Annotated in this window: 221 protein-coding genes, 3 tRNA genes, 6 pseudogenes and 1 riboswitch (2 of these 231 running past the window's edge); of the genes and pseudogenes, 72 read left to right on the forward strand and 158 right to left on the reverse strand. The window is 55.6% G+C overall.

What is annotated here, in order from left to right:
* The 6 genes from ACOTWU_RS07625 to nasR form a co-directional block, all read right to left on the reverse strand.
* Positions 1-1896: the 5' portion of a nitrate reductase gene (locus ACOTWU_RS07625; protein ID WP_126498621.1), read on the reverse strand. It extends 582 nt beyond the left edge of the window; only the first 1896 of its 2478 coding nucleotides appear in the window; the start codon lies at positions 1894-1896; its stop codon lies beyond the left edge, outside the window.
* On the reverse strand, positions 1893-5879 hold the full coding sequence (nirB, locus tag ACOTWU_RS07630) for a nitrite reductase large subunit NirB (RefSeq protein WP_126498622.1): 3987 nt from the start codon (positions 5877-5879) through the stop codon (positions 1893-1895). Before nirB ends, ACOTWU_RS07625 begins: the two co-directional genes overlap by 4 nt.
* A 12-nt stretch (positions 5880-5891) precedes the next feature.
* Positions 5892-6680: an ABC transporter ATP-binding protein gene (locus tag ACOTWU_RS07635; protein WP_220719441.1), complete on the reverse strand. Its 789-nt coding sequence runs from the start codon at positions 6678-6680 to the stop codon at positions 5892-5894.
* Between the two features lie 9 nt (positions 6681-6689).
* Complete coding sequence (gene ntrB / locus ACOTWU_RS07640) at positions 6690-7568, reverse strand: nitrate ABC transporter permease (RefSeq protein ID WP_032671624.1); 879 nt, start codon at positions 7566-7568, stop codon at positions 6690-6692.
* Between the two features lie 2 nt (positions 7569-7570).
* Complete coding sequence (locus ACOTWU_RS07645; RefSeq protein ID WP_023296759.1) at positions 7571-8818, reverse strand: CmpA/NrtA family ABC transporter substrate-binding protein; 1248 nt, start codon at positions 8816-8818, stop codon at positions 7571-7573.
* Between the two features lie 227 nt (positions 8819-9045).
* The gene (gene nasR / locus ACOTWU_RS07650; RefSeq protein WP_048974231.1) at positions 9046-10218 is read right to left on the reverse strand and encodes a nitrate regulatory protein NasR; all 1173 of its coding nucleotides are present in this window, start codon (positions 10216-10218) and stop codon (positions 9046-9048) included.
* 73 nt (positions 10219-10291) lie between these two features.
* Here nasR and ACOTWU_RS07655 point away from each other — a divergent pair, with 73 nt between their 5' ends.
* From ACOTWU_RS07655 to ACOTWU_RS07665, 3 genes are all read left to right on the forward strand, one after another.
* On the forward strand, positions 10292-10645 hold the full coding sequence (locus tag ACOTWU_RS07655; RefSeq protein WP_017384253.1) for a DsrE/DsrF/TusD sulfur relay family protein: 354 nt from the start codon (positions 10292-10294) through the stop codon (positions 10643-10645).
* A gap of 106 nt (positions 10646-10751) precedes the next feature.
* On the forward strand, positions 10752-12536 hold the full coding sequence (locus ACOTWU_RS07660) for a methyl-accepting chemotaxis protein (protein WP_126498624.1): 1785 nt from the start codon (positions 10752-10754) through the stop codon (positions 12534-12536).
* Positions 12537-12730: 194 nt separating this feature from the next.
* A complete protein-coding gene (locus tag ACOTWU_RS07665) occupies positions 12731-12970 on the forward strand; it encodes a hypothetical protein (RefSeq protein ID WP_015570352.1) in 240 nt (79 codons plus the stop codon).
* 30 nt (positions 12971-13000) lie between these two features.
* Here ACOTWU_RS07665 and ACOTWU_RS07670 read toward each other — a convergent pair whose 3' ends face one another.
* Together ACOTWU_RS07670 and chaB are read right to left on the reverse strand one after the other, a co-directional pair.
* Positions 13001-13696, reverse strand: a complete 696-nt coding sequence (locus ACOTWU_RS07670) for a gamma-glutamylcyclotransferase (RefSeq protein WP_017384255.1) — start codon at positions 13694-13696, stop codon at positions 13001-13003.
* Between the two features lie 177 nt (positions 13697-13873).
* Positions 13874-14104: a putative cation transport regulator ChaB gene (gene chaB / locus ACOTWU_RS07675; RefSeq protein WP_003856674.1), complete on the reverse strand. Its 231-nt coding sequence runs from the start codon at positions 14102-14104 to the stop codon at positions 13874-13876.
* A 268-nt stretch (positions 14105-14372) separates the two neighbouring features.
* Here chaB and chaA point away from each other — a divergent pair, with 268 nt between their 5' ends.
* Positions 14373-15473: a sodium-potassium/proton antiporter ChaA gene (gene chaA / locus ACOTWU_RS07680; protein ID WP_003856672.1), complete on the forward strand. Its 1101-nt coding sequence runs from the start codon at positions 14373-14375 to the stop codon at positions 15471-15473.
* Between the two features lie 106 nt (positions 15474-15579).
* On the opposite strand, the gene kdsA is transcribed toward chaA, so the two are convergent.
* From kdsA to hemA, 6 genes are read right to left on the reverse strand one after another with little or no spacing between them, the layout of a single operon-like run.
* On the reverse strand, positions 15580-16434 hold the full coding sequence (kdsA, locus tag ACOTWU_RS07685; RefSeq protein WP_003856671.1) for a 3-deoxy-8-phosphooctulonate synthase: 855 nt from the start codon (positions 16432-16434) through the stop codon (positions 15580-15582).
* A gap of 36 nt (positions 16435-16470) precedes the next feature.
* Positions 16471-17280 (reverse strand): invasion regulator SirB1, encoded by an 810-nt coding sequence (gene sirB1, locus ACOTWU_RS07690; protein ID WP_006810913.1) that lies wholly within the window; start codon positions 17278-17280, stop codon positions 16471-16473.
* 3 nt (positions 17281-17283) lie between these two features.
* Positions 17284-17676: an invasion regulator SirB2 gene (gene sirB2 / locus ACOTWU_RS07695; RefSeq protein WP_023296762.1), complete on the reverse strand. Its 393-nt coding sequence runs from the start codon at positions 17674-17676 to the stop codon at positions 17284-17286.
* Positions 17673-18503, reverse strand: a complete 831-nt coding sequence (gene prmC / locus ACOTWU_RS07700; RefSeq protein WP_023303859.1) for a peptide chain release factor N(5)-glutamine methyltransferase — start codon at positions 18501-18503, stop codon at positions 17673-17675. The genes sirB2 and prmC overlap by 4 nt, the downstream gene beginning before the upstream one ends.
* Positions 18503-19585, reverse strand: a complete 1083-nt coding sequence (gene prfA, locus ACOTWU_RS07705) for a peptide chain release factor 1 (protein ID WP_003856667.1) — start codon at positions 19583-19585, stop codon at positions 18503-18505. The genes prmC and prfA overlap by 1 nt, the downstream gene beginning before the upstream one ends.
* A 41-nt stretch (positions 19586-19626) precedes the next feature.
* Positions 19627-20883, reverse strand: coding sequence for a glutamyl-tRNA reductase (gene hemA, locus ACOTWU_RS07710; RefSeq protein WP_003856666.1), 1257 nt, complete (start codon positions 20881-20883; stop codon positions 19627-19629).
* 201 nt (positions 20884-21084) lie between these two features.
* Between hemA and lolB the strand changes: the two genes are divergently transcribed.
* The 4 genes from lolB (at position 21085) to dauA (ending at position 25439) form a co-directional block, all read left to right on the forward strand.
* Positions 21085-21696 (forward strand): lipoprotein insertase outer membrane protein LolB, encoded by a 612-nt coding sequence (lolB, locus tag ACOTWU_RS07715; RefSeq protein WP_003856665.1) that lies wholly within the window; start codon positions 21085-21087, stop codon positions 21694-21696.
* Entirely contained in the window at positions 21693-22562 is an 870-nt protein-coding gene (ispE, locus tag ACOTWU_RS07720) for a 4-(cytidine 5'-diphospho)-2-C-methyl-D-erythritol kinase (protein WP_045911246.1), read from the forward strand. The genes lolB and ispE overlap by 4 nt, the downstream gene beginning before the upstream one ends.
* A gap of 125 nt (positions 22563-22687) precedes the next feature.
* A complete protein-coding gene (prs, locus tag ACOTWU_RS07725) occupies positions 22688-23635 on the forward strand; it encodes a ribose-phosphate diphosphokinase (RefSeq protein ID WP_003856663.1) in 948 nt (315 codons plus the stop codon).
* Between the two features lie 124 nt (positions 23636-23759).
* Positions 23760-25439: a C4-dicarboxylic acid transporter DauA gene (gene dauA / locus ACOTWU_RS07730; protein ID WP_126498626.1), complete on the forward strand. Its 1680-nt coding sequence runs from the start codon at positions 23760-23762 to the stop codon at positions 25437-25439.
* Here dauA and ACOTWU_RS07735 read toward each other — a convergent pair.
* Both ACOTWU_RS07735 and ychH read right to left on the reverse strand, forming a co-directional pair.
* Positions 25425-26483 (reverse strand): MerR family transcriptional regulator, encoded by a 1059-nt coding sequence (locus ACOTWU_RS07735; protein WP_060460332.1) that lies wholly within the window; start codon positions 26481-26483, stop codon positions 25425-25427. The two genes, dauA and ACOTWU_RS07735, sit on opposite strands and share 15 nt — an antisense overlap.
* A gap of 120 nt (positions 26484-26603) precedes the next feature.
* The gene (gene ychH / locus ACOTWU_RS07740; protein WP_003856655.1) at positions 26604-26879 is read right to left on the reverse strand and encodes a stress-induced protein YchH; all 276 of its coding nucleotides are present in this window, start codon (positions 26877-26879) and stop codon (positions 26604-26606) included.
* A 274-nt stretch (positions 26880-27153) separates the two neighbouring features.
* On the opposite strand from ychH, the gene pth reads away from it, so the two are divergent.
* Both pth and ychF read left to right on the forward strand, forming a co-directional pair.
* A complete protein-coding gene (pth, locus tag ACOTWU_RS07745) occupies positions 27154-27738 on the forward strand; it encodes an aminoacyl-tRNA hydrolase (protein WP_006810922.1) in 585 nt (194 codons plus the stop codon).
* A gap of 126 nt (positions 27739-27864) precedes the next feature.
* Positions 27865-28959, forward strand: coding sequence for a redox-regulated ATPase YchF (gene ychF / locus ACOTWU_RS07750; RefSeq protein WP_003856650.1), 1095 nt, complete (start codon positions 27865-27867; stop codon positions 28957-28959).
* 57 nt (positions 28960-29016) lie between these two features.
* On the opposite strand, the gene ACOTWU_RS07755 is transcribed toward ychF, so the two are convergent.
* The 34 genes and pseudogenes from ACOTWU_RS07755 to ACOTWU_RS07920 form a co-directional block, all read right to left on the reverse strand.
* A complete protein-coding gene (locus ACOTWU_RS07755; RefSeq protein WP_017384271.1) occupies positions 29017-29490 on the reverse strand; it encodes a hypothetical protein in 474 nt (157 codons plus the stop codon).
* A gap of 172 nt (positions 29491-29662) precedes the next feature.
* Complete coding sequence (locus tag ACOTWU_RS07760) at positions 29663-30145, reverse strand: SMI1/KNR4 family protein (RefSeq protein WP_017384273.1); 483 nt, start codon at positions 30143-30145, stop codon at positions 29663-29665.
* 10 nt (positions 30146-30155) lie between these two features.
* Positions 30156-30688: pseudogene (locus ACOTWU_RS07765) on the reverse strand (HNH endonuclease); the annotation flags it as partial.
* Between the two features lie 247 nt (positions 30689-30935).
* The gene (locus tag ACOTWU_RS07770; protein WP_220719439.1) at positions 30936-31367 is read right to left on the reverse strand and encodes an immunity 26/phosphotriesterase HocA family protein; all 432 of its coding nucleotides are present in this window, start codon (positions 31365-31367) and stop codon (positions 30936-30938) included.
* A gap of 233 nt (positions 31368-31600) precedes the next feature.
* Positions 31601-32625, reverse strand: a pseudogene (locus tag ACOTWU_RS07775) (RHS repeat domain-containing protein); the annotation flags it as partial.
* 203 nt (positions 32626-32828) lie between these two features.
* Complete coding sequence (locus tag ACOTWU_RS07780; protein ID WP_040117755.1) at positions 32829-33026, reverse strand: bacteriocin immunity protein; 198 nt, start codon at positions 33024-33026, stop codon at positions 32829-32831.
* Positions 33027-33034: 8 nt separating this feature from the next.
* Positions 33035-37420: an RHS repeat-associated core domain-containing protein gene (locus ACOTWU_RS07785; protein ID WP_232964215.1), complete on the reverse strand. Its 4386-nt coding sequence runs from the start codon at positions 37418-37420 to the stop codon at positions 33035-33037.
* A gap of 3 nt (positions 37421-37423) precedes the next feature.
* Positions 37424-37864, reverse strand: a complete 441-nt coding sequence (locus tag ACOTWU_RS07790) for a DcrB-related protein (RefSeq protein ID WP_045142089.1) — start codon at positions 37862-37864, stop codon at positions 37424-37426.
* A gap of 75 nt (positions 37865-37939) precedes the next feature.
* Positions 37940-39862 (reverse strand): type VI secretion system Vgr family protein, encoded by a 1923-nt coding sequence (locus tag ACOTWU_RS07795; protein ID WP_126498627.1) that lies wholly within the window; start codon positions 39860-39862, stop codon positions 37940-37942.
* A gap of 197 nt (positions 39863-40059) precedes the next feature.
* Positions 40060-40821, reverse strand: a complete 762-nt coding sequence (locus ACOTWU_RS07800; protein WP_220719429.1) for an ankyrin repeat domain-containing protein — start codon at positions 40819-40821, stop codon at positions 40060-40062.
* On the reverse strand, positions 40818-42284 hold the full coding sequence (locus tag ACOTWU_RS07805; RefSeq protein WP_040117757.1) for a hypothetical protein: 1467 nt from the start codon (positions 42282-42284) through the stop codon (positions 40818-40820). Before ACOTWU_RS07805 ends, ACOTWU_RS07800 begins: the two co-directional genes overlap by 4 nt.
* Positions 42285-42309: 25 nt before the next feature.
* Complete coding sequence (locus tag ACOTWU_RS07810; RefSeq protein WP_023296772.1) at positions 42310-43743, reverse strand: serine/threonine protein kinase; 1434 nt, start codon at positions 43741-43743, stop codon at positions 42310-42312.
* Positions 43744-43767: 24 nt separating this feature from the next.
* Positions 43768-46383 carry a type VI secretion system ATPase TssH gene (tssH, locus tag ACOTWU_RS07815; protein ID WP_040117758.1) on the reverse strand — a complete coding sequence of 872 codons (2616 nt, stop codon included), beginning with the start codon at positions 46381-46383 and terminating at the stop codon, positions 43768-43770.
* Positions 46384-46421: 38 nt separating this feature from the next.
* Entirely contained in the window at positions 46422-47465 is a 1044-nt protein-coding gene (gene tssG / locus ACOTWU_RS07820; RefSeq protein ID WP_040117759.1) for a type VI secretion system baseplate subunit TssG, read from the reverse strand.
* On the reverse strand, positions 47462-49333 hold the full coding sequence (gene tssF / locus ACOTWU_RS07825) for a type VI secretion system baseplate subunit TssF (protein WP_126498628.1): 1872 nt from the start codon (positions 49331-49333) through the stop codon (positions 47462-47464). Before tssF ends, tssG begins: the two co-directional genes overlap by 4 nt.
* Positions 49334-49335: 2 nt before the next feature.
* Entirely contained in the window at positions 49336-49899 is a 564-nt protein-coding gene (gene tssE / locus ACOTWU_RS07830; RefSeq protein ID WP_015570336.1) for a type VI secretion system baseplate subunit TssE, read from the reverse strand.
* Positions 49892-50704 (reverse strand): type VI secretion system accessory protein TagJ, encoded by an 813-nt coding sequence (locus ACOTWU_RS07835; protein ID WP_040117761.1) that lies wholly within the window; start codon positions 50702-50704, stop codon positions 49892-49894. The genes tssE and ACOTWU_RS07835 overlap by 8 nt, the downstream gene beginning before the upstream one ends.
* A 9-nt stretch (positions 50705-50713) precedes the next feature.
* On the reverse strand, positions 50714-51700 hold the full coding sequence (locus ACOTWU_RS07840) for a hypothetical protein (RefSeq protein WP_040117762.1): 987 nt from the start codon (positions 51698-51700) through the stop codon (positions 50714-50716).
* 16 nt (positions 51701-51716) lie between these two features.
* Complete coding sequence (locus ACOTWU_RS07845; RefSeq protein WP_003859969.1) at positions 51717-52514, reverse strand: PP2C family protein-serine/threonine phosphatase; 798 nt, start codon at positions 52512-52514, stop codon at positions 51717-51719.
* Positions 52511-54286, reverse strand: coding sequence for a type VI secretion system-associated FHA domain protein TagH (tagH, locus tag ACOTWU_RS07850; protein ID WP_040117763.1), 1776 nt, complete (start codon positions 54284-54286; stop codon positions 52511-52513). The genes ACOTWU_RS07845 and tagH overlap by 4 nt, the downstream gene beginning before the upstream one ends.
* Before the next feature lie 90 nt (positions 54287-54376).
* A complete protein-coding gene (locus ACOTWU_RS07855; RefSeq protein ID WP_126498630.1) occupies positions 54377-54793 on the reverse strand; it encodes a hypothetical protein in 417 nt (138 codons plus the stop codon).
* Entirely contained in the window at positions 54787-55776 is a 990-nt protein-coding gene (locus tag ACOTWU_RS07860) for a hypothetical protein (RefSeq protein ID WP_015570333.1), read from the reverse strand. The genes ACOTWU_RS07855 and ACOTWU_RS07860 overlap by 7 nt, the downstream gene beginning before the upstream one ends.
* A gap of 75 nt (positions 55777-55851) precedes the next feature.
* Positions 55852-56334 carry an Hcp family type VI secretion system effector gene (locus ACOTWU_RS07865; protein WP_014884229.1) on the reverse strand — a complete coding sequence of 161 codons (483 nt, stop codon included), beginning with the start codon at positions 56332-56334 and terminating at the stop codon, positions 55852-55854.
* A 180-nt stretch (positions 56335-56514) separates the two neighbouring features.
* The gene (locus ACOTWU_RS07870; protein WP_017693279.1) at positions 56515-56940 is read right to left on the reverse strand and encodes a T6SS amidase immunity protein Tai4 family protein; all 426 of its coding nucleotides are present in this window, start codon (positions 56938-56940) and stop codon (positions 56515-56517) included.
* A complete protein-coding gene (locus ACOTWU_RS07875; RefSeq protein WP_017384301.1) occupies positions 56937-57443 on the reverse strand; it encodes a type VI secretion system amidase effector protein Tae4 in 507 nt (168 codons plus the stop codon). The genes ACOTWU_RS07870 and ACOTWU_RS07875 overlap by 4 nt, the downstream gene beginning before the upstream one ends.
* A 65-nt stretch (positions 57444-57508) precedes the next feature.
* Positions 57509-59008, reverse strand: a complete 1500-nt coding sequence (gene tssC / locus ACOTWU_RS07880) for a type VI secretion system contractile sheath large subunit (RefSeq protein WP_006810956.1) — start codon at positions 59006-59008, stop codon at positions 57509-57511.
* Positions 59009-59011: 3 nt separating this feature from the next.
* The gene (tssB, locus tag ACOTWU_RS07885; RefSeq protein WP_008502644.1) at positions 59012-59536 is read right to left on the reverse strand and encodes a type VI secretion system contractile sheath small subunit; all 525 of its coding nucleotides are present in this window, start codon (positions 59534-59536) and stop codon (positions 59012-59014) included.
* Between the two features lie 75 nt (positions 59537-59611).
* A complete protein-coding gene (tssA, locus tag ACOTWU_RS07890; protein ID WP_015570331.1) occupies positions 59612-60628 on the reverse strand; it encodes a type VI secretion system protein TssA in 1017 nt (338 codons plus the stop codon).
* 11 nt (positions 60629-60639) lie between these two features.
* Entirely contained in the window at positions 60640-61356 is a 717-nt protein-coding gene (tagF, locus tag ACOTWU_RS07895) for a type VI secretion system-associated protein TagF (protein WP_015570330.1), read from the reverse strand.
* Positions 61357-61372: 16 nt separating this feature from the next.
* Entirely contained in the window at positions 61373-64993 is a 3621-nt protein-coding gene (tssM, locus tag ACOTWU_RS07900; RefSeq protein ID WP_047727188.1) for a type VI secretion system membrane subunit TssM, read from the reverse strand.
* Between the two features lie 2 nt (positions 64994-64995).
* Positions 64996-66234: a DotU family type VI secretion system protein gene (locus ACOTWU_RS07905; RefSeq protein WP_003859963.1), complete on the reverse strand. Its 1239-nt coding sequence runs from the start codon at positions 66232-66234 to the stop codon at positions 64996-64998.
* Between the two features lie 17 nt (positions 66235-66251).
* The gene (tssK, locus tag ACOTWU_RS07910; protein WP_015570328.1) at positions 66252-67595 is read right to left on the reverse strand and encodes a type VI secretion system baseplate subunit TssK; all 1344 of its coding nucleotides are present in this window, start codon (positions 67593-67595) and stop codon (positions 66252-66254) included.
* Between the two features lie 28 nt (positions 67596-67623).
* Positions 67624-68127, reverse strand: a complete 504-nt coding sequence (tssJ, locus tag ACOTWU_RS07915) for a type VI secretion system lipoprotein TssJ (RefSeq protein ID WP_022648418.1) — start codon at positions 68125-68127, stop codon at positions 67624-67626.
* A 23-nt stretch (positions 68128-68150) separates the two neighbouring features.
* Positions 68151-68645, reverse strand: coding sequence for a hypothetical protein (locus ACOTWU_RS07920; RefSeq protein ID WP_045335081.1), 495 nt, complete (start codon positions 68643-68645; stop codon positions 68151-68153).
* Between the two features lie 847 nt (positions 68646-69492).
* Here ACOTWU_RS07920 and ACOTWU_RS07925 point away from each other — a divergent pair.
* Together ACOTWU_RS07925 and gap are read left to right on the forward strand one after the other, a co-directional pair.
* A complete protein-coding gene (locus tag ACOTWU_RS07925; protein WP_126498633.1) occupies positions 69493-70473 on the forward strand; it encodes a GlxA family transcriptional regulator in 981 nt (326 codons plus the stop codon).
* Positions 70474-70551: 78 nt separating this feature from the next.
* Complete coding sequence (gap, locus tag ACOTWU_RS07930) at positions 70552-71562, forward strand: type I glyceraldehyde-3-phosphate dehydrogenase (protein ID WP_015570325.1); 1011 nt, start codon at positions 70552-70554, stop codon at positions 71560-71562.
* Positions 71563-71649: 87 nt separating this feature from the next.
* Here gap and ACOTWU_RS07935 read toward each other — a convergent pair whose 3' ends face one another.
* Positions 71650-72987: a carbohydrate porin gene (locus tag ACOTWU_RS07935; protein WP_108393977.1), complete on the reverse strand. Its 1338-nt coding sequence runs from the start codon at positions 72985-72987 to the stop codon at positions 71650-71652.
* A gap of 437 nt (positions 72988-73424) precedes the next feature.
* Here ACOTWU_RS07935 and ACOTWU_RS07940 point away from each other — a divergent pair, with 437 nt between their 5' ends.
* A complete protein-coding gene (locus tag ACOTWU_RS07940; protein WP_032619545.1) occupies positions 73425-75107 on the forward strand; it encodes an alpha,alpha-trehalase in 1683 nt (560 codons plus the stop codon).
* Positions 75108-75197: 90 nt separating this feature from the next.
* Here ACOTWU_RS07940 and ACOTWU_RS07945 read toward each other — a convergent pair whose 3' ends face one another.
* Positions 75198-77300, reverse strand: coding sequence for a TonB-dependent siderophore receptor (locus tag ACOTWU_RS07945; RefSeq protein WP_126498634.1), 2103 nt, complete (start codon positions 77298-77300; stop codon positions 75198-75200).
* A gap of 160 nt (positions 77301-77460) precedes the next feature.
* Here ACOTWU_RS07945 and ycgR point away from each other — a divergent pair, with 160 nt between their 5' ends.
* On the forward strand, positions 77461-78192 hold the full coding sequence (gene ycgR, locus ACOTWU_RS07950) for a flagellar brake protein YcgR (protein ID WP_017384309.1): 732 nt from the start codon (positions 77461-77463) through the stop codon (positions 78190-78192).
* A 37-nt stretch (positions 78193-78229) separates the two neighbouring features.
* Here ycgR and emtA read toward each other — a convergent pair whose 3' ends face one another.
* Positions 78230-78841, reverse strand: coding sequence for a membrane-bound lytic murein transglycosylase EmtA (gene emtA / locus ACOTWU_RS07955; RefSeq protein WP_032648573.1), 612 nt, complete (start codon positions 78839-78841; stop codon positions 78230-78232).
* Positions 78842-78948: 107 nt separating this feature from the next.
* Between emtA and ldcA the strand changes: the two genes are divergently transcribed.
* The gene (ldcA, locus tag ACOTWU_RS07960) at positions 78949-79863 is read left to right on the forward strand and encodes a muramoyltetrapeptide carboxypeptidase (RefSeq protein WP_032648575.1); all 915 of its coding nucleotides are present in this window, start codon (positions 78949-78951) and stop codon (positions 79861-79863) included.
* A gap of 97 nt (positions 79864-79960) precedes the next feature.
* Positions 79961-81694: a potassium/proton antiporter gene (locus tag ACOTWU_RS07965; protein WP_017384312.1), complete on the forward strand. Its 1734-nt coding sequence runs from the start codon at positions 79961-79963 to the stop codon at positions 81692-81694.
* On the opposite strand, the pseudogene ACOTWU_RS07970 reads toward ACOTWU_RS07965, so the two are convergent.
* From ACOTWU_RS07970 to ACOTWU_RS07980, 3 genes and pseudogenes are all read right to left on the reverse strand, one after another.
* A pseudogene (locus ACOTWU_RS07970) lies at positions 81629-81781 on the reverse strand (hypothetical protein); the annotation flags it as partial. The gene ACOTWU_RS07965 and the pseudogene ACOTWU_RS07970 sit on opposite strands and share 66 nt — an antisense overlap.
* 7 nt (positions 81782-81788) lie before the next feature.
* Complete coding sequence (gene dadX, locus ACOTWU_RS07975; protein WP_032653929.1) at positions 81789-82859, reverse strand: catabolic alanine racemase DadX; 1071 nt, start codon at positions 82857-82859, stop codon at positions 81789-81791.
* A 9-nt stretch (positions 82860-82868) separates the two neighbouring features.
* Positions 82869-84167, reverse strand: a complete 1299-nt coding sequence (locus tag ACOTWU_RS07980) for a D-amino acid dehydrogenase (protein WP_126498636.1) — start codon at positions 84165-84167, stop codon at positions 82869-82871.
* Positions 84168-84488: 321 nt separating this feature from the next.
* On the opposite strand from ACOTWU_RS07980, the gene ACOTWU_RS07985 reads away from it, so the two are divergent.
* Positions 84489-86021 (forward strand): SpoVR family protein, encoded by a 1533-nt coding sequence (locus tag ACOTWU_RS07985; RefSeq protein ID WP_006810976.1) that lies wholly within the window; start codon positions 84489-84491, stop codon positions 86019-86021.
* A gap of 53 nt (positions 86022-86074) precedes the next feature.
* Here the strand turns inward: ACOTWU_RS07985 and fadR are convergent, their stop codons facing one another.
* Positions 86075-86794 carry a fatty acid metabolism transcriptional regulator FadR gene (gene fadR, locus ACOTWU_RS07990; RefSeq protein ID WP_015570315.1) on the reverse strand — a complete coding sequence of 240 codons (720 nt, stop codon included), beginning with the start codon at positions 86792-86794 and terminating at the stop codon, positions 86075-86077.
* A 201-nt stretch (positions 86795-86995) separates the two neighbouring features.
* On the opposite strand from fadR, the gene nhaB reads away from it, so the two are divergent.
* Both nhaB and dsbB read left to right on the forward strand, forming a co-directional pair.
* Complete coding sequence (gene nhaB, locus ACOTWU_RS07995) at positions 86996-88534, forward strand: Na(+)/H(+) antiporter NhaB (protein WP_047051749.1); 1539 nt, start codon at positions 86996-86998, stop codon at positions 88532-88534.
* Positions 88535-88580: 46 nt separating this feature from the next.
* Positions 88581-89111: a disulfide bond formation protein DsbB gene (gene dsbB, locus ACOTWU_RS08000; RefSeq protein ID WP_252049272.1), complete on the forward strand. Its 531-nt coding sequence runs from the start codon at positions 88581-88583 to the stop codon at positions 89109-89111.
* Positions 89112-89210: 99 nt separating this feature from the next.
* Here the strand turns inward: dsbB and ACOTWU_RS08005 are convergent, their stop codons facing one another.
* The 3 genes from ACOTWU_RS08005 to ACOTWU_RS08015 form a co-directional block, all read right to left on the reverse strand.
* The gene (locus ACOTWU_RS08005) at positions 89211-89651 is read right to left on the reverse strand and encodes a YcgN family cysteine cluster protein (protein WP_015570314.1); all 441 of its coding nucleotides are present in this window, start codon (positions 89649-89651) and stop codon (positions 89211-89213) included.
* Between the two features lie 93 nt (positions 89652-89744).
* Positions 89745-90404 carry a fumarylacetoacetate hydrolase family protein gene (locus tag ACOTWU_RS08010; RefSeq protein WP_126498637.1) on the reverse strand — a complete coding sequence of 220 codons (660 nt, stop codon included), beginning with the start codon at positions 90402-90404 and terminating at the stop codon, positions 89745-89747.
* A gap of 47 nt (positions 90405-90451) precedes the next feature.
* Positions 90452-90727 (reverse strand): YcgL domain-containing protein, encoded by a 276-nt coding sequence (locus ACOTWU_RS08015; protein ID WP_015570312.1) that lies wholly within the window; start codon positions 90725-90727, stop codon positions 90452-90454.
* A 123-nt stretch (positions 90728-90850) separates the two neighbouring features.
* Here ACOTWU_RS08015 and minC point away from each other — a divergent pair, with 123 nt between their 5' ends.
* From minC to minE, 3 genes are read left to right on the forward strand one after another with little or no spacing between them, the layout of a single operon-like run.
* Positions 90851-91558 carry a septum site-determining protein MinC gene (minC, locus tag ACOTWU_RS08020; RefSeq protein WP_015570311.1) on the forward strand — a complete coding sequence of 236 codons (708 nt, stop codon included), beginning with the start codon at positions 90851-90853 and terminating at the stop codon, positions 91556-91558.
* 22 nt (positions 91559-91580) lie between these two features.
* Entirely contained in the window at positions 91581-92393 is an 813-nt protein-coding gene (gene minD, locus ACOTWU_RS08025; RefSeq protein ID WP_003859938.1) for a septum site-determining protein MinD, read from the forward strand.
* A gap of 3 nt (positions 92394-92396) precedes the next feature.
* On the forward strand, positions 92397-92663 hold the full coding sequence (gene minE, locus ACOTWU_RS08030) for a cell division topological specificity factor MinE (RefSeq protein ID WP_003859937.1): 267 nt from the start codon (positions 92397-92399) through the stop codon (positions 92661-92663).
* 86 nt (positions 92664-92749) lie between these two features.
* Here the strand turns inward: minE and rnd are convergent, their stop codons facing one another.
* From rnd to ACOTWU_RS08055, 5 genes are all read right to left on the reverse strand, one after another.
* Complete coding sequence (gene rnd / locus ACOTWU_RS08035) at positions 92750-93865, reverse strand: ribonuclease D (RefSeq protein WP_122959317.1); 1116 nt, start codon at positions 93863-93865, stop codon at positions 92750-92752.
* A gap of 83 nt (positions 93866-93948) precedes the next feature.
* Positions 93949-95634: a long-chain-fatty-acid--CoA ligase FadD gene (fadD, locus tag ACOTWU_RS08040; RefSeq protein ID WP_126498638.1), complete on the reverse strand. Its 1686-nt coding sequence runs from the start codon at positions 95632-95634 to the stop codon at positions 93949-93951.
* 203 nt (positions 95635-95837) lie between these two features.
* Positions 95838-96419, reverse strand: coding sequence for a Slp family lipoprotein (locus ACOTWU_RS08045; protein WP_023303883.1), 582 nt, complete (start codon positions 96417-96419; stop codon positions 95838-95840).
* Between the two features lie 37 nt (positions 96420-96456).
* Positions 96457-97152, reverse strand: coding sequence for a tRNA (adenosine(37)-N6)-threonylcarbamoyltransferase complex dimerization subunit type 1 TsaB (gene tsaB, locus ACOTWU_RS08050; RefSeq protein WP_015570308.1), 696 nt, complete (start codon positions 97150-97152; stop codon positions 96457-96459).
* Positions 97153-97218: 66 nt separating this feature from the next.
* A complete protein-coding gene (locus ACOTWU_RS08055; protein ID WP_023303884.1) occupies positions 97219-99129 on the reverse strand; it encodes an ATP-dependent DNA helicase in 1911 nt (636 codons plus the stop codon).
* Positions 99130-99262: 133 nt separating this feature from the next.
* Here ACOTWU_RS08055 and ACOTWU_RS08060 point away from each other — a divergent pair, with 133 nt between their 5' ends.
* Positions 99263-99607, forward strand: a complete 345-nt coding sequence (locus ACOTWU_RS08060) for a RidA family protein (RefSeq protein ID WP_058662914.1) — start codon at positions 99263-99265, stop codon at positions 99605-99607.
* A 5-nt stretch (positions 99608-99612) separates the two neighbouring features.
* On the opposite strand, the gene ACOTWU_RS08065 is transcribed toward ACOTWU_RS08060, so the two are convergent.
* The gene (locus ACOTWU_RS08065) at positions 99613-99795 is read right to left on the reverse strand and encodes a YoaH family protein (RefSeq protein WP_003859925.1); all 183 of its coding nucleotides are present in this window, start codon (positions 99793-99795) and stop codon (positions 99613-99615) included.
* A 61-nt stretch (positions 99796-99856) separates the two neighbouring features.
* Here ACOTWU_RS08065 and pabB point away from each other — a divergent pair, with 61 nt between their 5' ends.
* From pabB to ACOTWU_RS08085, 4 genes are all read left to right on the forward strand, one after another.
* Entirely contained in the window at positions 99857-101191 is a 1335-nt protein-coding gene (gene pabB / locus ACOTWU_RS08070; RefSeq protein ID WP_017384323.1) for an aminodeoxychorismate synthase component 1, read from the forward strand.
* The gene (locus ACOTWU_RS08075) at positions 101188-101766 is read left to right on the forward strand and encodes a CoA pyrophosphatase (RefSeq protein WP_017384324.1); all 579 of its coding nucleotides are present in this window, start codon (positions 101188-101190) and stop codon (positions 101764-101766) included. Before pabB ends, ACOTWU_RS08075 begins: the two co-directional genes overlap by 4 nt.
* Before the next feature lie 184 nt (positions 101767-101950).
* Positions 101951-103315: an L-serine ammonia-lyase gene (sdaA, locus tag ACOTWU_RS08080; protein WP_003859920.1), complete on the forward strand. Its 1365-nt coding sequence runs from the start codon at positions 101951-101953 to the stop codon at positions 103313-103315.
* A gap of 129 nt (positions 103316-103444) precedes the next feature.
* Entirely contained in the window at positions 103445-105043 is a 1599-nt protein-coding gene (locus ACOTWU_RS08085) for an EAL domain-containing protein (RefSeq protein WP_220719424.1), read from the forward strand.
* 6 nt (positions 105044-105049) lie between these two features.
* On the opposite strand, the gene yoaE is transcribed toward ACOTWU_RS08085, so the two are convergent.
* Both yoaE and ACOTWU_RS08095 read right to left on the reverse strand, forming a co-directional pair.
* The gene (gene yoaE, locus ACOTWU_RS08090) at positions 105050-106609 is read right to left on the reverse strand and encodes a CNNM family cation transport protein YoaE (protein ID WP_006810992.1); all 1560 of its coding nucleotides are present in this window, start codon (positions 106607-106609) and stop codon (positions 105050-105052) included.
* Positions 106597-106806 carry a protein YoaL gene (locus ACOTWU_RS08095; protein WP_077266479.1) on the reverse strand — a complete coding sequence of 70 codons (210 nt, stop codon included), beginning with the start codon at positions 106804-106806 and terminating at the stop codon, positions 106597-106599. Before ACOTWU_RS08095 ends, yoaE begins: the two co-directional genes overlap by 13 nt.
* Positions 106807-107071: 265 nt before the next feature.
* On the opposite strand from ACOTWU_RS08095, the gene manX reads away from it, so the two are divergent.
* The 5 genes from manX (at position 107072) to mntP (ending at position 111226) form a co-directional block, all read left to right on the forward strand.
* Positions 107072-108034 (forward strand): PTS mannose transporter subunit IIAB, encoded by a 963-nt coding sequence (gene manX, locus ACOTWU_RS08100; protein ID WP_126498639.1) that lies wholly within the window; start codon positions 107072-107074, stop codon positions 108032-108034.
* Positions 108035-108081: 47 nt separating this feature from the next.
* A complete protein-coding gene (manY, locus tag ACOTWU_RS08105; RefSeq protein ID WP_003859914.1) occupies positions 108082-108882 on the forward strand; it encodes a PTS mannose transporter subunit IIC in 801 nt (266 codons plus the stop codon).
* A gap of 12 nt (positions 108883-108894) precedes the next feature.
* A complete protein-coding gene (locus ACOTWU_RS08110; RefSeq protein WP_006810994.1) occupies positions 108895-109746 on the forward strand; it encodes a PTS mannose transporter subunit IID in 852 nt (283 codons plus the stop codon).
* 54 nt (positions 109747-109800) lie between these two features.
* Positions 109801-110259, forward strand: coding sequence for a DUF986 family protein (locus tag ACOTWU_RS08115; RefSeq protein ID WP_015570303.1), 459 nt, complete (start codon positions 109801-109803; stop codon positions 110257-110259).
* A 198-nt stretch (positions 110260-110457) separates the two neighbouring features.
* A riboswitch (yybP-ykoY riboswitch) is annotated at positions 110458-110658 on the forward strand.
* A gap of 1 nt (position 110659) precedes the next feature.
* A complete protein-coding gene (mntP, locus tag ACOTWU_RS08120; protein WP_023296797.1) occupies positions 110660-111226 on the forward strand; it encodes a manganese efflux pump MntP in 567 nt (188 codons plus the stop codon).
* Here mntP and rlmA read toward each other — a convergent pair.
* The 6 genes and pseudogenes from rlmA to mgrB form a co-directional block, all read right to left on the reverse strand.
* Positions 111223-112038: a 23S rRNA (guanine(745)-N(1))-methyltransferase gene (gene rlmA, locus ACOTWU_RS08125; RefSeq protein WP_017384329.1), complete on the reverse strand. Its 816-nt coding sequence runs from the start codon at positions 112036-112038 to the stop codon at positions 111223-111225. The genes mntP and rlmA overlap by 4 nt on opposite strands.
* Before the next feature lie 38 nt (positions 112039-112076).
* On the reverse strand, positions 112077-113822 hold the full coding sequence (gene ftsI / locus ACOTWU_RS08130) for a peptidoglycan glycosyltransferase FtsI (RefSeq protein ID WP_126498640.1): 1746 nt from the start codon (positions 113820-113822) through the stop codon (positions 112077-112079).
* Between the two features lie 216 nt (positions 113823-114038).
* Entirely contained in the window at positions 114039-114248 is a 210-nt protein-coding gene (cspE, locus tag ACOTWU_RS08135; RefSeq protein ID WP_001062678.1) for a transcription antiterminator/RNA stability regulator CspE, read from the reverse strand.
* Positions 114249-114260: 12 nt separating this feature from the next.
* Positions 114261-114405 (reverse strand): annotated as a pseudogene (locus ACOTWU_RS08140) (DUF2627 domain-containing protein).
* Positions 114406-115074: 669 nt separating this feature from the next.
* Positions 115075-115362, reverse strand: a complete 288-nt coding sequence (locus ACOTWU_RS08145) for a YebO family protein (protein WP_017693259.1) — start codon at positions 115360-115362, stop codon at positions 115075-115077.
* A 74-nt stretch (positions 115363-115436) separates the two neighbouring features.
* Entirely contained in the window at positions 115437-115580 is a 144-nt protein-coding gene (mgrB, locus tag ACOTWU_RS08150; RefSeq protein WP_003859906.1) for a PhoP/PhoQ regulator MgrB, read from the reverse strand.
* Positions 115581-115740: 160 nt separating this feature from the next.
* Here mgrB and ACOTWU_RS08155 point away from each other — a divergent pair, with 160 nt between their 5' ends.
* Positions 115741-115980: a YobH family protein gene (locus tag ACOTWU_RS08155; protein WP_017384332.1), complete on the forward strand. Its 240-nt coding sequence runs from the start codon at positions 115741-115743 to the stop codon at positions 115978-115980.
* Between the two features lie 63 nt (positions 115981-116043).
* On the opposite strand, the gene kdgR is transcribed toward ACOTWU_RS08155, so the two are convergent.
* Positions 116044-116835, reverse strand: a complete 792-nt coding sequence (gene kdgR, locus ACOTWU_RS08160; RefSeq protein ID WP_015570299.1) for a DNA-binding transcriptional regulator KdgR — start codon at positions 116833-116835, stop codon at positions 116044-116046.
* Positions 116836-117013: 178 nt separating this feature from the next.
* Here kdgR and ACOTWU_RS08165 point away from each other — a divergent pair, with 178 nt between their 5' ends.
* Entirely contained in the window at positions 117014-118387 is a 1374-nt protein-coding gene (locus tag ACOTWU_RS08165) for an MFS transporter (RefSeq protein ID WP_039270566.1), read from the forward strand.
* Positions 118388-118438: 51 nt separating this feature from the next.
* Here the strand turns inward: ACOTWU_RS08165 and htpX are convergent, their stop codons facing one another.
* The 4 genes from htpX to ACOTWU_RS08185 all read right to left on the reverse strand — a co-directional run bounded on the left by htpX (position 118439) and on the right by ACOTWU_RS08185 (position 122862).
* Positions 118439-119320 (reverse strand): protease HtpX, encoded by an 882-nt coding sequence (htpX, locus tag ACOTWU_RS08170; RefSeq protein ID WP_045348666.1) that lies wholly within the window; start codon positions 119318-119320, stop codon positions 118439-118441.
* 193 nt (positions 119321-119513) lie between these two features.
* Positions 119514-121562 carry a carboxy terminal-processing peptidase gene (gene prc / locus ACOTWU_RS08175; RefSeq protein ID WP_015570296.1) on the reverse strand — a complete coding sequence of 683 codons (2049 nt, stop codon included), beginning with the start codon at positions 121560-121562 and terminating at the stop codon, positions 119514-119516.
* A 19-nt stretch (positions 121563-121581) separates the two neighbouring features.
* Positions 121582-122268, reverse strand: a complete 687-nt coding sequence (proQ, locus tag ACOTWU_RS08180; RefSeq protein ID WP_003859895.1) for an RNA chaperone ProQ — start codon at positions 122266-122268, stop codon at positions 121582-121584.
* A 96-nt stretch (positions 122269-122364) separates the two neighbouring features.
* Entirely contained in the window at positions 122365-122862 is a 498-nt protein-coding gene (locus tag ACOTWU_RS08185) for a GAF domain-containing protein (RefSeq protein WP_006811006.1), read from the reverse strand.
* A 132-nt stretch (positions 122863-122994) separates the two neighbouring features.
* On the opposite strand from ACOTWU_RS08185, the gene yebS reads away from it, so the two are divergent.
* From yebS to ACOTWU_RS08205, 4 genes are all read left to right on the forward strand, one after another.
* Positions 122995-124278 (forward strand): membrane integrity lipid transport subunit YebS, encoded by a 1284-nt coding sequence (gene yebS / locus ACOTWU_RS08190; RefSeq protein WP_020480541.1) that lies wholly within the window; start codon positions 122995-122997, stop codon positions 124276-124278.
* Complete coding sequence (locus ACOTWU_RS08195) at positions 124247-126880, forward strand: PqiB family protein (RefSeq protein WP_040117783.1); 2634 nt, start codon at positions 124247-124249, stop codon at positions 126878-126880. Before yebS ends, ACOTWU_RS08195 begins: the two co-directional genes overlap by 32 nt.
* A 56-nt stretch (positions 126881-126936) precedes the next feature.
* The gene (gene rsmF / locus ACOTWU_RS08200; RefSeq protein ID WP_126498641.1) at positions 126937-128400 is read left to right on the forward strand and encodes a 16S rRNA (cytosine(1407)-C(5))-methyltransferase RsmF; all 1464 of its coding nucleotides are present in this window, start codon (positions 126937-126939) and stop codon (positions 128398-128400) included.
* Between the two features lie 106 nt (positions 128401-128506).
* Positions 128507-128746: a YebV family protein gene (locus ACOTWU_RS08205; RefSeq protein ID WP_003859885.1), complete on the forward strand. Its 240-nt coding sequence runs from the start codon at positions 128507-128509 to the stop codon at positions 128744-128746.
* A 34-nt stretch (positions 128747-128780) separates the two neighbouring features.
* Here the strand turns inward: ACOTWU_RS08205 and pphA are convergent, their stop codons facing one another.
* Positions 128781-129425 carry a protein-serine/threonine phosphatase gene (gene pphA / locus ACOTWU_RS08210; protein ID WP_017384338.1) on the reverse strand — a complete coding sequence of 215 codons (645 nt, stop codon included), beginning with the start codon at positions 129423-129425 and terminating at the stop codon, positions 128781-128783.
* 167 nt (positions 129426-129592) lie between these two features.
* Here pphA and ACOTWU_RS08215 point away from each other — a divergent pair, with 167 nt between their 5' ends.
* Positions 129593-130573, forward strand: coding sequence for a VirK/YbjX family protein (locus tag ACOTWU_RS08215; protein ID WP_045341271.1), 981 nt, complete (start codon positions 129593-129595; stop codon positions 130571-130573).
* A gap of 45 nt (positions 130574-130618) precedes the next feature.
* The gene (locus ACOTWU_RS08220; RefSeq protein ID WP_032669636.1) at positions 130619-130816 is read left to right on the forward strand and encodes a hypothetical protein; all 198 of its coding nucleotides are present in this window, start codon (positions 130619-130621) and stop codon (positions 130814-130816) included.
* 106 nt (positions 130817-130922) lie between these two features.
* Here the strand turns inward: ACOTWU_RS08220 and ACOTWU_RS08225 are convergent, their stop codons facing one another.
* From ACOTWU_RS08225 to yobA, 3 genes are read right to left on the reverse strand one after another with little or no spacing between them, the layout of a single operon-like run.
* Positions 130923-131279, reverse strand: a complete 357-nt coding sequence (locus ACOTWU_RS08225; protein ID WP_126498642.1) for a YebY family protein — start codon at positions 131277-131279, stop codon at positions 130923-130925.
* Between the two features lie 16 nt (positions 131280-131295).
* Complete coding sequence (copD, locus tag ACOTWU_RS08230; RefSeq protein ID WP_047727165.1) at positions 131296-132165, reverse strand: copper homeostasis membrane protein CopD; 870 nt, start codon at positions 132163-132165, stop codon at positions 131296-131298.
* A gap of 1 nt (position 132166) precedes the next feature.
* Positions 132167-132538 (reverse strand): CopC domain-containing protein YobA, encoded by a 372-nt coding sequence (yobA, locus tag ACOTWU_RS08235; RefSeq protein WP_017384342.1) that lies wholly within the window; start codon positions 132536-132538, stop codon positions 132167-132169.
* 137 nt (positions 132539-132675) lie between these two features.
* On the opposite strand from yobA, the gene ACOTWU_RS08240 reads away from it, so the two are divergent.
* From ACOTWU_RS08240 to exoX, 3 genes are all read left to right on the forward strand, one after another.
* A complete protein-coding gene (locus ACOTWU_RS08240; protein ID WP_003859784.1) occupies positions 132676-132906 on the forward strand; it encodes a DNA polymerase III subunit theta in 231 nt (76 codons plus the stop codon).
* A gap of 111 nt (positions 132907-133017) precedes the next feature.
* Complete coding sequence (locus tag ACOTWU_RS08245) at positions 133018-133668, forward strand: carbon-nitrogen hydrolase family protein (protein WP_015570289.1); 651 nt, start codon at positions 133018-133020, stop codon at positions 133666-133668.
* Positions 133669-133692: 24 nt separating this feature from the next.
* On the forward strand, positions 133693-134355 hold the full coding sequence (gene exoX / locus ACOTWU_RS08250; RefSeq protein ID WP_015570288.1) for an exodeoxyribonuclease X: 663 nt from the start codon (positions 133693-133695) through the stop codon (positions 134353-134355).
* Here the strand turns inward: exoX and ptrB are convergent.
* Together ptrB and ACOTWU_RS08260 are read right to left on the reverse strand one after the other, a co-directional pair.
* Positions 134337-136412, reverse strand: coding sequence for an oligopeptidase B (ptrB, locus tag ACOTWU_RS08255; protein ID WP_126498643.1), 2076 nt, complete (start codon positions 136410-136412; stop codon positions 134337-134339). The two genes, exoX and ptrB, sit on opposite strands and share 19 nt — an antisense overlap.
* 75 nt (positions 136413-136487) lie before the next feature.
* Positions 136488-137138, reverse strand: a complete 651-nt coding sequence (locus ACOTWU_RS08260; protein ID WP_015570286.1) for a tellurite resistance TerB family protein — start codon at positions 137136-137138, stop codon at positions 136488-136490.
* Positions 137139-137309: 171 nt separating this feature from the next.
* On the opposite strand from ACOTWU_RS08260, the gene purT reads away from it, so the two are divergent.
* The gene (gene purT / locus ACOTWU_RS08265; protein ID WP_126498644.1) at positions 137310-138488 is read left to right on the forward strand and encodes a formate-dependent phosphoribosylglycinamide formyltransferase; all 1179 of its coding nucleotides are present in this window, start codon (positions 137310-137312) and stop codon (positions 138486-138488) included.
* 74 nt (positions 138489-138562) lie between these two features.
* On the opposite strand, the gene kdgA is transcribed toward purT, so the two are convergent.
* From kdgA to zwf, 3 genes are all read right to left on the reverse strand, one after another.
* Positions 138563-139204, reverse strand: coding sequence for a bifunctional 4-hydroxy-2-oxoglutarate aldolase/2-dehydro-3-deoxy-phosphogluconate aldolase (gene kdgA, locus ACOTWU_RS08270; RefSeq protein ID WP_126498645.1), 642 nt, complete (start codon positions 139202-139204; stop codon positions 138563-138565).
* A 39-nt stretch (positions 139205-139243) separates the two neighbouring features.
* Positions 139244-141055: a phosphogluconate dehydratase gene (gene edd / locus ACOTWU_RS08275; protein ID WP_017384346.1), complete on the reverse strand. Its 1812-nt coding sequence runs from the start codon at positions 141053-141055 to the stop codon at positions 139244-139246.
* Positions 141056-141288: 233 nt separating this feature from the next.
* Complete coding sequence (gene zwf / locus ACOTWU_RS08280) at positions 141289-142764, reverse strand: glucose-6-phosphate dehydrogenase (RefSeq protein ID WP_003859771.1); 1476 nt, start codon at positions 142762-142764, stop codon at positions 141289-141291.
* A gap of 356 nt (positions 142765-143120) precedes the next feature.
* Between zwf and ACOTWU_RS08285 the strand changes: the two genes are divergently transcribed.
* Entirely contained in the window at positions 143121-143990 is an 870-nt protein-coding gene (locus tag ACOTWU_RS08285) for a MurR/RpiR family transcriptional regulator (RefSeq protein WP_003859769.1), read from the forward strand.
* Between the two features lie 114 nt (positions 143991-144104).
* Positions 144105-145547, forward strand: a complete 1443-nt coding sequence (pyk, locus tag ACOTWU_RS08290) for a pyruvate kinase (RefSeq protein ID WP_003859767.1) — start codon at positions 144105-144107, stop codon at positions 145545-145547.
* A gap of 43 nt (positions 145548-145590) precedes the next feature.
* On the opposite strand, the gene lpxM is transcribed toward pyk, so the two are convergent.
* From lpxM to znuA, 3 genes are all read right to left on the reverse strand, one after another.
* Entirely contained in the window at positions 145591-146562 is a 972-nt protein-coding gene (lpxM, locus tag ACOTWU_RS08295) for a lauroyl-Kdo(2)-lipid IV(A) myristoyltransferase (RefSeq protein WP_126498646.1), read from the reverse strand.
* A 117-nt stretch (positions 146563-146679) separates the two neighbouring features.
* Positions 146680-147999 carry a murein DD-endopeptidase MepM gene (mepM, locus tag ACOTWU_RS08300; protein ID WP_003859762.1) on the reverse strand — a complete coding sequence of 440 codons (1320 nt, stop codon included), beginning with the start codon at positions 147997-147999 and terminating at the stop codon, positions 146680-146682.
* A 15-nt stretch (positions 148000-148014) separates the two neighbouring features.
* Entirely contained in the window at positions 148015-148959 is a 945-nt protein-coding gene (gene znuA / locus ACOTWU_RS08305; protein ID WP_047733884.1) for a zinc ABC transporter substrate-binding protein ZnuA, read from the reverse strand.
* 77 nt (positions 148960-149036) lie between these two features.
* Between znuA and znuC the strand changes: the two genes are divergently transcribed.
* Both znuC and znuB read left to right on the forward strand, forming a co-directional pair.
* Positions 149037-149792, forward strand: a complete 756-nt coding sequence (znuC, locus tag ACOTWU_RS08310; RefSeq protein WP_023296807.1) for a zinc ABC transporter ATP-binding protein ZnuC — start codon at positions 149037-149039, stop codon at positions 149790-149792.
* A complete protein-coding gene (gene znuB, locus ACOTWU_RS08315; RefSeq protein ID WP_015570280.1) occupies positions 149789-150574 on the forward strand; it encodes a zinc ABC transporter permease subunit ZnuB in 786 nt (261 codons plus the stop codon). The genes znuC and znuB overlap by 4 nt, the downstream gene beginning before the upstream one ends.
* 52 nt (positions 150575-150626) lie before the next feature.
* On the opposite strand, the gene ruvB is transcribed toward znuB, so the two are convergent.
* From ruvB to aspS, 6 genes are all read right to left on the reverse strand, one after another.
* Positions 150627-151637 carry a Holliday junction branch migration DNA helicase RuvB gene (ruvB, locus tag ACOTWU_RS08320; RefSeq protein ID WP_003859753.1) on the reverse strand — a complete coding sequence of 337 codons (1011 nt, stop codon included), beginning with the start codon at positions 151635-151637 and terminating at the stop codon, positions 150627-150629.
* Between the two features lie 8 nt (positions 151638-151645).
* Positions 151646-152260, reverse strand: coding sequence for a Holliday junction branch migration protein RuvA (gene ruvA / locus ACOTWU_RS08325; RefSeq protein ID WP_003859751.1), 615 nt, complete (start codon positions 152258-152260; stop codon positions 151646-151648).
* Positions 152261-152340: 80 nt separating this feature from the next.
* Complete coding sequence (gene ruvC, locus ACOTWU_RS08330; protein ID WP_003859749.1) at positions 152341-152862, reverse strand: crossover junction endodeoxyribonuclease RuvC; 522 nt, start codon at positions 152860-152862, stop codon at positions 152341-152343.
* Between the two features lie 34 nt (positions 152863-152896).
* A complete protein-coding gene (locus ACOTWU_RS08335) occupies positions 152897-153637 on the reverse strand; it encodes a YebC/PmpR family DNA-binding transcriptional regulator (protein WP_003859747.1) in 741 nt (246 codons plus the stop codon).
* A 27-nt stretch (positions 153638-153664) separates the two neighbouring features.
* Positions 153665-154108, reverse strand: a complete 444-nt coding sequence (gene nudB / locus ACOTWU_RS08340) for a dihydroneopterin triphosphate diphosphatase (RefSeq protein WP_023296808.1) — start codon at positions 154106-154108, stop codon at positions 153665-153667.
* A gap of 1 nt (position 154109) precedes the next feature.
* The gene (gene aspS / locus ACOTWU_RS08345; protein ID WP_017384352.1) at positions 154110-155882 is read right to left on the reverse strand and encodes an aspartate--tRNA ligase; all 1773 of its coding nucleotides are present in this window, start codon (positions 155880-155882) and stop codon (positions 154110-154112) included.
* A gap of 262 nt (positions 155883-156144) precedes the next feature.
* Between aspS and ACOTWU_RS08350 the strand changes: the two genes are divergently transcribed.
* The 4 genes and pseudogenes from ACOTWU_RS08350 to ACOTWU_RS08365 all read left to right on the forward strand — a co-directional run bounded on the left by ACOTWU_RS08350 (position 156145) and on the right by ACOTWU_RS08365 (position 158056).
* A complete protein-coding gene (locus ACOTWU_RS08350) occupies positions 156145-156711 on the forward strand; it encodes a hydrolase (RefSeq protein ID WP_015570278.1) in 567 nt (188 codons plus the stop codon).
* Positions 156708-156803 (forward strand): annotated as a pseudogene (locus ACOTWU_RS08355) (hypothetical protein); the annotation flags it as partial. The gene ACOTWU_RS08350 and the pseudogene ACOTWU_RS08355, both read left to right, overlap by 4 nt.
* 272 nt (positions 156804-157075) lie before the next feature.
* Positions 157076-157339: a DinI family protein gene (locus tag ACOTWU_RS08360; RefSeq protein ID WP_063137103.1), complete on the forward strand. Its 264-nt coding sequence runs from the start codon at positions 157076-157078 to the stop codon at positions 157337-157339.
* A gap of 339 nt (positions 157340-157678) precedes the next feature.
* Positions 157679-158056, forward strand: coding sequence for a hypothetical protein (locus ACOTWU_RS08365; protein ID WP_045347766.1), 378 nt, complete (start codon positions 157679-157681; stop codon positions 158054-158056).
* 323 nt (positions 158057-158379) lie between these two features.
* Here ACOTWU_RS08365 and ACOTWU_RS08370 read toward each other — a convergent pair whose 3' ends face one another.
* The 24 genes and pseudogenes from ACOTWU_RS08370 to ACOTWU_RS08485 form a co-directional block, all read right to left on the reverse strand.
* A complete protein-coding gene (locus ACOTWU_RS08370; protein ID WP_112778017.1) occupies positions 158380-159657 on the reverse strand; it encodes a phage tail protein in 1278 nt (425 codons plus the stop codon).
* A gap of 60 nt (positions 159658-159717) precedes the next feature.
* Positions 159718-160683 (reverse strand): DUF6453 family protein, encoded by a 966-nt coding sequence (locus ACOTWU_RS08375; RefSeq protein WP_112777834.1) that lies wholly within the window; start codon positions 160681-160683, stop codon positions 159718-159720.
* 1 nt (position 160684) lies between these two features.
* Positions 160685-164566, reverse strand: a complete 3882-nt coding sequence (locus ACOTWU_RS08380; RefSeq protein WP_232964218.1) for a phage tail protein — start codon at positions 164564-164566, stop codon at positions 160685-160687.
* Between the two features lie 52 nt (positions 164567-164618).
* Complete coding sequence (locus tag ACOTWU_RS08385; RefSeq protein WP_032648711.1) at positions 164619-165206, reverse strand: tail assembly protein; 588 nt, start codon at positions 165204-165206, stop codon at positions 164619-164621.
* Positions 165206-165916 carry a C40 family peptidase gene (locus tag ACOTWU_RS08390; RefSeq protein ID WP_022648880.1) on the reverse strand — a complete coding sequence of 237 codons (711 nt, stop codon included), beginning with the start codon at positions 165914-165916 and terminating at the stop codon, positions 165206-165208. Before ACOTWU_RS08390 ends, ACOTWU_RS08385 begins: the two co-directional genes overlap by 1 nt.
* 2 nt (positions 165917-165918) lie before the next feature.
* A complete protein-coding gene (locus ACOTWU_RS08395) occupies positions 165919-166677 on the reverse strand; it encodes a phage minor tail protein L (RefSeq protein WP_006809150.1) in 759 nt (252 codons plus the stop codon).
* Positions 166674-167012 (reverse strand): phage tail protein, encoded by a 339-nt coding sequence (locus tag ACOTWU_RS08400; protein ID WP_022648745.1) that lies wholly within the window; start codon positions 167010-167012, stop codon positions 166674-166676. Before ACOTWU_RS08400 ends, ACOTWU_RS08395 begins: the two co-directional genes overlap by 4 nt.
* Before the next feature lie 2 nt (positions 167013-167014).
* Positions 167015-170506, reverse strand: coding sequence for a phage tail tape measure protein (locus ACOTWU_RS08405; RefSeq protein ID WP_163364948.1), 3492 nt, complete (start codon positions 170504-170506; stop codon positions 167015-167017).
* Between the two features lie 46 nt (positions 170507-170552).
* On the reverse strand, positions 170553-170888 hold the full coding sequence (locus ACOTWU_RS08410) for a zinc ribbon domain-containing protein (protein WP_016240210.1): 336 nt from the start codon (positions 170886-170888) through the stop codon (positions 170553-170555).
* A gap of 54 nt (positions 170889-170942) precedes the next feature.
* A complete protein-coding gene (locus ACOTWU_RS08415) occupies positions 170943-171221 on the reverse strand; it encodes a phage tail assembly protein T (RefSeq protein ID WP_006809154.1) in 279 nt (92 codons plus the stop codon).
* 8 nt (positions 171222-171229) lie between these two features.
* Positions 171230-171613, reverse strand: a complete 384-nt coding sequence (locus ACOTWU_RS08420; RefSeq protein WP_059444879.1) for a phage tail assembly chaperone — start codon at positions 171611-171613, stop codon at positions 171230-171232.
* 32 nt (positions 171614-171645) lie between these two features.
* Positions 171646-172065 (reverse strand): annotated as a pseudogene (locus ACOTWU_RS08425) (phage tail tube protein); the annotation flags it as partial.
* A 59-nt stretch (positions 172066-172124) separates the two neighbouring features.
* On the reverse strand, positions 172125-172472 hold the full coding sequence (gene gp17 / locus ACOTWU_RS08430) for a tail completion protein gp17 (protein WP_058652589.1): 348 nt from the start codon (positions 172470-172472) through the stop codon (positions 172125-172127).
* Positions 172469-172918 carry an HK97-gp10 family putative phage morphogenesis protein gene (locus ACOTWU_RS08435; RefSeq protein WP_146877179.1) on the reverse strand — a complete coding sequence of 150 codons (450 nt, stop codon included), beginning with the start codon at positions 172916-172918 and terminating at the stop codon, positions 172469-172471. Before ACOTWU_RS08435 ends, gp17 begins: the two co-directional genes overlap by 4 nt.
* The gene (locus ACOTWU_RS08440) at positions 172915-173253 is read right to left on the reverse strand and encodes a phage head closure protein (RefSeq protein WP_022648751.1); all 339 of its coding nucleotides are present in this window, start codon (positions 173251-173253) and stop codon (positions 172915-172917) included. The genes ACOTWU_RS08435 and ACOTWU_RS08440 overlap by 4 nt, the downstream gene beginning before the upstream one ends.
* Complete coding sequence (locus ACOTWU_RS08445; protein ID WP_146877180.1) at positions 173253-173579, reverse strand: head-tail connector protein; 327 nt, start codon at positions 173577-173579, stop codon at positions 173253-173255. Before ACOTWU_RS08445 ends, ACOTWU_RS08440 begins: the two co-directional genes overlap by 1 nt.
* 33 nt (positions 173580-173612) lie before the next feature.
* On the reverse strand, positions 173613-174770 hold the full coding sequence (locus ACOTWU_RS08450) for a phage major capsid protein (protein WP_128111312.1): 1158 nt from the start codon (positions 174768-174770) through the stop codon (positions 173613-173615).
* A 2-nt stretch (positions 174771-174772) separates the two neighbouring features.
* Positions 174773-175450 (reverse strand): HK97 family phage prohead protease, encoded by a 678-nt coding sequence (locus tag ACOTWU_RS08455; protein ID WP_232964219.1) that lies wholly within the window; start codon positions 175448-175450, stop codon positions 174773-174775.
* Positions 175451-175467: 17 nt separating this feature from the next.
* Complete coding sequence (locus tag ACOTWU_RS08460; RefSeq protein ID WP_232964220.1) at positions 175468-176742, reverse strand: phage portal protein; 1275 nt, start codon at positions 176740-176742, stop codon at positions 175468-175470.
* Entirely contained in the window at positions 176742-178256 is a 1515-nt protein-coding gene (locus ACOTWU_RS08465; protein ID WP_022648755.1) for a terminase large subunit, read from the reverse strand. The genes ACOTWU_RS08460 and ACOTWU_RS08465 overlap by 1 nt, the downstream gene beginning before the upstream one ends.
* Positions 178257-178262: 6 nt before the next feature.
* Complete coding sequence (locus ACOTWU_RS08470) at positions 178263-178748, reverse strand: hypothetical protein (protein ID WP_047633731.1); 486 nt, start codon at positions 178746-178748, stop codon at positions 178263-178265.
* A gap of 183 nt (positions 178749-178931) precedes the next feature.
* A complete protein-coding gene (locus ACOTWU_RS08475; RefSeq protein WP_058647378.1) occupies positions 178932-179135 on the reverse strand; it encodes a hypothetical protein in 204 nt (67 codons plus the stop codon).
* Positions 179135-179476 (reverse strand): HNH endonuclease signature motif containing protein, encoded by a 342-nt coding sequence (locus ACOTWU_RS08480; RefSeq protein WP_001031354.1) that lies wholly within the window; start codon positions 179474-179476, stop codon positions 179135-179137. Before ACOTWU_RS08480 ends, ACOTWU_RS08475 begins: the two co-directional genes overlap by 1 nt.
* On the reverse strand, positions 179473-180060 hold the full coding sequence (locus ACOTWU_RS08485; RefSeq protein ID WP_421625761.1) for a hypothetical protein: 588 nt from the start codon (positions 180058-180060) through the stop codon (positions 179473-179475). Before ACOTWU_RS08485 ends, ACOTWU_RS08480 begins: the two co-directional genes overlap by 4 nt.
* A gap of 168 nt (positions 180061-180228) precedes the next feature.
* Between ACOTWU_RS08485 and ACOTWU_RS08490 the strand changes: the two genes are divergently transcribed.
* A complete protein-coding gene (locus ACOTWU_RS08490; RefSeq protein WP_040117529.1) occupies positions 180229-180486 on the forward strand; it encodes a hypothetical protein in 258 nt (85 codons plus the stop codon).
* Here ACOTWU_RS08490 and ACOTWU_RS08495 read toward each other — a convergent pair.
* Positions 180440-180775: a hypothetical protein gene (locus tag ACOTWU_RS08495; RefSeq protein ID WP_232964221.1), complete on the reverse strand. Its 336-nt coding sequence runs from the start codon at positions 180773-180775 to the stop codon at positions 180440-180442. The genes ACOTWU_RS08490 and ACOTWU_RS08495 overlap by 47 nt on opposite strands.
* Before the next feature lie 11 nt (positions 180776-180786).
* Positions 180787-182244, reverse strand: coding sequence for a glycosyltransferase family 2 protein (locus tag ACOTWU_RS08500; protein WP_232964222.1), 1458 nt, complete (start codon positions 182242-182244; stop codon positions 180787-180789).
* Between the two features lie 190 nt (positions 182245-182434).
* Between ACOTWU_RS08500 and ACOTWU_RS08505 the strand changes: the two genes are divergently transcribed.
* Positions 182435-182725, forward strand: coding sequence for a Bor family protein (locus ACOTWU_RS08505; RefSeq protein WP_032671404.1), 291 nt, complete (start codon positions 182435-182437; stop codon positions 182723-182725).
* Between the two features lie 110 nt (positions 182726-182835).
* On the opposite strand, the gene ACOTWU_RS08510 is transcribed toward ACOTWU_RS08505, so the two are convergent.
* The 15 genes from ACOTWU_RS08510 to ACOTWU_RS08580 form a co-directional block, all read right to left on the reverse strand.
* Positions 182836-183213: a hypothetical protein gene (locus tag ACOTWU_RS08510; protein ID WP_062939161.1), complete on the reverse strand. Its 378-nt coding sequence runs from the start codon at positions 183211-183213 to the stop codon at positions 182836-182838.
* Positions 183214-183432: 219 nt separating this feature from the next.
* Positions 183433-184053: a hypothetical protein gene (locus ACOTWU_RS08515; protein ID WP_072206435.1), complete on the reverse strand. Its 621-nt coding sequence runs from the start codon at positions 184051-184053 to the stop codon at positions 183433-183435.
* 9 nt (positions 184054-184062) lie between these two features.
* Entirely contained in the window at positions 184063-184335 is a 273-nt protein-coding gene (locus ACOTWU_RS08520; RefSeq protein ID WP_232964223.1) for a hypothetical protein, read from the reverse strand.
* Entirely contained in the window at positions 184332-184874 is a 543-nt protein-coding gene (locus tag ACOTWU_RS08525; RefSeq protein ID WP_058652405.1) for a glycoside hydrolase family 108 protein, read from the reverse strand. The genes ACOTWU_RS08520 and ACOTWU_RS08525 overlap by 4 nt, the downstream gene beginning before the upstream one ends.
* A 2-nt stretch (positions 184875-184876) precedes the next feature.
* On the reverse strand, positions 184877-185152 hold the full coding sequence (locus ACOTWU_RS08530; protein WP_001514184.1) for a phage holin family protein: 276 nt from the start codon (positions 185150-185152) through the stop codon (positions 184877-184879).
* Positions 185149-185550: a putative holin gene (locus ACOTWU_RS08535; RefSeq protein ID WP_049108604.1), complete on the reverse strand. Its 402-nt coding sequence runs from the start codon at positions 185548-185550 to the stop codon at positions 185149-185151. The genes ACOTWU_RS08530 and ACOTWU_RS08535 overlap by 4 nt, the downstream gene beginning before the upstream one ends.
* A 164-nt stretch (positions 185551-185714) precedes the next feature.
* A tRNA-Thr gene (locus ACOTWU_RS08540) sits at positions 185715-185789 on the reverse strand.
* A 5-nt stretch (positions 185790-185794) separates the two neighbouring features.
* Positions 185795-185869 (reverse strand) — tRNA-Gly (locus ACOTWU_RS08545).
* 5 nt (positions 185870-185874) lie between these two features.
* Positions 185875-185949: transfer RNA gene (locus ACOTWU_RS08550), tRNA-Asn, on the reverse strand.
* A 46-nt stretch (positions 185950-185995) separates the two neighbouring features.
* Entirely contained in the window at positions 185996-186481 is a 486-nt protein-coding gene (locus ACOTWU_RS08555; RefSeq protein WP_015570940.1) for an HNH endonuclease, read from the reverse strand.
* A gap of 294 nt (positions 186482-186775) precedes the next feature.
* Positions 186776-187558 carry an antitermination protein gene (locus ACOTWU_RS08560; protein WP_232964224.1) on the reverse strand — a complete coding sequence of 261 codons (783 nt, stop codon included), beginning with the start codon at positions 187556-187558 and terminating at the stop codon, positions 186776-186778.
* A gap of 3 nt (positions 187559-187561) precedes the next feature.
* On the reverse strand, positions 187562-189433 hold the full coding sequence (locus tag ACOTWU_RS08565) for a toprim domain-containing protein (protein ID WP_047051618.1): 1872 nt from the start codon (positions 189431-189433) through the stop codon (positions 187562-187564).
* A gap of 107 nt (positions 189434-189540) precedes the next feature.
* Positions 189541-190473: a hypothetical protein gene (locus ACOTWU_RS08570; RefSeq protein WP_000064516.1), complete on the reverse strand. Its 933-nt coding sequence runs from the start codon at positions 190471-190473 to the stop codon at positions 189541-189543.
* Positions 190470-190667, reverse strand: a complete 198-nt coding sequence (locus ACOTWU_RS08575; protein ID WP_000019788.1) for a DUF4222 domain-containing protein — start codon at positions 190665-190667, stop codon at positions 190470-190472. The genes ACOTWU_RS08570 and ACOTWU_RS08575 overlap by 4 nt, the downstream gene beginning before the upstream one ends.
* A 1-nt stretch (position 190668) precedes the next feature.
* Complete coding sequence (locus ACOTWU_RS08580) at positions 190669-190887, reverse strand: transcriptional regulator (RefSeq protein WP_032645228.1); 219 nt, start codon at positions 190885-190887, stop codon at positions 190669-190671.
* Positions 190888-191001: 114 nt separating this feature from the next.
* On the opposite strand from ACOTWU_RS08580, the gene ACOTWU_RS08585 reads away from it, so the two are divergent.
* From ACOTWU_RS08585 to cmoB, 16 genes are all read left to right on the forward strand, one after another.
* The gene (locus ACOTWU_RS08585; protein WP_017384394.1) at positions 191002-191709 is read left to right on the forward strand and encodes an XRE family transcriptional regulator; all 708 of its coding nucleotides are present in this window, start codon (positions 191002-191004) and stop codon (positions 191707-191709) included.
* Between the two features lie 414 nt (positions 191710-192123).
* Positions 192124-192324, forward strand: coding sequence for a hypothetical protein (locus ACOTWU_RS08590; protein ID WP_017384395.1), 201 nt, complete (start codon positions 192124-192126; stop codon positions 192322-192324).
* Positions 192324-192746, forward strand: a complete 423-nt coding sequence (locus tag ACOTWU_RS08595) for a hypothetical protein (protein ID WP_017384396.1) — start codon at positions 192324-192326, stop codon at positions 192744-192746. Before ACOTWU_RS08590 ends, ACOTWU_RS08595 begins: the two co-directional genes overlap by 1 nt.
* Before the next feature lie 375 nt (positions 192747-193121).
* Positions 193122-193532 (forward strand): hypothetical protein, encoded by a 411-nt coding sequence (locus ACOTWU_RS08600; RefSeq protein ID WP_032667012.1) that lies wholly within the window; start codon positions 193122-193124, stop codon positions 193530-193532.
* On the forward strand, positions 193486-193725 hold the full coding sequence (locus tag ACOTWU_RS08605) for a hypothetical protein (RefSeq protein WP_276523059.1): 240 nt from the start codon (positions 193486-193488) through the stop codon (positions 193723-193725). Before ACOTWU_RS08600 ends, ACOTWU_RS08605 begins: the two co-directional genes overlap by 47 nt.
* Positions 193722-194129, forward strand: a complete 408-nt coding sequence (locus ACOTWU_RS08610; protein WP_063962707.1) for a hypothetical protein — start codon at positions 193722-193724, stop codon at positions 194127-194129. The genes ACOTWU_RS08605 and ACOTWU_RS08610 overlap by 4 nt, the downstream gene beginning before the upstream one ends.
* The gene (locus tag ACOTWU_RS08615; protein WP_063855846.1) at positions 194129-194323 is read left to right on the forward strand and encodes a hypothetical protein; all 195 of its coding nucleotides are present in this window, start codon (positions 194129-194131) and stop codon (positions 194321-194323) included. Before ACOTWU_RS08610 ends, ACOTWU_RS08615 begins: the two co-directional genes overlap by 1 nt.
* Positions 194320-195147 (forward strand): SPFH domain-containing protein, encoded by an 828-nt coding sequence (locus ACOTWU_RS08620; protein ID WP_048703186.1) that lies wholly within the window; start codon positions 194320-194322, stop codon positions 195145-195147. The genes ACOTWU_RS08615 and ACOTWU_RS08620 overlap by 4 nt, the downstream gene beginning before the upstream one ends.
* A 45-nt stretch (positions 195148-195192) precedes the next feature.
* Positions 195193-195936: an ORF6N domain-containing protein gene (locus ACOTWU_RS08625; RefSeq protein WP_198995599.1), complete on the forward strand. Its 744-nt coding sequence runs from the start codon at positions 195193-195195 to the stop codon at positions 195934-195936.
* 2 nt (positions 195937-195938) lie between these two features.
* Positions 195939-196364 carry a hypothetical protein gene (locus ACOTWU_RS08630; RefSeq protein WP_063962708.1) on the forward strand — a complete coding sequence of 142 codons (426 nt, stop codon included), beginning with the start codon at positions 195939-195941 and terminating at the stop codon, positions 196362-196364.
* The gene (locus ACOTWU_RS08635) at positions 196357-196602 is read left to right on the forward strand and encodes an excisionase family protein (RefSeq protein WP_045347096.1); all 246 of its coding nucleotides are present in this window, start codon (positions 196357-196359) and stop codon (positions 196600-196602) included. Before ACOTWU_RS08630 ends, ACOTWU_RS08635 begins: the two co-directional genes overlap by 8 nt.
* A gap of 55 nt (positions 196603-196657) precedes the next feature.
* On the forward strand, positions 196658-197971 hold the full coding sequence (locus tag ACOTWU_RS08640; protein WP_063962709.1) for a tyrosine-type recombinase/integrase: 1314 nt from the start codon (positions 196658-196660) through the stop codon (positions 197969-197971).
* A complete protein-coding gene (locus tag ACOTWU_RS08645; RefSeq protein ID WP_126498668.1) occupies positions 197950-198723 on the forward strand; it encodes a DUF72 domain-containing protein in 774 nt (257 codons plus the stop codon). The genes ACOTWU_RS08640 and ACOTWU_RS08645 overlap by 22 nt, the downstream gene beginning before the upstream one ends.
* A gap of 51 nt (positions 198724-198774) precedes the next feature.
* A complete protein-coding gene (locus ACOTWU_RS08650) occupies positions 198775-199170 on the forward strand; it encodes an MAPEG family protein (protein ID WP_003859737.1) in 396 nt (131 codons plus the stop codon).
* Between the two features lie 41 nt (positions 199171-199211).
* The gene (gene cmoA, locus ACOTWU_RS08655; protein ID WP_003859735.1) at positions 199212-199955 is read left to right on the forward strand and encodes a carboxy-S-adenosyl-L-methionine synthase CmoA; all 744 of its coding nucleotides are present in this window, start codon (positions 199212-199214) and stop codon (positions 199953-199955) included.
* Positions 199952-200923: a tRNA 5-methoxyuridine(34)/uridine 5-oxyacetic acid(34) synthase CmoB gene (cmoB, locus tag ACOTWU_RS08660; protein WP_023303898.1), complete on the forward strand. Its 972-nt coding sequence runs from the start codon at positions 199952-199954 to the stop codon at positions 200921-200923. The genes cmoA and cmoB overlap by 4 nt, the downstream gene beginning before the upstream one ends.
* Before the next feature lie 174 nt (positions 200924-201097).
* Here the strand turns inward: cmoB and cutC are convergent, their stop codons facing one another.
* Positions 201098-201841 (reverse strand): copper homeostasis protein CutC, encoded by a 744-nt coding sequence (cutC, locus tag ACOTWU_RS08665; protein ID WP_063624136.1) that lies wholly within the window; start codon positions 201839-201841, stop codon positions 201098-201100.
* A 78-nt stretch (positions 201842-201919) separates the two neighbouring features.
* Positions 201920-202480 (reverse strand): VOC family protein, encoded by a 561-nt coding sequence (locus ACOTWU_RS08670; protein ID WP_032648766.1) that lies wholly within the window; start codon positions 202478-202480, stop codon positions 201920-201922.
* Between the two features lie 238 nt (positions 202481-202718).
* Between ACOTWU_RS08670 and argS the strand changes: the two genes are divergently transcribed.
* The gene (gene argS / locus ACOTWU_RS08675) at positions 202719-204452 is read left to right on the forward strand and encodes an arginine--tRNA ligase (protein ID WP_126498669.1); all 1734 of its coding nucleotides are present in this window, start codon (positions 202719-202721) and stop codon (positions 204450-204452) included.
* 34 nt (positions 204453-204486) lie between these two features.
* Here the strand turns inward: argS and ACOTWU_RS08680 are convergent, their stop codons facing one another.
* The 16 genes from ACOTWU_RS08680 to ACOTWU_RS08755 all read right to left on the reverse strand — a co-directional run bounded on the left by ACOTWU_RS08680 (position 204487) and on the right by ACOTWU_RS08755 (position 222855).
* A complete protein-coding gene (locus ACOTWU_RS08680) occupies positions 204487-205626 on the reverse strand; it encodes a glycoside hydrolase family 88/105 protein (RefSeq protein WP_026080697.1) in 1140 nt (379 codons plus the stop codon).
* Between the two features lie 4 nt (positions 205627-205630).
* On the reverse strand, positions 205631-207214 hold the full coding sequence (locus ACOTWU_RS08685; RefSeq protein ID WP_017693238.1) for an MFS transporter: 1584 nt from the start codon (positions 207212-207214) through the stop codon (positions 205631-205633).
* Positions 207215-207474: 260 nt separating this feature from the next.
* Positions 207475-207867: a flagellar protein FlhE gene (gene flhE, locus ACOTWU_RS08690; RefSeq protein ID WP_017384408.1), complete on the reverse strand. Its 393-nt coding sequence runs from the start codon at positions 207865-207867 to the stop codon at positions 207475-207477.
* Positions 207867-209945: a flagellar biosynthesis protein FlhA gene (gene flhA, locus ACOTWU_RS08695; protein ID WP_003859723.1), complete on the reverse strand. Its 2079-nt coding sequence runs from the start codon at positions 209943-209945 to the stop codon at positions 207867-207869. The genes flhE and flhA overlap by 1 nt, the downstream gene beginning before the upstream one ends.
* A complete protein-coding gene (gene flhB, locus ACOTWU_RS08700) occupies positions 209938-211086 on the reverse strand; it encodes a flagellar biosynthesis protein FlhB (protein ID WP_017693236.1) in 1149 nt (382 codons plus the stop codon). The genes flhA and flhB overlap by 8 nt, the downstream gene beginning before the upstream one ends.
* A gap of 150 nt (positions 211087-211236) precedes the next feature.
* The gene (cheZ, locus tag ACOTWU_RS08705) at positions 211237-211881 is read right to left on the reverse strand and encodes a protein phosphatase CheZ (RefSeq protein ID WP_003859718.1); all 645 of its coding nucleotides are present in this window, start codon (positions 211879-211881) and stop codon (positions 211237-211239) included.
* A gap of 10 nt (positions 211882-211891) precedes the next feature.
* Positions 211892-212281 carry a chemotaxis response regulator CheY gene (gene cheY / locus ACOTWU_RS08710; RefSeq protein WP_000763862.1) on the reverse strand — a complete coding sequence of 130 codons (390 nt, stop codon included), beginning with the start codon at positions 212279-212281 and terminating at the stop codon, positions 211892-211894.
* A 17-nt stretch (positions 212282-212298) separates the two neighbouring features.
* Positions 212299-213348, reverse strand: a complete 1050-nt coding sequence (locus ACOTWU_RS08715; RefSeq protein ID WP_014884341.1) for a protein-glutamate methylesterase/protein-glutamine glutaminase — start codon at positions 213346-213348, stop codon at positions 212299-212301.
* Positions 213345-214211: a protein-glutamate O-methyltransferase CheR gene (gene cheR, locus ACOTWU_RS08720; RefSeq protein ID WP_017384409.1), complete on the reverse strand. Its 867-nt coding sequence runs from the start codon at positions 214209-214211 to the stop codon at positions 213345-213347. The genes ACOTWU_RS08715 and cheR overlap by 4 nt, the downstream gene beginning before the upstream one ends.
* Positions 214212-214230: 19 nt before the next feature.
* Complete coding sequence (gene tap / locus ACOTWU_RS08725; protein WP_126498670.1) at positions 214231-215832, reverse strand: methyl-accepting chemotaxis protein IV; 1602 nt, start codon at positions 215830-215832, stop codon at positions 214231-214233.
* Positions 215833-215876: 44 nt separating this feature from the next.
* Positions 215877-217544, reverse strand: a complete 1668-nt coding sequence (tar, locus tag ACOTWU_RS08730; RefSeq protein WP_126498671.1) for a methyl-accepting chemotaxis protein II — start codon at positions 217542-217544, stop codon at positions 215877-215879.
* A gap of 85 nt (positions 217545-217629) precedes the next feature.
* Positions 217630-218592 (reverse strand): Csu type fimbrial protein, encoded by a 963-nt coding sequence (locus tag ACOTWU_RS08735; RefSeq protein ID WP_039270532.1) that lies wholly within the window; start codon positions 218590-218592, stop codon positions 217630-217632.
* Positions 218589-220973 carry a fimbria/pilus outer membrane usher protein gene (locus tag ACOTWU_RS08740; RefSeq protein ID WP_421625762.1) on the reverse strand — a complete coding sequence of 795 codons (2385 nt, stop codon included), beginning with the start codon at positions 220971-220973 and terminating at the stop codon, positions 218589-218591. The genes ACOTWU_RS08735 and ACOTWU_RS08740 overlap by 4 nt, the downstream gene beginning before the upstream one ends.
* Entirely contained in the window at positions 220949-221710 is a 762-nt protein-coding gene (locus ACOTWU_RS08745) for a fimbrial biogenesis chaperone (protein ID WP_015570266.1), read from the reverse strand. Before ACOTWU_RS08745 ends, ACOTWU_RS08740 begins: the two co-directional genes overlap by 25 nt.
* A 16-nt stretch (positions 221711-221726) precedes the next feature.
* Positions 221727-222275, reverse strand: coding sequence for a Csu type fimbrial protein (locus tag ACOTWU_RS08750; protein WP_017384414.1), 549 nt, complete (start codon positions 222273-222275; stop codon positions 221727-221729).
* A 7-nt stretch (positions 222276-222282) separates the two neighbouring features.
* The gene (locus ACOTWU_RS08755; RefSeq protein WP_015570264.1) at positions 222283-222855 is read right to left on the reverse strand and encodes a Csu type fimbrial protein; all 573 of its coding nucleotides are present in this window, start codon (positions 222853-222855) and stop codon (positions 222283-222285) included.
* Between the two features lie 427 nt (positions 222856-223282).
* Here ACOTWU_RS08755 and ACOTWU_RS08760 point away from each other — a divergent pair, with 427 nt between their 5' ends.
* A complete protein-coding gene (locus ACOTWU_RS08760; protein ID WP_017384415.1) occupies positions 223283-224542 on the forward strand; it encodes a dicarboxylate/amino acid:cation symporter in 1260 nt (419 codons plus the stop codon).
* A gap of 96 nt (positions 224543-224638) precedes the next feature.
* Here ACOTWU_RS08760 and cheW read toward each other — a convergent pair whose 3' ends face one another.
* Both cheW and cheA read right to left on the reverse strand, forming a co-directional pair.
* Positions 224639-225142 (reverse strand): chemotaxis protein CheW, encoded by a 504-nt coding sequence (gene cheW, locus ACOTWU_RS08765; RefSeq protein WP_003859699.1) that lies wholly within the window; start codon positions 225140-225142, stop codon positions 224639-224641.
* Between the two features lie 19 nt (positions 225143-225161).
* Positions 225162-226917, reverse strand: the 3' portion of a protein-coding gene (cheA, locus tag ACOTWU_RS08770) for a chemotaxis protein CheA (RefSeq protein ID WP_017384416.1). The gene runs 254 nt beyond the window's last position; the window shows 1756 of its 2010 coding nt (coding positions 255-2010); its start codon lies off the right edge, out of view — the gene reads right to left on this strand; the stop codon is at positions 225162-225164.

A 226917-nucleotide genomic window follows, 5' to 3' on the forward strand; every position in this document is an offset into this window, starting at 1 on the left:
CAGCGCGTTGACCTTACCCTGCCGGGCAAATTGCGCGTTCCAGTGCATCGGCGCAAACAGCTCGCCTGCACGCTGCGCGGTGGAGATACGTACTCTGGCAACCATCACTCCGCGCGGGGAGCTTACCCGCGCCAGCTGGCCGTCAGTCAGCCCGGCGCGCGCCGCATCGGTTGCGTTCATCTCAACAAAAGGCTCATCGATATGCTGCATCAGACGCGGAACATACCCCGTGCGCGTCATGGTGTGCCACTGATCGCGGATCCGCCCGGTATTCAGTATCAAGGGGTACAATTCGTCGACGCCTGCCCCATGCGGGGAGGGGTCAACCGGAACAAGCGTTCTTTGCGGGAAATCACCGGCATGCCACTGATACGGCGCCAGCTCGTCCCACGCCTCTCGTGACAGCGACGCCAGTTCGCGCAGGTTTAGCGCCCGTTCGCCGTTATTTTCAAACGCCGTTAGCGCCGCATGTTCACAAAATATCTCCTGAGGGTGTTCCCAGGCGAAGGCATCGCCATAACCGAGCTGGTCTGCGATCCGGGCGATGATCCACCAGTCCGGTCTGGCCTCGCCCGGCGCAGGCAGAAAGGCGCGCTGGCGGGAGATACGGCGTTCTGAATTGGTCACCGTGCCGTTTTTCTCGCCCCAGCCCAGGGCGGGAAAACGGATATGGGCAAACCGGCTGGTGTCCGTCTCCTGCATCACCTCAGATACCATGACCAGCGGGCAGGCCGCCAGCGCCTGGCACACCGCGTGGCTGTCGGGAAGTGACACGGCAGGGTTGGTACCCATGATCCACACCGCCTTCACCTCGCCGCGGGCAATAGCGTCAAACAGTTCCACCGCCATCAGGCCCGGGGTCTGCGCCAGCCGTTCCGTTCCCCAGAAACGCGCCACGCGCGAGAGATCGTCCGGCTCGAAGTTCATGTGCGCCGCCAGCTGGTTCGCCAGTCCCCCCACTTCCCGCCCGCCCATGGCATTTGGCTGTCCGGTCAGCGAAAACGGGCCGCAGCCAGGACGGTTGAACTTCCCGCTGGCAAGATGCACGTTAATGATGGCGTTGCACTTGTCGCTGCCGCTGGAGGACTGGTTGATCCCCATGGTGTAGAGCGTGATCGCGCGTGGCGCGGTGACAAACCAGTCGTAGAAGGTGCCAATCTCGTCTGAAGGCAGATCGCAAAACGCCGCCACGCGAGGGATCGGCCACTCGCCGCGCCCCTGAATCAGATTGAGCAACCCCACAAACAGCCCGGCGTCACTGCCGGGTCTGAGCGCGAGGTGGAGATCGGCGATATCGCAGGTGGCGGTTTTACGCGGATCGATCACGACCACTTTCATCTGCGGATTGTTGTGTTTTGCCTGCACCAGCCGCTGATACAGCACCGGATGCGTCCAGGCCGCGTTCGAGCCAACGAGTACCACCAGATCGCTGTTTTCCACGTCCTCGTAGCTGCACGGCACCACGTCTTCACCGAAGGCGCGTTTGTAGCCCACCACCGCCGATGACATGCACAGCCGCGAGTTGGTATCAATGTTCGCCGCCCCGATAAAGCCTTTCATCAGCTTGTTGGCGGCATAGTAATCCTCGGTCAACAGCTGGCCGGAGGCATAAAACGCCACCGCCTGCGGCCCCCATTCGTTGATGATGTTCCGCAGCCGCTCGCCCGCTTCGCCCAGCGCCTGCGGCCATGCCACCTCCCGGCCATCGACAACCGTGCGCAGCAGGCGTCCCTGTAGCCCCGTGGTTTCCCCAAGGGCAGATCCTTTTACGCACAGACGACCGAAATTCGCCGGATGAGTTTCATCCCCCCGAATGCTGACCTTTTCACCGTCTGCGCTGGCGACCACGCCGCAGCCCACCCCGCAGTAAGGGCACGTTGTCCGGGTTTCCGTCATGAGGCCTCCGCGCGCATCACCAGCTCTTCATTTCCAACCCACACCTTGCCGTTTTCGATTTTTACCGGCCAGGCACGCACCGCAGGCGCCCCGCTCTCAGCCTGACACCCGTCGCGCAGACGAATACGTTGCTTGTAGAGCGGCGAGATCACCACCGGTTCCCCCGCCGCATCGCCGAGGATGCCGCGTGAAAGCACGTTCGCGCGGCTGCCCGGCTCCCGATCGTCGAGGGCATAAACGGTTTTGCCAAAGCGGAACAGCGCAATCGGTTTGCGCCCAAGATGCGCGCCAATGCCCGCCTGCTCCGGGATCTCGTCGATATTACAAATTTCCTGCCAGCGCTTGTTCCCCTCCGCGGCGGGGACGTTTACCGCGGTGCGGAACAGCGCCAGGCGGTCAGGATCGTTAAGGGTGGTTTGCCATTCGCACTGGTAGGTCTCCACCACCCGGGCCATCTCCTGCTCCAGCTCGTGGGCGATCCCCAGGCTGTCGTTGAGGATCACCTCGCGTAGATAGTCGAGGCCGCCTTCCAGGTTATCCATCCAGGTACTGGTGCGTTGCAGACGATCTGCCGTGCGAATGTAGAACATCAGGAAACGGTCAACGGTGCGGATCAGCGTTTCGTCGTCCAGATCGCTGGCGAAGAGATCCGCGTGGCGCGGCTTCATCCCGCCGTTGCCGCACAGATAGAGGTTCCAGCCTTTGTCCGTGGCAATCACCCCTACGTCTTTGCTCTGCGCCTCTGCGCACTCACGGGTACAGCCGGAGACCGCCATTTTGATTTTGTGCGGCGCGCGCAGCCCCTTGTAGCGGTGCTCCAGCCTGACCGCGAGGCCGGTGGAATCCTGCACGCCGTAGCGGCACCAGGTCGACCCGACGCATGATTTCACCGTGCGCAGGGATTTCCCGTAAGCATGTCCGGTCTCAAACCCGGCCTCTACCAGCGCCTGCCAGATTTCCGGCAACTGTTCGAGCGTGGCGCCAAACAGGTCAATACGCTGCCCGCCGGTAATTTTGCTGTAAAGTCTATAGCGTTTCGCGATCTGGCCGATGGCGATCAGCCCGTCGGCGGTCACTTCACCCGCAGGCATCCGCGGGACGATGGAGTAGGTTCCGTCCTTCTGAATATTGGCGAAATAGCGGTCGTTGGTGTCCTGCAACGGCAGATGCGCCGGTTTCAGCAGATACTCGTTCCAGCAGGAAGCCAATACCGATCCCACCAGCGGCTTACAGATCTCGCACCCGTGCCCCTGACCGTAGCGGCTGATAAGCTGGTCGAAGGTGCGGATATGGTTGACGCGCACCAGGTGGTAAATCTCCTGACGCGAGTACGGGAAGTGTTCGCAGATATCCTTTTTCACCTCCACGCCCTGCGCTGCAAGCTGGAACTCCATCACCTGCTTCACCAGCGCGCTACAGCCTCCGCAGCCGGTCGCGGCTTTGGTGCACTGCTTAATGGCGCCGATATCCGTCGCACCCGCGCTTACCGCCTGGCAGATATCCCCTTTGCTGACGTTATGACACGAACAGATCTGCGCGCTTTCCGGCAGCGCCGCCACGCCCAGCGCTTTCGGCGCGCTGCCTGACGATACGGGTAAGATCAGCGTTTCCGGCTCTTTTGGCAGGCTGATGCCGTTGAGCATCATCTGCACCAGCGTGGCGTATTCGCTGGCATCGCCCACCAGCACGCCACCCAGCAGGGTTTTGCTGTCGTGGCTGACCACAATCTTTTTGTAGATTTGCTGCGGCCCGTGCGTCCACTGGTAGCTCAGCGCGCCCGGCGTGCGCCCGTGGGCATCGCCAAACGACGCCACATCCACGCCCAGCAACTTGAGTTTGGTACTCATATCCGCGCCGGTGAAGCGCTTCTCCTCACCCGCCAGCACAGCGGCGGCCACGCGCGCCATCTGGTAGCCCGGTGCCACCAGGCCAAAGATTTTCCCCTCCCACAGCGCGCATTCACCGATGGCAAGCACATCCGGATCCGAGGTCCGGCAGCCGTCGTCAATGCAGATCCCGCCGCGCTCGCCGACAGCCAGCCCGCTGCTGCGCGCCAGCGCGTCCTGCGGCCGAATACCAGCAGAGAAGACCACCATGTCCGTTTCCAGCTGTTCACCATCGGCAAAGCGCAGCACCAGCCCGTCGTCTGCGGTGGCAATCTCCGTCGTCGATTTACTGGTGTGTACCCCTACGCCCAGCGCCTCAATTTTCTTACGCAGCATTGCCGCGCCGTCGCTGTCGAGCTGCACCGCCATCAGGTTAGGCGCAAACTCCACCACGTGGGTTTCCAGCCCGAGCTGCTTAAGCGCATTCGCCGCCTCCAGCCCCAGCAGGCCGCCGCCAATCACCACACCGCGGCGAGAGCCTGCCGCATGGGCCGCAATGTTGTCCAGATCGTCGAGGGTGCGGTAGACAAAACAACCCGGCAGATCGTTGCCCGGAACGGGTGGTACGAACGGGTACGAGCCGGTCGCCAGCACCAGCTTGTCCCAGTGAGTCTCATGGCCACTGGCGGTACGCACTACGTGTGCATCACGATCGATAGCGACGATCTGCTGCGAGAGGCGCAGCTCAATGCCGTTATCGGCAAAGAACTCCCCCGCCACCAGCGAGAGCGAGTCCGCGCTGCGTCCGCCAAAATATTCCGACAGATGCACGCGGTCATAGGCGGCATAGCGCTCTTCGCCAAAAACAATAATCTGATACTGCTGATGCAAATTGCGGTTAACGCAGTCTTCGAGGAAATGATGGCCGACCATACCGTGCCCAACCACCACCAGAGTAGGTTTTGTCATAGCGTTCTGTCCTGCAACATGCGGTTGCGTTGTGAAACGATCGAACAGCCAGTCCGCGTGGGCGGGCGCAGCCGTTGCCAGTAAATCGGTAAAGGTTGCCGCGCTGCGGCAGTCACCCATCAGCAGCACGCCAGCCAGCGCCCCCTGATGGATCAGTAAACGTCGATAGTGACGGGTCAGCGGGTCCCATGAACTCCAGACCACATCGTCCGCCTGCGCCGTCGCGCGTCCGAGGCTGAACAGCGCCACGCCGGTCACCTTAAGGCGCACGCCGTTGTCGGTCAGGGTAAACGGCGCGGTGACCTCCCCGGCCAGCCGCGCGGCAAGAATATCCGCCTGCGCCAGACAGGGGGCGACCAGGCCAAACGTCTGGCCGTCAATTTCGCAGCACTCGCCGATGGCGTAGATATCCGGCACGGAGGTTTGCATCTGCTGATCCACCACGATGCCGCGCGCGCAGCGAATGCCGCTGGCTTTTGCCAGCGCGACGTTGGGCTGTACACCCGTAGCCAGCACCACGCGCGTGGCGGCGATGCGGCGTCCGTCGAGCAACGTCACGGCATCGTCAGCGATGGCCGTGATGCCGGAGGCGAGTTCACAGCGTACGCCCCGCTTCGCCAGCGCCTCGTCAAGCAGCAGTCCCGCCTGCTGATCCAGCTGCTGTTCCATCAGCCACGTGCCGCGATGGATAATCGTGACGTTGTCACCGTTTCGCGCCAGCGCTGCCGCTGCCTCCACGCCGAGTACGCCGCCGCCCAGCACTACCGCCGGCCCGGAGATATTCTGGATGGCGCGGGTCTCTGCCAGGGTGCGAAAGGTGAACACATGCGGTGCATCGCCGCCGGGGATCGGCGGCACTACAGGGGTAGACCCGGTGGCAAACACCAGCGCATCCCAGCCCAGCGTGCGAGCAGAGGTATGCACTTCACGCGCGTTGACGTCTACTGCGAGCGCCTTTTCTCCTCGCAGCACCGTCACGCCTCGTGCCGTGTACCAGTCTTCATCGTGCAGACAGATGTGCTCCGCCTGCTTTTCACCACCCAGCACCGGTGAAAGCTGGATGCGGTTGTACGCCTGCTCAGGCTCGTCACCGATGACGGTGACAGCGAAACGACCGGGAACACGCCCGGTGAGCGACGCAATCAGCCGGGTTGCCGCCATACCATTACCGATAATGACCAGTCGCATCGTGCCCCCTCATTACGCCGCTTTCGGCTGTTTTTCGTAGAGGAAATGGAGGATCTGCTGGCGCATGTGGTGATAGCGGCTGTCATCCGCCAGCTGCACCCTGTTGCGCGGGCGCGGCAGATCGACGCGCAGGATCTCACCCACGGTGGCCGCCGGGCCGTTGGTCATCATCAGTACGCGGTCAGAGAGCAGTACCGCCTCGTCCACGTCGTGGGTGATGAGCACGATGGTGGTGTTCAACGCCTGCTGGATCTGCATCACCGAGTCCTGAAGATGGGCACGCGTCAGCGCATCGAGCGCGCCAAACGGCTCATCCATCAGCAGCACTTTCGGCTTCATTGCCAGCGCCCGGGCAATCCCGACGCGCTGCTTCATACCGCCGGAGATCTCCCCGGGGCGCTTATGCAGCGCGTGGCCCATCTTCACCCGGTCGAGGTTGTGCTCAATCCACGCTTTGCGCTCGGCCTTACTCATGGTGTGACGGAAGACCTGATCCACCGCCAGCGCCACGTTGTCGAAGCAGGTCAGCCACGGCAGCAGCGAATGGTTCTGGAACACCACCGCGCGCTCGTGCCCCGGCCCGGCGATTTCGCGGTTGTCGCAAATCAGCCCGCCTTCCGTCGGCAGCGTGATCCCGGCGATCAGGTTTAACAGCGTCGACTTGCCGCAGCCGGAGTGACCAATCAGACTGACGGTTTCGCCCTCGTGGATATCAAAAGAGACGTTTTGCAGCGCCAGAAACTCGCCGCTGGCGGTGGAAAAACGCTGGCTCACGGCCTGGACCTGAATTAACGGTTTCATCTTCACTCCTTATTTTTCCTGCCAGCTAAAGCGACGGGCGATCAGCATCAGCCCCTGCTCCAGCAGCAACCCGACCACGCCAATGATGACGATGGCGATGAGAATGTTTTCGACGTTGAGGTTGTTCCACTCATTCCAGATCCAGAATCCAATGCCTAAACCTCCGGTGAGCATCTCGGCGGCGACAATCACCAGCCAGGCAATGCCAATGGAAAGACGTACCCCGGTCAGCACCGCAGGCAGCACGGCGGGGAAAAGAATGCGGCGCATGATGGTCCACTCTGAGAGTTGCAACACCCGGGCCACGTTGAGGTAGTCCTGCGGAATACGGCGTACCCCTTCAGCGGTGTTGATCACCATCGGCCAGATGGAGCAGATAAAAATGGTCCAGCTCGATGCAGGCTCCGCTTTCTGGAACAGCAGCAGGCCGATAGGCAGCCAGGCCAGCGGGCTGACCGGACGCAGGAGCGCGATCAGCGGGTTGAACATGCGGGAGAAAAAGGTGAAGCGGCCAATCAAAAAGCCCAGCGGAATGCCCGCCAGCGCCGCCAGACCGAAGCCGATGGCAACGCGCTGCAACGACGCCAGCACGTTCCAGCCAATGCCCATATCGTTTGGCCCGTCGCGATAAAACGGATCGGCAAACAGGGTCATGGCCGAATCGAGCGTGCTGAGCGGCGTCGGAAAGCCTTTACTGTTTATCGCTGCCAGCTGCCAGAGCACCACCAGCAGGCCGAGACCGAGCAGCGCCGGGATGACGCGCTGTAAAAAATCATTCATCCGACGCGTAAACGCTGGCGCACGACGGCGAACCTGTAGCGGAGGCAGGACAATCACTTCCCCGCTCTCTGACGTCTCTTGTGGTTTTGTATTTTGCAGATGCTGCATACTCAGGCCCCTTTACGGTGAATGGCGAAGCGGTTGGCGTACCCTTCCGGATCGGTGCCGTTCCAGACGGTGCCGTCCATCAGGGTGCTGCTGCGATACGGTGATGACGGTGTGGACATGCCGCCCACGGCGGTCGCGGCATCCTGCCAGACCGCGGTCTGGTTAATGCGCTGTGCAATGCCCGCGTAATCCGGCGCGGCGTTGAGCAAGCCCCAGCGGCGGAACTGGGTTAAGAACCACATCCCGTCTGAGAGATACGGGTAGCTCACGGCACCCTCGTTGAAGAAACGGATCGGGTGCGCATCCTGCCAGCGCTGACCGACCCCGTTGTCGTACTCGCCCAGCATACGTCCGGTGAGATACTGTTCCTTGCAGTTGAGCCAGGCGCGGCGCGAGAGGATCTGCGCGGTTTCGCGTTTGTTTTCCGCTGACGCCTCGATCCAGCGCGCGGCTTCCATCACGGCGCTCACCAGCGCCCGTGCGGTGTGCGGATTTTTCGCCACCCAGTCGCGTCGGGTGCCGAGGATCTTTTCCGGGTGATCGGCCCAGATGGACTGCGACGTGGCGGCGGTAAACCCGATTCGGTCGTTAATCGCCCGCGCGTTCCACGGCTCGCCGACGCAAAACCCGACCATGTTGCCAATGCGCATGTTCATCACCATCTGCGGCGGCGGCACCACCACGGTGCGCACGTCGTCAAACGGGTTAATCCCCGCGCTGGCCAGCCAGTAGTAGAGCCACATGGCGTGCGTTCCCGTCGGGAAGGTATGCGCGAAGGTGTAGGTTCCCGGCGCCTGCTGCGCAATCAGCTTTTTCAGCCCGTCGAGGTCACGAACGCCCTTCTCCGCCAGATCGCTGGAGAGCGTAATGGCCTGACCGTTCTGGTTGAGGGTCATCAGGTTCGCCATCTGCTGCGGCTTGCCCGCGATACCCAGCTCCAGACCGTACAGCAGGCCGTAAAGAATGTGCGCAGCGTCCAGCTCGCCCGCCACCAGCTTGTCGCGCACCGCCGCCCAGCTCGCCTCTTTGGTCGGCACAATAGTAATGCCGTGTTTTTTATCGAACCCCTTCAGGGCCGCGATAACCACGGGCGCGCAGTCGGTCAGGGGGATAAACCCGATACGCACGGTATCCTGCTCCGGCTTATCTGACCCCGCCGCCCATGCGGCCTGCATGACACCCGGCAACAGCATCGCACCACTCGCCAGCATGCTGGCCTGCAATAACCGCCGTCTCGACAAATCCGCCATAATTGCTCCTGAAAAAAGGCAAAAAAAAGCGCCCGACGGTGCTGAAGCACCGCTGGACGCCTTTATCCTGAAGACGCATGCACCGCCGTTGGCGCATCGTCGAAAATGGTTAATCTGTTAATGCAAAGGTAATGCCAGCTTTTCATCCCCGGCGTTACGGGGTTTCTGCAAGAAGAGCGCTGTATTACGCACCTCAATCAGGCATAAATTGCCCACTGACTGTGCAACTACTCCCCAGGGGGTATCTTCCACAGATTTTTCACCGTAAGCAGCGCACGGGCGATATCTACCATGCGTTGGTTTTTATCCATCGCCATTTTGCGCAGGGCGGTCCACGCCTGATCCTCGCTCATGTTCTGGTGCGTCATCAGCACGCTTTTGGCTTTATCGATGGTCTTACGCTCCTCCAGCGAGTCGCGCAGGGAAGCAAGCTGACGGGAGAGTTGCTCAATTTCACGCGCCTGCTGGCGCACCAGCGGCAGCAGCGGTTTATCCGGAAATCGCGCCAGGATATCGTCGTGTTCATCGTCTGCGTGCAGGTTTTCGCTATAGCGGCGCTCCTCAACTGCCGTCATCAGATCGGCAATTGCCACCTCCTCCAGCGTGCGCAGGTGCTCAAGGCGCGTGGTTTGCAGGGCAAACCATTTGAGGGCGGTATCGCCGTTATCTGCCGGAGGCTGGCGGGTGCACGCTTCACGCCTGAGTTTTTCAGTCTCCAGACCCGGCTGGCAGTTGAGGATAAACGTCTCCTGCACGTCTGGAGTGCAATGGGAGATAAAAACCTCAAAGCAGGCCTGCTGGCCATCAATGCGATCCACCAGCCGCTGGCGGGTTTCATCGTCAAAGAATCCCTGGGTGAAACCAATAGCCCCCAGCGCCCGCTCTTGTCCCACAAGTTCTTTGCCCTGCATCAGGCTGTAAAGGGCCACAAATCGGCCCGCGATGTGCGGATCGTCAATGCTGTCGCTGAGTTGGGGTACGATACTGAGCAAATGTCGCAGTATGCGGCTGTAATGTTCCATCGCCTGCGGCGCGGTGACGCATTGACCTGTAACGCCATCACGCAGCGCCGTTAGCGTCTCAAGGCCGTGCAGTGCGCTGGCAATACGTTCGCACAGGGCGCTGCCCGGCAGCGGTTCGTTAAACTGAAGGTGCAATGCGGCGAGGTTTTCATCCACCAGGGCCCTGCTGGCCTTGCATTCAGGCGCGTACAATTTGCCCTGCGAGCAGAGCCAGACATTTGACGCACCGCGCTCGCACTGTAGCATATGCACCAGTCGACTGATGCCGTTCACCAGTGCGCCCAGCTGCGCCAGTCTGCCGAGCTGTTCCTCGCGCAACATTCTCGCACGCTGGAACCATTCGGTTGCGCCAGGGGAACTGCCAGCCACTATCGTCATCGTTTCTCTCCCCGATACGTATTCTTCGGTACGAGAAGCAATATTCGTGCCTTTTCAAAGAACAGGAGTCAACATGCAGAAGATTGTGATCGTCGCCAACGGTGCGGCCTACGGCAGTGAATCCCTTTTTAACAGCCTGCGCCTGGCAATCGCGCTGCGCGATAAGGAGAGTGAGCTGGAGCTGCGCCTCTTTTTGATGTCCGATGCCGTCACGGCCGGGCTGAAGGGGCAGAAACCCGCAGAGGGCTACAACATTCAACAAATGCTGGAGATCCTGACCGCGCAAAACGTTGCGGTCAAACTGTGCAAAACCTGTACCGACGGGCGCGGCATTACCGGGCTGCCGCTGATTGATGGCGTGGAAATTGGTACGCTGGTGGAGCTGGCTGAATGGACGCTTTCCGCCGATAAAGTATTAACTTTTTAATAATAACCCGCTAAAAATATTATTTTCTTATGGACGCGGTTTCAGCATCAAGTTTATCTGCACCGTTGCCGATAGGCATGGAAACAACACAGCAGGTATTACACTTATGTTCAGATCCATTCGCGCCCGCATCATTGCCGCGACGACAGGCTGTCTGGTCGTCGCCCTTCTTCTTAATACCATTATTAACTTTCAGGTCACGCGCCAGGATAATCAGCAGTCGCAGCGCGATATTCTGACTAGCACCAGCGCCAGCCACAACATGGCGATTGCCGACTGGGTGAACAGCAAAATGACCGTCATCACCTCGGCGCAACCAGTCGCGCTCAGCGACGATCCGGTTCCGGTGTTTAAACAGCTTGCGCTGGCGGGTGGATTCACCAACGTCTACGTGGGTTATGCCAGCAAAACGGCTAAATTTTCTGACCCAACCGGGGTACCCGCTGATTACGATCCCACCCTTCGCCCGTGGTATCAGCAGGCCGTCAGCGCTGATGGCCCGGTAGTGACTGCACCCTATGTGGACGCGGGCACCGGGAAACTGGTGGTGACGTTCGCGGTACCGGTTAAAGAGCAAGGCGCCCTGAAAGCGGTGGTGGCGGGCGATGTGGCGATGGACAGCGTGGTGGCTAACGTGCGCGGTATTCACCCGACTCCGGCCAGCAGCGGACTGCTTCTGGACAGCAACGGCACCGTTATTGCCGGCAGCGATCCTGCGCTGACGCTTAAGCCTTTTACGGAGACGATCAAAGGGACCGATTTTGCCACCCTGAAAAGCGGCAACCTGGTTGACGGAACGTTTAACGGACGCGAAAAAACGTTCCTGGCCACCGCCGTACCGGGGACGCACTGGCTGCTGGTTGTGGCGCTCGATAACGGCGATGCCACCGCCGGGATGCGGTCATTGCTAAAAGCATCTGCACTGTCTCTGGCGATCCTCGCCCTGCTGAGCGGAGCCCTCATGCACCTCCTGATTGCCCGCCTGCTTAAGCGGCTGTCCGGTATCCGTGACGCGATGAACAGCATTGCCAACGGTACTAACGATCTGTCGCAGCGTCTGCCGGATAAGGGGGGCGATGAAGTGGCGCAAATTGCGCAGGCGTTTAACGCCTTCAGCGATAAGCTTTCTGTGGTGATGGTCCAGCTGCGTGATGCCAGCGCCTCAGTGAAAAACGCCGCGCATGAGATTGCGGCAGGTAATCAGGATCTTTCCGGGCGTACCGAGCAGGCGGCATCAAGCCTTCGCGAAACCGCCAGCGCCGTGGAAGAGATCACGGCCTCCGTTACGCAGTCAAACGAGTCGGCAGCAGAAGCGAACGAACAGGCGATCAAGGCCTCTGCCGCCGCATCCCGCGGAGGCGACGTCGTCGCTCAGGCCATCAGCACCATGCAGTCCATCGAACTGGCTTCCGCGAAAATCGGCGATATCACCAGCGTCATTGACGGCATCGCCTTCCAGACCAATATTCTGGCGCTTAACGCCTCGGTGGAAGCGGCGCGTGCCGGGGAGCAAGGCCGTGGGTTCGCGGTCGTTGCAGGGGAAGTACGTAACCTGGCCAGCCGCAGTGCTCAGGCGGCGAAGGAGATCAAATCCCTTATTGATTCCACCACCGAAAGCGTTGCAACCGGCTCCCGGTTTGTGCACCTTGCGGGCGACAGCATGGATGAGATCCGCGCCAGCGTCGGGAGCGTGTCAGGCATTATGCGTGAAATATCCATTGCCACCCGCGAGCAGATGAAAGGGATCCATGAGATTAACCACGCGGTGACTCACCTGGATCGCATGGTGCAGCAGAACGCCGAACTTGTTGTACAGTCTGCTGCGGCGGCCAGCGCGCTGCAAAGCCAGGCGGGCGACCTTGCTGAGACCGCTGGCCATTTCCGCATATAATTTTTCCCGGGCGCGCGTTAAGCAGGGTAAACGCGCGTCCGCTGAAAGGTTTCAGGGATTTTGTCATTTTTGTTTAATCGTTGCGCCATTTTTTGATCGAAATCAGCATCCCACCCCTGCCCCTTTGGTGTTATGCAATGAGTAAATTGTGAACAACATCACGCTCGGGATGGGCAAAAACGACGGGGTATAAAATGGCACGAGTTAAAACGAGTCTGAAACTGTTTGGCGGGGATACGGTAGTGGTGCGTTGCTCAGAGCGTTGCCGCATCCATCTGATGAGTACAAAAGGACAGAAGCAATCGCAGGCAGATATCCTTACCGTCCAGGACGATAAGGCCTGGCTGACGGTGCCTTACACCGGCACCTGGGATGTGCTGATCGACAGCCACAGCCAGTCGCTCGAACATTCCGTAAGTTACGTGGCGGCATAACCGTAAACGCCCGGTCAGCCGGGCGTATTATCAGGCAAAACCCGGCCGCAGCGTATTGCTGAGCGGGTTCCCTTCCAGCAGCGCTTTTACCTTCACCACCAGCTCACTCAGACAGTCGTCCTGCATGCCGAGACGCGTCAGCTCCTGATCTAGCGAGAAAAGATACTGGGCGTTAGTGCCCAGCGGTCCGCTGGCGGCGGCAATGAGCGGGGCAATCACCTGGGTTCGGGTATCGGCTTCATACAGCGGGTGGCGCGGATCCATAATGAACACCAGCGCGTTGACGGTGCGCCCGTCATCCAGTTCCAGCTTGCACCAGCTGGGCATATAGCAGCCCGTGATCATCTCGCGCTTCCACAGCAGCGTCAGCTCATCTTCCAGCGTGGTATCCGGCAGCCGGTATGCCACGCCCGTGGTGCGCCCGCCCTCTTTTAGTGCAAGCATGCGTCCTGGCTGACAGGCGCTGCCACGTCCGGCGGTCAGGCGCAAACAAAAGGCGCGGTGCCACCCAGGCAGCGTTCCGGTTGCTGATTCAACAAATTCGAGCGCCGGGTTCCACATCAGCGAGCCGTAACCAAAGATCCAGACCGGGCCATCATCCGGGCGGCAGGCCAGCGTTGCCGCAAGCGACGCCGCACGTTGTTCAGCCGACCACAGAAGCGATTCCTCAATAGCACCAAATGCCGTCTTACAATCTGCCTTCATCAAGAAATCACGCGTTAACACATTCCACCTCCGACACTGCATGCTTCCTTGCGACATCTGTAATTCGCCTTCCCGGCATTCTGTGCTGTTCATTTTAACAGCAGTTGAGCAACGATAAGCAATTCGCGGGCCAGATGCAATACAGCGGCAGGTCAACCGCCTGAAATGTCAAAATGGAGGCAGCGTGTTATTTGGCGGCTATTTCTTTTTGTGCCATTTATCATCGTCTCCTTTCTCATAGTCATTTTTCACGGCGGCCCAGGCCACCTTATGCGCCGTCTCTTCACGGCTGGCATCGTCCCGGCGATCTTCTTTATCTTTGTACTGATCCCAGGCGCTGTTAAAGGCTTCTTTGTAGATATCCTGGGCGTGGGCAGGCAATACGTTTTGCACGTTATCCGGTAATTCGCTTTTCGATTTGTATGGCATTGTTAACCTCTCTTTTGGCTAAAAGATAAGTGTGGACGACGATAAGCGAGGGTGCCACCCGACAGAAAGAAATGAACAATATAAAAATGCAATTCATTGTTATTAAACTAATATTTAACAGAGATAAAGCATTATAAGCATCAGACATAAAAATTATAATAAAGGGTAAAATTAAGTAAAAAATACAGGGTATTTAACAGATTTCTGTTAGTTTAATACCTTTAAAATCTATCTATAATTACAAGCACCTGCATTGTTGGAGAAACACATGACAGCAACACACGAGGCGGTAAAAACCCGCCACAAGGAGACCTCTCTCATTTTCCCGGTTCTGGCACTGGCTGTGCTGCTCTTCTGGGGAAGCAGTCAGTCATTGCCAGTGGTTGTGGGGATCAATATTCTGGCTCTGGTGGGTATTTTAACCAGTGCATTTAGCGTGGTACGCCATGCGGATGTTTTAGCCCACCGTCTTGGAGAGCCGTATGGGTCATTAATTTTAAGCCTTTCGGTTGTGATTCTTGAAGTCAGTTTAATTTCCGCATTAATGGCCACCGGCGACGCCGCGCCAACGCTAATGCGCGATACGCTCTACTCCATCATTATGATTGTTACCGGCGGCCTGGTCGGTTTTTCACTTTTATTAGGTGGTCGCAAATTTGCCACCCAGTACATGAACCTCTTTGGCATTAAACAGTACCTGATCGCCCTGTTCCCGCTGGCGATTATTGTGCTGGTGTTCCCGATGGCGCTGCCGGGTGCAAATTTCACCACCGGCCAGGCGCTGCTGGTGGCGCTGATTTCCGCGGCGATGTACGGCGTGTTCCTGCTGATCCAGACCAAAACGCACCAGAGCCTGTTTGTTTACGAGCATGAAGACGACGGCGACGACGATGACCCGCATCACGGTAAGCCGTCGGCGCACAGCAGCGCGTGGCATACGGTTTGGCTGATCGTGCATCTGATTGCCGTTATTGCGGTCACCAAGATGAATGCGAACCCGCTGGAGGCGCTATTAACTGAACTGAACGCGCCGGTCGCCTTTACCGGTTTCCTGGTGGCCCTGTTGATCCTGTCGCCAGAAGGCCTGGGAGCGCTGAAAGCGGTGCTCAATAATCAGGTGCAGCGGGCGATGAATCTGTTCTTCGGCTCCGTTCTGGCAACCATCTCCCTTACCGTTCCGGTGGTGACGTTGATTGCCTTTATGACGGGAAATGAATTGCAGTTTGCGCTTGGTGCGCCAGAGATGATTGTGATGGTGGCATCCTTGCTGCTGTGCCAGATATCCTTCTCCACCGGCCGCACCAATGTGCTGAACGGCGCGGCGCATATGGCGCTGTTTATTGCGTATCTGATGACGATATTTGCGTAATTTTTTTGCCGGGTGGCGCTGCGCTTACCCGGCCTACAAAACCCATAGGCCCGCGCAAGCGTAGCGCCGCCGGGCAAAGAAAAACCCGCCGAAGCGGGTTTTTTTATTAGTTGCTGGTATCCAGCTCGTCGAAGCTCTTCACCAGATCGTCAATCGCTTTGATCTGTTTCAGGAACGGCTCCAGCTTATCCAGCGGCAGCGCGGATGGACCGTCGCATTTCGCGTTAGCCGGATCCGGGTGCGCTTCAATGAACAGACCCGCCAGGCCGGTTGCCATACCGGCGCGCGCCAGTTCGGTCACCTGCGCACGACGCCCGCCAGACGCGGCGCCAAACGGGTCGCGGCATTGCAGGGAGTGGGTCACGTCGAAAATCACCGGAGACTGGTTAGAGACGTTCTTCATCACGCTGAAGCCCAGCATATCTACAACCAGGTTGTCATAACCGAAGTTTGAACCACGGTCGCAGAGGATCACCTGGTCGTTACCGCCTTCGATAAACTTGTCGACGATGTTACCCATCTGGCCAGGGCTCACGAACTGCGGTTTTTTCACGTTAATCACGGCACCGGTTTTCGCCATCGCTTCTACCAGGTCAGTCTGGCGAGCGAGGAACGCCGGAAGCTGAATCACGTCTACCACATCAGCCACGGGCTGTGCCTGAGACGCTTCGTGCACGTCGGTGATCACTTTCACGCCAAACGTCTGTTTCAACTCCTGGAAAATCTTCATCCCCTCTTCCAGGCCCGGGCCACGGTAGGAGTGAATGGAGGAGCGGTTGGCTTTGTCAAAAGAGGCTTTAAACACGTACGGGATGCCCAGCTTTTGGGTCACGGTCACGTAGTGTTCGCAGATGCGCATAGCGAGATCGCGGGATTCCAGAACGTTCATACCGCCAAACAGTACGAACGGCAGGTCGTTTGCCACGTTGATATCACCAATGCTAACCACTTTTTGTTTCATAGGATCGCCTTATTCAGGTGTGAATCGGAATTAAGATTAATGCAGTGTAATGTGTTTATGCGCGATCGCGTTAATCTGCGCGCGGATCATCTCGCTGATCGGGTCTTCCGGACATTGCTCGACGAAATAATTCAAATCATTCAGCGCCACGTGCTCGCAGTCGAGCTGCGCATAAATCAGGCCGCGGTCGCGGATTTCGTACGGATCTTCCGGATTGAACTGCAACAGCACTTCGCTTGCGCGCAGAGCCAGCTCCATCTGACGCTCTTCCATCAGCGCAGACTTCAGCGTATCCAGGAGCTTGCGGATCACTTCGGCGTTATCGGCTTCATCGAGATCTTCATTGAACAGCTCAGCTATCGGGCTGATGTTGCCTTTCAGCCAGACGTCCAGCGTATGCTCATCCAGCGTGTCGCCGTTAAACGGATTGATTAACCACATCTCACCGTCCAGCCACTCCGCCCGCAAAATCATCTGCGTCGGGAAAATGACCGGCACCAGTGGAATATCCAGCTCGTGCGCAACCCACAGTAAAATGGCGCCCAACGCGACGGCGCTGCCCTGACGATTTTTCAACACCTGGTCCAGCCACAGTGCGTCAGACAGGCGGTACACGCCTCGCGTGTCGCAGAAACCCCATTCGCCGTAGAAAAGCTCAATCAGCTTCTCTAATTGCCAGTCCTGCGGACGTGCCTGATTGATCTCTTCGCGCGCCAGGCTGACCAGATTCTCCAGTTCAGCGTAAACGTACTGTGACGTAAAATCGTCGCGGATCATCTCTGAAATCAGGATCATACCATCGCAGAGCGGCACTTTGTTAAATTCGAAATCGGCTAAGGACCTCATGACTTACCCCAGTAACGGTATTCTTGTGGTGGCGAGTTTAATGATGATGTACAGCACCACCAGACCCAGCAAAAAGGCGATAAACCCTGTCTGCTGGCTGCGCGGACGATGACGCCCAAGCGCGATAAAACCCAAAACGATGTAGATGATAACGCCAAACAGCTTTTCAGTCAGCCATGCGCCTTTATCAGTAAATGGCAGATAGCCGGTTTTCCACATTAACCCGGCTCCGGAAAGGAACAGCACCGTGTCGATACAGTGCGGGGCGATGCGTACCCAGCGGGCGTTAATCAGCGGATTGTTGCTGTAGCGCCACCAGTAGCGGGCAATGAAAAAGCCAATGGTCAGGGCAACGGAAATCAGGTGAACGGAGATCAGCAGCGTAAACAGGCTCATGACCACTGCCCCAGCGTCAGACGTTCATTGCCGCCGTAATCCCGGCAGGTTTCCACGGCAGCGTATCCGGCACGCGTAAACAGCGCTCGCACCGCCTCTCCCTGCGTCCAGCCATGTTCCACCAGCAGCCAGCCACCGGGAAGCAAATGTTGTCGTGACGTTGTCACAATGTGATCGAGATCCGCAAGTCCCTGATTCGCAGCGACCAGCGCGGTCAAAGGTTCAAAACGCACGTCGCCCTGCGCGAGATGCGGATCGTCTTCGTCGATGTAGGGCGGATTGCTGACAATCATTTCAAACATGCGGCTTTCAAGCGCGGCAAACCAGCTGCTTTGCAGAACGGAAACATTGTTCAGCCCCAGCCGTTCAACGTTGCGCCGCGCGAGGGCGACCGCATCAGGCATCACGTCTACCGCCGTCACGGTGCAGTCCGGTCGCTCGCTGGCAAGCGCCAGCGCAATCGCGCCGGTGCCAGTACCGAGATCGAGGATCTGACACGGCTGCGCCGGTAACCGCGCCAGCGCCTGCTCCACCAGACACTCGGTGTCCGGGCGCGGGATCAGCGTGGCCGCTGAAACGTACAGCGGAAGTGACCAGAACTCGCGTTCGCCAACCAGATGCGCCACCGGCTCGCCGGTTTTACGGCGGGCAAGCAGCGCCTCCAGCTGCGATTGCTGTTCAGCGGTCAGAGCGGTTTCGCCGAAAGCCAGAAGATACGTGCGGGCTTTACCCGTCACATGCTCAAGCAGAATTTCGGCGTCGCGCTTCGGGCTTTCACTTGCAGAAAGCTCACTGGCGGCATGGCGTAACCAGCGCTGAAAATCCATTAATCCTGCTCGGATAGTGCCGCCAGCTGGTCGGCCTGGTATTCCTGCACGATAGGCTCAATCAGCATATCGAGCTTGCCTTCCATCGCCTCATCCAGACGGTAGAGCGTCAGGTTGATGCGATGGTCGGTTACGCGACCCTGCGGGAAGTTATAGGTACGGTTACGGTCGCTACGATCGCCGCTGCCCAGCAGGTTACGGCGGGTAGAGGCTTCCGCCTGCTGGCGTTTCGCCATTTCCGCCGCGTGGATACGGGCGCCCAGCACGGATAACGCTTTAGCTTTGTTCTTGTGCTGGGAACGTTCATCCTGACACTCAACCACAATCCCGGTGGGCAGGTGAGTAATACGGATAGCGGAGTCGGTGGTGTTAACGTGCTGACCACCTGCCCCTGATGAGCGGAAGGTGTCGATGCGCAGATCTGCCGGGTTGATATCCGGCAGTTCCGCTTCCGGCAGCTCCGGCATCACCGCCACCGTACAGGCTGACGTATGAATGCGTCCCTGAGATTCTGTCGCAGGCACGCGCTGCACGCGGTGACCGCCGGATTCAAACTTGAGACGACCGTACACGCCGTCGCCGCTGATCTTGGCGATAACCTCTTTGTAGCCGCCATGCTCGCCTTCGTTGGCGCTCATGATCTCCACGCGCCAGCGACGGGATTCGGCATACCGGCTGTACATACGGAACAGATCTCCGGCGAACAGCGCCGCTTCGTCGCCACCGGTACCGGCGCGGACTTCCACAAAGGCGTTACGCTCATCATCCGGATCTTTCGGCAGCAGAAGCACCTGAAGCTGCTGCTCCATCTCTTCTGAACGCGCTTTCGCATCCTGTAACTCTTCCTGCGCCATCTCGCGCATCTCAGGATCGTCGAGCATCATCTGCGCGGTTTCGATATCTTCCTGGACCTGTCGCCAGTCGGTAAAGCATTTTGAAACATCACTTAACTGCGCGTATTCACGCGACAGCGCGCGAAAACGTTCCTGGTCGGCAATGGTCCCGGCATCACCGAGCAGCGCCTGGACTTCTTCATGGCGCTCGTGCAGAGCTTCCAGTTTAGCGACGATAGAAGGCTTCATAGGCGTAAATGCACCTTGTCTTAGAAAATGGGTATAGGGCGCTATTCCAGCCCGAGGCTGTTGCGCAGAATAGTCAGGCGTTCATCGTCCCCGTCACGGGCAGCCTGCTGAAGAGATTTGGTTGGGGCATGGATCAGGCGGTTGGTCAGTTTCCAGGCTAAATCCTGCATAATCGCCTGCGCGTCGCCGCCCTGTTCAAGGGCCGCTAACGCTTTGGCCGTCAGGTCATCACGCACCTGCTCCGCCTGACCGCGGTATTCGCGGATGGTCTCGCTGACGCTTTGCGCGCGCAGCCAGGCCATAAATTCGCTGGTTTCCTGTTCAACGATGGTTTCCGCCTGCACAGCCGCCGCCTTACGCTGGGCAAGGTTGTGCGAAATGATGCTTTGCAGGTCATCCACGCTGTACAGGTAGGCGTTCGCCAGTTTGCCCACTTCCGGTTCGACATCACGCGGAACGGCGATATCCACCAGCAGCATCGGCTGATTGCGGCGGGATTTCAGCGCACGCTCGACCATCCCTTTCCCGATAATCGGCAGCGGGCTGGCGGTAGAACTGATAATAATGTCCGCCTCTTTCAGACGTTCATCGATGTCGCTCAGCGCAATCACCTCAGCGCCCACTTCGTCCGCCAGCACCTGCGCACGTTCGCGGGTGCGGTTGGCAATGATCATCTTCTTCACCTTGTGTTCGCGAAGATGGCGCGCCACCAGCTCGATGGTTTCGCCCGCTCCCACCAGCAGTACGGTGACGGTCGACAGGGATTCAAAAATTTGACGGGCAAGGGTACAGGCCGCGAAAGCAACCGAAACCGCACTGGCGCCAATGTCGGTTTCGGTTCGCACACGCTTCGCCACGGAGAATGACTTCTGGAACATTCGTTCCAGTTCGCTGGCTTTCAGATGCCCTTTCTGGGAATCCGCGAAGGCTTTTTTCACCTGGCCAAGGATCTGCGGCTCGCCCAGCACCAGCGAATCCAGACCGCTGGCCACGCGCATCAGATGGCTGACCGCATCGTTATCCTGATGCCAGTACAGGCTGTTGCGCAGCTCTTCTTCGTTGAGGTTGTGGTAGTCACACAGCCAGCGGATCAGCGCCTCGTGCAGGTTGTCCTGCTCTTCTACGCTCAAATACAGCTCGGTACGGTTGCACGTCGACAGCACCACGCCACCCTGCACCATCGGCTGTGCAAGCAGGCTGTCCAGCGCCAGGTCGAGCGTATCCGGCGAAAACGTAACGCGTTCTCGCAGTGAAACCGGGGCCGTTTTGTGGTTAATACCGAGTGCTAATAGGGTCATGTTGAGCGGGAGTAGTACCAGCGTTAATAAGGTTAGCAGGACGCATCATACAGGATGCGCGAGATCAATAAAAGAGACTGCCCCCTTTCGGAGTAATAGCTTACGCCACGCTTTGAGATAATTTGAACGTAGACGGTGGCACCCTTCAACGCTAGCATTAACAGTTATAACTGCAACGTATCTCAAGGATTTGTCATCATTATGACCCGAATGATTCGCCTGCTGCCTCTGGCGGCCCTGGTTCTGACCGCCTGTTCCGTTCATCAGCCGAAAGGCCCGGGCAAAAGCCCTGACTCACCGCAGTGGCGTCAGCACCAGCAGGACGTGCTGAAATTAAGCCAGTACCAGACCCGCGGTGCATTTGCTTATCTCTCTGACGAACAAAAAGTTTATGCTCGCTTCTTCTGGCAGCAAACGGGTCAGGACAACTATCGCCTGCTGCTGCTGAACCCGCTGGGCAGCACCGAGCTGGAGCTTAACGCGAAGCCTGGCGAAGCGCAGATCACCGATAACAAAGGCCAGCACTACACGGCAACCGACGCCGAAGAGATGATTGGCAAGCTGACCGGGATGCCGATTCCGCTCAATAGTCTGCGCCAGTGGATCCTCGGCCTGCCGGGTGACGCAACCGACTATACGCTCGACGATCAATACCGTCTGAGCCAGGTGAACTACACCCAGGGCGGTAAAACCTGGAAAGTGGTGTACAGCGCGTATGACAGCAAGACGCAACCGTCGCTGCCGTCCAATATGGAGCTGACGCAGGGTAGCCAGCGTATCAAGCTGAAAATGGACAACTGGATCGTTAAATGATGACCCACTGGCCCTCTCCCGCAAAACTGAACCTGTTTCTCTACATTACCGGGCAGCGCGCTGACGGCTATCACACCCTGCAAACGCTGTTTCAGTTTGTCGATTACGGCGACACCATCTCCATCGAACCGCGTCAGGACGGGCAGATTTGCCTGCTGACGCCGGTCGACGGCGTGGCGCATGACGATAACCTGATCGTGCGCGCTGCCCGCCTGCTAATGAAAACGGCGTCGACGTCGGGTCGTCTGCCGGCGGGAAGCGGTGCGGATATCCGTATCGACAAACGCCTGCCGATGGGCGGCGGTCTTGGCGGCGGCTCATCAAACGCCGCAACTGTACTGGTGGCGCTTAACCACCTCTGGGGCAGCGGTCTGACGACGGACGAACTGGCAGCGTTAGGGTTGACGCTGGGCGCCGATGTACCGGTGTTTGTGCGCGGCCACGCGGCGTTCGCTGAAGGTGTCGGTGAAATCCTCACGCCGGTCGATCCGCCGGAAAAATGGTATCTGATCGTTCACCCCGGCGTGAGCATTCCTACCCCGGTCATCTTTAAAGATCCTGACCTGAAAAGAAATACCCCGGCACGGTCAATAAAAACGTTATTAAATTGTGAATTCAGCAACGATTGCGAAGATATCGCAAGAAAACGTTTTCGCGAGGTTGATGCGGTGCTTTCCTGGCTGTTAGAATACGCGCCGTCGCGCCTGACCGGTACAGGGGCCTGTGTCTTTGCTGAATTTGACACCGAAACCGCCGCCCGTCAGGTGCTTGAGCAAGCGCCGGTTTGGCTGCATGGTTTTGTAGCACGCGGGATGAACACCTCCCCCCTACAGCAGGCCATTCTGGCGCAGACTGAGTTTCGGTGACAACGTCACCCTGTTCCAGACGTTGCATCGCGCTCTTTAATACACCGCCTGGATAGCGTTTGCTTAGGCCCCGCAGTTTGCGGCGAACGCTATCCACCACTGGACGCATGCCTGAGGTTCTTCTCGTGCCTGATATGAAGCTTTTTGCTGGTAACGCCACCCCGGAACTAGCACAACGTATTGCCAACCGCCTGTACACTTCCCTCGGCGACGCCGCTGTAGGTCGCTTTAGCGACGGCGAAGTCAGCGTACAAATTAACGAAAATGTACGCGGTGGTGATATTTTCATCATCCAGTCCACCTGTGCTCCAACGAATGACAACCTGATGGAATTGGTTGTTATGGTCGACGCGCTGCGTCGTGCTTCTGCTGGCCGTATCACTGCTGTTATTCCTTACTTTGGCTATGCACGTCAGGACCGTCGCGTCCGTTCCGCGCGTGTGCCAATCACCGCTAAAGTTGTCGCTGACTTCCTGTCCAGCGTCGGCGTTGACCGCGTACTGACGGTTGACCTGCACGCAGAGCAGATCCAGGGCTTCTTCGACGTGCCGGTTGATAACGTATTCGGCAGCCCAATCCTGCTGGAAGACATGCTGCAACTGAATCTGGACAACCCGATTGTGGTTTCTCCGGACATCGGCGGCGTGGTACGTGCTCGTGCTATCGCGAAGCTGCTGAACGATACCGACATGGCGATCATCGACAAACGCCGTCCGCGCGCTAACGTTTCTCAGGTGATGCACATCATCGGTGACGTGGCTGGCCGCGACTGCGTATTGGTGGACGACATGATCGATACCGGCGGTACGCTGTGTAAAGCCGCTGAAGCGCTGAAAGAGCGTGGTGCGAAACGCGTATTCGCTTACGCCACTCACCCGATCTTCTCCGGCAATGCGGTAAACAACCTCCGTAACTCCGTCATTGACGAAGTTGTGGTGTGCGATACCATTCCACTGAGCGACGAGATCAAAGCGCTGCCAAACGTGCGTACGTTGACTCTGTCCGGGATGCTGGCCGAAGCGATTCGTCGTATCAGCAACGAAGAATCGATCTCTGCAATGTTCGAACACTGATCGAACACGGCCAAAAAACCCGCTACGGCGGGTTTTTTTGTTTATAGTATTTATTTGTATGACTTATGCCTCCTTCACCTGCCATTCACATGACAGATGATGCGCACACGGATGATAGATAATTGTGAAAAACGTAACCTCCTCACATGTTCTGCCCTTTCGCGCCCTCATCGACGCCTGCTGGAAAGAGAAATACACATCGTCACGCTTTGTTCGTGACCTGATAGCCGGGATCACCGTCGGGATTATTGCCATCCCGCTGGCGATGGCGCTGGCGATTGGTAGCGGCGTCGCGCCGCAGTACGGGCTGTACACCTCGGCCGTTGCGGGGATTGTGATTGCGCTGACGGGCGGGTCCCGCTTCAGCGTCTCCGGCCCGACTGCCGCCTTTGTGGTGATCCTCTACCCGGTTTCCCAACAGTTTGGTCTGGCAGGCCTGCTGGTTGCCACCCTGATGTCCGGCATCTTTTTAATTCTGTTTGGTCTGGCCCGCTTTGGTCGCCTGATTGAATATATTCCCCTTTCCGTAACGCTGGGGTTCACCTCGGGGATTGGGATTACCATCGGGACCATGCAGATTAAGGATTTCCTCGGCCTGCAAATGGCCCATGTTCCGGAGCACTATTTACAGAAAGTGGGCGCGCTGTTTATGGCGTTGCCGACGGCCAACCTGGGCGATGCAGCCATTGGCATCGTTACCCTCGGCACACTTATCGTCTGGCCTCGCTTAGGCATTCGTCTCCCGGGGCATCTGCCCGCTCTGCTGCTGGGCTGCGCGGTGATGGGCGTTGTCAACCTGCTCGGTGGACAGGTCGCCACCATTGGCTCCCAGTTTCACTATGTTCTGGCGGACGGCTCACAGGGTAGCGGCATTCCGCAGCTGCTGCCGCAGCTGGTTCTGCCGTGGGACATGCCGGGTTCCAGCTTTACCCTGAGCTGGGATTCCCTTCGCGCTCTGCTGCCCGCCGCATTCTCCATGGCAATGCTGGGCGCGATCGAATCCCTGCTCTGCGCCGTCGTGCTCGACGGCATGACCGGCACTAAGCACAAAGCCAACAGCGAACTGGTCGGCCAGGGCTTAGGGAACATCGTTGCACCGTTCTTCGGCGGTATTACCGCTACGGCTGCGATTGCCCGTTCCGCCGCGAACGTACGTGCGGGCGCGACATCACCGGTTTCGGCGGTCATTCACTCCCTGCTGGTGATCATGGCGCTGCTGATCCTTGCCCCGCTGCTTTCATGGCTTCCACTCTCTGCCATGGCTGCGCTGCTGCTGATGGTGGCCTGGAACATGAGTGAGGCGCATAAGGTGGTTAACCTGCTGCGCCGCGCGCCGAAAGACGACATTATCGTGATGCTGATCTGCATGTCGCTGACCGTGCTGTTCGATATGGTTATCGCCATCAGCGTCGGCATAGTGCTGGCCTCACTGCTCTTTATGCGCCGCATCGCGCAGATGACGCGTCTCTCCCCGGTTAACGTTGAGGTGCCTGACGATGTGCTGGTGCTGCGCGTGATCGGCCCGCTGTTCTTCGCCGCAGCGGAAGGACTGTTCAGCGATCTGGCGTCCCGCATCGCGGGCAAACGGATTGTGGTGCTGAAGTGGGATGCCGTCCCGGTGCTGGATGCCGGCGGTCTGGATGCCTTCCAGCGCTTTGTTGCCCGCCTGCCGGAAGGCTGCGAGCTGCGGATAAGTAACCTCGAATTCCAGCCCCTGCGCACCATGGCGCGCGCGGGCGTGCAGCCAATCCCTGGCCGATTGTCCTTCTACCCTAACCGTGAAGCTGCATTAGCGGATCTGTGAGTCATCTGATGCAGAGACGCGTCTTTGCATCATCACCCCGATCGCCTGCTGGAGCCATTCAAGCACGGCAGGCGTCATCCACGTGCCCTTCATCAGATGCGGCTCCTGCTGCATGGCGAGACGAAATTTTTGCTGGGTCTGCGGGTTTGTTCCCGCATAGGACTGGAATAAAACCAGCCAGTTTTCTGCCAGCTTTTGCGCATCGTCAGAAGCGGGACTGAGATTATCCCGCTGCGCCTGATGCAGCTTCGCCACCAGCGGCGGCCACTCCATCATCCGGTCAAAGTAGTGCGCCCGGGTAAAGGCCATCTCTTCGGCAGTGAGATATTTCTCCCAGATGCTGAGCTTTGATTCGGCAAACGCCCGCGTGATGTAATCAGTTATCTCCGGCGTAATGCCGGTTTGCTCCTGCATCTGCGGCTCCACGCTGTGCATCTCGTTCAGACGGGTCAAAAATTCCGGTTTGCCTGCGGTATCCTGCTCCAGGCGTTCCATCCACCGTGAAGCCAAATCGGTCGCCCGCGCGTCCGTGACGCTGACGTTCTGTTCCAGCAAGTGTTTAACCTCCGTCACCAGACCCGACCAGATATCCGCCAACGCCTCTTTCTCTACCGCAAACGGCAGTTGCTGCAACTCTTCTTTGCTAAACCAGCGATCGTACATATTCATTAACTCCAGAGTCTGTAGCCAGGATTCCAGATCCGGCGTCGCATCGTCGGTCAGCCCGGTACGCAATTCCACCAGCCGGTTGCGCAGCGTATGGATGCTACGCAGTTGCTTGTCAAGCAGAGTGATTTGCCCGTCGAGTAATTCGGCTAATGACAGCGAACGCTGTTCCAGAAAATCCCTGATTTCGGCAAGCTCCAGTCCGGCTTTTGCCAGCGCCTGGATCATATGCAGACGCTGCACATCCGCCAGGTTATAAAGCCGGTAGCCTGCCGCGCTTCTGGCAGAAGGTAACAACAGCCCTGTTTGCTCGTAGTGATGCAAAGTCCGCACGGTGATCCCGGCACGTTTCGCCAGTTCACCCACCTGTATCAACATAACGGCTCCTTTTATTCTGCCAGTTTCGTTACTCTGAAGCCTTACGTTACGTGAGGGTCAATGCGTCATGCAAAAAAAAACGACTTCAGATGAAGTCGTTTCGGTGTTCTTTATGGGGCACTAGCTATGCTTGCGCTGGTCGCGGCGGCATCGTTTATCGTAATGGCGCACCCACCAGTATTTATCGCAGACTTCCTCATGTCCGCTCACGCGCGCCCCGGCGAGCCACAATACCGCACCAAGGAAGATACTCAGCACCGCGCCATGCGCAAAGTATTGTGGGAGGTCAAGCTGCGGTAATTGGTTTAAGATTGAATAACCGACACCGGCGACCATCACGAACAGTCCCAACCCCATTAGCACGTTACCGAGCATTGAAGCGTTTTTGCGTTTCATATGTCACCTCCGGAACTTTGGGTTGTCAGGGGAAAAGCCCCTTCTCCTTGTGTGTAAAGTATAGACAACGCCTCTTATATGAGTTGCGTGAATGATCACATTTACTGATAACTCCCGGACAAAAATTTACAAATAAGACATTGAACAGCTTGAAATTCTAATTGTTCAAAGAGGAAATTATTCGCATTTCGGTGTACCGCAGGCAGAACTTTGTCAAGCGGCGCGTCAGACAGTAAACTACGCGCCAGATCTGGAACTCTTTAGGAAGTAAATCGTGACGATTAAACTGATTGTCGGCCTCGCCAATCCGGGCGCAGAGTATGCCGCTACCCGCCATAACGCCGGTGCCTGGTATGTAGATCTGCTTGCGGAGCGTTTGCGCGCTCCCCTGCGTGAAGAACCCAAGTTTTACGGGTATACCTCACGCATCAATCTTGCGGGTGCTGACGTGCGGTTGCTGGTGCCAACCACCTTTATGAACCTGAGCGGCAAAGCCGTGGCGGCCATGGCAACGTTTTATCGCATCAATCCGGATGAGATCCTGGTGGCCCACGACGAACTGGACCTGCCGCCAGGCGTGGCGAAGTTCAAACTGGGCGGCGGTCATGGCGGCCACAATGGTCTGAAAGACATCATCAGCAAACTGGGTAATAACCCTAATTTCCACCGTTTGCGCGTGGGAATCGGCCATCCGGGCGATAAAAACAAAGTTGTTGGTTTCGTACTGGGTAAACCACCGGTTTCTGAGCAGAAGTTGATTGACGAAGCGGTGGACGAAGCGGCCCGCTGCACCGAGATTTGGCTTCAGGACGGCCTGACGAAAGCCACCAATCGACTGCACGCTTTCAAAGCGCAATAATCGGCGCCCCGGGGCTTTTTTACCGCGCGTCGCGCGGGTTACGTGTATAATAGGCGTAGTTATTTACTTTTCTTCAATCGGTTATCGTTAACGGATTGATTATCAAGATATTAAGGTGATTTAGAAATGGGATTCAAATGCGGTATCGTCGGTCTGCCAAACGTGGGCAAATCCACCCTGTTCAACGCGCTCACCAAAGCAGGTATTGAAGCGGCGAACTTCCCGTTCTGTACCATCGAGCCGAACACTGGCGTTGTGCCTATGCCCGATCCGCGTCTGGACCAGCTCGCGGAAATTGTGAAGCCGCAGCGCATTCTGCCAACTACCATGGAGTTCGTGGACATCGCGGGCCTGGTAAAAGGCGCATCCAAAGGTGAAGGCCTGGGCAACCAGTTCCTGACCAACATCCGTGAAACCGAAGCGATCGGCCACGTTGTGCGCTGCTTCGAGAACGACAACATTATCCACGTTAACAACAAAGTGGATCCGGCTGACGACATCGACGTCATCAACACCGAGCTGGCCCTCTCTGACCTCGACACCTGCGAGCGCGCCATTCACCGCGTGCAGAAGAAAGCCAAAGGCGGCGACAAAGACGCGAAAGCGGAACTGGCTGCGCTGGAAAAATGTCTGCCACAGCTGGAAAACGCGGGCATGCTGCGCGCGCTGAAAAACCTGACTGACGAAGACAAAGCGGCGATCAAATACCTGAGCTTCCTGACCCTGAAGCCAACCATGTACATCGCCAACGTTAACGAAGACGGTTTCGAGAACAACCCGTATCTGGACAAAGTACGTGAAATTGCCGCGGCTGAAGGTTCTGTAGTGGTTGCGGTTTGCGCTGCCGTTGAATCTGATATTGCAGAGCTGGACGACGCCGACCGCGAAGAGTTCATGGCCGAGCTGGGTCTGGAAGAGCCGGGCCTGAACCGCGTGATCCGCGCGGGCTATGAGCTGCTGAATCTGCAAACCTACTTCACCGCTGGTGTAAAAGAAGTGCGTGCGTGGACCATCCCTGTGGGTGCGACCGCGCCTCAGGCGGCTGGTAAGATCCACACCGACTTCGAGAAAGGCTTCATTCGCGCGCAGACTATCGCGTTTGAAGACTTCATCACCTACAAGGGTGAGCAAGGCGCGAAAGAAGCAGGCAAAATGCGTGCGGAAGGGAAAGATTACATCGTTAAAGATGGCGACGTGATGAACTTCTTGTTTAACGTCTGATTTGTTTTGAATGAAAAAAATCCACGCTTTGGCGTGGATTTTTTTTCGCGTGTCCTATCAATAGATAACTAGTTTGCCCGCTGGCCAAGTACCTGACCATCCACAGGGCATATGCCCAGCTTCATAAACATTAATTAAGCCTTCAAAAGCGAATGGCTCATGTAGTAAAGAACTATACGCATCTTCAAGCAAGTAATTCACAAGGTCCCATTTTAAGTTCTCAGTCATTGATCCTTTCTCAGACTCTGGGAAGATTATTTTTGGGATAATATCATTCTCCACAACTTTCTTAGCTTCTTTGACCAAAGAGTTCCAATATTGATATTTGTTAGTGTGTTTTTTTGCGAGATAGCCCGTTATTTCATAACCAGCCTCCAAGGTGGCACTTTCCCATTCATCGCTATTCAAGCCTTTTATAAATAAGCTAAGGGACTGAGCCTGGATAACACCAGGGAGTGTCGTTGCTACACCAAGATTAACAAACCAATTAATATTATTTAACCTATGTATTGCTAACTGGGATATCTTCATTTTTTAACCTGATTTATTCTACATGGGATTCTAGCTGCTTTCATACCACCAAGCCTGTCATGCTGTTTTATAATAAAACCCTATGATTTGTGTCACAGAGCTTTATTAAAAATATGAATATCAAAACAACAGCAATCGAAGTAAATAAATCGATTAAATTTTTAAATATTCTTTAAGAAAGATCTTCTTCTGCTACTAATCCATTAACAAAATTGGCAAATGAATTTGTCAGATATCTTTGAAGTTTTATGTGATTCTCTTGCATAGTCAAATCCTCATCAAAAGAATCTGTAGCAAAATATACTATTGAGTAATTGTCTAAATCTAGACAGAAGAAATTCCCTCCCCAATCATTTGCGAAAGGAAGCAGGTTTTTAGGAATCACTTCCCTATCCAACATGCTGATATAACAACCGTCGATTAAAGATCTAGGGTCATTATTTGTCTGACTATTATAAACAAACGGTTTAAACCCTGCCACCTCTACTGGCTCAAAATCTTCATCACCGTCCCACCAACTTTTCTCAGGAGTGCCACCATTAAATTGCAGATAATGTGAAACGAAATCATCCGGAAGAGTAATAGATAATTTCTCTTCCGTTTTAGTAATATCTGCACGTCCAATCTTTTTTTCACAGTTACTGAAATGGTTCATAGGTTATACCTCACTGATGACAGTTTGCACGCAATTTTTTCGGGACACGCCCCTTCAACCAGCCTTTAGAATGAGAAACAGCAATGGCTTCTTGGGAACCATATTTTACACCAAAATATTTCTCGAATTGTGAGACTGAGCCTTTATGTGGGAAAGTAGCTTCATGCGCAGAAGTTTTTACTAATTGCATTGTTGTCCTTCCTGTGGCTGGGTCAAAATCATCGACATGATGCCATGTATATCCAGTTGCATCGCTTTTAGAAATACCGGCTGCCTTGAAAGCCTCGGTGAAATCTCTATCTCGAGTTCCTTGCATTGTAATAGATACAATATTCTGTTTTGTTCCATTGATTGGGAAAAGATCTGGGCTTCCTGTAAAGTCGACTCCCTTTAATGCCAACCCCCACGGATCCACCCAACCCAGCGCATTCGGCGCATACTGGTAAAGGTTTATCCCCCCCGCCAGCCCTATCGGGTCCTGCTGCGTAAACCGCCCGCTGTAGGATCATACTACTAGAACAAATTGTAGTGCAGACCTGACTGGATGTAGTGGTAGCGGGTCAGCCCTTTTACCGTAGTGCAGACGACCGAATGTCCTCTCTCGTTCCGGGCGAAGGCATGAGTATTGATATCCAGATCAACGGCGACAAACTTGTGGCTATTCTTCTCCTGCATGCATTGATGCAATACTATTTGGCCAGACGAACATAAAAACTTGTGAATTTATTAAAGGTGTTAATGAGCTGCTGTTGTATGAAAACTACCCAGGGAAGCACCCTTCCCCTGATGATCAAATATTTATCAGAACATTGTCGACAAGCTCAAAGCCTGCCCCCCCCATAGTTGTGTAATTAGGATATTCAGCAACAGACAGACGCCTGATTTCCTCCTCCCCATCATATAAGCCGCCAGCATAATTAAATATTTTTAACTGTTTTTTTTCTTCTGTGAGATTAGCATAGTCAATAATTTTCCAAATACCTTTACTAATATTTTGGTTGCTAGTGAAAATAACCTTCATCTCCTTGCCAAACTTTTCAAAAGATAGAGGTGTTAGTGAACTCTTCTCTTCAAACTCCTCCGTATCCTGTATTGATAAAATGCAGAAACCTATTACTTGTTTAAACTTTTTCTTTGGAGCAAAAATAACCTGGCAAAGCGCATACTTCCCATTACTCATCGGAATGACAAAGATGTCACCCTCTTTATATTTTACTTTCATAAGCCATTCCCTTTCAGAATTGATAACGCATCTTTCAATACTTCCCCACCCCAATCACTACTATGACCTGTAATATCATATTTGCTAGGGCTTGGGTTATTAAGGCTATATGACCTGATTTTGTTGAGGAGATTTGTTAAAGAGTTTGTTGACTTAGCTCCACCATTAAGATCCATAATCCTTTGTTCCAGGAATTTAGCTTCCGCTTTGGTCAAATTATTATCAAATATGGTCTACTGTTCCAAATGTAATATACCCGGTGTATTCCCATGGCTATTCAAACGTGCTGGAGCATCCCCACGTCCTACATAGATAATATTCTTTCCATCGTGTAGCACATACAATCCTTGACCATTTACGGGATCATAATGTTTGCTTGTACCTCCAGCCCTTCGAGTGGATGGTAACCCCTTACAAGGTGTAAGACCTAAAGGATCTGTCCAAACTATAGGATTAGGAGCATAGCTGTAAAGATATAACCCGCCAGCCCTATCGGGTCCTGCTGCGTAAATCGTCCGCAGTCCGGGTCATAATACCGGAACAGATTGTAGTGCAGCCCTGTCTCACGATCCAGGTATTGCCCCTGCATACGCAGGTTCTGGGAATATCCTGATACCTGCGTCTCGCTTTCCCGCAGCAGTTTGCCCCAGGCGCTGTTCACCCCTTCCCAGCGTACCTGCCCTTCGCTATCCGTCATCCGCTCCGGCATGCCGTTGGGCTGGCAGTGGAACCAGAAGATCTCCGGGGCATCAACGCCGTCAATACGCGCCAGCGGATCGTAGCTGTCCTGATCGCTGTAGACGTAGGTGAGCGGCACATCCCCGTGCACCTCCTGCAACAGACGGAACCTTTCCCAGACAAACCGGGTGGTGACCGGCTTGCCGGTTGGCTGTCCGCCCAGCATCTGGCGTCGCGTTTTGCTGATGCGTCGCCCGAGCGGGTCATAGCGGAAGCTGACCTGCGTCTGCGGCCTGTTGCAGTCCCGCGGCTGGCTGATGACCTCCGTCAGGCGGTGCTCGCCGTCATACCGGCAATGCCAGCGGTATCAGCTGAACGGGTTATCGTCCCGCTCTTCACGCACCAGGTTATTGCGGTAGTCGTAATCCCAGCGGCGAAACCAGCGGCGCGGCGACGGACGCTGGGCATTGCTGGTAAAGACGTCCCGGCGATGCAGGCGGCCAAGACGTTCGTATTCGCTGCGGGTGGTCAGCAGCCCCTGGGTGCGGCTGTTCTCACGGAGGAGCTCGTCGCGGGTATACTGACAGCTTACTGAGGGTAAGATTCAGCAAGGAGTGTAAGAGGCAGCCCGAATGTGAGCTGAAGGTAAAAATTACATCGTTAAAGATGGCGACGTGATGAACTTCTTGTTTACATTTGATTTGTTTTGAATAAAAAAAATCCACGCTTTGGCATGGATTTTTTTTTGATATAGGGGGACTCATTGCGCCACCCGAATACGACTTATAGTTGAATTGGTTTGTAATTTATGATTTTATCCGCGATTTCTTCTGCGCTAAGTTCTTCATAATAAATATAATTAACTGCGTGAGGATCTGCGACACTTCTGCAAAGGAGGTCGATGTCATTATCAGCTTCTTCTTCTGTCCCTTCGCTGCGTTGGATCTTCCTTATTAGTTCAATAAGCTCTTGTCTTTGCATATTATCCCTCAAAAATGATAAGCACGGTCTAGTATGTCAAGGTGATATCTTGGTGTAACGATTACTAGATTATCAACATCATAAACACCGCCTCCATGTTGGATAGGGGTTCTATGGTGTAGAACATAAGATCTATTTTTCCCGTTCCACTGTGTATCATGCGCTATTGGAGCTTTACCTCCCCGCATTCTGGTTACATTTGATGTACTAAATTGCTTCGAAAGATGCGGGTCGAGAGACACCTCTTTCCAGAAATTCTCTCTAAAATCATCAAAGGATTTAAATTCCCGGCCTCGTAATTTATCAGCAACAGATGATGGGAATAAACCTGCATTACCATGCGATCCCTTCAACCACTTGCCTTTTATTTTACTACCTTTTCCTGATGCAACCCCTGCCTCGCATCTATTAAGACCCCACGGATCCACCCACCCCAGCGCATTCGGCGCATACTGGTAAAGGTTTATCCCCCCCGCCAGCCCTATCGGGTCCTGCTGCGTAAATCGTCCGCAGTCCGGGTCGTAATACCGGAACAGATTGTAGTGCAGCCCTGTCTCACGGTCCAGGTATTGCCCCTGCATGCGCAGGTTCTGGGAATATCCTGATACCTGCGTCTCGCTTTCCCGCAGCAGTTTGCCCCAGGCGCTGTTCACCCCTTCCCAGCGCACCTGCCCTTCGCTATCCGTCATCCGCTCCGGCGTGCCGTTGGGCTGGCAGTGGAACCAGAAGATTTCCGGGGCATCAACGCCGTCAATACGCGCCAGCGGATCGTAGCTGTCCTGATCGCTGTAGACGTAGGTCAGCGGCACATCCCCGTGCACCTCCTGCAACAGCCGGAACCCTTCCCATACAAACCGGGTGGTGACTGGCTTGCCGGTCGGCTGCCCAAACAGCATCTGGCGTCGCGTTTTGCTGATGCGGCGCCCGAGCGGGTCATAGCGGAAGCTGACCTGCGTCTGCGGCCTGTTGCGGTCCCGCGGCTGGCTGATGACCTCCGTCAGGCGGTGCTCGCCGTCATAGCGGTAGTGCCAGCGGGTCTGGCCGTTATCCTTCTCCACGGTACGACCGTGGATGTCATAGCGCCAGCGAATGCCGTTCAGCTGCGTCAGGCGGTTGTGCGTGACCTTCTCAGCCGAGCCTTCAAGCGGGTTACCGGCAGCATCCCAGCGCCACTGCTCCTGGCCGGGCAGCGTGCCGTCCTGAACCAGCAGACGTCCGGCGCTGTCGTACTGCCAGCGGTACCAGCTGAACGGGTTATCGTCCCGCTCTTCGCGGACCAGGTTATTGCGATAGTCGTAATCCCAGCGGCGGGACCAGCGGCGCGGCGACGGGCGCTGGGCATTGCCGGTAAAAACGTCCCGGTGATGCAGTCGGCCAAGGCGGTCGTATTCGCTGCGGGTGGTCAGCAGCCCCTGGGTGCGGCTGGTTTCACGGTGGAGTTCGTCGCGGGTAAAGTCGGAGACCGACAGCTTATCAAGGGCAATGCTGAGCAAATGTCCGCTACCGTAGTAAAACTGCTTCAGCTCCCGGCCATCGGGCAGCGTGACGGAGGTGCGGTTGCCCAGCGCATCATACTCCCACGCCAGCTCCCCGTGTTCGCCCGTTTCGTGTGTGACGCGCCCGAGCGCGTCATACTCAAATACAAGCTCCTGCTCGGCCTCGGCGCTCCAGGCATCGGCTGAAAGCGCGGGATGCAGCCCAATCCGGCTCAGAAGGCCGGACGGGGTGTAGTGGTAGCGGGTCTGCCCCTCCGGCGTGGTGCGGGCGACCAGCTGGCCGCTCGCGCTCCAGGCGAAAGCGTGGGTGATGGCCTCCGGATGTCCGGCGGCAAAGGTGCGCGCTATCGTACGTCCGCAGGCATCGTAGCGATACTGCGAGGCCACGCCATCCAGCCCCACCTCTTCCAGCAGCAGCGAGTCTGCGCCCCAGCGGAACTGATACGCTTCGCCGTTTTCGTTTTCCAGGGCAATCAAACGCCCGCGGCTGTCCCAGCGGCGGCGCACCTCTTCACCCTGCGTATTACGGGTGGCGGTTAAGCGCCCTGCCTCGTCGTATCTGAACTCGCTCTCTTTCCCGTCGGCGCCCGCATGCTTCACCGGCAGGCCACGTTCGTTCCATTTGAGCGACTCGGTCCAGCCTTCTGGTCGGTCGAGCTGCACCGGACGCCCCGCGGCGTCGTAGCGGTAACGCGTCTCTTCGCCGTCGGCGCTTATCTCAGCCACCAGCCAGCCCAGCGGATGATAACGGTATTGTGTCACTCGGCCCGAACAGTCCGTCGCACGCACCATCTGCCCGGCCTCGTTGTACTCCTGGTAACGGCTGTTCCCAGCGGCATCGACTTCTTCAACCACCTGACCAAACTCGTCCCGACGCAGCAGCGTGGTCTGCCCCATCGGATCCACCACGCGTTTCAGCCCGTGATGTTCGTCATACCGGAAACGGGTGGCGCTACCGTCAGCTTCGATGATGGACGCCGGAAGCGCACGGTGCTCCAGCCAGGTGGTGGTGCGGGTATTGCCGTCGGCGTCGATCTCCTGCACCCGGTTGCCCATGTCGTCATAGACGAAGGTAACGGCATTACCCAGCGGATCGATGCGGCGCGTGAGGAGTTCGTTGTCATCCCACTCGTAGCGCCAGTTCTCACCGCGCTCGTCAACGTAGCGAACAATCAGGTTTTGCGCGTTCCAGTAATGCTTTCGCGTCTGACCGTCGTAGTGATCGACGGTCGTCAGCCCGGCGGCTAAATCGTAGGTAAAGCGACAGCCGTCGCCGGTGCTGGTGCGGTTTTCCACCACGCGCCAGTGGTCGAATTTTTGCCAGCGGTATTCGCTCTCCAGCCCGCCCGGCAGACGGTGCCAGACCATCAGGCCATCATCGTTATAACGGTATTCACGGGTTACCACGCCGGAGGCATCCGTTGCGCTGGCCAGCTGGCCGCGCGCGTCGTACCCCCACTGCATCAGCGGCCATGTCTGGTTGCCGTCAAAATGGCTCGCCGAGGTAACGCGCTGCGGGAAACGTTCATCGTCATAGCGCAGGGTGACATCGATCGCTCGCGGCTCATCGTGCAGACCGACCAGCCGCCCGTGCTCATCCCATTCAGTCAGCAGCGCGTTGCCGTATTCGTCGCTGAGGGAGACCAGACGCAGGATGGAGGGGTTAGCGCGGGTCGGTTTATACAGACGCCACACCGCGCCGTCATCGTCGGCTATCGCCACGTCGCCGCTCTCATTGCGGCGGATGATAATGCCTTCGCTGATGCTGTAAAACGCGCGGTCGACCGGCGGCAGCTCGAAGCTCAGCTCGCGCCCGGTTTCATCGAACCAGGTGGCGTTGTTTTCTTCCAGCGTCAGATAGCTGTCAAAGGTGGTAGCCCAGCCCAGACCAAACAGCCCTTCGCGGGTGGTCAGGCTGTTGTAGCTGCGCTGCCAGCGCAGTGGAAAGCGCCCCGGCAGCGAGAAATCGAGTTCGTCGTCGTCATTCAGCACCTTCACGCCGGTAGCGGCATGAACCGGGTGCGAGGAGCCGAACACGGCGTTGACGGCCATATCAGCCAGCATCCCGCCACCGGCAGCAGCCAGCGCGCAGGGCATGTTTTTCAGGATCTTGCCTGGCCGCCCGCGCAGCAGGGAGAGCGCAATCATCCCCAGCGCCAGACCCGGCGTTTTACCGCTTTTGATATCGCGGACCGTGAGCGTGTCGCCGCCGATGATCACGTTCGGGGATACGTCGTCGGAAACGGTGCCCTCGCAGGTGGTGCGATCTTTTGCGCGCACCGCAGGCTGTCCGTTGATGAAGACGCTTTTCGAGCCTTCCGCCAGATACTGCGGCCCGGAGTGTTTATCACACGCCACCTTGTCTTCTTCCAGCGGCGAGGTCCCCGCGGCGGCAGAGGCGACGCTGGGCTGCCACATCTCGCTGCCGAACTGTCCGGCAGCGGAGAGCAGCATGCCCGCGTAGTCGGCAAAGCTGCCAGGCGACTGCGGCTCAGGGGACGGGGTATCGGCAGGCGTTAACGTCCCGGCTGCGCGTGCAGCGGGAAGTTTATTTGTCAGAACGTTGCTCGAACCGGTGGTGATTTTCCCCGCGGGCGACGGCGGGAAAAGCGCGTTACCCAGCCCTTCAGCGGCGTTGCTGATATCGTCGGTGATCCCGGCGACGTTCGCCAGAACCCCGCCGATAATGCCGCTCAACAGACAGCTGGATCCAATCGCCGCCACGCCTGCCGCTGCGGCCCCGGCTCCCAGCAGTGGGGCCGCGACGGTCGCTGCTGCGCCCACCGCCGCGCCAATCACCGCATAGGCGGCACCTTCCGCCACAATGCTGGTAATATCAGCAAAAATGCTGGAGTGAATAATCTCGTCGCCCTTACGGGCCGCGTTGTTATCGCTCATGCCTTACACATTCCGGTTGTCGTTTAGCGTCAGACTCTGCTTCAGTGCGCTCCAGCGCGCCTCGTCCTCTTCCGTAAAGGCTTTTAAGGCCGAGAGGGTAAAAATCATCAGTACCGGTTTGCCTGGCGTCTGCACGGCCAGCTGTTTTTGCCACAGGCGCTGGCCGTTACGGTCAAAGGTGGTCTCAACTTCTACCCCATCAATGTTGCCGGCAGGCCCGGCTTTTACGTGCTGAAATTCGCTCTGGGCGATCTCACCCATCTGATGACGCAGCACGTCCCACTGGCGGTGAAACTCTTGTTCGTAGTCGCTGCCATCCGGGATAACGCCGCGGCTGACCACCACGGACAGCCCGCTTTCGTCATCGCGAATAATGTTCATGCTGTTGTCCTGCCAGGCGGCAGGAAAAAGGGTAAAGGAACCTTCCTGGAGGGTGTATTTCATCGGTGAACTCGCGTCTAAAATTGCTAAAGGGTTTTACGTGCCGCCACGGACAACCCGGCGGCAGACAGAAAGCGGTTACTCTTCCGGGGGCGTAAATTTCTCCTGCACCGCCGCATCAATATCCCCTTTATGCCCCGATCCCGGCGCCGTTGTGCCCGGCTTGGTGCCCGACGTATTCAGGTGCAGCTTGCCGCCCGTGGTGATATAGCCGTCCCCTTCAACGAAGAAGTTGAACTCTTTGCCGATCAGGTTAATTTTGCCGTTAGCGTTAAGCTCAATAGCACTCTCGCCCGAGACCAGCCGCAGCTTCGTCCCGGAAGCAATAACATACTGCTCTACCGCCGCATCCAGCTTGCCTTTACCCGTCAGGATCTCGGTTCCGCCTTTCACGGCCTGGATCTGATTAGCCTCCACGCGATGCAGCTCATTTTTCTTCACGTAATGGCTGCGTGCGCCGCCAACGCTGTGCGTTTCATCATTCTTGACGCTGGTGTCCAGATTCCGCTCGGCCTGGATCCACACCTGTTCCTCGCCCGCCTTGTCCTCAAAGCGCAGGGCGTTGGCATTGTCGACTGAACCGTCTTTCGTGCGGCTCATAAAGCCCATCTGCGTCGCGGCAGCCGGCAGCGCCCACGGCGGCATGCTTGCTTCGTTGTATACGCGGCCGGTGATAATCGGACGGTCCGGGTCGCCGTTGATAAAGTCCACCACCACCTCATCGCCGACGCGCGGGATTTGCACCCCGCCGTAGCCCTGGCCCGCCCAGGCGCTCGACACGCGCACCCAGCAGGAGCTGGTGTCATCGCCCTTCGCCAGGCGGTCCCAGTGGAACTTCACCTTCACGCGGCCATATTTGTCCGTCCAGATACTCTCCCCCTGCGGTCCCACGACTTTCGCCGTCTGCGGGCCGTAGGTGCGCGGCCACGCCGTGCTCTGCGCCGGACGGTAGGACACCGACGCCGGGATAACGGTGAAATCGGTGCGGTGAATGGTTTCCCCCTCACCGCTCGCGTAGCGGTTCTCCTCGAAGTGGTAACCCGCCGCCGTCACCAGATACTCCCCGTTGTCACTGAAGAACGGCGCGTTGGACAGGGTAAAGATGTGGCCCGGCGCAATGCCCGCCGCCGTGGCCGTCGCCTGAATCTGCTGATGCTCCACCTGCCAGCGCTCCTGACGGATTCGGGCGTAGAACTCCGCATGGCCTGTCTCCACAAAGCGGCCCGGCCAGTCGTACACGTCGATGCTGCCCGGCTTCGGGGACGCCGGGTTCTGCTGCGCCTGGAACAGCCACGCGTTCGGCTTGCGGAAGTCATAGTCGTCGAGGCTGTATATCCCCGGCGTCACGCTGTCCTCCAGTGCCCACTGACTGATGCCCTCTTCATCCGTACTGCCGCCGGACGGCGTCTGGTGGTAAGGAATGACTTCATAGCCGCTGAACGGCTGGTGCTGGGTCGCGGCGTCGGTCAGTACCAGGGTATGCTTGTCGGCCTCGTGGCTGAAGTAGTACGCAATCCCCTCCAGCTCCATCAGGCGGCTGATGAAGTCCAGGCTCGATTCCTGATACTGCACGCAGTAGTCCCACACCCGGTAGCTGCCGGTAAGTTTGTCTTCGAGGTTAACCTGATGCTCACCCAGCAGGGTTTTGACAATCTGCGGTACCGTCTGGCCCTGGAAGATACGCAGGTTACGGTCGCGCTTCATCGGCCACAGGTCCGGCTCCACCGTCAGCTGGTACACCGCGTAGCGGGTGCCCGTCAGCTCCACGGCGCTCACCGCCACGCGCGTCACCTTGCCGTTGATATAGCGGGGGGTGAGCAGGTTCTGCGTGGGGATGGTCACCGTGACCGGCTGGCCCAGCAGCTTGCTGCGGTCAATGCGCGCGTCCGTACCAAGCAGGGTCAGCGTCAGCGCGAACGACTCGGACATCGCCTCACGGCCGGAGAGTTTCCAGAAAAGCAGCCCCTCAACCGGGAGCTGGACGGTAATTCGGTTGAGCATAATCTTTATTCCGTAATGGTTTATGCTGGGAACGTTTATGAACGTAAAGCTAATTTCGACGAGGTGGTTTTGGATTGATGCAATGCTGGGTTGATTTGTCTGGAGGTACGAACTTTCGTTTTTATAAATCCAAAGAGTGCAGGCTAATGGAAACTCCGGAAAAAACCTTATCTCTGGCTTTCATGAAAGTTGAGCAATCACTTAACCGGCGCAGGTGGCCACACGCCCCCTTTCTGAATAAGTTTCTCTTTTATTTCATTTAACTTCTCGTATTGCTCGCTGCCTCTATCAAGTCCACTCAGCGCGTCCGCAAGCGCATTACTCATTGACCAGCCATTTTTAGCCTTAACTGACGGGTCCGCTCCACGATCGAGCAGTAACAAGACATGCTCGTAAGCCTGGTTATCCAGCGCATCAAACACCAGCGTTTTACCCAGTGAATTGGTTGCATTGACGTCAGCTCCGCGATCGAGCATGGCTTCCAGAGTCTCTGTGTTTTTCGCTTTAAGCGACTGGAAGACGATCGGTTCGTGGAAGACCTTATCTTTCACGTTGGGTGAGAGGCCACCGTCCAGCATCGCATCGATCCAATCCGCGCTGTCCCCCTTCAGGGCAAATTCGGCAGGGCTGCTTTTTCCCTGCGGTCGAGGCTGGAGCGGATCTGCGCCGGCCTTAACAAGCAATGTAATCACCTTTAAATGGGGCGATGTTTTTTTATCATTAATCGCGTTGCCGATGGCCCAAAAAAGCAGGGTCATATCCTGCTTTCCCGGTTGATTAAGATCGCTTTCTGGTGCAAGCGTCTTCACCGCGTCGACATCACCTTCTTCAATCGCTTTCGCCAGTTCAAGCTGCTGACCGCTGAAGTAGTCCTGTGGATTAAGGTCCATATCCTGCTTACACCCCTGAATCATGAATAAAAAACATAACGCGACAAAAGCCATAAACCGTTTTTTCACAATCGACTCCCGATTATCGAAATATCCTCGTCCTTCTGTTGCTCTATGCAATCAATCGCCTGATTAATCCCGTGGCGGTCCAGCGCGCTTCCGGTTCCACCGGGAAGATCGTGGGGTATTCCGGCAGCATTAGGGCTCAGCGCAGAGATTTCCTCTTTGAGGATCCACGAAGGGACATGCCCTTTCATCGTTTTCAGATCCTCCCAGGGGTTAACTTCCTGAATCTTCGTCAGCAGCTCACCTTCAACCCGATAAGCCTGGATATTATCCGTACTGCCTAATATCTTGCCGCCGTATTTTTCTACGGTTCCGGCATTCAGGCCGGCGGCGTTAAACGTCCACCCCGCTTTCCCGCTGCCCATGGAGGTCGCAGAGGCGAGGCCACCGCCAAGGGAATGACCGGCAATATCAATATTCTGGCCTGACCTTGCCAGCTCCTTACCAATACTCACAGCCTTTTTATAATAATCTGAAGCCATACCCATGCCCTGTGAGAAGTTATTCGACCAGTCAGCCCCGTTTACCACTGGCGCCAGCTCCCCTTTGGTCAGTAAAGCGGAGACATTCTCAGACAGAGAGGCGAAACCAGGCTCGCGCGATCCCCTGAATACCAGCGTGGGGTTCATATCTGTACCAAACACTTCCGGCTTCGGTTGATAGACGCGCGCCAGAAAATTGGGGGACGTATCATCGTCAAAGAGCATTGATTTGTTCAGCCCGAACTTTCCTAACAGCGCATCGTCATTACTGATATCCGTCCACCCCTCCGGCACGCCCGGTGTGGTTTCCAGCGGGTTGACGGTCTTATAAATATTTTCCGCAAGCTTCGCTTTTTCCACTGCGATATTATTCGCCGCCAGACGCTTCGCGGCGATCTGGGCATCCGGATAAAGGCTATTACTCCCCTTCGCAATCAGATCTTTACGCGCCTGCCAGCGCTCTGCTTTGGTCATCTTCTGAAGCTGCCCGGCATAGGTTTTACCGTCCTTGCCCGGAGTAGGTTCATCCGGCACCTGTGCCGTTTTAGATTTCACCACCTGTTTTGGCAGTACCGTTGGCGCAGGGCGAGATCCGTACGTTCTCACCATGGTTTCGTAGCGGTCGACAATCGTACTCACCGGATACCAGCCCAGGCCGACCAGCGAGGCAGCCTGGAGTTGCCCTTTGGCATTGATGTAAAAAATTTCCGTTACTGATGACCAGTCACGAAAACTTTCGTCAATGGCAACCACCCTGCCCATCTCTAAATCCTGCGCGATCAGCGTGCGGGTATTGCGCCCGGACTGATAAGGATTCGCACCGGTGATCGTGCGCAGCAGATCGTAGCGCGTGAAGAGCGAGCGCAGCGAATGGTCGGGAACCGACATAATCCACTGTCCGGCAACGGACGGACGGATTATTTTCGCAAACAACGCTGGCGAGACGTTCTCGTGGAACAGATAGACAAACTTGATGTTATACATTCGCTCCGTCCTGTTACCCGCAGGCTTACGGATTCACCAGCCAGGTGCCTGGCTTCGCAATATCCAGCGTCTGGGTACGCGTTCTTCCATTGCCTTCCAGTTCAATGCGGGTCTCGCCCGCAGGCAATTTCAGCGATGCGTAACCGTTATTGCCCGGACGCAGCGCTTTAGACTCGCCGTTCACCTTCAGCGTCTCGCCATCAAGCATGCGGATGTAGACCAGCGCGACCGGGCTGGCGTCGACAGGCGGCGCACTCTGCTGCGCCGTAGAAGGTGACGCTACCGGCTCGCTCACGTCTGCCGTTGCCGGTCTGGTCTCCGCCTGGGCGGAGGTCTCAGCCGGAGGGCTCACGGCAGGGGTTTGCGCCGTCTGCTCTGGCGTTTCCTGGCTGCCGCCGCCGAACAGCATCGCACCGGCAACCACCCCAACCAGCACGCCCGCGGCCACCAGCCCCGGAAGCTTGTAACGTCGCCAGTCCAGCGCGGAAGCAGATGTCTCCTCTTCCACCGGCACCAGCATCGTGCCGGTCTTCTTCGCGGTAAGCACCTCGTCGATACCGGCGACGGGCATCTCGATCAGCGCCGCGAACTCCTCAATGGATTGCGGACGGTCTTCCATATGCAGCGCCAGCGCCTTGTCGATGGCCTGTAGCAACGGGATGGAATACCCCTGCGGCATCAGCTCCACCAGCGGTTTGCAGGTATCCTGAATCGAACGCACCACGCTGACCGGCGGCGGAGAGCCGACGATGAGGGTGCGCAATACGGCGCCGAGCGCGTAGATATCCGTCCACGGCCCCTGCTCGCTTTCATTGTCGTCGGTATACTGCTCGATAGGCGCGAAGCCCGGACGCAGCATGGTTTCCGTCTCATCCGAGAGATTACCGATGGTGCGGCGCGCCGATCCGAAATCGAGCAGCACCGGCAGGCCGTTATCCTGAATCTGAATGTTATCCAGCGAGATGTCGCGGTGCAGATAACCCTCGTCGTGGATCGTTTTGATGGCGCCGAAGAGCATTGGCAGCATGCGGCGGATCCACGCCTCGTTAATCAGCTCCGGTTTCTCTTCGCGCAGACGCGACAGCGTGGTACCGCTGTAAAACAGCGTCCCCATATAGGCCGTGTCGTTTTGCACCCAGAAACGCAGTACGTGCAGCAGGTTCGGGTGGTTAAAGCGCGCCAGCAGGCGGGCTTCCTGGATGAAGCTGTTCAGACCGGCAGAAAACGCTTTGCCGAAGCGCTCGCTGCGCAGCACCAGCGTCATATCCTCGCCGCGCACGGCGAGGGAGGAAGGCATAAATTCTTTGATAGCGATAGTGCGTTCGAGCTGGTGATCCCAGGCGCGATAGACGATGCCGAATCCGCCGCCGCCAATCACCTCTTTTATCTCAAACTCATTGAAACGGTACCCGACCGGGAGCGCGTTTGGGACAGTCCGATTGTTATCATTATCCGTCATCTTTTACAGTTCTCTTGATGATTATTACGCGGCAAACTGACAGTGGAACTCGCCCTGCTCGCAGGTGACATGCAGACGTCGGTACTGCTCGTCGCTGCGGCTGGCGGTAAGTAAAATCTGGCTCATCTGAGGCAGCAACGTATTGGTCAGAATCGCATCCACCATACGCCCGCCCGACTCAACCTCGGTACAGCGCTGAACAATCTGTTCGACCACGCTGTCGTCAAATTCAGAAATAATGTTGTGATTCTCTTCCAGACGACGCTGAATGCGCCTGAGCTGAAGACGCACAATCTGCCCCAGCATCTCGTCGCTCAGCGGGTAATACGGCACCACCAGCAGGCGGCCCAGCAGCGCAGGCGGGAACACCTCCAGCAGAGGCTGGCGCAGGGCGCCGCTTAACGCGTCAGGCTCCGGCATCAGTTCCGGGTCGGCGCACATGGCTGCGATCAGGTCGGTGCCAACGTTAGAGGTCAGAATAATAATGGTGTTACGGAAATCAATGTGACGCCCTTCGCCGTCCTCCATCCAGCCCTTGTCGAAGACCTGGAAGAAGATCTCGTGCACGTCCGGGTGCGCTTTTTCAATTTCGTCCAGCAGCACCACGCTGTAGGGACGGCGGCGCACGGCCTCGGTTAAGACGCCGCCTTCACCATAGCCCACATAGCCCGGAGGCGCACCTTTTAACGTCGAAACGGTGTGCGCTTCCTGGAATTCACTCATGTTGATGGTAATGACGTTCTGCTCGCCGCCGTAAAGCGACTCCGCCAGCGCCAGCGCGGTTTCGGTTTTACCTACGCCGGACGGCCCGCAGAGCATGAATACGCCGACCGGTTTGTTTGGATCGTCAAGCTTCGCCCGGGAGGTTTTTACCCGACGGGCAATCAGATCCAGACCATGACGCTGGCCAATAACCCGCTGGTTCAGCGTGTCGGCCAGATTCAGCACCGCGTCGATCTCATTTTTCACCATCCGGCCCAGCGGGATCCCGGTCCAGTCTGAAACCACCGCAGCCACCACGTTCTCATCCACCGCGGCAAACAGCAGCGGTTCGTCACCCTGTAAGGTCTTCAGCGCCTGCTGCTGTTCTGCCAGCTGGCCGCGCAGGTCAGCCGTATCCTCATCTCCCGCCGCAAACAGCGCGGCACGCAGACGGATAATCTCCTGCACCCGCGTGCGCTCTTCTTCCCAGCGACGGGCCAGAGCTTCGCGTTGGGTTTCGAACGCGTCACGCTCTGAGGTTAAGGTCGCCACACGCGCCGGATCGCCCGCCCCCACGCGCGCTTCGCGTTCAGCAATCTCCAGCTCCACATCCAGGGCCGCCAGGTGACGCAGACAGTCTTCCAGCTGGGCAGGCGGCGCGCTCTGGCTGACGGCCACGCGCGCGCAGGCGGTATCCAGCAGCGCCACCGCTTTATCCGGCAGCTGACGCGCAGGAATATAGCGATGCGACAGTTTCACCGCCGCGCTGACCGCTTCGTCGAGGAGTAAAACCTGATGATGGGTTTCCAGCGGTGACACGGTGCTGCGCAGCATCAGCACGGCTTTGGCTTCGTCCGGCTCGTGAACCTGTACGGTCTGGAAACGGCGGGTCAGCGCCGGATCTTTCTCAATGTATTTTTTGTATTCCGCCCAGGTGGTCGCGCCAATGGTGCGCAGTTGCCCGCGCGCCAGGGCAGGCTTGAGCAGGTTAGCGGCATCGCCGGTGCCCTGCTGACCGCCAGCGCCAATCAGGGTGTGGATCTCATCGATGAACAGAATAATCGGCGTGGCGCTGGACTGCACCTCGTTGATCAGCGCCTGGAGGCGCGCCTCAAATTCCCCTTTCATGCCCGCTCCGGCCTGAAGCATGCCGATATCCAGCAGCCACAGCTGAACGTTTTGCAGCGGCTCCGGCACGTCGCCGTCAGCAATACGCAGCGCCAGCCCTTCCACCACCGCCGTTTTCCCGACGCCGGCTTCCCCGGTCAGCAGGGGGTTGTTCTGGCGACGACGCATCAGAATATCGACCATCTGGCGGATCTCTTCATCGCGCCCCACCACCGGGTCGATTTTCCCTTCCCGGGCGCGCGCCGTCAGATCCTGACCATACTGCGCCAGCGTGCCCTGCGCAGCCGGTACTGCCCCGGCAGGCGCGTCCGCAGCGGCGGCGGCCTGCTGGCTCTCTTTGCTGCTGGCGCAAATGGCGTCGAACTGCTCGATCAGCACCTCGACGTTAAGACGGGTGAACTGCGCCGAAATGCTTTTCAGCACGTTAGCCAGATTCCACGTTTTCAGTATGCCGATCAGCAAATGGCCGCCGCGGATGCGGCTGACGCCAAACTTCAGCGAGCCGTAGACCCAGGCGCGCTCGACGGCGCTGTCGATATGCTCGGAAAGATCAGACACAGAACTCGCGCCACGCGGCAGGGCATCCAGCGCCGCCACGATATCGCGCGTCAGCTGCTGTTCATCAAGGGCGAAGTGACGGATGACCTGTTGCAGATCGCCATCCTGCTGCTGCATCAGCTGATGCAGCCAGTGCACCAGCTCAACGTACGGGTTGCCGCGCAGCTTACAGAAGGCAGTCGCGCTTTCCAGAGAGGTAAATAACAGCGTATCCAGTTTGCCGAAAAGCACGGCACGGCTAATTTCTGACATGTTAGTTTCCATTAACAATGATTCGGTATACGGAAGGATTATCGCTCTGCGCGATACACCAGATCGCCACGCGGAACAGGCTGAGGCTGAAGGCCGAGCCAGGTGTTGTACCCTAATCGCCCGGCGCTGCCGAGCGTGGCGCCCTGCACCGCATCGGCGCGCAGGATCACCCGTGTTTCCCATTCAAATTCCACCCCGGCGTACTGTCGCACCCAGTCGCGCAGCTCGGTCACCCACCCTTCGCCCGGCAGAAAACGGTTGTAGTCGTCTGCGCTCAACGGGCCAATCTCGAGCCGAAATTTATGCTGCACGTCGCGTACCGCAATGCCGAGAAAAGCGGACTCTCCCATGCGCGGCAGGCGACGCCCCTCACCCAGCTGTGCCTGCTCCCGCGTTGAGAGCGGCATCCACTGCGGGACGTTGGCCACCAGCCTGACAGGCACGTTGAAATAGTTGCGCAGGATCTTCTCCAGCCCTTCAGGGTCCCGCCCGTGGCGGGTCAGGTGCCCGGCGTGAGTAAAGCGGGCGTGCGCGCTCAGGCTGCCTTTCGACATCTGGGCAGGCTGTCCCATGCCAATCAGCGATGCCAGATACCCTTCGAAGCGCCTGTTGTCGTCGCGATCCAGTGAAACGGCAGGCTGCGCGTCCGCCCAGGCGCGGTAGAACAGCAGCGTCAGGCGGTGGTGAAAGAGGTCGGCAAACGCGCTAAGGCTGTGATCCTGATGATGATGAATACGCTCGCGGGCATACTCAGTCATGTGCACCGGCAGCGGGCCGTTAGGACCAAACAGGCCGAAGCTCAGTATGGAAACGTCATGCAGTCCGTTCTCTTCCCGCTGCCGGACCTCAGCAACCGTTGACGGCGCAAAGCCCATTGAAGGCTGCTGACCAATACGCAGCGGCTCAAATTTAGGCAGCGGCGCGCGCCCCAGCGGGTAACGTTCACCGCCCTGGGCATCAATGCGTCTTAACAGCTGGAACAGATCATAGCGCCACGGCGTCTCGCGCACCCCGCGCCAGAACGCATCGGGCAGCGGCGTCAGGCGATGCACGCGCAGCGTTGCAGGGGCAACTTCACTCATACCAGCGCCCTTTTACCCATGCGCGGCGCCCAGTAGCCGATTTCACCACGCTGCTGGCTCTTGAGCGTGAACTCCGTAAAACTGTTGATGGAGACCAGGCGGGCAAAAAGGCGTTCCAGCACGCTGCCGAAAAGCCATGGGCTGGCGCCGGAAAAGGCGCGTTCGTCCACCGTCAGGGTGATGCCGATCCCGCGGGCGAACACCACCGGGCCGGGTTCAGGCACGCGACGGTGCACCGGCTCCAGCACGCAGTGACGAACGCCATCCACCTGACGGGCAACCGGCGTCTCGGCCAGGTTGGCGTACAGCCCTAACAGCTGACGCAGCGCGGCAGCGCCCTCTTCGTTTTCGCTGTCCATCAGGCTGAGGTAGTTCATTTGCAGCTGGCTGATGAGCCGCCAGGTGCTGAACCCTTCCGCCAGCGCCGGACGCGGCGGCGTCGGGCCTTTACGCAGGGTTAACGCCTTCACCGGCATGGAGTCGGCCATAATAAACTGCCCAAGCTCCTGCTGGAGCATCAGCGGCAGGTCACGGCTGGTGCACAGCACCTCGGCGGAAATGTAGCGCAAATTCTCCTGCCACGGCGCGTGCTGCGCATCCACCAGCGAGACGAAGACCTCCGAGCCGATATAGCCCGTGCGGGTGCCATAGCGCAGCGCGTGTTCGGAGAGAACGCGCTGCTCACGGCGCAGGGAAAAATAGGCGCCGTAGTTGCCCGCGTCTCCGCTCCAGGTACTCCAGAAAGGACGAAACGTCTGGTCGTCCCGCTGACCATCCGCGCTGGCATAAATTTTTTTCACGGCATAAATTTCATAATCCAGCGGGCGGATGTTATCCACCACCAGGTGGTATTCATGCTGGCTTTCGCTCAGCTTCTGCCGGGCCGCCACTTTCGGGAACAGGTTGATCACCGGCGTGCAGTGCAGCGCCAGGTGGCTGGCATCCACCACGCGCTCCAGCTGATCGTCGCTCTTGTCGAGCAGAATGAAGATATCAAACGCTTTTTCGTCTTCGCAGCGCTGGATCAGCTTGCCCAGCCCGCTCAGGCTGATGAAACGAAAACGCGCCGGGAACGCAAAGTACTCCTGCAACAGGCGATAGCCGTCGAAGTTGCGCAGATCGTCCGGGAGCAGCGCCTGGTCCGCATCAAAGCCTTCCTGACGCAGGGCGTCAGACGACAGCAGCTGGCGCTGGGGCTGCTTGCTGACCGTCTGGCAGACAATACCCGCGTGGTGCTCCATCACCAGCTCCAGCAGCTTCAGCGCCTCGATGTCCGGGCCGCTTAAGAAGAACTCCAGGCGGTCAAAGTCCAGGTGCCCGAGATGCTGCGGGCCATCGCAGGCAATGCGGATCCGTAGGGCGCTGCTGATCCCCCGCTGGCTCAGGCCGAGCTGGACCAGCGGCAGATCGGCGGGAACGCCGCCCAGCTCGATCCGCTCAATTTTTAACGGCAGCAGGTTGACCTCGTGTGCCGTGGTATAGCTGCACGTAACCCCGGTCTTTTTCAGCGCCAGGCTGTCCATCATGGTGCCGCGCGGCACAATAAAGCCTTTGCTCAGGTCGCCGCGGCTGCTGTCGGGCTGAATTTCAGCGATCGCCATCGACGGCGTAGGCGCCAGATAATTTGGCGCAATCATCTCCAGCATACGCTGTGAAAAGCGCGGAAATTCGGCGTCCATTTTCATCTGCACGCGGGAGGTCAGGAAGGCGAAACCTTCCATCAGGCGCTCAATGTACGGGTCCGCCACTTCGATGCCGCGCATGCCGAGCCGCCCCGCCACTTTCGGGTAGCGCTCGGCGAACTCTGCGCCCATCTCGCGCAGATAGGCCAGTTCACGGTTGTAATATTCGAGCAGTTTGCTTTCCATAATTACCCCGCATCCTTCAGTTCAAAATGGCCGTTCTCAAGATCGACGTCGGTGCGAAAGAGAAATTCCAGCGGATACGGCACGCACCACAGGCGACCTTTGATTTCGATAGACAGAACGTTGTGCAGATCTAACGAGGAGGTATCGGACACGCAGCGAACCTGAAGCCCCTGCGGCAGGATCCGCGGTTCAAAGTTAATAATCGCTTCGGTGAGCTTGCGCTGAATGTCGTGCCATTCAATATCGGACATTCTTTTCCCCGCCAGCGGCGCCACGCCAAAGTTAACGACGGAACGGCTCACCTGCGTCAGCCCGCTCAGATCGCTGGAGGCATCGTGGTTAATGGTGTTAAACAACCACTGTAAATCCCGCAGGACGTTACGACGCAGCGCGGCGTGGGTAATCAGATTGCTGTTGGCGGACTCGCGTTTTTTTTCCGGATCGTTATCCGTCAGGCGATCCAGCAGTGAGGGCTGCATTTTGTCGCGCGCCCCCACTTTCTCCTGCCTGCTGCGGGCCTGCCAGCCGCTGCGCAGCAGATCGCCTTCGCCAGCGGGATTACTCATCCGCACCATCCGAGGTAAATGTCACCAGGCTCAGGGTAAGCAGCGGGCTTTCGCTTTGCTCGCTCAGCCAGGCTTTCTGTCCCATGCCTTCATACAGGGCGCCGTCATCGTCCAGCGGGAGCCATTCGGTGGTGCGCCCCAGCTTAACGCTGTCTGGCGCCCCGTCAGCAAACGGATAACGCGCCGGGATCTGACACACCTGCTCGGTGCCGTCCGTGAGGCGGACCAGCACATGACGCCACACCAGATCGGTCACGCTGGCCGGAGCCTGAAAACGGATCGCGTCGATGGCGCAGAACGGCACCCAGAAATAACGGCCATTGACCAGGGTTTCACACACCGGCCCCAGACGGGCATCGCCGTCCATCAGCCATTCAAAGGTGTGGCTCTCTTCATTCTCCAGCGTGACCTGCCCGCGGCTTGCCGGGGCCTGTTCGAGTGCCGCCAGGCGCAGCGTTTGCGCTTGCCCTGCGCTTTCGGTCAGCGCCTGGGCTAACGTCGTCAGCCACGGCCACTGCGCCTCGGGCATTGCCGGTCGTACCTCACCCGCGAACACGCGCGCACGCTGCTGTTCACCCTGAATGGCCTGCTCCAGCAGCGTTACGGTCGGTTTTGCCTGCGGCTTCAGCGCCAGCCAGCTTTTCAGCTGGGTCAGGGCGCGCGCCCAGTTGCCGCTGAGGATCAGAAACTGCACAAACGCAGCGCGCAGATCGGCATCCGCCGGACGGGCTTTGATATCGGCTTCCAGGCGAAGCAGCGCGTCGCTAATCGACTCCCCCGCCAGACGTTGATAAAGCGTATTCATAGCCCCTCCTTAATTCGCCGCGCGCCAGGCGCCCACTGCCGGATCGCGCAGCTGCGGACGCAGCGTGTCAATCAGAACAACGTTCAGCTCCGCGCCCGGTGCAACCCATGCGTTCCAGATCTTCTTCACCTCTGCGATACGCGCCTGGAGTCTGGCGTCGTCGCTGGCGATCTCACGGGTGATTTCCACCGCCACCGTGCCGTTGCTCTTCCAGCCGTTCAGGGTGCTGTCGTACGGCAGGATCATCCAGCTCTGGTCGCTGTTCGGGGTGCTGAAGACCATGCGTTCTTTGTTGACGGAGGTGATCAGCGCCTTTTCAGGATCGACCGCGTTGTTCAGCCCCATCACCGGGAAGCCGTGAATGTAGGTGACCGGAATCGCTTTCTGCGTCCCGTTACGGTTCTGCGTCACCACGGTGTGGCCGCTGAGCCAGCTGCCGTTGCCGCAGCGGGTGGTGTCGGAATCCGGAATAAACAGCGCTGGCGCGGAGGAACCGCCCTCCCAGAAGGTGCGCAGGTGGCAACCGTCCTGAAGGGTGAACTCCTGCCATGGCGTACGATCTGCCGCCACGGTGTGCGTCTCCGGATTCTGGTCAGGCGGCAGCAGCGCGCCTGAGGTGGAGGTCGTTGCCGCCGCCGTTTCCTGCTGCTTCACCACCAGCGCCCAGTCCTGCGCTTTAGCCGCTGTGCCCCGGGCAAGCGTCGTGCCTTCCGGATCGTTAAGCGTCCAGTTCAGGGTATTCAGCTTGCTGCACTGGTGCTCCAGCAGCGAGCCAAGGCGCGGCACGAAGTTTTCCAGCACCGAAACCTCTTTCTTGCCGTTCGCCACGATACGCAGCGCCACGTCCGCCTTACACCAGCTTTGCGGCGTATTGTCTTTAATGTTGTCGATCCAGATATCCAGCTTCTGCGCAGGAGACTGCACGATGCGGAAGTTTTCAGCCTGTGCGGTGGTCGCCACCGTCAGAAGAGCCAAACCCGATAGCCAAAGTTTCATATCAATCCTTGTGTGTCTAATCAGTTCCGCAGGGAAGAAATTGTGCTGCGTCAGAGAGCGTATGCAGCAAAGTGGTGTCCTGAGGGTTGCCCATCCACACCGCCACGGCGGTATAGTTATCCTGAGCATTGCCCTCCTGTTCGGCATTCTTTTGAATGATTTGGTTCATTAAGGTCAGCCACTCCTGTGGCGTATTGACCATGTGCAGCGACTGCTTCATCTGCTCTTCGCTGACGCCGTGCCAGAAACCGTCGGTGCAGAGCAGGAAAGCATCACCGTCCTCAACCTGCACGACATCGCTGTAGCTCGCTTCCGGTCCGCCATTCTCAATACCCAGCGCCAGATACAGCAGGTTGCTGTTGAGATCGTCGGTCTGATGCCCGGCATCTTTCATCTGCTGGACGAGGCTGTGATCGGTGGTGACATGCCACAGCCAGCCGCGGCGAAACAGGTACAGGCGGCTGTCTCCGGCGTGCGCCCAGTAAGCCAGACGGTAATCCCTGTCGATAAACAGGCTGACCAGCGTGGTGCCCATCCGGCGATAGTCCTGCACGGCCTGTTGTTCGCTGAGAATGGTGCGGTTCGCCGTTTGGACGTAGTCACGAATATGCTGCGCATTCAGGTGCTTGTCGCCGTCAAAGCGGGAAATAATGCTGTTGCGGGCCAGCTCAGCGGCCACCTCGCCGCCCGGCAGGCCCGCGATGCCGTCACAGACGACAAAGCAGGCTGAACGTTCCCCGATGGTTTCTCCCGTCTGATCCTGGTTGCTGGCGCGCGTCCCCTGGCGGGAGAGAGAAGCCGTTGCGATATTCATTTTTCTTCCGATCCGCTTTGTGAGTCTTTGTACTGATTGACCTCCATGTCATAGGCATGGAGGAAGGCTTCGCCAAACAGGGTATGGAAGTCGTCCTCGATCTCGCCCGCCGTCTCGCCATAGCTACGCACGAAATAATCCCACAGCGCGGCTTTACGGCTGCCCGGCAGCGCCAGGCGTGACGTCATCCCGTTCTGCTTCGCCTGCTCTTCCAGCTGTTCCGGGTTAAAGGATTGCAGCATAGCGGCGATAATGGCGCGGATACCGGAGATCATCCCTAGCTGGTGTGCCTGGAGATCGATCAGCGCATCACGCACCGATTTGGTCGGCGGCATAAAGCCCGGCATCGGCGTGCCGAACATCTGGATCAGCACCGTTTTCCCGGTCGGCAACAGTTTGAACGGGTTGTTCGCATCGTCGAGCACCATGGTCATATCGGCTTTCACCCCACGCTTGAGGATGGAGCGCGAGGAGAGCAGCGCCACGGTCCCCTGCGAGAACATGCCCAGGATCTGCCCCAGCTGACGCATATTTTCCCGGTCAAACTGCGGCACCGGCTGCATTTCGCTCAGGCCCATGCCCTCCAGCAGCGCCTCCAGCAGTTCGCCCTGAAGCACCTCGCCCCGCTCGCCGGTCTGCGCGGAGGCAGCAGGCGATGCAGCGTTTTTAACCGGGTCGATACGCAGACGTCCCTTCGGCGTCTGCGCGTTGCTGCGCGCCACGGCCTGCGGTGTTGGCATGGTGAAGCCAGCGTAATCGGGACGCGCGGGCTCTTCTTCCGCGCGCGGCGCATCCTGTGGTTCAGTCGGTTCCGGATCGAACAGCGGTGAGCTGGCCAGCGCATCCTCTTCCTGTGCGGCTTGCGCTTCAGGCTTTGGCTCCGGCTTATCGGCCACGATTTCATCCGGATGGGTTAACGGCGCGCCGCCCATCAGGCCGAGAGGGTCATCGTGACGCGCGGCAGGTGCGCTCGCCGACCCGCCAAACAGGGCTAACGGATCGAGTTCGTCAGACGCCTCTTCCTTTGGCTGGGCAGGTTTGCTTTCGTCCGGCTGTACCAGCGTTGAAGGGGTGACATCGTCAAAGATGCTCTCTTTTTTAAACAACGCTTCATCACTGAACAGCGTGTCCGGGTCAACGTTTTTACGTTCAAGCGACGGTTCGGCGTCGTTAAACATTGCCAGCGGATCTTCGGCATTCCGCTCCGGGGCCGCAGGCTGGGAGAACGGGTCGTGGGAGGCCGCGGGCTGTGGTTTTGCCCGGTTGCTGGAGATGCTGTCGGAGATGGAAAACTCCTGCATCAGGCTGTCCCAGATTTCCGACGGCACGGCCGTAGGTTCAGCTTTTCCGCGAGGCGCGGCGCTGGCCGGTTTCGGTTGCGGTGCTGGCGCAGGTGTCGCCGCTGGACGCGCCTGCTGCATGCTTGCCGCCATGCGGCTTACGGGCTGGGTGTCATGAATGAGTTCGCTGACTTCAATGCGATAATCATCAATACCGAGAATATCCCCATCCTGAAGCTCAACCTGACGCCCACGCTCCAGCGGGATATCATTCAGTACCACGCGGGTAACGCTGCCGCGGTTTGTGACGCGGCATTCGCCACTGGCGTCGACGTGAACGATGGCCTGCAAACGCGAGATGGTGCGGTCATTGTCCGGCAGCACCAGATTGTTATCCGTACCGCGCCCAATGGTGCCGCCCGGGGCATAAAAATCACAGCTGCTTTGCGGCGGCTGATGACCGGGTTTCGTAGAAATAATCGTGAATCGCATGGCGTATTCCTGCTGGTATGATTAGCGCTCAAACGCTGCCGCTCTCAGGGGTGAGAACGGCGGGGTTTGGGGGTTAAGGGCTGATTAAAACTATTTGACTACATTCAGGAAAATAATACCGATAAGCAGCCATAGCGTAAAAAGTAAGGCCTGAGTTTTATAGCGTCGATGCAGTTTTAATATCCAGCCGATTCTCTCTTCCGGTAATGCCTGAACGAATTTATAGGCATCGTCCTGAACATTTCTGTCTTTGGTAAATTTCATCTTCACGCCTTTGCGAAGACGAACAAACCAGATTATTTTTTGATAGTTCGCCAGCGAACCGAAAAAAGATGCGTAATTTGTCACCAGATCGAGATCGTAGCCTTTTTGCCGATATTCTGAAAGAAGCTGATTATATTCGGTCTCGTGTTTTTTAAAATAACGGGAACTGATGAGGTCCATAATTACGACAAGTAAAAATAAAACTACAATCAGAAATAAAAGAATATTTTCTACATTCACCATAGTTTATCCATGACATACTCAGTTGCTCCACCGGCAACTTCGCCACCAATGTATCCACCCGCAGCGGCGCCTACCACAGAACACGCGAGCAACCCTACACCACCTGTTGCCACGCCCAATGCAACACATACGCCAGCCCCAGCCATGGCGCCATATTTTCCGCCATAAATCCCGCCCGCAAGACTGGCCCCGAATTGACTGTACTTCTTAACGGCGACTTTGGAACAACTCTGCTCTCTACCTACAGTACAGGCATCGTAAACTTCATTGGTTGTGTTTGCACCAGCGAAGCCGATAGCAAGCCATCCTCCCATTTTCAGAAAACGGGCAGCTTTTGAAGCATTGTCTACATATGTTGAATACCCTCGTATCGAGGCAACACCCGCAGTACTCCATTCGTGGACAATTGACCTGCTTGATAAACCTAAAGCGTGCTTGATTTCTTCATAAGGTTTCAGTTTCAGCGTTAGTCTGGACAGCTTATTTAATAAAACGTCCAGCTCAGAAAAAAGTTTTTGCCTTTCAACAAAAAACTGCTGCCCGATCAATGTGCCTTGCGTTCTGTATTGATTTTGATAAGCCAGTTCGATAGCTTTTAATTTCTTTTCTATTTCGCTAAAGTACCTTTCACCTGCATCAGCAACCACCCCGAGAGATTTATCCATAAAATTAGTTAATGCTGCGATGGTACTAAAATGCTTGTTAAAGAAATTAGCTTCATCTGTATTCAGTTCTGCCAATGCTCCATTAACCTTTTGCTTTGCATTTTGTAATTGTTTTAGCTGAACCGCATTTTCAGCACCCGGAGCATTAAGGATCAATATTTGCCCGGGTTTTAACCACCGTGTGTCCCTGTTCACTTGCATAAAATAACGTGCCGCTTCACTGTCTGGTTTATTGAACAGTAGTCTTGCCTGGAAATCTAACGTACCAGCCTGCTGAACAACACAATAACCAGGAGCAACCGTTGATTTTACGCTCATATTGACATCCCTTTGCAAACGAAATTAAGTCTCTATAAATAATGACCGGGGAAAACTCCCCGGTCACGCGCGCAATTACGCTTCTTTGTTTTCTTTGATGTTCCAGCCAGCGCTGCTTTCAGCACCTTTACCACCGGCAGTGGTCTGCTCCCAGTACTGCTGTTTCACTTTCGCAGCCTGGAATGCATAGGTCACGCCAACGGTATCGCCGTTGTCTGCACCCGTGTACTGAACGGAAGTCACGAGAACGTCTTCCAGGGTGATGCGGGTGTATTCAACCTGCTGACCACCCGCTTTGCAGACGGACAGTTCAACTTTGGTCAGGTGTTTACCGCTTGCGCAGTGTTTCAGGATTGCTGTAGTGGATTTGTCGATCAGAGCGTTAACGTGCAGATCGTTAAAGTTCACTTTACCGGCACCGCCGCCACCGCCAACGCTCATATTACCTGGCTGGGACGCGCCCCAGGAGAAGGAGGTAATATCAGTCCAGCCGGTGTGGTTAGAATCTTTAGATTCGCCCGTAACACCCTCGACCTTCAGAAACATATCAATAGCCATAATATCTACTCTTCGTGGATGAACAATATTGCTTTCGAAAAAGCCCTTATATGGCAAACAGGAAAGCATGGGGCTGAATAAAACCGTCCATATTTTACCTCTGCCTCATATCAAACGACCCGTGTCATTTGACAGTCTTACATTCCCCCTGAACGAAAGGAAAGAATGTGAAGTCTTATACTATTGTGGATTATCCTGAATCCAGGTGCGGTCAGGATTTCCGATGATTAATTGAGGAGCAAGTTGATTAAGTTCGTCACTATGATAAAGACGCAGGCAGTTTAAGGTTACGCCTTTTACATCGGGTTTTCTCTCAGAATGAAAGGCATTGGTTGCACCTTTATATTTATTAATAAGAGCATTAATTTTGTCATTGCCATTTTCAATATCGAAAGGCACCCATTCCAGTAATGCGCTACTGCTACGGGCTGCATCCAGAGAAAACTGGCTTTTATCATCTGCAACTTGTGCCAGGCAGCGAGAAAAAACAACGTCTTTAACAACTTGCTTATAAGGCATTTTTTTGACAAACGACACCGGATCGTCAGTTGCATACACAGAGGCGGAACTGGTGAGCAACAGTAGACTAGCAATCATTTTTTTCATGGCAACTCCCAAAAATTAGCTTTGGTCGTCGTGTAATTCGTCTCCGGCGCATTGAAATAACAGTGATCCGAACAGGTTAAACCATTCCAGAATGTTGCATGACCTGCGGCGTCACTCCAGCCCTGTACCTCAAACAGAATTACGCCCTTTTTGTTGGCTAATTGCTCAACGGGTAAGGAAGGATAACTCACGATCATGTCAGGTTTACCCCACTGACGCGTCAACCAGGCAATGACATCCTTTACGCGGTAGAAGTACCATTTATTATCAGCACCGGATACCGTGAGATTTGCAATACGCGGAACGGGATGCCCGGTATAGTTAAGAACATAACTCATCCGTACGGCACAACTATTTGACCACCCGCCCTCATCTGGCGCTATTTCGAAATTGTGCTTAACTTTGCCGCCGATAACTTGCTTAACTTTGCCGATAGAATCATTTGCATCGTAAATACGTGTTGCCGCCGCCCAGGCAGCAACAAACGAAGGTCTCGCGGTCATATTTCCTCTCAAATTTCCATACTATAAAGCTAACGCCGGGCATGGCCCCCCGGCGGCAATTATCATTACGCGTCCTTCGTCTTCAGCGACGGCAGTTTAGATACCAGACGCAGGGAAACGGTCAGACCTTCCAGCTGGTAGTGCGGACGCAGGAAGAACTTCGCGGCGTAGTAGCCCGGGTTGTCTTCGATTTCCTGCACCTGCACTTCCGCCGCCGCCAGCGGTTTTCGGGACTTGGTTTCCTGGGAGGAGTTCGCCGGGTCGCCGTCGACGTAGTTCATTACCCAGTCGTTCAGCCAGCGCTCCATCTCTTCGCGCTCGCGGAAGGAGCCGATTTTGTCGCGCACGATGCACTTCAGGTAGTGAGCAAAACGGCAGCAGGCGAACAGGTACGGCAGACGGGAGGCCAGACGCGCGTTCGCGGTGGCGTCCGGGTCATGATACTCGGCCGGTTTTTGCAGGGACTGCGCGCCGATGAAGGCGGCGAAGTCGGAGTTTTTGCGGTGCACCAGCGGCATAAAGCCGTTTTTCGCCAGTTCCGCTTCACGACGGTCGCTGATGGCGATCTCGGTCGGGCACTTCATGTCCACGCCGCCGTCATCGCTCGGGAAGGTGTGGCACGGCAGGTTTTCCACCGCCCCGCCGGATTCCACGCCGCGAATCGAGGTGCACCAGCCGTACTCTTTAAAGGAGCGGTTGATGTTGGCCGCCATCGCATAGGCAGCGTTTGCCCACGAGTAGCTGTTGTGGTTCGCGCCGTCGGTCTGCTCTTCAAAATCGAAGCTGTCGACCGGGTTGGTGCGAATGCCGTACGGCAGACGCGACAGGAAGCGCGGCATCACCAGACCCAGATAGCGGGCATCTTCGGATTCACGCAGTGAACGCCAGGCAGCGTATTCGGTATTCTGGAAGATTTTGGTCAGGTCGCGCGGGTTAGCCAGCTCCTGCCAGGACTCCATCTGCATCACGCCCGGCGCGGTGCCGGTGATGAACGGACAGTGGGCCGCAGAGCCGATGCGCGCCATCTCGCCCAGCAGCTCAACGTCCTGCGGGCTGTGGTCGAAGTAGTAGTCGCCCACGATGCAGCCAAACGGCTCGCCACCGAACTGGCCGTACTCCTGCTCGTAGATTTTTTTGAAAATCGGGCTCTGATCCCAGCCCACGCCCTTGTAGCGCTTCAGGGTGCGGCCCAGCTCCTGCTTGGAGATGCTCATAAAACGGATCTTCAGCATCTCGTCGGTTTCGGTATTGTTCACCAGGTAGCTCAGCCCGCGCCAGGCGCTCTCCAGCTTCTGGAACTCCTCGTGGTGAATAATCTGGTTCACCTGCTGTGAAAGCTGCTCGTCAATACCGGCAATCAGGTTCTGAATGGTGCGGTAGGTATCGTTTGAGAAGGTCACGGTGTTTTCCAGCGCCTGCTGCGCCAGGGTTTTAACCGCGCTTTCTACGGCAGAGCGCGCCTGATCGGTTTTCGGGCGGAACTCTTTATTCAGCAGCGCGCTGAACTCGTCCTGGCTGAACGCCTGGCCCGCCTGCTGATCGTGTTGTTGAGTCTGGTTGCTCATCGATTATTCCTCGCTACCTTTCGCACTTTCGTCATTTTTTGGCAACTGGCTCAGGGATTTGAGCAGCGTCGGATCCTGGAGAATTTTCGCGATCAGCTCTTCCGCACCGTTTTTACCGTCCATGTAGGTCAGCAGGTTGGAGAGCTGGGTACGGGCTTCCAGCAGCTTGTTCAGCGGCTCTACTTTGCGGGCCACCGCGTCCGGCAGGAAGTCGTCCATGCTGTCGAAGGTCAGATCGACATTGAGCTTACCTTCGCCGGTCAGGGTGTTATCCACCTGGAACGCCACGCGCGGCTTCAGCGCCTTCATGCGTTCGTCGAAGTTGTCGATGTCGATTTCCAGGAACTTACGCTCGTCGACGGCTGGCAGATTTTCCACCGGCTTGCCAACCAGATCGGCCATAACGCCCATCACAAACGGCAGCTGAATTTTGCGTTCTGCGCCGTAGATCTCTACGTCGTACTCGATCTGCACGCGGGGAGCACGGTTGCGTGCGATGAATTTCTGTCCACTGTTACTCATTGCCATGATGTTCTCCATCAAAGATGCGCGGTGAAGGTGAAACGGCAGACTCCATGCCTGTCGTCATAATGCCAGGACGCGTCATTCGCGGCGTCCAAAGATGTTTTCCAGTTGGTTAACGCCGTCTGGCGCCAGGTCGCGAATAATGTCCATAAAGTTGAGTTCAGACAGCCGCTGCACCCGTTCAATCATCAGCGGTGCGGGATGGCTGGGTTCGTACTGCGCAAAATACTGCTTCGCTTTTTCCAGCATCAGCTGGGCGTCGGCGCGGCTGGTCACCTGCACGCTGCGCCAGTCCGTCACCTGCTGAACGGGCGACGCGGCCACCGGCTGCGGCTCGGCGTGCTGTTCAGCCTGCGCGTCACGGTTCGGCAGCAGCTTGCTGATATCGGTCACCTGACAGGCGCTGGAAACCAGTCCGACGGTTTTCAACAGCTGTTCCATCTCCGGTACGCCACTTTCCCCGAGATAGCCGGTAAGCAGTTCGCGGATGGCCAGCAGGCGTTCGTTGATCACGATTACCGCTTCGGTGCCGGGCTGATCGCCCCGGGCCAGCTCATCGATCAGTCGTGGACGACCGCCCGGATAATCCGGACACTCGGTTTTACTGCCGTCAAGCAGCGCCTGGGCGTCACGGAGCGAAATCTCATCGCCGTTTGAGCGGAGCAGTGAGGCGTTACGCACCGCGACCGTCAGGTCAGATTTATCACTCAGCCCGGCGAGGGCGTTGATACGGTAGAACGGATCGGTTTCGCCATACTCTTCCAGCAGCGGGTAAAGTTGCTCCCAGTAACGGGACAGGGCTTCCTGCACCAGCAGTAGCCCGTCGGCGTAACCTGCCAGCCCGCGACGACGCGTCCAGGCATGGGTTAACGCCAGCATGACGCGAAGATCTTTGGTGCGACCCAGCAGGCTGGTGGCGAGTTTTTCCACCGTGTTCCAGTCGGCAGGCTCTGCCGGAATGATGGTGTCGCCAAACTGCTGCTCGGCTTTACCCTGACTGGCCTGACCCATGGCCTGGAAATCAGCGTCGTACTCCAGGTTTTCACCGCAGGGGTTATCGGGGCTTATCGGCGCGAGAAATTCATCGATATTCATAAGATCCCTGCTTATTCAAACATAGGCGGGTAAAGACCGTGGCGGCCCGGACGGGCGCCGCCTGCCGGATCGAACAGCAGCGTAAAGAGCTGCCCGGTGAAGTTTCCGCTGTGGACGTGGGTGTACAGCGGATAGCCGTCGCAGCGGTTTGTCCACCAGTAGCTGGTCTGGCGCAGCGGATCAAAACACTCTGCCGCCTGCGGCCAGCCCAGCGTGCTCTGACCATCGTCGTCATAGCCAATCACGTCGAGAATGTCGGAACGCTTTTGCGGCTCAACCGGCTGGGGCGCCGGGATGGTCATCAGCATTTCATCCAGCTGGGAGGCAGAATAGCTGTTACGCACCGCGTGCAGCCCCAGACGGCCAAGCTGCTGGTACCAGCTTTCAGCCTGCCCGAGCAGGCGGGATGACCACTCGGCGGGGGTGAAGCTCAGTTGCAGGCATACCGGATAGTGGCGGCCTACGCTGTCACGGCCCGGCAGCAGGCAGCCCATCTGAATCATCTGGCTACCGAGCATCGGCGGGACGACAAAGTTCCACACCGGGGCTTTAGAAAACGGGCGCTCGCCGCTGCGCTGCTCTTCCTGTTGCCAGGCCAGCAGGCCGACCTGGAACCAGTGCGACCACTGGCGTTGCAGGGTATCCGGAAAGCGACGCTGCAAAAAATCTCCGGCGCTGGGTAATTTGCCATACCAGCTATAACGGTTCATCGCAGGGGTATTCGTCATACGGCTGTCCTTGCGGTTATGGGCATGAGAAACGGGGAAGCTGGAACGGGTTACGGATGCTGTTCGGGGCAAACTCCAGCGTGACCTGATGTCCGTCGACGTTGAAGGTCGCCTGACGGCTCAGGCTACCCGCGCCAGGGCTGGTGCGCGCCTTGTCGAAAAAGCGGTTGAGCGCCCAGGAACCGTTGGTCACCAGCGTTGCGGTGCTGCCATTGGCCAGACCGAGCTGCATACGCACCTGGTTCGTCCCGCCCGGCCCCGGCCAGGTCATGATCTGCACCGCCTGCGGACCGTGGCTGTAGCGCAGCAGCTGGCCGTCCACGTCCAGCGTCAGGTTCAGAATGGTGTTGTCCATCCGCACGGTGCGCACCGTGACCTTAAAGGATGGCGTGGTCGCGCCGTTGGCAAAGAAGGCATCGCGGACAGACTGCGCCTGCTGGAACGGACGCAACAGCCCTTCGCTGCCCGGCAGCGTTTTACCGTCGATGCCCGGCATAAAGCGCCAGTTCGCCTGGGTGGTGTCCACCTTGTTGGTCAGGTTGTCGCGGAAAAAGGTGTCCATCAGTCCGGTGCCCGGCGCGAACATGCGGGCGAGATCGTCCGGCGTCACCTCGGTGCTGGCGCTGCGCACCAGTGGATAACGCCCGGCAATCGCCTGACGGCAGAACCCACCCACTTCCACGTTAATGCGCTTACGCACGTTCTCCAGATCGCGACGCTGGGTGTCGCTGCTGGCGCCGACGGCCATATTGCTGAACATGGTTTGCAGCCCGCCCGGCAGACGTCCCGCGCTGGCTTGCAGGCGGCTGATTGCATCGCCGCCCGGCGCGGGCATACCGCTGTTTGCCGCATCCTGAACGGCGGTCAGGTAGCGATAAAGCTCGTCAACCTGCTTAAGAAAATCGTCGAAGACGATGGTCTTGCCACCCTTCTCCAGCGGCTGCGCCAGCTCAATCATCGGCGCATAGTGGTCAGTCACCAGTTGTTCAGGCGCCTGCGTCACAACCGCGCCCTGCGTCGGGGCATTGTCACCGTTGCTGAACAGCGCTTCCAGCGTGCGGGTGGCGCGGTTGCTTTGGTCTTCCGCTTTCTGCGCATCTTCCGGCGCAGGCGCAGTGCGCGACAGGGTCAGCACCTTGCTCAGGTTAAGCACCAGACGGCGCAGCGGCGAGTTGGTGCCTGAAAGCAGGCGCGCGGTGTTAATACGCTGGGAAAGATCGGCGCTGTTGTTGAGCTGAATGTCAGCGAGAAAGCGATCCCAGTTGACGATAAAGTCGCGCATGTAGAGCTGGCGCACGGCGTTGTCGATCTGCTGTTTATCTTCCTGGGCGGTGGTCGCTCCCAGTACCCAGGCGTCGTCCTCGTGCAGGGCGGTGGTCACGCTGTCGATCTGGTCGTTGAAGCTCTTCCAGTAGCCGTCCGGCGTATAGAGGCCCGGTACGCCTTCACTCACCGGCTTGCCGCTTTTACGGGAAAACACCAGCTCGCTCTGCGGGCCGCCGAGATCTGAAAGCGAAACCGGCTTCAGGTTCTCATCATGCTCCAGCAGACGTTTCAGGCGGCCATATACGCGAGTTGAGAGCGGCTGCTGGTTGATAAGCGCCCTTTCACGTGCCACCAGATCCTCATCCTGCGCATACGGTGAAGCCTGAATTTTTGGCTCCAGCAGCTGGGTCAGGTGCCATTCCAGCTCCTGAAGCTGCGCCTGCGTCACGTTCTGTGGCAGGTTGCGTTGCAGGTTGAGCATCACCCACGAGTGCAGGAATTTGCCGTCATAGTGCTTCGGCTGGTAGAGCATCTGATAGGCTTTCAGCGCCTCATAGCTGTACTCCACGTCGCTGCCGTTGTCGTTGCGCAGCCAGGTGGTAATGTGCATCGCCACGGCGGGCAGCAGCATCTGATCCAGCGCCTTCTGATACAGAGACTGCGAGGCATCGCTGACGTCATCCCCGCGATAAAGCCCCATGCGGCGGGAAACCGGCGGGTCGTTAACGTCGAAGGCATTGCTTTTCGGCAGATCCACCAGGCTGTTAAGCAGCGGCAGAAGCGCAAACAGATCGCGCTGGGGCTGGTTTTGCAGCGCCTTGCTCTGCTGCTCCAGCATCGGCACTTTTGCGTCCACTTCTTCCAGATAGGCTTTATTTTTGGCGTAGCTGGTCAGCCACAGGCCACCCAGGATCACCAGCAGGGCCAGCAGCGCCGCGTAGCCGGACCACATCACGGCGCGGTTGCGCAGTTCCCACCAGCGGTTTTCCCCGGCGATGCCCGCTTCCTGGAAAATCACGTTTTGCAGCAGGTTTTTAATGAAGAAGCTTTGGCCCTTCGCGCCTGGGATCGGCGCCTCTTTGCTCACCGAATCCCAGCGCGTGCTTTCCCCCCCTTCAGGTAAGGAGAGCGCGCGATTCAGCTCGCCCATCACGCGGTCAAACGGCATCCCTTCCTGAGTGCCACTGGCAAAGTAGATGCCGCGCGGCGAAAATTCGGTTTCGAAGTTTGAACGGGCAAAGACCGTGCTCAGGTAGTCTGCCAGCAGCGGACGCAGCGCGGCGAACTCCTGCGGGAAGAGATAGGCTTCCGCACGGGTTTTGGCGTCATGCTCTTTGAGCATGGTTTCCGGAAGGCCAGCATCCAGACGCTGTTGCAACAGGGAAAATTCCTGCTGGAAGTTGCCCATCAGGTCGTAATCAGCGTGTTTGGTCTGCTCCCACGGCAGCGTAAAGCCCCAGATCTGGTCGCGCTGGGCTTTGTCGTAATCCGCAAACCAGGCGCGGAAGCCTTTAAGCAGGTCCGCTTTGGTCACCATCACATACACCGGGAAGCGAATACCCAGCTGTTCATGCAGCTCGGAGAGACGCTGGCGCAGGTTGACCGCCTGCTGGCGCGAGGCCTCAGCGGACTGCGAAAGCAGGTCGGAAATGCTGATGGTGATAATCACGCCGTTAATGGGCTGGCGACGGCGGTATTTACGCAGCAGGTTGATAAATTCCAGCCACTCCCCGGCGTCCTGAACCTGCTCGCTCTCCTGAGTGGTGTAGCGCCCCGCGGTATCCAGCAGAACCGCCTCGTTGGTAAACCACCAGTCACAGTTGCGCGTGCCGCCAATGCCGCGCAGCGCGGTTTTACCGAAGCGATCCGCCAGCGGGAATTGCAGCCCGGAGTTGGCCAGCGCGGTGGTTTTACCTGAACCCGGCGCGCCAATAATGACGTACCACGGCAGCTGATAGAGGTACTGTGTGCTGAAGCGCTGCGTCCACTGCGCGCCATGTCCCGCTTTGCTGAAGTGGGCTTTTTTCAGCATCTGGGCGGCTTCATCGAAACGCCCGGCAAGGATCTGCTCCTCGCTGTTCAGACGTTTCTGCGGATCGGCCGCCTCCGGGCTGGTGGTATTTTCGTTGAGCTTGTCCATCAGCTTACGGTTCAGCCAGGCGTTATACAGCCGCGGCAGAATGTGGCTCTGGGCCCAAATCAGGTAGACCACCGCAATGCTGATGACGCGGTTCTGCTCTGATTCAAGGGGCCGGGTATCCACGATGGACAACAGCGGGCCAATCATCCAGATGACCGCCGCGAGCGCCGTTACGCCCAGGAAGCTCCACAGAATGCGATTGGTCAGTATAGAAAGTAGAGTTGTCAGCATCCTTAGTTTCCTTGCGGCAATCCGTTCAGCTCGGCCTGGGTATTGTCAGGCGATACCAGCAGCGTAATCTCTACGCGGCGGTTACGGGCGCGATTTTCAGGCGTGGTGTTAGGCGCTACCGGGTTGATCTCACCCCGCCCTTCGGCTTTGACGCGCTCAGGCTGTGAGAGGCTACCCTGGAGCTGTTTTTGCACCGAACGGGCGCGCTCAAGCGAGAGTTCATAGTTAGAAGCGAAGCGTGCGCTGCGGATCGGCACGTTGTCGCTGTACCCCACCACCAGAATTTTGCCGCTGACGTTATTCATCGCCTGGGCGATGCGGTCGATGACCGGCTCATAGCGATCGCGCACCACCGTTGAGGCCGAGGCAAAGAGTCCGTCCCCTTTCAGGATCACCACGCTGCGATCCGCCTCATCCTTAACGGCCACCAGACCGGCATCAATTTCTGGTTTCAGGAAGCCGCGCAGGTTCAGCACCGCTGGCAGCTGACGCGCAGGCTGCTGGATGGTAGTTTCCGGCAGTTGGGACTGGTAAATTTTCGCCAGCACCGGGCTGGTGTTATCACCCAGACGCCAGTTCAGCACGATATAGAACAGGCAGGCGATAAAGCCGACCAGCGCCACGCACGCCCAGAGTGGGATCATCGGCCGCCAGAGCTTGCGCAGAACGGGGCGATCTTCCGGGTGCGGCGAGAGCGGCGGCGGGTAGCTGCCGCGCACGCCACGGATCATCTGCCACAGGCGCTGTTTGATGGTTTCAAGCTGGGTTCGGCCATTGTCCAGCACGCGGTAGCGGCCTTCAAAGCCGAGCAGCAGACAGTAGTTGATCATCTCCAGCAGCAGAATGTGTTCGCGCGGATTCTGCGAAAGACGCGCCAGCAGCTGGAAAAACTTCTCACCGCCCCAGGTTTCGTTATGAAACGTCACCAGCAGACCATTGCTTGACCAGACGCCGCTGCTTCCCCAGGGGGTCAGCGCGGCGGCTTCGTCCAGCGCCGTGCAGAGGCAGTAGCGCGCGCCGACAATCACTTCATACGGTAGGCCCGCCTGCTGGCATCGCACCTCGAAACGGCGAATTTCGTCAATCAGGCGCTGGCGCAGCCCGACCTGATCGTCGTGGGAAACCGAATGACGGATTTGCGGAATCGCATTGAGCAGCGGATTGGCGGCCGCCACCAGCTGATTGTTCCCACTGGCTCCGGTAAACACGGCATCACTGCCGGTATCCTGTCGTTCCTGCATATTAAGCGCTCGCTTTATTATTCTGTCGGGCTACGGATGGCCCAGAACTCCATATCGAGACCCGGGAATTCCCCTGCGAGATGCAGCGCGAATGCCCCGGACTTGTCCATCTCGTGCCACAGTTCGCTGCCCCTCTCGAGCTCGAAATAGCTGTAGCCTGCATGCCACGGGATCTGCGGCGGCGCGACGGGCATTGCCCGAAGCATGATGCCCGGCAGCTGGAGCTGGACCAGATCGCGAATTTTCGACACTGGCGCAACCTTCATTTGGGCAGGGAAATGGGTTTGCAGGTGTTCGCCGGGGACATTGGCTTTTACCGCCAGCACGAAGCCAAATTCGCGGACCATGCTGGTCTCCGGCACGGTGGCGATGTTCAGCCCGTGGGAGCGTTCGTGCAGCGGCAGCTGGATGGCATGATCTTCCATGACCAGCGACAGCCCCTGACGCAGCATCAGCATCAGTTTGCTGAAGCAAACGGCGAGATCGTCATGGTCGTATACCGGCAGTATGCTCTCTGCGGTACGCTGCGGCGTCCAGGTGGCGAGCTCCGTGGCGAACGGCAGCCAGCTGCGCCAGAGCGCTTCCGGGTGAAGCAGCGGCAGCGTTTTTAAATGTGAGACGTCGCCAAGGTGGCGGTTGATCAGCGAGAGAAGCGTGAACTCAACCATCTCGGACGTATTGAAACGCCCCGGCTGGCGCAGTCGACCGCCGATCTGCTGGCTACGCTGCACCAGCAAGCCGTGCAGGTCATTGATCATGCCGTACAGCTGCGGGCTGTTATTGGCGTTCAGCATTGGCGGGATGTAGCTGTTATCCAGCCGCACGTGGTTATCGTTGCGCTTTTCGGTGACGTACGCCACGCCGATGGCGGTCCATTCTGCCGTCAGATCTTTCTCCAGCATCAGGGTCAGACGCAGGCGGCCAAACTGGACCGTCGCCTCCCCGACCGACATGGCGTTGTCGTCTTCCACCTCTTGTTCAAAGGTAATAAAACGCGCCAGAGAAGACTGCTCCTCGCTGAAAATCACCTCTTCACGGCCACCGCGACGAACCGGCAGCGCAAGCACCACCTTTTCATTGGTCAGATTATCGGGGATTTTTAGCGGAGCCGGACCGTTGCGGTCGCTGCGAACCTGGAAAAAGGTGCCGTCAGGCAGCAAACCGCTACAGTAGCTCAGGGCAATACAGCCCTGGCGAAGCATCGCTTCATCCAGCTCAAGGTCGAGAAAGCCCCAAAGATACGATCGCTGCAAGGCCCCCCACTCACGAACGTGGTTGAGGAGGTAACTTTCTGTCCGCTGAAAATGGTGGGGACGCAGGAACATGCCCTCGGTCCAGACGACCTTTTCTGCTTTCGTCATGATGATCTCTTTCCTGTTATGAAGGGCGTTACTGGCTGATGACCCGGATACCATTTACGTCAAGAAAGACGCTGGCCTGGAGTTCATCTGCGGACCATTTCCAGAACTGGTAAATCGCGTTTTCGCCGGGAACAGGCAAAGGAAGTGAGACGCGCCATTTTTTACCGTCCAGCGCCTGGTATTCCGCCATCACGCCGATATAGCGCGCTTCCGGTGAGCTTTGTCCGCTCAGGGTTTTCGAAAGCTGGCCCGGCATCAGGAAGAACACATCGCTGTTCAGCAGATTCGCGCCAAGCGTGGCTGACGCGTTGTTCTGTAAGGAGTAGAAGTCACTGGACATGAAATCCGCATCGGATTTCAGCAGCAACACTCTGACCTTAAGCGGTGCAGAATCATTGATTTGAGGATGAGCCTGAAACTGAAGATTGTAGCGGGAGGGGTCGCTGTGTGAAGACGACGTACAACCACCGATCAGCGCGAGAATCAACGCAAAAAAAGGGAACCACATCCGATGAAAATTTTTATTATTCATAAAAATATGCTCGTGAAACCCGTTTAGTTCAGGATCCAGGTACCGTTCGCGCTGTCTTTGCAGGCTTTGCTGTTGCCATCGACATCAACACAGGTGGTTTTCTTACGCGCTTTCGGGCGCAGTGCCTGTTTACGCACGGTGGCTTCGTACTGGTCAGCCTTGATCACGGCACGCATCGGTACGTAACCAATCAGCTGTTCACTCCCTTCATCGGCTAGCGCCATCCAGAAATGTTCAACCTGCCCCAGCACAACGTAAGTTTTGCCGGTCTCAAGCGTACGGATCACTTTTCCGCCGTAGTCAGGACGGCTCATCAGGGATGCCGGGTACATGGCACGGTACGGTTCATTCACCTGAGTGAACTCCACCGGAGGGGTAACAGCGTGACGGTGCGTCAGCGTGATGCCATTCACCTGGCTGGTCACAATCGTATCATCGGTGATCGCTGGTTTCTGCGGCGCCTTACAGCCCGCCACCGCCATAACAAACAGAAGTGATAACAATACGCGCAGTTTCATATGCTTTTCCGTAGCGATATTTAGAGGATGAAGAGAGGGGATAAAATTTGACTTAGGTGCTATTGTTAAAATAGTCGGAATATTTTCAGCAGGTAACTATTTTAAGGCATAGCTACCGCACGAACCCGACAGAAATGGGCCCAGCATGCTCCTGACATATTTTGACAAACGGTAGACAAGTTTACATGAGCTTGTCATCAATTCAATATTTCCCACCTGCTTAATGGCGTTTAATGATACGCCCAATGCATTATAGGATTAATCTCATAAAAAATGCGCACTTAGGTAAAATCGTCTTTTTCTTAGACAGATTTCGAGCATAACTCTATGAAAATTAATGGCTAAACAGGAAAAAGAGAACCACTATCATTAACGTAACCCCTTATTATCTCCACTACCATAATTAGTAGAATTTCATTTTTTCTGTGCGCTGCGGGATATATCTGGGATATTTTCATTGTTGCATTCAGAAGATAACTTTTATTGTGCACGAGCGTCCCGCATAAACAAATGGCGGCTAAGAAAATGGCAGAAATTTAATTTCGCGATCCGAAATAACCTGAGCAAAATTCCCCTTTGGGGTTATTTTTTGCACCTAAACAATTAAGCCCGGCTACATCTTTTTGCTCTCTCATCGTTCAGCGCGCTCCCTTGCAGCCCATAAACTGGGGGGTTCAGCGGCGCTGACAGTGAACCTCACGCAAGAAGTTTTACCGTTACTACATATTTCTTTTACTTCTTCCCAACATCTGCCGTTCTACTCTTTCACCCGGCACGCCTCATTTGTCTCTTCTACAATGTTCGCCTTCCGCTTGACTTATTTTGTGATAAAGGTACTTTTCAGGACATGAAGAAGATCCTGATTATCGTTCCTGATGGTGGCATGTTGTTTGAGGCCGCCGGTATCGCCGACATTCTGATGCAGGCCAACCGGCTGCACCCGGACGGCCTTGCGCAGCCCCGCTACCGCATCATTATCGCCACCACCCAGCCTCATCTGGTGATCCACGGCCAGTCCGGCTTGAACCTGCTGGCGGACTATCGCCTGCCGGAGCTTGATCCGCGCGAGCCGCTGGACACGATCATCATTACCGGCCGCGGCATGAATGAGCTGGAGAGCACCGCCGTGGTGGACTGGCTGCACCTGGCCGCGCCGCATGCGCGACGCGTCGCCTCTGTCTGCGGCGGGGCCCTGCTGCTGGCACAGGCCGGACTGCTCGATGGGCGCCGGGCAACGACCCACTGGCGGCTTCTGGAAACCCTGAAAACCCGCTATCCTGCGGTCAACGTTGAGGGCGGCCCGCTCTATGTTCAGGATGGCCCCGTCTGGACGTCCGGCGGCGTCAGCTCCGGGTTTGACCTGACGCTGGCGCTGGTGGAAGATGATTACGGCTTCACCCTCGCCCGCAATGTGGCGCAGGATATGGTGATGTACCTGCGTCGGCCTGGCGGTCAGCTACAGTTCAGCCGCTATAATCTGGAGCAGTCCGGCGCGAGCGGACCGGTCAGCGAACTGCAAAGCTGGATCCTGCAAAACCTCACCGCAGATTTGTGCGTCGAAAGGCTGGCCGAACGGGTCGCCATGAGCCCGCGCAATTTCACCCGCGTGTTCACGCGTGACGTGGGCGTGCCTCCGGCCCGTTATGTCACCGAAGCGCGCCTGGCCGCCGCCCGACAGCTTCTGGAGCAGACCCAGGATCCGCTTGAGGTCATTGCCGAAAAAAGCGGGTTTGGTACCAGCATCAACCTGCGCCGCGTTTTTGAAAAGCAGCTTCATCTCACGCCGGGCGAATACCGCCAGCGCTTCCACTGCCGCAGAATGGCGTAATATGATCCTTTTTTGTCATTTACGCCATCTGACCTGACGCCTACAGTAACTCCAGACAACACAGATAAGGAGTGCATCATGGTTAAGGTCGGTATTAACGGTTTCGGCCGTATCGGACGTAATGTCCTGCGCGCGGCGCTGGGCAACCCGGATCTCCAGATTGTGGCCATTAACGATCTGACGGACAGTAAAACCCTCGCCCATCTGCTGAAATATGACTCTCTGCTCGGCACGCTGCCGGTGCCTGTGGAAGCGGCGGACGGCGCGCTACAGGTTGACGGGCAACGCATCACCGTATTCAGTGAACGCGACCCGGCAAACATTGCGTGGAAAGACGCAGGCGTTGAGGTGGTAATTGAAGCAACCGGCTTCTTCACCGAACGTGAAAAAGCGGCGGTGCATATCACGAGCGGCGGCGCAAAACGCGTCATTATTTCCGCCCCGGCTAAAAATGATGATCTGACGGTGGTGATGGGCGTGAACCACACGCTGTACGATCCGGCCCAGCATTTTGTGGTCAGCAACGGGAGTTGCACCACTAATGGTCTGGCGCCAGCGGCGCAGGTGCTGCACCAGCAGTTTGGTATTGAGCACGGGCTGATGAACACCACGCATGCCTACACCAACAGCCAGGCGCTGCATGACCAGCCGGAAAAAGATCTGCGCGGCGCGCGCGCGGCAGCATTATCCATTGTGCCTTACTCCAGCGGCGCGGCAAAAGCGCTCGGGAAAGTGATCCCCGAGCTTGACGGTAAACTCACCGGGTATTCTCTGCGCGTGCCGGTTCCGGTGGTGTCGATTGTCGATCTGACGGTGACGCTGAGCCGCAACGTGACCGCCGAAGAGGTGAATGACGCGTTCCGTCAGGCTGCCGCCAGCGGGCCGCTGAAAGGCATCCTGGGCTACAGCGATGAACCGCTGGTCTCCCGTGATTATCAGGGCGACCCGCGCTCATCCATCATCGACGGGCTTTCAACGCTGGTGATTGGCGGGAATATGGTGAAGATCCTGTCGTGGTATGACAACGAATGGGGCTTCTCGAACCGTCTGGTGGATCTGGCGGTGCTGATGGATAAGAAAGGGTTGTAGCCGATCGTATTGCCGGGTGACGCTTGCGCATACCCGGCCTGCAAAATGGCCCCTCTGCCTGCTAACAGGGGGGCATCATGACACTCTTCAGAAATAATATTTAAACCGCACACGACCGCCATAACGATCGTCGTTCTTATCGCTTCCCTTTTTCGGCGACGCGTTCACCCACGAAGCGTAGGCGCCCAGGTAAATGTTAAAGTTCTTCATCTTCATTACGTTGGGAATAAGGTATGACGCATGGACAGTGTGAATATCATACTCACCCGGATCGGTGATCCAGCAATCATTCTCACACTCTGCGTCAAAGGTTGAAGTGTTAAATTCGTCGATTTCGTTATGTGCATAAATATAGCCCAGCTCAGCGTTACACCACAGGGCATTGACGCCGGAGGTGAAGTCCGTTTCGTCTGCGGCGTCAAGATACGCTGTGTTGAGATTCACGACTATGCCATCCTCAGGATCGGCTTTCAGACCATCCCAGGTCATCGTGAATCCGTAACCGGTGCGGTCAGACTGATCGACCCAACGACCCGCGTCATCCCGATAGCCATAAGCATTGTTGACCAGATTGGTTTCCATGGCGACGGCCGTTGAGAACGGGCCGTCCTGCCACGAAATAACTGGCCGGACATAGGCGACGTTCTTATCATTTTCCAGTTCCGCGCCATGGTAGCGCTGGTCGACGTACAGATCGCTGCCGTCTTTGAACAGCGTATTCAGCTCGAAATACCAGTTATCCAGCGTTTTACTCATCAGGAAGTTACCGCCGCTGTCGGTACGGCCACGCCCCTCTTTCAGCATATAAATGTAACCATAGCCGTCGCTATAAAGATCGTCCGCTGTATTGCCTGAGTATTCAACAAAGGTATCCTGGTTGAGCGGGAACATATCGTAGGCTTCAAAACGTCCAACTTTAATTTCCCACTCGTTTTCTGCGCCAAAGAAAAATACCGCATCATCAAGGTACATTTGCCCTGCCAAATCTCCCAGTGGTTGTACAGAAAATCCGGAAAAATGGCCGTTATCCATTTTCCGATAACCATCAAACCCCAGCAAAATACGACCATTAATATCCCACCGTTCTTTATCTCCCGGTGCCCAGTCGCTATTAGCACTTTGCTTAACAGAAGTCAGACTGCCGGTTTTGCTGGCAGCATCCATATTAAATTCCACATCGCCATAAAATTTTATATCTCCAAAGCCCGAAAGCGTCAGCTTCGGTGGTGCGTCTTTATTGACGGGCTCTTCTGACTGGACGACCACGGGAGCAGCCTGCTGACTGGCCGCCTGCTGTTGTTTCAACGCCTCGATTTGCGCCTCCAGTTGCGCCAGTTTTTCATCTACGCTCGTCGCGCTTTGTGCCGCAAAAAGAGAGCCAGAACAGAGTGCCCCCACGAGGACAACCATTTTTTTTAATTGCATAGAATCCATCCTGAAATAAAAGTGAATACCCGAAGTGATGGGCCACTCTATTTCGTCTAAATGTTTTTCGGCAGGCTATTATGTTTTTTGTTATGTCGGTTATGTTTTTTACTTTGTGTGACCTTCACGGAAAGTTATTCGCGGAATGTAATAAAGAAACACAACCCCGTTCACAGAATTAAAAAAGGTTGCAACCCATAAGCTTGGTCAATATTCATAGTTTGCCCTGACAGGATATTTAATTAAAATCACTCCCCAAAAAACATTTCCCGAGTAAATAGTTTTCGGCGCGCTTCTTACGTCCGGGCGCGGCGGTAAATTGTCTGGTAATGCGCAAAATGGGATATCTAACACGCGAAGCGGGCAATATTCGTCTAAGGTTTTCAGGTGATTGACGACAGCGGTGACGCTGCCCAGCGACGAATGGAGATGAACCGATGATAAAAACTCGAATGCTACGCCCTGGCTTGTTACACCTTACGTTGGCAGGCGCCCTACTCGGTGTTACCGCATTTGGTTATGCTGAAGACCAGCCAACGAGCCAGCAAAGCTCACCTGATATTCTCCTTGGCCCCCTCTTTAATGAAGTACAGAGCGCCAAACTGTTCCCGGATCAGAAAACCTTCGCGGATGCCGTTCCCAAAAGCGACCCGCTAACCATCCTGGCGGATTACCGGATGCAGCATACCCAGTCCGGTTTTGACCTGCGCCACTTCGTAGAGATGAACTTTATCCTGCCGAAGGAAGGTGAGAAATACGTTCCCCCTGAAGGCCAGAGCCTGCGCGAACACATAGACGATCTGTGGCCTGTACTGACCCGCACCACTGACAAAGCGAACAAATGGGACTCCCTCCTGCCCCTGCCAAAGCCCTATGTCGTGCCGGGAGGACGCTTCCGCGAAGTCTATTACTGGGACAGCTATTTCACCATGCTGGGGCTGGCCGAGAGCGGCCACTGGGATAAGATCGGCGACATGGTGGACAACTTCGCTTACGAGCTTGATACCTGGGGCCATATCCCTAACGGTAACCGCAGCTACTACCTGAGCCGCTCTCAGCCGCCTTTCTTCTCGCTGATGGTGGAATTGCTGGCCACGCATGACAGCGACGCGTTGAAGAAATACCGTCCGCAGATGGAGAAAGAGTACGCTTACTGGATGGAGGGGGCTGATGGGCTCCAGCCTGGTCAGGCGAACAAACGCGTGGTGAAACTGGATGACGGCTCGATCCTCAACCGCTACTGGGACGATCGGGACACGCCGCGCCCTGAGTCGTGGCTGGATGACGTGACCACCGCCAAAAATAACCCTAACCGTCCGGCCACCGAAATTTACCGCGATCTGCGCTCTGCCGCGGCCTCGGGCTGGGATTTCAGCTCCCGCTGGATGGACGATCCACAGAAGCTGGGTACCATCCGCACCACCAGCATCGTGCCGGTGGATCTGAATGCGCTGATGTTTAAGATGGAAAAACTGCTGGCCCGCGCCAGTCAGGAAGACGGCGATAACGCCAGTGCAAGTAAATATGACGCGCTGGCCTCCGCACGTCAGAAAGCCATGGAAAGCCACCTGTGGAACGATAAAGAGGGCTGGTATGCGGATTACGATCTGAAAACCGGGAAGGTGCGTAATCAGCTGACGGCCGCAGCCCTCTTCCCGCTGTATGTGAAGGCCGCATCACAGGATCGCGCGGATAAAGTGGCCGCAGCCGCGTCGTCACGCCTGCTGAAACCGGGCGGTATTTCTACCACCACCATCAACAGCGGGCAGCAGTGGGATGCGCCGAACGGCTGGGCGCCGTTGCAGTGGGTAGCGGTGGAAGGGTTGCAGAACTATGGTCAGCAGAAAGTGGCGATGGACGTAACCTGGCGTTTCCTGAAAAACGTTCAGCATACCTACGATCGCGAGAAGAAACTGGTTGAGAAGTACGATGTCTCTTCGACCGGTACCGGCGGTGGCGGCGGTGAGTATCCGTTGCAGGACGGTTTCGGCTGGAGTAACGGCGTGACGCTCAGGATGCTGGACATGGTCTGCCCGAAAGAGAAGCCGTGCGACAGCGTACCGGAGAATCAGCCTGCGGCAAACGATGATGTTGCACCTGCGAAACAGGCGGCGCAGTAGCGCCCCTCACCCTGACCCTCTCCCCGGTGGGGCGAGGGGACGGTTCCGTGCAATAGATTGGCCCGGTAGCGAAGCGCCACCGGGCTTTTTTCAGAAGCTGTAACTCGCCCCGACCTGGAACGTGCGGTCACGGCCTATCCAGCAGTTGGTCGCGTCATAGCAGGTGAGCGTCTCTTTGTTGGTGACGTTCTGCGCGCTCGCTTTCAACGTCAGCCCCTCCAGCGATGGCGCCAGCTCGCCCATGCGGTAAGACGCCGCCAGATCGTATTGCGTCGTACCGCCCAGCTTGCCTGCGTCGTTGGCTGGCGAGATCTCCATCGGCCCGGTGTAGCGTGCCCCTGCCCCCAGCGTTAACCCTCTCAGCGGCGTGCTGTCAACGGTGTAATCCCCCCACAGATTAAAGGCGTTCTCAGGGACCTGCGTCGGTCGTTTGCCCTGATACTTGTCATCTTCGGTATTGATGGCGTGGGTGTAGGCATAGTTGGCAATCAGCGTCAGGTTATCCGTTGGACGACTCATAGCGGAAAGCTCCGCGCCTTTCGATTCCACTTCCCCGGTCTGGCGATAGTTGAGGAAGCCCGGATCGCTGGTCACCACATTTTTCTGACGAATGTTAAACACCGAGGCGGTGAAGGTGGTTGCGTATTCCGCCAGCAGGTATTTCACCCCACCCTCCACCTGCTTGCTGGTGGTGGGCTTAACGTCTTTCGCGGTCAGCGTGCCCTGCGGCGATACCGGGGCGAACCCTTCCGAATAGCTGATAAACGGCGAGAGACCATTGTCGAAGGCATAAAGCGCACCCAGTCGCTTGGTGAGGCGATCCTGCGATACCCAGGCTTTGTCACCGTTTTGCAGATAGTTGGTGGTGACGGAACGGTAGTCGTCATAGCGCAGGCTGGCCAACACGTTCAGCCCGCCAAACGCAATCTGATCCTGGAGGTAATAGCCATTCTGCTGATAGCTGAGACGGTTTTTCTGCGCGGTTTCAAGCCCCAGCGCATCGTTATCGATCTGCGAGTGATCCGGATTATGCATATCGATACCCGGTGTGGACGAGGCGTAACGATAATGGAAGTGAGAGTTCAGCTTCTGGTAGTCAAAGCCCGCCAGCAGATGATGTTTCCAGTCCCCCAGCGCGACGGTTCGGGTGACCTGGTTATCAATGTTGAAGCTCTGTAAATCTTCATCCGTGGTATAGGCGAAGCGGTTAAGCTGGTAGACCTCGCTGCCCGTCCCGGTTGAATAGGCGCTGCGCTGGTGGGTGTCCACGTCAAAGTAGCGCGCTTTCTGGCTAAAGCCCCAGCCACTGTCAAACTCATGTTCAAAGCTGTAGCCCAGCATCCACTGACGCTGCTTAAAGCCGCTCCACTCATCCCCGGCATAGTCACGACGATCGGCGTATTTAGACCGTAGATAGCTTAGCGGCATCGGATCAGACGGCGTCAGGCTCGGCGTATTTTGCGCCAGCGCGTCAATGGTCAGGCGCGTTTTGTCATCCGGCTGCCAGGTCACGAAGGGGGCCACCAGATAGTTTTCATAGCGCGTGGTGTGCGCCTGTTCGTCACTCTCTGTCGCTTTACCCAGCAGGCGATAGTTCCAGTCGCTGGTCGCAATCTGCCCCGTGGAATCCAGGTACCCCTCTTTAAGATTGCGGTTTCCGGTGTTAAAGCCCAGTTCTGTTTTCGCCTCTTTCTGCGGCTTTTTACTCTGAATATTGACCAGCCCGCCCGGGGAGCCACCGCCATACAGCACGGATGACGGCCCCTTCAGGATATCGACGCTCTCAATCAGCAGCGGATCGATTCGCGCTTTAGTGTTCCCGGTGACGTTATAGGGAAGTTGCAGGCCGTTGTAGAACTCCTGCTCGACGTTGAACCCGCGGATTTTGTACTCGCTCATGTAAGAGGTGCTCCCGCGCACCTCCGTGGAAACGCCCGGCGCATAGCGCAGGATCTCGTTTACCGAACTGGCGTGCCGCTGCTCAATCTCTTTAGCGGCAATGGTGTTGATCACCTGCGGCGTTTTACTTTCCGCGACGGCTGATTTCGTGGCGCTGTTGGTCCAGGCAGGGAGCGCGCTGCCCTGCTCTGTACCGGTCACCACGATGGTGGGTTCTTCTGCAAAAGCCTGTGTTTGCAATGCCAGCGTGACGGCGCCTGCCAACGCGCATAACGCAAAACGTGAGGTGCTCATAGTGTCGTCTTGTTATTAGATGGTATTGGGAACGCCAATTATTATCATTTCCATTAGCAAATCAATATCGGCGGAGAAAAACAGATCGTTTGTATTAAGTTTCATGCCAGCGTGCCGATAACCCAGAGACAGTCTGTCATCTATCGAGGAGCCATCTGGCGTGAGTAGCTACAGTGAGCAGTTCCTGAAACAAAATCCGCTGGCTGTATTAGGGGTGTTACGCGACCTGAAAAAGGGCGAGGTGCCGCTGCGCATCAACTGGTCAACCAGCCAGTTTATCAGCAAGATCCTGGACGTGACGGCAGAACACCTGATCGTGGATCTGGGTAGCCAGAGCGAAGAAAACCGTGCCGCGCTCCAGGCAGAAAACCTCTCGGTGATGGCCGAAACGCAGGGGGCTAAAGTCGAGTTTATACTGCCCCGCCTGACCACGATCGCGTACCAGGGTTTGCCTGCGTTTATCGCTCCCCTGCCCGCTAACCTCTGGTTCGTGCAACGCCGCGAGTTTTTTCGCATCAGCGCCCCGCTTCACCCGGCCTATTTCTGTAAGGCAAAAATGCCGGACAAAAAAGAGATCCGCTTTCGTCTCTTCGACCTGTCACTGGGCGGGATGGGCGCGTTAATGGATACGCCGAAGCCGGAAGGACTGGTGGAAGGCATGCGTTTTAGTCAGATTGAGCTGGATATGGGCGGATGGGGACGCTTCTGGTTTGACGCCCAGCTGATTGCCATCAGCGAGCGTAAGGTGGTGGACAGCAAAAACGAAACCATTACCACGCCGCGACTGAGCTTTCGCTTTCTGAATGTCGGGCCAGGCGCCGAACGCGAACTACAGCGCATCATCTTCTCACTGGAGCGTGAAGCGCGGGAACGCGCGAACAAAGTGCGCTGAAAGGCGTCGGGCAGCATGCAGCCGCCCGACAAAGGCGTTACATGGCGTCCATCGCTTTCTGTACTTTCCAGATATAACGTGGAGCCTGTACTGACGGATGATTCTTCACAACGTGCTCGAAGAATTCATCTTTATCCATATCGTTAATCTCTTCTATCGCCTCTTTGCGATCGGATGAGAAGGTTCGGAGCAGCGCGCCGGCTCCGTTAACGTACGACACCACCAGCGCATATTGCATCACTTCCGGATCGTCAATCCCCTTCAGAATGCCATGCTCGAGAATGCTCAGGTAAGCGGTTCCCATAGAGATATTACGTTCCGGGTTTTTCAGCTCGCTGGTGGATGGCTGTCCCTTCCAGCCCATGTAGCGATAGACCTCTCTTCCCGCCGTCGAGGCTTTTAACTGCATCAGCCCCACCGCATTCGATTTACTCACCAGCGTCGGGTTGCCGCCGGACTCCACGGCAATGATCGCCGTGATCAGACGCGGGCTCACGCCCCAGGCCTTCCCGGCTTGTTCGCTGATCGGCATCCACTGCATGGCCCGCTTTACCGGCACTTCAGGGTTCCAGGGGGGATTTTGATAATCATGTTTTGAACTACAGCCAGCGAGCAGCACAATCAAAAAAGCAAACCATCTCAATTTCACGTCATCTATCCTTATAGCCGGTCATCGCGGTACGTCGCCCCTTGAAGCAGGCGGCGTATAAGCGGCATGATATAGACAATTAGATTCTCATTCAGCAAGGAATTGCCATGCCTCAGTTTCATCTCATCGCACCGTCAGGCTACTGCATCAACCAGGAGGCGGCACAGCGGGGCGTTCAGCGCCTGCTGGAAATGGGCCATCAGGTAGAAAATCAGACTATTATCCCCCGCCGTATGCAGCGTTTTGCCGGTACGGAGGCGCAGAGACTGAGCGATATCAACAGCCTGGCGACGCTGGAAGGTGAAAACACTATTGTGCTGGCCGTGCGCGGCGGCTATGGCGCAAGCCGGCTGCTGGAGAGCATCGACTGGGCCGGGCTGGCCGCGCGCCAGCAGCAGGATCCGCTGTTAATCTGCGGACACAGCGATTTCACGGCGATCCAGCTCGGCCTGCTTGCGTTGCATAACGTCATTACCTTTAGCGGCCCGATGCTGGCCGGCAACTTTGGTGCGCCGGAGCTGGATGCATTTACGCAGGACCATTTCTGGCGCGCCCTGCAAAACCCGACGTTCACCGTCGAGTGGCAAGGCAATGGACCGCACTGGGAATGTGAAGGACAGCTGTGGGGCGGCAACCTCGCGATGCTGGTGTCGCTGATTGGAACGCCGTGGCTGCCGCAGATCACGGACGGCATACTGGTGCTGGAAGATATCAACGAACACCCGTTCCGCGTCGAACGTATGCTGTTGCAGCTGTATCACGCCGGGATCCTGGATCGGCAGTCGGCCATTGTGCTGGGCAGTTTTAGTGGTTCAGCCCCCAACGATTACGATGCGGGCTATTCCCTGGAGACGATGATTGATTTCATTCGTTCCCGGCTGGATATCCCGGTGATCGCCGGTCTGGATTTCGGCCATGAGCAGCAAACCGTTACCCTGCCGCTGGGTGCCCAGGCGCACCTTGTACACGATAATTCAGGCAGTCGGTTAACAATCAGCGGTCATCCGGTCTTAAAGGCATAAAAAAGCCGTTATTCCCCCTCAATAAAACGCAGTTAACGTTGTTATTATGTTAGGGTTTTAATAACAGCGTTCACATTGAGGTGGGAGTAAGACGACATTGGGTGCCACAGCGATAATCAGTCTTTTCATTCTGGGTTCCATCCTGGTAACCTTTAGCATTTTATTAAGTTCATTTTCATCGCGTCTTGGCATACCTATTCTTGTCATTTTCCTGGCTATCGGCATGCTTGCCGGGATCGACGGTATCGGCGGTATCCCCTTCGATAATTACCCTTTCGCCTATATGGTGAGTAACCTCGCGCTGGCGGTGATTCTGCTGGACGGCGGAATGCGCACCCAGGCAAGTTCGTTTCGCGTTGCCTTAGGCCCGGCGCTGTCTCTGGCGACCGTCGGCGTGCTGATCACCTCCGGCCTGACCGGCATGATGGCGGCCTGGCTGTTTAACCTCGATATAATGGAAGGCCTGCTGATTGGCGCGATCGTCGGCTCTACCGATGCGGCGGCGGTTTTCTCACTGCTCGGCGGCAAGGGGCTGAACGAACGCGTTGGCTCCACGCTTGAGATTGAATCCGGCAGTAACGATCCGATGGCGGTGTTCCTGACCATTACCCTGATTGAGATGATCCAGCAGCACGAAACCGGCCTGAGCTGGATGTTCGCCTGGCACATCCTCCAGCAGTTTGGCCTCGGGATTATCATTGGTCTCGGCGGCGGTTACCTGTTACAGCATACGATTAACCGTATTACGCTGCCTTCCGGCCTTTACCCGCTGCTGGCCCTGAGCGGTGGGATCCTGATCTTTGCCGTCACCACCGCGCTGGACGGCAGCGGTATTCTGGCGGTTTACCTTTGCGGTTTCCTGTTGGGCAACCGACCGATTCGCAACCGTCACGCCATCTTGCAGAACTTCGACGGTCTGGCCTGGCTGGCGCAGATCGCCATGTTCCTGGTGCTGGGCCTGCTGGTGACGCCGTCGGACCTGCTGCCTATCGCCGTACCGGCGCTGCTTTTGTCGGCCTGGATGATCTTCTTCGCCCGTCCGCTGTCGGTGTTTGCCGGGCTGCTGCCGTTCCGCGGGTTTAACCTGCGTGAGCGGATATTTATCAGTTGGGTGGGGCTGCGCGGCGCGGTGCCGATTATTCTGGCAGTGTTCCCGATGATGGCCGGGCTGGACAACGCCCGTCTGTTCTTCAACGTCGCCTTCTTCGTAGTGCTGGTGTCGCTGCTGTTCCAGGGAACGTCTCTGGGCTGGGCGGCGAAAAAAGCCAAAGTGGTGGTACCGCCCATTGGCTGGCCGGTCTCCCGCGTGGGGCTGGATATTCACCCTGAGAATCCCTGGGAACAGTTTGTCTACCAGCTAAGCGCCGATAAGTGGTGCGTGGGCGCGTCCCTGCGCGATCTGCATATGCCCGCTGAAACGCGCATTGCCGCCCTGTTCCGGGATAACGCCCTGCTTCACCCGACCGGCAGCACGCGGCTGCGTGAGAACGATATCCTCTGCGTGATTGGCCGCGAGCGCGACCTACCTGCCCTCGGCAAGCTGTTCAGCCAGTCGCCCCCGGTGGCGCTGGATCAGCGTTTCTTCGGCGATTTTATCCTCGAAGCCAGCGCCCGCTTTGCGGATGTGGCGCTGATTTATGGCCTGGAAGGTGGACTGGAGAATCGCGATAACCAGCAAACACTGGGTGAGATTATTCAGCAATTATTAGGGGCTGCGCCGGTCGTCGGTGACCAGGTGGAGTTTGCCGGGATGATCTGGACGGTAGCGGAGAAAGAAGATAACGCGGTGCGCAAAGTCGGCGTAAGGCCGATGGAGGAGGAGGCGGAGTAGCTGCTTTTTTGCCGGGTGGCGGCTTCGCCTTACCCGGCCTACAAAACCCCGAACGTAGGCCGGGTAAGCGCTAGCGCCACCCGGCACACACAAGTTACACCGTCACAACAGGCACTCTTGGCGCCAGCGCGCACATCAGCTCATACCCGACGGTGCCCGCCGCAGCGGCCACATCATCAATTTTAACCTCGTTGCCCCACAGCTCAACCGGTGACCCGATCCCCGCCTGGGGACACGGCGTCAAATCGATGGCCAGCATGTCCATGGAGACGGTACCTACCGTGCCGGTGCGCACGCCATCGACCCACACCGGCGTGCCACTTGGGGCGATGCGCGGATAACCATCTGCATAGCCCCCCGCCACGATACCGATGCGCTGTTCACCTGCTGCCCGATAGCGGCTGCCATAGCCCACCGTATCGCCCGCTTTCAGGGTTTGCACGCCGATAATCTCGCTTCGTAACGTCATCACCGGCTTCAGGCCGCTGTTGGCGATATCCTGCCACTGACCTGAGGGTGACGCGCCGTACAAAACGATCCCTGGACGCACCCAGTTGTAGTGCGCCTCGGGATGCCAGAGCGTTGCCGCTGAGTTCGACAGCGAGCGCGGACAGTCCAGACCTTCTGCCGCCTGCTCAATGCGGACCATGGCATCGGCAATGCCGTCCGGCTTTTCCGCATCGGCGAAGTGCGCCATCAGCGTCATCTCACCGACGTTTTTCAGCGCACGAAGCTGCTGCCAGACCGTATGCACCCGTTCAGGCTGGAAGCCCAGACGGTTCATCCCGCTGTTCACTTTGAGATAGATATCCAGCGGGGCATGCAGCTTCGCGTCCTGGATGGCCTTGATCTGCCAGTTACTGTGAACGCTGGTCGTCAGGCGGTACTTATCCAGCAGAGGCAGATCCTGCGCATGAAAGAATCCTTCCAGCAGCAGGATCGGTCCTTTCCAGCCGCGCTCGCGCAGCAGGATGGCCTCTTCCAGATTCAGCAAGGCAAAACCATCGGTGCCGCCGAGCGCACTCCAGATACGGTCGATACCATGACCGTAGGCGTTGGCTTTCACCACCGACCAGACACGAGAACCCGGCGCAGCACGGCGAACAATTTGCAGGTTATCCTTCAGCGCCTGCAAATCCAGCTGGGCCAGAATAGGACGGGACATAACGACTCCTTAATTATGCGCGCCGTGCAGGTGTTGTGGACGCGATGGGGTAAACCCTGATTGATAGCGTGCGGCGCTCAAATCGTCAAACGGAATTGCCGGCGTCCTTCCGGAGATCAGGTCGCTCAGCAGCTGGCCCGAACCGCAGGCCATGGTCCAGCCAAGCGTGCCGTGGCCGGTGTTAGTCCACAGATTTTTGTATGGTGTACGGCCCACAATCGGCGTGCCGTCCGGGGTCATTGGGCGCAGGCCGGTCCAGAACGTTGCCTGCTCAATGAAGCCGCCGCGCGGGAAGAGATCGCCCACGACCATCTCCAGCGTTTCACGACGCGGTTTGAGCAGCTCGGTATTGAAGCCCACGATTTCCGCCATGCCCCCGACGCGGATCCGGTTATCGAAGCGGGTGATGGCGATTTTGTAGGTTTCATCAAGAATGGTCGAGACCGGCGCGCCGTTGTCCTCTTTCACCGGGATGGTCAGGGAGTAGCCTTTCAGCGGATAGACCGGGATATCCAGGATCCCTTTCAGCATCGCGGTTGAGTAGGAGCCAAACGCCATCACGTAGGCATCGGCTTTAATTACCTCTTCCCCACACTTCACGCCGTAAATCTTCTCCCCTTCCGACAGCAGTTTGTCGACAGAAATATTGAAGCGGAATTTCACCCCGGCCTGCTCACACATGCGCGCCAGACGCTGGGTGAATAGCTGGCAGTCGCCGGTTTCATCGTTCGGTAAACGCAGACCGCCCGTCAGCTTGTGCGCGACCTCGGCAAGCGCTGGCTCCACCTGCGCCAGCTGGCTGGCTTCCAGCAGCTGATACGGTACGCCAGCATCTTCAAGCACGGCGATATCGCGGGTCGCGTTTTCGTACTGTTGCGCGGTACGGAACAGCTGAAGCGTGCCGCCCTGACGCCCTTCATATTCAATGGCCGTTGAGGCACGCAGCGCCTTCAGGCAGTCGCGGCTGTATTCCGCCAGCCGCACCATACGCCCCTTGTTTTCCATATAGTGGCGGGTGTCGCAGTTGCGCAGCATCTGCCACATCCACTTAAGCTGGAACTGCGTGCCGTCAAGGCTGATCGCCAGGGGCGCATGTCGCTGAAACATCCATTTGATCGCCTTCAGCGGAACGCCCGGGGCCGCCCACGGCGCAGCGTAGCCCGGAGAGATTTGCCCCGCATTCGCCGCACTGGTTTCCAGCGCCGGACCGGATTCGCGATCGATAACGGTAACCTCATGTCCCGCCTGACTTAAATACCAGGCGCTGGTTACGCCAACGACACCACTTCCCAGTATGACAACACGCATAGCCACTCCATTATGAGCAAAAGAACAATCATCTAATTACAGATTGATAACCTAGTTGAAAATATTATTCAACATATGACTTTTTTATGGTGACTCAACTCACATATCCCGCTGTATCAGGGGATGGCGCTTATTTGGGATCTCCTGCTGCGCGTTATTTTTAACCAGTAGAAAATTCTGTGAGCACCGCTTTATTTGCCGTATCGAAAACGCGAAATCGCAAAGAAAAAATTTCTGCGCCCCGCGTATTTGAATGGGGTGATCTATGCTTGAAAGGAGGCTCTCCAGTCAGAGAGAGCGACCAACAACGAGGGCGCGCTAATGGCTACACTAGATTCCATGTCCAGGGACAGCACCCGTCTGAGCGATGGACCCGACTGGACCTTCGAGTTGCTGGATGTCTACCTGGCGGAGATCGACCGGGTGGCCAAACTCTATCGTCTGGATACCTATCCCCATCAGATTGAAGTCATCACCTCGGAACAGATGATGGACGCTTACTCCAGCGTCGGGATGCCAATTAACTATCCGCACTGGTCGTTTGGCAAAAAATTCATTGAAACAGAGCGGCTGTATAAGCACGGGCAGCAGGGACTGGCGTATGAAATCGTCATTAACTCTAACCCGTGTATTGCCTATCTGATGGAGGAGAACACCATTACCATGCAGGCGCTGGTGATGGCGCACGCCTGCTATGGACATAACTCGTTCTTCAAAAATAACTATCTGTTCCGCAGCTGGACGGACGCCAGCTCCATCGTCGATTACCTGATCTTCGCCCGCAAATACATTACCGACTGCGAAGAGCGCTACGGCGTGGACGAGGTGGAGAAGCTGCTGGACTCCTGCCACGCGCTGATGAACTACGGCGTTGATCGTTATAAGCGTCCGCAGAAGATCTCATTGCAGGAAGAGAAAGCCCGGCAGAAGAGCCGCGAGGAGTATCTGCAAAGCCAGGTGAATATGCTGTGGCGCACCCTGCCGAAACGTGAAGAGGAGAAAACCGTCGCCGAGGCGCGTCGCTACCCTTCCGAGCCGCAGGAAAACCTGCTCTACTTTATGGAGAAAAACGCCCCACTGCTGGAGCCGTGGCAGCGTGAGATCCTGCGCATCGTGCGCAAGGTGAGCCAGTATTTCTATCCGCAGAAGCAGACCCAGGTGATGAACGAAGGCTGGGCGACCTTCTGGCACTACACCATTCTTAACCACCTGTACGACGAAGGAAAAGTCACCGAGCGGTTTATGATGGAGTTTCTGCACAGCCACACCAACGTGGTATTCCAGCCGGCATATAACAGCCCGTGGTACAGCGGCATTAACCCGTACGCGCTCGGCTTTGCCATGTTCCAGGATATCAAGCGTATTTGTCAGTCGCCCACCGAAGAGGACAAATACTGGTTCCCGGATATTGCCGGTTCCGACTGGCTGGAAACGCTGCACTTCGCGATGCGTGATTTTAAGGATGAGAGCTTTATCAGCCAGTTCATGTCGCCGAAGATCATGCGTGATTTCCGCTTCTTCACCGTACTGGATGATGACCGCAACAACTACCTGGAGATCTCCGCGATCCACAACGAAGAGGGTTATCGCGAGATCCGCTCGCGCCTGTCATCCCAGTACAACCTGAGTAATCTTGAACCGAACATTCAGGTCTGGAACGTGGATCTGCGCGGCGACCGCTCCCTGACGTTGCGCTATATTCCGCACAACCGCGCGCCGCTGGATAAGGGGCGTAAGGAAGTGCTGAAGCATGTGCATCGCCTGTGGGGATTTGACGTGTTGCTGGAGCAGCAGAACGAAGATGGCAGCGTGGAGCTGCTGGAGCGGTGTCCGGCGCGGATGAATACCCTGTAGTTTGTAGCCGCCACCGGGCGAAAAAAAACCTCTCAATCGAGAGGTTTTTTCTTTCAGCGACTCTGAATCGCTAAATCGCCCGGCAGCGTTTTCTGCATCCGGTGCCAGATTTCACCGGAGTCGTGGCCGTAACGACGCACCGTTTCATAGACCTGATCGTGCAGCCCTTCGGTGCAGAGTTTGCTCAGTTTATGGTAGAAGCCAAGCGCCAGGCTGCGGGCTTCAGGGTTAGCAAAGTAGTGACGACCAATGCGCGTATATAACCCTTTCATTCCATTGAGGATTAGACCGTAAACCGGATTGCCGGAAGCAAACGCCAGACCGCGGAACACGTTGTAATCCAGGGTCGCAAAGGCATCCGCGTGGTCTTCCACCTCATTAGCGGTGGCAAGCACCTTCAGCGCATCTTCAGGATGCTGACGAAACGCGGTGCGGATGAAAATGGTGGCGATGTTGGTGCGCACGGAAAGCAGATTATCAATCAGCTGCGGTACGCTTTCGTGGTCGAGACGCGCCAGCGTTTCCAGAATGTTCAGCCCGGACGTTTCCCAGAAGTTGTTCACCTTAGTGGGTTTGCCATGCTGTATCGTCAACCAGCCATCGCGCGCCAGACGCTGGAGCACTTCTCGCAGCGTGGTACGGGTGACGCCAATCAGTTCAGAGAGTTCGCGTTCAGCAGGTAGAATTGATCCCGCAGGGAAACGATTATTCCAGATGCTTTCAATGATGTACTCTTCCGCGAAACCCGCCGGGCTCTGCGCCTTAATGACCATAGTGAGATTTCCATTACACAGCTTTAGCAAATTGCACTCATCATACCAGAGGCGCGCAGAGGCAGATAGCGCAGCAGAGACAGAAAAGAGGGATCGCCGTTTCATTTTTATGAAATTTACAAATGGCTTAATCCCCCGCTCTGCCGCCATTTTTGCGTATACTGATGTCTTGTCTTATTTGACGGGGAAAGGACGTCTGTCGTGGAAATTTCATTTGGGCGCGCGCTGTGGCGCAACTTTTTAGGTCAGTCACCTGACTGGTACAAACTCACTTTACTGGTATTCCTGGTCGTTAATCCCGTTATCTTTTTGCTGGATCCCTTCGTTGCCGGGTGGATGTTGGTCGCCGAGTTTATCTTTACCCTGGCGATGGCGCTGAAGTGCTATCCGCTGTTGCCCGGCGGGCTGCTGGCGCTGGAAGCCGTGGTCATTGGCATGACCAGCGCGGAGCATGTTAAAAACGAGATAGCGTCGAATCTTGAAGTCCTGCTGCTACTGATCTTCATGGTGGCGGGGATCTACTTTATGAAGCAGCTTCTGCTGTTTATCTTCACCCGTTTGCTGCTGAGCATTCCGTCGAAAACGCTGCTCTCGCTGGCGTTTTGCCTCGCCGCGGCCTTCCTCTCTGCCTTCCTGGATGCGCTGACGGTCGTTGCGGTGGTGATCAGCGTCGCCGTCGGCTTTTACGGGATTTACCACCGGGTGGCCTCGTCTCGTCCTGGCGATAACTTGCAGGACGACAGCCACGTTGAGGCGCACAACCGCGATGTGCTGGAACAGTTCCGCGCGTTTCTGCGCAGCCTGATGATGCATGCGGGCGTGGGGACGGCGCTGGGCGGCGTGATGACCATGGTCGGGGAGCCGCAAAACCTGATTATCGCCAAAGCGGCTGAGTGGCATTTTGGCGAATTTTTCCTGCGCATGGCGCCGGTCAGCGTGCCCGTGCTGGTCTGCGGGTTAGCCACCTGTGTGCTGGTCGAAAAATTCAACCTCTTTGGGTATGGCGCGAAGTTGCCCGATCAGGTCCGCCAGGAGCTGCATAAGTTTGACGAGCAGAGCCGCAAACAGCGCACGCGCCAGGAGACGCTGCGCCTGATTGCACAGGGTTTCATCGGCGTGTGGCTTATCGCTGCGCTGGCCTTCCACCTTGCCGAGGTGGGGCTGATTGGCCTGTCGGTAATTATCCTTGCAACCAGCCTGAGCGGCGTTACGGACGAACATGCTATCGGAAAAGCCTTTACCGAAGCGCTGCCGTTTACCGCCCTGCTGGCGGTGTTTTTCGCCGTCGTGGCGGTGATTATTGACCAACATCTGTTCGCGCCGATCATCGCGTTTGTGCTTCAGGCTACGCCAGATTCGCAGCTAACGCTGTTCTATTTGTTTAACGGTCTGTTGTCCTCTATTTCCGATAACGTCTTTGTCGGGACGGTATACATCAATGAGGCCAAAGCCGCGATGGAGCAAGGCATTGTCAGCAGTGAACAGTTCGAGCTGCTGGCGGTGGCGATCAACACCGGAACCAACCTCCCCTCCGTGGCAACCCCGAACGGTCAGGCGGCATTCCTCTTCCTGCTGACCTCAGCGCTGGCGCCACTCATACGACTTTCTTATGGAAGAATGGTCTGGATGGCGCTGCCATATACGCTGGTGCTTACCCTGGTTGGTTTGCTGTGCATCAAAATTACTCTCGTTCCCTGTACGCAATGGTTGTTGCAAGCAGGTATACTTGCGGCGCATTAAAATTCGTTTACACTGCGCTGTCTAAGCATGTTCCAGGGAAATGATTATGTTGCGATTTTTGAACCAGTGCTCACGCGGTCGCGGAGCGTGGTTGTTGATGGCCCTGACCGCCTTTGCGCTGGAAATGGTCGCGCTGTGGTTTCAGCATGTGATGGGGCTGAAACCTTGCGTACTGTGTATTTATGAGCGTTGTGCGCTGTTCGGCATTATGGGCGCGGGTCTGGTAGGTGCGATTGCACCCAAATCACCGTTACGCTATGCGGCAATTGCCATCTGGCTGTACAGCGCCGGGAAAGGCATTGCGCTTGCCTGGGAGCACACCCAGATGCAGCTTCACCCGTCGCCGTTTATGACCTGCGATTTTGCCGCCCGCTTCCCGAGCTGGCTGCCGCTGGATAAATGGCTGCCGCAGGTATTTGTGGCTTCCGGTGACTGCTCTGTACGCCAGTGGGAATTTCTGACGCTGGAGATGCCGCAGTGGCTGGTGGGCATTTTTGTCGCCTACTTTGTGGTGGCGCTGCTGGTGCTGATTGCCCAGCAGTTCAAACCAAAGAAACGCGATCTTTTTGGAAGGTAAAAGCAAAACGGCAACGTCAGTTTTGCAGGTCGGGTAAGCACAGCGCCACCCGACACAATTGTGAACAATAAAAAACCCGCCGAGGCGGGTTTTTTATTGTCACCGATTAGGGTGATTCATAATGTGGTCTTCCCAGTCCCGCACCTCGGACTCTTTCACCGCAATGTGGCGCACGGAAATACGTTCGCCGTGCATCGCCGCTTTCGACCCCGTCAACAGCGGATGCCATGTCGGCAGATCTTTCCCTTCCGCCAGCAGGCGATACGCGCAGGTATGCGGCAGCCACTCAAAGGTCGGCAGATTTTCACGGGTTAACTTGATGCAGTCCGGCTCATATTCGAAACGGCGCTCGTAGTTGCGGCACTGGCAGGTTTTGATGTTTAACTGCTTGCAGGCAACGTTGGTGAAATAGATCTCGTCCGAATCTTCATCCATCAGCTTATGCAGGCAGCACTGCCCGCAGCCGTCACACAACGATTCCCACTCCGCGTCGGTCATGTCGTCGAGAGTTTTGCTTTGCCAGAAAGGAATGTCGTTCATCGGGATGTCCACACGTCAAAATAGAGCGCACCTTATAACGAGTCTGGCACGTTGATGCAAGTTTTGCCGCCCTTTTCAGGCGGCAAGGTGCTTTTACAGTACGCGGGTTTTCAGTGACAGGCCGTTAAAACTGACGTCCAGCTCGTCGCCACTGTGCAGCGGCCCCACACCTTCCGGGGTGCCGGTGAGGATCACGTCGCCGGGTTTCAGGGTGAAGAAGCGGCTCATGTAGGCAATCAGCGGAACAATCTTATGGATCATGTCAGCGGTCTTTCCCTGCTGGCGGATCTCGCCATTGACCTTCAGGCTGAGGGGCGTGTTCTGCGGATCGTCGGTAAATTCACTCACCGGAACGAAACCGGAAATCGGGCATGAATTATCAAAACCCTTGGCTTTTTCCCACGGCTGCCCCGCTTTCTTCATTTTGCCCTGGACGTCACGCAGCGTGAGGTCGAGCGCGACACCGTAACCCGCAATCGCCTTCTCTACATGCTCTTCAGTTGCCTGGCGCAGCGTCGCGCCGATCAGCACCGCCAGCTCCACTTCATGATGCACCGAGCCCAGTCCCTGCGACAGAACCAGCGGCTGGCGAATATCGCACAGTGCGGTTTCTGGCTTAATAAACAGAACCGGCTCTTCCGGCACGGCGCTGCCCATCTCCTGAATATGTTTTGCATAGTTGCTGCCTACGCAGACCACTTTGCTGACGGGATAATCCAGTAATGCACCTTGCCAGTTATGATGTTGATACATGGTCGACCCCTAATCGGTTGATGAGTTGTTCCCGGAAGGACCCGGGCTTATTTCTTTCCGCTCAGCTCAAGGTGCTGTTTTAATAAATTCTCCGGTGGCGGCGGAAGCTGTAAATAATAGCCCTGCTCGATTAACGCCTTTTTGACTTTCTCAAGATCGGCGTTCACCAGCTTCTTACGGCCGTCCAGCGGCAGCAGCATCGCCAGCTGCGGTCGGCCAAAGCTTTTCATTAATTCTTCAGGCACGCGGGAAAAATCGTCTTTCTTTTCGACATAAAGGTAGGTCTGGTCGCGGCTGGTACTTCTGTAGATCACACAAAACATGTTTTTACTCTGAATTAATGGGTGGTTGCTTGCCTCAATATACTCCTGACTATAACATGCCTGATACTCTTCGGAATATCGCGGCGATGTGTTGCGGTTAATAGCAAATTGAGTAAGGCCAGGATGTCAAATACGCCCATCGAGCTTAAAGGCAGTAGCTTCACCTTATCAGTGGTTCATTTGCATGATGCAAAACCCGAGGTTATTCGTCAGGCGTTAGAAGACAAAATCGCGCAGGCTCCCGCTTTTCTTAAGCATGCTCCTGTCGTCGTCAATGTAAGCGACCTTGAGGGGCCGGTTAACTGGAAGCGACTCCAGCAGGCCGTCGTCTCCACGGGGTTGCGCATCGTGGGTATTAGCGGCTGCAAAGACGCAGAGTTAAAAGCCGAAATTGAACGCGCGGGTTTGCCCTTGTTGAACGAGGGCAAAGAAAAAGCCCCGCGTGCAACGCCTGCAACCGTTCCCGCTCCCCCGCCTCCGGCGCAAAATGTAGCCCCAGTCACAAAAACGCGATTGATTGATCTGCCGGTTCGTTCCGGTCAGCGCATTTATGCGCCAAACTGTGATCTGATTGTTACAAGCCACGTCAGTGCGGGCGCTGAACTGATTGCAGATGGCAATATTCACGTTTACGGTATGATGCGTGGGCGTGCGCTTGCGGGCGCCAGCGGCGATCGAGAAGCACAAATTTTTTGTACTCACCTGACGGCAGAACTGGTGTCTATCGCAGGTGAATATTGGCTGAGCGATAAAATCCCAGCCGAATTTTATGGCAAAGCGGCCCGTCTGCAACTGGCAGATAACGCTTTGACCGTTCAACCGTTAAATTGATCCCTTTTAACAAGGAATTTCTATGGCACGCATTATTGTTGTGACTTCGGGTAAAGGAGGCGTTGGCAAGACCACCTCCAGCGCGGCCATCGCTACTGGTTTGGCCCAGAAGGGAAAGAAAACCGTCGTAATCGACTTCGATATCGGTCTGCGTAACCTGGACCTGATCATGGGTTGCGAGCGTCGCGTGGTGTATGACTTCGTGAACGTCATTCAGGGCGATGCCACCCTTAACCAGGCGCTGATTAAAGATAAGCGTACCGAGAACCTCTACATTCTTCCGGCGTCCCAGACCCGTGATAAAGACGCCCTGACCCGCGAAGGCGTGGAAAAGGTGCTCGACGATCTGAAAAAGATGGAGTTCGACTTCGTGGTCTGCGACTCCCCGGCCGGTATCGAAACCGGCGCGCTGATGGCGCTCTACTTCGCGGATGAAGCCATCATCACCACCAACCCGGAAGTCTCGTCAGTACGTGACTCCGACCGTATTCTCGGCATTCTGGCCTCGAAATCCCGTCGCGCGGAAAATGGCCAGGAGCCAATCAAAGAGCACCTGCTGCTGACCCGCTACAACCCGGGCCGGGTGAACAAAGGTGACATGCTGAGCATGGAAGACGTGCTGGAGATCCTGCGCATCAAACTGGTTGGCGTGATCCCGGAAGATCAGTCCGTGTTGCGCGCCTCTAACCAGGGCGAGCCCGTGATCCTGGATACACAGGCAGACGCGGGTAAAGCGTATGCGGATACCGTTGACCGTCTGCTGGGAGAAGAACGTCCTTTCCGCTTCATTGAAGAAGAGAAGAAAGGTTTCCTCAAACGCCTGTTCGGAGGATAAGTTATGGCATTACTGGACTTTTTTCTCTCGCGGAAAAAAAGCACCGCCAACATCGCAAAAGAACGTCTGCAAATCATTGTGGCGGAACGTCGTCGTAGCGACGCCGAACCGCACTACCTGCCGCAGTTGCGCAAAGACATTCTGGAAGTGATCTGCAAATACGTGCAGATTGACCCGGAAATGGTCACCGTTCAGCTGGAGCAAAAAGACGGGGATATTTCGATTCTGGAGCTGAACGTGACGCTTCCGGAAGCGGAAGAGTCGCGTTAATCCGTTTGTGGTTTTGTAGGCCGGGTAAGCATCGCGCCGCCCGGCAATTTCCCCGGTGGCGCTGCGCTTACCGGGGCTACAATTCTTTAGCGCGGATACCCTTCCAGCAGGGTATTCAGGCGTTCGGCCATCAGTTCCCCCCGCCATCCGGCGACCAGTTCCGGTAAACCATTTTGCGGTTTCAACTTCCAGTGCCAGTTCAGCAGCTGGTTAATCTGACGACGTGAAGCCAGCAGTTCGGCACTCAGTTTGCTTTCCCCCGCCACCGTCTGCACCAGCGCTTTGATGTCTTTGAACGCCTTGCGGTAGCCCGGCATATCCATCAGGTTAAGCAGCGGTTCTGGCAGTGCGTCCTCTGGCAGTTGCTGAGCTTTCTCTACCAGCGCGAGCAGCGTTTTACCGTGGAAACGGATCTCACTTCCGGAAAGGCCAATGCTGTCCAGCTCACCAAGGCTACCCGGCATATAGCGCGCCACCGCCCACAGGTGTTCTTCACGCACCACGAAGTTAACCGCCAGATCGCGCTCACGCGCTTTACGCAGACGCCAGTCAGCCAGCAATTGCAGACAGGCCAGTTGACGGGTGCGCAGCTGCCAGGCGTTGGTGATGTCACGCCAGGCTTCTTTCGGATCAACCACTTCCTGACGACGCTGCTGCGTCATGCGGCACTCGTCCAGTGCGGCAGACAGCCAACCGGACGCCTCAGCCTCTTTCATGAGCTGGCCGGCAATCGGTAGCAGATAAAAGACGTCTGCCGCGGCGTATTCAAGCTGACGCGCCGTCAGCGGACGCGCGAGCCAGTCGGTACGCGATTCGCTCTTATCCAGCGTCAGACCGGTGTACTCTTCCACCATCGCCGCAAAACCCCAGGAGAGCGGACGACCGCTGAACGCCGCGAGGATCTGGGTATCAATCAGCGGCTGCGGCATGATGCCAAAGGTGTTGAGAAAGACTTCCAGATCTTCACTGCCCGCGTGCAGATATTTGGTCACGGCGGTATCCAGCAACAGCTCGCGCATTGGTGCCCAGTCGGTAATGCCGAGGGGGTCAATCAACGACACGTGTTTGCCGTCATACATCTGAATCAGACCCAGCTGCGGATAGTACGTTCGGGTGCGGACAAATTCCGTATCCAGGGCGATAGCGGGAAATTCACGCGTCACCTCGCACAGCGAAGCCAGCTCGTCGTTGGTAGTGATCATCTGGTAATTCAAATCGGACTCTCTTTTGTTTGCGCCCATAAAAAACGCCGGATTAACCGGCGTCTGGGCGATTAACGTGAAGCTCAGGCCTTATTGTCCACTTTGGCACGGGCTTCGTCACGTAATTCTCGTCGTAATATCTTCCCGACGTTGGATTTCGGCAGCTCATCCCGGAATTCCACCAGCTTCGGCACTTTATAGCCGGTCAGCTGACGGCGACAAAACGTTATCAGCGCATCCTCGGTCAGAGAAGGATCTTTCTTGACCACAAATATCTTCACCACTTCACCGCTGCTGCCGGAGGGAACGCCCACCGCCGCTACTTCCAGCACGCCGCTGTGCTGCATCACCACGTCTTCGATTTCGTTCGGATAGACGTTGAACCCTGACACCAGGATCATATCTTTCTTGCGATCGACGATGCGCAGGAAGCCTTCGTCATCCATCACCGCGATGTCGCCGGTATGTAGCCAGCCGTCTTTGATGATTTCATCGGTCGCATCAGGACGCTGCCAGTAACCCAGCATCACCTGTGGCCCTCTGACGCACAGCTCGCCCGGCTCGCCATGGGGCACTTCGTTATCCTCATCATCCACCAGTTTTGCTTCCGTCGACGGGACCGGCAGACCAATGCTGCCGCTGTGGTAGTCGATATCATGCGGGTTAACGCTGACCAGCGGGGCGCACTCCGTCAGACCATAGCCTTCCAGCAGATACTGCCCGGTGAGTTTCACCCAGCGCTCGGCCACCGCCTGCTGAACCGGCATCCCGCCACCCGCAGAGAGGTGTAGCGTGGAGAAATCGAGCTGCTGGAACTCTTTATTGTTAAGCAGCGCGTTAAACAGGGTGTTCACGCCGGTCATGGCGGTGAACGGGTATTTCGCCAGCTCTTTGACCAGCCCAGGAATGTCGCGCGGGTTGGTGATCAGTACGTTTTGCCCGCCAAGCTCAATAAACAGCAGGCAGTTCATGGTCAGCGCAAAAATGTGATACAGCGGAAGCGCGGTGATCACCAGCTCCTTGCCCGGGTGCAGCAGCGGCCCGTAGGTGGCATTAACCTGCTCAAGGTTCGCCAGCATGTTACGGTGGGTCAGCATCGCCCCTTTCGCCACGCCGGTGGTGCCGCCCGTGTATTGCAGGAAGGCCAGATCCTCAGACACGATCTCCGGCTTCACGTACTGCATCCGGTAGCCCGCATGCAGGGCGCGGCGGAAGGAGATGGCATCCGGCAGGTGGTATTTCGGCACCAGCCGCTTAACGTATTTAACGACAAAGTTGACCAGCGTACCTTTCGCGGTAGAGAGCTGGTCGCCCATGCGCGTCAGGATGACGTGCTTAACCTGGGTTTTTTCAACGACTTTTTCCAGCGTGTGGGCAAAGTTGGAGACAATCACAATCGCCGCCGCGCCGCTGTCATTCAACTGATGTTCCAGCTCGCGCGGGGTATAGAGCGGGTTAACGTTAACCACGATCATCCCTGCCCTGAGGATCCCGAACAGCGCCACCGGGTATTGCAGCAGGTTTGGCATCATCAGCGCGACGCGATCCCCTTTCTGCAAGCCCAACCCTTCCTGTAAATAGGCCGCAAACGCCCGGCTGCGCTCTTCCAGCTTACGGAAGGTCATCACTTCGCCCATATTCACAAATGCGGGCTGGTCAGCGTAGCGCCGTACCGAGTGCTCAAATAATTCAATCAGGGATTGATAACGGTCAGGATTGATCTCCGCAGGGACATCCGCGGGATAACGGTTAAGCCAAACCTTTTTCAATGCATCACCTCTGAAATGAGTGTTCGTCGTCATCACAGCCCCGATAATAAACAGTTTGTTAACATTATATTAACTCAGCGTACCAGTTTATTAATTGTTCAGATTGCAGGTTGCGAAGCGCGTCACTCTTTTTTTTCGTTTTATCCGTAAAAAAACAGAGACAGCGGCTGAGCCGCTGTCTCTTTCCTAACAATAACAGTAAGTTACTCAGTTACGATTGTTTGAACCTGTGCAGGGCCTGGATTGTACCAACCCCAGCCACCGTAGCCGTAACGATACGGATGCGGACCCCACATCCACGGATCGATTGGCTGTGGCGGCATCACCACCTGCTGGGCGATACGCCAGCGTTTGTAGCCGTTCACCTGCATGGTCATAAATTTGTATGGCGTATTGCCGATTTTCCCCGCCACCGAACCGGTAATCGGCCCGACGACGGTTACCAGCTGCCCGCGGAAATCTACCGGATCGAGGAAGCCGCTGACGTCAGCGTAGATCCGCCCGCGCGAGGCTTCACCCAGAACAGGCCGCGCGCCGTCGTCCAGCGGGACAGTGGCAATCTCCAGTCGGGTTTTACCCTGCTGGTTTATCACTTCAACCACCTTGCCGCCAAACCGCGCTTCCTGCCCGACATACAGCTCCGGGGCATTCATCACGCGTACCAGATCCTGCTGTGGCGTCGGGCTGGTGCCCTTGATCGCATCAGGAACGGTGACGCACCCGCTCAGTGCTATGGCAACCGCGCCTGCCATAAGAAAGCGTACAACTTTAGTCTGAACCGCCATGATGCGACTCCTTTTTCTCAGTTCCTGTTACTGAGATTCACTCGCGGCCAGGAAGTTTCTTCCACGCGACGGTGTTTCGTAAATAAACCGGTTCAGCATGTTCAACCGCCACGGTTTTTCCTGCGGCAAGCAGCTGACAGGCAATCGGCAGCATATCTTCGGCGGCAGGCAGGAGCATGTTACCGTCCACCAGCGTAAGGCCGGTGTCCTTCGCCATCTCAGGCCATGCCGGCCAGCCGGTTCCGACCGTCGCCCACTCACCGGAGAGCTGCTTCAGGCGCCCGGTGACGGCTTCAGGTTTAAGCACCGCTTCCGTCTCTTCGCCGTGCCAGACGCCGTTTTCGTCACGGGTGTACTCCGCCCAGTAGACTTCCCCCATGCGGGCATCAATCGCAGCCAGCACGCGGGTGGCGCCGGTCATGCGCCAGGCGCCCTGAGCCATGGTCGCAAGCGTTGAGACGCCGATCATCGGCAGGTCAGCGCCCAGCGCCAGCCCCTGCGCAATGCCAATCCCGATACGTACGCCCGTAAAGCTGCCCGGACCACGGCCGTAGGCCAGCGCGTCGAGGTCAGTCAGGGCGGTGTTGCCCTCGGTTAAAATGGTTTTTACCAGGGGCAGAATACGTTGGGTGTGTTCCCGTGGGCACTCTTCGAAATGAGCAAAAGTCGTACCGTCGTTCCACAGGGCAACGGAACAGGCCTCTGTCGCGGTATCAATAGCCAGAATTCGCATCAGTCGTCGCGCTCTCGCAATGGTCAGTCACAAAATGGCGCGCATCTTAACACACTCCGGGAAGAATTACTCCGCCGTCGGGTTCGCCAGGAAGCGGACCGCGCGTTTAATATCCCGCGTGCGCGGCGCGGGCGGCAGGCTGGCGAGGAAGGTGGCGCCGTAGGGACGCATCACCAGGCGGTTGTCGCAGATCACCAGCACCCCGCGGTCGGTGACGTCGCGGATCAGTCGCCCTACCCCCTGTTTAAGCGTGATGACCGCGTCCGGCAGCTGGACGTCGTCGAACGGATCGCCCCCGCGCAGACGGCAATCCTCCATGCGCGCTTTCAGGAGCGGATCGTCCGGCGATGTGAACGGCAGCTTATCGATAATCACCAGCGAGAGCGTATCGCCGCGCACGTCCACCCCTTCCCAGAAGCTGCTGGTCGCCACCAGCAGGGCATTACCGGCGCTGACAAACTGCTGGAGCAGCTGGCCTTTGCTGGTTTCCCCCTGCAACAGCACCGGTAGCGTCATGGTGGCGCGGAACTGCTCGGCCAGATCGCGCATCATGGCGTGTGAGGTGCAGAGCATAAAGCAGCGCCCGTTGTTGGCCTCAATCATCGGCTTCAGCATGGCCGCCAGATGGCGCGCCGCGCCCGGCTGGTTAGGCAGCGGCAGATTGCGCGGCACGCACAGCAGCGCCTGTTTCTCATAGTCGAACGGGCTCGGCAGAAGCAGGGATTCCGCCTGCTCAATGCCGAGGCGCTCGGTAAAGTGGTGCAGATCGTCATTGACCGACAGCGTGGCCGAGGTAAAGACCCAGGTGCCGGGCTTTTGCGCCATCACCTCTTTGAATTTATCAGCAACGGTCAGCGGCGTGAGCGCCAGGGTGAAGTGGCGCGAGGTACATTCGTACCAGTAGCTATAGCCCGGCTGGTTGATCTCTTTCAGCCGCTTCAGCCGCCCACGGTAGAGCGTGGCGCGCTCGAAAGCGGCGTCCAGCAGCGCTGAACGTCCGAGGGACAGCTTCGCCACGTCGTAACAGAGTTCAAGGGCATCATCGAGCAGCAGCAGCGCGCGCTGGATATTTTTGTCTGCGAGCAGTTCGCGCAGGTTGCCGCGATAGCCCGGCTCGCCAAGCTGTAAGCGGAAATCCTGTGCGCATTGCGCCAGGCGGTCCGCGCACTTCTGCAACTGCTGGGTATCTTTGAGTTCGGTGCGATAGGCAATGGTAATATCTTTCGCCAGATCCTGAAGCTGACGGCTGGAGAGCGACTGACCAAAATACTGGCTGGCGATGTCCGGTAGCTGATGGGCTTCATCGAAGATCATCACCTCCGCCTCCGGGATCAGCTCGCCGAAACCACTGTCTTTGACCACCATATCCGCAAGAAACAGGTGATGGTTCACCACCACCACGTCGGCGTCCATCGCGGTTTTACGCGCTTTCACCACAAAACAGTCCTTATACAGCGGGCAGTCGCTGCCGAGGCAGTTGTCATTGGTGCTGGTCACCAGCGGCCAGGCCGGGGAGTCTTCCGGCACGCTCGCGCAGGTGCTGATGTCCCCCTCCTCCGTCTGGTTGGCCCAGGCGCGCAGGACGATCACATCGCTCAGGGTTTGTACCGGCAGGTCGCCGCCCGCCAGCGCCTGCTGTTCAAGACGCTCCAGACACAGGTAGTTAGAACGCCCTTTCAGCAAGGCCAGACGCCCTTTGTATTTCAGCGCTTTCGCCACCGTGGGTAAATCGCGGCTGTAGAGCTGATCCTGGAGCGCTTTTGATCCCGTAGAGATGATCACCTTTTTTTTCGCCCGCAGCGCAGGAGCGAGGTAAGCATACGTTTTCCCCGTACCGGTGCCGGCCTCCACGACCAGCGGCTGCGCCTTGTCGATGGCGTGCGCGACGGCATGCGCCATCTGACGTTGGGGTTCGCGCGGTTTAAAGCCGGGAATAGCCTGTGCTAACTGACCTTCTGGGGAAAAATCGTCTGCCACGGTGTTCTCTCACTGTATTTTTGCACAGGGATTATGTCAGCCCCTTCTCTCCGGTGCCACCCCAAATAGTGACGACGGCGGAACATTATGGCAGTCTTGCCGCCTGACGACGAAAGATAACGAGGATACGTTTATGACAATTACGCGCATTGATGCCGAAGCCCGCTGGTCTGACGTGGTGATCCACAACCAGACGCTGTACTACACCGGCGTCCCTGTCAATCTGGACGCTGACGCCTTCGAGCAGACCGCCAACACCCTGGCGCAGATCGACGCCGTACTGGAAAAACAGGGCAGCGATAAATCCCGCATTCTGGATGCGACGATTTTTCTGGCGAATAAAGACGATTTCGCGGCGATGAATAAAGCCTGGGATGCGTGGGTGGTGGCGGGTCACGCGCCTGTACGCTGCACCGTACAGGCCACGCTGATGAAACCGGAATATAAGGTTGAGATCAAGATTATCGCGGCAGTGTAAGCCGGTTATTCTTCATCTTCATCCTCAAAGCGCGCCACGATCCGCTCGCCGGTATGGGTGGCGCGAAGTTCTTCCGCGACCTGGGAAATTGCCTGTCCGCTGCTCATCCCCTGGGACATCAGCTCCTGAATACGTTCAACGGCTTTCTGCTGTTGGTCATGGCTGAGAGAAGGTAAACCTGCAAACATCGTTAACTCCTGCTAAATTATTCGCGCTAATTATTTCACGCTGCCCGGTAGTATGCCATACATGAACATGCGCTTCCCCACTGTTATGACCTTGCCCTGGCGTGCAGACGCCGCCGAGTTCTGGTTTGCCCGTCTGAGCCACCTTCCTTTTGCCATGCTGCTGCACTCAGGGCATGCGGATCACCCCTACAGCCGCTTTGATATTCTGGTGGCCGACCCGGTTAAAACGCTGACGACCGATGCGCTGTCGCCAACGGACGATCCGCTGATGCGGCTTCAGAACGAGATCCATGCTCTGGGCTTATCTGCCACACCGGATCCGGATCTGCCTTTCCAGGGGGGCGCGCTGGGCCTGTTTGGTTACGATCTGGGTCGCCGTTTCGAAAAGCTGCCCGAGCATGCGCAGGCGGATATTTCCCTGCCGGATATGGCGGTGGGGCTCTATGACTGGGCGCTGATCGTGGATCACCGTAAGCAGACGGTTTCTCTGCTAAGCCACCGGGACGTGCAGGCGCGTCTGGCCTGGCTTGAGGCGCAACGGCCCGCCGCCCCGGAACGCTTTATGCTAACCTCCGGCTGGCGCTCGAACATGAGCGCGGAGGAATACGCGGAAAAATTCTCCCGCGTGCAGGCGTATCTTCACAGCGGCGACTGTTATCAGGTCAACCTCGCCCAGCGTTTCCAGGCGGCATACGAGGGAGACGAATGGCAGGCGTTTACCCGCCTCAATGCCAGCAATAAGGCCCCGTTCAGCGCATTTTTACGCCTTGAACACGGCGCCATCCTCAGCCTTTCGCCTGAGCGTTTTATTCACCTGGCTGACGGTATGATTCAGACCCGCCCGATAAAGGGCACCCTGCCGCGCCTTGCCGATGCCGACGCCGACCGTCAGCAGGCGGAGACGCTGGCGGCCTCGCCGAAAGATCGCGCTGAAAACCTGATGATTGTCGATCTGATGCGCAATGATATTGGCCGCGTCGCCGAGCCGGGCAGCGTGCGCGTGCCGGAGCTGTTCGTCGTGGAGCCATTCCCGGCGGTGCATCATCTGGTCAGCACCATCACCGCACGTCTGCCGGCCTCGCGAACCGCCTGCGATCTGCTCCGCGCCGCGTTTCCGGGCGGCTCCATTACCGGCGCGCCGAAGGTCCGGGCGATGGAGATCATCGACGAACTGGAACCGCATCGCCGCAACGCCTGGTGCGGCAGCATCGGCTATGTGAGTCTGTGCGGCACCATGGATACCAGCATCACTATTCGCACCCTGACGGCCTGCGACGGTAACCTGTACTGTTCCGCAGGCGGTGGCATTGTGGCCGACAGCCAGGCGGAGGCGGAATATCAGGAAACCTTTGATAAAGTGAATCGTATCCTGAAACAACTGGAGAACTCACGGTGAAGAAAGACAACCTGACGCTGGATGATTTTCTGTCGCGCTTTCAGCTTCTGCGGCCCCAGGTTAACCGCGCCACGCTGAATCAACGTCAGGCGGCGGTGCTGATCCCGGTCGTGCGTCGTGAGCAGCCGGGTCTGTTGCTTACCCAGCGCTCACCGCATATGCGAAAACACGCCGGTCAGGTTGCGTTCCCGGGCGGCGCGGTGGACAGCACCGATGCATCCCTGATTGCCGCCGCACTGCGCGAAGCGCATGAGGAAGTGGCGATCCCCCCGGAGGCGGTCGAGGTGATCGGCGTGCTGCCGCCAGTGGACAGCGTAACCGGTTTTCAGGTCACGCCGGTCGTTGGCATTATTCCGCCCGATCTTCAGTATCACGCCAGCGTCGATGAAGTTTCAGCGGTATTCGAAATGCCGCTGGAAGAGGCCCTTCGTCTGGGTCGCTATCACCCGCTGGATATTCACCGCCGCGGACACGATCATCGGGTCTGGCTGTCGTGGTATCAGCATTATTTTGTCTGGGGCATGACGGCAGGCATCATTCGTGAGCTGGCCCTGCAAATCGGCCTGAAGCCTTGACTATACTTTACATTCCACCCTTTTCTGGCAGGTTTGCGATCGGCGTCGCGCTATTAGCAAAACCATCGTTAACCATTAGTTTAATTCATGTGAATAGTTAAGCCGAGGTTGGTGTTCCCTCTTACACTATGCGCAGTTATAACATCGTTACTGGAACCCCAGTAACCCTGTCAGGAGTGTGAAAGTGATTAGTATATTCGACATGTTCAAAGTGGGGATTGGTCCATCTTCTTCCCACACTGTAGGGCCGATGAAGGCCGGTAAACAGTTCGTCGATGATCTGGTCGAAAAAGGATTACTGGAAAGCGTTACTCGTGTCGCCGTAGACGTTTACGGTTCACTGTCATTAACGGGTAAAGGCCACCACACCGATATCGCCATTATTATGGGTCTGGCGGGCAATATGCCGGACACAGTTGATATTGATGCCATTCCGGCATTTATCCGCGACGTGGAAACGCGCGGTCGTTTGCTGCTGGCTAACGGCCAGCACGAAGTGGACTTCCCGCAGGATGACGGGATGCGTTTTCGTAGCGACAACCTGCCGCTGCATGAAAACGGCATGACCATCCACGCCTGGAGTGGCGAAAAAGAGATCTACAGCAAAACTTACTACTCCATAGGCGGCGGCTTTATCGTTGACGAAGAACACTTTGGTAAAGAGAGCGCGGGCGACGTCAATGTGCCCTATCCGTTTAAATCGGCCACCGAGATGCTGGGCTACTGCAAAGAGACCGGTCTGTCCCTGTCAGGCATGGTGATGCAGAACGAACTGGCGCTGCACAGTAAGAAAGAGATCGAAGACTATTTTGCTAACGTGTGGCAAACCATGCGCGCCTGTATTGACCGCGGGATGAACACCGAAGGCGTTCTGCCTGGGCCACTGCGCGTACCGCGTCGTGCCTCTGCGCTGCGCCGCATGCTGGTCACTACCGACAAGTTCTCCAATGACCCAATGAACGTGGTCGACTGGGTGAACATGTTTGCTCTGGCGGTGAACGAAGAGAACGCCGCAGGGGGCCGCGTGGTGACCGCGCCAACCAACGGCGCGTGCGGTATCGTTCCGGCGGTGCTGGCCTATTACGATCACTTTATTGAGCCCGTGACGCCGGACATCTACATCCGTTATTTCCTCGCGGCAGGCGCTATCGGCGCGCTGTACAAGATGAATGCGTCCATCTCCGGCGCTGAAGTGGGCTGTCAGGGTGAAGTGGGCGTGGCCTGCTCCATGGCGGCAGCGGGTCTGGCGGAACTGCTGGGCGCAAGCCCTGAGCAGGTGTGCGTGGCGGCGGAAATCGGCATGGAGCACAACCTCGGCTTGACCTGTGACCCGGTTGCCGGTCAGGTGCAGGTGCCGTGCATTGAGCGTAACGCCATCGCCTCCGTCAAAGCGATCAACGCCTCGCGTATGGCGATGCGCCGTACCAGCGAGCCACGCGTGTCGCTGGATAAGGTTATTGAAACCATGTACGAAACCGGCAAGGACATGAACGCGAAGTACCGTGAGACCTCGCGCGGCGGTCTGGCCATTAAGGTGCAGTGCGACTAAGCCTTCCTTTCGCCCATCTGCAACGGATGGGCGAATTTTCCCCTCTCGTCTCGTCGCTTCACGTATTCCCCACTACACTGTCACTGTTGCGTCTGGCTTTTCCGGCCGGTGCTTAACAGGCGACCGTTCATGCAAACTGCACAAACGATCATTAAAGACTATCGCCGAAAACGCGTTACCGTCTGTGTCACGGTTGCGCTCGTTACGCTCGTCCTGACGCTGGGTATTCGCTTTATTTCACAGCGCAACATAAATCAGGATCGGATCCACGACTTTACCCACCACACCGTGCGTGCGCTTGATAAGGTGCTTCTTTCGTTAGAGGCCCAGCGGGAAACGCTACTTTCACTGGTTGGCATACCCTGTTCCGAAGCAAATCTGATCCTGCGAAAACAGGCGGCGATCCTCCAGACCGTACGCTCCATCGCCCTCATTCAAGACGGAATACTGTATTGCTCAAGCGTCTTTGGCAGCCGTAATGTGCCCGTCAGTGAGTTTGTGCCGGAGCTGCCGGTCAGTGAATCCAGGCTGTTGCTGCTGACCGATCGGTGGCTGGTAAAAGGCAGCCCGGTACTGATTCAGTGGTCTCCCCTCGCGAGCGACGGCAACGACGGGGTGATGGAGGTGGTGAATATCGATCTCATCACTAAAATGATTCTCGAGCCGCAGCGGCCGCAGATCACCGACGTTGTCCTGAGAGTAGGAGATAACTTCCTCCGCGACGGGCAACAGGTGACGACTACGCCGACCTTCGATGAAAACGCCTCCCTGCTGGAACAATCGTCACAGCATTACCCTTTCAGCGTCACGGTGAGTGGCCCCGGGCCTGGCGAAATGGCGTTAAAAAATCTGCCCACCCAGCTGCCGCTGGCGTTAATGCTCAGCTTACTGATGGGCTATATCGCCTGGCTCGCCACCGCGCGGCGCATCAGTTTCACCTGGGAAATCAATATGGGAATTGCGGCCAGGGAGTTTGAGCTCTTCTGCCAGCCGCTGGTGAATGCCCGCACCCGGGAATGCGTCGGCGTCGAGATCCTCCTGCGCTGGAACAACCCGCGTCAGGGATGGATTTCGCCCGATGTCTTTATCCCTCTGGCCGAAGAACATAACCTGATTGTTCCGCTTACCCGCTACGTCATCAGCGAAACGGTGCGGCAGATAGGCTATTTCCCGGCCTCGCGCGATTTCCATATCGGCATTAACGTGGCCGCCAGCCATTTTCGCCGCGCTGCGCTGATCCAGGATCTCAACCGCATCTGGTTTAACGCCAGCCCTGTTCAACAGTTGATCGTGGAGTTAACCGAACGCGATGCGTTGCTGGATGTGGATTACCGCATCGTGCGGGAGCTGCACCGCAAAGGGGTGAAACTTGCGATTGATGACTTTGGTACCGGCAACAGCTCACTTTCATGGCTAGAAAAACTGCATCCGGATGTGCTGAAAATTGATAAATCCTTCACCACCGCGATCGGCACCGACGCCGTGAACTCAACGGTAACGGATATTATTATTGCGCTGGGTCAGCGGCTGAATATTGAACTGGTTGCGGAAGGGGTGGAAACCGAGGAGCAGTCACGCTACCTGCGCCGTCACAGCGTACATATTTTGCAGGGGTACTTGTATGCGCGGCCAATGCCGCTGCGCGAGTTTCCGAAATGGCTGGCGGAAAGTCACTCTCCGCCAGCCCGCCACAACGGACACATCGTGCCCTTACTGCCGTTACGCTAGATAGCGTTACTCTTCTTCGTCGTGTGCAGAGTGCTCTTTAACAATACGCACCATATCAACGCGATAGTCGTTGGCTTCGACGATAGTAATTTGCAGCGGCGGCAGCTCCAGCACATCACCAATACGCGGGATCTGCCCGTTAACGGCAATCACCAGCCCCGCGACGGTGGCAATGTCTTCATCATCATTGACCACGTTTTCGACGCCCAGCGTGTGCGAGAGCGCGTGCAGGTCGGTGGTGCCTTTCACCAGCCAGCCGTCACCGTCGGCAACGATTTCCGGGGTTTCATCCGCATCAGGGAATTCACCGGCAATGGCTTCCAGCACGTCCAGCGGCGTCACCAGGCCCTGTACCACACCAAATTCATTGGTGACGATAACAAAGCTCCCGCGGGCACGACGCAATACGCCCAGCAGGTTGATCGGATCCAGCGTCTCCGGTACTACGATGGCGGGCGACGCGGCCGCTACGGCCTCGACGTTAACGCCCTCTTCCAGCGCCACCAGCATCTCTTTCGCGCGTACGACACCGATGATCTCATCCAGCTCACCCCGGCAGACCGGGAACAGACTGTGTGGCGAGGAGAGCAGCTGCTGACGAATTTCGTCGACGCTCAGGTTGGCGTCCACCCAGCTGATCTCACCGCGCGGCGTCATAATGCCGCGCAGGGAGCGGGAAGCCAGCGAAAGCACGCCGTTGATCATGTAGCGTTCTTCTTCCACAAACGCGCCTTCCGGCACCGGAACCGGGTTACGGTTCTCGTTATCAGCCTGCACGTTGACCTGACGACGTCCACCCATCAGTCGCAGAATCGCATCTGCGGTACGGGCTCGCAGCGGCTGATTCGACTGCTGCTTAATAAAGTTACGGCGCGCAATCTGGTTAAACAGCTCGATCAGAATCGAGAAGCCAATCGCGGCGTACAGGTAGCCTTTCGGAATATGGAAGCCAAACCCTTCTGCCACCAGGCTCAGACCAATCATCAGCAGGAAGCTCAGACACAGCACAACGACCGTCGGATGCTGGTTGACGAAACGCGTCAGCGGTTTTGACGCCAGCAGCATTACCGCCATCGCAATCACCACCGCCGCCATCATCACCGGCAGATGGTTCACCATGCCGACTGCCGTAATCACCGCATCCAGAGAGAAGACCGCATCAAGCACCACAATCTGGAGAACAACCACCCAGAAGCTGGCGTAACCCTTACCGTGGCCATCATCGTGCTGCCGGTTCTCCAGCCGTTCATGCAGCTCTGTTGTGGCTTTGAACAGCAGGAACAGGCCCCCCACCAGCATGATTAAATCGCGGCCGGAGAAGGTGAAATCCATGACGGTGAACAGCGGCTTCGTCAGGGTAACCATCCACGAGATCACAGACAGCAAGCCCAGACGCATGATCAGCGCCAGCGAGAGGCCGATCAGACGGGCTTTATCACGCTGTTTCGGCGGGAGCTTATCCGCGAGGATGGCGATAAACACCAGGTTATCAATACCGAGAACGATCTCCAGCACGACCAGCGTAAGCAAGCCTACCCAGATTGACGGGTCCATTAAGAATTCCATGACACGCTCCTGCTAAAGGAATGACAAAACGGTGCCCCGCTAATTTCGGGCATTTCAAAAGGAATGAGAGTCGATGCGTGGCGAAGATCGCCGATGAATAAGGCGCGGAGTGGCCTGGAAGATGACTGACGTCGGTGACGGTCCATATAGTGGGCTGTAGCCCTATACTCCTGAATAATTAAACGGACGCTAAACATATCAGAGACAATTGGTTTTTAGCAAAGATTTACGTTCCTTTGCAAACTTCTGTAACACACGCGGATTAACTTAAAGAAAAATCTGTAAGGCTTAGCTAAATTACGGATCTTCATCACATAAATTATTTTTTCACTATCTAAAATAATTCGCGGAAGTCTTAGTTTTTTGAACTCTAACCCTTATCTGAATCGATTCGGTTCGCCAATACGATTCTCAGTACGCCTGCCTGGCAGACGTATACATGATAATAAAAGGAGGTAGCAAGTGACCATTGCTATTGTCATAGGCACACATGGTTGGGCTGCGGAGCAGTTACTCAAAACGGCAGAAATGCTGTTGGGCGAGCAGGAAAACGTCGGCTGGATCGATTTCGTTCCCGGTGAAAATGCCGAGACGCTGATTGAAAAATACACTGCTCAGCTTGAGAAGCTGGATACCAGCAAAGGCGTGCTGTTTCTCGTGGATACATGGGGCGGCAGCCCGTTCAACGCTGCCAGCCGCATTGTCGTCGATAAAGAGCATTATGAAGTCGTCGCCGGGGTGAATATCCCGATGTTGGTGGAAACCTTCATGGCGCGTGACGACAACCCAGGTTTTGATGAACTGGTGGCACTGGCGGTGGAAACCGGTCGCGAAGGCGTGAAGGCGCTGAAAGCGCAGCCGGTTGAAAAACCGGCCCCTGCCCCTGCTGCACCAAGGGCGGCAGCACCGGCGAAGCCAATGGGTCAGAACGATTATATGGTTATCGGCCTTGCGCGTATTGATGACCGTCTGATCCACGGCCAGGTGGCAACACGCTGGACCAAAGAGACCAACGTACAACGCATCATCGTGGTCAGTGACGAAGTGGCCGCCGACACTGTCCGTAAAACCCTTCTTACCCAGGTTGCACCGCCGGGCGTCACCGCGCACGTCGTGGATGTCGCCAAAATGATCCGCGTTTACAACAACCCGAAATATGCGGGTGAGCGCGTGATGCTTCTCTTCACCAACCCGACAGACGTCGAACGCATTGTTGAAGGCGGCGTGAAAATCACCTCCGTTAACATTGGCGGTATGGCATTCCGTCAGGGCAAAACGCAGGTCAACAACGCGATTTCAGTGGATGCGAAAGATATCGAGGCCTTCAACAAACTGAATGCACGCGGTATCGAACTGGAAGCCCGTAAGGTTTCCACGGACCAGAAACTGAAAATGATGGATTTGATCGGCAAAGTGGGGAAATAAGCCCGGGCCGGTTTTTCATATAGAGCTTATGTAATAGGAGAAGTGCAATGGAGATTACTACTCTTCAGATTGTGCTGGTGTTCATCGTCGCATGTATTGCGGGTATGGAGTCCGTACTTGATGAATTTCAGTTCCACCGCCCTCTGGTGGCCTGTACGTTGATTGGCGCCGTTCTCGGTGACATGAAAACCGGTATCATCATCGGTGGTACTTTGGAAATGATCGCCCTCGGCTGGATGAACATCGGTGCGGCAGTTGCGCCAGATGCCGCGCTGGCGTCCATTATTTCAACCGTTCTGGTTATCGCTGGTCATCAGAGTATTGGTGCCGGTATCGCGCTGGCCATCCCGCTGGCCGCAGCGGGTCAGGTGCTGACCATTATCGTCCGTACTATTACCGTTGCCTTCCAGCACGCGGCGGATAAGGCGGCCGAAAACGGCAACCTCACCGCGCTCTCCTGGATCCACGTTTCTTCCCTGTTCCTGCAAGCGATGCGTATCGCAATCCCTGCGGTTATCGTGGCGATTTCTGTCGGTACCAGCGAAGTTCAGGGCATGCTGAATGCGATCCCTGAAGTGGTTACCAGCGGTCTGAATATCGCCGGGGGTATGATCGTGGTGGTCGGTTATGCGATGGTCATCAACATGATGCGCGCAGGCTACCTGATGCCATTCTTCTACCTTGGCTTCGTTACCGCTGCGTTCACCAACTTCAACCTGGTTGCGCTGGGTGTGATTGGTGCGGTGATGGCGATTCTTTATATCCAGCTCAGCCCGAAATACAACCGTGTCGCGGGTGCCCCTGCGCAGGCTGCTGGTAACAACGATCTCGATAACGAACTGGACTAACAGGTGAGCGAAATGGTTGATATGACAAAAACTACCACTGAGAAAAAACTCACTCCGGGTGATATTCGTGGCGTGTTCATCCGTTCTAACCTGTTTCAGGGTTCATGGAACTTCGAACGTATGCAGGCGCTCGGCTTCTGCTTCTCCATGGTGCCGGCCATCAAACGCCTGTATCCGGAAAACAACGAAGCACGCCGTCAGGCAATTAAGCGTCACCTGGAATTCTTCAACACCCATCCTTATGTTGCGGCGCCTGTTCTGGGCGTGACGCTGGCAATGGAAGAGCAGCGTGCGAACGGGGCTGAAATCGACGATGGTGCCATCAACGGTATCAAAGTTGGTCTGATGGGGCCGCTGGCAGGCGTGGGCGACCCGATCTTCTGGGGTACCGTGCGGCCGGTCTTTGCGGCGCTGGGCGCCGGGATCGCCATGAGCGGCAGCCTGCTCGGTCCTCTGCTGTTCTTCATCCTGTTCAACGCGGTGCGTCTGCTGACCCGTTACTACGGCGTGGCGTACGGTTATCGTAAAGGGGTGGATATCGTTAAGGATATGGGCGGCGGCTTCCTGCAAAAACTGACTGAGGGGGCGTCAATCCTCGGCCTGTTTGTAATGGGGGCGCTGGTTAACAAGTGGACGCACGTGAACATCCCGCTGGTGGTATCGACGATCACCGGTCAGGATGGTCAGACGCGCGTTACCACCGTGCAGACCATTCTGGACCAGCTGATGCCGGGCCTGGTACCGCTGCTGTTAACCTTCGCCTGTATGTGGCTGCTGCGTAAGAAAGTGAACCCGCTGTGGATCATCGTTGGCTTCTTCGTCATCGGTATCGCGGGCTACGCCGTCGGCTTGCTGGGTCTGTAATAAACTGCGTTACTGACCGGGGGCTTGCCCCCGGTCTTTTTATCTGGAGGATGAATGACTGTCACGGACACCGTACTGGTTTTGTTTATTGTTGCCCTTCTGGCTTACGCGATCTATGACGAGTTCATTATGCCTCGCCGCCACGGCGAGACGCTGCTGACCCTTCCCCTCTTACGCCGTGGACGCATTGATGCGTTTATCTTCGCCGGTCTGGTAGTCATCCTGATTTACAATAATGTGACCAGCCACGGCGCAATATTAACCACATGGTTATTATGTGCGCTGGCATTAATGGCGATTTACCTGTTCTGGATCCGCTCGCCAAAACTCATTTTTAAAAAACACGGATTCTTCTTCGCCAATGTCTGGATAGAATATAACCGTATTAAAGAGATGAATTTATCCGAAGACGGGGTTCTGGTGATGCAATTAGAACAACGCCGCCTGCTCATCCGGGTCAAAAATATTGATGACCTGGAAAAGATCTACAAATTACTCGTTAAAACTCAATGAGTTAATATTATAGCATCGGCTATATATTGCATTATTCTTAAACCAGCATTATAGCCGGTGCTATATCTCCTCTGTTAATTGCCTTATATTTGTTAACGATATTTTCACGCATAAATCTAAATGAAAATCGTTATCAACATAGTGGCTATATAAAGCCATCTTCGTTGTTGTTTTATATTCTCAAAATATGTTAAGGTTGCGCCCGTCGTTGGGGAGTAGCCGATTTCCTGCCTGCGGGAAATGTACGTGTCAACATACTCGTTGAAAAACGTGGCGCGTACGGATCGTTTTCAGCACACTTACTGTGCCAAAAGCGATCAGGCGAGACCATAGATACATCAACTGCTGTTTACTGGGGGCAGTGATGTGTCATATGGATATCCCCGGTCTGGACGCTCTTATGAATATCTCCGCTACGATCCTTCTGGCTTTTGGCATGTCCATGGACGCATTTGCCGCCTCTATTGGTAAAGGTGCCACCCTCCATAAACCTAAATTTTCCGACGCCCTGCGTACCGGTCTCATATTTGGTGCTATCGAAACGCTGACGCCGCTTATCGGCTGGGGTCTGGGGATGCTCGCCAGCCAGTTCGTGCTGGAGTGGAATCACTGGATTGCTTTCGTGCTGCTGGTGTTCCTCGGAGGACGCATGGTGATTGAAGGCTTTCGTGGTAACGGCGATGAAGATGATGCGCCGCTGCAACGCCACGGCTTCTGGCTTCTGGTGACAACCGCCATCGCAACCAGCCTGGATGCAATGGCCGTGGGTGTCGGTCTGGCGTTTTTGCAGGTCAATATTATCGCCACCGCGCTGGCGATTGGCTGCGCCACGCTGATCATGTCAACGCTGGGGATGATGGTGGGTCGGTTCATTGGCCCGCTGTTAGGCAAACGAGCCGAAATTCTGGGCGGTATCGTGTTGATCGGGATTGGTGCCCAAATCCTTTGGGCACACTTCGCGGGTTAACCTTCGCGCTGCCAGCAATGGATGCTGAAATCCGTCTGGCAGCGAAATTCTGTCTGCGCTGCCAGCGTTTCCCACACCTCTGGTTTTGCCCGCCATGCAAACGGCGTCATTTGCAGTAACGCCACGGCTTCACTTCCCTGCAACGTCATTTCATACGCTACCGACTGCGCCTGCTTTAACGCAAAGCCCGCCAGCTGTTCAGAGTGCGGCGCATGCAGGTGAACTTCATCATAGATCAGCCCTTTTAACTCCAGCAGATGACGCGGCCCTGGCGTGACGGTGATAACCCAGCCGCCGGGCTTAACGACGCGCGCCAGCTCCTCTGCCTTGCACGGCGCATAGATACGCACCACGGCGTCCATACTCGCTTCTTCAAACGGCAGGCGGTGGCTGGAGGCCACGCAGAACGTTACCGCTGAGTAGCGTTTTGCTGCCGCACGGATAGCCACTTTCGACACGTCCAGCCCGTAAGTTTCGGCGCCCTTCTCAGCCGCCACGTCAGCAAACGTGGCGGTGTAGTAACCTTCGCCGCAGCCGATATCCAGCATGGCGGATGCGCCTTCTGTCAGATATTGACGGAGTAAGGCGACAACGGCATCCCTGAGCGGTTGATAGTGCCCGGCATCGAGAAACGCCCGGCGCGCCTGCATCATCTCCGCGCTGTCACCCGGGTCCCGGGAGCGCTTGTGCTGTACCGGCAGAAGATTTACATAGCCCTCTTTCGCCCGGTCAAACTGATGTCCCTGTGGACAGATAAACGTTTTCTCCGCGCGCGTCAGCGGCGCGTGGCAAAGGGGACAACTGAAAGACATGACAGCTCCAGGCGTAAACCAAAAGGCGAAGTGTACCGCTATTCGCCAGGGTTATAAACGGCTGGGTGACGCATCACGATCAGATGGTCAGAATCTGCCGGCAGCCCGTCTGGCTTCACGTTTTCCAGGCGCAGGACGTTACCCATAATTTCGCTGAACACGGGCGCAGAAACGGCCCCGCCATAGTAGGCACCGTTTTGCGGATCGTTGATCACCACCACCAGCGCGAAACGGGGATCGCTGGCAGGCGCAACGCCTGCGGTATAGGCGACGTATTTATCCACATACTTACCATGTTCATCGATTTTTTTGGCCGTCCCGGTTTTTATCGCCACGCGATAGTTACGCACCGCCGCTTTGACCCCGCCACCGCCGGGTAACGCAACGCTCTCCATCATATGTTCCACCTCGTGAACAATTTCCTCGGGCATCACCCGCTTGCCAATCACCGGCGGGTCAATACGGGTGATGGACAGAGGCCGTTCAATGCCGTAGCTGCCGATGGTGGCATACACATGCGCCAGCTGGAGGGGGGTTACCATCAGGCCATACCCAAAGGCAAAGGTCGCCCGATCTAACTGACTCCAGAATTTTCGCTGCGGCAGTAAACCTGCGCTTTCTCCCGTTAAACCAAGCCCGGTACTCTCGCCAAAACCAAAGTTTTTATAGGTATCCAGTAACCGTTGCACGGGCATCGCCAGCGAAAGACGGGATACGCCTGTGTCGCTAGATTTTTGCAAAATCCCGGTCATCGTCAGCTCGGGGTAGTAGCCCACATCACGAATACGATGACCATCAATGGTGTAGGGATGCGTATCTATCACGCTGTCAGGCTGTACCAGCCCCTGCTGTAGCGCCGTCATCAGCACCAGAGGCTTAACGGTCGAGCCAGGTTCAAAGGTGTCGCTGATCGCGCGATTGCGAAAATCATCCAGCGTTGCCCCTTCCCGGTTGTTGGGGTTGAAGTCGGGGAAGCTCGCCATCGCCAGAATTTCGCCCGTTCGGATATTAATCAGCACCGACGCGCCTGACTCGGCTTTGTTCCACGCCACGGCATTATCCAGCGCGTCTTCGGTGATAGTTTGCAGGCGTTCATCGATACTAAGCTGGATATTATGTGCAGGTACGGGAGCCAGCTCCGTAAGGTTCTCCACCACATGTCCGTAGCGATCTTTCCTGACCAGCCGCACGCCTGCCTTCCCGGTAAGCTGCGTGTTAAAGCTTTTCTCGACGCCCTCAATGCCCTGACCATCAATATTGGTGAAGCCAATCAGGTTCGCCGCCACGTGCCCGGCAGGATAAAAGCGGCGGGACTCATCGCGAAGGTTGATACCGGGGAGACGCAGCTTATCGATCCACTTTGCCTGGGCGGGATCAACCTGACGGGCCAGGTAAATAAATCGCCCGTGCGGGTTACTGTTAATTCGCGATGCGAGCGTGCTCAGAGAAAGGTGTAAGGCATTTGCCAGGGCCTGCCAGCGCGAGTCATAACCGATCCCCCCTTTTTCCAGCACTGTTTTGGGATCGGCCCAGACGGCCTGGACAGGTACGCTCACCGCAAGGGGTCGCCCTTCACGGTCCACAATCATCCCACGCGGGGCGTCTATCGCCACTTCGCGCAGGGAGCGCATATCCTCCTGCTTCACCAGATTATCCGGTTTGATAATTTGCAGCCACGCCACGCGGCCCAGCAGAAACGCAAGGCTACAAAAGATAGCGAGACACAGAAGTGCAAAACGTGCCGGAGTAAAGTTTCCGGTGGTGGTTATTGTCTTTTTTTTCACCTTAACCCCAGGGCTGTTGATCAACGCCCTGATTTAACGGGAAAAGCAGATAATAAGGCGGGAAAACAATGCTAATAATCTCGCGGGTTTGCAACAAGATAATAACAGCGGAGGATTACGTAATATTTTGAAAAATAAGCGAATAAAAAAGCCCCGCATCGGCGAGGCTTATGTCTGAGATCGAAGCGCTGAGCGCTTCAGTCAGCAGTGATTCGATCAGATGGCAGTTACGTTAACCGCAGCTGGGCCTTTCTGGCCATCCTGAATTTCGAACTCAACGTTCTGGCCTTCAGCCAGAGTTTTGAAGCCGTTACCCTGGATTGCAGAGAAGTGTACGAACACGTCTTTGCTGCCGTCAGCAGGAGTAATGAAACCAAAACCTTTAGACTCGTTGAACCACTTAACTTGACCTTTAATCTTTGCCATTTGCAAAATTCCTTAGAGTGTTTTCTTAGCCCGCGGGCTTTGACATAGATAAAACTGAGACATTACTGCTTGAGGCACTAATATAAGGTTCGGCAGAGAAGCGGTATTCAACGACAACGTGTTTACTCAGGACTTCTTTACTGAAAATGCCACACATAAACAGAACTGTACCTCGTTTGACCCAAAACGTGTTATCACACACAACGTTTAATATGGCAAGCCATTTTTAAACGTGTCTCGATCCGCCGCACAAATTCAGACGTTACTCCATAACAATCTGCACAGTTATGCGAATTGTCAAATGAAGCGCCACCTGACCTCACTGCCCGCAGGGTGCGTTGACGCGCCCTGTAATCAAAGACTTTTTAAACATAGCTCAATCATTTCAAAGCGTCCATCCCAATCCCAGAATTTCTTTAAAGGAATGACTGAGTTAGAACATTTTGTGAAAAGTTATGCTGAAAACATTGCAACGCACCAACATGTGTCAGGGAATATACGATGTTAATTACATTTTGCTAACTGTATTAAAAACCACCATTTAATAAGTGTTATTCTGCACCAAAATAATGAAATTTTTATGACTCTGCCTCAAAACAAGGCAAGCAAAACGTTTCGATAAAAATAAAACACTTCAGGAAAGATAAAGCACACTATTTATTCAACGAAACTGAATTTGTTAAATAAGGATAAATATTCGCCAGTTTTCAGTGTGCTAAAACATGAGTTAACTGCTGCTTAATTAAATGCCGGGAAGTTGTGGGATGCATTTGATAAGGGAGGGGATTTACGCCGTACGTCAGGCCACCTCCCCGCTCCGGGCAGACTATCGTTCAGCTACCAGGCGAATGAAGTCTTCCTCGTCTTGTTGTTGAGCAACAGCGTCCTTCGGTACCGCTTTCTCCTCCGGCTCGTTGGCTTCGCACAAACGACGCAGCAGCGCAGTCTGCCGTTTCTGCTGATCGAGCAATGCTTCCAGCAGCTCAATCTGCTCGTTTGTGCGGGAGCTGGCGCGGTTAACGAAAAACCACAGCACCAGCCCAACGACCAGCACCACCAAAGACATTACCAGGGATGCAATGCTCAGCAGCCCCGAATTCAGTAACTCACCCATTTCACCACCTCAGTAAAAACCGCCATTTTACCACTGCCGCCGCGTAAGGACATCACTCAGCGTAAAAATGGTCTCTACCAGGGGATAAACTTATTGATTGAACAAATGCCGCTAAAGAACTGTACATCCTGATCGCACATCACATTGATAGTCTGCGTCCACAGCACCACGCATGCTATCAACACTATAATCAGAATTACCCAGCGTATTTTTTTCACTCCACACTCCGTCTTATGACCTGATACAGCCAGGTTATCACGGTTATCTTAAACAGGGGCTAACTGTACCTTCAACAGACGCTTTTCGGAATCGTGCACTTGTTTCACTGCGTAAAGCCGTTACGCTTACTCTATGACAACAAAGAAAAAAGAGGCAACGATGCGTTTACTTATTCGTACAGTAATTGTACTGGCCATTGTCTGGATCGGCCTGTTATTAAGTGGGTACGGCGTATTAATGGGGAGCAAAGAAAATGCCGCGGGTCTGGGTATCCAGTGTAAATATCTTACCGCCCAGGGGATAAGCACGGCTCAGTACATCCATTCCGACAGCGGGATCATCGGGTTAACCAACTGTCCTGTGCTGCGTAAATCATCTGTTGTGGTTGATAACGGTTAATCAGCGCTGAACTTCGCTTACAGAAACGCCGCAAAAGTGCGGCGTTTTTATTGGTGGCGTCGATCAGAACGGATAATCGTTATAGCCCATCTGCTCTGAAATTTTGCGCGCTGCGGTATGCAGAATCGCCACATATTCATGAAGACGCTCTTCAGAGAAACGCAGCGTTGGGAACGAAATGCTCAGGCCCGCAATGACAACGCCGAAGCGGTCAAACACCGGCACACCGATGCAACGCAACCCCTCTTCCTGCTCTTCGTTATCTTCCCCGTAACCCTGCTCACGCACTTTATCCAGCACGCTCAGCAGTTCTTCCGTACTGGTAATCGTGCGGTCGGTGCTGCGTTTGTACTCCACCCCGTCAAGGATTTGCTTCACCTCTTCGCGATCGCGCCAGGCCAGCAGTACTTTACCAATTGCGGTGCTGTACAGCGGGTTACGACGACCGATACGTGAATACATGCGCAGGTTGTACATAGAGTCAATTTTGTGGATGTAAACAATGCTGTCTTCATCCAGCGCACCGAGGTGAATTGTCTCTTTCGTCAGTCGTGAAAGTTCACGCATCTGAATGTCAGCGCTGCGGATCAGATCCACGTTCTGCAAGGCGCGGGCGCCCAGTTCAAACAGTTTCAGGGTCAGAGAATATTTTTCTGATTCTCCTTCCTGCGCGACATAACCCAATGATTTCATCGTCTGCAAAAAGCGATAAACGGTGCTTTTCGACATCATCACACGCTGCGACAACTCTGTAATACCAATTTCACGCTCTTCTCCGAGCGCCTGCAAGATACCAAACACCTTCAGCACGGAAGAAACAGAATCTGGCTGCTTATCCAAATCTGCGATTGCCATTTATCACCTCATGGAGAGTGTTTTATAAAAATCAGAACCGGTTTTTATTATAAATTCGTGTGATGCGTGCTGCAATCTATCTGGGTTTACTTCGTTACAAATCTGCGACATAAAACCGAAATAACGATGCTAAAATAGTTACTCTGAAAATAATTTCACGCTGAGTCATTCTTTCCCCATGCAAAAAAACGTTTCTGATGGCCTGCCCTTACCGCAGCGGTACGGGGCAATTGCCACTATTGTCATCGGTATTTCGATGGCTGTCCTTGACGGTGCGATTGCCAACGTGGCTCTTCCTACCATTGCCAAAGACCTTAATGCTTCGCCGGCAAGCTCCATCTGGATTGTGAACGCGTACCAGATAGCGATTGTGATTTCCCTTCTGTCACTCTCTTTCCTGGGCGATATGTTTGGTTATCGCCGGGTTTACCAGTGCGGGCTGGTGGTCTTTACCCTCACCTCGCTCTTCTGTGCCCTTTCAGATTCACTACACACCCTTACGCTGGCGCGTATCGCGCAGGGCTTTGGCGGCGCGGCGCTAATGAGCGTGAACACGGCCCTGATACGGCTTATTTATCCTCAACGCCACCTGGGGCGCGGCATGGGCATTAACTCCTTTATTGTGGCCGTGTCGTCCGCCGCCGGCCCAACGATTGCCGCCGCCATCCTGTCCGTTGCCTCGTGGCAGTGGTTGTTTGCCATTAACGTGCCGCTGGGCATTGTGGCGATCTTCTTCGCCCTGCGCTATCTTCCGGAAAATGGTCCGAAAAGTACCATGCCACGTTTCGATCTGCCCAGCGCCGTGATGAACGCGCTGACTTTTGGCCTGCTAATTACGGCGCTGAGCGGATTTGCGCAGGGACAGTCTCTGTCGCTCATTGCCGCAGAAATCGTTGCCATGCTTATCATCGGCTTTTTCTTTGTACGACGTCAGCTGGCGCTGCCCGTGCCGTTACTGCCGGTGGATTTGCTGCGTATTCCGCTGTTTTCGCTATCCATTTGTACCTCCATTTGCTCGTTCTGCGCCCAGATGCTGGCGCTGGTTGCGCTGCCGTTCTTTTTGCAGAGCGTGATTGGCCGTTCAGAAGTGGAGACAGGCTTGCTGCTCACGCCCTGGCCGCTGGCAACCATGGTGATGGCCCCGCTGGCCGGTTACCTTATTGAGCGCGTCCATGCCGGGCTTCTGGGGGCGATTGGGCTGGTTGTCATGGCGGTGGGACTGTTTTCGCTGGCGCTCCTGCCCGCCTCGCCGGGGGATCTGGATATTATCTGGCGCATGATCCTGTGCGGGGCCGGTTTTGGTCTGTTCCAGTCCCCTAATAACCACACGATTATCACCTCTGCCCCTCGTCATCGCAGCGGTGGCGCCAGCGGGATGCTGGGCACGGCAAGACTGTTAGGGCAAAGCACCGGGGCCGCACTGGTGGCGTTGATGTTTAACCTTGCCGGGCAGAATGCGACACACGTTGCGCTGATTACCGCAGGGACCCTGGCGACCCTCGCGGCTGTCATTAGCGGCCTTCGCGTCACCCAGCCAAAGGCGCAGGCATAAAAAAACCGGGCGGAGAATGGCTCCAGCCCGGTTCTTTTCAACCCGATTACGTTACTTCAGGTATTCGCCGCTACGCAGCGCTTCAATACGTTTATCCAGCGGCGGGTGAGACATAAACAGCTCGCTCAGCGACTTTGATTTGCCGTTGATGCAGAAGGCCATCATGCTGTTTGCTTCCTGCGGCTCGTAGCTGGTTTTCAGTCGTTGCAGCGCAGCAATCATCTTTTCACGACCCACCAGTTTCGCGGAACCGGCATCCGCGTGGAACTCACGATGACGGGAGAACCACATGGTAATGATGCTTGCCAGGATACCGAACACCAGCTCCAGCACCATTGAAACAGCAAAATAGATCAGCGGGTTGCCGTTGCTCTCTTCACCCTCATCACGGTTGCCACCCATAAACCCGGCAGCAATCTGTGCCAGAATACGAGAAATAAAGATAACGAAGGTGTTCACCACACCCTGGATCAGGGTCATGGTGACCATATCGCCATTGGCGATATGGCTGATCTCGTGAGCAATAACCGCTTCCGCTTCGTCACGACTCATGTTTTGCAGCAGACCGGTACTGACGGCCACCAGGGACGCGTCACGACGCGCACCGGTAGCAAACGCGTTAATATCCGGCGCGTGGTAGATGGCTACCTGCGGCATGGCAATGCCCGCCTGCCTTGACTGCTGAGCAACCGTGCTCATCAGCCACTGCTCCATATCGTTACGCGGTTGCTCAATAACTTCACCGCCCACAGATTTCAATGCCATCCACTTCGACATCAGCAGTGAAATGAAAGAGCCACCGAAACCAAACAGCAGCGCCATAATCAACAGACCCTGAACGCTGCTCGACTGAATTCCCGTCAGGCTTAGCACCAGCCCGAATACCACCATCACCGCCAGGTTGGTGAGCAGGAAGAGCGCGATTCGCATCATAATATTCTTTTAACCTCAGTTTAACAAAACGCACTATGCGATTACCCACATCGTATGGGTATTACGGCTATTTTCAAGCATCCAGACGGCGTAAGTCACCAGAAAGACACAACTTTACACAATTGGAAATCCGCCTGACGGAAGGAGGAGGTACATAAAGAAACAGGCACAATTTCTTGTGCCTGTTGGGGGATTATTTTGTCGGAGCAGGTTGCAGAGCGGGTTTCTCTTTTTCCAGCTTCGCGAGATCAAGCGCGATATGCACCGTCTCGTCCAGATACGGATCGGGCTCCTGGTAATCCTTAGGCAGATCGTCCAGTTTTTTGAGCAGAGGCTTGCCTTCACGTTTGAAGCGATCGTTGATACGCGCCAGACGTGTCGCGTCATCTTCATTGTTCTCTTTCTCACGCTGGGCATAGTTCAGAGACACAATGTTCCGTTTCGCTTTCAAAGCGTTGAAACGCGCGATGTCCTTCATGATGTACTGGAATTCCGGATCCTTCCCGATGCGATCGTTGTGATTTTTCAGCAGTTCCGGTCCGAACTGTTTCATATCACCCGATTTCACGAATGTCGCGGCATCAATGCTATCCCACGGCAGCGCGTTATCTTCAAACTTCTCGCCCGTTTCCGTCTCTTCGGTACCTGTCGGCATCATGATATCCGGCGTCACGCCTTTGCGCTGCGTACTGCCGCCGTTGACGCGGTAAAACTTCTGAATAGTGTACTGTACTGAGCCCAGCGCAGGCCACTCAGGGCGCAGCATCTGGTCGTAAATACGGTTCAGAGAGCGGTACTGCTGAACGGTGCCCTTGCCAAACGTCGGTTCGCCGACGATTAATGCCCGGCCGTAATCCTGCATGGCAGCAGCGAAGATTTCCGATGCAGAGGCGCTGAAGCGATCGACCAGCACCACCAGCGGCCCCTTATAGTAGACCACACCATCGGTATCGGCATCTTCACGCACTTTACCGTTGTTATCGCGCACCTGTACCACCGGGCCAGACGGGATAAACAGCCCGGAAAGCGAGACGGCCTCGGTCAATGCCCCGCCGCCGTTGCTGCGCAGGTCAATGATCACGCTGCTGACATTCTGCTTTTCAAGCTTCTGGAGCTGCACTTTCACATCATCGGTCAGGCCGACGTAGAAACCAGGGATATCCAGAACGCCAACCTTCTCTTTACCCACGGTTTTCACCGACATTTTCACCGCGCGATCTTCCAGACGGATACGCTCACGGGTCAGAGTAACGATACGGGTTTTGGTCCCCTTACCGGCTGGCAAGATCTCCAGGCGAACTTTGCTGCCCTTCGGCCCTTTGATCAGCGCAACAACGTCATCAAGACGCCAGCCAATCACGTCCACCATGCTCTTTCCGGTTTGACCCACACCGACAATACGGTCGCCTACGCTGATCGCTTTGCTTTTCGACGCAGGGCCACCGGCCACCATGGAGTTGATTACGGTGTAGTCATCGTCCATCTGAAGCACAGCACCGATACCTTCCAGAGACAGGCTCATTTCGGTATTGAACTGTTCGGTGTTACGTGGAGAGAGATAATTAGTGTGCGGATCAATTTCATGCGCAAACGCGGTCATCGCCAGCGAGAAAACATCTTCACTGTTGGTCTGCGCCAGACGACGAATAGCGAATTTGTATCGACGATTTAACGTCTCACGGATCTCTTTCTCGTCTTTGCCTGTAAGCTTGAGGCTCAGTTCGTCATATTTGACTTTTCCGTCCCACAGCGCATTCAGTTCAGCCTCGTCTTTCGGCCATGGCGCTTTGCTGCGGTCCAGATTAAAGGTGTCGTTGCCGGTGAAGTCCATCGGACGTTCCAGCACTTTCAGCGCGTATTGATAACGCTCAAAACGGCGCTTTTGCGATAAGTTGTACAGATCGTAGAACAGATCGAGCTTTCCGGAGCGCAGCTCATCACCCACTTCGGATTTGCGTTTAGCGAACTGTTCGACATCGCTGGCCAGCAGTACGTTATGGCTGTAATCCAGCAAGTTCAGATAACGGTCAAAGATTTTGGCCGAAAAGGCCTGATCGAGATCGAACTGACGATAGTGCGAACGAGTAAAGCGCGACGTCACGCGCTCACTCACCGTCGCGTGCTGAGTCTCTTCCTTGAGAACCGGAATTTGATCAACACGCGTAATATCGTCCACAGCGAAAGCATGGCCTGTTATAGCAAACAGGCCAGCCAGCGCGGTGAGCTTAAAAAAAGTGTTCATGCCAGGCTCGGCCTCCGTTTCAGAACAACAAGTGTTCTGCGCGTACAATCATTGACATACCAGAAGTCAGCTGTACACGAACGCCATCTTTGGTGATTTCCAGTACGGTGGCGTCCATCGCGTTGTTACCCGCTTTCACCTTCAGAGACTGACCTACGCTCAGCGCATTGATGTCAGAAACTGGGGTGTGGCGCGGCTCTTCGCGCGGCGCACGTGGGGCTTTAGCTGCGGGTTTGTCAGCACGCGGTTTGCGATCGTTATTTTCAGTACGACGCGGTGCCGGGCGCGGTTTACGCTCGCGACGAGGGGCGTCTTCCTGACCGTTTGCCGCTGCGGCTTCGCGTTTTTTCGCCTGCTGTTCCGCACGCTGTGCCTGCACGCGAGCTTTGGCTTCTTCAAGCTGCTTACGCGCATGTTCTACGTGCTGCTCGTCCAGCTCACCGCACGGGTTGCCGTCAAGGTCGACACGGGTCGCACCCGGCTTGATACCGTACAGGTAACGCCAGCTCGAGGTATAAAGGCGCAAGGCAGAACGAAGCTGCGTTTTGCTGAGGTTCATCTCCCCCTCAACGCGCGCGACCAGATCCTGAAAGATACCGACTTTCAGAGGACGCGCTTCACCTTCAGCGCTGAAGCACTGCGGGAAACGCTCGGCCAGAAATGCGATAACTTCTTTACTGCTATTCAACTTAGGTTGATTTTCCATGAAATTTCCTGATTACAACGGACGTTGCCAACAAGCGCAGGCATGAACAGGCGACATTATAATGACGCTATCAGTAAATGCTACGTTATCCGTTGATTATCCTGCGACGCTCGCAAAGAATTTATGATAATCGGTCTCTGCCAGAACATTTTCCAAGTTTGCGGCCAGCGCGCGCAGCCCCTGCTCATCCTCGGCAGTAAAGCGGCTGAAGACCGTGCTGTCGATATCCAGAACGCCAATAATCTGATTTTTAACCACCAGCGGCAGTACGATTTCAGAATTGCTGCTGGCATCGCAGGCAATGTGGCCGTCAAACGCATGAACATCTTCGACACGCTGAACCTGACGGGTCGCCACTGCGGTACCGCACACGCCACGACCTACCGGGATGCGTACGCAGGCGAGTTTACCCTGGAAAGGCCCCAGCACCAGCGTGTCACCTTCCAGCAGATAAAAGCCCGCCCAGTTCACGTCAGAAAGGCGTTCGAACAGTAACGCACTGGTATTTGCCAGAGTGGCTAAGAAACTGGTTTCCCCTGCCATTAATGCCTTAAAATCGCGATTCAGATCCGCGTAGAATTCTGTTTTGTTCATTATTCAATCACTTAGTTATCTTACATAGTTACCGCATAGCCTATTAAAATAAGCATTAAATGCGCTCATGCTCAAGATGAATCCGTTCATGAGTTATTATAACTTTCAACAATACTAATCTGTGTGCGACTGATGGCCCTAAAAACACCCCAAATTACGCCGACACGAAAGATCGTTGTCCGTACGGTAAGCCAGGCTCTGCCCCGTGCACATTATCAGCGTTGTCCCCAGTGCGATACGCTTTTTATGTTGCCGAAGATGAAATCGCACCAAAGTGCTTTTTGTCCATGCTGCGATGCCAAAATCCGCGATGGCCGGGACTGGTCATTGACGCGTCTGGCGGCAATGGCGGTCACCATGCTGCTGCTGATGCCCTTCGCCTGGACCGAGCCGCTGTTAAAGCTCTACCTGCTTGGCGTGCGTATTGACGCTAACGTGTTGCAGGGGATCTGGCAGATGACGCGCCAGGGCGATCCGCTTACGGCCGCCATGGTGCTGTTCTGCGTCGTCGGCGCGCCGTTGGTGCTGGTCGCGGCAATTGCCTACCTGTGGTTTGGCAACATTCTGGGGATGAACCTGCGCCCTGTCCTGCTCATGCTGGAAAAGCTCAAGGAGTGGGTGATGCTGGACATCTATCTGGTAGGCATTGGCGTGGCCTCCATCAAGGTGCAGGATTATGCGTTTTTACAACCCGGCATCGGCCTTTTCGCGTTTATTTCACTGGTCCTGCTGAGTATTTTGACCCTGATTCATCTCAATGTTGAACAGCTTTGGGAGCGATTTTACCCGCAGCGCCCCGCGACCCGGCCTGATGAAAACCTGCGCGTCTGCCTGGGCTGCCATTACACCGGTTTTCCGGATAAACGCGGGAGGTGCCCACGCTGCCACATTCCGTTAAGATTGCGACGCAACAACAGCCTGCAAAAGTGCTGGGCGGCGCTAATCGCCTCCCTGGTATTTTTGTTCCCGGCCAACATGCTGCCGATCTCCGTAATTTATGTGAACGGCGCCCGTCAGGAAGATACTATCCTTTCGGGGATTATCTCTCTGGCGCACAGTAACGTGGGGGTCGCCGCCATTGTTTTCATCGCCAGTATTCTGGTGCCCTTTACCAAAGTGGTGGTGATGTTTACGCTGCTTATCAGCATTCACTTTAAATGCGAACAAGGACTACGCACCCGCATCCTGCTTCTGCGATTTGTGACCTGGATTGGTCGCTGGTCGATGTTGGATCTGTTCGTGATTTCGCTGATGATGTCGCTCATCAATCGCGATCAGTTACTTGCTTTTACCATGGGACCCGCAGCTTTTTATTTCGGCTCTGCGGTGATATTGACTATTCTTGCAGTGGAATGGCTGGACAGCCGCTTACTTTGGGACGCACATGAGTCAGGAAACGCCCGCTTCGCCGACTGAAGCGAGAATTAAAACAAAACGCCGCATTTCGCCATTCTGGTTGCTGCCTGTTATCGCGCTGATGATCGCAGGCTGGCTTATCTGGACGAGCTATGAAGATCGCGGAAGTACCATCACGATTGATTTCCAGTCTGCGGACGGCATTGTCGCCGGACGTACCCCCGTTCGCTTCCAGGGGGTGGAAGTGGGTACCGTGCAGGATATTTCCCTTGGCAAAGGGCTGAACAAAATCCAGGTCCGGGCGAGCATTAAGTCTGATATGCAGGATGCCCTGCGTGCCGAAACGCAGTTCTGGCTGGTCACGCCTAAAGCCTCCCTGGCCGGCGTTTCCGGGCTGGATGCGCTTGTGGGCGGTAACTATATCGGCATGATGCCCGGCAAAGGTGAGCCACAGGATCACTTTGTTGCGCTGGATACCCAGCCGAAATATCGGCTGAATAACGGCGATTTGATGATCCATCTCCGCGCGCCGGATTTGGGCTCGCTGAACAGTGGTTCTCTGGTCTATTTCCGCAAAATTCCGGTAGGCCGCGTTTACGACTACGCCATTAACCCGAACAAAGATGGCGTGACCATTGATGTACTCATCGAGCGCCGTTTTACCAACCTGGTGAAAAAAGGCAGCCGCTTCTGGAACGTCTCAGGCGTCGATGCTGACCTGAGCTTAAGCGGTGCGAAAGTGAAGCTTGAGAGCCTGGCGGCGCTGGTGAATGGCGCTATCGCCTTCGACTCACCTGCTAACTCCAGCCCTGCCGCCGCAGAAGATACCTTTGGCCTGTACGCCGACCTGGCGCACAGCCAGCGCGGTGTCATCGTCAAGCTGACCCTGCCGGATGCCAAAGGCCTGAAAGCCGGTTCGACCCCGCTGATGTACCAGGGTTTAGAGGTCGGGCAACTGACAAAATTAACCCTCAATGCGGGCGGTTCCGTTACCGGCGAAATGACGGTGGATCCGAGTGTGGTGGATCTCCTGCGGGAAAAAACGCGCATTGAACTGCGTAATCCGAAGCTCTCCCTCAGCGACGCCAGCATCAGTTCTCTGCTGACGGGAAGCACCTTTGAGCTGATCCCTGGCGAAGGTGCGCCGAACAAAAACTTTGTTATCGCGCCGGCGGATAAAGCCCTGCTGCAAAAACCGGGCGTGTTGACGGTTACGCTGAATGCGCCGGAAAGCTACGGTATTGAAGCCGGGCAACCGCTGATCCTGCACGGTGTGCAGGTGGGCCAGGTCCTCGAACGTAAGCTGTCGGAAAAAGGGGTCTCCTTCTCCGCCGCCATCGATCCGCAGTACGGCAACCTGGTCCACGGCGACAGTAAATTTGTGGTTAACAGTCGGGTCGACGTGAAGGTGGGTCTGGACGGGGTTGAGTTCCTCGGCGCCAGCGCCAGTGAGTGGGTTAACGGCGGGATCCGCATTCTGCCGGGCAGCAAAGGTGCGCTGCGCGAAAGCTATCCGCTGTTCGCCAATCTGGACAAAGCCATTGAAAATAGCCTTGGCGACCTGCCAACCACCACGCTGACCTTAAGCGCTGAAACGCTGCCGGATGTCCAGGCAGGCTCCGTCGTGCTTTACCGTAAGTTTGAGGTGGGGGAAGTGATCACCGTTCGTCCTCGTGCGGACGCGTTTGATATCGAACTGCATATCAAGCCGGAGTACCGCAAGCTGCTCACGCCAAACAGCGTGTTCTGGGCTGAGGGTGGCGCGAAAGTGCAACTCAACGGCAGCGGGCTGACCGTACAGGCATCGCCTCTCTCCCGTGCCCTGCGCGGTGCGATCAGCTTCGATAACCTGAGCGGCGCGGGCGGCAACATTCGTAAAGGTGACAAGCGGATCCTCTTCCCGTCCGAAACCGCGGCGCGCGCGGTCGGGGGGCAAATTACCCTGCACACCTTTGATGCCGGTAAACTGGCTGAAGGCATGCCCATCCGCTATCTCGGCATTGATATCGGGCAGGTCCAGAAGCTGACGCTGATCACCGCACGCAACGAAGTGCAGGCGACCGCCGTGCTTTATCCGGAATATGTGCAGACGTTTGCCCGGGCAGGCTCGCGCTTCTCGGTGGTTACGCCGCAAATTTCTGCCGCAGGGGTTGAGCATCTCGACACCATACTTCAGCCGTACATTAACGTTGAACCGGGTCGCGGCAACGCGCGTCGTGAATTTGAGTTGCAGGAGGCCACCATCACCGACTCCCGTTATCTGGACGGTCTGAGCATTGTGGTTGAAGTGCCGGAAGCCGGTTCGCTGGGCATCGGTACGCCGGTCCTGTTCCGCGGCATTGAAGTAGGGACAGTAACAAGCCTGACGCTGGGTAATCTGTCCGATCGCGTGATGGTCGGCCTGCGCATCAGCCAGCGTTATCAGCATCTGGTGCGCAACAACTCGGTGTTCTGGCTCGCTTCAGGCTACTCGCTGGACTTCGGCCTGACCGGTGGCGTGGTCAAAACGGGGACCTTTAATCAGTTCATTCGCGGCGGCATTGCCTTCGCGACGCCGCCTGGCACGCCTCTGGCGCCTAAGGCGCAGGCAGGTAAACACTTCCTGCTGCTGGAAAGTGAACCGAAAGAGTGGCGCGAATGGGGAACGGCGCTGCCACGTTAATCTCGCAGGCTCCGGTGTCAACGCGCCGGAGCCTTTATGTTACACTGCGCACCTGAATGTTTCCCTGTGGTGTGCCCGTGGCTCAAAACTCCGTATTTCTTCCCGAACAATTCCTCGCACAGATGCGCGAGGCGCTTCCAGCTCATCTCTCTTTCGACGATTTCGTTGCCGCCTGCCAGCGCCCTTTGCGCCGGAGTATTCGCGTCAATACGCTGAAAATCAGCGTCGGGGCGTTTCTGGATCTCGTCTCCCCCTACGGCTGGCAATTAACGCCAGTGCCGTGGTGTGAAGAGGGTTTCTGGATCGAACGGGATGACGAGGAGAGCCTGCCGCTCGGCAGCACCGCCGAGCACCTGAGCGGGCTGTTTTATATTCAGGAAGCCAGCTCCATGCTGCCGGTTGCTGCGCTGTTTGCCGACGGGAACCAGCCTGAGCGGGTTATGGATGTCGCGGCGGCGCCGGGCTCTAAAACCACGCAGATTGCCGCCCGGATGAACAACCGCGGCGCGATCCTCGCCAACGAATTTTCCGCCAGCCGGGTTAAAGTCCTGCATGCCAATATCAGCCGCTGCGGGATCCACAACGTCGCGTTAACGCACTTCGATGGTCGCGTGTTTGGCGCTGCCCTGCCGGAAGGCTTTGATGCCATCCTGCTCGACGCGCCCTGCTCCGGCGAAGGCGTGGTGCGTAAAGATCCTGATGCGTTAAAAAACTGGTCCGTTGAAAGCAACCTGGAGATCGCCGCCACACAGCGCGAACTGATCGACAGCGCGTTTCATGCCCTGCGCCCAGGCGGGACGCTGGTTTACTCTACCTGCACGCTGAATCGCGATGAAAACGAGGACGTCTGCCTGTGGCTCAAGCAACGCTATGCGGATGCCGTCGAGTTTCTGCCGCTGGACACCCTCTTCGACTCGGCCAGTCATGCGGCCACCCCTGAAGGCTTCCTGCATGTCTTCCCGCAGATTTACGATTGCGAAGGCTTCTTTGTTGCCCGTCTGCGTAAAACCCGCGCCGTCGATCCCTTGCCTGCCCCTAAGTTTAAGGTCGGCAACTTCCCGTTCACGCCGGTCAAAGGCCGTGAGGCGGCACAGGCGCAAGCGGCTGCGAGCAAAGTCGGCCTGCACTGGGATGAGAGCCTGCGCCTCTGGATGCGTGACAAAGAGCTGTGGCTGTTCCCGGTCAACATCGAACCGCTGATTGGTAAGGTGCGTTTCTCCCGCCTCGGTATTCGCCTGGCGGAGATCCACAACAAAGGCTATCGCTGGCAGCACGAAGCGGTCATTGCGCTGGCCGGCAGTGAGAACACCTTTGCCCTGACGCATCAGGAAGCGGAAGAGTGGTATCGCGGTCGTGACGTTTACCCGGAAGACGGCCCGTCACAGGATGAAGTCATCGTGACGTATCAGGGCTATCCGCTGGGGCTGGCGAAAAAAGTCGGCTCGCGGCTGAAAAACAGCTATCCGCGCGAACTGGTACGCGATGGCCGCCTGTTTACTGGTAACAACCGCAGCGCCTGAAAAAAAGCGCATTTTTTTACTGGCGATTTCGCTCTCCTTGTCTAGGATCAAAAATGGGTGACTGTACTGGTCATACCAGATTTTGGGCAACAAGCCGGAGAGCATTATGACGAAAACCAGCGTACGCATTGGCGCTTTTGAAATCGACGACGCTGAATTGCGCGGCGAATCACAAGGCGAACGAACGTTAAGTATTCCCTGCAAATCCGATCCGGATTTGTGCATGCAGCTGGACGCCTGGGATGCAGATACCAGCGTCCCGGCGATCCTTGATGGGGAACATTCCGTTCTGTACCGTGAGCATTACGACAGTAAAACCGATGCCTGGGTCTTGCGTCTTGCCTGACCCAAAGAGAACCCGCCCGAAGGCGGGTTATTTATTACTGAAGCTGCGCCAGCGTCAGAAAGCCCCCGAATACTGCCCCCGTATCAATGTAGTGCAGATTGTTAAAATCGTAGCGTTTGTCCACAGGCGTATGTCCAAACCAGAAGTGATCCGCGCCGCTAATGCCCTGCCCTTTGCCCACCATAAAGCCCATTAACCGGTCGCGATCCCACAGCACGCGCTGGGCATCCACCGGCTTATGCCAGCCATATTCGGCGGAGGGATAATCCGCATGAGCAATCACGTTCAGACCGTTTTTGCAGGTTATTTCAATAATGTGCGGTAAGTCCCGACACGCATCGAGTAAACCCTTCGCCTGTTTTTGTTGAGCGTCCTTAAGCCCGGTAAACCAGTTACCGCCATTTATCGACCAGAGACTAAAATCATTATTTTCAAGCGCATCTAACGCCATTTGCTCGTGATTACCGCGTACCGCATAAAACCAGTTTTCCTGCATCAGCTGTAAACATTTTACGCTGTCAGGCCCGCGATCGATAATATCCCCCACCGAGATCAGCAGATCCGTATCAGGATTAAAATGCCGTCGTTTCAGCTCATCTATAAGCCACTGATAGCAACCATGAATATCGCTGACAACCCAGACATGACGCCAGTGTTCTCCCTCTATTTTCTGATACATAACGCCTCCTGTAAGAAGTATAGCTGCCACAGAAAATGTCATGAGCTGGCGTTGGATTTTGCGAATCCAAACAAACCATAAACCAGCCGGAAATAAAGATCGCTGCGCTATTAATCCCTTATTCCCTGGCCTTTAAAATAGAGCGGAATAAAAAGAGGGATTTTCACGTGTCAAACATACACCTGCAAAACGATGTTTTTTATCCGCATCGCACAAATATTATTTCTGAACTGGTGAGAGGAAAACGCGTTCCCGGCCCAATCTGGCACAAACGTGATTACCGGTTAAAGTTCCTACTGCGCTCGCTTTTATTCTGGTCCTCCACCCATCGCATGCTGGAGGCCCTGTCCGGGCGCGATGATTTCGACAGGCTGCTCACCTCTCAAATTACCTTGCCGAGCAAAACTCACCGCCAGTATCTGATGCGCGGCCTGAACTCAAACGATCGGGCCGATGCTATCGTCAGCCACTATCAGTGGATTGATAGTCTGAAAAACATCGCCCTCGCCCACGCGCTGACCAGCCCGCAAGAGGTGCCGGTTGTCCGGTTCGAGGCAAAAAACGGCGAAATCTATACCGTCCACGCCTCGTCCGCAGGTAAGGCCGAACGCGAAGGCGAAAGCACGCTTTGGCTGCACGACAATGACAATACGCTGCTTGCCAGCCTGACGTTCTGTGTCGCACGCAGTAACGGCCGTACGGTGCTGGTGATCGGCGGCCTTCAGGGTCCACGTCGTCATGTTTCACGGGAGGTGATTAAGCAGGCTACCCGTGCCTGCCATGGGCTTTTCCCGAAACGCGTGCTGATGGAGGTGATCTTCCAGCTTGCCTCACGCTCGAACATTAGCGCGATTTTTGCCGTCAGCGATGAAGGCCATGTTTTCCGCGCGCTGCGCTACCGTCTGAGCAAAGGCCGTCATTTTCACGCCAGCTACGACGAGTTCTGGGAAGGCCTGAACGGAAAGAAACTCTCCCCCTTCTGCTGGCAGTTGCCGCTCCAGATGGAGCGTAAAGCGCTGGAGGAGATTGCCAGCAAAAAACGCGCCGAATACCGTCGCCGCTTTGCGTTACTTGATGATATTGCGGCTTGCGTACAAGCGCGTATCGATCCCGCAGTGGTCACAGGCAAAAAACAAACAAAAATTTAACAAAACAGCCAAAAAGGACTGGACTTACGCCTGCCGGGTTGTGGTATGTTTGAAGCAGGCGCACAGGAAGTGAACCTTCTGCTGAGACGAAAACCGGATTTTATCGTTTATTTTCAAGAAGATAAAAAGAGACCGAATACGATTCCTGTATTCGGTCCAGGGAAATGGCTCTTGGGAGAGAGCCGTGCGCTAAAAGTTGGCATTAATGCAGGCTCAATCGCCTTGCCCTTTAAGAATAGATGACGACGTCAGGTTTTCCAGTCCACAGCAAAAGTGGTCTGAAAAAAAGCGTCAGAACATCACTAAATGTGAAAAACCGCAGAGCTTTTACAAGCACCTGCGGTTTTTTTTACTGGAAACCTGACGGCTGGCAGAGCTTTTCAGCGCGCTCAATAAACGGTGCCAGACTCTTCTTCTGCCCGGGGTTTGCCGGGTCATCTACCTGGATCACGCTGACAGGCTGTCCGTTACTTTTCCCGCTGGCAACCTGCTGCTCCGCCACGTCATTTAACGGATACTGCACGAGCGTACTGGGATTGATGACATACAGCGCGTTACCGGGACGGCAGGTAAGCATGACTTCTTCACGATTAAATGCCCAGTTGTCCTTACCCACTTCAAACCGGCTGACAGTGATGACCTGCGGCGCGGCTAACGCACTGCTGGCACAGGTGAGAAGTAAAAGAGAAAGCAGTGTCTTTTTCATATGTTATTTAACCTTGTCAGAAGGGTTCCCAGGTCGCGAACAGGCTGACGGCCGCCAGTACCAGCGCGCCCAGCACCACCTCTGCCTGTGTCATCCTGATAAAAATCTGTTGTTCCCGCCCGGCCTCCGGGCGAAAGCGTGGCACAAGAAAATACCGATTCGCCAGCGCAATTGCCACCATCATCATGACCAGCGCACATTTGAACAACAACAGCTGGACATAAGGCGCCTGCCACGGCACGTTTATGCCAACAATAAAGAGCGTATTGATTATCCCGGTCAGCAGCACGCCTGCCACGGCGTAATGCCCCACGCGGGAGAAGCGCATCATGGTAAAGATAGCGGCTGGCTGCCAGCGGCCTTTCGCCAGACGCATACAAAACAGCAGCGGCAGTAAACCACCCACCCAGGTCGCGGCGCAGAGCAGGTGAAGCGCATGGTTGAGACGATGCAACGCTCCCGGTGCGCCACCGTTCATCGCGGCATGTCCCACGCCCGCCAGCAGCACCAGCTGCCCCATCGCGAGCAGTAACAGCCGAGAGCCTTTTTGCGGGATAAGCCATGCAGCGCCCGCCGTCACAGCGGCCAGTACCATTTGCCACAACCAGACGCCGCCAAATTGCGTTCCCAGCACGCTGCGCCAGACCGCCGGACGAATGACATCGCCCCAGCCGTTGCCCATCAACCCACTTTGCAGGCCAAACATCAGCAGAGCCGCTATCAGGCTGATTAAGGCCGCGAGTTTCTGCTGCCGCTGGAAACGCCGGGCCATGAGGCGCTGCAACGAAGACGGCGCAAACCAGACGCTGTAAAGCGCGTTGCCGAAAAGCAGCATCAGCGCAGCAAAATGGATAAAGCGTAACGCGACGTAGCTCAGGGTCAGCATGCTATTTCACGCTAAAGTGATAGCTGCCTTTGGTTTTGTGGCCATCCACGGAGACCACATGCCAGTCCACCGTGTAGGTGCCGGACGTCAACGGTTTCTCAAGAGGAACAATCAGCTTTGCGTTATCCTTCTCGTCACGCTTCACCGCGCCGGTCTGGATCTTGTGCTGCTGCGCGTCCGTCACCACCACGCCGCTGAAGGCAGGCTCAATGCCTTCCGAGAAGTTCAGGGTAATGACCTCTGGTGCCACCGCAACGGTATTTTCCTGCGGGGATTGCTGCTTAAGATGCGCATGGGCCAGAACTGAGGGCGTGATGGCTGAAGAGAGCAGAAATGCCAGCGCGCACGCGACACGGGAAGGGGTAAAATGCATCACAATCATTCCTTTTCGTTATGCCTGAATGCTAAAGAATAACTCTGTATAATTAACGAGTCGAGGAACATCCTTTGCTCCCTTGTCATCGTTGAACAATCGCGGTAACGTTGCCGCCGCAGAAAAAGGAGAAGGAAATGAACGTTAACCTGGCCGCCCTTCCTCAGGACGAGATGGACAAAGTGAATGTCGATCTCGCCGCCGCGGGGGTCGCATTCAAAGAGCGTTACAACATGCCCGTCGTGGCTGAAGTGGTAGAGCGTGAACAACCCGCGCATCTGCGCGACTGGTTTCGCGAACGTCTCATTGCGCATCGCCTCGCCTCCGTCAATCTCTCGCGCCTGCCGTACGAACCTAAAGTTAAATAAGCTTAACGTCTCGTTACACTTCCTTACGCGTTATGTGGCAGGATAAGAAAACCCTGATAAATTTAGGTGTAATCTTAAAATCCCAGCGACTTAGTGTATAAGGAAGTCACGATGTCACGATGGAATATTGCCGCGGCTCAGTATGCCCCGCGGCACAACTGTGTTGATGAGCACGTAAAACATCACCTGCACTTTATTGCCGAGGCTGCATGGCATGGGTGCGATTTGATCGTCTTTCCGGAGCTTTCGCTTACCGGCCCAGGCGGAACATCCTTACCCCCACCCCCTGACGATTTGCAGCTTGCCCCCCTCCTTCACGCCGCCCAGTCACGTTTCATCACGGTGATTGCTGGTATTACGCTCCAGCAACACGGCCAGCCCCAGAAAGGACTCGCGCTTTTCACCCCTAACCTGTCGACCATTCGGCGTTATCCGCAGGGCAACGGTGCGGGTGTTATTCCTGGCGATAAACGGTTAACCATCGTGGATAACCAGGCTGACGCCCCGGAACTGGACCCGGAGGCAACGCTGTTCACCAGCAGCCTGGCCGTGGGCGAGCATCGCTGGCGGCAATCCATCGGTTCGTTACAACGCTTCGCGCACAAGTACGCCATCGCGGTATTAATGGCGAACGCGCGCGGCGGTAGCGCGTTATGGGATGAAAAAGGTCAGCTGATCGTACGTGCCGATAAGGGAGAACTGCTGCTAACCGGTTCTTTAGGCCAACAGGGTTGGCAAGGCGATATCATTCCATTAGGCTAGGCATTTTTGGATCAGGAGCGATCAATGCTGCGCGTTATCGATACCGAAACCTGTGATTTGCAGGGTGGAATTGTGGAAGTCGCTTCTGTCGACGTGATTGACGGAAAGATAGTCAACCCCATGAGCCATCTGGTGCGCCCGGATCGTCCCATCAGTGCGCAGGCGATGGCGATACATCGTATTACGGAATCGATGGTGGCGGATAAGCCGTGGATTGAAGAGATCATCCCTCTTTACCACGGTAGCCAGTGGTATGTGGCCCATAACGCCAGCTTTGACCGCCGCGTGCTGCCGGAGATGCCCGGCGAATGGATTTGCACTATGAAGCTGGCGCGCCGTCTGTGGCCGGGGATCAAATACAGCAATATGGCGCTGTATAAGTCGCGCAAACTCAGCGTACGGACGCCGGAAGGGCTGCATCATCACCGCGCTCTTTACGACTGCTACATCACCGCAGCGCTCCTGATTGATATCATGAATACTTCCGGCTGGACGCCAGACGATATGGCGACCATTACCGGGCGCCCCGCGCTACTGACCACCTTTACGTTCGGAAAATATCGCGGGAAGCCAGTATCGGAAGTGGCGGACAAAGATCCGGGCTATCTGCGCTGGCTGTACAACAACCTCGACAGAATGAGCCCGGAACTGCGCCTGACGCTGAAGCATTATTTAGGCGAAGCCTGAGTCCCCGCCCGGCCTGGCAGCGTATCCTGCGCCAGGCCAATCAAAAAGGCGTACTCCAGCGCCACCCCTTCATAGGATTTAAATCGCCCTGATTTCCCTCCGTGCCCCGAGTCCATATCGGTACACAGCAGCAGCAAATTATCGTCAGTTTTCAGCTCACGCAACTTCGCCACCCATTTCGCGGGCTCCCAGAACTGTACCTGAGAATCGTGCAGGCCGGTGGTCACCAGCATATGCGGATAGGCTTTCGCCTCGACGTTATCGTACGGGCTGTACTCTTTCATGTAGCGATAATAGGTTTCATCCTGCGGGTTCCCCCACTCCTCAAACTCCCCGGTGGTCAGTGGAATGGACTCATCCAGCATGGTCGTCACCACGTCCACAAACGGCACCTGGGCGATAACGCCTTTAAACAGTTCAGGCCGCTGGTTGATCACGGCGCCCATAAGCATGCCCCCGGCGCTGCCCCCCATGCCAAAGCAGAGCTGCGGATCGCCATAACCCTGCGCGATCAGCGCATCGCAAACATCAAGGTAGTCATTAAAGGTATTTTTCTTTTTGAGAAATTTTCCGTCTTCATACCAGTGCTGACCCAGCTCGCCGCCGCCGCGAATATGGGCAATCGCATAAACAAAACCGCGGTCGAGCAGGCTCAGCCTGCTGCTGCTGAAATCGGCGTCCATGCTGGATCCATAGGAGCCATAGCCATAGACGAGGATGGGGTTTTTACCTTTGTTGAAGTGCGCCTTGTGATAGACGAGCGACACTGGGACTTCAACGCCGTCGCGTGCGGTCACCCACAGGTGCTCACTGCGATAATTTTCCGACTCAAAACCCCGGACCTCAGCCTGTTTAATCACCTGACGCTGCCCGGTGTCCATATCCAGTTCAAACAACGTATCCGGGGTGGTCATCGACGAATAGCCGTACCGCAGGCGGGACGATTCCGGTTCCGGGTTAAAGCCGATCCACGTTACGTAAGCCGGGTCATCGAACGCAATGCCCACCACTTCGCGGGTTTTGCGGTTGATTTGGCGGATACTGGTCAGTCCGCGCTGACGCTCTTCCACCACCAGCCAGTCGGTAAACAGGGTGAACCCCTCCAGCATCACCTGATCGCGCGCGGGAATTAACACTTCCCATTTGCGTTCATCGCGCACTTTGGTTTTATAAAGGCCAAAGTTTTTGCCCTCGCGGTTCGAACGCAGGTAAAAGCTGTGCTGGAAGTGATCCAGGCTGTACTCATGATCTTTACGGCGCGGCAGGAAGCACAGAGGCTGCGCATCCGGCAGCTCTGCATCCAGCAGCAGCACTTCTGAGGTGGTGGCGCTGGAGAGGAAAATGATCACGTAGTGGCGAGACGACGTTTTGTGCAGGCTGACATAGAACGTCTCGTCTTTTTCCTCATACACCAGTTCATCGTCGGCGGAATCGGTCCCCACCGTATGACGCCAGACCTGATAAGGCAGCAGCGTTGAGACATGCTTTTTAACGTAGTAGACCGTTTCTGAATCGTTACCCCAGACGAAATCGGGGGAGACATTATCCAGCATTTCGGGATACCAGTTTCCCGTTTCAAGATTGCGGAAACGCAAACCGTACTGGCGGCGGGAGAGGTAATCCTCAGCCAGCGCCATAATGGCGTTATCGGGGGAAATGGACATGCCGCCCAGCGTATAAAACTCACTGTGGGCAGCACGTTTGTTTGCATCCAGCAAGATCTCCCATTCATCCCACTCGGCGCTCAGCACAGACTGGCGCTGGTAGATGGGATATTCGTTTCCCGGCTCATAAATATGGCGATAGCGATAACCGTTTTTGCACCACGGGGCAGAGACATCACGCTGGGGGATACGCTGCACCATTTCCTTCAGAAGTTGATCCTGAAGCGCCTGCTGGCTGGCCATGACCTGGCGGCCATAGTCGTTTTCCTCGTGCAGATAGTCCAGCACCTCTGGCCGGGAACGAGAATCGTCCCGCAGCCAGTAGTAGTTATCGATACGCGTATCGCCATGCGTGGTGATCGCATAAGGAGTACGTCGGGCTTTTGGAGGCATGGCATTCTTACTTTTTCGTTTTACATCCTATAAGGTTGGCAAAACACGCGTATGATGCAAGCGAAACATGGCCTTCTAGCCCACGAGGGTCTGCTTCTGCTGCTGAATATCCTGCTCAATTCCCTCACGAACGTCCTGTGGGATCTTCAGCGCATCGCCCAGGGCGTTCAGGTAGCTGCGCTCCATAAAGTGATCGATATCGATGGCGGCACAGCTCAGAAAATAGAGTTCCAGCGCCTCTTCTTCGTTTTTCACGCTTTGCGCCAGACGCTGCGGATCAAGCGGCTGTTCGATGGCCTGCGCCACCAGCGCCCTGCCCTGCTCCTCAACGCCCGCTTCCCGCATCTGCTGTTCAATTGCGGCACGTTCACTGGCATCAATATGCCCGTCGCTCTTGGCCGCAAAGACCAGGGCGAGGATCAACCGCTCGGTGCGTAAATCTAACGGCGATACCTGCTTCCCGTACTGCGGTTCATCCTGATGCGCGCTGCGCACCTTGTCTTTGTATTTGTTCCATAAGACGGAGCCTGCAATAGCCCCTCCGCCCGCCAGCAGCGCGCCGGTACCGTATTTGGTAAGCAGTTTCCGCGATGATTTATTGGCAACCAGCAAACCGGCCAGCCCGCCGAGCGCACCCGGCACCAGCAGCTTGCTCAGACCCTGCTCGCCGGACGACGAGCCTTTTTGTCCCAACAGGGATTGCAGTTGATTCATCCAGCCTGACATATTTTTCCTCACGTAACAGTGCGTAACCTTCACAGCCTAAGCGAGCGGGTGTCAGGAAATGTCTGTCAGTACTAAAGAAGCGCAAATTTCCCTGCTGTCCGGTTATCCCCATACAAGACAGACGCAAACGTTTTCGTTTATACTGCCCGCATCTTTTTCAGGGGGATTTTTATGACTCGTTTAGGAACCGCGCTGCGTCCCGCCGCGACGCGCGTCATGCTGTTGGGATCGGGTGAACTGGGTAAAGAAGTGGCCATTGAATGCCAGCGTTTAGGTGTGGAAGTGATTGCGGTGGACCGTTACGCGAATGCGCCCGCCATGCACGTCGCGCATCGCTCGCACGTCATCGATATGCTTGACGGTAATGCGCTGCGGGGGTTAATTGCCGACGAAAAACCGGATTTCGTGGTACCTGAAATTGAGGCCATTGCCACTGAGATGTTGATTGCCCTTGAACAGGAAGGCCAGCGCGTGGTGCCCTGCGCCACTGCGGCAAAACTGACCATGAACCGGGAAGGCATTCGTCGCCTGGCGGCAGAAGAATTACAGCTCCCGACCTCCAGCTACCGTTTTGCCGGGGATAAAGCTGCGTTTCTCCAGGCCGTAGAGGAGATTGGCTACCCGTGCATCATTAAGCCGGTAATGAGCTCCTCCGGCAAAGGGCAGAGCTTTATCCGCGACAGCAGCACGCTGGACAACGCCTGGGACTATGCCCAGCAGGGTGGCCGTGCCGGGGCCGGGCGCGTCATCGTGGAAGGCGTGGTGAAGTTTGATTTTGAAATTACCCTGCTCACCGTCAGCGCCGTGGATGGCGTTTATTTCTGCGACCCGATTGGTCATCGCCAGGAAGACGGCGATTATCGCGAATCCTGGCAGCCGCAGCAGATGAGCGCGCTGGCGCTGGCACGCGCAAAGGAGATCGCCCGCAAGACGGTGCTGGCGCTGGACGGCTACGGCCTGTTCGGCGTGGAATTGTTTGTTTGCGGCGACGAGGTGATCTTCAGCGAAGTCTCCCCTCGTCCGCACGATACCGGGATGGTTACGCTGATTTCACAGGATCTCTCCGAGTTCGCGCTGCACGTACGCGCTTTCCTCGGCCTGCCGGTTGGCGGCATCCGTCAGTACGGCCCGGCAGCCTCGGCGGTGATCCTGCCGCAGCTGACCAGCCAGAATGTCACCTTTGATAACGTCGAAGGTGCGGTTGGCGCAGGCTTGCAGGTCCGGCTGTTCGGCAAACCGGAGATCGACGGAAGCCGTCGTCTGGGCGTGGCATTAGCGACCGGGGAAAATGTGGACGAAGCCGTCGCGAGAGCAAAAAGAGCAGCTGCGAACGTCAGCGTAGCAGGATAAAAAAACGGGCCGAAAGGCCCGTTTTAACTGTCTGGCTGGCCGGGTTAGGCGCAGCCGACACCCGGCAAACAAACTTACTGTTTCGCGCCTTCTACCGCTTCGCGAGCCAGTTTAGTGATGCGATCCCAGTCGCCTGCTTCCAGCGCATCCGCCGGAACCAGCCAGGAGCCGCCGATGCACAGCACGCTTTTCAGCGCCAGATAGTCACGGTAGTTGGCCGGAGAGATGCCGCCCGTTGGGCAGAAACGCAACTGAGAGAATGGGCCCGCAATGGCCTGCAACGCTTTGGTGCCGCCGTTCGCTTCAGCCGGGAAGAATTTGAACTCTTTCAGGCCGTAGTCCATGCCCAGCATCAGTTCAGAAACGGTGCTGATACCCGGGATCAGCGGAATAGAACCTTCGGTTGCGGCTTTCAGCAGCGGCTCAGTCAGCCCCGGGCTGATGGCAAACTGTGCGCCCGCTTCGGTCACTTCCGCCAGCTGCTGCGCATTCAGAACCGTACCGGCACCAATGATCGCTTCCGGCACTTCTTTGGCGATAGCACGGATCGCATCCATCGCACAGGCGGTACGCAGGGTCACTTCCAGAACGCGAACGCCACCCGCAACCAGTGCCTTCGCCATTGGGACAGCGTGCTCCAGTTTGTTTACCACAATAACCGGCACGACAGGGCCAGTGGTCAGGATTGCTTCTGCACTTGTTTTCCAGTTTTTCATCAGAGTTTTCTCTCGCCAGATCGTTAAAATCAAGTCGTCTTAAAACGTAATACAGGTTGCGCCCTGCTCCGCACCGGAGAGTTTCTCACGCAACGCACCAAACATTTCGCGTCCGGTACCCACGCGTGACGCGCTCAGGTCAGGAATATGTGGCTGACGCGCCGCCAGCTCTGCTTCATCCACCAGCAGGGTTAACTCGCCTGTCTGACCGTTAACGCGGATCATGTCACCATCACGCACTTTCGCCAGCAGGCCGCCGTCGTAGGCTTCCGGGGTGACATGAATCGCTGAAGGCACTTTACCGGATGCCCCTGAAAGGCGTCCATCGGTTACCAGTGCAATTTTGAAACGGCGGTCCAATAATACACCAAGCGGCGGCATAAGTTTATGTAATTCTGGCATCCCGTTCGCTTTTGGTCCCTGATGACGCACCACGACCACACAGTCTTTATCAAGCAGACCCGCGTCAAAGGCAGGTAAAACGTCGTGCTGGCTTTCAAACACCACCGCCGGGGCTTCGATAACCTGATTCTCTTCCGGCACGGCAGAGGTTTTCATCACGGCACGTCCAAGGTTACCGCTCAGCACTTTGGTGCCGCCGTGAGGAGAGAACGGCTGTTCGAAGGTTGCGATAACCTGAGGATCGAGCGAGTCGCTCGCCCCTTCGCGCCAGTCCAGCTCACCGTTGTTCAGCCAGGGTTCAAGGGTATAGCGATGCAGGCCAAAGCCCGCCACCGTGTTGACATCCTCATGCAGCAGGCCGCCTTTCAGCAGCTCGCGCATCAGCACCGGCACGCCGCCCGCGGCCTGGAAGTGGTTGATGTCCGCCGGACCGTTCGGGTACAGACGCGCCATCAGCGGTACCACGGAGGAGATATCGGAGAAGTCATCCCAGTTGATCAGAATGCCCGCCGCGCGCGCCATCGCGACAAGGTGCATGGTATGGTTGGTTGAACCGCCGGTCGCCAGCAGGGCGACAATCCCGTTTACGATGACTTTTTCATCCACCATTTTGCCCATTGGCATCCACTCGTTGCCGTTACCGGTCAGGCGCGTCACCTGACGGGCTGCGGCTTCGGTCAGCGCTTTACGCAGTGGCGCATCCGGCTGGATGAACGACGAGCCCGGCAGCTGCATACCCATAAACTCCACCACCATCTGGTTGGTGTTGGCCGTACCGTAGAACGTACAGGTGCCCGGCGCATGATAGGACGCGGCTTCCGCTTCCAGCAGTGCCTGACGGTCCGCTTTTCCTTCGGCATACAGCTGGCGGATACGGACTTTTTCCTTGTTTGGCAGACCGCTAGCCATCGGGCCTGACGGCACAAAAATCGCTGGCAGATGGCCAAACGACAGCGCGGCCATCACCAGCCCCGGGACGATTTTGTCGCACACGCCCAGATAGAGCGCGCCATCAAACATGTTGTGAGAGAGGCCCACTGCCGCCGACATGGCGATCACTTCGCGGCTCAGCAAGGACAGCTCCATACCGTCCTGGCCCTGGGTTACGCCATCACACATGGCCGGCACGCCGCCTGCAACCTGGCCCACCGCGTTCACGCTGTGCAGCGCATTGCGGATGATAGCCGGGTAGGCCTCATACGGCTGGTGGGCTGAAAGCATGTCGTTATAGGAGGTAATGATGGCGATATTGTTACGCAACATGCTTTTCAGCGCGTCTTTATCACCAGGCTGGCAGGCCGCAAAGCCGTGGGCCAGATTCCCGCAGGCCAGCTGAGAGCGATGGACAGTTTCACTCTTCGCCTGTTCGATGCGGGCAAGGTAGGCAGCACGGGTCTCTTTCGAGCGTTCAACGATGCGTTGTGTTACGCGTAACAATGTCGGATTCATAAAAGCTCCTCTAATTTATCTGTCCAGGCTCGGGAGTTTACACAGTTTCTGACGGTTGTTAACAACGCTGAAACGCCTGTTATCCGGAGCACAGGGGCAAAATGTCTGAAGGGAGTGTAATAAAAAAAGCTCCGCGGGTGAATCCACGCGGAGCTTAAAAGATAAAAATTATGCCACTTGCTGTGTTAGATCATGTTACCGGTAAAATAACACCTTTGGGCTAGAGAAGGTGGTTATTCAAACTCGTTCCAGGAGCGGCCATCACGGGTGATCATCGCAACGGAGGCGACAGGTCCCCAGGTTCCCGCCTGATACGGTTTTGGCGCGTCCTGATCGGCTGCCCACGCTTCGGTGATAGAGTCGACCCACTTCCACGCCTCTTCCACTTCATCGCGGCGGACGAACAGCGCCTGGATACCACGCATGGTTTCCAGCAGCAGACGCTCGTAAGCATCGGCGAGATGCGTCTGGTTGAAGGTTTCAGAGTAGCTCAGGTCCAGCTTGGTAGTTTGCAGGTTGTGTTTGTGATCAAGACCCGGCACTTTGTTGAGGATCTGAATATCCACACCCTCGTCCGGTTGCAGACGGATGGTCAGTTTGTTCTGCGGCAGTTCCTGCCAGGATTCTTTGAACAGGTTCAGTTCCGGATTTTTGAAGTAGACCACCACTTCGGAGCATTTTGCCGGCAGACGTTTACCGGTACGCAGGTAGAACGGCACACCGGCCCAGCGCCAGTCGTCGATATCCACGCGGATCGCCACAAACGTCTCGGTGTTGCTGGACTTGTTCGCGCCCTCTTCTTCCAGATAGCCAGGAACTTTTTTCCCCTGGGCAAAACCTGCGGTGTACTGGCCGCGCACGGTTTTCTCACGTACGTTGGAGCGGTCAATACGGCGCAGTGATTTCAGTACTTTCACTTTGGCGTCACGAATGCTGTCGGCCGTCAGATCTGACGGTGGAGACATGGCAATCATGCACAGAATTTGCAGCAGGTGGTTCTGGATCATGTCACGCATTTGGCCGGCCTGGTCGAAGTAGCCCCAACGGCCTTCGATGCCCACCTCTTCCGCCACGGTAATTTCCACGTGGTCGATAGTGCGGTTGTCCCAGTTGTTCACGAACAGGGAGTTGGCAAAACGCAGCGCCAGCAGGTTCAGTACCGTCTCTTTACCCAGATAGTGGTCAATACGGTAAACCTGACACTCCTCAAAGAACTCGCCTACCTGGTCGTTGATTTCACGCGAGGTCGCCAGCGACGTACCCAGCGGTTTCTCCATCACCACGCGCGCCGGTTTGGCGTTCAGCTTCGCCTCGCCCAGACCTTTGCAGATGGCGCCGAAGGTGCTTGGCGGCATCGCGAAATAGTTAATAGTGACACGATTTTCCTGGTCAAGCATTTCACCCAGACGGGTAAAGGCGCCTACATCGTTGACGTCCAGGTTGCAGAAATCGAGACGCCCGCTCAGCTTATCCCAAAGGCTTTCATCGATTTTCTCTTTCATGAACGTTTCGAGCGCCTCGCGCACGACTTTGGTATAAGCCTCCTTATCCCAGTCTGCGCGCCCTACCCCAAGGATTCGGGTGTCGGGATGGATCTGGCCCGCTTTTTCGAGCTGATACAGGGAAGGCAGCAATTTTCGGCGTGCAAGATCGCCTTTCGCGCCGAAAATGACCAGGTCACATGCCTGGGCTGTTTGCGTTACCGCCATGTCATTCTCCTCAGTTAGATCGCCTGGTACTCTGCCAGGTATCGTTGTAATTTTATTACAATGCACTGTACTGCTTTTACGCGTTTCCTGAAACCATTAGCGCTTAACGTCGCGTGCGATACGGTGATTTTTCGTCGCCCGGGCCATTACGCCCGTCTGATGACGCAACAAACGTCGATTCTTTGCGCAACAGGGTCAGAGCAAAACCCGACGTCGATCAAGTAATGAAAAAAAACAACAACATTTCTTGTCGACGATTACCCTTTCGGGAGTCCCGGGGGTAATATCGGCTAAATCGAATCAAGATTTCATCTCTTTATGAAATCGTTTATGCCCTCATGAGCGTCTTGTTAACAATGAACATGCTGGAAAAAATCCAGTTTCAACTGGAACACCTTAGCAAATCCGAGCGCAAAGTGGCTGAAGTTATTCTCGCCGCGCCCGCTCAGGCGATTCATTCAAGCATCGCCGCTCTGGCACAGGAATCGGGCGTCAGCGAACCGACGGTCAATCGATTCTGTCGTAGTCTGGACACGCGCGGCTTTCCTGATTTTAAACTGCATCTGGCCCAAAGTCTGGCAAACGGCACCCCGTATGTTAATCGCAATGTAGATGAAGACGACAGCGTTGATGCTTACACCGCAAAAATATTTGAATCGGCTATGGCCACGCTCGACCACGTTCGCCAGTCTCTGGACATGAGTTCAGTGAATCGCGCGGTTGATCTTCTCACGCAGGCCAAACGGATTGCCTTCTTTGGCCTTGGCTCGTCCGCTGCCGTGGCGCATGACGCCATGAATAAGTTCTTTCGCTTTAACGTGCCGGTGATTTACTCCGATGACATTGTGCTGCAACGCATGAGCTGTATGAATTGTAGTGAAGATGATGTCGTGGTACTCATCTCCCATACGGGCCGCACCAAGAGCCAGGTGGAGCTGGCGCAGCTCGCGCGTGACAACGATGCGATGGTCATCGCCCTGACGACGGCAGGTACGCCGCTGGCCCGGGAAGCGACGCTCGCCATTACCCTGGACGTACCGGAGGACACCGACATGTACATGCCGATGGTCTCCCGCCTGGCGCAGTTGACGGTCATCGACGTGCTGGCGACCGGTTTTACCTTACGCCGGGGCGCAAAATTCCGGGATAACTTGAAGCGGGTCAAGGAAGCCCTGAAAGAATCGCGTTTTGATAAAGAATTGCTTATAAAGAGCGATGTTCCCTAATAACTACGATGTACGATTTACGGCATTCGGTCCCCTCGCTACTGCCTTGCGATAGATGAAGGCCGATTCTATGTTCACGCAACACCAAAGTTGTTTCAGTCAACGGAGTATTACATGTCCAGAAGGCTTCGCAGAACCAAGATCGTCACCACCTTAGGCCCGGCCACCGACCGCGATAATAACCTCGAAAAGATTATCGCCGCGGGTGCCAACGTGGTGCGCATGAACTTCTCTCACGGTACGCCAGAAGACCATAAATTACGTGCCGACAAAGTGCGTGAAATCGCAGCTAAACTGGGCCGCCATGTTGCTATCCTCGGTGACCTGCAAGGTCCAAAAATCCGCGTATCGACCTTTAAAGAAGGCAAAGTCTTCCTCAACATCGGCGATAAATTCCTGCTGGATGCCAACCTGAGTAAAGGCGAAGGCGATAAGGAAAAAGTGGGTATCGACTACAAAGGTCTGCCTGCTGACGTTGTGCCTGGCGACATCCTGCTGCTGGACGACGGACGCGTACAGCTGAAAGTGCTGGAAGTTCAGGGTATGAAGGTATTCACCGAAGTGACCGTCGGCGGCCCGCTCTCCAACAACAAAGGCATCAACAAACTCGGCGGTGGCCTGTCTGCCGAAGCGCTGACCGATAAAGACAAAGCGGATATCGTGACCGCAGCGCAGATCGGCGTGGATTACCTGGCCGTCTCCTTCCCGCGCTGCGGCGAAGATCTGAACTATGCTCGCCGCCTGGCGCGCGATGCAGGCTGCGATGCGAAAATCGTTGCGAAAGTGGAACGCGCTGAAGCGGTCTGCGATCAGGACGCGATGGACGACGTGATCCTGGCGTCAGACGTGGTGATGGTTGCCCGTGGTGACCTGGGCGTGGAAATTGGCGACCCTGAACTGGTCGGTATCCAGAAAGCGCTGATCCGTCGCGCGCGTCAGCTGAACCGCGCGGTGATCACCGCCACCCAGATGATGGAATCCATGATCACCAACCCAATGCCAACCCGTGCGGAAGTCATGGACGTGGCGAACGCCGTGCTGGATGGTACCGATGCGGTGATGCTGTCAGCGGAAACCGCGGCAGGTCAGTATCCGGCAGAAACCGTGGCCGCCATGGCGCGCGTGTGCCTGGGTGCAGAGAAGATCCCAAGCATTAACGTCTCTAAACACCGCCTGGACATTCAGTTCGACAACGTGGAAGAAGCGATTGCGATGTCTGCGATGTACGCAGCCAACCACCTGAAAGGGGTCACGGCGATCATTACCATGACCGAATCTGGCCGTACCGCGCTAATGACGTCCCGTATCAGCTCCGGTCTGCCGATCTTCGCCATGTCCCGTCACGAGCGTACGCTGAACCTGACGGCGCTGTATCGCGGCGTGACGCCAGTATACTTCGACAGCACCAACGACGGCGTGGCCGCCGCGCACGATGCCGTGAACCTGCTGCGCGACAAAGGTTATCTGGTATCCGGTGATATCGTTATCGTGACGCAGGGTGACGTGATGAGCACCATCGGCTCAACCAATACCACCCGCGTACTGACCGTAGAGTAAGCTCCGCACCCCTCTCCCCTAAGGGGAGAGGGGTGAAGGTTTCCTATTTCTTCGGGAAAAGCTCTTTACGCTTGTACGGCTCTGTTTCGCCAGGTTTGCGCGTTTTGAGCAGCTTCAGGATCCACGTATATTGCTCCTTATGCGGCCCCACCAGCACCTCCACCTCTTCATTCATGCGACGTGCGATGGTGTGATCGTTTGCGGTCAGCAGATCGTCCATCGGCGGACGTACCTCAATGCTCAGGCGATGCGTTTTACCGTCATAAACCGGGAACAGTGGGATCACGCGGGCGCGGCAGACTTTCATCAGGCGACCAATCGCGGGTAGTGTGGCTTTATAGGTTGCGAAGAAATCGACAAACTCGCTGTGTTCCGGGCCGTGGTCCTGATCGGGCAGATAGTAGCCCCAGTAACCCTGACGTACCGACTGAATGAAAGGCTTAATGCCATCGTTTCGGGCGTGCAAACGCCCGCCAAAGCGACGGCGCACGGTATTCCAGACGAAGTCGTAGATTTTGTTTCCCTGATTATGGAACATCGCCGCCATTTTCTGGCCCTGCGACGCCATTAACATCGCCGGAATGTCTACCCCCCAGCCGTGCGGCACCAGGAAAATCACCTTTTCATCATTGCGACGCATCTCGTCGATGATCTCCAGCCCTTTCCAGTCAACGCGTTCGACGATCTTCTCCGGCCCTTTCAGCGCCAGTTCCGCCATCATCGCCATGGCCTGTGGCGCGGTGGTATACATGTCATCAATGATTGCTTCGCGTTCGGCGTCGCTTTTATCCGGAAAACAGTACAACAGATTTATTTGCGCGCGACGGCGTGCGCTTTTACCTAAGCGCCCTGCCAGGCGCCCCACTTTGCCGAGCACCGGATCGCGGAGGGAAGCAGGTAGCAACGCCATGCCAGCAAACGCGTATACGCCAAGCCAGGCGCCCCAGTTACGCGGGTGGCGAAAAGATTTTTCAAACTCGGGAATGTACTCAATATTGTTTTTTTTGGTTTCCATGCGGGTTCCAGGGTCTGGTGACGCAAAAATATATTCGGATAGTGTAGCGAGGCTGCCGCCCGCGCACAAAAGAAAAAGCCGGCGCATACTGACGCCGGCTTTTTAAATCAGGAGAGCTTAGTCGAAGCGCAGCTGCGGCATCACCTCTTTCACCTGCGCCAGGTAATCTTTGCGATCTTTGCCGGTCAGCCCTTCGGTGCGCGGCAGTTTCGCCGTCAGCGGGTTAACCGCCTGCTGGTTGATCCACACTTCGTAGTGCAGGTGCGGCCCCGTCGACCGGCCGGTGTTACCGGACAGCGCGATGCGATCGCCACGTTTCACTTTCTGGCCCGGTTTGACCAGCAGTTTACGCAGGTGCATGTAGCGGGTGGTGTACGTACGACCATGACGAATAGCAACGTAGTAGCCAGCAGCACCGCTGCGTTTCGCCATGACCACTTCACCATCCCCTACCGCCAGCACTGGCGTGCCCTGCGGCATGGCGAAGTCAACGCCACGGTGCGGCGCTACGCGGCCAGTTACCGGGTTCAGACGACGCGGGTTGAAGTTGGAGGAGACGCGGAACTGTTTCGCCGTTGGGAAACGCAGGAAGCCTTTTGCCAGACCCGTACCGCTGCGGTCATAGAACTTACCGTCTTCCGCGCGAATAGCGTAGTAGTCTTTGCCGTCTGAACGCAGACGAACGCCCACCAGCTGGCTCTGCTCGCGCTTACCGTCCAGCATTTCGCGGGACATCAGGACAGAGAACTGATCGCCTTTTTTCAGTTTGCGGAAATCCATCTGCCACTGCATGGCTTTGATCACCGAGCTGATTTCAGCGCTGGTCAGGCCAGCATCACGTGCGCTGGAAACAAAGCTGCCGCCGACGGTTCCTTTCATGACGCTGTTAACCCAGTCGCCCTGCTGCAATTCGCTGGTCATTTTGAAACCGTTTGCCGTGCGATCGTAGGTGCGGGTTTCGCGACGGGACATCTCCCAGGTCAGACGTTGCAGATCGCCATCGGGCGTTAGGGTCCAGGAAAGCTGCTGACCAATTTTCAGGTTACGCAGCTCTTTATCGGATGCGGCGAGCTGGCTGATGTTGCCCATGTCGATACCGTACTGGTTCAGGACGCTGCTCAGCGTATCGCCAGTAGAAACAACATATTCATGAATGCCGGCTTCATTCTGGATCTTGTCATCCAGCTCATCCTGGGGAATCGCTTCATCTTCCTGAGCGGCCTGATCGATAGGCTCGCTGGCCTCAGGCAGCAGAGAGCGGATTTCGCTCTTCTCCAGTTCGATGGTTTTGATGATGGGGGCAGAACTCGGGTGGTAAACATAGGGCCGCCAGACGGCGACCGCTAACGTGAGAACTGTAAGCGACCCCAGCATAACGCGGTGGGGTCGAGGCAGATTGTTAAATGCCAGGGCGACAGAGCGGGCTATCTGTTGCACGTATTCACTTCCTCGTTAATCTCCTTTCAGGCAGCTCGCATACTGATTCGCCAGTTGGCTGAGGAACTGCGAATAGCTCGCTTTGCTCAACTGGATGTTCGTACCTAGCGGGTCAAGGGTTCCCATGCGCACGGATGTTCCCCTGGCCACGGCTTCTACGACCGCTGGCCTGAACTGTGGCTCAGCAAAAACGCATGTCGCTTTTTGCTCAACCAACTGTGTTCTGATTTCATGTAAACGCTGCGCACCAGGCTGAATTTCAGGGTTGACGGTAAAATGCCCCAGCGGGGTCAGACCGTAATGTTTCTCGTAATACCCGTAGGCATCATGAAAAACGAAGTACCCTTTTCCTTTAAGCGGTGCGAGCTCGTTACCCACCTGTTTGTCGGTTGCGGCTAATTGAGCCTCAAAATCCTTCAGGTTGGCGTCGAGTTTGATTCGACTTTGCGGCATAAGTTCCACTAATTTGTCGTGGATTGCAACCGCTGTAAGCCGCGCTATCTCTGGGGAGAGCCAGAGATGCATGTTGTATTCGCCGTGATGGTGATGGTCGTCACCTTTTTCACCGTGAGCATGGTCGTGGTCGTGTTCGTCACCCTCGTCCTCAGCTCCTTTCATGAGTAACGGTTTCACGCCGGACAGCCCGGCAATCGTCACCTGTTTCTCAGCGGCAATCTGACTGGCTGACTTCTGCATGAACGCTTCCATCTCAGGACCAATCCAGACGACTAAGTCCGCGTTCTGTAAGCGTTTTACATCAGATGGACGCAGGGAATAATCATGCTCGGAAGCACCGTCAGGCAGCAGAACCTGGGTCTCAGTGACCCCATCCGCGATGGCAGAGGCGATAAACCCAAGCGGTTTAAGCGAAGCGACAACGGCGGCGTTAACATCTTGTGCTGTTGTACCCCAAAGAGCAGCGGATAAAGCTGCGAAAAGAAGCGTATTTTTCTGTAACATAATGCGACTAATCATCGTAATGAATGCGTGGAATGTGATATTATAACATTCGATGACTTCTGCAAGCTTAAATTGACATGACGACTTTAGTTTCTCTTGAAAATGTTTCGGTCTCATTCGGCCAGCGCCGCGTCCTTTCTGAGGTGTCGCTGAATCTGAAGCCCGGCAAAATACTCACGCTGCTCGGCCCTAACGGTGCAGGCAAGTCGACGCTGGTACGCGTCGTATTAGGCCTGGTAGCCCCTGATGCAGGTGTTATCGTCCGCCAAGACAAGTTGCGTATCGGCTATGTGCCGCAAAAATTACACCTCGATGCCACCCTGCCCCTGACGGTGAGCCGCTTCCTGCGCCTCCGTCCCGGTACGCGTAAAGCGGATATCCTCCCGGCGCTTAAACGCGTTCAGGCGGGACATCTTGTTGAGGCGCCCTTGCAAAAGCTGTCGGGCGGTGAAACCCAGCGCGTATTACTTGCCCGCGCCCTGCTCAGCAGCCCTCAGCTGCTGGTCCTGGACGAGCCGACGCAGGGTGTTGACGTCAACGGTCAGGTTGCGCTGTACGATCTGATTGACCAGCTCCGTCGGGAGCTAAACTGCGCGGTGCTGATGGTGTCCCATGATCTGCACCTGGTGATGGCCAAAACCGACGAAGTGCTGTGCCTGAACCATCACATTTGTTGTTCCGGCACGCCGGAAGTGGTGTCAATGCATCCGGAATTTATCTCTATGTTTGGCCATCGCGGCGCCGAACAGCTGGGCATCTATCGTCATAATCACAATCACCGCCATGATTTACAGGGACGAATTGTCCTGCGTCGGGGAAATGGACACTCATGATTGAACTGTTACTGCCCGGCTGGCTGGCCGGGATTATGCTTGCCTGCGCCGCGGGTCCACTCGGCTCGTTTGTCGTCTGGCGCAGAATGTCCTATTTCGGCGATACGCTGGCCCATGCTTCATTGCTGGGTGTGGCGTTTGGTTTGTTACTGGACGTGAACCCGTTTTATGCGGTGATTGTCGTCACGCTGCTGCTGGCTGCCGGTCTGGTCTGGCTGGAAAAACGCCCTCACCTGGCAATTGATACCCTGCTCGGCATTATGGCGCACAGCGCCCTGTCGCTGGGCCTGGTGGTAGTGAGCCTGATGTCAAACATCCGCGTAGACCTGATGGCCTATCTGTTCGGCGATCTGCTGGCCGTCACGCCCGAAGATCTGATTTCTATTGCCATTGGCGTGGCAGTGGTGCTCGGGATCCTGCTGTGGCAGTGGCGAAATTTACTGGCTATGACCGTCAGCCCGGATCTGGCCTTTGTCGACGGCGTGAAGCTTCAGCGCGTGAAGCTGCTATTGATGCTGGTGACGGCGTTAACCATCGGCGTGGCGATGAAGTTTGTCGGCGCGCTGATCATCACGTCGCTGCTGATAATTCCTGCCGCCACTGCGCGCCGTTTTGCGCGTACGCCGGAGCAAATGGCCGGTATCGCGGTGATTATCGGAATGATTGCGGTGACGGGCGGGTTAACCTTCTCGGCGTTTTATGACACGCCAGCGGGGCCGTCGGTGGTACTGTGCGCGGCGGTGTTGTTTATTTTCAGTATGATGAAAAAGACCGCGCAGTAGTCAGCATGTCCCCGGTGGCGCTTCGCTTACCGGGGCTACAATTTATCGCTGCTTACGGCATCGCGGGCGGCGTAATGCCGAAATGATTCCACGCCCGCACCGTTGCCATACGACCACGCGGGGTACGCTGCAAGAAGCCCTGCTGGATCAGATACGGCTCCAGCACGTCCTCGATAGTCTCACGCTCTTCGCCAATTGCCGCCGCCAGGTTATCCAGCCCTACCGGCCCGCCAAAGAACTTATCCAGCACCGCCAGCAGCAGCTTACGGTCCATATAGTCAAAGCCTTCGGCATCGACATTCAGCATATCCAGCGCCTGGGCGGCGATCTCGGCCGATATGGTGCCGTCGTGCTTCACCTCGGCAAAGTCACGCACCCGGCGCAGCAGGCGGTTGGCGATACGCGGCGTACCGCGGGAGCGCTTCGCCACTTCAAACGCCCCCTCTTCGCTCATATCCAGCCCCATGTAGCGCGCGCTGCGGCCCACAATATGCTGAAGGTCAGGCACCTGATAAAACTCCAGACGCTGCACGATACCAAACCGGTCGCGTAGCGGAGAGGTCAGAGAGCCGGCGCGGGTCGTGGCGCCAATCAGGGTAAACGGCGGCAGATCGATTTTGATCGAGCGCGCGGCCGGGCCTTCACCGATCATGATATCCAGCTGGTAATCCTCCATTGCCGGATAGAGCACTTCCTCCACCACCGGTGAAAGACGGTGGATCTCATCGATAAACAGCACGTCATGCGGTTCGAGGTTGGTCAGCATCGCCGCCAGGTCCCCTGCTTTCTCCAGTACCGGGCCGGAGGTGGTACGCAGGTTAACGCCCATTTCATTGGCGACGATATTCGCCAGGGTGGTTTTACCTAACCCCGGCGGCCCAAAAATCAGCAGGTGATCGAGCGCATCGCCGCGCAGCTTTGCCGCCTGGATGAAAATCTCCATCTGAGAACGAACCTGCGGCTGGCCGATGTACTCATCCAGCAGTTTGGGACGGATCGCGCGATCCACCACGTCATCTGGCTGAATAGTGCCTGCCGATACCAGGCGGTCTGCTTCAATCATCCTTTACCTCACAATGCAGCGCGCAGCGCTTCACGAATCAGAGTTTCACTGCTGGCATCCGGTTTAGCAATTTTGCTCACCATCCGGCTGGCCTCCTGAGGTTTATAGCCCAGCGCCACCAGCGCGGCAACCGCTTCCTGCTCGGCATCATCATCAGATGCAGGCGCGCCCGGGGAAGTCAGCACCAGATCGGCTGCCGGCGTGAACAGATCGCCATGCAGACCTTTGAAACGGTCCTTCATCTCGACAATCAGGCGCTCGGCGGTTTTCTTCCCGATGCCAGGAAGTTTAATTAACGCAGCCGGATCTTCACGCTCAACGGCGTTCACAAACTGTGGCGCTGACATACCGGACAGAATCGCCAGGGCCAGCTTCGGCCCGACGCCGTTGGTTTTAATCAATTCGCGGAACAGGGTGCGTTCCTGTTTGTTATTGAAGCCGTACAGCAGCTGAGCGTCTTCACGCACCACAAACTGGGTAAAGACAACCGCCTCTTTGCCCGCCTCCGGCAGCTCGTAGAAGCAGGTCATCGGCATATGGACTTCATAGCCCACGCCACCCACTTCCAGCAGCACTAACGGGGGTTGTTTTTCAATGATGATGCCTCTGAGTCTGCCTATCACGTGACGCTCCTGCGTTCTGGAAGAAATTATCTGCCGACATAATAAAAAAAGGCTGGATAAACATCCAGCCTGATTTGTCATTATCGTAACCTGCCTCGCGCCAGATTGAGCCGCGACTCGCTCATTTGCATCGCATTCTGGCTGACGTGACAGTGGGTAATCGCAATGGCCAGCGCATCCGCGGCGTCGGCCTGCGGGTTCGCAGGGAGCTTCAGCAGGGTACGCACCATGTGCTGCACCTGGCTTTTCTCCGCGCTACCAATGCCCACCACCGTCTGCTTAACCTGACGGGCCGCGTACTCAAACACCGGCAGATCCTGGTTCACGGCGGCAACAATCGCCACGCCGCGCGCCTGACCGAGCTTTAACGCCGAGTCAGCGTTTTTCGCCATAAAGACCTGCTCGATGGCGAAATAGTCCGGCTGGAACTGGGTGATGATCTCCGACACGCCCGCATAGATGAGCTTCAGGCGCGACGGCAGATCGTCCACTTTGGTGCGAATACAGCCGCTGCCGAGGTAGGTTAGCTGGCGTCCCACCTGACGGATAACGCCATAGCCGGTGACGCGTGAGCCGGGGTCAATCCCGAGAATAATCGACATCACGCGTCTCCCGTAAACGGTTTACAGGCTCTCATCAGAGAGTCGCTGCAACCTCATCAGAGATTTCACCGTTGTGATACACTTCCTGCACGTCGTCGCAGTCTTCGAGCATGTCGATCAGACGCAGCAGTTTCGGTGCGGTTTCCGCATCCATGTCCGCTTTGGTAGACGGGATCATGGAGACTTCAGCGTTATCCGCCTTCAGGCCAGCCGCTTCCAGCGCATCGCGCACGGCACCCATCTCTTCCCATGCGGTGTAAACATCAATAGCACCGTCGTCGTAGGTCACCACGTCTTCCGCACCGGCTTCCAGCGCCGCTTCCATGATCGCATCTTCGTCGCCTTTCTCGAAGGAGATGACGCCTTTTTTGCTGAACAGGTACGCTACAGAACCGTCAGTGCCCAGGTTACCACCGGTTTTGGTGAACGCGTGACGCACTTCCGCAACGGTACGGTTACGGTTGTCGGACAGACACTCAACCATCACCGCCGTACCGCCAGGACCGTAACCTTCATAAATGATGGTTTCCATGTTCGCGTCTTCATCACCGCCCACGCCACGTGCGATGGCACGGTTCAGGGTGTCACGCGTCATGTTGTTGGACAGGGCTTTATCCACCGCTGCGCGCAGACGTGGGTTAGAGGCCGGATCGCCGCCGCCCAGACGCGCCGCTGTCACCAGCTCACGAATGATTTTGGTAAAGATTTTACCGCGTTTGGCATCCTGTGCCGCTTTGCGGTGTTTGGTGTTGGCCCACTTACTATGACCTGCCATAAAAAGTTCTCCAAAAATCGCGCCTTCTCAGGCAGCGTTAATTACAAATTCTTCAATCGCCTGCCGGTTGCTCCACGACTTGGTCAGTGCGGCGGCATCCGCCGCATTCACCCAGCGGTAGGTCAGGTGTTCCGTGAACACGATCTCCCGCTCATGGGGAAGCGCAAGGCAGAACCACGATTCCGTATTGCGCTCAATGCCCGGTGCATAGCGATGACGTAAATGGCTAAAAATTTCAAACTCCACCGTGCGCTGACAGTCCTTCAGGGTCAGTTGCTCGTAAGCAACGTCAATGGCGACCTCTTCCTTTACTTCACGCGCGGCGGCCTGCGGCGCGGTCTCTCCCTCTTCCAGGCTGCCGGTAACCGACTGCCAGAAATCCGGATCGTCGCGCCGCTGCAACATCAGCACCCGCTTCGTGTCTTCTGCATAAATGACCACCAGAACCGAAACGGGACGCTTATATGCCATATCAGTTTTTCTCTTCCTTCTTCACCACCTCAATGCCCAGCTCAGCCAGCGCGGCCGGGTTGGCAAAGCTTGGCGCTTCAGTCATCAGACACGCCGCTGCGGTGGTTTTCGGGAAGGCGATCACATCACGGATGTTGTCGGTGCCGGTCAGCAGCATGGTCAGACGGTCAAGACCGAAGGCCAGACCCGCGTGCGGAGGGGTACCGTACTTCAGGGCGTCCAGCAGGAAGCCAAACTTCTCGCGCTGCTCCTGCTCGTTAATGCCCAGAATGCCGAACACGGTCTGCTGCATTTCACCGCTGTGAATACGCACGGAACCGCCGCCCACTTCGTAGCCGTTGATGACCATATCGTAGGCGTTTGCCACCGCGTCTTCCGGCGCTGCTTTCAGCTCTGCCGCCGTCATCTCTTTTGGCGAGGTGAACGGGTGGTGCATCGCGGTCAGGCCGCCTTCACCGTCGTCTTCGAACATCGGGAAGTCGATTACCCACAGCGGCGCCCATTTGCTTTCGTCGGTCAGGTTCAGGTCTTTGCCGAGCTTCAGACGCAGCGCGCCCATCGCATCCGCAACCACTTTCTTGTTGTCTGCACCGAAGAAGATCATGTCGCCGTCCTGCGCGCCGGTGCGCTCAAGGATCGCTTCCACGATGTCCGCATTCAGGAATTTCGCCACCGGGCTGGTGATGCCTTCCAGACCTTTTGCACGCTCGGTCACTTTAATATAGGCCAGACCTTTCGCGCCGTAGATCTTGATGAAGTTGCCGTAGTCGTCAATCTGCTTACGGCTCAGGGCAGCACCGCCCGGAACGCGCAGGGCAGCCACGCGGCCTTTCGGATCGTTAGCCGGGCCAGCAAAGACCGCGAACTCAACGGCTTTCACCAGGTCTGCCACGTCCACCAGCTCCATCGGGTTACGCAGGTCTGGTTTGTCAGAACCGTAGCGACGCTCGGCTTCCGCGAAGGTCATGACAGGGAAATCGCCCAGCTCAACGCCTTTCACGTCGTTCCACAGGCTACGCACCAGGGCTTCCATCACCTCACGCACCTGCTCAGCGGTCATGAAGGAGGTTTCCACATCGATCTGGGTAAATTCTGGCTGACGGTCAGCGCGCAGGTCTTCGTCGCGGAAGCATTTCACGATCTGATAGTAGCGATCGAAGCCGGACATCATCAGCAGCTGTTTGAAAAGCTGTGGTGACTGCGGCAGCGCGTAGAATTTGCCTTTATGGACGCGGGATGGCACCAGGTAGTCGCGCGCGCCTTCCGGCGTGGCTTTGGTCAGCATCGGGGTTTCGATATCAAGGAAACCGTGGTCATCCATAAAACGGCGCACCAGGCTGGTGATTTTCGCACGGGTTTTCAGGCGCTGAGCCATTTCCGGACGACGCAGATCCAGGTAGCGGTATTTCAGACGCGCTTCTTCGGTGTTGACGTGGTTGGAGTCCAGCGGCAACGCTTCCGCGCGGTTGATGATCGTCAGATCGGACGCCAGCACTTCGATAGCGCCGGTCGCCATGTCGGCGTTGACGTTTTTCTCGTCACGCGCACGCACGGTGCCCGTCACCTGAATGCAGAACTCATTGCGCAGCTCAGAAGCCAGCTTCAACGCATCAGCGCGATCCGGATCGAAGAACACCTGAACGATACCTTCGCGGTCACGCATATCAATAAAGATAAGGCTACCAAGATCGCGACGACGATTGACCCAACCACACAGGGTGACCTGCTGCCCGACGTGGGACTGACGCAGCTGCCCGCAATATTCTGTACGCATGAGATATCCCTTAATTAGCCGCAGGCTGATTGTCGCCTGTCTCGCAGGCTACGATGTCGCAGCTTTCTGTATGTCACAACTGGATGAAAAAAGGCGGCTATTATACTGGAAATTCTGCCGCACGATAAGAGCGAAGCACGGCCTGACGCGCGTTTGCTGAACTCTTATTGCCTATTCTCACAAAAATTAACAAAATTATCCGACCGATAACAGGCCATCACGTCGTAAGGTGTAGAAAAGCAATCATTTGACGGGAGTGACGATGTTTACACTTGATGCCACCAAAACCGCCCTTGTGGTCATTGATTTACAGGAAGGCATTCTGCCTTTTGCCGGTGGTCCGCACACCGCTGACGATGTGGTCAGCCGCGCTGCGCGCCTGGCAGAAAAATGCCGCGCCAGCGGCTCGCCTGTTGTTATGGTGCGCGTCGGCTGGTCCGCTGATTTCGCCGAAGCGTTAAAACAGCCGGTTGATGCCAAGGCCCCGGCGCAGGCGCTGCCGGACAACTGGTGGACATATCCTGTCTCGCTCGGTAAACGCGACAGCGATATAGAAGTCACCAAACGCCAGTGGGGCGCATTCTACGGCACCGACCTGGAGCTCCAGCTGCGCCGTCGCGGGATCGACACTATTATTCTGTGCGGGATCTCCACCAACATCGGTGTGGAATCCACCGCCCGTAACGCCTGGGAGCTGGGCTTTAACCTGGTGATCGCGGAAGATGCGTGCAGCGCAGCCTCTGCGGATCAGCACCAGGGCAGCATGACCCATATCTTCCCGCGTATCGGTCGCGTGCGCAGCACGGATGAGATCCTCAGCGCGCTATGATGTACGTGGGCCTGCCCCAGTGGTCGCACCCGAAATGGGTGCGCCTGGGTATTACCAGCCTTGAAGAGTATGCCCGACACTTTAACTGCGTGACGCGGCAATTTTAAAAATCACTAAAGAACGCCCAAGAGCATGTGTATTCTTTAGAATTATCAATCACATAAAATTCCCTTCATATGAAAATCACCAAAGTTCATATGAGTAAAAATGTCCCACCCATGCCCCAACCCGTCTCAAAAACAATTTTTTTGCCCCATCCATGCCCCATGGATCTCTTCTGAAATGCTATATACCCAACCATTGACACTGTGCAAATAACCAGTATAAATTCTCTTTAAAAATACAGTCGTTTCCGGAGGTCTTTATGTTCGTTGAGCTGGTCTATGACAAGCGTAATGTTGATGGTTTGGTTGGCGCCAGAGAGATTATCCTGGCAGAGCTGACGAAACGGGTGCACCAGATTTTCCCTGACGCAGAAGTGAAGGTTAAGCCGATGCAGGCGAACGCCTTAAACAGCAACGCCAGCAAAAGTGATCGTGAAAAACTGAACCGAATGCTGGAAGAAATGTTTGAAGAGTCCGATATGTGGCTGGTATCTGAATTTCCGGCTGTCCGTCAAAATGGGTAGCATGCCAACTGACTATTCTTATTCGTTGATTTACAAAAAAAATCTCTAGTTCACATTGCTTACGCTTGTTTGTGCTAGGCTTATCTTACTAAGAGGCTACAACCATTATTCTAGTTGTTCACACAGATTGATAAATATTATCATAAAGTTTGTATTTCATTTGCCGATTTTAAGTGTATAAATTAAGACCAGTTGATGCATAATTTTTGAAAGAGTTTAAAAGGCGCGCTCTATCACAACTATCAGACTTTGAGCATTGAAATTGATCTTGATTGTCCCCATCATGAGAGTATGATGATTGACCAATTTTAAACTGCATACACACGGTCAGGATCTACAATGTTACAAGAAGAAAAGGATGCATATGACAAGGCTATTACGTCAATTGTCTATGCACTGGAATCGTTAGGATCACTGTTTTCAGTTCATGGTATGGAAGGTCTTTATGAGCTGACAAATCCGAGTTTTGAAGAACTTCAGGATACATTGGCTAAAATGAAGGCAGGCGCAGAAGACCTTAACCATGAGATCGAGCGTCTTGTAACTGAAAAGCACGATCTTGATGCCGCTGGGGCCAGCGTGGGCTTAATGAATATCCGCCAAGGCATCATGTATGCAGAAAGTCTTTTGATGGCTGTTCAGCAGAAGGATTTGAAGAAGTCCTTAGAGGCTCATGAACAGGTCGTTAACCACGGAATTCAACCCAATAATTGGTAGTAACCCGAGCAGGAGCACATTAGCTATGAACAAAACACTCCAGAACCTTCTTTTAAACTCATACAGGCTGCGTGGACTCATTGATGACCTTAATGAGAGAGCAGCAAAGAAGAAACCTGTTAAGAAAGCAGCTTAACAACCAGAACCCGGCAAAGCCGGGTTCTTTGTTTACAGAGGCTGGAAAACACGTTTTTGCAGAGTTCCAGGCCATTCGAAGGGTTGTGTTGTAAATCTTGTTCTTGTAATGTTCTCGACGTTTGCTCGGGCATGAACACTGAGCAACCAGCCGCCGCCCGTTCTTGCATACGACAGGCGGCGGTTTTTTACGAAGAAGGTTCAGCCGACTCTTTCTGACGCTGATTCCAGATACTGTTTTCAGGCATATCGAGACGAACATCGATCCAGCTGTTCACCGGCACGTCCATCGGTTCCCCTTTTGCTTTGACGATCTCCCCCTCATCGCCCAGCATGTATTTCCGCTTAAAAAGCCGAATCGTCAGCCCACCGCTTTCTGTCTGCTCTGCCTCAACTACACCCAGCTCTCCCATTCCGCCCGGGTCCATTGGAGGGAGGAGCTGCCATCCCTCAGACGCCAGGCCTGCCGAACCAGTGAGCTTGTAAACCCCAATATCGAGGCGGGAAAGGGTTATCCCCTCCGCCTCGGCGTTCGCCGTACCACAGCCGCACCAGGCGAATTCCTGTTCGTCGATGTCAGTGCGCTGACATTCCTTCTGGCTTTTCACAATACGGGCTACAGGCGATGCTGCCTTAAGCGTACCGTCACTGGCTTTGGTGGTATTGCCAGTGGTGTAGAGCTCATTCCACGCCGAGAAGTTATTACCGCTTCGCCCCCGTACCGCAGCTCTTCCTGTTGTCGGCGCAATCTGTAGCATTCCATAAACGCCCTGGTACCTTGACATAACCAGCATTGGGGCAAAATTATCGAAGTACTGAACGCCACCATCACCAGGGCCTCTGTAAATGCCGCTGTACTCGTTATACCTGCCGTCATTACCACCCGGATGAGCTATGTATGTCCCCCATCCAAAATAACCACGAGCCATCAACCCCTCACTCGCGTAATCAGGTGCATACAACGAGTTTCTTGTAGCCGCATCACCCAGTTCCAGATTTTTTCGGGCTCCCGCAGCAGTCGATGCGCCGGTACCGCCCAGGGTCATCGGCACCAGCCCGTTCGGGTCTTTCTGGACCACTGACTGCATGCCCGGAACGGTTACTTCCTTGCCGTTGATGGTGATCGTCACGGTGCCGGCTGACTGCATTACGTCAGCGAACCCGCTCATGTAGCGCTGGTACATCGTGAAGGTTTCAGCGATATCCTGCGCCAGCCCATCCACGCTCAGACTGTCACTCAGAAGAATGGCAAATCGGGTTCCGGCGGGAACTGCTGGGTTAGCCGCTGGCGTTACGGTGAGACTTGTTGCGCTGCCAATGGTGGTAATCTGAAATACCTGCACAGGGCTGGTCATTGCAATAACGGTACATCCGTTACGAATAAGAGATCCAGCAGCAGTGAAGTTTGTGCCGGTACCTGTAAGGGTGTTTCCGCTGATCGCGATAGTGCCAGTGGTATAAATCATGTTTTCTCCAGACAATAAAAAAACCCCGCCGGAGCGAGGTTGATTAAAAAGACAGTTTATTCAGACGTACATATCGGGTAGAACGGGAAGGTTCAGTGGCGTTACCGTGTCATTACCAAAAATTGCATACCGCTCGCGCCCAAGATATTTCCCACCCTGAACTGAAGCACTGCCGTTCTGTATTTTTATTCCAAACATTCGATACACATACATGCCATTTACTTCGTGAGCCATCAGCCCGAATCTGCCCAGCGGAACATAGCCGCTGCCGATGCTCACGGCATTTTTCGAAGGCGTCCAGTGTTGGTTGAGGTAGACGAAAGGCCGCTTTGTCGTCGAAAACGTGCAAGCCCCGGCTGCATTGAAGATGTTTAGCCCCGTGCCAGGCTGCGGCGCCACGCCACTGGCAAAGATGACAATATCTATCGTGCCGGTCGTTGGAGCATCATCGTTGGTGGATGGAGGGCTGAAGAACCTGACCGTGTTGCCATCGAAATCGACTGTGTTACCGCTATTGCAGCGCCCAAAGACGATATATTTGGACTTGTCGTACCCCGCTATCGTGGGAACTGCCCAGCCGCCAGTGGGAACATTGACGGTACCCTTCCAGATACACTGCCCTGACTGCGTGGCATTGGTAATCGCCAGGAAGTCAGTACTGTCATCAATAAGCAGGCCTTCTCCTTTACGCTGACCAGGAGGAAATATCTGCCAGATGCTTCCGGGGAACGTGTACGTACTCTCACGCTCACTGATGCTTATATCCTTCATCGTGGAATTCTGCGTCACGCGGCCACCGGATATGGTGACCGAGTTCATTTTATGAAGCAGCCCTGAATCAAGATAAGCCGTCGCGTGAGGGATAAACAGCACCTGCGCCCCGGAAACATAACCGGCAACATCAGCGTACTTGGCTTTCTGGTAGCCACTGTCAAAGTTGGCCCCAAACGACGGGCATCGCAGGCCCGCAGTTATCTCCATGCGCTTTCCGCCGTCATTTAGTTCTATCAGTAGTCCTGTCGGCATTTTATGTCCACGTCCCCAGTACGATGCGGCCGCCACCCGGAATATTAATGGTTACGCCATTACCATTAATCACCGTTGTGTTACCGGAGCCATTGAAAGAAAAATTACCGTTTGTGGCGTAAATCGAGCCGCGAACGGTCACGTTGTTAAACGTCGCGTAGCCAGATTTGTTGATGTGCCAGCCAACGTTCCCGGTGCCGTCCCAGGTTGAAGATTGGATATAGCTGCCGATCTTGGCGTTTCCAATCGTCCCGTCTCCAATGACCGTGTCCCGGATTATGGTCTGCCCGTTCTGGATAACGAACGGAAGCGTAACGGTCGCTCCTGCCTGGTGAGTAACGGCGAAGCGGTCAGCCAGGAAGATAACCTGCGACTGCATGCCGGACGGCGTATTCTCCACGCCGATCCCCATCCCTGCCGCGTAATACTGACCATTGCTGGATAACCCGACCTTGATACTGTACATCGCCTTCAGGTCCCCGTTAACGTTCGCGATGGCCTGAGCGTTAGTAGTAATGGCTGACGTATGCCCGTTGATGGTCGCCGTAATGCCGTTTATCTGCGTGGCCGTGGCCTGCTGATAATCGGAGAACGTCTGGTTCAGGCTGTTGATGGATGCCTTGTTGCCGTTCACGTCAGTCTGCAAACTTAGCAGCGAACGTGCTGTTGCCTCCCTGTCGCTTGCCATGACGTTATCAATACGATCGATGCCGGCCTTGCTGTCACCGTACTGCGCACTGAGTCTCACCCGCTGATCAACCTGCGCCAGCGTACTCGTTATTAGCGCGATAGCGTTATTCTGGATGCCGCCGCTGGCAGTATCGGTTCTTGCTCCCAGCTCCTCCAGGCGGGATGCCATTGATGAAGTCGTGTCGGTGACAACCTGTCGCAACGTGGTGATATCAGCAGTGTTTTGCGAGCTGGCTTGTTCAGCTGCATCTGCCTTACCTGATGCAGCGTCAGCTTTACTCGAAGCCGAATCAGCTTTATCAGAAATGACCTGAGTACTCGCAGTGAGCTGATCAACAGCAGTAGCCCTTGCCTGAGTTTCATCTGACAGAGCCTGCCTTACCTCGGTAATTCCCGCCTCGTTCTGCGCAGTTTTTGCCTCAAGACGCGTAACATCCGTTACGCGCGCCTCCGTTTCAGTAGCGATCACCTCCCGGAGCTGTTCGAAAGTCGCAGAGTTAGCGCCCTGTTGGGCTGTCTGGCGCACGACAACATCGGCAATAGCCAGCGCGTTTCCGATGATTGCTTCAGCGGTCTGCTTGTTCGAGCCAACCGCAGCAGCAAGGCCGTCTGCGTTCTCTTTGATTGCATCAGCCAGTTCTGCCAGTTTTCCGCTGCTGTCCAGCGCGTTCTCGATCAAGTCTTTGAACGTATCGGAGCCTTTCATGTCCTCCAGGATTGCATCGGTGATATCGGATACATCGATGCTGGCCTGCCCGCGCACAAAGTCTGTATACCCTGATTCGTTTCCGCTGCGGTCCACCAGCTGCGCGCGGTACCAGAAAATTTGCCCAGCCTTTAGGCCCATCTGCTGATACTTGCGCTGCGGATAGGGTACGTCTGCCAGCAGCATCGCATCGTCTTCCGTCCCGGTCAGGCTGTACTGAATTTCCGTCTTCAGCGTGTCGTCGGTGTTCGCCGGGAATCCCCAGCTAAGCTCGATACCGAAAACCACATTATCAGAAGCGATGAAGCCGACCGGTTTCGGCGGATTGCCCACTTTACCCGTAAGATTTACTTCTGATGATGTCTCCCATACTGATGAAACGTCGCTGGCGTTCACCGCCCTGACACGGACCAGATAGCGACCCGAGTAGATACCCTGCACTTCAAAGCCGAGAGAAGACGTTCGGGGCACACTAATCCAGTTGCCGCTGTCACGCCGCCATTCCGCCTCGTACGCAACTGCACCCTGAACAGAATCCCAGGCAACGCGCATAGTGGTAATCGCAATGTTCTGGTTAACCGTAGAGTAACTGTCTACGACAATATTTCCTGGGGGAGCCTGAACCCCCGGTGGAATGACACTGACTGGCCGCTCGTCCAGTCTTGCGCCGGTATCAACAGCGGAATAGATATCAGGGTTGTAAGTCGTCCCGGTGACCTCGAAAGTGCCGTCGTTGTTGTCCCGCGTTCCCGTAACACGGAAAAGCGCTATAAACAGATCGTCAGAGTCCACACCCCAGTTACATTCAGCCTCCGGCGTTTCGCTGTAGGGTGTGGTGACAGTGACTGTGTTTCCGTTAACGGCCTGGACGGTTCTGGCCTGAGCTGTGCCTGATGGAAGATTCAAAAACAGCCGGTTCCCGGCCTTCACATCAGCGGCGCGATCGAGGGTTATGTTGCGGCCGTTAACCCCACTCACCCTGCCGCCGATAGTTCTTCCGGCCAGCTCGTTAGCAGCCACGCCGATCACCTCCCCGACAGGTGGGACGTCCATGCCCGTGCTGAAGGTCACCACCTCGCCGATACCGTTAGTGAGCAGCGCCCAGCGCCCCCGCCGGTTTGCCTCTGACTGCCTGGTGCAGCCGATCGCAGTCATTTCGAGCTGACGATAATCGAAGCGCATGGCCAGATCGTTATCGTAAACAGGCTCAGGCGTGTCTTTATAGTGGTTGGCAGGGTCTGACCAGTTCACCAGCGCGGCAGTGTTTCGGGTGGTTTCACTCGGATCCGCAAAGGTAAATTTTCCTTCAACAACGCTGGCGTGGTTATAGATGTGCCACACATCCCGTGGCATATCAGCCAGGACATACATCTTATTGTCGCCCCAGTACGTCATGCCGCGAAATATACCCGCCAGATCACGAAGTACAGTCCAGGCGTCATTACGGTCCTGGATATAAACGTTGCAACGAAAACGAGGCTCCGTCCCACTTCCGCCCTTGCCATCTGGTACCAGTTGATCGCAATACTGGGCGATGCGATAAAGCTCCCATTTGTCTATCTGAGTCGCATCAATTCTTTGACCCAGCCCGAAGCGCTCGTTCAGAATGATGTCGTAATAAATCCAGGCAGGATTATCCGTCCATGCCCATTTAAATACGCCCTCCCATGTACCAGAATAAGTGCGGGTTTCGGGATCATAAGTATCAGGTACACGGATGATTCGCCCTTTCGGATTACACACAACCTGAGGAATGCCATTAGGGAACTGCTTTGCGTCAAACTCTACATACAGCAGCGCTGTGTTAACGTAGCGAAGTTTGGCGTCAATAATTTCAGTAACGGCCACAACGCGCATGGTGTCGACGATATTCACGCTCGTGGAATCCGGCGTGATTCTGCGAACCCGCAACTGCCATCCAGTCGAGGCTTTCGGAAGATTGACGCGGTGACTGCGCTCATAAAGCGACGTGGTTTTGTCATCAACAGCACCGTTAACCACCGTTTCATACGGCCCGCCATCGACCGACAGATCGATAGCATACTCTACGCGGGTGCCGACTTTATCGCCGTTGTTTTTCTGGAGTAAAAGAGTTGGCCATCCCAGGCGAATTCGCAGCGCAGAGAGCTGCGTGTTGGATACCGCGCGCACGTACGGCACAGCCTGTTTCAGCTCGTATGAAACCTGAAGTTCGTTTTCAATGCCGGGGAAGCCCTGAATGTAGTCCTGGTCCTGAGTACCGGAACGGAACTCATATTTCACATTATTGAAGTTATAACTTCCGTCGGCGTTCTGAAGAGGCGTGTAGGAAGATGAGTCACCAAGAAAAATGTTTTTACCATCAAGCCCGCCAGCGAACTCACCCTCTCCAAGCGCAATCAGCACCTTTGCCCTTGCAATGGACTGAATGCTGTCCGGTGCTTCAATGGGTGTTCGGGTCTGATTGCTGCCACCTTTACCGCGGCCTTTGATGATTGTCGTCGTCATATCGCGTCCATAAAAAAGCCACCGTCAGGTGGCTTGCAGTACGTGGTTTGGTTTATTGCTGATCTTCTGCATAAACCCCGGCGGATATAATGGCGCCGCCAATTTCCCGTTGCCCATAAAGCAGGGGAACGGGATTGCCAGATGCTGTCGTGTTAACGGGACCACCAAACGCATAGGAGGGTTTGTTATCAGGTTCCTGACGCATTCGCAGACCTGAAACCTGAGGAGAGAGCATCTGCACTACACCACCAACGGCCATAGAACCAGCTGCGGCATATAGTGCCATTTGTGTGCTTGCTGCCCATCCTATTGGGTTCCACCAGGTAAAGGCCGCAATTGCGGCGGCAGTAACAATTTGAAAGAGCCCCGCCCTTTTACTACCGCGTATGACAGGGATAATACGGAGCTCATCACCAGGCCCAAGAAGATCAAACTCTTCCTTGCCTATGTTTATTTGGTTTCGGAAGATGACAAAGTCCAGCCCTTTCGCTCTGGTCTCTCGCAGGTAGGCATCAAATCCGTCAATGGTGTTAGAAAGTGCCCTGAACACTTCGCTGGCCGACGTTAGTGCGCGGCGATGTGTCCTGCCAAATCGCTGAGCCATTGAGCCGCTGAGTTTGATAACGGTTTTTCTTTCCATTACATCAAATCCTTATAACGCAGAATTTTGATGGTACGGTCACGGTAATAGCCACCGTAGGGAATACGCTGGCTTAGCTGGCCATACATGTGATGCAGTAGCATGTTGCCATCAAGCAAAATCCCGGCATGGTTCGGGACGGTGGACTGAACCTGCATGATAACCATGTCACCTGGCTGAGCGGGACCGTCGTACTCACGAAAACCGCATTCCTGCCAGTTGTCCATATAGAGGTTTTCACCCTGCTCCCACCAGTGGCGATCTACGCTGTAGTTGGGCAGTTCAATGCCGTGTTCGATGCGGAAATAGTCCATGATGAGAGACCAGCAGTCTGCATATCCGAGAACAAACTGGCGCCCTGTGAGGGGTCGGTCTCCGCGAGGCATGACGGTGCGAATGTCGCCCTCCGGCCACGATGCAATAATCCACGGCAGTTCCGTGGCATCACACATCAGCATGTCGAGCTCGCTCGGTTGGGTTGTTGCCCCGTCGCCGGGGTGACTGTGGACGATCGCCACCACAGTTCCCTGCTCTTCGGCGGCCGCATAATCCTCATGATTGAGTTCAAATTGCTCAGTCGGCGACTCAGCATTATTTTTGCAGGGGATGTATTTCTCCACCCGCCCCTTCTGAATAACCACGCCACAGCACTCCTCGGGGAAGGATGCGGCGGCATGCGCCAGAATGGCGCTAACTGTTTTGTCGCGCATGATTATCCTCTCAGAAGTGAAGCCCCGGGGAACCCGCCATAATCCAGCTGCTCATTCTCTCCGAAACGAGGTTTGCAGCCCGTTGACAGCAGTCCGGAGCAAACATCCTGTGAAGGATCATCCACCCGGTTGCCGTCTTTATCGAACCAGCCGTTTTGCCCGGCGTAGGTGCAGCCATTCCCGGTTTTGTACCAGCCCCGCATGCACCACGTGCACATTGGCTGAATTTGCCGGGTCGGAATGAGTTGCCCGCGCAGATCGGCTGGACTGGAAAGCTCAAACTCTACGGTTTCATCGTCTGATCCTGATTTACGGTCGATGTAATAAACCTGTTTGCGCTCCTCGTTGGGATTCGCAGTTGGGTTCCCGTCAGGAAAATTTCTTGCGTCCAGGTAGTGGGCGAAGGTGTCATGGATGATCACCTTTGCCTTAGCCATCCCCTGAAACCTTCGGCACAGCGCGCCAATCGTGCCGCTGATGTTTGCCACGGTGAGAGAAGGCCGTGAACTCTGGCCGTCACTGCTTACAGATATGCCGGTCAGTTCATACGGCCACGCGCCATACTCCTGCCCCTGCCACCACACCGACTTCGGCTCAAGTTTTGACTCGTCGCCGCCTGCGGCGATGATTTCCGCCTCGGTATGCGGAATTGTCTCGTTGTGAAAGCGAAGAATACCCGCACCGAACGCTGAGCCGTCCACCTCGATCAGGCGGACGCGCTTACCCGGTTCCAGTTTCTGGACATCAGATGAAATACTCATGGATGGTATGCCTGTATGAATGTGCTGCTGAGGGTGTATTTTTTGTTGCCGTGGGTAGATATCTGGAAGGATTCCGCGCGCCATAAACCTGAAGGCTCAAGCGGTGGCTTCCAGATAAATGACTTCCACCCTGCATGTCTGTTCAGAAAGTTTTTAATGGCCTGAATGTAAGCCTCGTCGCCGGTAAAGCTCACGCTCCACTGAGGTGTTACCGGGTTGATGCCGTCCCCGGCCACCTGTGTATAGCCATCGCCAAACTGCGCCTTTCGGGTACGAAAACTTGTATCAACCTGAGAGGCAACCTTTGGGCACCAGCTGAAGGTTTCGACTGCCATGGTTAAACTCCCTTGATTAATCGCCACAGAGGCGAGCCCGGCATGCTGGCCTGTTCGTTAATGACACCAGTGATGGCATCCTTAAGCTGCCTGCCTGCTGCTCCGGCAGTACCCTGACTGGACGCCTGTGGAGATCCGCCCTGAATATTGATATCGCCGAAGTTAACTGAAGGCACACCTCCGGAGACCTGCGGAGTACCAACTGCCCGAACGCCCAGCGAACCATCAGCGGCGCGCGTAAGCGGCATAATGGCTTCCGGACCAGCCTCGGCAAAAACCCCTGCGCCTTTGGCAAAAGCAAACAGCTGAGGCGTCTGGAAAACGCCATTGCTGTAAGCGCTCAGGGACGGAGAGTCGTAAACATTACCCTTCGCATTAAATGTGAAGTTCGCGCCAGCATTCTGAATAGCGGTACCGCTGCTGGCGGTTGCGGCTGACGAGGCACCAAAACTGAACAGTGATCCAATTGAGCTGACGCCATTAGCAACAGCCATGTTCACCAGAACGTTCTGGATAATCTTCAGTACGCTCACGCCCCAGTCCTTCCAGCTGTCAACGTTGCCATTGAGCATGTCGGTGATCGTGGTGACCGCGCCACCCATGGCCTGCTTCATGCCGTCAGCGGCCATGGAAGAATAATCAGTGGCTTCGTCCACCCAGTTCGCATAACCCTCAGACAGTCCCGTCATCCAGTCGTCACGCTGAGCATCAGAAGCTGCGTAATATCCCTCCTGGTCGCGCAGGCGCTCTTCGAGGTAGCGCTTATTAAGTGCCAGCCCCTGCTGATAGAACGTCTCGTCGATTTCACCAGCCTGACGCTGGCGGAGAAGATCGGTATTCTTCTGCTCAAACTCCTTACGCAGATTGAACTGCTCCTGAAGTCTTTCACGGAACCTGGCTCCCTGCCCATAGCCCAGCAGTTGCGCTTCATTGGCTGCGCGGGCGCTGGCGTTACTGTCAGCAAGGTTGGCTTCGTAATTTCGCAGTTGCTCACGCAATTTAACCTGGTCAATGAGCGCAGCATTCTGCAATACCGTCTTTTTCTGGGCTTCTGTCAGAGAAGCAAGCTCGCCCTGGCTGACCTGGTATTTAACCTTCGCCAGTTCAGTATTCTGGCCTTGCAGGGCAATCTGCTCTTTTTGCTGCTTGATAAGGCGCTTATACACATCCTCGGTTTTCTCGCCTTCGGTTTTACCACCCTTCGCCTTAGGTTTGTTGGCCTCATTATTCCGCCATTCAGCAAGACCGTTATTAATCAACTCCTGACGGCCTGTCTGGAATTGCGGATCACTGGTTAACCCCAGGTCATCGGCTGCATAACTCAGACGCAGGCGCTCTTTGGCCTCACCCTTCAGGCGTGACAACTCAAGATCCCGACGGCTCTTTTCGAGGGCATCGGTTTGCTTTTTGTCGAGGTCGGCCTGAGGAAGTCTGAGAGGGACGTTCGCCAGCCCTTGCCGAGCCATTAATAGCTGATTTCCCAGCCCCAGCAGACGGTTAAATTCGTCATGCTGCCCATTCATCAACAGGAGAGATTGATAAGCCCGGTTTTGATTAGCAGCCTCTTCTCGAATGAGTGCCACCCGGCGATGTTCAAGCCCTTCCAGAACCTGTTGAATAGAAGCGGATTCTTGCTGCATCTGAGCAAGTCTTTCTTGCTCAACAGATAACTGCTCTGTAGCCGTAGCCAGCCCACGAGTCACAGTGTCCAAATATGTCAGGTGGTTAATCATGAAACCACCGCTGGTAGTTGGACCGGGATTACTAATCACTGACTGATAACCAGCTATCTGCTCTTTCAGGCTTTCAACCTTGCTCTTTTGTTCATCAATTAGCCTGTTTTGTTCATTCAGTGCGGCACGAGTTTTCTCTGCATTATCTGAAGCTTCAGGAAGGGTCATTGCCCTCGTCTTTTTACTGACTTCATCTATCGTGCTGGCATACTCCTGAGCAGAGCGCCGAGCCTGCTCCTGATTTTGATACACCGCATACCAGGCACCGGCTCCAAGCATCACCAATCCCGGCACGCCGCCAATGAGCCCGAGGGCACTGCTTAAAAGGCGGGTGCCAACAGATGTGACACTATTGAGATTGCTTTGGGTGGTAACACGATTTGCAAGGTTCCGGTCTCTGGCGGCCTCCGCGGAAGCCAGGCGTCTTTCAGCGATAGCCTGTGCATCGGCGTTTTTTGCTGCCACCAGACCTGCCTGCGCACGCTCAAGCGCTGTTCTGGCTCTGACTTTCTCTGTAGCAGAACCGCTGGCTAGAGCGGTAGTCAGCCTGGCCTGGGCTGCAGTGACTTTTGCTTCTGCCGCAGCAATTTTCTCTTGCTGCGCAGCCTGAACATCTGCGCTACGCGATCTCTGTACAGCTTGCTGAGCCCTATAAACCTCCGCCCTTGAGGCGGCAACGGCAGACTGCGCAGCCTTATCCTGTGCAACGGCAAGAGCAACCTCTGACTTAGCCGCAGAAATTAGCGCGCCGGTTGCGCTCGTGGCGCTAGTTACTACTCCACTGAGATACCTTGCCAGCCCAACGCCAACAAGTGCACCCGCCACTGTTGTGATCGTGGACATATTGTCTGCAACATCACTTAGTGCGCCGCTTACTGCCGAAGAGGTAAATGAATCAAGCGTTTGGGCAACTCCGTCTAGGCCACCAGATAGCGCATCGGTAGCACCTGTAGCCTGGTTGACACCTCCAACCCATGCCATGAACGAGTTTGTGACTTTTTGCAGGGATCCGGAAACTGTTTGCGGCATGCTGGCAAACTCACCCTGTAATGAGCCCAACTGGCTCATTAATGCAGGAACAACCTTATCAATCGTAAGTTGCCCCTGGTCAGCCATGCTCTTCAGGTCTTTGCGGGCCACGCCCATTCCGGCGGCAAGTGCGCGGATAACACGATCACCTGCTTCGTTAACGGCGTTGAATTCTTCACCGCGAAGAACGCCCTGCGCCAGAGCCTGGCTGAATTGAGTGATAACAGAACTCGCTTCCTGAGTATTAGCCCCCGAAAGTTTAAGGCCGGTAGAAACAGCTTCGGTAATTTTCAGAACTTCGTCAGAGCTATACCCAAACTCACGCATTGAAGCAGCTGCGCGTGAAAAAAGGTTTGCGTTGTCTGAAAACGCGGTGCCAGTTCTTTGGCTGATTTCCATTAACTGGCGCTGAGAGGCAGCAAAATCATCAGCTGAAGATGATGCCTGCTTAAGACGGGCGTTTACTGAATTCCACTCATCAGCAATCTGCACGAGCTTACCAGTCGCAAAAGCGGCCGTAGCAGCAGCAGCGGCTCTTCCTGCCGATGCAAACCCAGCGGTCAGATCAGATAACGCCCTTTCGCTCTCTCGGGCGGCAGCGGCAGCCTGACGGCCACCATTTTGCATGGTGCGGTAATAATCCTGCCCCATACGTGAAGCGCGGGAAATTTCCGTCTGGAATGATTGCGAGTTAGCGGAAATTTTGATTATTAACTCACGTAAAGTTGCCATTTAGTCTAACTCCAGACGTAAAAAAACCGCCGAAGCGGTTTTATTTTTATTGTTTCCAGACCTTTTGCCTGGCTTCTTCGAGGTATTCTTCATCAGTCTTAACCGGTGGGGAATCGACTGCTAAATCACTACCACAGTGCTTACATTTAATAGCTTCGCTTTTGATTAACTCTGCACAGAATGGGCACTTCTTCATACCATCGTTTTCAATTAAGTCTTTTTCTTCTGCCGCAACATCCTTCTTTATTACCAAAGAATGTACAAAAGCAATTATGAATAGCAGAGCACCATACACCCACCATGCAAAGAAAGATCTTCCTTTGCTTTGAGCAATTAAGGCTGGAATTAAGCCTATAACAATTGAAACTAGTAAAATTTCCATTTTGGTTCCCCAGCATTATCAGTCTAAGAATCCTAATATTATCTGGGTCAAAAGTCACTGCGTCGCGGCAGTAAGTGCAGCCTCAAGCCCAGCAAACGGGTCCTTCGGTTCTGATTGCTCATCGCCACCCCATCGCAGGATCGCATCGTCCAGCGGTACTTTTGCCCCCTGCGAACCGTAGATGGCAGAGACGAGCTGAGCTGCCTGAATGTCGCCACGGATATCGCCAACCGGACTTTGCCTGTCGTACTCAATCCACATCAGAAGCTCGCTTGCCGTCATATTCTGCCGAAGCTCTGAGAGCGTGCGCCCCATCCGGAGCGCAAGCGACATCAGAAACTTTACGCCGGGGGTTGAGACTTTTCCCGCGCTTCGTCCGCGTTGTTAATCAGGTCAAGCGCCTGTTTGAGCAGGCGTGAGTGTACGGGTCCGTAAATTTCACGCACCTGCTCTTCTTCGTCAACGCTGAATACCGGTTGCTTATTGGTATCGCACAGGACGTCAATGAAGAGCACCACGTCAGCGCAAAGATTACGGTGCGCCTTTTCCGATACCGACACATTTTCATCGTCGGCACCCGCTTTCACCACCTCCTGCCAGCGCAGCCAGGCTTCACCTGACGGCTCACGGAGAACCACCTTGACGCCTTCCCACTCAGGAACGGCGACCGTCTTATGACGAAAGCCCGACATCTTAGCCAGGGCGAGGTTTTTAATATTCTTCATGCAACCCCTCAGGAACCAGATTCAATGTTTTCAGGCTTACCCTTCAGGCGCAGGGAGAACGTTGCCGCCACTACGCCGTTGGTACCGGAAGACCATGTGTGCTGGCGGATTTCAGCCAGGAACTTAAAGCCTTTGCCGGACGGGAAAATGACCTGGAAAGCGTAGGTCGTATCGTTGTCATACGCATCGCGCAAGGCGTCCTGCGCCGGGTTCTTGTAAAAGTTACCGGACAGAGAGATTTCTGACGGAGAAGGCAGGCCGTTAATGTTCTCCTGCTCTTCTGAGCAAAGCGTTGTTACGTCGATATCCTGCTTCTGGCCACCGGTGAACTGAATTTCTTTGATGGTGCAACTCAGATCGAGGAAGGTTGCGGAATCCATCGTTTCTTTGGTGGCTGGCAGGGAGGAAATAAGGATCTTCGTCAGCTGCGATTTTTCATAAAGTGCAGACATAGCTGTCTCCTGGAAAAAGAAAACCCGCCATCAGGCGGGTTCGTTGGGTGAATTAATTGTCAGGGGGTAACCCTGAAATCGAGGGTCATGCGGTAGAGTCGTCGATGGGGCTCGTATCCGGGGAGCCTGGCGACCTCCGTCGGGTTTAGTGGCCGTAGCGCCACTAGAGCATCTTCCACGAGCGCGCGCGCCTCTTTGATGGAGGTTGAGTAAGCATCTACCTGAATGGAAACCCTGCTCTCTGCCTGGCCACACAGCACGTCAGCGGAAACATCATCGACGATGGAAAAGATAATCCAGGGTGGAGAGACAGACGGTTTCCCGTCACTACCTAATGGCGCAACGTAGGGATATACCCGCCCTTCTGCCAGGGGAGAAAGCAAAGCGTAGATATCATCTTCATTCACTTGCTCAACACCTCATCAATAGCCTGATTCATCCTGGCAATGGCGACGCTGGCGGCCTCTTCCTCGCGCGTATCGTAAGCGGGTCGCACAAAAGGATGCGCAGGCATGTTCGCAGTGCCAAGCTCCACAAAGCGCCAGTAAAAGGCGTTTCTCGGGTTACTCGCCTTCATTGTGTTATCGCTGTTCCCGGTGCGCGGGTTAACACCACGAATATGGACGCCGGAATAAATTTCCCCGCGGCGACGGCTTTTTTGGGTCACCACCACCACGTTTTTTTTCAGTTTCCCAGTTCGCACCGGAGCGCGGGCGATCACTTCTTCCTTAAGCACTTCGGCACCAGCGCGCGTAGCATCACGCAGAACCTTGTTGTTTTCAGCACGGCTAAGCGCCTCCAGATCCTTTGCGATGTCATTCAACCCGGAAAAATCGAGGCTCGTCCCAATCATTTTTCAGCTCCCGTTTTGCAAAGAATTTCCAGGCGAGTGCCGGTCGCATTTGCTACAGGAGGACCGATGATATTTAGCACCTGACCTTTATACGGGCCGCTGAGCACTTCAAGACGAGAAGAGGCGTTCAGCTCAGCCCTGAAGCGCATCCAGACGCGAATGGTTGCCTGCGCCGTTTCCGCGCCGCCTGACATCTGCTCTCTGCCGCTGATCCCCTTTACCTCAGCCGGGACCGGGTTGCCACCACTCCACGATTCAACCGGCTGACCAGATGGATCGCGCGAAGTCGTGAAGGTGAGAATTTTTACCCGGTGCCTGAATCGTCCAGGTTCCATCAGGAGCCCTCCTCAGGTTCAGATTTACCGCGCCAGTTGCGATGGATGAACATCATGCGTTCTGCTGCAGCGTTCTCATATAGCTGTACTTCGCTTTGCGCAGTGCGGTGTTCAAACATGTCAGCAAAGACAAGGAGAACGGCGCCCTTAACGGCTGCAGGAATATCAGCAGCAACTTTCCATGCTGGTTCATCGCACCAGCGTATGCAGTAGTCAAAAGCTGCCTGAGCGTACATGGTGATCAGCTCGTCCCTGTCGTCTTCCTCAAATTCAATCTGCTGCTTAAACAGGCGGAGGCCAATTACATCCAGAACATCTATCGCCATAAGTTAAAAGGGCGGGTCACCCCGCCCCCTCCATCATGAGCCAGAAGAGAAAGCGCCCTTGATGATTGCCGTCGGGCGATAGTGCGCCAGCGCCAGGCGTTCTTCGCACAGAATGGTCAGCATGTTTTTCACGAAGTTGTCGCGGTCTTCACGGCTGACTTCCACGGTGGCATCCATGCGATCCCACACCTGTGAGGCCATATCAAAACCGCCCACCGTAAAGGTGCCGGCGGCCTGCGCCTTAGTCGGAACCACTGGCAAACCCCACATGATGTTGCTGGTAAACGCCTGAGGACCACCGAAGATATAGCGGCCTTCGTTGTCTTTCAGCAGCGCGATGTTGTGCCAGTCGCGCGGGTTCAGGACGATACCGGAAGCGCTAAACTCAGACTCTGTCACCTGATAAATAGCGTGAGCGATAATGTCAGCGCGGGTGTCGCCGGTGGCATTCAGCGAGGTGTCATAGGCTGTTGCCACTTTATTCAGACCTTCCAAGTTATCCCCGGTACCGTCGCCGTTCAGCAGCTGGCCTTCTTCCTTCAGCGCCAGACCATACATGAGGCGGTTGTTGACGTATGACTGCAGCATTGGCGCATCGTCCATAACCTGACGTGACGCCTGCACCCAGTGGGCGATAGTCTTCACGTTCGCGGTCTGTTTGCTGAAGGTAATATCCGATTCAGGTTTCAGCGCTTTCTCGGCCACCACATCGGCGTTATTGGTAAACACCTCTTCACGGACGTATTCCAGGGAGTTACTGGAAATGCGGCCCTGCGCCAGCAGATCACGAATGGTCAGACGGCGCAGGCCCGGCATGATGATGCCTGGAACCTGCATAGGCTGGATCAGGCTGCCTGCAGAATCAGAATCACTACCCAGCGACTTGTTAAAGGTTTTCGCGTCGAAGCTGCCTTTGCTGCCGTTCCAAGACTTCTGCAGCTCTTCCGCTGCGCGTTCGGAGAAGGATTTCTTCTCACCCGGATTTTCGGCACCGGAGGCCAGTTTCTGCTCGAGATCGAAGAGGCGGGTACCGGATTTGGTCAGCTCTTCCTGTACTTTCGCAAGGTCGGACTGCAGTTGTTTAGAAACCTGACCGGTGCTTTCGATTTCTGCTTTCTGCGCATCGAAAAGCTGGGACATTTTCTGCTGGGATTCTTCGATAGCTTTTTGAATGAGAGCGAGTTCAGACATAATTAATTACCTAAATTAGAAGGGAAAGATTTGATGCTCTGAAGCAGAGCGTTGATTTGTGCTTCGTTTCTGTCGCCCTCGGACTCGCTCCGAATCGCTGACTTAAACCGGGCTATTAACCCAACTGCCTGTGATTTGGTGAGGCCGACTGAATCCCTCAGCCAGTTCTCCACATCACGGATTGTTTCAATGCCATCCACGCTTTTCATGGCTGCAATGCCAGCCTGTTCGTTAGCCGGGAAGGTGCAGACGCTGATTTCGCGCAGGGCCTGGATATTCTTAAAAATGCGACCGGTAGGGATGATGGTGTAATCGTCTTTGGTAACCGAAAAGCCAACCGACATACCCTCAACCGTACCGTGCTGCATTGCAGCTTTCAGGTCGGTGGCACCGCTGTGCCCTGGCGTAAGTTGACCGCGAACGTAGAGCCCTTTTTCGTCTTCGGCCAGACTGTCCCATTTACCAACCGGCAGCTCCCACGTCTTGTGGTTGAAAAACATCGCCACTTTGCGGGTCTGGTTCGCCAGTGCGTTTTTGAACGCCCCGGGCAGAATGATGTCGCCATCGGAATCGGTGTTATTAAAAACAGAGGCATATCCTTCGAAAATCCCCTGCTTCCCGTCACCGGTGAATTTGATTTCTGTCTCGTCGAAGGACAGCGTTTTTACGATTTCAGGCATCACGGCCCCCATAAAAATTAAGCCCCGTTATTTCGGGGCTCTTTGTTGGTTCCTAAGTCGGTAATTGGCACATACTGCGCCTGTCGCATCGCTACATCTCCACCAGGTAATGGCGGCATGTTGTCTGTTCGGCGCATTTCGTTGATGGTACGCAGGCCGGACTCTCCCATTGCCTTCATGAACGCGGCACGGGAGGCAGAATCGCCCCTCAGGAGACCATCAAGATTGTGCTCAGCATGTAGGCGGCCAACGTCTTTCGATGGGATCAGCCATCGCTGAATACTGTTTTCCCACCGGGAGATATAGGGCTGCAGCGTGTACTGCAGGAAGCCGAGATTCTGCTGCTCGATACCCGATCCCCAGCTCGTTGACTTCTCGACATCGCCGACAAGGTGAGGCGGTACGCCAAAGAACCGCGCCAGCTCACTAACCTGGAATTTTCGGGACGCCATCATTTCGGCATCCTGTGGCGTTACGCCAATTGCCGATGTGGAAAAGCCCGCTTCCAGAATCCAGAGGCGTTTTTTTACCGGTCCGCCGGCGATCTCTTTAAAGTTCTCTTCGACCTGCGAGCGCTGCTGTTCAGTTAGCACTTTTTCGCCAGTTGAGAGGATTTGCGGAGACTTGGCACCATTGGCAAAGAAATCTCGCTGCTGGTCCTCCATCGCAACGGCCACACCTGCCGATTTACAGGCAAAGGCGATGGGCGACAGCCCTACCAACCCGGTGAATCCGAAGCCTTTAAGGTGAAAAATATCTTTCTGCGAAAAGTCGGCGTATTCGCTGTCGCGTTGATAGCGATATACCACTTTTTTTCCGACGAGTTTCACATCCATGTTGGCAGACTGAAGCGGGAGAAGGCTGATCACGTCACCCGCGCTGTTTCGGTCCACCAGTGCATATGCGTTACCATAAAAACAGAGCTGCATCGTCATGGCCTCCCTGAATTCCTGGGCGGTCATGTACTGATTCGGCGAGTAGCGCAGCAGTCGCGCCAGCGGATTGCTCAAATCCACTTTTTTACGGTTGTCGTTCTGGTCAGTTTCAAAAACTTCAAGCGGGAGGCATGCCGTGAGCGTTGAAATCAGGCTCACGCAGCGCCACACCGTCGAAATTTGCAGTATCCGTTCATCGTTAATGGATGAATCGCCCAGGTGTCCGTGGGCCGAAACGGGCCCCGTTTGTGAGCCCTGATTTGGGGTGACTAAACGCCCGCCGACAAACCAGGACTGCAGCCTTGCCCACCAGCCGTTATTGGTGCGCAGGTCAATCGTGTATTTAGGTTCTTCCATCACATGCTCAGCGGTCGGAAAATGAAGTCATCGAAGTCACCACCCTGTTCGGTAACTTCCCCATTTGCAGCACCAACGGACATTGTCATTGCGACCATGCCATCAATACGGCCCGTTGCTTTGGATTTATCCAGCTTTCGGTTGCCGGCAGCATCTTTTACTATCACCGCGTTCCAGGCACACATGGTTAACACCGGGTGCATGCCATGCCTCACCCGCCCGTTAAGCATCAGTGACTCAAGGGTGTCTACAGCTGGGCCCATATCCTTAAAGCCCTGGCCGAACTCGACCAGCGGAAGGCTCAGGCCGATGTCGTCAGCCTCTTTCCTGAACTGGTCAATGCGCCATCGGTCGAAGGCCATCGAAGTGAGGTCGAAATCACCGATGATTTCGGCGATGTCGGCGACCACGAATGAGTAATCGACGGACGCACCTGGCGTGGTACGCAAAAGTCCCTCCCTTGCCCATACGTCATAGGGCGCGCGGTCTGTTTTGGACCGCGCTTCCAATGTCTTTTGTGGGGTCCAGAAGAAGGGAAAGATATCCCAGACACCATCATCAGCCTCACCAGCGATAACCAGCGCCGTTAAGTCGTTCCTGGCTGACAGATCCAGCCCGGCATACCATTTCCTCGGTGTGTTAACCGGCGCTCCGCCGCACAACTCCCACACGCTGCGTGAGATGAACGGCGATACGGTAGACACTCGCTGATTAAGGTTGAGGTTGCGGAAAGTGTTCTCAAAGCTTGGCATTCGGCCTGCCATTTCAGCCTGGCGCGCCATGTCTTTTTCAGATCTGAACGTTCCCAGCGCCGGGTTCGCAGCAAACCAGGATTCTCGCTTACTGATATCAGCGTCTTTTGGCGCTTCGTAAACGTGGCAGACAATGTGCGGATCTTTCGATTTGACCGCATCATCAATCCAGATGCTCAACAGGTCGGCATCGTTCGCCGCCTGGGTGCTGATAACGATAAGAAGCGGATTCTCATGCGCACCCTGGGCTGTAGTAATCGCGTCGATAAAATCATCCTGTGGCCCCCTTACCTGTCCGGTTTCGTCCAGAATCGCCAGAATCGGGGAAAGTCCGTGTGTGGTTTTACCCTCAGCAGATAGCGCCTTGTATTCGACGTTACACGGCAACCCTATTAGCTTCTTGCCGCTGGGAATTATATGCACTAACACCTGCAGGTCCGGGTTCAGGTTCACCATCTTCACCGCGAGGTTGAAAACGATGGATGCCTGCTCGCGGCTAAGCGCACCGCTCACGATCTGGGTGTTCTGTACCGCTTCTGGTCCCACCAGATGCGCCAGCAGGATGCCGGCTATCAGTCCTGTCTTCCCATTTTTGCGCGCGATGCTAAGTATCGCTTTATCGGTACCGACTGGATTGTCGTAAACCGCCAGGATGAATTCTTTCTGGAAGGGGTCAAGCTGCATGGGCTTACCGAGAAGCTTGCCTTCCGGCACGATGCAATAGCGCTCAATGAACGCTATTACACGCTCACCTCGCGTCATAGTCTTTTATCCGTGTTTGGGAAAGGCGATCAGGTTATCTTCCTGGCTCTGATGCTCGTTTTTGGTATTTCGTGCATCACGATCATTCTGATTGCGTTTCTTCTGGTCGCGGCTTTCGCCGTTAGTTGCGTGGGAATGGATCTGCAGGTCACGGCGCTGAGCCAGGATGGTTCGCTGCAAATCAGGAATTTGTTTGCGGAGGTTTTTAATCAGCGCCTCATTCCTCGCTTCACCGCGCGCGCGTTCTTCTTTACGCAAATCTCTGCGTAAGACGGTGATATAGAGCTGGTTATTTGCCAGTTCTACAGCGGCCAGAAGGTCGGCCGGCGTCCAGCTGTCCAGAGCTTTCGATCTGATATTGTCATGCCAGAATGGTTCGGCTTTTTTTTCCAAACCTGCATGGGACGGAGGATCGATGGTGTCCACTGCTGCATTTTTCATGGCCTGAACCGCTGCCGCCGAACTGTCGGAACGGGTTCGTTTATCTGCCATATGTCAACACCTTAAAACTAAAAAAATCGGGTTAGCGTTAAAATCAAACTTTGGCGGCGGTCATTTGGGGCAAAGGTTTTGAAGATTTGATCCCCCCCCTGCCCTGATGCGATTCATTCTCATTTGATATCGTTGCATTTGAAATGATTTCACATGATAGGTAATCGACTTGCCGCCGCCGCGCTATGCCGAATGTTTGTCTACCTGTTCGAGTTTCTGAGTGCCTTTCCCACGCCCGGAGACAACATGCCCTGAGACGGTCACTGTCGGCACCTCCTGCCCTACAGCGTGCGAGAACTGAATGGATGTCACGTCCTTCATCTCCACGCCATCAATCACCAGGCGAACGAATTTTCCATCGCGGTATTCAATGCTGAGGTCTTTCATTAAGTGCTCCAGTGAGACGCAGGATCGAGCGGGTAGCCGTTGGCATCACAGCCTATTACCGCGCCGCTCTTCTCCATTCTCTGTTTCGTTGAGTCATGATGCGCTTTGCACAGTGGCTGCCAGTTCTCTTTACTCCAGAACAGGAGCTGTGCTTTCGATATGGCCAGCGGGTTACCTGACTTAAGCGCATCTTTGAGTTTGTGGGGCTCGATATGGTCAACCACCGTTGCTGGGGTTATGCGCCCCTGCTGCTCGCACATCACACATAGTGGGTGCTGCTGCAGGAAACGCAGACGGGCCTTATCCCATCGGCTGCCATATACGCGGGGCTCTTTGTTCATGACAGTCTCCATGCGCGGCGGCGTTCCGTCCTCGGCTCGTTGTCAGGATGACGCTCAACCGTCGGGAGGTCAGCGTGATCCACCAGCGAGTAACACGGATAAATCACCCGGCCACCGAATGCCTCACCGACGGCGTAATCAGCTGCCAGCGTTTTATTCCATGCGCTGAGCATGCGCCCCAGCCTGCCCTGAGGAGGGCTATAACATACCCCGTGAATCAGCTTGCTTAATACGATGTGGTCACCGCAGACGCTATCCGCATCCACCAGCATTCCGGCTATCTCTTTCTGATACTGCGGCGGTCGGCCGGTACCGAGATAAAAGCTCAGCATGTCATCAGGGAAACGCACCAGCCAGTCAGTTACCTTTTCGGTGAATCCCTGCACCGGTAGCGCGTCGTCTTCCAGCACGACTACCCGGCAAGGTTGCTCAGCAGCCCATTCAAGCGCGCGTCGGTGATTCCAGTTCGCGCCGTGGTTACCGTCATCAATAAGCAGATGGGCATCCAGCAGCGCAGCAAGACGTTGTGCTTGTCCCGTCCGGGTGTGGTGACCAACCACAACAAACCTAATGTCTTCAGCCACCAGCAAATCTCCATAAAAAAAGCTGCACAATGGCGGCTACTGTCTGAATATCAGGGTGTTGCTTCGTTTTAACCCTGGTTAAGGTAAGCATTCAGCCCGTCAGTGGTTGGACACTGGCGCACTCTGTCGCGGGGGGATGGCTGATTACCTCCGAAAAGGAAAATACCCATGGGTTCCATGTCAGAACTGGAAAAAGCAGTTGCAGATTTACAACGTGAATTAAAGATTGAAAAAGCCACCAATAAACTGGTTTTTTCTTTGATTATTGAAGCTGTTAACAAGCTGTCACCAAAACAGAATGTTGGGGACGTTCTGATGGATGTACTGAAGGAGGTTACACCGCCTGAAATTTCATCTGCCCCAGATGCTCACGAAGCGATTAAGAGAGTTGAGAAAATAATTCAGAAGAAGCAACCGCGTTCGTAACTTCCTGAATTAAATCGTCAGCGGCTCGGTGCTGAGCCGCATTCACAATCTGATCGATTACAGTTTTCGCGTGAGTTTCAGCGCGCTGCTTGTAACCTTCAAGAGTAAAGTCTGCTGTAATGTCTTCACGATAAGGTACAGTCAGCATTGTTTTCTTATTGATATGTACTTTGACGTCTCCGCCAATAGCCTCAACCGTTTTACAGTCCAGTGCCTCTGCTGAAGAGTAACCATTAATTTTTAAGCTAAAAGATTTTTGAGTCGGAAACTCAACCTCATACGAAATCATAAGAACTCCTGTTATTTATGGCGCCAGAAAGCGAACTCTTTACCGACTCCATCGGACTTAAAAATAGTGTGGATGCGCGGGCCGGTTACTATCCGATCGCCGAAAGACTTCGCCACAATCCCGAACGCCAGCATATCCCCCACCGCAGCGCCAGCCTGTTCTTTCTTCCAGAAACGATAGCTTTCGATCCGGTAGTAAAGACGGATGATGCCGTGAGCGAACGCCATTACATCAGCGCGGGAACCACCCAGCAGCCCAGCGTTAAGCATCACATCGTTGCGGTGCGCTTCGATAAACTCCTGATAGATGCGCTCCGGATGATTCTGCTTTGCCCAGGTGTCGGCGTAGGTCTTTGGTTCTGAACCGACGTACAACTTCCCTGGCTCCATTTCTTCCCACGGCGCGCGAAGCATTTCGACATCAGTACCATCGGTACACCAGACGAACCGGTATTCAGGGTGATGACGCAGATGCTGCCAGATGTGCAACCAGCGACGAAAGTAGACATTCATCTTCACGTCAGGAACGCGACATAGCTCAACATCTGCCGGGGCCGTCAGTAATTCATCCACCAGCGCTATACGCCCACATTGTCGAAGCGAGGCCGCCCATTTGCTCAGCATATCAGGCGAGGCCGCCATTTTTGTGCCGCGCTGCGGGTCAGGCTGACTGGTAAGCAGCGTAGTGATAACCACGTCGCGCTGACGCCGATATTCAACGTAACCGGTAAAGCCGGTATCACGTCGTTCGTTGTGGATCTTCACATTACGTTCCACCAGCGCCTGGCGGTCTGGCCTAGGTACCGAACGCTCCACCGCTTCATGCTCATCGAGGGAATGAATCAACTTGTCTGAACCGAGGACATCAGCGTAAGCCCACGTAGTCAGTCCTGCGTTATGGATGCGCAAGGCGAGGTCGCTGTGCTCATACATGCCGCGACCGTAAACCGGATCGAAACCGCCAACCTTCTCGATAGCGTTGCGATGGTAATACAGCATCACGCCACGCTGCCCGGTGTAAGCGATGTGCTTATCATCCCGGTACAGGACCGCCATATCCTTCAGCTTATTCGTCCCTGCCAGATCGAGAAACTGGTAAGCCAGGTGTGGCTCAGGTGATTCGATGTAAGGCAAGTGCCAGTTATCAGCGATGGGCCAGGCGTCATCGTCCCAAAGGAAAAGATGCTCACATCCGGCGTCCATCAGCGCGATTAAACTGGCGTTCTTCGAAGCAACAATGCCGAGTGATGTTTCATGGCGAAGTAGCTGCACGCCGTCAGGCACTACTGCGGCAGGTTTTGAACCATCATCGACTACCACCACCAGCGCACCGGCCGGCAGGTGCATCATGTGCTGTTCAAGCGCTCGTTTCAAAACGTCGGCGCGCTGGTGTGTCGTTATTGCAATACCGATCCGCGATGAAATGATGCTGGCAGGCGCATACGGGACACCATCAATAGTGACCTGCATAATTTTCCTCTGGGAAGTTTATTAATTATCTTATTCGTAATAATGGATGGTCTGACGATAGCAATGGATGATGTTGATAGTTAATCACTAGGGAAGTAGAACAAATCTAAGTTAAACTACTGGTCTGATATGTATAAATTAATGATACATGTCATTATTTTTGCGAACCAAACCAACAATAAGGTCATTTATGAAAAAGTTAATTATGGTAGCTCTGGTTGCCGCAGCTGTTTCTGGCTGCGCTCAACAATCATTTTCAGTAAACAAAGGCATAACGACTACGCCACAGCAAGTTACGACACATCATTTCTTCGTTAGCGGGATTGGTCAATCCAAGCAAATTGATGCTGCTCAGGTTTGCGGTGGTGCTGATAAAGTTGTTCGTACTGAAGTTCAACAGACTTTTGTGAATGGGTTGCTGGGATTTGTCACCTTCGGCATCTACACCCCTCGTGAAGCACGCGTCTATTGCGCGAAGTAATATTTCATAGCAATTGAAACTGATAATCCTCTAGCCCCCTAACAGGGGCTTTTTTACATCTGGTTGATAAAACAATTATCAAGCCCACCAGCAGGTGAGCTTTGTAATGGCTACTTCATCAGTGAGGCGGCGTATTCAATCAGGTAAAGCTTCGGAGCCAGCCAGATTTTTAGCCAGTCAAAGTTGAACCAGAATCCGGCAAACATAATGATAGAAGCCAATGCTCCGCAGACTATGTACAAAAAAGCAAAGAAATCTGCACCAGAGTATCCTTCCGCTATTACCCATGCTTTCTTAACCGTCAATAAGAATCCCATTACCGTCAGAATCGCTACCGCCTGAAACATCAGGCTACTTACTGCATTCCATATCAGCAGTTGATGAATAACATCAGGAACCTGAGCCTGACTGAATGAAACCGCTGCATCAACGCCATTACTTGCTTTCTGCAACAGCTCAGAAAGAACTTTGTTTGCCTGTTCGTTCACTACTTCTCCTTCTGGCAGTTAGCCTGCCACGCTTTGTTATGCGCCAGGATGTCTTTCTTCGTCTGGCGGTCCAGAACGTCGATGTCGTGATCTGTCAGGTAGATTGGCTTTACCCAGTCACAGGAATCGTGGACGAATACATAGCTGGGCTTTGGAGGTCCACCAACACAGCCAGCGGTCAATGCTGACACGGAAAGCACAGAGATAAACATGAAATATTTATTCATTATTGCCCTGCCATGGTTGAGTTAGCAGCGCCTTTTCAACACTCCATCCCCTGCTCAATCGGTGCGCGATTGTCTTTACTTTCACACCGTAGGTTTCAGCCGCTTTGGTAATGCACATTCGACCAGCTGGTGTATCGAGCATATGGTTACTTCGTCGGTTTCTTGCCTGGTCCTTCGGTGTGGCCCAGCGACAATTTTCTGGTGTATACCCTTTGTCGACATCAATTCGATCAAGCGTATGTCCCGCTGGCCGCTCCCCCATATCTTTAAGGAAAACTTTAAAGTCAGCCCAGGGTGCCCAGACATTAATACCTCGACCACCATAATTTGCGTAATCCGCATCATCCGGATAATTACAACGCCGCTGCATTGACAGCCAGCTTATATAAGTGGGGGAGGTTTCTGATGGTCTGCGATGCCCGTGTTTTGCACCCGACATGCAGCCGCAAGATTTTGTCCTGCCAGAGCGGAGTGCATTTGACCTGATAACTTTTTCGGTTCCACATTCACAACTACACAGCCACATGGAAACGCCTGAATTATCCTTCTTTGCGTAGGACAGCACAGTCAGCTTTCCGTAATGATTACCGGTTAGGTCGATTGCCTTCCTCATATTCACCCCTTATGAGCCGCGCTTCCACGTGTCCCGCAGCTCACGATCAACATCGTCGCCAGGCATATGGTTAACCGTCTGCTGTACATTGCTGGCCTCTTTCGTTGCTTCTACCCGGCGTTCGGCTACTGCTTCAGTGGCTGCGGCATTTTCTTCGGTTCGCTGCTGGTCTACTTTTGCTTCAGCCTGTTCACGTCCGCGAAAACGCCCCAGACCAAACGCACCAAGCACCATCAGGATCGCAAACCCGATTGCCGCGAGAACAGATTTGAGTGTCGTCATAGGCTCACCCGCTCGCGCATCCAGCCATAAACGAATGACTCGTTAGCCGGCCGCTGTTCTGCCAGCTCAAGATAACGCTGGCCCTGGCTACAGTTCAGTGCGCGAAGCAATACGATTTCCCCTTCGCCGCCTCGTTTCGCCAGGAAGGACTTCAGCGCGCTGATGCTACGTGGGCCGATCTGCCCGTCGGCGATCAGATCCGGATAGAACTGCTGCTGGTTATTGAAAACGTTCAGCCAGCGCTGGAACCATTTAACCTGCACCGATGGCCCCATGTTCACACCGGTATCGCAGAGTTCGGCGGCAATGGAAGGGGATACTTCTGCCACCTGGTCAAACCGCGGGCCATACCAGTAATCAGACTCAAGGATCGCCAGAGCCTGATCACGTGTAAGGTTTCGCATATCACCGGTATAACCATGCGCTCGGGCGGTTGCCTGAGTAATCCCCCAGTTCGTTGGGCCGCCCTTATCGTTCGGGTGATCAACATAACCACCCTCTTTGCCGAGAATGGTGTTAAAGATATCGTCTTTGGTCATGGCTATTCCGTAATGACGACCTTCGCCAGGTTCCCGCGAGCCAGCCACACCGCCATGCAGATGACGGAGTTAAGCAGCAGATCGCCGAGATTAACCTGAACGTAGTGGCCGAGCAGAATGTTGAAGGCATTGAATCCGGCGGCAAGGATGACCAGGTAGGCCAGTACCGCGACACTCAGGCGATGACGCTTTCCCTCTTTCCGGAAAAACATCAGCCTGACCATGATTAACAGGCAAACTATGGCGTTTGCATCCATCAGAAGAAGCTGCCATGTCATTTATCTTCCTCCCCCAGCCCCGGCATCTTCCCGCTTTTGGATTTGCGGAGAATGCGCAGCAGGACTGCCACGGAAATGGAAGCAGTGACAATTGCACCGACAGCTGGCGATACCTCAATGCTGGCCGGTGGCTTCATCAGGCTTAACGGCGTGTTGATGATTCCGGCCATGATTTTCGCCATGGGTACGGAGAAGAACACGCCACTGATAAACGATATCAGCGCAAAGATAGCCTGCTTCCAGAGTTGATGGGGATCTGAGGTCAGAACGTATAGCGCAGTTCCGGCGAGTGATCCGAGCATCACTGCTGGAGTCGCCTCCGGAAACAGCGTGGCAAAGGTTACACCGACTGATGACGATGTAATACCAACGCCTACGATAGTGAAGGTCTCAGACATATTTATTCCGTGTGTAGTTGGTTCAGACCCCCGGGACGATTTAACAAGTAGGCGTGTCGATGATGGTTCCCGGAGCCTGAAATAAAAAAACCCGGCGACAGGCCGGGAAGACGAGAGTAAGTCAATGTCGGCTCTCTGGCCGAAGAGTCCCAGGTAGTGGGTTCTGGTGCCGGGCAAAGGAATCGAACCTCTGACGCGCAGCTTACAAGGCTGCCGTTCTGCCACTGAACTAGACCGGCGAATTTGGAGCATCTGGCGGGGATCGAACCCGCATCTTCTGGTTGGAAGCCAGACGTAATTCCCAAACTACGACAGATGCAGAATTGGCGGGACAGGAAGGATTCGAACCTTCGACCACTCGGTTAACAGCCGAACGCACAACCGCTGTGCTTCTGACCCTGAAATAAAAAACCCGCTCGGAGGCGGGTTTGATGTCGTGTAGGCGTTAACGACACATTTCAGCTTTAGCTTTCATGTAAGCCTCGTGAGCCAACTCCGCAGTTTGGAAACTACCGAGCTCTTTACGTTGCCCGTTGATGCGAATAGCGGAACGCCATACGCCGCGAGCTTTGCACCAGTTTGCTCCAATCAGCTTGGACTTCGCCCCTTTTCGAACTTTGTGTCTGTTCTGTTGATTAACAAACTGGGTAACGATACGTAAGTTGTCCCATCGGTTATCTTTGGGATTGCCATTGATATGATCGACACACTTATCAGCCGGCGGCAGCGCACCGTCCATATACAAAAAAGCCAACCGATGAGCGAAAATTAATTTCTTATCGATCATTATCTGGATATAGCCGTACGTATCTGCGTTCCCGGCTATTTTGCCAGGCGTAGACCGTGAGTTTGTTCGCTTGATCCAAACAAATAAACCAGTCAAAGGGTCGTACTTCAGAACCTCTTTCAGCCGTTCTTGGGTGATGCTCATGATATGCGTATGCCTTACTTTGAAATGAACCTTTGCCGCACAGGAAACCAGCCCGTCGAGGCTCGCCAGCGCTAACCGACTTCCTCAAAGGCTCATTTCAAATGGATTGGTTCGACGTGATGAATGCGCGGGCGGTGCGCAGGAAATACGGGTACAAAAAAACCCGCAACGTGGCGGGCTTTTAGAGGTTAATTATCTACAGGCGCTATACTCCATAATCAGAAGCATACAGGACATTTTTATGCAAAGTCAACACTAACGTGCAAAAAAGTGTCGCCATTTGCTCCGATCATATTAATAAGTCGTTGCCTTCTCGAATTCTACAGCAGCGTGATGCTCCCCCTGCCGCAAAGTCTCCACCAGCATTTCATAGAAGGGTTTCCAGTTGCGTGACCATGAGGACTGATGGAGGTCCGGGAGACGCTTCAGAATGGCACGGTGTACCGTCGCCGAGGAGATAGCAGAGAAGCCATTACCAGAGCAACGTTCACACGTTTTGAAAACCGGTGCGCCACGTTCTTTGGTCGCTTTGCGATCCAGCACTTCACCTTTACCGCCGCATCTGCACCGCGCAAGGATTACCTTTTTCCCTCCGCAGGTTTCGCAAACCCTTTTCACCAGCTCATTTTTAATCTTCGGGGCCACCACTTCGGCACCGTCATCGTCGAAGATACCAGGATGTTTAACCACATCCTCATTCCCGGAGATAAAACCGGTACCGCTGCAACTGTGACATGTCACGCTGGTAGCCGCCGAACGGGAGTAATCAGCAAAGGCAAACTGCGCCAGCGTCAACATGCATGCTCCGAGCTTGTCGCCAGCGGCTTTGCGGACATTTTTAGGAGCGTTTTTGATAGCAACCTGCGCCAGCGCCTGAACTGCGAGCTGTTCATCCGTTTTGCTGATTCCCGCTTTACCGAAGAACGCCGCCAGGCCGAAGCGCGCACGGCTGCTGGTGGTACCAATCGCCGCCATTACGTCTGTTCCTGTAAGGCGGTCCGGAGAAGTTCCCTTCACGTCGTCGCTGATCTGCATTCCCTGAGGGCTAAAGTGTTTTAGTGATGCTTCAAGTTCCATATCTCAAACCCTCGTTACGTTGCTGGCTTCCCACTCGAGATCAAGCTCGCTTTGCGGCTTACCGACCAGGTAGTTAAATGGTTTTTTCTCGCCTTCCAGGAACTGGTGAGAGCGAGAGTCGAAATTAGCTCCGATGTCACCGATCCACCCTTCCCCTTCTCGTTGCTTCAACAAACGAATCATTGAAGCGGGGAGATTGATCGCGGCCTGTTCGTCTTTGTCGAGGCTCTCATAACCCATACGATCCGCTTTTCTCTGCGCCAGCTCACGGGGAATGTTGCGCCAGACGGCCATAACGTTGTCGGGCATGTCGGTTAAGGCGCCAGTGCCTTTTACGTCCATCTTTCCTGTTGGAGCGGAGTCGTTTGTTTTTCTGGCGTGGGTAACCAGCAGGACGTGACAGTTATGCTCGTTCTTGAAGTCGCACAGCGTATCGATGAAGTCCTTCTGACCTGTGTAGTCTTCTTCGTCTAAGCCACATTTAGCCAGGTTATCTATGACGAACAGCTCAATGCCATAGCGACGCCGGGCATAGGCAAAAATCTCAAGAAGCCGGTCTGCTTTGGCAGTTCCGGTAAGTTTGAATACCCAAAGGCGGTCAGAAAACCATTCGTTGGTCATAATGATTTCTTCACGTTTCGGTGAGGAAGTGCAGATGGTTTGCCGCGTGAGTCGGGCAAGCATTTTGCCTGGTTTAAGCTCCAGAGAAGCAATACACGTCCTGACGCCCTGACTCATCGCATCAATCGCGATATGTCCAACGAGCTCTGTTTTTCCATGCCCATTAACGCCATTAACGAGGGTCAGTTCACCGGCACGGAACTTAAAGTTGTTGTTCAGCGAAGCCCATGGGCTTGTAAACAGACCGGTATCCCGATGTTCGAATGCCTCGATAGTTTCCTGAAGCAAGTCCCCTGCTGAGCAAAGCTCATCGGGATCGAAGAATTTGGCGCGCTCCATGTATTCCAGAATGGAGTCGCTGTCCATGCCGTTCATCAGGCAATCGTTGATATCTTTGTGGGGAAGTTCAACCATGCGGCAACGATGTTCCCCAAGACGTCTGGCGATTTCTTTTGCAGCTTCACGGCCTACATTGTCGTTGTCCAGGCACAGCCAAATTTCCTGGAAGCGATCGAGGTTATGGTATTCATATTCAATCCACTGCTGTTTGGCCCCTTTGCCACCGCCAAAGGGAACAGACAGGGCATCATAGCCAAGCTGCGTAAAGGTCATGCAATCAATCTCACCTTCGCACAGAACTACCAGGCGGGTGTTTTTATCCAGAGCCTGCCAGCCAAACAGACATGGTTCGCAATCAGCTTCAGCCATAATCAGTTTTTTGCCGTTTGGCCTTTCGGTTCCAATACGTTTTACCTGTAGCAGTTCACCATTCCGGATGTACGGGAATGCCACTGCTGGTACCTCGCGGCTTTCGTCGTGATACCAGACCACCGCGTCTGTTACCTTAAAGCGATCGGCTGTTTCACGGGTAATTCCACGTGAAGCAAGGTAGTCATAGCATTTGCTGGCCGATTTAACGCCCTTTTTCGTCGGACGAGAGAACAGTTTTTTCTTCGCTTCGAAGTGGTGGTCGTCATCTTTCAGGCCAAGAAACTCTTTCGCCTCTCGCATTGCATCATGCAGCTGGCAGTTACGAACCAACACCCAGAGATCCAGCAGGTCACCGCTGTCACCGCTGGCAAAGTCAGCCCATGATTTTTTACCGCCGATATTGACCTTGAGGCTTTTGCCTGAGTCACCGTTCGTATTGCCAGCACACCACTCCTTCCCCTCCAGATGTCCTTTCGGAAGGAGAAACTTAGCGACGCGTTCAGCGTTATCCCATAGTTTTTCTGATAGTTCAGCTGGGCTCATAACTCACAAACTCCGTAAATCGAATTTAACAAAAAACCATCTCACAAATCCCTCGCACAGAACGCCGTGGTTATATCCGGCCACCAGCACACGCTTGAGGAGTATTTTCATGGGCGATACCCGCCACGGTTCATGCGATCGATCGCTGACTGATTGATAAACACCTCGGCAGAGCCGTCATCAGACTTTGCGTACCACTCGTAGCGAGACTGGTCTTGTCGGGTAGGGACTTTGTTTTCCTGGGTCTCTACCAGCCACGGTTCATCGAAATGTTTATCCGGCCCGAAGAACGTCGCCGCCTGCTTGACGAACGAAGTACCGATCTTTCCCTCAGAGGCCATGAAAGCTGCGTAGCGCTTAACCCCTTCCAGCATTGTCTCTGGTTTTACGCCCTGTTTAATACGTGCGTTCCAGGCTTTGAATGCGCTTAGCTTGTTATTTCCACCGCTACGTTTTGGGTATGCCTGCCAGGCTTCTTCAAATGCAGGAGAATAATCAGTTGAAGATTTCACTTTCGGTGTGTCGGCTTCAGCCGATGCACCAAGATATTTATTCTCTGTATTAATCTTCTGTGTAGTCTCCTGGTAATCTACTGTATGAATGGATGCGGAATTTCCACATGACTGCTCGTTGGTTTTCCCCATACCTGCATGCTGGTTTTCCGCATCACTGTTTGCGGAAATTCCGCATCCTTGTTTGTTGGTTTTCCCCATACCTGCATGCTGGTTTTCGCCAAGTAGAAGTTCTTCCAAGCGCTCCTGGTTTACTCTGAAATATAATTTTGCTGGGATGCCACGTTTTGCTTCTTCCAGTACGCCACAGGAAACCAGCTTTTTACGCGCTCCCTCTTGTTCGTAACGCGTTAATCCAGTCTCTTCTTCGAGATCTGTCTGGGTTTTGTAGAACCAATTCCCTTCCATGCGGTTCTGCCAATAGACAATCTGTGACAATAGCAATGCACCTGTAATACCCACGCCAAGGCGAACGAAGGACCGTTGAAAGGCTATTGGACGATCAACGAGCTGTAAGAAATTGCTCACTCCACAACCCTCCTGAAATAATTTTGAAACTTCCAGACAGGCTGCATGCATTCATGCGGATAATTCTGCCTGGTGAAGTACACCTGCTGTTTATCCCGATTCCAGCCGGTGACATGCACAATCACACCGCGCGGATCGCGATAATCGATATCCAATGGCTTAACTTGGTTTTCGGTAGTGATCGAGTGCGACATATCACACCTCATTGCCCGGGTGCGGGAATAATTTTGGTTTGTCAGGTCTCAGTTCATGGGCGGGAATCCCAGTAAAGGCCGCAACATCAGGCACATGTTCCACCCCAACAACACCAACCTTTCTCCAGCGAGAGACAGAGGGTTGTTTTACACCTATAGCGCGAGCTAGAGCATTTACTCCTCCAGCAGCATCAATAGCTCTTTCAATTGCTGATTTCATTTTTTTGCTAATCCCGTTCAGTTGCTATCGAAATTATGATAGCATTTGCTATTGGAATGAGCAATAGACTTGTTTATCATGCTTGACTAGAATGTGATAGCGGAGGCTATAAATATGCAAGAGAGAACACTTAAGACGCTAGCTGACAGACTTAACTACGCAATGCATGAGATGGGCATGAGCCAGGGTCAGTTAGCCAAAGCGGCGAATATGGCACAACCAACCATATGGCGAATAACATCTGGAAATGCTAGAGGCACAACTAAAATCGTTGAAATAGCTAATGCCCTGGGTGTTCGTTCGGAGTGGCTATCAAACGGTACTGGACCAATGAGGGGTGACGACCAACAACCACCCCCACCGATGAATAACAAAAAAGATCCAGCCATCTTCAGAGTTGACGTACTCGACCTTACCGTAAGTGCTGGCCCGGGCATAATTAACAGCGAATTCGTGGAGGTGCTGCGCTCCGTGGAATACTCAGTTGAAGATGCCCGTCAAATGTTTAATGGCCGGAAACAGGAGCAGATACGCATCATCAACGTTCGAGGTGATAGCATGTCTGGCACCATAGAGCCAGGGGACTTACTCTTCGTCGATATCAGCGTTCAGCATTTCGACGGCGACGGTATATACGCGTTCATCTACGATGACACATCGCATGTTAAGCGCTTACAAAAGATGAAAGACAAACTCTTAGTTATCTCTGACAACCATACCTATCTACCATGGGACCCAATCGAGAAGGAAGAGATGAACAAAATTTTCATCTTCGGAAAGGTGATCGGCAGCATGCCGCAGACCTACAGGAAGCATGGGTGAATAATGCAAATGAAAATAAAAACTTACGCATAACAAGCTGAGTAGATTCTTAACCCGGCCAGTGCGCCGGGTTTTCTATGTGCCCCCACAATAGTAACCACCAGTCAACCAGGCGGGCGACTACCTGATCGGAACTCCTACCCTATTTCTCTCTGCGAGTATCTCGCCCTTTCACAGTCCATTTTATTCTCAAGCTTCGATGCTCCAACTCCCGATATCTCATGTATTGGTAGATCACTGTCTAAAGGACAATTATTTCTACCGTGCTGTTACAAACACATCAGCAATATATTTTTTTTATTTTTGATATCAATGACATAAAAATCAATAGCAATTTAAATAGCAATACCTATTGCAAAGGCCAATAGCAGGCTCTATCATCATTCTATCAAATCAACTCAGAGGTGATAGAAAATGTCTCAGAAGATAAAAACATTTAAGGGGTTGTCCATCCATCCTTGTGATGCCTTCAAGAATATGTCCTTGATTGTTGAAGCAGCTAGTTTGTTATCGGCGGTTGATGATGACGAGTATAGAGAAATTAGCGACATTCTTCTCGCGTTTGTCTGCAACTATGCAAACGAGGCCCATAAAAATGAATGGGATAAACGATAATGAAAAATCCAATCGAAATGCTAAATGATATTGCTGCGGAAATCACTGAGAATGCTTCGTTACTGGAGGTTATTTACCGCATAAATGAATTTTCACCGGAAGCCGATAACACAATTGCCTGCCTGATTCGTTCTATGCTAAAGACCAGCCAAACTGCTTACGAGTATGTGGAGCAACTTAGCATCCATGCTGGAGCTGAATGTCAACGGGGACAAAAATTAGAGTCGCTAACAGCGCTAGCTAATCAACTTAACTCTTGGGCTTGTGATATCGGCGATTGTAAGCTTGCCGTTTATAATTCAATGGATGATATACCAACAGAATCAAACTCAATTGGGGTTTTAAGTCTCGTCTCCCAAAAACTGGATGAAATGCAGAGCATTATTAGCTCTAAAGCGGACAAGATCGAATTCAATAAGTAACGCTAAACAATAAAACAAATAACACCTTCACTGGTGTGGCTTCCTGCAACCTGAAAACAGGATTAGGTTAAAAATGACATTCATCAAAGATAAATCTGCGTATTTAACAGCACGGCTTATCTTCGCGACCTATGGTGAGGAATACCGCCATATCTCTAACCTTTTCATGCGCAAAGCTTACGGGGTCTGAATATGCTCAGTAAAGACAGCTCTCTAGAAACCGCAAAAAACACAGCAGATAACCTGTATCAATTAATGGAATTAATTACTTCAATATTATTGATATGGATATCGAGCAAATAATTTCTCTGTCTGGCCTCTGCCTTGACTTGTCGGCTCAGGTTTCAATGTGGATGGATTCGGAGTTTGAACGTCGTGAAAAACAACGTAATTGAAACCTACCGACGCCGAATTTTAAAGGCAGCGTTATTACGCCACCAACGTAAAACAGGCAGTAACTGCCTTGTTATTAAGCTCAATAAAGGCGGTATTAATACGGTCGAGTTAACAGAGATTCTTCTCGATGGATTATTGCGAAAATTCGAAAGGCTTGCGATTAGTGAGTATGGGAATGTCGAAGGCGTAAAAGCTATTAAGGGAATTTACAGCAGCTCTGTTGATGTTAATGGCAGCGGTGAATTCCTCACAGATAGCGGAAAGGAATTAATCGACGAGCTCATTTCTGAGCTGGTTGAGTTCGTCAAAAAACAAAAAGTGGAGGCTCCGAAAACGGAGGGTAATGAAATGGGGGGATCTGGTGGCACTGACAGCGATACGAATTCCTGAGTGGGTTCACCTCAAAGCGGCACACGTTTTAAGCCAGTTCAGGGCGCGGCGCATCCATCCCTGCCGTATGCACGGCTCCGGGAACCTGAGTCTGAGAGTAAACCACCGCTGGCGGCTGCTCTCCCGCGATGGCGGCAAGAACTGGGAAGTAATGAGTCACGAACGATACAGCAAAGTTAAGGACCGGAAATGAAAGATAAACGCATCAGCACCACCTCAATCGACAGAGCGTTTACTACGGAGTTGCAGCCAGTTTATGTCGTATCGAGGCACGGTTACTCGCGCCGTTTCCTCAGCAGAAGTGCGGCGATCAGCAACCTGGCTCACTACATGGTAACCAAAACATTTCGCCGGGCCGGTTTGACCACTAACGAACCAGACGAGCCGGTATTCAGCAATGGTGTACTCGTCAATCGCATGGGCCAGCACACTCAGCAATATCTCTTTGCACACAACCGCTGTATGCGGCGCATTCGGCGAATTCTGGAACGCAAGCGCGAAGCACGTAAGTGGCTGGCGAAATGGGACGCCATGCACGACCGCTACGTGAAAGAGCAAGCGGAGCTACAGGCCAGCAAACCAGAAGGGATCAGCTGATGATTGCTTACTTACGCGTTGTTCTATCGGTGGTGATTGTCGCCAGCGTTTATGGGCTGTTCGTTCCGATCCTCATTTCGATGAAGGACACAACAGCAGTTATATCCGGTTTTGCCCTGGCGATTCTGACCCCGCCGTGCATCTACGCCATCTGTAAGGGTCTTGTTGTAACAGTAACTAAGGAAAAAAAATGAAAAAAGCAATTATGGCTTCAATTATCGCGCTTTCTGCCATCGGTCTCGTTGGTTGTGATCGTGTTGAGCCTGGCAACGTTGGTATTAAGGTCAATAAGCTGGGTGACGATAAAGGCGTTGGCGAAGTGGTAGGCGTTGGCCGCTATTGGACTGGCTGGAACACCGAGGTTTACATCTTCCCGACCTTCAAACAGATGAAGACCTACGACGACGCTTTCAACTTCCAGATGAGTGACGGCACAACTATCGGCTATCACATCGGCGTCGCCTATAAAGTTGATCCGACCAAAGTGACGACGGTCTTCCAGACCTATCGCAAAGGTGTGGACGACATCACCGACACCGATTTGCGCCAAAAGATTGCAGACGCCCTTAATCGTCTCGCAAGCCGCATGAGCACCGATAAGTTCATTGACGGCGGGAAAGCTGAACTGCTTGAAAACGCTCTGAAGGAGATCCAGTCCGACATGGGGCCGGTAGGAATCCAGGTTATCAGTCTTTCTTACGTCGGCCGTCCTGAGTACCCGCCGACAGTTATCGACAGTATTAATGCCAAAGTCACCGCCAACCAGAAAACCCTGCAACGTGAGCAGGAAGTAAAACAACGAGAAGCTGAAGCCAACATGCTGCGCGCTGAAGCTGATGGCCAGGCGGATGCAAAACTGAAGCTGGCGGAAGCAGAAGCAAAGTCTATCCAGATCCGTGGACAGGCCATGCGTGAGAACCCGGAAGTTCTGCAACTGGAGGCCATTAACAAATGGAATGGCACTCTTCCCCAGTACATGACCAGCGGTGCCGGCACTCCATTTATCCAGGTTAAGTGATCACCCAGCCCGGTGTAAGGCCGGGCACTCAGAAGGAAATCGAGCATGAACACAGTAACTATCAATAATACGCAGCTTCCGGCAGTCGAATATCGCGGTCAGCGTGTTGTGACTTTTGCAATGATTGATGAAGCACACCAGCGACCAGATGGTACTGCCGGACGAAATTTTCGTGAAAACAGAAATTACTTTGTTGAGGGAGTGGATTACGTTGAATTAGGTTCCGACGTTATACGCCGGGACCTTCCAGAAGGAGTTTTTTCAAAATTTGCACCATCTGGAATTGTGCTTTTTGAGTCTGGATATCTCATGGTGGCTAAGTCACTAACGGACGTACTTGCCTGGCAGGTTCAGCGCGAACTGGTCAACAGCTACTTCCGCACTCGCGCACCGCTGACGGAAATTGAGATGATCGCAGCGATGGCCGCCGACGCCGTTCGCCAGCAGAAGCGCCTGAATCATGTTGAAGAGCAGATCGAAACGGTCACCGAAGCTGTGGAGAACATCAAACGCGGGACCATGCGCGCCGGATATGTTGGTTACCGCCAGGTGGTAGCTAAAAGCGGAATGAGTGACGCCAAGTGCCGGAATTTGGTCAATGCCTACCGCATCCCGACAGACACGCACGAATTTATGACTCCAGACGGGCTTTTGTCACGTAGGGCCATCGTCGAACTGGAGCCGTTTATGGCCGCGTTTCGCCAGATGATGTCAGAAGCTGAGCCGCGCGGCACCCGCTGGTATCACCCTAAAATGGGCTTGTTCCAAGCGATCGGCTGGGAGGGGTAACGGTGAAAAATAATGAAATATGGAATCCGGCTGGCTCTGTTGAGCTGGCCCACCAGCAAGCTCTGACATGGGTATCTGATGCCTACTTATTCCATCTGGTGAGTCTGCATCGTCGCCCGGTGTACCGCCACCAGTACGGCGACATTTCGCTTAATCAGCCAGCGCTTAAGGGGTTTATCGACTCCTACCTGGAAGACAAGGGCTGGGATATGGAAAAACGCCGTGCCCATTACATCAACATTCTGGACCTCATCAAATATATGCATCGCAGCAATTCGGACTTCATCGACTGGGGAACCGTGCCATCACTAACGCCCCGCGGGTTGCGCTGGATGAACGCCTGTTTCTCTAGGTTGGGAGACATGGTCAACAGCTGCGGTGGTTGGGAAAACTGCGTCGAGAAAAAAATGGAGGGTACTAATGCGTGATACTGCCGATGTCGTTTTGCTGGTACCGAATGACTGGGTTAGCGAAAAGGTTCTGATTGCGGTTACCGGGCTCAAGCCCGGAACCATCCTCCGGGCCAGAAAAGAATGCTGGCTGGTTGGGCGGGAATATGTGCATGTTTCACCTGACGGAAATCCGAAACCTTCCAGCGAGTGCATGTATAACCGTAAAGCGGTCGATGCGTGGGTGGCCTCAATGAAAAACAAACAGCCTGGGTGATCTGAGGCCATGAAAAAGGTAATCTCATATCGCTCTTGGGCGTCTGGAGGAATCAATGGATAAAGTTACATATCCAACAGGCGTCGAAAACCACGGTGGCACATTGCGCATCTGGTTTAATTTCAAAGGTAAGCGTGTCAGGGAGAGCCTCGGTGTCCCTGACACCGCTAAGAACAGGAAGATCGCCGGGGAACTGCGGACATCGGTATGCTTTGCCATCAGAACAGGCACATTTGAGTACGCGGCACAGTTTCCGGACTCCCCTAACCTCAAGACTTTTGGGGTGGGTAAGAAAGAAATTACAGTGTCAGAGCTTGCCGAAAAGTGGCTGGATCTGAAGAGAATGGAAATCTGCGCGAACGCACTCAACCGTTATGAGTCGGTCACAAGGAATATGGTGCCAAGGATCGGGGGGAATCGGCTGGTATCGGCGGTGACTAAAGAGGAATTACTGTATATCAGGAAAGATTTACTGATCGGTCACCAGATGCCAATGAAGGGGAAGGTCCCGGCAAAAGGACGAAGTGTTGTCACCGTAAATTATTACATGACAACTATTGCCGGAATGTTTCAGTTTGCCGCAGATCACGGTTATTTAGAGGTGAACCCATTCGACGGGATAAAGCCTCTTAAAAAAGCCAGGGCAGAGCCAGATCCGCTAACTCGTGACGAATTTATTCGCCTGATTGATGCATGCCGGCATCAGCAGACGAAAAACCTGTGGTCACTCGCAGTATACACAGGGGTCCGTCATGGGGAGCTGACCTCCCTGGCCTGGGAGGATATCGATCTTGAAGCTGGAACAATAACAATCAGGCGTAATTATACAAAACTGGGTGAATTCACTCTACCGAAAACTGAGGCCAGTACCAACAGAGTGATACACCTCATTCAGCCTGCGATCAGCGTCCTGAGGAATCAGGCGGAAATGACCAGGCTTGGAAAAAAGCATCAGATCGATGTTCAGCTGCGCGAATACGGCAGAACTGAGAGCCACGAGTGTACATTTGTTTTCAACCCTCAACTGGTCAGAAGATGTCAGCAGGTGGGGATCATCTACAAAGTCGATTCGATAGGTGATTTATGGGACGCAGCGATGAAGCGAGCAGGGATAAGGCACAGGAAAGCATATCAGTCGCGTCACACGTATGCATGCTGGTCACTGTCAGCTGGCGCTAACCCCAGCTTCATTGCCAGTCAGATGGGCCATGCGAGTGCCCAGATGGTTTTCAACGTCTACGGTGCGTGGATGGCAGACAGCAGTAGTGAGCAGATCGCAATGCTCAATCAGAGGCTCGCGAATTTTGCCCCACAGATGCCCCAAAGCATACAGAGCAGTGCAAGAGCATTATTGAAATCAGTAAGTTAGTTAATAACGCCCGACATGTTAACTGCGTGGAGGGCAATACCACGCTGTACGCTCTGCCCCGCGCGGAGATCGTCGAACGCTGGCGCGAGCAAACCAGCGACGACTTCCGCTTTTGCTTTAAATTCCCGGCGACCATCTCCCACAACGCCGCGCTGCGCAACTGCGATGATTTAACCCACGAGTTTTTCACCCGGATGTCGCCTCTGACCAACCGTATTGGCCAGTACTGGCTCCAGCTTCCCGCCACGTTTGGCCCGCGCGACCTGCCTGCCCTCTGGCAGTTTCTCGACGCCCTGCCGCATGGCTTCACCTACGGCGTAGAAGTAAGGCATCCGGAATTCTTTGCCAAGGGCGACGCGGAGAAAGCGCTCAATCGCGGCCTGCATGAACGATCGGTCAACCGCGTGATCCTCGACAGCCGCCCCGTACATAGCGCAATCCCGCACAGCGAAGCCGTTGTTGATGCCCAGCGCAAAAAACCGAAAGTGCCCGTCCACGCGATCGTAACGGCACAGAACCCGATGGTCCGGTTTATCGGCAGCGATAACATGCAGCAAAATGAGGAGATGTTCGCCGTCTGGCTGCAAACGCTGGCGAAATGGGAGCACACCACCACGCCGTACCTTTTTTTACATACGCCGGATATCGCACAGGCGCCTGAACTGGTCGATGCTCTCTGGCAGGCCTTGCAGCAGGCGGTTCCGTCGGTTGGCCCCGCGCCGTCCATCCCACAACAATCTTCTCTTTTCTGAAATCACCCCCTATCATAGAGACGTGCCATCTGCCAAAAACAGGGAGTTAGTATGGTCAGCGCGCTGTATGCGGTGTTAGGTGCATTACTGCTGATTAAGTTTTCATTTGATGTTGTGCGCCTGAGAATGCAGTACCGCGTCTCGTACGGTGACGGGGGATTTTCTGAGCTACAAAGCGCAATCCGCATCCACGGCAACGCGGTCGAGTACATTCCCGTCGCGTTAATTTTACTGCTGTTAATGGAGATGGATGGCGCAGAAACCTGGATGGTGCACGTCTGTGGGCTGCTGCTGATAGCAGGGCGTTTGATGCATTATTATGGTTTTCACCACCGTCTGATCCGCTGGCGTCGTTCCGGCATGAGCGCGACCTGGTGCTCGCTTTTGCTGATGGTGCTGGCTAACCTTTGGTATATGCCGTGGGAGTTGGTTTTCTCCTTCCATTAGCGCACAATATGCCCCTTTATTTTTCCCGGATTTTTTACGTTATGTCAGATCGCGACACGCTTTTTTCCGCGCCTATCGCCAGCCTGGGCGACTGGACCTTTGATGAACGGGTAGCCGAAGTCTTCCCGGATATGATCCAGCGCTCTGTTCCCGGTTATTCCAATATTATCTCCATGATCGGCATGCTGGCGGAGCGTTTTGTTCAACCCGGCACGCAGGTCTATGACCTGGGTTGTTCGCTGGGAGCGGCAACGCTGTCTATTCGTCGTAACGTTCATCACGAAGGCTGCAAGATTGTGGCTGTCGATAACTCACCGGCTATGGTTGAACGCTGCCGTCGCCACATTGACGCGTATAAAGCCCCTACGCCTGTGGAGGTGGTAGAAGGCGATATCCGCGATATCGACATCCAGAACGCCTCGATGGTGGTACTGAACTTTACCCTTCAGTTCCTGGTACCGGACGATCGTCAGCGGTTGCTGGATAAGATTTATCAGGGCCTGAACCCGGGCGGCGCGCTGGTGTTGTCTGAGAAATTCAGCTTTGAAGACGCCAGCGTGGGCGAACTGCTGTTCAACATGCACCATGATTTCAAGCGTGCAAATGGCTACAGCGAGCTGGAGATCAGCCAGAAGCGCAGCATGCTTGAAAACGTCATGCTGACGGATTCTGTAGAAACCCACAAAGCGCGCCTGCGCAAAGCCGGATTTGAACACAGCGAACTGTGGTTCCAGTGCTTTAACTTTGGTTCTCTGGTGGCGCTTAAAGCCGGAGACGCAGCATGATCGAGTTCGGTAATTTCTATCAGCTGATTGCCAAAAACCACCTTTCCCACTGGCTGGAAACCCTGCCTGCGCAAATTGCCGCCTGGCAGCGCGATCAGCAGCATGGTCTGTTGAAGCAGTGGTCCAACGCCGTGGAGTTTCTGCCTGAACTGACGCCTCATCGTCTGGATTTGCTGCACAGCGTGACGGCGGAGAGCGAAGAGCCGCTCCCGGCCGGGCAGATCAACCGCATCGAAACGCTGATGCGTAACCTGATGCCGTGGCGCAAAGGGCCGTTCTCGCTGTACGGTGTAAATATCAACACCGAGTGGCGCTCTGACTGGAAGTGGGATCGCGTTCTGCCGCATTTATCCGACCTGACCGGGCGCACCATTCTGGACGTGGGCTGCGGTAGCGGCTATCACATGTGGCGCATGATCGGCGCAGGCGCGCATCTGGCCGTCGGTATCGATCCGATGCAGCTGTTCCTGTGCCAGTTTGAAGCGGTGCGTAAGCTGCTGGGTAACGACCAGCGTGCGCACCTGCTGCCGCTGGGTATCGAGCAACTCCCTGCCCTGAAAGCGTTTGATACCGTTTTCTCGATGGGTGTGCTGTACCACCGTCGTTCCCCGCTGGAGCATCTGTGGCAGTTGAAAGATCAGCTGGTCAGCGGCGGCGAACTGGTGCTGGAAACGCTGGTCATCGAAGGCGATGAACATGCCGTTCTGGTGCCGGGCGATCGCTATGCGCAGATGCGCAACGTTTACTTCATCCCTTCCGCGCTGGCGCTGAAGAACTGGCTGGAGAAATGTGGATTTGTCGATGTACGCATCGCCGATGTGTGCGTGACGTCGGTTGAGGAACAGCGCCGCACCGACTGGATGATCACCGAATCGCTGGAGCAATTCCTCGACCCGGACGATCACAGTAAAACCATCGAAGGCTATCCGGCCCCGATGCGTGCGGTATTGATTGCGACCAAGCCGTAGCCTTTAGCCGGGTGGCGGCTGCGCCTTACCCGGCCTACGCGTGATTTCGTAGGCCCGGTAAGCGCAGCGCCACCGGGCAAAAAAGAAAAAAAGGCCCCTGTGTAATTTGCAGGGGCCTGGTACAAGCAAGCATCATATTGGGCGACATGATGCGCGGTAAAAATCGGTACGTTGCTACACGTGATGACGTTCAATCAACGATTTCATTACCGCAACCGACTCTCCATCCACACCGTAGCGCGAGTACTCATCCGCTTCAGCATCCGTCGACATTGACAACCCTGTATTGCGATAACGCATGGGTGAAGGTATCCATTTACCCGCCGAGCTGTGCAGCTCTTCCACCCCTGCGTTTAAAAACAGTTCCAGATTGCTGGCGCGTACTCCTGCGCCCGCCATGATTATTGGAACACCGGAATGTGCTTTTAGTTCCGTAATTAATTTCAGTCCTTTTTCAGCCGAGGACTGCTGGCCCGACGTCAGAACGCGCGCCACGCCCAGTTCTGCCAGCGTATCAAAGGCTTGTATCGGATCCTGACACATATCGAACGCACGATGAAAAGTGACCGCCATCCCCCGGGCGGCGCGCATGACCTGACGCATACGCGGAAGATCGATGTTGCCGTCTTCGTCCAGCACACCGATCACCAGCCCCGGAAAATCGGAATCACGGACGAGGGCGATATCCTCAAGCATGGCACTGAACTCACCCGCCGTATAACAAAAATCACCGCCGCGCGGGCGAATAATCGGGTGCACCGGAATGGTGATGGCCTGGCGGGCTGATTTCAGCACGCCAAAGGACGGGGTTAATCCCCCTTCTTTAGGTGCCGCGCAAAGCTCGATGCGATCGGCCCCGTGCCGTTGCGCAGTGACGGCACACTCCACGCTGTAACAACAAATTTCCAGCAGCGCCATGTCATCCTCCTTAAATTTCACTCAACGTACCATCGTGGCACGTTGCCCGACTGGTGTCTGGATCGACGCTCACAATGCTTACGCTTCGCTGGCGACGATCTGCTCGATAGTCCAGGGATGGAATTTCACCGTCACGTTGCCGTCCGTTACGGCAAGCGTAGGGTTCGGTAAGCGTTCGCGCTCCCCTTTTGGCGAGCTGGTTTTGACGAAAATACCCGGCTGGCTTAACCCCTCGTCGGAAAGCAGCGCCAGCGAACGGGCGTTCAGCGTCTCGGGCTCCCCAGGCAGAACAATTTCGATATGCTCCCAGCCTTCGTGCGGATAACGCTTCTCTCCTGGCCAGGGCAGTTCCACAACGGTGAATTGCCAGTGCGCCACCGTTACCGGCGCGTGAAGTTTGAACAGGCAGATCGGGCGACCGTTAATGATATTCTCCGACAGCAGTTCTCCGCACTGCTCAAAGCCACGCCGCCAACGTTCGGCGGTGGCATTCTGGTGGCAGCGCAAAGAGATGTGATCGGCCTCAAGCGGCGCGATATCCAGCCCGAGACGGGTGGCAAGTTCTGTGAACGCCTGAGTGAAGCGCGGTAAATCTGCGGAAATATCATGCAGTTCGTCAATGGTATGCCAGTTCGCCATAGGTCAGTCTCGTTTCGTGTCGCAAAGCCGCTAATTTACTCTGTTGCCCTCTGTCGACCAACCGCAGAATCACGGTTTTTTCGACTGCATGATTATGCATACCGTCTTCGCCTGGATTCTGAGCGATCTTCGCCCCCCGCAGGGCTGACGCCCGAAGGCATTTGCAGTATACTCCCGCCCTAAATTCTTAAACTGGCGTGGGTGTTTTTTACCCGCATCAAAAACGTAAGGTATCCAGGTGAATATTCAGGCTCTTCTCTCAGAAAAAGTCAGTCAGGCACTGATTGCCGCAGGTGCGCCTGCGGATTGCGAACCACAGGTTCGTCAGTCAGCGAAAGTACAGTTTGGCGACTATCAGGCTAATGGCGTGATGGCAGTGGCTAAAAAACTGGGCATGCCGCCGCGACAGCTCGCTGAGCAGGTACTGACGCATCTGGATCTCACCGGCATCGCCAGCAAAACCGAAATCGCCGGTCCAGGCTTTATCAACATTTTCCTTGAGCCTGCGTTCCTGGCAAGCCACGTTGACGCGGCGCTGAAGTCTGACCGTCTGGGCGTGGCTCAGCCAGAAGCGCAGACCGTGGTGGTTGACTACTCCGCGCCAAACGTGGCGAAAGAGATGCACGTCGGTCACCTGCGCTCCACCATCATCGGTGACGCGGCGGTGCGTACCCTGGAGTTCCTTGGTCACAAGGTGATCCGCGCTAACCACGTAGGCGACTGGGGCACGCAGTTCGGCATGCTGATCGCGTATCTGGAAAAGCAGCAGCAGGAAAACGCAGGCGAAATGGCGCTGGCAGACCTGGAAGGTTTCTACCGTGAAGCTAAAAAGCACTATGACGAAGATGAAGCCTTCGCCGAGCGCGCGCGCAGCTACGTGGTGAAACTTCAAGGCGGCGACCCGTACTTCCTCGAGATGTGGCGCAAGCTGGTGGACATTACCATGTCCCAGAATCAGCTCACCTATAACCGTCTGAACGTGACCCTGACCCGTGACGACGTGATGGGTGAAAGCCTGTATAACCCGATGCTGCCAGGCATTGTGGCGGACCTGAAAGCTAAAAATCTGGCGGTGGAAAGCGAAGGCGCAACGGTGGTGTTCCTTGATGAGTATAAAAACAAGGAAGGCGAACCGATGGGTGTGATCGTCCAGAAAAAGGATGGCGGCTATCTCTACACCACCACCGACATCGCCTGTGCGAAATACCGTTACGAAACCCTGCATGCGGATCGCGTGCTGTATTACATCGACTCCCGTCAGCACCAGCACCTGATGCAGGCGTGGACTATCGTGCGTAAAGCGGGTTATGTGCCGAATTCCGTGCCGCTGGAACATCACATGTTCGGCATGATGCTGGGTAAAGACGGTAAGCCGTTCAAAACCCGTGCGGGCGGCACCGTGAAGCTTTCCGATCTGCTGGATGAAGCGCTGGAACGCGCGCGTCGCCTGGTGGCCGAGAAGAACCCGGATATGCCTGCTGACGAGCTGGAGAAACTGGCTAACGCGGTTGGGATCGGCGCGGTGAAATACGCGGATCTCTCCAAGAACCGTACCACCGACTATATCTTCGACTGGGACAATATGCTGGCGTTTGAAGGCAACACGGCGCCATACATGCAGTACGCTTATACCCGCGTACTCTCCGTCTTCCGTAAAGCCAATATCGACGAAAGCGTGCTGGCGAATGCCACGGTGACCCTTACCGAAGATCGTGAAGCACAGCTGGCTGCCCGCCTGCTTCAGTTCGAAGAGACGCTCTCCGTGGTCGCGCGTGACGGTACGCCGCACGTTATGTGTGCATACCTGTACGATCTGGCCGGTCTGTTCTCTGGCTTCTACGAACACTGCCCTATCCTCTCTGCTGAGAGCGAAGCGGTGCGTCACAGCCGCCTGAAGCTGGCGCAGCTGACGGCGAAGACACTGAAGCTCGGTCTGGATACCCTGGGTATCGAAACCGTAGAACGTATGTAAAAAAGAAACCCGGCGAGCGCCGGGTTTTTTATTATCAGAAATATTTCCGCAAATATTCCGTCAGACACAGAATCGCCATTGCCTGGCCATACGGCATCGAGGTCAGCGGTATCTGGCGGTAAAACGCCAGATCGCTTCCCATCCCCGTCCCGAAGGACGTTTGCAGCAGCTCCCCTTCCGGCGAGATGTTTTGCACGATGCCGCGAATCGCTTTCTCCGCCACCTCTGCGTACTCTGCGCCGACATAACGCTTGCGCACGGCTTTCAGAATGCCGTAGGCAAACCCTGCCGTGGCCGACGCCTCCAGATAAGAATCAGGATCGTCCAGCAGCGTATGCCACAATCCGCTCTCGTCCTGACATTTTGCCAGTGCGGCGATCTGCGCGTTCAGTACCTGCACCAGATAGCGACGAACGGCGTTGTTTTCCGGCAGATCCACCAGCTCGAGGAAATCCGGGATCACGATGGTCAGCCAGCTGTTGCCGCGCGCCCAGCGGGCCCGGGCAAAGTTGTGATTGCCGTCGTAATTCCAGCCGTGGAACCACAGCCCGGTCTCCCGATCCATCAGGTTCTGTACGTGGAGCAGGAACTGATAGATCGCCTCCTCGACGTACTCCGGCTTGTTCAGCAGCTTGCCGATTTTCGCCAGCGGCAGCACCGTCATCATCAGCGTGTCATCCCACATCTGCTGATGGTTCTCTTCCGCCAGGGTGATGTGCTGCATGCCGCCATGTTCGGTGCGCGGCATCTCATTCATCGCCCATTCCGCCCAGCTTTCCAGCCACGGCAGCCAGGCCGGGTTTTTGGTCTCTTCGTAGCGATACGCCAGCGTCAGGAACGGCGACATGGTATTCACGTTTTTGGTGGTTGCGCCTTCAGCGAAACGGTCAGCAAACCAGCTGTCGATAATCTCGCGCATGCCTTCGTCACCGGTCTGGCAGTAATACTGCCAGATACCGTATAAACCGACGCCGTGGGTCCATTCCCATCCGGCCCAGCCTTTGGTGTCGATCACGCGCCCGTCGTCCAGCCGCAGCAAAAACTCACCCGTTTTGTCGTGGATATTGACCAGGTTATGCGTCACCTTTTGAATCAGCGATTTCAGCTCATCCCTGGCGATAAAGCGCTCAGGCTGACGCAGTAACGGGCTATGTTTGACAGGCCAAACTTTCATCATCTTAACCTCTGTTGTATGTCGAATTCAGTACCGCGCGATCCTTCAGCGAAGGGGCCGCCGGCTTATTGCGATTCAGATAACCGATATTGTTGTTGCCCCACAGGGATTCATACGGCATCCCGGCCAGCATCTCCACGGTGGCGCGGGCCTGCGGGGTCACCGCCTCTGGCATCGCATGGCCGGACTCGCGCATTTTCGCGGTCTCTTCACGCAGGGTGCTGTGGGTCTGCAAATTGAGTTTGAAGCGCAGGGAGACAAGGAAGCCGCAGAACAGCACCAGAATAGTGCCAACGCTCAGGATCATCAGAATGGTGTGGCTCACTTCCGCAGGCTGCACTTTTTGCCCGCTGACAAAGCCCGACATCTGCATCACGATCCCCACCAGCATCACCGCACCGGCCTGAGACGCTTTACGGGTCAGCGTCATGATGCCCGCGAAGATCCCTTCGCGACGCTGACCGGTGATCACTTCGTCCACGTCAGCAATGTAGGTGTAGGTATTCCACGGTACGTAGTTGATACCCCCACGGCCAAGACCGGCAACCGCAGAGATCAGCAGCAGCAGAGCGTAAACGTCGCTCAGGCCCGCGTAATAAAGCACCGCGTAAGAGAGCGAAGCCAGACCAAACAGCACGACCACCATGCGGTAAGACGGCGCAGGTCCGAAGCGAATGCACAGCGGGATCATGCCGATCACGGCGAGGAACTGGAAGATGGCCATCGTGCCCAGCAGGTTGGACGCCATTGACGCCTCCTGCATCAGCACAAATACCACGTAATAGGTGAACACCGCATTAAAGACGTCCTGGGCGATGTAGCCGCCAAGGTACATCCCCAGATGCTGGCGGAAAATCTTGATACGCAGCGTCGAACTTAATTCGACAAAAAGACGGTTCAGGCTCTGGCCCAGGGTCAGCTTTTTCTTCTCTTCCTCGGCACGCAGGGCCGCTTCAGACCACTCTTCCCGCGGACGCTCCCAGGTGAAGAACCAGACGAAAGTAAGCATCAGCGCGCAGAGTACGGAGAAGACCAGGCTTGCATAGAAGAAGGAGATCGCGTTGTCTTTGCCGAAATGCGTGAGCAGGATCCCCGGCAGGAAGGAGGCCAGAATGGCGGACATCTGCGCCATAGAGATTCGCGCCCCGGAGAATTTTGTTTTCTGTTTGAAATCGTCCGTCATCTCCGGCACCAGCGTTTCGTACGGCACCAGGATCATGGTGTAGACGATATCAAAGATCAGATAGGTCAGCAGGTAGTACCAGAAACTCATGTCCCCTACCCACATCAGCGAGTAGCTGAAAACGCAGGGAATACCGAGCAGGATGAAGAACTTACGACGGCCAAAACGCTTGCCCAGCCAGGTGGTGCCAAAGTTATCGGTCAAAAAGCCCATTAACGGGCTGACAACCGCATCCAGCACCCTTGCGGCGGCGAAGATAAAGGTTGCTTCAATCGGTGTGAGTCCACAGAAGGTGGTATAAAAATACAAAAGCCAGGCGGCCGTCAGGGCGGTAGTCCCCGCCCCGAGGAAGTCCCCTGACCCGTAAGCAAAATAATTTGCGAGTCCAATTTTACGTGTTTTCATTGCCGTCAACCCTAATCAGTTTTGGGAGACTCCCTGTAAGCAACCTCGTCCGGGAGTTTTTACACGGCTACAGTAAAAGTATCGACCTGTTGATACCTTTCTGTTTCTGCCATCACAAAGTGGTGAATGGCAAAAACGCAAAGAGTGTCAATACGCGTGTCACTGATTTATAAAACAGCGTTTCTTTTGTATCAAAAGGGAAGGTCATTTTTGCGAGCCAGCCTTCAGAAATGCCTGGAGACTGGCGAAAAGGCGGGCAGTTAGCGGTAGTTGACGAGCACCTCGTTGCGCTGAACCTTCAGCGCCGGGATGAGACGTCCACCGCCTGGCACTTCCCAGATAAAGCGTAAAGGCTCCTGAGCAGACACCCCGTTGAAGGCCTGGGTGGTGCCACTTTGTCCCTCGATTTCCGCGCAGCGGGTCAGCGAGCACAGCCGCACCCGTAACCCGGCCGGTGTGGGTCCCGTCAGGGTGTAATTCCAGGCCACCAGCGTCATCAGCCCGGACACGGGCTCAGTGGCGGACAGCGGACGGGAGGAGATCGACTCCCCCCGATGGTTGAGCGTTAAGCCGATACTGCTGGCCTGCCATGCCCCCTCGCCAGCGGCCTGCGCCGCCAGCGGGAAAAGTAAGATCCACAGCCACTTACGCATTATTTCCCTCCAATGGTCGCCGTCATGCGAATATTGCGGTTATCGGACAGCTCCATATTCGACAGCACCACCAGCTGGTTCAGGCTCCGGCGCAGGAAGCGCGACAGCAACGGACGCAGCGCGTGATTCACCAGCAGCACCGGCGGCGCGCCCAGCATCTCCTGACGCGCCAGCGCCTCCTGGGTTTGCGCCAGTAATCTGTCCGCCAGACCCGGCTCCAGCCCGCCACCGCCCTGCAACGCCTGAAGCAGCAGACGTTCCAGCGGCGTATCCAGGCCAATAACCTGCACTTCGCCGGTTCCCGGGAACCATTGCTGGGTAATGGCGCGTCCGAGCGCCACGCGCACCACCGCCGTCAATTCGTGCGGATCGCTTTGCAGCGGCGCATGTTCGGCCAGCGTTTCAAGGATGGTACGCATATCGCGAATGGGCACCTTCTCGTCGAGCAGATTTTGCAGCACTTTATGCAGGGTGGTTAAGGTCAGCACGCCCGGCACCAAATCTTCGGTCAGCTTCGGCATCTCCTGCGTTACGCGGTCGAGCAACTGCTGCGCCTCCTGACGACCAAACAGTTCCGCAGAGAACTGGCCAATCAGGTGGTTGAGGTGCGTCGCCACCACGGTACTGGCCTCAACGACCGTGTAACCCTGGATCTGCGCCTGCTCTTTCAGGGCGCTCTCAATCCAGATTGCCGCCAGACCAAAGGCCGGGTCGGTCGTCTGCTCACCCGGCAACGTGCCTGCGGCGGTGCCCGGGTTAATCGCCAGCCAGCGGCCGGGGTACGCATCACCGCTGCCGATTTCCACCCCTTTCATCAGGATGCGGTAGCGCGCGGGCGGGAGATCCATATTGTCCCGGATGTGGACCACCGGCGGCAGGAAGCCCATATCCTGGGCGAATTTTTTACGAATGCTGCGGATACGGCCAAGCAGCTCACCATCCTGCTGGAAATCCACCATCGGGATCAGGCGGTACCCCACTTCCATCCCCAGCGAATCTTCGAGCTGTACGTCGTTCCAGGTGGCTTCCACCGCCTGGGTGTTCTCAGGCATTTTGACCGGCGCAGGCTCTGCCTTAGGCTGCGTTTCCCGGCCACGCATCCACCAGGCAAGCCCCAGCAGCGCAGCGGTGAACAGCAGGAATACCAGGTTTGGCATGCCCGGCACCATACCGAGCAGGCCCAGCACCGCCGCGGAGAGCAGCATAACGCGCGGGTTGCTGAAGAGCTGCCCCACCATCTGCTCGCCCACGTCCTGATCGGTACTGACGCGAGTCACAATCACGCCCGCCGCGGTGGAGATCACCAGCGCCGGGATCTGCGCCACCAGACCGTCACCAATGGTCAGCAGCGTATAGCTTTCCGCCGCGTGGCCCATGTCCATGCCGTGTTGCAGCACGCCGACGAGCAGGCCGCCGACGACGTTAATCACCATGATCAGAATGCCCGCGATGGCGTCACCGCGCACAAACTTACTCGCACCGTCCATGGAGCCGTAGAAATCTGCCTCCTGGGTCACTTCGGCACGGCGTTTTTTCGCTTCATCTTCCGCGATCAGCCCGGCATTCAGGTCGGCGTCGATGGCCATCTGCTTGCCCGGCATCCCGTCGAGCACGAAGCGCGCGCCCACTTCAGCGATACGCCCCGCCCCTTTAGTGATAACCATGAAGTTGATAATCACCAGAATGACGAACACCACGATACCGATGGCGAAGTTGCCGCCCACCAGGAAGTGACCGAAGGCTTCGACCACCTTGCCCGCCGCCGCCGCGCCGGTGTGCCCTTCCATCAGGATGATACGCGTGGAGGCAACGTTCAGCGCCAGGCGCAGCAGCGTGGTGAACAGCAGGATCGTTGGAAACGCGGCGAACTCCAGCGTGCGCTGGGTGAACATCGCCACCAGCAACACCATGATGGACAACGCAATGTTGAAGGTGAAAAGCAGGTCGAGGATAAATGCCGGTAACGGCAGCACCATCATCGACAGAATTAGCAGGATCAGAATCGGTCCGGCAAGGATCTGCCATTGCGTCGATTTCAGGTTGCCGGGCAGGCGCAACATTGCCACCAGATTAGCCATCAGTGTCCTTCTCGTTCAAAAAATCCAGTGCTTCAGGCACCGGCAGGTTCTCAGGTTTTACAGGTCGTTGACCGCCCGCTAAACGCCAGCGTTTCAGTTGCCACACCCAGGCCAGTACCTCTGCGACAGCGGCGTAGAGCTGGCCCGGGATCTGTTGTCCAATTTCCGCGTGGCGATACAGCGCGCGAGCCAGCGGCGGTGCTTCCAGGATCGGCACACGGTTTTCCGTGGCAATTTCACGAATGCGCAGCGCAATCAGCCCGGCCCCTTTCGCCACCACTTTCGGCGCGCTCATTTTGTTTTCGTCGTACTGAAGCGCCACGGAGTAGTGAGTCGGGTTGGTGACGATGACGTCGGCTTTCGGCACATCTTCCATCATGCGCCGACGCGCGGCGGCACGCTGCATCTGGCGGATACGGCCCTTAACGTGCGGGTCGCCTTCCATCTGTTTATATTCATCGCGGATGTCCTGACGCGACATTCGCAGCTTTTTGATATGGGAATAGATCTGGAAGATAACGTCGAACGCCACCATCGGAATAATGCTGAGTACCACCAGCAGCGAGCATAACCCGACCAGGTTCAGGGCATTCTTCATCGCCGTCATCGGGGACTCGCTGATGAGGCGCATCATCTCCGGCCAGTGGTGCCACAGAAAAAACCCGGCGGTACTGCCCATAAGAAGCGATTTCAGGATCGCTTTAAGAAGCTCAGCCCCGGTTTGCGCGGAAAACATTTTCGCAATGCCGGGGAACGGATTGAGCTTAGAGAATTTCGGTTGCAGCGATTTTCCGCTGAACACCAGGCCACCGAGCATGACCGGCGAAACCAGGGCCACGATGACCACGCCCGCGATCAGCGGCAGCAAGGCGAGCATCGCGCTTTTCACAAGGTTGATGATCTGAATGAGGATCAGATTGGGGTCATTGACCATGCTGTGATCAAAACGTAGGCCAGCAGAAAGCATTCCCGCCAGTCTGCGGGCGAGCATCTCCCCGCCCCACCAGATTATGCAGACGCCCACCACCAGGATCAGCAGGGATGTCAGCTCTCGGGATCGGGGGATCTGCCCATCCTCACGGGCTTTTTCAAGTCGGTGGGGTGTGGGGGCTTCTGTTTTGTCGTCGTTCTCTTCTGCCACTGTGCCTGCTCGCAGCCCATTAATTCACGGGTATCATGCCAGCGCAGAGAAAATCCAATGGCGGGAAAAGCCCGTTTATTCGGGCTCTTTTCGCTGTTTTTATTCTGAGCTGCCTCAGGCCGCGTTAACGACCTGAGGCAGAACGGGCAATCAGAAACCAAGACTGTCCAGCAGATCGTCCACCTGATCCTGGCTTGCCACCACGCCCGCTTTGCTGGTGTCAAGCTGTGGACCATTGAGCAGGCTTTCGTTCTCGCGTTTCGGACGGGCAGCCGGTTCCGGTATGTTCTCCAGCAGCACCATCAGCAGCTGACGTTCAATCTCCTGAATCACATCCATCATGCGCTTGATCACCTGGCCGGTGAGGTCCTGGAAATCCTGTGCCATCATGATGTCCAGCAGTTGGGCATTGGTGAAGCTGGTGTGCCCCGGCACGTCACCCAGGTACTGACGGGTATCCGTTACCAGTTCGCGGGCATCCGCCAGCTCAATAGGGTTCTCAAACCACTCATCCCAGCGTTTGCTCAGCGCTTTCGCCCCCTTCTCCATCGCATCCTGGTGCGGCTGCGAGGCTTCAACGCTGTTCAGCGCACGCTCGGCCGCCTGCGCGGTCATCTGTACGACGTAGTCCAGACGGTCGCGCGCGTCAGGGATGGCTTCCGCCGCTTCGGCGATAGCCTGGTCCAGCCCCAGCTCACGCAGGCTGTCGCGCAGCATGCGGGTCAGGCTACCAATGCGGGCAATAATGTCGCTCGGCGAATGTTCTTCAACGGGTTTCATAGCAGGTTGCAACATATCCATCACCTCACATGCCGAGTTTCTCGAAGATCTTCCCGAGCTTCTCTTCCAGAGTCGCCGCGGTGAATGGCTTCACCACGTAGCCGCTTGCGCCCGCCTGTGCAGCGGCAATAATGTTCTCTTTCTTCGCTTCTGCGGTCACCATCAGCACCGGCAGAGAGGCCATGCCTGCATCCGCGCGGATGGTTTTCAGCAGTTCGAGACCGTCCATGTTCGGCATGTTCCAGTCGGAAATCACAAAACCAAACCCGCCAGCCTGGAGTTTGTTCAGCGCATCCACCCCGTCTTCTGCTTCTTCAACATTGTTGAAGCCCAGCTCTTTCAGCAGGTTGCGCACAATGCGACGCATGGTGGAAAAGTCATCCACAACCAAAAACTTAAGCTCTTTATCCGCCATAAAATAATACTCCTGAGTCAAATACGTATTGCCTGTCCGGCACTGATTTTCGCCAGCATCTGCTGGCTTACCTGGCTAAGATCGACCACTTCGCTTACGCCACCCATATTGATGGCCTCGCGCGGCATGCCGAACACCACACAACTTGCTTCATTCTGCGCAATCGTCCAGGCGCCAGCCTGGTGCATCGCAAGCATTCCGGCGGCGCCGTCGTTGCCCATTCCCGTCAGGATCACCCCAACGGCGTTGCGCCCCGCATGTTTCGCCACCGAATGAAACAGCACATCCACCGACGGACGGTGCCGGTTAACCGGCGGCCCGTCATGAATTTTGATTTGATAGTTCGCCCCGCTGCGCGCCAGCTCCATGTGCTTGTCACCCGGGGCGATATAGGCGTGACCCGGCAGCACGCGCTCGCCGTCTTCCGCCTCTTTCACGCTGATCTGGCACAGCTTATTCAGGCGCTCCGCGAACGAACGGGTAAACCCTGGCGGCATATGTTGCGTAATCAGGATACCCGGGCTTGAGAGCGGCAATGGCTGGAGTACATGGCGAATTGCCTCTGTTCCTCCGGTTGACGCCCCAATGACCAGCAACTTTTCCGAGCTGAGTAACGGCCCTGCCTTCAGGGTTGCCGGAGCTGCCATCGGCTTGTGGGCCGCGAGTTTTGCGCGCGACGCGGTACGGATTTTCTCGGCGATCATCTCGCTGTACGCCAGCATCCCCTCGCGAATGCCGAGCTGCGGCTTGGTGACAAAATCCACCGCCCCCAGCTCCAGCGCGCGCAGGGTGATTTCTGAACCTTTACCGGTCAGAGATGACACCATCACCACCGGCATCGGGCGCAGGCGCATTAATTTTTCCAGGAAATCGATGCCATCCATGCGCGGCATTTCAACATCCAGCGTCAGCACGTCGGGGTTATATTTTTTGATTAAATCCCGCGCGACCAGCGGATCGGGTGCTGTCGCCACCATCTCCATATCGCTGTGGCTATTGATGATTTCGGTCATGATCTGACGCATCAGCGCCGAATCATCGACAGACAATACCCTGATTTTACTCATGCTTTTTCCTTACTCAGCGCATATACCGTTTGCCCACGCAGGCTAAACTCACGCACGAGGTTGCTGAAGTTTTCCGAGTGCCCGGCAAACAGTAAACCGTCAGGCTTGAGCAACGGAACAAAGCGACGCAGGATGTCCTGTTGCGTCGTTTTATCAAAATAGATCATCACGTTACGGCAAAAAATGGCGTCGAATGGCCCCGGCACGTTGTACTGCTTATCCAGTAAATTAACGGGAGCAAATTCCACGCAGTTCGCCAGCTCCTGGCGTACGCGCACCAGTCCTTCATGCGGGCCGGTACCGCGCATGAAGTAACGCTGTAGCTGCTGAGGAGACAGCGTTTTAAGCTCATCCTGGCGATAAACGCCGTTACGGGCTTTTTCCAGCACTTCCGTGTCGATGTCGCTGGCGTACACTTTCCAGCGGCCCGGCGCCATGCCCAGGGTGTCCGCCAGGGTGATGGCCAGCGAGTACGGCTCTTCCCCGGTAGAGGCCGCCGCGCTCCAGACGCGATACTCTCCGCTACGGCGACGGGCGTGTTCCGCCAGCACCGGGAAGTGATGCGCCTCGCGGAAAAACGCGGTCAGGTTGGTGGTTAATGAGTTGATAAATGCCTGCCATTCGGCGCTGTTCTGGTTCGCTTCGAGCATGCTCAGATAGCGGCCAAAATCATCCAGCCCCAGCGTACGCAAGCGCCGCACCAGCCGGTTGTAGACCATGTCTCGCTTATGGTCCGCAAGCACGATCCCCGCACGCTGGTAGATTAACTGACATATCCGACGAAAATGCGCGTCGGACAGCGCGAGGCGCTGTGTCATCTGCAACAATAATGACGTTTGCCCTGAGGGCATGGGTGATGTCATAGCGCCTTCTTAATCACATTCAGGATACAACGGGCACGGCCTGTGACCGTCCGACTTCTGTTACTGCTTCAACGTGCTCTTTCACATTAAATACGGCGACCAACCCGGTAAGGTGATCCGCCTGGTTTGCCAGCTGATCGGTAGCCGCCGCCGCCTCTTCCACCAGTGAGGCGTTCTGCTGCGTAACCTGATCCATCTGTGTAACGGCCTGCGCCACCTGCTCAATACCACGGCGTTGTTCATCAGACGCCGAGGCAATCTCGCCCATAATGTCGTTAACCCGCGTCACGGAGGTGACAATCTCGTGCATGGTCTGCGCGGCGGTATCCACCAGCGCGGAGCCCTGCTGAACGCGGGAGACCGACTCTTCTATCAGCCCTTTGATCTCTTTCGCCGCATTGGCGCTGCGGCTGGCGAGGTTTCGGACTTCACCGGCAACTACCGCGAACCCGCGCCCCTGCTCCCCGGCACGCGCCGCTTCAACGGCCGCGTTCAGCGCCAGAATATTGGTCTGGAACGCGATCCCGTCGATGACGCTGATAATGTCGCCAATTTTCTGCGAGCTGGCGGCAATCTCCTGCATCGTACTGGCGACGTGAGAGGCCTGATCGCCCCCACGTTTCGCCGTCATCGCCGCCTGTTTTGACAAGTCGGACGCCTGACGCGCGTTATCGGCGTTCTGGCTTACCGTCGCGGTCAGCTGCTCCATGCTGGCCGCCGTCTGCGCCAGCGATGCCGCCTGCTGTTCGGTGCGGGATGAGAGATCGTTATTGCCTGCCGCAATCTCGGAGATCCCGGTATGCATGGCGTAACTGCCCTGGCGAACGTTGCTTACCGTTTCCCGCAGCGACCCCTGCATCGCCTTCAGGCTGGCGAAAATCGCTGATATTTCATTCCTGCCATACACGGCCACCGGACGCGCCAGATCGCCCTTCGCCATACTGTCGAAGTGGCTGCTGACGATGGCCAGCGGCTGGACGATCATTTTGCGCGACCACCACAGCGAGCCGCCGGTCAGCAGGGCGGCCAGGATCACCATGGTCAGGAAAATCGCCCCTGACATGCGGTAGCTGGTACGGCTGTCCGCACCGGCACGCGCCACAAACTGGTTAATATCCTGCTGCCAGGCGTTAAAGCTGCCGTCGAACGCCGCCTGAGACGCCTGCACCGGCGCGGTCAGGAAGTCAGAAAGCTGGTTGTTCTCCAGCCACGTCGCCTGATGGTCGAGATCGCCGTACCACACATCAAAGGTCTTTTTCATGGCGACTTTCAGCGCTTTCTCTTTCTCACTGACCGCCTCCTGCGCCGTAAAGGCCTTAAACTGCGCGTCGGCCTGCTTCAGGCTGCTGCGGGCCACGACCATCAGCGCCTTAATATCCTCCGGCGGATAGCTCAGCGCGGTTAACGTCCCTGCTTTGTTCAGCGCAGTGCTTGCCTGCAACAGCACGGCACGCGTTTGTACCAGTGCGGAGCGCTGCTGATTACTCGTCTCAACTTCCTGCAAATTCTGATAGCCATCGCGAAACGCCCAGAAAGACAACCCGTTACTGCCAACCTGCAAAACCCCACACAGGATCAGAATCAAAAACAGTGTGGTCGAGATACGAATACGATTTAACATCCACGCTCCCATCAAGCGGCAAGCAGCCGCGGTTTAATTGTCAGTCAAAATGTTTCCCAGTTTTCATCTTGTCCGGTCACCGCTGCGCGCGTACGTGTCGTCACGGGCGCCGGGGTTGCTTCGCTGTACGCCGACCGCGAGCTGACCGTATTTGTCGTTTTTGAAGTAAGACGGAACGCCGAGACGGCCATTTTCAGGCGGCTCGCCTGGTCCTCCAGCGCAGCGGCCGCGGCAGCGGACTCCTGCACCAGGGCGGCGTTTTGCTGCGTCACACGATCCATTTCCGATACCGCCAGGGCGACCTGGTCAATACCACGACTCTGCTCATCCGATGCAGAGGCGATTTCACCCATGATGTCCGTCACGCGCGTCACGGCATTCACGATGTCATTCATGGTTTCACCCGCACTTTCCACCAGCACCGAGCCGGTATCCACGCGTGAAACAGAGTCTTCAATCAGGGCTTTGATCTCTTTCGCCGCATTGGCGCTGCGGCTGGCGAGGTTACGCACTTCGCCGGCAACCACGGCAAACCCGCGCCCCTGCTCGCCCGCACGCGCCGCTTCAACGGCCGCGTTCAGCGCCAGGATGTTGGTCTGGAAGGCGATACCGTCGATTACGCTGATGATGTCGGCAATTTTCTTCGAGCTGTCGGCAATGTCATGCATGGTTTTCACCACGCCGTCGACCACCCGACCGCCGCGCTGGGCGGTGTCGGACGCGCTTTCTGCAAGCTGCGACGCCTGACGGGCGTTGTCGGCATTCTGCTTCACGGTCGCGGTGAGCTGCTCCATGCTGGCCGCCGTCTCTTCCAGTGCGGATGCCTGCTGTTCGGTACGGGACGAGAGATCGTTGTTGCCCATCGCGATTTCACTCGTGCCGGTATAAATGGCATCCGCCCCCTCGCGCACGTTGGCGACGGTATCAATCAGCGAACGCTGCATATGGTCGACGCTGGTTGCCAGCTCGGTGATCTCATTGCGGCCAGAAACGGTCAGCGTTTTCGTGAGATCGCCCCGGCCAATATCACGGATATGGGCAATGACGCGGCCAAGCGGGTTAAGCAGGATATGACGAATGCCGTACCACACGGCCACCAGTACGATGACCAGCGCGAGGGCGAGAACCGCCAACTGCCATTTCGCGAAACGGTAGTCGTTCTGGCTTTGCGTGAACGCGGAGTGATAAAGCTCGCCGCTGGCTTTAGCGTACTCACCGAGCGCCGCGCCGAGGGCGTTCTGCATTCCCTGGGTCGGCTGCGCGAAATAGGCGTCCATATTGCCCTTCTCCAGGAACTGCACCAGCTCCGTGAGGCCGGCGAAGTAGGCCTGATATTTTTCATCTATGTTCGCGCTCGCCTGCGCCATTGCCGGCTGAGGGGCGATTTTTTTGAAGGCGTCGTAATGTTTCGCCGCGTCTGCCAGCGTGGCGCGCGCATTCTTCAGCAGTTCCGTTTTTGCGCTGCTCTGCTGGTTATTTGGGTCCATCATCATGCGGGCAGACGAGCGGCTCAGGTTGATACGCGTCTGCAACATCAGATCCCAGGTCGTGGTCAGTTCGCTTTGCTGCATTCGCAAATCGTTCGAGGCCGCGAAGCTGTCCTGGTTCTGTTTTAACGACGAGAAAAAGAGGCCGCCAGAAATAAGCTGAAGAAGTGCGAAAATGACCAGCACCATCATAAGCATTGTGACAACGCGGATACGGTTCAACATACAACACCTTCTCATAGATTTATTAACGGTGTTATCGGCACAGGCCACAGGAACTTTACATTTGCGAAAGGGAAAAGCGCGGGAGTCAGAATGCGACGTCGACAATCAGCGTGTCGGTATAGGTTCCGGCAGGCGGCGTGGCCTGGCTGGTCAGAACTTTGGCGGTGTAGTTGTAGGTACGTAAAAGCCCGTCCGTACTGACCTGCGATGAGCTGGCGCTGGCCCAGCGCTCGCTGCCGCTGCTACCCCAGCGGTTGCTGGTCGCCTCTTTGTAGATGTCGTAACTCATGAAGTTGCTGCCGCTGACCATACGACGCACGTTGTTCAGGGCATTTGCCCCATTATTAATGCCTATGGTGTAGGTGCTGCCTTTGGTGCAGGTGACGGCAACCGACTGTGAAACGGTGGGAAAATTTTGCACCAGCGGCGCGCTGTTAAAATTCACGTCCGGCGTGGTCATGGTGCTGCAATCGTTGGTGACGGTCATGTTGAGGAGGATCGAGGTGGTTGCCGTACCGGTTTGCGGGGTCAGGCACGCTCCGACCGCGCCAACGGCGCACACGTTGTAGTTAATGCTGAACGTTAACAACACCTGATACGGCCCGGCGGTGACGTTCTGCCCCATTACGGTCCGGAAATAAAGGGGAATGTTGTAGCGCCTTGAACCCAGCAGCCCGAGCAGTGTATTTCCGTTCCAGGTATAAGCTTTGCTGATTTGTACTTCACTGTTTCCGCCGCAGCCGGACGCCCCGCACAGCCGCGCAGGGATGACATCGGTAATAGCCGCGTTGTCCGTACGCTTCATGGTCGCCCGGCTATTCGCGAAGACGGATGCCGAGGTGTAATTCAGCGTCACCGAGTCGTTGGTTAACAGGTTGAGAACAGTATCGCAGGTCACCACCAGCGTGCCCGTCGTTTCCACTTCCCCGGTACCGCTGAGTGCGAACGAGGTGACGCTGCCAAACGAGGCATTCACCGTACTGACGGTACAGGCCGCCCAGCTGCCGCCGGAGCACAGCAGCAGGAGCGCGATTAACAGGCGTCTCACGGCGCCTCCCGACAGGTCAGCGGACCGTAAGTTTGCAGCTTATGCTCAGGGTTTGCGCCAACGGTCAGCGTTGCCGTACAGCGTTTACCCTCCGGGGTGATGACCTCGAGCGGATTCACATCGTTGAGGTTTTCCAGCCAGGCGAGGCCGTCGTAGCCGACAACCGCGCTGCTCCGGGATGCGCGTCTGACCTGGCTTCCTACCGGGATCGCATTGCCCTGCGCATCGTGCAGGATCACGCTGGCAACCCGCTCCTGCTCCATCGGGAAATCCACCAGATAACCGTTATGCCGACGAATCGCCACCCGACGCTCGGTCTCTTTCAGCCGGGTATCCGCGGGTAAGTTCAGGGTATCAATGCGGTAACTTGCCGGGTAATAGGCGGAAACGCCGCTCACCAGCAGATAGCCTTTGTTATTGGTTTTTCCGACCGGCTGGTTTTCGTAGCTGACGGGAACATCCGGATGTCCATCGGTGCTGATCACCACAAACGCATCGTTGATTTTGTTCGCCGCAAACAGCTCACCGTCCATCAGCACGACAGAGCCCATCGCCTCGCCCCACCAGGTCATCATGCCCTTCTCACCATAGCCGCCGCCCTGTAGCTCCACGTTGTTATTCCGCCAGCCGAGCGTGGCCTGCTGATAGTTACTCGACCGCGACTGGTTGGCCCAGGCCATGTTCCAGCTAAAGCCGCCGTCTGAAGGCATCGAGTGGTTGTAGTTAATGCGTTGAGTGCTGCCTGCGTCAGGGGTGTTTTCAAAGGTGACGGCGGCGCTGTCACGTTCGCCGAGGGGAACCTGCAACGACAGCGCAACCGTCCAGTCGCCCCGCTGCTGGTCACGGCTGGCAGCCAGATAAATACTGCTTGAGCCCCACATATTACGGCTCCAGGAGAGGTTGAGCAGCTCAGTTTTCTGGCGGTCAAAACTCTCAACGCCGATCCACGCCGCGCCGATATTGCCGTATCCGCCGAGGTTAAAGGTTAAGGAATACTGGTCGGTATTGCGGCTCAGGCTGGCAACGGGGTTATCATTTTCATCATAAACGGTGGGCTGATCGTACAGGGCGAGATTGCCAAAACCACGATCACGTCGGGTATGCTGGGTCGCTACGCTAAACTCGCTGGTGTTGTATTGATAGCCCCAGTTTATCTGGCCGCCGCTATCGCCGCGCATGCGGCTTTGGGTCCACGAGGTATTTACCACGCCAAAACGCCCGAGCTTCAGTACCGTGCCCGCGCCGCCAAGCGCCAGCGACTCCGCCCCTTCCGCATGCCCCTCCAGCGTCAGCCAGTCGGTCACCCCGTAGCGGTACGATCCGCTGCCCGCCGCCGGGCCATAGTCAAAATTCTCAATACCGTAGTTACGCCGCAGGCTGCCCAGCGTCACGGCGCCGTCGCTTAACCCCTGCTTAAGCAGATCGCTGCTGACATAAAACGGCAGCGTGGTACTCACCTGACGACCCAGCGCATCAGTGGTAACCAGTACTGCATCGCCAGCACCGTTGATATACGGCAGATTGGTGAGGGTAAACGGCCCCGGCTGAAGGCGGGTGGAGCCGGAACGGTAGCCGTTAATAAAGAGATCGACCGAGGTCGGGACAGCCGCCTCGCCGGAAAACGCCGGCAGCGGCCAGGTCACCAGATCCGGACGCAGGGAGAAGTCGCGCCCGTAGCTGATCCCGCCCATGCGCACGCTGGTGCTCCAGCTCAGCGCATCGCTGATGACGTCCCCGGCGGACCAGGTGGTGGCATCCTCTTCGTTGGTGATCAGTAACGTAGAGTCATAACGCACGTACCCTTCCTGCTGTCCGCTGTTACCGGTGAAATTCTGCCGGGCGTAACCCGTCGATGAAAATGAATAATCCTCATTGAAATAGCGGAACTCGTGCCAGACCGACGCCTGGCCGCCCGTGTGTTCGGAATGGTTGGTATAAACGTCGTAATTGAGCAGCGCGCCGCGGCCATAGTGCGGTTTGCTTTGCGTGCTCTGTTCGCTGAACGGCGTGATCCGCGCCGCGACCCAGTCCCGGGGGACCGTCAGCAACAGGCGCTGGGCCGTACTGTCGTACTCTGCGCGTACCGACGTAAGCGTCGAGAGATTCACCTCTCCGGCTGGCACATGCGCGGGCGGCAGCCCGGCGCGGAGCAAATCCGCGCCCGAAATAAACCAGGCGCCCTCACGCTGCGTCACCGGCACCACCAGACCCGTGTCATAGTGGTTCAGCACCAGGGCGAGCTGGAATACTGCTTCGCCGTTTATCGTCCGTGCATCCGGCGGCGGCGGTAAACTGTCGTCGCCGGTTTCGGCAAAGGCGCTGGTACTGACGCAAAGCAGGATCATCATCGCCGGTTTCAGTTGACGGGCGTCGATTGCCATTGCGTATCCCTGGCATTAATTTGCGCGCTCATCCGGTTCGGCTGATAAATCCCAGCCGGAAGCGGCCAGCTTCGGGTGCTGCCTGGCAGCACATAACCCAGCAGCCCCTCGGCAACCGTGCGTTTTTGCCCGCCCTGCTCAACCGCAACCTGGCTGAGCCGGACGTGCACATCCCCCTGATTACGGACCTGAAGCGCGGGTTTCCCCCCCTCCTGAACGACCCGCCAGCTCAGCTGTTGCGTGTTCGCCAGCGCGTGGTGCGCCCCTTCGTTGAGGGTGGGGATCCCCTGCCCATAAACAAATAAAGGAATCGAATAGCGCATTTGCAGTTTGAGGCCCATGGACGGTTCCGCTTTGGCATCCGGCTGGGGAATTTCATCCACAATAATGCGGTAGGCCTGCTCAACCCCCGACGGGATCGTCCCCTGCTTGATCAGGCGAATAAGCTGTTTACTGCCTTTGGCGATGGTCACGATCGGCGGGCTGGCAACCACATCCTGCTGGGCGGTGTAACGCTCATATCCGCCCTCCTGCTTCCAGCGCACAATACGCACCTGCATTGTCGTGGCGCTGTTGCCCTGATTCTGGATCCACAATTCAGTTGCTCTGGCCTCTGCCGAAAGCCACGGATCGATGGGCCACAAAAGAATGGTTGCCGCTGCCTGCGCCTGGCCCGCTGCCAGAGCCGTTGCCCCCAACAGACCCACCAGGCCTGATCGCCTGAAAAATGGCTTCATCGATGTTCTCCCTTTCCTACCATGACAAGGTCACGGTGAGTTGATCTGAATATGTTCCCGGCAGGCTAAACCCCGTCAGGAGCGCGACGCCAAAAAGAGGCAGCGCGATGTTATTGCTGTTGGTATACGTAATCGGTATGGCCTGGTTAACCCCAATTTCGCTGTTCGCCGCCAGAGAGCTGCTGCTGTAGAGCCGGTAACCAACAACTTCGGTCCCGCCTGAACGCGTCATCCGTCGCACCGAGCTGTAATTCTGGCCGCCGTCAATGCTCATGCTCAGCGCCACGCCCGGCGTGCAGGCGATGGACAACGCGCCGTCGGCGACAAAGCTGGTGCTGACCGGCGTGTTGTCCACGCCGTTACGGGTTCCAAAATCCAGCGTCCCAAAGCGCCCGCCCGTGCCGGTACTCACCGAGCACCCTGGTACTACCGTCGCGCTCACCCTGAAGGACTGGGAGGTCACCGCCCCGGCGTCGCAGATCATCATCAGCCCGACGAGCAGGGCCAAAAAAGGGTGCACGACGCCCTCTGCGCTTTCGCGCAGACATAAACACAATGCCTTCATGGCTGAATCAGTAGGTGACGCTGACGTTAATCGTGTCGGTATAGGTTCCCGGTACAACCGTTACGCTATTGCCGCCGCCCGTTATGCGCCCGTAGAGGGTATAGCTGTTCACCCCGCCCGCTGTGGAAGCTACGGGCAACGCGGCGTTATTAGCGATCACGTTGTTGTACCCGCTGTCGCTATAGAGGCTGTATGCCACGCCCTGTGCCGCATTGGCGGTATTCACCAGATAGCGGGCGGGTGTGCCGGGGGTGCCGACAACGGTTCCGGGTGCGGTCGCGTTGGTGTTGCCGGTGATCGCCACCGTGTAACTGGCAGTGGTACATTGAATGGTAAAGGTGTTTCCGCCGCTGGCCCCGGTTAACTGGGTTGTCAGGGTGGAGAATGTCGCAGGATGGGTCCCGAAATCGAGTGTCCCGAAGTTAATGCCGTTTTGCGTTGGCGAGCCGTTGATCAAACAACCGTTCGTCAACGTCAGCGTCGCCCCGATAGTACCGCTACTGGTGACTGCCAGCGCCTGACCGACAGTCGCCGCCGTCAGCAGTGTACCCGCGCAGATAAAAAGAAGTGTTCTTTTCATTTACCACCCTCCAGAAGAAATAATGGTCCGCTTACCCTATTTTATTCATACTGTTCAGTATGTTAGCCCCGCTTAAACATTCCCCGGCGCGGTTACTGAGAATTTAGTTTATGGTTCACGCTTCAACCACTTTCAGCGAAGGTGAGACACCCGCCCTCCAATTAACAGACTATTAACAAACATTACAAAGAGTTAGCAAAATAAGACGGGCATTATTCTTGCTTAATTTGAGGATATATCGCCTGTAATGTGATCCTCGTCACAATATATCGTCATAGTAAAAACAACGAATTTCATAAAAATTAAAAACAAGTTGTAACTCACGCAGCTTTACTTCAATTTATGCCCCGAATATTTTCCTGCGCTTAAATAAAAATTTTGTATGCATTGACGCAGGAAACTCTTTTAGCGCATAGAGGATCTTTTTGTGGCAAGTGCAAACAAACTCACGCTCTTCATCGTGATTTTCATGCTGGCGGGCATTCTTTCAGGTGCGGCAATCCATGAGTATGCTTCGCCCGACGCGATACAGGCCTGGTCGGAGAACATCACCCTGCTGACCGATATTTTCCTGCGGCTGATTAAGATGGTGATTGCCCCGCTGGTGTTCAGCACCCTGACGGTGGGCATTATGAAGCTGGGTGAAACGTCGACGATTGGGCGCGTCGGGGGTAAAGCGATGGTGTGGTTTATCAGCTCATCCGTGCTTTCCATTCTGGTGGGGCTGTTTATTGTTACCCTTGAACAACCCGGCAGCGGTCTGAACCTGAGCATTCCGACAGAGACGGTTGATACCGGCCTGGCCGTTAGCGGGATGTCGCTGAAAGCCTTCCTGTCACACACCATTCCAACCAGCATTGCCGGCGCGATGGCGAACAATGAGATCCTGCAAATTGTGGTCTTCTCGATGTTCTTCGGCATCGGCGGCGCGTCATTAGGTCAAAAATTCAACGCCCCGCTGGTGGCGGCGCTGGATGTGGTCTCCCACATTATGCTGAAAGTGACGGGCTATGTGATGTACGTTGCGCCGCTGGCCATTTTTGCCGCGATTTCGTCCGTGATTGCCACTCAGGGTCTGGGCATTTTGCTGAACTATGCCTCGTTCATTGGCGGTTACTATGTGGCGATCCTTCTGACCTGTCTGGTATTGCTGGCGGTAGGTTACATGGTACTGAAAAAAGAGATTTTCCGTCTGGTGGCGATGCTGAAAGATCCGGTGCTGGTCGCGTTTACCACCAGCAGCTCAGAAGCGGCATACCCGAAAACGCTGGAGCAGTTAGCGCGCTTCGGCTGTTCACGTAATATCGCCTCTTTCGTCCTGCCGATCGGCTACTCGTTTAACCTGGTCGGCTCCATGGTGTACTGCTCGTTCGCCTCGATGTTTATCGCCCAGGCATACAACATTCACCTGAGTTTCACCGAGGTGACGGTGCTAATGTTAACGTTGATGCTGGCCTCGAAAGGGATTGCGGGCGTACCGCGCTCGTCGCTGGTGGTGCTGGCGGCAACTATTCCGAGCTTTAACATTCCGGTGGCCGGGATCCTGCTGCTGATGGGGATTGACCATTTCCTGGATATGGGACGATCGGCCATTAACGTGCTGGGGAACGGGATTGCGACGGCGATGCTGTCGCAGAATGAAGGGGCGCGGGAAGCGGAATCAGCGCTGGTGGAGCAGGAGGCGTAAGGTTACAAAAGAGCCGGGTGGCGCTGACGCTTACCCGGCCTACGTGTTCGAGCCATTTGTAGGCCGGGTAAGGCGAAGCCGCCACCCGGCTTTGTTTTATGCTACGTGATTCGCCGCGATATCCAGCAGCGCCATCTCTTCGCTGTTCAGCAGCTTCTCAATATTCACCAGAATCAGCATACGCTCGCCGAGCGCACCCAGCCCCGTCAGGTATTCCGTCGACAGCGTGACCGCAAACTCCGGCGCAGGACGGATTTGATCGGCGGTCAGCGACAGCACATCAGACACGCCATCCACCACGATCCCCACCACGCGCTGCCCCAGATTCAGGACGATCACCACCGTGTTATCGTTGTACTCCACATCGCCCTGGCTAAACTTCACGCGCAGGTCCACGATAGGCACAATCACACCGCGCAGGTTGGTCACACCCTTGATAAACGCTGGCGTGTTCGCAATGCGCGTTACCTGGTCGTAACCGCGAATTTCCTGCACTTTCAGGATGTCGATACCGTACTCTTCATCCCCTAAAGTGAAAACCAGGAATTCCTGTCCAGATGGCTCGCCCGCCAGTTTCGTTACGTTACTCATACCGGTCATGTTATTACCTTTTACTTAATCAGGCGGCTGTGTTCGCCACACGTTGTTCACGATTTAATCCCTGAAGTGCCGATACATCGACGATCAGCGCGACGCTACCATCACCCAGGATGGTGGCAGCAGAGATCCCCGGCACTTTGCGGTAGTTACTTTCCAGGTTCTTAACCACCACCTGATGCTGACCAATCAGCTGATCGACCAGCAGCGCGTAGCGGCGTCCGGCGCTTTGCAGGATCACAACGATACCCTGCGTGGCCTCGGTTTTTGCCCCGTCCACTTCAAACACTTTCCACAGTTCCACCAGCGGCAGGTACTCGCCGCGCACTTCGAGCACGCGCTCGCCGCCCGCCAGCGGATGCAGATCTTCTTCACGCGGCTGGAGGGACTCCATTACCGCGTTCAGCGGCAGAATAAAGACTTCGTCCGCCACTTTAACGGACATGCCGTCAAGAATGGCCAGCGTCAGCGGCAACAGGATACGAATCGTGGTGCCCGCGCCCTGCTTAGACTGGATCTCAACGTGACCGCCCATCTCCTGAATGTTACGTTTCACCACGTCCATGCCCACGCCGCGGCCGGAAACGTCGGTGACCTGCTCTGCGGTTGAGAAGCCCGGGGCAAAAATCAACATGCCCACTTCTTCGTCGGTCATGTTTTCGTTAACCGCCATTCCCTGCGAAATCGCCTTCGCCAGAATGCGCTCGCGGTTCAGGCCGGCGCCATCATCGGTCACTTCGATGCAGATGTTGCCGCCCTGATGTTCCGCTGACAGGATCAGGTTGCCCACGGGCGATTTTCCAGCTGCTACGCGGTTTTCCGGCAGCTCGATGCCGTGGTCGAGGCTGTTACGCACCAGGTGCGTTAACGGATCGATAATGCGTTCAATCAGGCTCTTGTCCAGCTCGGTGGAGCTGCCCATCAGCGTGAGTTCGATCTGTTTGTTGAGCTTGCCGGCCAGGTCGCGCACCAGGCGCGGGAAGCGGCTGAAGACATATTCCATCGGCATCATGCGGATGGACATCACCGATTCCTGCAAATCGCGGGCGTTACGTTGTAACTGGCCCATGCTGGTGATGAGATCGCCATGGGTCACCGGGTCCAGCTCGTTGGAGCGCTGGGCCAGCATCGACTGGGTGATGACCAGTTCACCCACCAGGTTGATCAGCTGATCCACTTTCTCCACCGCCACGCGAATGCTCGTGGACTCGCTGGAACGCGCCGCCGGTTTTTCACCGCGGGCCGGGGCAGCCGTCTCTTTTGGCACGGCTTTCAGGGCCGGGGCAGCGGCAACTACCGCAGGGGTATTCTCTGCCGGAGCTGGCGCTTCAACGGCCGCCGCCTCGGTTTCAAACGCAATCTGATCCGCTTCAATGACGAAGCAGAGCACCGCCACGATGTCATCCTGGCCGATCCCGCCGTCGAGCGTCGCGGCCAGGCTGTCTTTGCCCTTCACCACGTTGCTGAGCGTCGCCAGGTTCCCCAGCTCCTCTTCCAGCAGGTTGACCTCGTTCTCTTTCAGACGTGACAGTACCACGCGCAGTTTTCCTGCGGGCGCGTCAGGCGCCGTATCGGGTTCGGCCACGGCGTCAACAACGCTCAGTTTTGCCGCAGGGACAGCGGGCGCAGACGCCTCACCTTTGGCTTCCAGCGCTAACTGACGCAGCGCGTTGCAGATGTATTCAAAGCTGGCGGCATCAGGCTCTGCCGAACTTTTATAGGCGTCGAGCTGTTCCTGCATAATATCTTTCGTTTCCAAAAACAGGTTGATAATGTCG

The sequence above is a fragment of the Enterobacter cloacae complex sp. GYL001 genome (assembly GCF_049237125.1).
Classification (GTDB): Bacteria; Pseudomonadota; Gammaproteobacteria; order Enterobacterales; family Enterobacteriaceae; genus Enterobacter; species Enterobacter hormaechei_C.

What these genes read in the sequence shown, in the direction of transcription:
- nirB (WP_126498622.1), bottom strand. Translation starts at nt 5,879, where the DNA reads ATGCGACTGGTCATTATCGGTAATGGTATGGCGGCAACCCGGCTGATT.
- ACOTWU_RS07635 (WP_220719441.1), bottom strand. Translation starts at nt 6,680, where the DNA reads ATGAAACCGTTAATTCAGGTCCAGGCCGTGAGCCAGCGTTTTTCCACC.
- ntrB (WP_032671624.1), bottom strand. Translation starts at nt 7,568, where the DNA reads ATGCAGCATCTGCAAAATACAAAACCACAAGAGACGTCAGAGAGCGGG.
- ACOTWU_RS07645 (WP_023296759.1), bottom strand. Translation starts at nt 8,818, where the DNA reads ATGGCGGATTTGTCGAGACGGCGGTTATTGCAGGCCAGCATGCTGGCG.
- nasR (WP_048974231.1), bottom strand. Translation starts at nt 10,218, where the DNA reads ATGACGATAGTGGCTGGCAGTTCCCCTGGCGCAACCGAATGGTTCCAG.
- ACOTWU_RS07655 (WP_017384253.1), top strand. Translation starts at nt 10,292, where the DNA reads ATGCAGAAGATTGTGATCGTCGCCAACGGTGCGGCCTACGGCAGTGAA.
- ACOTWU_RS07660 (WP_126498624.1), top strand. Translation starts at nt 10,752, where the DNA reads ATGTTCAGATCCATTCGCGCCCGCATCATTGCCGCGACGACAGGCTGT.
- ACOTWU_RS07665 (WP_015570352.1), top strand. Translation starts at nt 12,731, where the DNA reads ATGGCACGAGTTAAAACGAGTCTGAAACTGTTTGGCGGGGATACGGTA.
- chaB (WP_003856674.1), bottom strand. Translation starts at nt 14,104, where the DNA reads ATGCCATACAAATCGAAAAGCGAATTACCGGATAACGTGCAAAACGTA.
- chaA (WP_003856672.1), top strand. Translation starts at nt 14,373, where the DNA reads ATGACAGCAACACACGAGGCGGTAAAAACCCGCCACAAGGAGACCTCT.
- kdsA (WP_003856671.1), bottom strand. Translation starts at nt 16,434, where the DNA reads ATGAAACAAAAAGTGGTTAGCATTGGTGATATCAACGTGGCAAACGAC.
- sirB1 (WP_006810913.1), bottom strand. Translation starts at nt 17,280, where the DNA reads ATGAGGTCCTTAGCCGATTTCGAATTTAACAAAGTGCCGCTCTGCGAT.
- sirB2 (WP_023296762.1), bottom strand. Translation starts at nt 17,676, where the DNA reads ATGAGCCTGTTTACGCTGCTGATCTCCGTTCACCTGATTTCCGTTGCC.
- prmC (WP_023303859.1), bottom strand. Translation starts at nt 18,503, where the DNA reads ATGGATTTTCAGCGCTGGTTACGCCATGCCGCCAGTGAGCTTTCTGCA.
- prfA (WP_003856667.1), bottom strand. Translation starts at nt 19,585, where the DNA reads ATGAAGCCTTCTATCGTCGCTAAACTGGAAGCTCTGCACGAGCGCCAT.
- hemA (WP_003856666.1), bottom strand. Translation starts at nt 20,883, where the DNA reads ATGACCCTATTAGCACTCGGTATTAACCACAAAACGGCCCCGGTTTCA.
- lolB (WP_003856665.1), top strand. Translation starts at nt 21,085, where the DNA reads ATGACCCGAATGATTCGCCTGCTGCCTCTGGCGGCCCTGGTTCTGACC.
- ispE (WP_045911246.1), top strand. Translation starts at nt 21,693, where the DNA reads ATGATGACCCACTGGCCCTCTCCCGCAAAACTGAACCTGTTTCTCTAC.
- ACOTWU_RS07735 (WP_060460332.1), bottom strand. Translation starts at nt 26,483, where the DNA reads ATGTTGATACAGGTGGGTGAACTGGCGAAACGTGCCGGGATCACCGTG.
- ychH (WP_003856655.1), bottom strand. Translation starts at nt 26,879, where the DNA reads ATGAAACGCAAAAACGCTTCAATGCTCGGTAACGTGCTAATGGGGTTG.
- ychF (WP_003856650.1), top strand. Translation starts at nt 27,865, where the DNA reads ATGGGATTCAAATGCGGTATCGTCGGTCTGCCAAACGTGGGCAAATCC.
- ACOTWU_RS07755 (WP_017384271.1), bottom strand. Translation starts at nt 29,490, where the DNA reads ATGAAGATATCCCAGTTAGCAATACATAGGTTAAATAATATTAATTGG.
- ACOTWU_RS07760 (WP_017384273.1), bottom strand. Translation starts at nt 30,145, where the DNA reads ATGAACCATTTCAGTAACTGTGAAAAAAAGATTGGACGTGCAGATATT.
- ACOTWU_RS07770 (WP_220719439.1), bottom strand. Translation starts at nt 31,367, where the DNA reads ATGAAAGTAAAATATAAAGAGGGTGACATCTTTGTCATTCCGATGAGT.
- ACOTWU_RS07780 (WP_040117755.1), bottom strand. Translation starts at nt 33,026, where the DNA reads ATGCAAAGACAAGAGCTTATTGAACTAATAAGGAAGATCCAACGCAGC.
- ACOTWU_RS07785 (WP_232964215.1), bottom strand. Translation starts at nt 37,420, where the DNA reads ATGAGCGATAACAACGCGGCCCGTAAGGGCGACGAGATTATTCACTCC.
- ACOTWU_RS07790 (WP_045142089.1), bottom strand. Translation starts at nt 37,864, where the DNA reads ATGAAATACACCCTCCAGGAAGGTTCCTTTACCCTTTTTCCTGCCGCC.
- ACOTWU_RS07795 (WP_126498627.1), bottom strand. Translation starts at nt 39,862, where the DNA reads ATGCTCAACCGAATTACCGTCCAGCTCCCGGTTGAGGGGCTGCTTTTC.
- ACOTWU_RS07805 (WP_040117757.1), bottom strand. Translation starts at nt 42,284, where the DNA reads ATGTATAACATCAAGTTTGTCTATCTGTTCCACGAGAACGTCTCGCCA.
- ACOTWU_RS07810 (WP_023296772.1), bottom strand. Translation starts at nt 43,743, where the DNA reads ATGACGGATAATGATAACAATCGGACTGTCCCAAACGCGCTCCCGGTC.
- tssH (WP_040117758.1), bottom strand. Translation starts at nt 46,383, where the DNA reads ATGTCAGAAATTAGCCGTGCCGTGCTTTTCGGCAAACTGGATACGCTG.
- tssG (WP_040117759.1), bottom strand. Translation starts at nt 47,465, where the DNA reads ATGAGTGAAGTTGCCCCTGCAACGCTGCGCGTGCATCGCCTGACGCCG.
- tssF (WP_126498628.1), bottom strand. Translation starts at nt 49,333, where the DNA reads ATGGAAAGCAAACTGCTCGAATATTACAACCGTGAACTGGCCTATCTG.
- tssE (WP_015570336.1), bottom strand. Translation starts at nt 49,899, where the DNA reads ATGAGTAATCCCGCTGGCGAAGGCGATCTGCTGCGCAGCGGCTGGCAG.
- ACOTWU_RS07835 (WP_040117761.1), bottom strand. Translation starts at nt 50,704, where the DNA reads ATGAATACGCTTTATCAACGTCTGGCGGGGGAGTCGATTAGCGACGCG.
- ACOTWU_RS07840 (WP_040117762.1), bottom strand. Translation starts at nt 51,700, where the DNA reads ATGAAACTTTGGCTATCGGGTTTGGCTCTTCTGACGGTGGCGACCACC.
- ACOTWU_RS07845 (WP_003859969.1), bottom strand. Translation starts at nt 52,514, where the DNA reads ATGAATATCGCAACGGCTTCTCTCTCCCGCCAGGGGACGCGCGCCAGC.
- tagH (WP_040117763.1), bottom strand. Translation starts at nt 54,286, where the DNA reads ATGCGATTCACGATTATTTCTACGAAACCCGGTCATCAGCCGCCGCAA.
- ACOTWU_RS07855 (WP_126498630.1), bottom strand. Translation starts at nt 54,793, where the DNA reads ATGGTGAATGTAGAAAATATTCTTTTATTTCTGATTGTAGTTTTATTT.
- ACOTWU_RS07860 (WP_015570333.1), bottom strand. Translation starts at nt 55,776, where the DNA reads ATGAGCGTAAAATCAACGGTTGCTCCTGGTTATTGTGTTGTTCAGCAG.
- ACOTWU_RS07865 (WP_014884229.1), bottom strand. Translation starts at nt 56,334, where the DNA reads ATGGCTATTGATATGTTTCTGAAGGTCGAGGGTGTTACGGGCGAATCT.
- ACOTWU_RS07870 (WP_017693279.1), bottom strand. Translation starts at nt 56,940, where the DNA reads ATGAAAAAAATGATTGCTAGTCTACTGTTGCTCACCAGTTCCGCCTCT.
- ACOTWU_RS07875 (WP_017384301.1), bottom strand. Translation starts at nt 57,443, where the DNA reads ATGACCGCGAGACCTTCGTTTGTTGCTGCCTGGGCGGCGGCAACACGT.
- tssC (WP_006810956.1), bottom strand. Translation starts at nt 59,008, where the DNA reads ATGAGCAACCAGACTCAACAACACGATCAGCAGGCGGGCCAGGCGTTC.
- tssB (WP_008502644.1), bottom strand. Translation starts at nt 59,536, where the DNA reads ATGGCAATGAGTAACAGTGGACAGAAATTCATCGCACGCAACCGTGCT.
- tssA (WP_015570331.1), bottom strand. Translation starts at nt 60,628, where the DNA reads ATGAATATCGATGAATTTCTCGCGCCGATAAGCCCCGATAACCCCTGC.
- tagF (WP_015570330.1), bottom strand. Translation starts at nt 61,356, where the DNA reads ATGACGAATACCCCTGCGATGAACCGTTATAGCTGGTATGGCAAATTA.
- tssM (WP_047727188.1), bottom strand. Translation starts at nt 64,993, where the DNA reads ATGCTGACAACTCTACTTTCTATACTGACCAATCGCATTCTGTGGAGC.
- ACOTWU_RS07905 (WP_003859963.1), bottom strand. Translation starts at nt 66,234, where the DNA reads ATGCAGGAACGACAGGATACCGGCAGTGATGCCGTGTTTACCGGAGCC.
- tssK (WP_015570328.1), bottom strand. Translation starts at nt 67,595, where the DNA reads ATGACGAAAGCAGAAAAGGTCGTCTGGACCGAGGGCATGTTCCTGCGT.
- tssJ (WP_022648418.1), bottom strand. Translation starts at nt 68,127, where the DNA reads ATGAATAATAAAAATTTTCATCGGATGTGGTTCCCTTTTTTTGCGTTG.
- ACOTWU_RS07920 (WP_045335081.1), bottom strand. Translation starts at nt 68,645, where the DNA reads ATGAAACTGCGCGTATTGTTATCACTTCTGTTTGTTATGGCGGTGGCG.
- ACOTWU_RS07925 (WP_126498633.1), top strand. Translation starts at nt 69,493, where the DNA reads ATGAAGAAGATCCTGATTATCGTTCCTGATGGTGGCATGTTGTTTGAG.
- gap (WP_015570325.1), top strand. Translation starts at nt 70,552, where the DNA reads ATGGTTAAGGTCGGTATTAACGGTTTCGGCCGTATCGGACGTAATGTC.
- ACOTWU_RS07935 (WP_108393977.1), bottom strand. Translation starts at nt 72,987, where the DNA reads ATGCAATTAAAAAAAATGGTTGTCCTCGTGGGGGCACTCTGTTCTGGC.
- ACOTWU_RS07940 (WP_032619545.1), top strand. Translation starts at nt 73,425, where the DNA reads ATGATAAAAACTCGAATGCTACGCCCTGGCTTGTTACACCTTACGTTG.
- ACOTWU_RS07945 (WP_126498634.1), bottom strand. Translation starts at nt 77,300, where the DNA reads ATGAGCACCTCACGTTTTGCGTTATGCGCGTTGGCAGGCGCCGTCACG.
- ldcA (WP_032648575.1), top strand. Translation starts at nt 78,949, where the DNA reads ATGCCTCAGTTTCATCTCATCGCACCGTCAGGCTACTGCATCAACCAG.
- dadX (WP_032653929.1), bottom strand. Translation starts at nt 82,859, where the DNA reads ATGTCCCGTCCTATTCTGGCCCAGCTGGATTTGCAGGCGCTGAAGGAT.
- ACOTWU_RS07980 (WP_126498636.1), bottom strand. Translation starts at nt 84,167, where the DNA reads ATGCGTGTTGTCATACTGGGAAGTGGTGTCGTTGGCGTAACCAGCGCC.
- ACOTWU_RS07985 (WP_006810976.1), top strand. Translation starts at nt 84,489, where the DNA reads ATGGCTACACTAGATTCCATGTCCAGGGACAGCACCCGTCTGAGCGAT.
- fadR (WP_015570315.1), bottom strand. Translation starts at nt 86,794, where the DNA reads ATGGTCATTAAGGCGCAGAGCCCGGCGGGTTTCGCGGAAGAGTACATC.
- dsbB (WP_252049272.1), top strand. Translation starts at nt 88,581, where the DNA reads ATGTTGCGATTTTTGAACCAGTGCTCACGCGGTCGCGGAGCGTGGTTG.
- ACOTWU_RS08005 (WP_015570314.1), bottom strand. Translation starts at nt 89,651, where the DNA reads ATGAACGACATTCCTTTCTGGCAAAGCAAAACTCTCGACGACATGACC.
- ACOTWU_RS08010 (WP_126498637.1), bottom strand. Translation starts at nt 90,404, where the DNA reads ATGTATCAACATCATAACTGGCAAGGTGCATTACTGGATTATCCCGTC.
- ACOTWU_RS08015 (WP_015570312.1), bottom strand. Translation starts at nt 90,727, where the DNA reads ATGTTTTGTGTGATCTACAGAAGTACCAGCCGCGACCAGACCTACCTT.
- minC (WP_015570311.1), top strand. Translation starts at nt 90,851, where the DNA reads ATGTCAAATACGCCCATCGAGCTTAAAGGCAGTAGCTTCACCTTATCA.
- minD (WP_003859938.1), top strand. Translation starts at nt 91,581, where the DNA reads ATGGCACGCATTATTGTTGTGACTTCGGGTAAAGGAGGCGTTGGCAAG.
- minE (WP_003859937.1), top strand. Translation starts at nt 92,397, where the DNA reads ATGGCATTACTGGACTTTTTTCTCTCGCGGAAAAAAAGCACCGCCAAC.
- rnd (WP_122959317.1), bottom strand. Translation starts at nt 93,865, where the DNA reads ATGATCACTACCAACGACGAGCTGGCTTCGCTGTGCGAGGTGACGCGT.
- ACOTWU_RS08045 (WP_023303883.1), bottom strand. Translation starts at nt 96,419, where the DNA reads ATGGCGGTTCAGACTAAAGTTGTACGCTTTCTTATGGCAGGCGCGGTT.
- tsaB (WP_015570308.1), bottom strand. Translation starts at nt 97,152, where the DNA reads ATGCGAATTCTGGCTATTGATACCGCGACAGAGGCCTGTTCCGTTGCC.
- ACOTWU_RS08060 (WP_058662914.1), top strand. Translation starts at nt 99,263, where the DNA reads ATGACAATTACGCGCATTGATGCCGAAGCCCGCTGGTCTGACGTGGTG.
- ACOTWU_RS08065 (WP_003859925.1), bottom strand. Translation starts at nt 99,795, where the DNA reads ATGTTTGCAGGTTTACCTTCTCTCAGCCATGACCAACAGCAGAAAGCC.
- pabB (WP_017384323.1), top strand. Translation starts at nt 99,857, where the DNA reads ATGAACATGCGCTTCCCCACTGTTATGACCTTGCCCTGGCGTGCAGAC.
- ACOTWU_RS08085 (WP_220719424.1), top strand. Translation starts at nt 103,445, where the DNA reads ATGCAAACTGCACAAACGATCATTAAAGACTATCGCCGAAAACGCGTT.
- yoaE (WP_006810992.1), bottom strand. Translation starts at nt 106,609, where the DNA reads ATGGAATTCTTAATGGACCCGTCAATCTGGGTAGGCTTGCTTACGCTG.
- ACOTWU_RS08095 (WP_077266479.1), bottom strand. Translation starts at nt 106,806, where the DNA reads ATGTTTAGCGTCCGTTTAATTATTCAGGAGTATAGGGCTACAGCCCAC.
- manY (WP_003859914.1), top strand. Translation starts at nt 108,082, where the DNA reads ATGGAGATTACTACTCTTCAGATTGTGCTGGTGTTCATCGTCGCATGT.
- ACOTWU_RS08110 (WP_006810994.1), top strand. Translation starts at nt 108,895, where the DNA reads ATGGTTGATATGACAAAAACTACCACTGAGAAAAAACTCACTCCGGGT.
- ACOTWU_RS08115 (WP_015570303.1), top strand. Translation starts at nt 109,801, where the DNA reads ATGACTGTCACGGACACCGTACTGGTTTTGTTTATTGTTGCCCTTCTG.
- mntP (WP_023296797.1), top strand. Translation starts at nt 110,660, where the DNA reads ATGAATATCTCCGCTACGATCCTTCTGGCTTTTGGCATGTCCATGGAC.
- rlmA (WP_017384329.1), bottom strand. Translation starts at nt 112,038, where the DNA reads ATGTCTTTCAGTTGTCCCCTTTGCCACGCGCCGCTGACGCGCGCGGAG.
- cspE (WP_001062678.1), bottom strand. Translation starts at nt 114,248, where the DNA reads ATGGCAAAGATTAAAGGTCAAGTTAAGTGGTTCAACGAGTCTAAAGGT.
- ACOTWU_RS08145 (WP_017693259.1), bottom strand. Translation starts at nt 115,362, where the DNA reads ATGGGTGAGTTACTGAATTCGGGGCTGCTGAGCATTGCATCCCTGGTA.
- ACOTWU_RS08155 (WP_017384332.1), top strand. Translation starts at nt 115,741, where the DNA reads ATGCGTTTACTTATTCGTACAGTAATTGTACTGGCCATTGTCTGGATC.
- kdgR (WP_015570299.1), bottom strand. Translation starts at nt 116,835, where the DNA reads ATGGCAATCGCAGATTTGGATAAGCAGCCAGATTCTGTTTCTTCCGTG.
- ACOTWU_RS08165 (WP_039270566.1), top strand. Translation starts at nt 117,014, where the DNA reads ATGCAAAAAAACGTTTCTGATGGCCTGCCCTTACCGCAGCGGTACGGG.
- htpX (WP_045348666.1), bottom strand. Translation starts at nt 119,320, where the DNA reads ATGATGCGAATCGCGCTCTTCCTGCTCACCAACCTGGCGGTGATGGTG.
- prc (WP_015570296.1), bottom strand. Translation starts at nt 121,562, where the DNA reads ATGAACACTTTTTTTAAGCTCACCGCGCTGGCTGGCCTGTTTGCTATA.
- proQ (WP_003859895.1), bottom strand. Translation starts at nt 122,268, where the DNA reads ATGGAAAATCAACCTAAGTTGAATAGCAGTAAAGAAGTTATCGCATTT.
- ACOTWU_RS08185 (WP_006811006.1), bottom strand. Translation starts at nt 122,862, where the DNA reads ATGAACAAAACAGAATTCTACGCGGATCTGAATCGCGATTTTAAGGCA.
- yebS (WP_020480541.1), top strand. Translation starts at nt 122,995, where the DNA reads ATGGCCCTAAAAACACCCCAAATTACGCCGACACGAAAGATCGTTGTC.
- ACOTWU_RS08195 (WP_040117783.1), top strand. Translation starts at nt 124,247, where the DNA reads ATGAGTCAGGAAACGCCCGCTTCGCCGACTGAAGCGAGAATTAAAACA.
- rsmF (WP_126498641.1), top strand. Translation starts at nt 126,937, where the DNA reads ATGTTTCCCTGTGGTGTGCCCGTGGCTCAAAACTCCGTATTTCTTCCC.
- ACOTWU_RS08205 (WP_003859885.1), top strand. Translation starts at nt 128,507, where the DNA reads ATGACGAAAACCAGCGTACGCATTGGCGCTTTTGAAATCGACGACGCT.
- pphA (WP_017384338.1), bottom strand. Translation starts at nt 129,425, where the DNA reads ATGTATCAGAAAATAGAGGGAGAACACTGGCGTCATGTCTGGGTTGTC.
- ACOTWU_RS08220 (WP_032669636.1), top strand. Translation starts at nt 130,619, where the DNA reads ATGTTTGAAGCAGGCGCACAGGAAGTGAACCTTCTGCTGAGACGAAAA.
- ACOTWU_RS08225 (WP_126498642.1), bottom strand. Translation starts at nt 131,279, where the DNA reads ATGAAAAAGACACTGCTTTCTCTTTTACTTCTCACCTGTGCCAGCAGT.
- copD (WP_047727165.1), bottom strand. Translation starts at nt 132,165, where the DNA reads ATGCTGACCCTGAGCTACGTCGCGTTACGCTTTATCCATTTTGCTGCG.
- yobA (WP_017384342.1), bottom strand. Translation starts at nt 132,538, where the DNA reads ATGCATTTTACCCCTTCCCGTGTCGCGTGCGCGCTGGCATTTCTGCTC.
- ACOTWU_RS08240 (WP_003859784.1), top strand. Translation starts at nt 132,676, where the DNA reads ATGAACGTTAACCTGGCCGCCCTTCCTCAGGACGAGATGGACAAAGTG.
- ACOTWU_RS08245 (WP_015570289.1), top strand. Translation starts at nt 133,018, where the DNA reads ATGTCACGATGGAATATTGCCGCGGCTCAGTATGCCCCGCGGCACAAC.
- exoX (WP_015570288.1), top strand. Translation starts at nt 133,693, where the DNA reads ATGCTGCGCGTTATCGATACCGAAACCTGTGATTTGCAGGGTGGAATT.
- ptrB (WP_126498643.1), bottom strand. Translation starts at nt 136,412, where the DNA reads ATGCCTCCAAAAGCCCGACGTACTCCTTATGCGATCACCACGCATGGC.
- ACOTWU_RS08260 (WP_015570286.1), bottom strand. Translation starts at nt 137,138, where the DNA reads ATGTCAGGCTGGATGAATCAACTGCAATCCCTGTTGGGACAAAAAGGC.
- purT (WP_126498644.1), top strand. Translation starts at nt 137,310, where the DNA reads ATGACTCGTTTAGGAACCGCGCTGCGTCCCGCCGCGACGCGCGTCATG.
- kdgA (WP_126498645.1), bottom strand. Translation starts at nt 139,204, where the DNA reads ATGAAAAACTGGAAAACAAGTGCAGAAGCAATCCTGACCACTGGCCCT.
- edd (WP_017384346.1), bottom strand. Translation starts at nt 141,055, where the DNA reads ATGAATCCGACATTGTTACGCGTAACACAACGCATCGTTGAACGCTCG.
- zwf (WP_003859771.1), bottom strand. Translation starts at nt 142,764, where the DNA reads ATGGCGGTAACGCAAACAGCCCAGGCATGTGACCTGGTCATTTTCGGC.
- ACOTWU_RS08285 (WP_003859769.1), top strand. Translation starts at nt 143,121, where the DNA reads ATGAACATGCTGGAAAAAATCCAGTTTCAACTGGAACACCTTAGCAAA.
- pyk (WP_003859767.1), top strand. Translation starts at nt 144,105, where the DNA reads ATGTCCAGAAGGCTTCGCAGAACCAAGATCGTCACCACCTTAGGCCCG.
- lpxM (WP_126498646.1), bottom strand. Translation starts at nt 146,562, where the DNA reads ATGGAAACCAAAAAAAACAATATTGAGTACATTCCCGAGTTTGAAAAA.
- znuA (WP_047733884.1), bottom strand. Translation starts at nt 148,959, where the DNA reads ATGTTACAGAAAAATACGCTTCTTTTCGCAGCTTTATCCGCTGCTCTT.
- znuC (WP_023296807.1), top strand. Translation starts at nt 149,037, where the DNA reads ATGACGACTTTAGTTTCTCTTGAAAATGTTTCGGTCTCATTCGGCCAG.
- znuB (WP_015570280.1), top strand. Translation starts at nt 149,789, where the DNA reads ATGATTGAACTGTTACTGCCCGGCTGGCTGGCCGGGATTATGCTTGCC.
- ruvB (WP_003859753.1), bottom strand. Translation starts at nt 151,637, where the DNA reads ATGATTGAAGCAGACCGCCTGGTATCGGCAGGCACTATTCAGCCAGAT.
- ruvC (WP_003859749.1), bottom strand. Translation starts at nt 152,862, where the DNA reads ATGTCGATTATTCTCGGGATTGACCCCGGCTCACGCGTCACCGGCTAT.
- ACOTWU_RS08335 (WP_003859747.1), bottom strand. Translation starts at nt 153,637, where the DNA reads ATGGCAGGTCATAGTAAGTGGGCCAACACCAAACACCGCAAAGCGGCA.
- nudB (WP_023296808.1), bottom strand. Translation starts at nt 154,108, where the DNA reads ATGGCATATAAGCGTCCCGTTTCGGTTCTGGTGGTCATTTATGCAGAA.
- aspS (WP_017384352.1), bottom strand. Translation starts at nt 155,882, where the DNA reads ATGCGTACAGAATATTGCGGGCAGCTGCGTCAGTCCCACGTCGGGCAG.
- ACOTWU_RS08350 (WP_015570278.1), top strand. Translation starts at nt 156,145, where the DNA reads ATGTTTACACTTGATGCCACCAAAACCGCCCTTGTGGTCATTGATTTA.
- ACOTWU_RS08360 (WP_063137103.1), top strand. Translation starts at nt 157,076, where the DNA reads ATGTTCGTTGAGCTGGTCTATGACAAGCGTAATGTTGATGGTTTGGTT.
- ACOTWU_RS08365 (WP_045347766.1), top strand. Translation starts at nt 157,679, where the DNA reads ATGTTACAAGAAGAAAAGGATGCATATGACAAGGCTATTACGTCAATT.
- ACOTWU_RS08370 (WP_112778017.1), bottom strand. Translation starts at nt 159,657, where the DNA reads ATGATTTATACCACTGGCACTATCGCGATCAGCGGAAACACCCTTACA.
- ACOTWU_RS08375 (WP_112777834.1), bottom strand. Translation starts at nt 160,683, where the DNA reads ATGCCGACAGGACTACTGATAGAACTAAATGACGGCGGAAAGCGCATG.
- ACOTWU_RS08380 (WP_232964218.1), bottom strand. Translation starts at nt 164,566, where the DNA reads ATGACGACGACAATCATCAAAGGCCGCGGTAAAGGTGGCAGCAATCAG.
- ACOTWU_RS08385 (WP_032648711.1), bottom strand. Translation starts at nt 165,206, where the DNA reads ATGGAAAGAAAAACCGTTATCAAACTCAGCGGCTCAATGGCTCAGCGA.
- ACOTWU_RS08390 (WP_022648880.1), bottom strand. Translation starts at nt 165,916, where the DNA reads ATGCGCGACAAAACAGTTAGCGCCATTCTGGCGCATGCCGCCGCATCC.
- ACOTWU_RS08395 (WP_006809150.1), bottom strand. Translation starts at nt 166,677, where the DNA reads ATGAGTATTTCATCTGATGTCCAGAAACTGGAACCGGGTAAGCGCGTC.
- ACOTWU_RS08400 (WP_022648745.1), bottom strand. Translation starts at nt 167,012, where the DNA reads ATGGCAGTCGAAACCTTCAGCTGGTGCCCAAAGGTTGCCTCTCAGGTT.
- ACOTWU_RS08405 (WP_163364948.1), bottom strand. Translation starts at nt 170,506, where the DNA reads ATGGCAACTTTACGTGAGTTAATAATCAAAATTTCCGCTAACTCGCAA.
- ACOTWU_RS08410 (WP_016240210.1), bottom strand. Translation starts at nt 170,888, where the DNA reads ATGGAAATTTTACTAGTTTCAATTGTTATAGGCTTAATTCCAGCCTTA.
- ACOTWU_RS08415 (WP_006809154.1), bottom strand. Translation starts at nt 171,221, where the DNA reads ATGTCGCTTGCGCTCCGGATGGGGCGCACGCTCTCAGAGCTTCGGCAG.
- ACOTWU_RS08420 (WP_059444879.1), bottom strand. Translation starts at nt 171,613, where the DNA reads ATGAAGAATATTAAAAACCTCGCCCTGGCTAAGATGTCGGGCTTTCGT.
- ACOTWU_RS08435 (WP_146877179.1), bottom strand. Translation starts at nt 172,918, where the DNA reads ATGATTGGGACGAGCCTCGATTTTTCCGGGTTGAATGACATCGCAAAG.
- ACOTWU_RS08440 (WP_022648751.1), bottom strand. Translation starts at nt 173,253, where the DNA reads ATGGAACCTGGACGATTCAGGCACCGGGTAAAAATTCTCACCTTCACG.
- ACOTWU_RS08445 (WP_146877180.1), bottom strand. Translation starts at nt 173,579, where the DNA reads ATGGCGATAGATGTTCTGGATGTAATTGGCCTCCGCCTGTTTAAGCAG.
- ACOTWU_RS08450 (WP_128111312.1), bottom strand. Translation starts at nt 174,770, where the DNA reads ATGTCTGAACTCGCTCTCATTCAAAAAGCTATCGAAGAATCCCAGCAG.
- ACOTWU_RS08455 (WP_232964219.1), bottom strand. Translation starts at nt 175,450, where the DNA reads ATGCCTGAAATCGTAAAAACGCTGTCCTTCGACGAGACAGAAATCAAA.
- ACOTWU_RS08460 (WP_232964220.1), bottom strand. Translation starts at nt 176,742, where the DNA reads ATGGAAGAACCTAAATACACGATTGACCTGCGCACCAATAACGGCTGG.
- ACOTWU_RS08465 (WP_022648755.1), bottom strand. Translation starts at nt 178,256, where the DNA reads ATGACGCGAGGTGAGCGTGTAATAGCGTTCATTGAGCGCTATTGCATC.
- ACOTWU_RS08470 (WP_047633731.1), bottom strand. Translation starts at nt 178,748, where the DNA reads ATGGCAGATAAACGAACCCGTTCCGACAGTTCGGCGGCAGCGGTTCAG.
- ACOTWU_RS08475 (WP_058647378.1), bottom strand. Translation starts at nt 179,135, where the DNA reads ATGAAAGACCTCAGCATTGAATACCGCGATGGAAAATTCGTTCGCCTG.
- ACOTWU_RS08480 (WP_001031354.1), bottom strand. Translation starts at nt 179,476, where the DNA reads ATGAACAAAGAGCCCCGCGTATATGGCAGCCGATGGGATAAGGCCCGT.
- ACOTWU_RS08490 (WP_040117529.1), top strand. Translation starts at nt 180,229, where the DNA reads ATGGGTTCCATGTCAGAACTGGAAAAAGCAGTTGCAGATTTACAACGT.
- ACOTWU_RS08495 (WP_232964221.1), bottom strand. Translation starts at nt 180,775, where the DNA reads ATGATTTCGTATGAGGTTGAGTTTCCGACTCAAAAATCTTTTAGCTTA.
- ACOTWU_RS08500 (WP_232964222.1), bottom strand. Translation starts at nt 182,244, where the DNA reads ATGCAGGTCACTATTGATGGTGTCCCGTATGCGCCTGCCAGCATCATT.
- ACOTWU_RS08505 (WP_032671404.1), top strand. Translation starts at nt 182,435, where the DNA reads ATGAAAAAGTTAATTATGGTAGCTCTGGTTGCCGCAGCTGTTTCTGGC.
- ACOTWU_RS08515 (WP_072206435.1), bottom strand. Translation starts at nt 184,053, where the DNA reads ATGAGGAAGGCAATCGACCTAACCGGTAATCATTACGGAAAGCTGACT.
- ACOTWU_RS08520 (WP_232964223.1), bottom strand. Translation starts at nt 184,335, where the DNA reads ATGACGACACTCAAATCTGTTCTCGCGGCAATCGGGTTTGCGATCCTG.
- ACOTWU_RS08525 (WP_058652405.1), bottom strand. Translation starts at nt 184,874, where the DNA reads ATGACCAAAGACGATATCTTTAACACCATTCTCGGCAAAGAGGGTGGT.
- ACOTWU_RS08530 (WP_001514184.1), bottom strand. Translation starts at nt 185,152, where the DNA reads ATGACATGGCAGCTTCTTCTGATGGATGCAAACGCCATAGTTTGCCTG.
- ACOTWU_RS08535 (WP_049108604.1), bottom strand. Translation starts at nt 185,550, where the DNA reads ATGTCTGAGACCTTCACTATCGTAGGCGTTGGTATTACATCGTCATCA.
- ACOTWU_RS08555 (WP_015570940.1), bottom strand. Translation starts at nt 186,481, where the DNA reads ATGAGCATCACCCAAGAACGGCTGAAAGAGGTTCTGAAGTACGACCCT.
- ACOTWU_RS08560 (WP_232964224.1), bottom strand. Translation starts at nt 187,558, where the DNA reads ATGGAACTTGAAGCATCACTAAAACACTTTAGCCCTCAGGGAATGCAG.
- ACOTWU_RS08565 (WP_047051618.1), bottom strand. Translation starts at nt 189,433, where the DNA reads ATGAGCCCAGCTGAACTATCAGAAAAACTATGGGATAACGCTGAACGC.
- ACOTWU_RS08575 (WP_000019788.1), bottom strand. Translation starts at nt 190,667, where the DNA reads ATGTCGCACTCGATCACTACCGAAAACCAAGTTAAGCCATTGGATATC.
- ACOTWU_RS08580 (WP_032645228.1), bottom strand. Translation starts at nt 190,887, where the DNA reads ATGAAATCAGCAATTGAAAGAGCTATTGATGCTGCTGGAGGAGTAAAT.
- ACOTWU_RS08585 (WP_017384394.1), top strand. Translation starts at nt 191,002, where the DNA reads ATGCAAGAGAGAACACTTAAGACGCTAGCTGACAGACTTAACTACGCA.
- ACOTWU_RS08590 (WP_017384395.1), top strand. Translation starts at nt 192,124, where the DNA reads ATGTCTCAGAAGATAAAAACATTTAAGGGGTTGTCCATCCATCCTTGT.
- ACOTWU_RS08595 (WP_017384396.1), top strand. Translation starts at nt 192,324, where the DNA reads ATGAAAAATCCAATCGAAATGCTAAATGATATTGCTGCGGAAATCACT.
- ACOTWU_RS08605 (WP_276523059.1), top strand. Translation starts at nt 193,486, where the DNA reads ATGAAATGGGGGGATCTGGTGGCACTGACAGCGATACGAATTCCTGAG.
- ACOTWU_RS08610 (WP_063962707.1), top strand. Translation starts at nt 193,722, where the DNA reads ATGAAAGATAAACGCATCAGCACCACCTCAATCGACAGAGCGTTTACT.
- ACOTWU_RS08615 (WP_063855846.1), top strand. Translation starts at nt 194,129, where the DNA reads ATGATTGCTTACTTACGCGTTGTTCTATCGGTGGTGATTGTCGCCAGC.
- ACOTWU_RS08620 (WP_048703186.1), top strand. Translation starts at nt 194,320, where the DNA reads ATGAAAAAAGCAATTATGGCTTCAATTATCGCGCTTTCTGCCATCGGT.
- ACOTWU_RS08625 (WP_198995599.1), top strand. Translation starts at nt 195,193, where the DNA reads ATGAACACAGTAACTATCAATAATACGCAGCTTCCGGCAGTCGAATAT.
- ACOTWU_RS08635 (WP_045347096.1), top strand. Translation starts at nt 196,357, where the DNA reads ATGCGTGATACTGCCGATGTCGTTTTGCTGGTACCGAATGACTGGGTT.
- ACOTWU_RS08640 (WP_063962709.1), top strand. Translation starts at nt 196,658, where the DNA reads ATGGATAAAGTTACATATCCAACAGGCGTCGAAAACCACGGTGGCACA.
- ACOTWU_RS08650 (WP_003859737.1), top strand. Translation starts at nt 198,775, where the DNA reads ATGGTCAGCGCGCTGTATGCGGTGTTAGGTGCATTACTGCTGATTAAG.
- cmoA (WP_003859735.1), top strand. Translation starts at nt 199,212, where the DNA reads ATGTCAGATCGCGACACGCTTTTTTCCGCGCCTATCGCCAGCCTGGGC.
- cmoB (WP_023303898.1), top strand. Translation starts at nt 199,952, where the DNA reads ATGATCGAGTTCGGTAATTTCTATCAGCTGATTGCCAAAAACCACCTT.
- cutC (WP_063624136.1), bottom strand. Translation starts at nt 201,841, where the DNA reads ATGGCGCTGCTGGAAATTTGTTGTTACAGCGTGGAGTGTGCCGTCACT.
- ACOTWU_RS08670 (WP_032648766.1), bottom strand. Translation starts at nt 202,480, where the DNA reads ATGGCGAACTGGCATACCATTGACGAACTGCATGATATTTCCGCAGAT.
- ACOTWU_RS08680 (WP_026080697.1), bottom strand. Translation starts at nt 205,626, where the DNA reads ATGAAAGTTTGGCCTGTCAAACATAGCCCGTTACTGCGTCAGCCTGAG.
- ACOTWU_RS08685 (WP_017693238.1), bottom strand. Translation starts at nt 207,214, where the DNA reads ATGAAAACACGTAAAATTGGACTCGCAAATTATTTTGCTTACGGGTCA.
- flhE (WP_017384408.1), bottom strand. Translation starts at nt 207,867, where the DNA reads ATGCGTAAGTGGCTGTGGATCTTACTTTTCCCGCTGGCGGCGCAGGCC.
- flhA (WP_003859723.1), bottom strand. Translation starts at nt 209,945, where the DNA reads ATGGCTAATCTGGTGGCAATGTTGCGCCTGCCCGGCAACCTGAAATCG.
- cheZ (WP_003859718.1), bottom strand. Translation starts at nt 211,881, where the DNA reads ATGTTGCAACCTGCTATGAAACCCGTTGAAGAACATTCGCCGAGCGAC.
- cheY (WP_000763862.1), bottom strand. Translation starts at nt 212,281, where the DNA reads ATGGCGGATAAAGAGCTTAAGTTTTTGGTTGTGGATGACTTTTCCACC.
- ACOTWU_RS08715 (WP_014884341.1), bottom strand. Translation starts at nt 213,348, where the DNA reads ATGAGTAAAATCAGGGTATTGTCTGTCGATGATTCGGCGCTGATGCGT.
- cheR (WP_017384409.1), bottom strand. Translation starts at nt 214,211, where the DNA reads ATGACATCACCCATGCCCTCAGGGCAAACGTCATTATTGTTGCAGATG.
- tap (WP_126498670.1), bottom strand. Translation starts at nt 215,832, where the DNA reads ATGTTAAATCGTATTCGTATCTCGACCACACTGTTTTTGATTCTGATC.
- tar (WP_126498671.1), bottom strand. Translation starts at nt 217,544, where the DNA reads ATGTTGAACCGTATCCGCGTTGTCACAATGCTTATGATGGTGCTGGTC.
- ACOTWU_RS08740 (WP_421625762.1), bottom strand. Translation starts at nt 220,973, where the DNA reads ATGGCAATCGACGCCCGTCAACTGAAACCGGCGATGATGATCCTGCTT.
- ACOTWU_RS08745 (WP_015570266.1), bottom strand. Translation starts at nt 221,710, where the DNA reads ATGAAGCCATTTTTCAGGCGATCAGGCCTGGTGGGTCTGTTGGGGGCA.
- ACOTWU_RS08750 (WP_017384414.1), bottom strand. Translation starts at nt 222,275, where the DNA reads ATGAAGGCATTGTGTTTATGTCTGCGCGAAAGCGCAGAGGGCGTCGTG.
- ACOTWU_RS08755 (WP_015570264.1), bottom strand. Translation starts at nt 222,855, where the DNA reads ATGAAAAGAACACTTCTTTTTATCTGCGCGGGTACACTGCTGACGGCG.
- cheW (WP_003859699.1), bottom strand. Translation starts at nt 225,142, where the DNA reads ATGACCGGTATGAGTAACGTAACGAAACTGGCGGGCGAGCCATCTGGA.